Annotated in this window: 219 protein-coding genes, 7 tRNA genes, 1 rRNA gene, 1 riboswitch and 1 other annotated feature (2 of these 229 running past the window's edge); of the genes, 29 read left to right on the plus strand and 198 right to left on the minus strand. The window is 45.6% G+C overall.

Going from position 1 to position 230686, the window contains the following annotated elements:
• Window positions 1-405, plus strand: the 3' portion of a protein-coding gene (locus EJE48_RS01055; RefSeq protein ID WP_016407146.1) for an NUDIX hydrolase. 234 nt of this gene lie to the left of the window's left edge; the window shows 405 of its 639 coding nt (coding positions 235-639); the start codon falls outside the window, past its left edge; its stop codon occupies window positions 403-405.
• Window positions 406-463: 58 nt separating this feature from the next.
• Here the strand turns inward: EJE48_RS01055 and ylqF are convergent, their stop codons facing one another.
• The 9 genes from ylqF to EJE48_RS01095 form a co-directional block, all read right to left on the minus strand.
• Window positions 464-1414, minus strand: a complete 951-nt coding sequence (gene ylqF, locus EJE48_RS01060) for a ribosome biogenesis GTPase YlqF (protein ID WP_118581664.1) — start codon at window positions 1412-1414, stop codon at window positions 464-466.
• Window positions 1415-1444: 30 nt separating this feature from the next.
• Window positions 1445-2035 carry a signal peptidase I gene (lepB, locus tag EJE48_RS01065; RefSeq protein ID WP_016407148.1) on the minus strand — a complete coding sequence of 197 codons (591 nt, stop codon included), beginning with the start codon at window positions 2033-2035 and terminating at the stop codon, window positions 1445-1447.
• A gap of 131 nt (window positions 2036-2166) precedes the next feature.
• The gene (gene rplS, locus EJE48_RS01070) at window positions 2167-2511 is read right to left on the minus strand and encodes a 50S ribosomal protein L19 (protein WP_016407149.1); all 345 of its coding nucleotides are present in this window, start codon (window positions 2509-2511) and stop codon (window positions 2167-2169) included.
• A gap of 149 nt (window positions 2512-2660) precedes the next feature.
• Entirely contained in the window at window positions 2661-3608 is a 948-nt protein-coding gene (locus EJE48_RS01075; RefSeq protein WP_118581667.1) for an AEC family transporter, read from the minus strand.
• A gap of 64 nt (window positions 3609-3672) precedes the next feature.
• Window positions 3673-4188 (minus strand): adenine phosphoribosyltransferase, encoded by a 516-nt coding sequence (locus tag EJE48_RS01080; protein ID WP_118581670.1) that lies wholly within the window; start codon window positions 4186-4188, stop codon window positions 3673-3675.
• Window positions 4189-4200: 12 nt separating this feature from the next.
• Window positions 4201-5976, minus strand: a complete 1776-nt coding sequence (gene recJ, locus EJE48_RS01085) for a single-stranded-DNA-specific exonuclease RecJ (protein WP_160117288.1) — start codon at window positions 5974-5976, stop codon at window positions 4201-4203.
• Window positions 5977-6105: 129 nt separating this feature from the next.
• Window positions 6106-6987, minus strand: coding sequence for a protein translocase subunit SecF (gene secF / locus EJE48_RS12385; RefSeq protein ID WP_174707765.1), 882 nt, complete (start codon window positions 6985-6987; stop codon window positions 6106-6108).
• Window positions 6988-7000: 13 nt separating this feature from the next.
• Window positions 7001-8239 (minus strand): protein translocase subunit SecD, encoded by a 1239-nt coding sequence (gene secD, locus EJE48_RS12390; protein ID WP_016407154.1) that lies wholly within the window; start codon window positions 8237-8239, stop codon window positions 7001-7003.
• Window positions 8240-8403: 164 nt separating this feature from the next.
• A complete protein-coding gene (locus EJE48_RS01095) occupies window positions 8404-8844 on the minus strand; it encodes a TIGR04086 family membrane protein (protein ID WP_160117289.1) in 441 nt (146 codons plus the stop codon).
• Between the two features lie 109 nt (window positions 8845-8953).
• On the opposite strand from EJE48_RS01095, the gene EJE48_RS01100 reads away from it, so the two are divergent.
• Window positions 8954-9817 carry a PHP domain-containing protein gene (locus tag EJE48_RS01100; protein WP_160117290.1) on the plus strand — a complete coding sequence of 288 codons (864 nt, stop codon included), beginning with the start codon at window positions 8954-8956 and terminating at the stop codon, window positions 9815-9817.
• A 48-nt stretch (window positions 9818-9865) separates the two neighbouring features.
• Here the strand turns inward: EJE48_RS01100 and EJE48_RS01105 are convergent, their stop codons facing one another.
• From EJE48_RS01105 to EJE48_RS01115, 3 genes are all read right to left on the minus strand, one after another.
• Window positions 9866-11365 carry a copper amine oxidase N-terminal domain-containing protein gene (locus EJE48_RS01105; RefSeq protein ID WP_118581679.1) on the minus strand — a complete coding sequence of 500 codons (1500 nt, stop codon included), beginning with the start codon at window positions 11363-11365 and terminating at the stop codon, window positions 9866-9868.
• A gap of 197 nt (window positions 11366-11562) precedes the next feature.
• On the minus strand, window positions 11563-13092 hold the full coding sequence (locus EJE48_RS01110; protein WP_118581682.1) for a sensor histidine kinase: 1530 nt from the start codon (window positions 13090-13092) through the stop codon (window positions 11563-11565).
• On the minus strand, window positions 13076-13762 hold the full coding sequence (locus tag EJE48_RS01115; RefSeq protein ID WP_016407159.1) for a response regulator transcription factor: 687 nt from the start codon (window positions 13760-13762) through the stop codon (window positions 13076-13078). Before EJE48_RS01115 ends, EJE48_RS01110 begins: the two co-directional genes overlap by 17 nt.
• 245 nt (window positions 13763-14007) lie before the next feature.
• On the opposite strand from EJE48_RS01115, the gene EJE48_RS01120 reads away from it, so the two are divergent.
• A complete protein-coding gene (locus tag EJE48_RS01120; protein ID WP_118581685.1) occupies window positions 14008-15045 on the plus strand; it encodes a TlpA disulfide reductase family protein in 1038 nt (345 codons plus the stop codon).
• A 106-nt stretch (window positions 15046-15151) separates the two neighbouring features.
• Here EJE48_RS01120 and EJE48_RS01125 read toward each other — a convergent pair whose 3' ends face one another.
• Window positions 15152-16570 carry a sensor histidine kinase gene (locus EJE48_RS01125; protein ID WP_160117291.1) on the minus strand — a complete coding sequence of 473 codons (1419 nt, stop codon included), beginning with the start codon at window positions 16568-16570 and terminating at the stop codon, window positions 15152-15154.
• A 116-nt stretch (window positions 16571-16686) separates the two neighbouring features.
• On the opposite strand from EJE48_RS01125, the gene EJE48_RS01130 reads away from it, so the two are divergent.
• The gene (locus EJE48_RS01130; protein WP_148095969.1) at window positions 16687-17073 is read left to right on the plus strand and encodes a hypothetical protein; all 387 of its coding nucleotides are present in this window, start codon (window positions 16687-16689) and stop codon (window positions 17071-17073) included.
• A gap of 19 nt (window positions 17074-17092) precedes the next feature.
• On the opposite strand, the gene EJE48_RS01135 is transcribed toward EJE48_RS01130, so the two are convergent.
• Window positions 17093-17776: a response regulator transcription factor gene (locus tag EJE48_RS01135; RefSeq protein ID WP_016407163.1), complete on the minus strand. Its 684-nt coding sequence runs from the start codon at window positions 17774-17776 to the stop codon at window positions 17093-17095.
• A 30-nt stretch (window positions 17777-17806) separates the two neighbouring features.
• On the minus strand, window positions 17807-20179 hold the full coding sequence (locus EJE48_RS01140) for an endonuclease MutS2 (RefSeq protein WP_118581694.1): 2373 nt from the start codon (window positions 20177-20179) through the stop codon (window positions 17807-17809).
• A 195-nt stretch (window positions 20180-20374) separates the two neighbouring features.
• Between EJE48_RS01140 and EJE48_RS01145 the strand changes: the two genes are divergently transcribed.
• A complete protein-coding gene (locus tag EJE48_RS01145; protein WP_118581697.1) occupies window positions 20375-21619 on the plus strand; it encodes a BaiN/RdsA family NAD(P)/FAD-dependent oxidoreductase in 1245 nt (414 codons plus the stop codon).
• A 64-nt stretch (window positions 21620-21683) separates the two neighbouring features.
• On the opposite strand, the gene EJE48_RS01150 is transcribed toward EJE48_RS01145, so the two are convergent.
• Window positions 21684-23624 carry a fructose-1,6-bisphosphatase gene (locus EJE48_RS01150; protein WP_243107938.1) on the minus strand — a complete coding sequence of 647 codons (1941 nt, stop codon included), beginning with the start codon at window positions 23622-23624 and terminating at the stop codon, window positions 21684-21686.
• A gap of 250 nt (window positions 23625-23874) precedes the next feature.
• Complete coding sequence (locus tag EJE48_RS01155; protein WP_016407167.1) at window positions 23875-24738, minus strand: hypothetical protein; 864 nt, start codon at window positions 24736-24738, stop codon at window positions 23875-23877.
• A 149-nt stretch (window positions 24739-24887) separates the two neighbouring features.
• On the opposite strand from EJE48_RS01155, the gene ymfI reads away from it, so the two are divergent.
• Window positions 24888-25622, plus strand: coding sequence for an elongation factor P 5-aminopentanone reductase (ymfI, locus tag EJE48_RS01160; RefSeq protein WP_118581767.1), 735 nt, complete (start codon window positions 24888-24890; stop codon window positions 25620-25622).
• A gap of 73 nt (window positions 25623-25695) precedes the next feature.
• Here ymfI and EJE48_RS01165 read toward each other — a convergent pair whose 3' ends face one another.
• The 4 genes from EJE48_RS01165 to EJE48_RS01180 all read right to left on the minus strand — a co-directional run bounded on the left by EJE48_RS01165 (window position 25696) and on the right by EJE48_RS01180 (window position 29104).
• Window positions 25696-26025, minus strand: coding sequence for a pspA/IM30 family protein (locus tag EJE48_RS01165; protein WP_016407169.1), 330 nt, complete (start codon window positions 26023-26025; stop codon window positions 25696-25698).
• 30 nt (window positions 26026-26055) lie between these two features.
• Window positions 26056-27084, minus strand: coding sequence for a tRNA (adenosine(37)-N6)-threonylcarbamoyltransferase complex transferase subunit TsaD (gene tsaD / locus EJE48_RS01170; protein ID WP_124984217.1), 1029 nt, complete (start codon window positions 27082-27084; stop codon window positions 26056-26058).
• Window positions 27085-27117: 33 nt separating this feature from the next.
• Window positions 27118-28029: a ribonuclease Z gene (locus tag EJE48_RS01175; RefSeq protein WP_118581705.1), complete on the minus strand. Its 912-nt coding sequence runs from the start codon at window positions 28027-28029 to the stop codon at window positions 27118-27120.
• A gap of 127 nt (window positions 28030-28156) precedes the next feature.
• On the minus strand, window positions 28157-29104 hold the full coding sequence (locus EJE48_RS01180; protein WP_118581708.1) for an immunoglobulin-like domain-containing protein: 948 nt from the start codon (window positions 29102-29104) through the stop codon (window positions 28157-28159).
• 258 nt (window positions 29105-29362) lie between these two features.
• Between EJE48_RS01180 and rpmB the strand changes: the two genes are divergently transcribed.
• Entirely contained in the window at window positions 29363-29566 is a 204-nt protein-coding gene (gene rpmB / locus EJE48_RS01185; RefSeq protein WP_016407173.1) for a 50S ribosomal protein L28, read from the plus strand.
• Between the two features lie 78 nt (window positions 29567-29644).
• Here the strand turns inward: rpmB and EJE48_RS12220 are convergent, their stop codons facing one another.
• The 15 genes from EJE48_RS12220 to EJE48_RS01255 form a co-directional block, all read right to left on the minus strand.
• Window positions 29645-29815 carry a hypothetical protein gene (locus EJE48_RS12220; protein WP_016407174.1) on the minus strand — a complete coding sequence of 57 codons (171 nt, stop codon included), beginning with the start codon at window positions 29813-29815 and terminating at the stop codon, window positions 29645-29647.
• Window positions 29816-29908: 93 nt separating this feature from the next.
• The gene (locus EJE48_RS01190; protein ID WP_118581711.1) at window positions 29909-30547 is read right to left on the minus strand and encodes a thiamine diphosphokinase; all 639 of its coding nucleotides are present in this window, start codon (window positions 30545-30547) and stop codon (window positions 29909-29911) included.
• Window positions 30548-30549: 2 nt separating this feature from the next.
• Window positions 30550-31215 carry a ribulose-phosphate 3-epimerase gene (gene rpe, locus EJE48_RS01195; RefSeq protein WP_016407176.1) on the minus strand — a complete coding sequence of 222 codons (666 nt, stop codon included), beginning with the start codon at window positions 31213-31215 and terminating at the stop codon, window positions 30550-30552.
• 3 nt (window positions 31216-31218) lie between these two features.
• Window positions 31219-32100: a ribosome small subunit-dependent GTPase A gene (rsgA, locus tag EJE48_RS01200; RefSeq protein ID WP_016407177.1), complete on the minus strand. Its 882-nt coding sequence runs from the start codon at window positions 32098-32100 to the stop codon at window positions 31219-31221.
• Window positions 32101-32119: 19 nt separating this feature from the next.
• Complete coding sequence (locus EJE48_RS01205; protein WP_118581714.1) at window positions 32120-34510, minus strand: protein kinase domain-containing protein; 2391 nt, start codon at window positions 34508-34510, stop codon at window positions 32120-32122.
• Window positions 34511-34528: 18 nt separating this feature from the next.
• Window positions 34529-35296, minus strand: a complete 768-nt coding sequence (locus EJE48_RS01210; RefSeq protein WP_160117292.1) for a Stp1/IreP family PP2C-type Ser/Thr phosphatase — start codon at window positions 35294-35296, stop codon at window positions 34529-34531.
• A 1-nt stretch (window position 35297) separates the two neighbouring features.
• Window positions 35298-36347 (minus strand): 23S rRNA (adenine(2503)-C(2))-methyltransferase RlmN, encoded by a 1050-nt coding sequence (gene rlmN / locus EJE48_RS01215; protein WP_118581720.1) that lies wholly within the window; start codon window positions 36345-36347, stop codon window positions 35298-35300.
• 3 nt (window positions 36348-36350) lie between these two features.
• On the minus strand, window positions 36351-37694 hold the full coding sequence (gene rsmB / locus EJE48_RS01220; RefSeq protein ID WP_124984218.1) for a 16S rRNA (cytosine(967)-C(5))-methyltransferase RsmB: 1344 nt from the start codon (window positions 37692-37694) through the stop codon (window positions 36351-36353).
• A 156-nt stretch (window positions 37695-37850) separates the two neighbouring features.
• Entirely contained in the window at window positions 37851-38555 is a 705-nt protein-coding gene (locus EJE48_RS01225; RefSeq protein WP_124984219.1) for a zinc metallopeptidase, read from the minus strand.
• A gap of 41 nt (window positions 38556-38596) precedes the next feature.
• A complete protein-coding gene (fmt, locus tag EJE48_RS01230) occupies window positions 38597-39526 on the minus strand; it encodes a methionyl-tRNA formyltransferase (RefSeq protein ID WP_124984220.1) in 930 nt (309 codons plus the stop codon).
• 12 nt (window positions 39527-39538) lie between these two features.
• Window positions 39539-39991 carry a peptide deformylase gene (def, locus tag EJE48_RS01235; protein WP_016407184.1) on the minus strand — a complete coding sequence of 151 codons (453 nt, stop codon included), beginning with the start codon at window positions 39989-39991 and terminating at the stop codon, window positions 39539-39541.
• Window positions 39992-40124: 133 nt separating this feature from the next.
• Window positions 40125-42560, minus strand: a complete 2436-nt coding sequence (gene priA, locus EJE48_RS01240; protein WP_118581732.1) for a primosomal protein N' — start codon at window positions 42558-42560, stop codon at window positions 40125-40127.
• 56 nt (window positions 42561-42616) lie between these two features.
• Complete coding sequence (rpoZ, locus tag EJE48_RS01245) at window positions 42617-42916, minus strand: DNA-directed RNA polymerase subunit omega (protein ID WP_118581735.1); 300 nt, start codon at window positions 42914-42916, stop codon at window positions 42617-42619.
• 1 nt (window position 42917) lies between these two features.
• The gene (gene gmk / locus EJE48_RS01250; protein WP_016407187.1) at window positions 42918-43526 is read right to left on the minus strand and encodes a guanylate kinase; all 609 of its coding nucleotides are present in this window, start codon (window positions 43524-43526) and stop codon (window positions 42918-42920) included.
• A gap of 57 nt (window positions 43527-43583) precedes the next feature.
• Window positions 43584-44471 carry a YicC/YloC family endoribonuclease gene (locus EJE48_RS01255; RefSeq protein WP_118581738.1) on the minus strand — a complete coding sequence of 296 codons (888 nt, stop codon included), beginning with the start codon at window positions 44469-44471 and terminating at the stop codon, window positions 43584-43586.
• A 249-nt stretch (window positions 44472-44720) separates the two neighbouring features.
• Between EJE48_RS01255 and EJE48_RS01260 the strand changes: the two genes are divergently transcribed.
• The 3 genes from EJE48_RS01260 to EJE48_RS01270 are packed head-to-tail and all read left to right on the plus strand — an operon-like array spanning window position 44721 to window position 47564.
• Window positions 44721-46490, plus strand: coding sequence for an Rqc2 family fibronectin-binding protein (locus EJE48_RS01260; RefSeq protein WP_016407189.1), 1770 nt, complete (start codon window positions 44721-44723; stop codon window positions 46488-46490).
• A 30-nt stretch (window positions 46491-46520) separates the two neighbouring features.
• The gene (locus tag EJE48_RS01265; RefSeq protein WP_016407190.1) at window positions 46521-47231 is read left to right on the plus strand and encodes an AzlC family ABC transporter permease; all 711 of its coding nucleotides are present in this window, start codon (window positions 46521-46523) and stop codon (window positions 47229-47231) included.
• Window positions 47232-47564 (plus strand): branched-chain amino acid transporter permease, encoded by a 333-nt coding sequence (locus tag EJE48_RS01270; RefSeq protein WP_016407191.1) that lies wholly within the window; start codon window positions 47232-47234, stop codon window positions 47562-47564. It abuts the gene before it with no gap.
• Window positions 47565-47659: 95 nt separating this feature from the next.
• On the opposite strand, the gene recA is transcribed toward EJE48_RS01270, so the two are convergent.
• The 29 genes from recA to EJE48_RS01415 form a co-directional block, all read right to left on the minus strand.
• Window positions 47660-48754, minus strand: coding sequence for a recombinase RecA (gene recA, locus EJE48_RS01275; protein WP_016407192.1), 1095 nt, complete (start codon window positions 48752-48754; stop codon window positions 47660-47662).
• A 101-nt stretch (window positions 48755-48855) separates the two neighbouring features.
• Entirely contained in the window at window positions 48856-49716 is an 861-nt protein-coding gene (locus EJE48_RS01280) for a DMT family transporter (RefSeq protein ID WP_016407193.1), read from the minus strand.
• A complete protein-coding gene (locus EJE48_RS01285) occupies window positions 49703-50941 on the minus strand; it encodes a competence/damage-inducible protein A (RefSeq protein WP_118581743.1) in 1239 nt (412 codons plus the stop codon). Before EJE48_RS01285 ends, EJE48_RS01280 begins: the two co-directional genes overlap by 14 nt.
• A gap of 115 nt (window positions 50942-51056) precedes the next feature.
• Window positions 51057-51590 carry a CDP-diacylglycerol--glycerol-3-phosphate 3-phosphatidyltransferase gene (gene pgsA / locus EJE48_RS01290; protein WP_118581773.1) on the minus strand — a complete coding sequence of 178 codons (534 nt, stop codon included), beginning with the start codon at window positions 51588-51590 and terminating at the stop codon, window positions 51057-51059.
• Window positions 51574-52938, minus strand: coding sequence for a 30S ribosomal protein S12 methylthiotransferase RimO (rimO, locus tag EJE48_RS01295; protein ID WP_118581746.1), 1365 nt, complete (start codon window positions 52936-52938; stop codon window positions 51574-51576). Before rimO ends, pgsA begins: the two co-directional genes overlap by 17 nt.
• 140 nt (window positions 52939-53078) lie before the next feature.
• Window positions 53079-53552 carry a hypothetical protein gene (locus tag EJE48_RS01300; RefSeq protein ID WP_118581749.1) on the minus strand — a complete coding sequence of 158 codons (474 nt, stop codon included), beginning with the start codon at window positions 53550-53552 and terminating at the stop codon, window positions 53079-53081.
• A gap of 113 nt (window positions 53553-53665) precedes the next feature.
• On the minus strand, window positions 53666-54523 hold the full coding sequence (gene folD / locus EJE48_RS01305; protein WP_118581752.1) for a bifunctional methylenetetrahydrofolate dehydrogenase/methenyltetrahydrofolate cyclohydrolase FolD: 858 nt from the start codon (window positions 54521-54523) through the stop codon (window positions 53666-53668).
• Between the two features lie 20 nt (window positions 54524-54543).
• Window positions 54544-56217 carry a formate--tetrahydrofolate ligase gene (locus EJE48_RS01310; protein WP_118581776.1) on the minus strand — a complete coding sequence of 558 codons (1674 nt, stop codon included), beginning with the start codon at window positions 56215-56217 and terminating at the stop codon, window positions 54544-54546.
• 113 nt (window positions 56218-56330) lie between these two features.
• Window positions 56331-56410: riboswitch (ZMP/ZTP riboswitch) on the minus strand.
• Between the two features lie 97 nt (window positions 56411-56507).
• Window positions 56508-59342, minus strand: coding sequence for an FtsK/SpoIIIE family DNA translocase (locus EJE48_RS12660; protein WP_160117293.1), 2835 nt, complete (start codon window positions 59340-59342; stop codon window positions 56508-56510).
• A 128-nt stretch (window positions 59343-59470) separates the two neighbouring features.
• Entirely contained in the window at window positions 59471-60370 is a 900-nt protein-coding gene (locus tag EJE48_RS01320) for a DMT family transporter (protein ID WP_118581782.1), read from the minus strand.
• Window positions 60371-60488: 118 nt separating this feature from the next.
• Window positions 60489-61679, minus strand: a complete 1191-nt coding sequence (ilvA, locus tag EJE48_RS01325; protein WP_016407203.1) for a threonine ammonia-lyase — start codon at window positions 61677-61679, stop codon at window positions 60489-60491.
• 43 nt (window positions 61680-61722) lie between these two features.
• Window positions 61723-61995, minus strand: a complete 273-nt coding sequence (locus EJE48_RS01330; protein WP_118581755.1) for a hypothetical protein — start codon at window positions 61993-61995, stop codon at window positions 61723-61725.
• Complete coding sequence (gene clpX / locus EJE48_RS01335) at window positions 61982-63283, minus strand: ATP-dependent Clp protease ATP-binding subunit ClpX (RefSeq protein ID WP_016407204.1); 1302 nt, start codon at window positions 63281-63283, stop codon at window positions 61982-61984. Before clpX ends, EJE48_RS01330 begins: the two co-directional genes overlap by 14 nt.
• On the minus strand, window positions 63284-63883 hold the full coding sequence (gene clpP / locus EJE48_RS01340) for an ATP-dependent Clp endopeptidase proteolytic subunit ClpP (protein WP_016407205.1): 600 nt from the start codon (window positions 63881-63883) through the stop codon (window positions 63284-63286). It lies immediately after the preceding gene.
• Between the two features lie 106 nt (window positions 63884-63989).
• Window positions 63990-65282 (minus strand): trigger factor, encoded by a 1293-nt coding sequence (gene tig, locus EJE48_RS01345; protein WP_016407206.1) that lies wholly within the window; start codon window positions 65280-65282, stop codon window positions 63990-63992.
• 185 nt (window positions 65283-65467) lie between these two features.
• Window positions 65468-65749, minus strand: a complete 282-nt coding sequence (locus tag EJE48_RS01350; protein WP_016407207.1) for a DUF503 domain-containing protein — start codon at window positions 65747-65749, stop codon at window positions 65468-65470.
• 82 nt (window positions 65750-65831) lie between these two features.
• Window positions 65832-65903 (minus strand) — tRNA-Gly (locus EJE48_RS01355).
• Window positions 65904-65928: 25 nt separating this feature from the next.
• Window positions 65929-66000, minus strand: a tRNA-Gly gene (locus tag EJE48_RS01360).
• Between the two features lie 93 nt (window positions 66001-66093).
• Window positions 66094-66165 (minus strand) — tRNA-Gly (locus EJE48_RS01365).
• Between the two features lie 5 nt (window positions 66166-66170).
• A tRNA-Phe gene (locus EJE48_RS01370) sits at window positions 66171-66246 on the minus strand.
• A gap of 22 nt (window positions 66247-66268) precedes the next feature.
• Window positions 66269-66352 (minus strand) — tRNA-Leu (locus tag EJE48_RS01375).
• Window positions 66353-66492: 140 nt separating this feature from the next.
• Window positions 66493-66573 (minus strand) — tRNA-Tyr (locus tag EJE48_RS01380).
• Between the two features lie 399 nt (window positions 66574-66972).
• Window positions 66973-68507, minus strand: a 16S ribosomal RNA gene (locus EJE48_RS01385).
• Window positions 68508-68802: 295 nt separating this feature from the next.
• Window positions 68803-69540 (minus strand): NAD-dependent protein deacylase, encoded by a 738-nt coding sequence (locus EJE48_RS01390; protein ID WP_118582883.1) that lies wholly within the window; start codon window positions 69538-69540, stop codon window positions 68803-68805.
• Between the two features lie 44 nt (window positions 69541-69584).
• Window positions 69585-70892, minus strand: a complete 1308-nt coding sequence (locus EJE48_RS01395; protein ID WP_118582880.1) for a hemolysin family protein — start codon at window positions 70890-70892, stop codon at window positions 69585-69587.
• Window positions 70893-71140: 248 nt separating this feature from the next.
• Window positions 71141-71728 (minus strand): manganese efflux pump MntP, encoded by a 588-nt coding sequence (locus EJE48_RS01400; RefSeq protein WP_118582877.1) that lies wholly within the window; start codon window positions 71726-71728, stop codon window positions 71141-71143.
• Between the two features lie 81 nt (window positions 71729-71809).
• Window positions 71810-72802 carry an AIR synthase family protein gene (locus EJE48_RS01405; protein ID WP_118582874.1) on the minus strand — a complete coding sequence of 331 codons (993 nt, stop codon included), beginning with the start codon at window positions 72800-72802 and terminating at the stop codon, window positions 71810-71812.
• Between the two features lie 66 nt (window positions 72803-72868).
• Complete coding sequence (locus EJE48_RS01410) at window positions 72869-74401, minus strand: VanW family protein (protein WP_124984223.1); 1533 nt, start codon at window positions 74399-74401, stop codon at window positions 72869-72871.
• Window positions 74402-74726: 325 nt separating this feature from the next.
• The gene (locus EJE48_RS01415; RefSeq protein ID WP_118582868.1) at window positions 74727-76610 is read right to left on the minus strand and encodes an ATP-dependent helicase; all 1884 of its coding nucleotides are present in this window, start codon (window positions 76608-76610) and stop codon (window positions 74727-74729) included.
• Window positions 76611-76858: 248 nt separating this feature from the next.
• On the opposite strand from EJE48_RS01415, the gene EJE48_RS01420 reads away from it, so the two are divergent.
• Together EJE48_RS01420 and EJE48_RS01425 are read left to right on the plus strand one after the other, a co-directional pair.
• Entirely contained in the window at window positions 76859-78163 is a 1305-nt protein-coding gene (locus EJE48_RS01420; RefSeq protein WP_118582865.1) for a glycosyltransferase family 4 protein, read from the plus strand.
• A 267-nt stretch (window positions 78164-78430) separates the two neighbouring features.
• Window positions 78431-78504 (plus strand) — tRNA-Arg (locus EJE48_RS01425).
• A gap of 154 nt (window positions 78505-78658) precedes the next feature.
• Here the strand turns inward: EJE48_RS01425 and EJE48_RS01430 are convergent.
• The 7 genes from EJE48_RS01430 to EJE48_RS01460 form a co-directional block, all read right to left on the minus strand.
• Window positions 78659-80053: an alanine/glycine:cation symporter family protein gene (locus EJE48_RS01430; RefSeq protein ID WP_124984224.1), complete on the minus strand. Its 1395-nt coding sequence runs from the start codon at window positions 80051-80053 to the stop codon at window positions 78659-78661.
• A gap of 726 nt (window positions 80054-80779) precedes the next feature.
• Entirely contained in the window at window positions 80780-82174 is a 1395-nt protein-coding gene (locus EJE48_RS01435; RefSeq protein WP_124984225.1) for an alanine/glycine:cation symporter family protein, read from the minus strand.
• Between the two features lie 562 nt (window positions 82175-82736).
• A complete protein-coding gene (locus EJE48_RS01440; protein ID WP_118582859.1) occupies window positions 82737-83138 on the minus strand; it encodes a NifB/NifX family molybdenum-iron cluster-binding protein in 402 nt (133 codons plus the stop codon).
• A 21-nt stretch (window positions 83139-83159) separates the two neighbouring features.
• Window positions 83160-83987: an Mrp/NBP35 family ATP-binding protein gene (locus EJE48_RS01445; protein ID WP_124984226.1), complete on the minus strand. Its 828-nt coding sequence runs from the start codon at window positions 83985-83987 to the stop codon at window positions 83160-83162.
• Window positions 83980-84372, minus strand: coding sequence for a DUF134 domain-containing protein (locus EJE48_RS01450; protein ID WP_016407758.1), 393 nt, complete (start codon window positions 84370-84372; stop codon window positions 83980-83982). Before EJE48_RS01450 ends, EJE48_RS01445 begins: the two co-directional genes overlap by 8 nt.
• A 132-nt stretch (window positions 84373-84504) precedes the next feature.
• Window positions 84505-85866 (minus strand): APC family permease, encoded by a 1362-nt coding sequence (locus EJE48_RS01455; RefSeq protein ID WP_016407759.1) that lies wholly within the window; start codon window positions 85864-85866, stop codon window positions 84505-84507.
• A gap of 209 nt (window positions 85867-86075) precedes the next feature.
• A complete protein-coding gene (locus tag EJE48_RS01460) occupies window positions 86076-87098 on the minus strand; it encodes an alpha-hydroxy-acid oxidizing protein (protein WP_124984227.1) in 1023 nt (340 codons plus the stop codon).
• A 166-nt stretch (window positions 87099-87264) separates the two neighbouring features.
• On the opposite strand from EJE48_RS01460, the gene EJE48_RS01465 reads away from it, so the two are divergent.
• Window positions 87265-87567 (plus strand): hypothetical protein, encoded by a 303-nt coding sequence (locus EJE48_RS01465; protein ID WP_124984228.1) that lies wholly within the window; start codon window positions 87265-87267, stop codon window positions 87565-87567.
• A gap of 231 nt (window positions 87568-87798) precedes the next feature.
• Here the strand turns inward: EJE48_RS01465 and EJE48_RS01470 are convergent, their stop codons facing one another.
• The 6 genes from EJE48_RS01470 to EJE48_RS01495 all read right to left on the minus strand — a co-directional run bounded on the left by EJE48_RS01470 (window position 87799) and on the right by EJE48_RS01495 (window position 93507).
• Window positions 87799-89196, minus strand: coding sequence for an aldehyde dehydrogenase (locus EJE48_RS01470; RefSeq protein WP_330548461.1), 1398 nt, complete (start codon window positions 89194-89196; stop codon window positions 87799-87801).
• Window positions 89165-90376: an iron-containing alcohol dehydrogenase gene (locus tag EJE48_RS01475; protein ID WP_016407763.1), complete on the minus strand. Its 1212-nt coding sequence runs from the start codon at window positions 90374-90376 to the stop codon at window positions 89165-89167. The genes EJE48_RS01470 and EJE48_RS01475 overlap by 32 nt, the downstream gene beginning before the upstream one ends.
• 93 nt (window positions 90377-90469) lie before the next feature.
• Entirely contained in the window at window positions 90470-92242 is a 1773-nt protein-coding gene (locus EJE48_RS01480) for a recombinase family protein (RefSeq protein ID WP_124984229.1), read from the minus strand.
• Window positions 92243-92312: 70 nt separating this feature from the next.
• The gene (locus EJE48_RS12490; protein ID WP_004613393.1) at window positions 92313-92462 is read right to left on the minus strand and encodes an SHOCT domain-containing protein; all 150 of its coding nucleotides are present in this window, start codon (window positions 92460-92462) and stop codon (window positions 92313-92315) included.
• A 384-nt stretch (window positions 92463-92846) separates the two neighbouring features.
• Complete coding sequence (locus tag EJE48_RS01490) at window positions 92847-93083, minus strand: helix-turn-helix domain-containing protein (protein WP_038292684.1); 237 nt, start codon at window positions 93081-93083, stop codon at window positions 92847-92849.
• On the minus strand, window positions 93067-93507 hold the full coding sequence (locus tag EJE48_RS01495) for a sigma factor-like helix-turn-helix DNA-binding protein (RefSeq protein ID WP_002594762.1): 441 nt from the start codon (window positions 93505-93507) through the stop codon (window positions 93067-93069). Before EJE48_RS01495 ends, EJE48_RS01490 begins: the two co-directional genes overlap by 17 nt.
• Window positions 93508-94032: 525 nt before the next feature.
• Between EJE48_RS01495 and EJE48_RS01500 the strand changes: the two genes are divergently transcribed.
• Complete coding sequence (locus EJE48_RS01500) at window positions 94033-94383, plus strand: helix-turn-helix domain-containing protein (protein ID WP_002594763.1); 351 nt, start codon at window positions 94033-94035, stop codon at window positions 94381-94383.
• Between the two features lie 93 nt (window positions 94384-94476).
• Here EJE48_RS01500 and EJE48_RS01505 read toward each other — a convergent pair whose 3' ends face one another.
• The gene (locus EJE48_RS01505) at window positions 94477-94812 is read right to left on the minus strand and encodes a hypothetical protein (protein WP_002594764.1); all 336 of its coding nucleotides are present in this window, start codon (window positions 94810-94812) and stop codon (window positions 94477-94479) included.
• A gap of 171 nt (window positions 94813-94983) precedes the next feature.
• On the opposite strand from EJE48_RS01505, the gene EJE48_RS01510 reads away from it, so the two are divergent.
• The gene (locus EJE48_RS01510; RefSeq protein ID WP_038292687.1) at window positions 94984-95241 is read left to right on the plus strand and encodes a helix-turn-helix domain-containing protein; all 258 of its coding nucleotides are present in this window, start codon (window positions 94984-94986) and stop codon (window positions 95239-95241) included.
• 19 nt (window positions 95242-95260) lie between these two features.
• On the opposite strand, the gene EJE48_RS01515 is transcribed toward EJE48_RS01510, so the two are convergent.
• The 17 genes from EJE48_RS01515 to EJE48_RS01590 form a co-directional block, all read right to left on the minus strand.
• Window positions 95261-95683 carry a winged helix-turn-helix domain-containing protein gene (locus EJE48_RS01515; RefSeq protein WP_002594765.1) on the minus strand — a complete coding sequence of 141 codons (423 nt, stop codon included), beginning with the start codon at window positions 95681-95683 and terminating at the stop codon, window positions 95261-95263.
• 101 nt (window positions 95684-95784) lie between these two features.
• The gene (locus tag EJE48_RS01520) at window positions 95785-96246 is read right to left on the minus strand and encodes a hypothetical protein (RefSeq protein WP_118741656.1); all 462 of its coding nucleotides are present in this window, start codon (window positions 96244-96246) and stop codon (window positions 95785-95787) included.
• 7 nt (window positions 96247-96253) lie between these two features.
• On the minus strand, window positions 96254-97033 hold the full coding sequence (locus EJE48_RS01525; protein ID WP_117844629.1) for an ABC transporter permease: 780 nt from the start codon (window positions 97031-97033) through the stop codon (window positions 96254-96256).
• Window positions 97034-97035: 2 nt separating this feature from the next.
• On the minus strand, window positions 97036-97821 hold the full coding sequence (locus tag EJE48_RS01530; RefSeq protein ID WP_117844631.1) for an ABC transporter permease: 786 nt from the start codon (window positions 97819-97821) through the stop codon (window positions 97036-97038).
• Window positions 97814-98740: an ABC transporter ATP-binding protein gene (locus tag EJE48_RS01535; RefSeq protein ID WP_015524607.1), complete on the minus strand. Its 927-nt coding sequence runs from the start codon at window positions 98738-98740 to the stop codon at window positions 97814-97816. Before EJE48_RS01535 ends, EJE48_RS01530 begins: the two co-directional genes overlap by 8 nt.
• Window positions 98741-98875: 135 nt before the next feature.
• Window positions 98876-99793 carry a sensor histidine kinase gene (locus tag EJE48_RS01540; RefSeq protein ID WP_002594770.1) on the minus strand — a complete coding sequence of 306 codons (918 nt, stop codon included), beginning with the start codon at window positions 99791-99793 and terminating at the stop codon, window positions 98876-98878.
• Between the two features lie 5 nt (window positions 99794-99798).
• Entirely contained in the window at window positions 99799-100491 is a 693-nt protein-coding gene (locus EJE48_RS01545) for a response regulator transcription factor (protein ID WP_002594771.1), read from the minus strand.
• A 43-nt stretch (window positions 100492-100534) separates the two neighbouring features.
• Window positions 100535-100672, minus strand: coding sequence for a MerR family transcriptional regulator (locus EJE48_RS01550; RefSeq protein WP_080633534.1), 138 nt, complete (start codon window positions 100670-100672; stop codon window positions 100535-100537).
• A 332-nt stretch (window positions 100673-101004) separates the two neighbouring features.
• Entirely contained in the window at window positions 101005-101343 is a 339-nt protein-coding gene (locus EJE48_RS01555; protein ID WP_080633535.1) for a winged helix-turn-helix domain-containing protein, read from the minus strand.
• Between the two features lie 223 nt (window positions 101344-101566).
• Window positions 101567-102271, minus strand: a complete 705-nt coding sequence (locus tag EJE48_RS01560; protein WP_002594772.1) for a M15 family metallopeptidase — start codon at window positions 102269-102271, stop codon at window positions 101567-101569.
• A complete protein-coding gene (locus EJE48_RS01565) occupies window positions 102272-103489 on the minus strand; it encodes an ABC transporter permease (RefSeq protein WP_243107966.1) in 1218 nt (405 codons plus the stop codon).
• Window positions 103470-104357, minus strand: a complete 888-nt coding sequence (locus tag EJE48_RS01570; protein WP_002594774.1) for an ABC transporter ATP-binding protein — start codon at window positions 104355-104357, stop codon at window positions 103470-103472. Before EJE48_RS01570 ends, EJE48_RS01565 begins: the two co-directional genes overlap by 20 nt.
• Window positions 104341-105102, minus strand: coding sequence for a hypothetical protein (locus tag EJE48_RS01575; RefSeq protein ID WP_118699249.1), 762 nt, complete (start codon window positions 105100-105102; stop codon window positions 104341-104343). The genes EJE48_RS01570 and EJE48_RS01575 overlap by 17 nt, the downstream gene beginning before the upstream one ends.
• Window positions 105071-105616, minus strand: coding sequence for an RNA polymerase sigma factor (locus tag EJE48_RS01580; protein WP_124984231.1), 546 nt, complete (start codon window positions 105614-105616; stop codon window positions 105071-105073). Before EJE48_RS01580 ends, EJE48_RS01575 begins: the two co-directional genes overlap by 32 nt.
• Before the next feature lie 283 nt (window positions 105617-105899).
• On the minus strand, window positions 105900-106070 hold the full coding sequence (locus EJE48_RS12735; protein WP_330422673.1) for a winged helix-turn-helix domain-containing protein: 171 nt from the start codon (window positions 106068-106070) through the stop codon (window positions 105900-105902).
• Window positions 106071-106313: a helix-turn-helix domain-containing protein gene (locus tag EJE48_RS12740; protein ID WP_330422669.1), complete on the minus strand. Its 243-nt coding sequence runs from the start codon at window positions 106311-106313 to the stop codon at window positions 106071-106073.
• Window positions 106314-106457: 144 nt separating this feature from the next.
• Complete coding sequence (locus EJE48_RS01590) at window positions 106458-107045, minus strand: ABC transporter permease (protein ID WP_243009890.1); 588 nt, start codon at window positions 107043-107045, stop codon at window positions 106458-106460.
• Window positions 107046-107399: 354 nt separating this feature from the next.
• On the opposite strand from EJE48_RS01590, the gene EJE48_RS01595 reads away from it, so the two are divergent.
• Complete coding sequence (locus tag EJE48_RS01595; RefSeq protein WP_117844641.1) at window positions 107400-107792, plus strand: plasmid mobilization protein; 393 nt, start codon at window positions 107400-107402, stop codon at window positions 107790-107792.
• Window positions 107764-109059 (plus strand): relaxase/mobilization nuclease domain-containing protein, encoded by a 1296-nt coding sequence (locus EJE48_RS01600; protein ID WP_330548463.1) that lies wholly within the window; start codon window positions 107764-107766, stop codon window positions 109057-109059. Before EJE48_RS01595 ends, EJE48_RS01600 begins: the two co-directional genes overlap by 29 nt.
• Window positions 109060-109517: 458 nt before the next feature.
• Here EJE48_RS01600 and EJE48_RS01605 read toward each other — a convergent pair whose 3' ends face one another.
• The 36 genes from EJE48_RS01605 to EJE48_RS01765 all read right to left on the minus strand — a co-directional run bounded on the left by EJE48_RS01605 (window position 109518) and on the right by EJE48_RS01765 (window position 158337).
• Complete coding sequence (locus EJE48_RS01605) at window positions 109518-111275, minus strand: DUF2326 domain-containing protein (RefSeq protein ID WP_117844645.1); 1758 nt, start codon at window positions 111273-111275, stop codon at window positions 109518-109520.
• Window positions 111260-111487 (minus strand): ABC-three component system middle component 6, encoded by a 228-nt coding sequence (locus EJE48_RS01610; protein ID WP_243107939.1) that lies wholly within the window; start codon window positions 111485-111487, stop codon window positions 111260-111262. The genes EJE48_RS01605 and EJE48_RS01610 overlap by 16 nt, the downstream gene beginning before the upstream one ends.
• Window positions 111474-112448 (minus strand): SMEK domain-containing protein, encoded by a 975-nt coding sequence (locus EJE48_RS01615; RefSeq protein ID WP_117844649.1) that lies wholly within the window; start codon window positions 112446-112448, stop codon window positions 111474-111476. Before EJE48_RS01615 ends, EJE48_RS01610 begins: the two co-directional genes overlap by 14 nt.
• A 92-nt stretch (window positions 112449-112540) precedes the next feature.
• Window positions 112541-113392 carry a YodL domain-containing protein gene (locus tag EJE48_RS01620; RefSeq protein WP_118741655.1) on the minus strand — a complete coding sequence of 284 codons (852 nt, stop codon included), beginning with the start codon at window positions 113390-113392 and terminating at the stop codon, window positions 112541-112543.
• Window positions 113389-113622, minus strand: a complete 234-nt coding sequence (locus EJE48_RS01625) for a transposon-transfer assisting family protein (RefSeq protein ID WP_117597317.1) — start codon at window positions 113620-113622, stop codon at window positions 113389-113391. Before EJE48_RS01625 ends, EJE48_RS01620 begins: the two co-directional genes overlap by 4 nt.
• Window positions 113619-118355 (minus strand): DUF3849 domain-containing protein, encoded by a 4737-nt coding sequence (locus tag EJE48_RS01630; RefSeq protein ID WP_124984232.1) that lies wholly within the window; start codon window positions 118353-118355, stop codon window positions 113619-113621. The genes EJE48_RS01625 and EJE48_RS01630 overlap by 4 nt, the downstream gene beginning before the upstream one ends.
• Window positions 118237-126483, minus strand: coding sequence for a DEAD/DEAH box helicase family protein (locus EJE48_RS12495; RefSeq protein WP_330548464.1), 8247 nt, complete (start codon window positions 126481-126483; stop codon window positions 118237-118239). Before EJE48_RS12495 ends, EJE48_RS01630 begins: the two co-directional genes overlap by 119 nt.
• Window positions 126484-126509: 26 nt before the next feature.
• A complete protein-coding gene (locus tag EJE48_RS01640; protein ID WP_124984233.1) occupies window positions 126510-128603 on the minus strand; it encodes a type IA DNA topoisomerase in 2094 nt (697 codons plus the stop codon).
• A gap of 73 nt (window positions 128604-128676) precedes the next feature.
• Window positions 128677-129342, minus strand: coding sequence for a CD1107 family mobile element protein (locus EJE48_RS01645; RefSeq protein WP_124984234.1), 666 nt, complete (start codon window positions 129340-129342; stop codon window positions 128677-128679).
• Window positions 129332-129667, minus strand: a complete 336-nt coding sequence (locus EJE48_RS01650) for a DUF4315 family protein (RefSeq protein ID WP_002594794.1) — start codon at window positions 129665-129667, stop codon at window positions 129332-129334. The genes EJE48_RS01645 and EJE48_RS01650 overlap by 11 nt, the downstream gene beginning before the upstream one ends.
• A gap of 17 nt (window positions 129668-129684) precedes the next feature.
• Window positions 129685-132114 carry a CD1108 family mobile element protein gene (locus EJE48_RS01655; RefSeq protein WP_124984235.1) on the minus strand — a complete coding sequence of 810 codons (2430 nt, stop codon included), beginning with the start codon at window positions 132112-132114 and terminating at the stop codon, window positions 129685-129687.
• A 35-nt stretch (window positions 132115-132149) separates the two neighbouring features.
• On the minus strand, window positions 132150-132905 hold the full coding sequence (gene srtB, locus EJE48_RS01660; RefSeq protein ID WP_243107940.1) for a class B sortase: 756 nt from the start codon (window positions 132903-132905) through the stop codon (window positions 132150-132152).
• Between the two features lie 29 nt (window positions 132906-132934).
• Complete coding sequence (locus EJE48_RS01665) at window positions 132935-135592, minus strand: VirB4-like conjugal transfer ATPase, CD1110 family (RefSeq protein WP_431835052.1); 2658 nt, start codon at window positions 135590-135592, stop codon at window positions 132935-132937.
• A 145-nt stretch (window positions 135593-135737) separates the two neighbouring features.
• Window positions 135738-136109, minus strand: a complete 372-nt coding sequence (locus tag EJE48_RS01670) for a PrgI family protein (RefSeq protein WP_002594798.1) — start codon at window positions 136107-136109, stop codon at window positions 135738-135740.
• 23 nt (window positions 136110-136132) lie between these two features.
• Complete coding sequence (locus tag EJE48_RS01675; RefSeq protein ID WP_002594799.1) at window positions 136133-137002, minus strand: VirB6/TrbL-like conjugal transfer protein, CD1112 family; 870 nt, start codon at window positions 137000-137002, stop codon at window positions 136133-136135.
• A 27-nt stretch (window positions 137003-137029) separates the two neighbouring features.
• Window positions 137030-137242, minus strand: coding sequence for a Maff2 family mobile element protein (locus EJE48_RS01680; RefSeq protein ID WP_005421639.1), 213 nt, complete (start codon window positions 137240-137242; stop codon window positions 137030-137032).
• Window positions 137243-137388: 146 nt separating this feature from the next.
• On the minus strand, window positions 137389-139326 hold the full coding sequence (locus EJE48_RS01685; protein WP_124984237.1) for a VirD4-like conjugal transfer protein, CD1115 family: 1938 nt from the start codon (window positions 139324-139326) through the stop codon (window positions 137389-137391).
• Window positions 139323-139841: a PcfB family protein gene (locus tag EJE48_RS01690; protein ID WP_124984238.1), complete on the minus strand. Its 519-nt coding sequence runs from the start codon at window positions 139839-139841 to the stop codon at window positions 139323-139325. Before EJE48_RS01690 ends, EJE48_RS01685 begins: the two co-directional genes overlap by 4 nt.
• Window positions 139822-139968 carry a hypothetical protein gene (locus EJE48_RS12325; RefSeq protein ID WP_170158613.1) on the minus strand — a complete coding sequence of 49 codons (147 nt, stop codon included), beginning with the start codon at window positions 139966-139968 and terminating at the stop codon, window positions 139822-139824. The genes EJE48_RS01690 and EJE48_RS12325 overlap by 20 nt, the downstream gene beginning before the upstream one ends.
• Window positions 139969-140038: 70 nt before the next feature.
• Complete coding sequence (locus tag EJE48_RS01695; protein WP_124984239.1) at window positions 140039-145948, minus strand: SpaA isopeptide-forming pilin-related protein; 5910 nt, start codon at window positions 145946-145948, stop codon at window positions 140039-140041.
• A 96-nt stretch (window positions 145949-146044) separates the two neighbouring features.
• Entirely contained in the window at window positions 146045-146212 is a 168-nt protein-coding gene (locus EJE48_RS12225) for a hypothetical protein (RefSeq protein ID WP_160117294.1), read from the minus strand.
• Between the two features lie 239 nt (window positions 146213-146451).
• Complete coding sequence (locus EJE48_RS12505; RefSeq protein WP_243107941.1) at window positions 146452-147513, minus strand: sigma factor-like helix-turn-helix DNA-binding protein; 1062 nt, start codon at window positions 147511-147513, stop codon at window positions 146452-146454.
• Between the two features lie 170 nt (window positions 147514-147683).
• Window positions 147684-147833: a hypothetical protein gene (locus tag EJE48_RS12330; RefSeq protein WP_170158614.1), complete on the minus strand. Its 150-nt coding sequence runs from the start codon at window positions 147831-147833 to the stop codon at window positions 147684-147686.
• A gap of 113 nt (window positions 147834-147946) precedes the next feature.
• A complete protein-coding gene (locus EJE48_RS01710) occupies window positions 147947-148303 on the minus strand; it encodes a helix-turn-helix domain-containing protein (RefSeq protein ID WP_002594287.1) in 357 nt (118 codons plus the stop codon).
• A 110-nt stretch (window positions 148304-148413) separates the two neighbouring features.
• On the minus strand, window positions 148414-148752 hold the full coding sequence (locus tag EJE48_RS01715) for a DUF6050 family protein (RefSeq protein ID WP_118040676.1): 339 nt from the start codon (window positions 148750-148752) through the stop codon (window positions 148414-148416).
• Window positions 148753-148758: 6 nt separating this feature from the next.
• On the minus strand, window positions 148759-149934 hold the full coding sequence (locus EJE48_RS01720) for a DUF6017 domain-containing protein (RefSeq protein WP_124984241.1): 1176 nt from the start codon (window positions 149932-149934) through the stop codon (window positions 148759-148761).
• Window positions 149915-150820 carry a ParB/RepB/Spo0J family partition protein gene (locus tag EJE48_RS01725; RefSeq protein WP_002594290.1) on the minus strand — a complete coding sequence of 302 codons (906 nt, stop codon included), beginning with the start codon at window positions 150818-150820 and terminating at the stop codon, window positions 149915-149917. Before EJE48_RS01725 ends, EJE48_RS01720 begins: the two co-directional genes overlap by 20 nt.
• A complete protein-coding gene (locus EJE48_RS01730) occupies window positions 150813-151589 on the minus strand; it encodes a ParA family protein (RefSeq protein WP_124984242.1) in 777 nt (258 codons plus the stop codon). The genes EJE48_RS01725 and EJE48_RS01730 overlap by 8 nt, the downstream gene beginning before the upstream one ends.
• Window positions 151590-151604: 15 nt before the next feature.
• On the minus strand, window positions 151605-151769 hold the full coding sequence (locus tag EJE48_RS12335) for a hypothetical protein (protein ID WP_002594292.1): 165 nt from the start codon (window positions 151767-151769) through the stop codon (window positions 151605-151607).
• Window positions 151756-152223: a DUF6075 family protein gene (locus tag EJE48_RS01735; protein ID WP_124984243.1), complete on the minus strand. Its 468-nt coding sequence runs from the start codon at window positions 152221-152223 to the stop codon at window positions 151756-151758. Before EJE48_RS01735 ends, EJE48_RS12335 begins: the two co-directional genes overlap by 14 nt.
• Before the next feature lie 286 nt (window positions 152224-152509).
• Window positions 152510-154186 (minus strand): recombinase family protein, encoded by a 1677-nt coding sequence (locus tag EJE48_RS01740; RefSeq protein WP_408608180.1) that lies wholly within the window; start codon window positions 154184-154186, stop codon window positions 152510-152512.
• Window positions 154167-154397, minus strand: a complete 231-nt coding sequence (locus tag EJE48_RS01745; protein WP_015540908.1) for a helix-turn-helix domain-containing protein — start codon at window positions 154395-154397, stop codon at window positions 154167-154169. The genes EJE48_RS01740 and EJE48_RS01745 overlap by 20 nt, the downstream gene beginning before the upstream one ends.
• 90 nt (window positions 154398-154487) lie before the next feature.
• A complete protein-coding gene (locus tag EJE48_RS01750; RefSeq protein WP_118145877.1) occupies window positions 154488-154673 on the minus strand; it encodes a hypothetical protein in 186 nt (61 codons plus the stop codon).
• Between the two features lie 15 nt (window positions 154674-154688).
• Window positions 154689-155978, minus strand: a complete 1290-nt coding sequence (locus EJE48_RS01755; RefSeq protein WP_118145875.1) for a plasmid recombination protein — start codon at window positions 155976-155978, stop codon at window positions 154689-154691.
• 372 nt (window positions 155979-156350) lie between these two features.
• Window positions 156351-157742: a DNA primase family protein gene (locus EJE48_RS01760; protein WP_118145873.1), complete on the minus strand. Its 1392-nt coding sequence runs from the start codon at window positions 157740-157742 to the stop codon at window positions 156351-156353.
• Window positions 157717-158337 (minus strand): CHC2 zinc finger domain-containing protein, encoded by a 621-nt coding sequence (locus EJE48_RS01765; RefSeq protein ID WP_124984245.1) that lies wholly within the window; start codon window positions 158335-158337, stop codon window positions 157717-157719. Before EJE48_RS01765 ends, EJE48_RS01760 begins: the two co-directional genes overlap by 26 nt.
• Window positions 158338-158559: 222 nt before the next feature.
• On the opposite strand from EJE48_RS01765, the gene EJE48_RS13015 reads away from it, so the two are divergent.
• The 7 genes from EJE48_RS13015 to EJE48_RS01805 all read left to right on the plus strand — a co-directional run bounded on the left by EJE48_RS13015 (window position 158560) and on the right by EJE48_RS01805 (window position 166841).
• Entirely contained in the window at window positions 158560-159672 is a 1113-nt protein-coding gene (locus EJE48_RS13015) for a DUF6076 domain-containing protein (protein WP_243001756.1), read from the plus strand.
• Entirely contained in the window at window positions 159665-160579 is a 915-nt protein-coding gene (locus EJE48_RS01780; protein WP_118145867.1) for a hypothetical protein, read from the plus strand. The genes EJE48_RS13015 and EJE48_RS01780 overlap by 8 nt, the downstream gene beginning before the upstream one ends.
• A 35-nt stretch (window positions 160580-160614) precedes the next feature.
• On the plus strand, window positions 160615-161787 hold the full coding sequence (locus EJE48_RS01785; RefSeq protein ID WP_124984246.1) for a sigma-70 family RNA polymerase sigma factor: 1173 nt from the start codon (window positions 160615-160617) through the stop codon (window positions 161785-161787).
• A 16-nt stretch (window positions 161788-161803) separates the two neighbouring features.
• Entirely contained in the window at window positions 161804-162481 is a 678-nt protein-coding gene (locus EJE48_RS01790; protein WP_124984247.1) for a response regulator transcription factor, read from the plus strand.
• On the plus strand, window positions 162474-163373 hold the full coding sequence (locus tag EJE48_RS01795) for a sensor histidine kinase (protein ID WP_124984248.1): 900 nt from the start codon (window positions 162474-162476) through the stop codon (window positions 163371-163373). Before EJE48_RS01790 ends, EJE48_RS01795 begins: the two co-directional genes overlap by 8 nt.
• Before the next feature lie 135 nt (window positions 163374-163508).
• Complete coding sequence (locus EJE48_RS01800) at window positions 163509-164180, plus strand: ABC transporter ATP-binding protein (RefSeq protein ID WP_006858253.1); 672 nt, start codon at window positions 163509-163511, stop codon at window positions 164178-164180.
• Between the two features lie 15 nt (window positions 164181-164195).
• Window positions 164196-166841 carry an ABC transporter permease gene (locus EJE48_RS01805; RefSeq protein ID WP_124984249.1) on the plus strand — a complete coding sequence of 882 codons (2646 nt, stop codon included), beginning with the start codon at window positions 164196-164198 and terminating at the stop codon, window positions 166839-166841.
• Window positions 166842-166892: 51 nt separating this feature from the next.
• Here EJE48_RS01805 and EJE48_RS01810 read toward each other — a convergent pair whose 3' ends face one another.
• Both EJE48_RS01810 and rlmD read right to left on the minus strand, forming a co-directional pair.
• The gene (locus tag EJE48_RS01810; protein ID WP_021683568.1) at window positions 166893-167138 is read right to left on the minus strand and encodes a DUF6061 family protein; all 246 of its coding nucleotides are present in this window, start codon (window positions 167136-167138) and stop codon (window positions 166893-166895) included.
• A 24-nt stretch (window positions 167139-167162) separates the two neighbouring features.
• On the minus strand, window positions 167163-168803 hold the full coding sequence (gene rlmD, locus EJE48_RS01815) for a 23S rRNA (uracil(1939)-C(5))-methyltransferase RlmD (protein ID WP_124984250.1): 1641 nt from the start codon (window positions 168801-168803) through the stop codon (window positions 167163-167165).
• Window positions 168804-168936: 133 nt separating this feature from the next.
• Between rlmD and EJE48_RS01820 the strand changes: the two genes are divergently transcribed.
• On the plus strand, window positions 168937-169389 hold the full coding sequence (locus EJE48_RS01820; RefSeq protein ID WP_124984251.1) for a S1 RNA-binding domain-containing protein: 453 nt from the start codon (window positions 168937-168939) through the stop codon (window positions 169387-169389).
• Window positions 169390-169472: 83 nt separating this feature from the next.
• Complete coding sequence (locus EJE48_RS01825) at window positions 169473-169769, plus strand: hypothetical protein (protein WP_118582676.1); 297 nt, start codon at window positions 169473-169475, stop codon at window positions 169767-169769.
• A 113-nt stretch (window positions 169770-169882) separates the two neighbouring features.
• Here the strand turns inward: EJE48_RS01825 and EJE48_RS01830 are convergent, their stop codons facing one another.
• The 5 genes from EJE48_RS01830 to EJE48_RS01845 form a co-directional block, all read right to left on the minus strand.
• Window positions 169883-170563 carry a phosphoribosylaminoimidazolesuccinocarboxamide synthase gene (locus tag EJE48_RS01830; protein ID WP_016407767.1) on the minus strand — a complete coding sequence of 227 codons (681 nt, stop codon included), beginning with the start codon at window positions 170561-170563 and terminating at the stop codon, window positions 169883-169885.
• Window positions 170484-170765, minus strand: coding sequence for a hypothetical protein (locus tag EJE48_RS12230; RefSeq protein WP_147365490.1), 282 nt, complete (start codon window positions 170763-170765; stop codon window positions 170484-170486). Before EJE48_RS12230 ends, EJE48_RS01830 begins: the two co-directional genes overlap by 80 nt.
• An 88-nt stretch (window positions 170766-170853) precedes the next feature.
• Window positions 170854-171186: a ribosome silencing factor gene (rsfS, locus tag EJE48_RS01835; protein WP_016407768.1), complete on the minus strand. Its 333-nt coding sequence runs from the start codon at window positions 171184-171186 to the stop codon at window positions 170854-170856.
• Window positions 171183-172436 (minus strand): nicotinate-nucleotide adenylyltransferase, encoded by a 1254-nt coding sequence (nadD, locus tag EJE48_RS01840; protein WP_016407769.1) that lies wholly within the window; start codon window positions 172434-172436, stop codon window positions 171183-171185. Before nadD ends, rsfS begins: the two co-directional genes overlap by 4 nt.
• A gap of 37 nt (window positions 172437-172473) precedes the next feature.
• Entirely contained in the window at window positions 172474-172773 is a 300-nt protein-coding gene (locus EJE48_RS01845) for a YhbY family RNA-binding protein (RefSeq protein ID WP_016407770.1), read from the minus strand.
• A 208-nt stretch (window positions 172774-172981) separates the two neighbouring features.
• On the opposite strand from EJE48_RS01845, the gene EJE48_RS01850 reads away from it, so the two are divergent.
• Window positions 172982-173533, plus strand: coding sequence for a cupin domain-containing protein (locus EJE48_RS01850; RefSeq protein WP_016407771.1), 552 nt, complete (start codon window positions 172982-172984; stop codon window positions 173531-173533).
• A gap of 62 nt (window positions 173534-173595) precedes the next feature.
• On the opposite strand, the gene EJE48_RS01855 is transcribed toward EJE48_RS01850, so the two are convergent.
• The 7 genes from EJE48_RS01855 to EJE48_RS01885 all read right to left on the minus strand — a co-directional run bounded on the left by EJE48_RS01855 (window position 173596) and on the right by EJE48_RS01885 (window position 183882).
• Complete coding sequence (locus tag EJE48_RS01855; protein WP_118582670.1) at window positions 173596-174567, minus strand: dipeptidase; 972 nt, start codon at window positions 174565-174567, stop codon at window positions 173596-173598.
• A 99-nt stretch (window positions 174568-174666) separates the two neighbouring features.
• Entirely contained in the window at window positions 174667-175638 is a 972-nt protein-coding gene (locus tag EJE48_RS01860; RefSeq protein ID WP_016407773.1) for a dipeptidase, read from the minus strand.
• A gap of 61 nt (window positions 175639-175699) precedes the next feature.
• Entirely contained in the window at window positions 175700-176884 is a 1185-nt protein-coding gene (locus EJE48_RS01865) for a DUF819 family protein (RefSeq protein ID WP_330548466.1), read from the minus strand.
• A 400-nt stretch (window positions 176885-177284) separates the two neighbouring features.
• Window positions 177285-179045: a pyruvate kinase gene (gene pyk / locus EJE48_RS01870; protein ID WP_016407775.1), complete on the minus strand. Its 1761-nt coding sequence runs from the start codon at window positions 179043-179045 to the stop codon at window positions 177285-177287.
• A 54-nt stretch (window positions 179046-179099) separates the two neighbouring features.
• On the minus strand, window positions 179100-180092 hold the full coding sequence (locus EJE48_RS01875; protein ID WP_016407776.1) for an ATP-dependent 6-phosphofructokinase: 993 nt from the start codon (window positions 180090-180092) through the stop codon (window positions 179100-179102).
• A 55-nt stretch (window positions 180093-180147) separates the two neighbouring features.
• Window positions 180148-180396: a trp RNA-binding attenuation protein MtrB gene (gene mtrB / locus EJE48_RS01880; protein WP_016407777.1), complete on the minus strand. Its 249-nt coding sequence runs from the start codon at window positions 180394-180396 to the stop codon at window positions 180148-180150.
• Window positions 180397-180408: 12 nt separating this feature from the next.
• Window positions 180409-183882: a DNA polymerase III subunit alpha gene (locus EJE48_RS01885; RefSeq protein WP_118582703.1), complete on the minus strand. Its 3474-nt coding sequence runs from the start codon at window positions 183880-183882 to the stop codon at window positions 180409-180411.
• A gap of 173 nt (window positions 183883-184055) precedes the next feature.
• Window positions 184056-184299 (plus strand) — a binding site (T-box leader).
• A 101-nt stretch (window positions 184300-184400) separates the two neighbouring features.
• On the opposite strand from EJE48_RS01885, the gene EJE48_RS01890 reads away from it, so the two are divergent.
• Together EJE48_RS01890 and metA are read left to right on the plus strand one after the other, a co-directional pair.
• Window positions 184401-185687: an O-acetylhomoserine aminocarboxypropyltransferase/cysteine synthase family protein gene (locus EJE48_RS01890; protein WP_118582661.1), complete on the plus strand. Its 1287-nt coding sequence runs from the start codon at window positions 184401-184403 to the stop codon at window positions 185685-185687.
• Window positions 185688-185715: 28 nt separating this feature from the next.
• On the plus strand, window positions 185716-186642 hold the full coding sequence (gene metA / locus EJE48_RS01895; protein ID WP_118582658.1) for a homoserine O-acetyltransferase MetA: 927 nt from the start codon (window positions 185716-185718) through the stop codon (window positions 186640-186642).
• Window positions 186643-187075: 433 nt separating this feature from the next.
• On the opposite strand, the gene nifJ is transcribed toward metA, so the two are convergent.
• From nifJ to EJE48_RS02155, 52 genes are all read right to left on the minus strand, one after another.
• Window positions 187076-190606, minus strand: a complete 3531-nt coding sequence (gene nifJ, locus EJE48_RS01900) for a pyruvate:ferredoxin (flavodoxin) oxidoreductase (protein ID WP_118582655.1) — start codon at window positions 190604-190606, stop codon at window positions 187076-187078.
• A 621-nt stretch (window positions 190607-191227) separates the two neighbouring features.
• Window positions 191228-192244, minus strand: coding sequence for a copper amine oxidase N-terminal domain-containing protein (locus EJE48_RS01905; protein WP_118582649.1), 1017 nt, complete (start codon window positions 192242-192244; stop codon window positions 191228-191230).
• A gap of 38 nt (window positions 192245-192282) precedes the next feature.
• Window positions 192283-193296 carry a L,D-transpeptidase gene (locus EJE48_RS01910; protein WP_118582646.1) on the minus strand — a complete coding sequence of 338 codons (1014 nt, stop codon included), beginning with the start codon at window positions 193294-193296 and terminating at the stop codon, window positions 192283-192285.
• 176 nt (window positions 193297-193472) lie between these two features.
• The gene (xylB, locus tag EJE48_RS01915; RefSeq protein ID WP_124984252.1) at window positions 193473-194996 is read right to left on the minus strand and encodes a xylulokinase; all 1524 of its coding nucleotides are present in this window, start codon (window positions 194994-194996) and stop codon (window positions 193473-193475) included.
• A gap of 28 nt (window positions 194997-195024) precedes the next feature.
• The gene (locus EJE48_RS01920; RefSeq protein WP_016407785.1) at window positions 195025-196059 is read right to left on the minus strand and encodes an NAD(P)-dependent alcohol dehydrogenase; all 1035 of its coding nucleotides are present in this window, start codon (window positions 196057-196059) and stop codon (window positions 195025-195027) included.
• 233 nt (window positions 196060-196292) lie between these two features.
• A complete protein-coding gene (locus tag EJE48_RS01925; protein WP_016407786.1) occupies window positions 196293-197273 on the minus strand; it encodes a sugar ABC transporter substrate-binding protein in 981 nt (326 codons plus the stop codon).
• Between the two features lie 93 nt (window positions 197274-197366).
• Window positions 197367-198362 (minus strand): ABC transporter permease, encoded by a 996-nt coding sequence (locus tag EJE48_RS01930; RefSeq protein WP_016407787.1) that lies wholly within the window; start codon window positions 198360-198362, stop codon window positions 197367-197369.
• A 19-nt stretch (window positions 198363-198381) separates the two neighbouring features.
• Window positions 198382-199890: a sugar ABC transporter ATP-binding protein gene (locus EJE48_RS01935; protein WP_016407788.1), complete on the minus strand. Its 1509-nt coding sequence runs from the start codon at window positions 199888-199890 to the stop codon at window positions 198382-198384.
• Window positions 199891-200381: 491 nt separating this feature from the next.
• On the minus strand, window positions 200382-200714 hold the full coding sequence (locus EJE48_RS01940) for a hypothetical protein (RefSeq protein WP_016407789.1): 333 nt from the start codon (window positions 200712-200714) through the stop codon (window positions 200382-200384).
• A gap of 280 nt (window positions 200715-200994) precedes the next feature.
• The gene (locus EJE48_RS01945; RefSeq protein WP_016407790.1) at window positions 200995-202047 is read right to left on the minus strand and encodes a histidine kinase dimerization/phospho-acceptor domain-containing protein; all 1053 of its coding nucleotides are present in this window, start codon (window positions 202045-202047) and stop codon (window positions 200995-200997) included.
• Entirely contained in the window at window positions 202034-202723 is a 690-nt protein-coding gene (locus tag EJE48_RS01950) for a response regulator transcription factor (protein WP_016407791.1), read from the minus strand. The genes EJE48_RS01945 and EJE48_RS01950 overlap by 14 nt, the downstream gene beginning before the upstream one ends.
• A gap of 76 nt (window positions 202724-202799) precedes the next feature.
• On the minus strand, window positions 202800-206099 hold the full coding sequence (locus EJE48_RS01955) for a GLUG motif-containing protein (RefSeq protein ID WP_160117295.1): 3300 nt from the start codon (window positions 206097-206099) through the stop codon (window positions 202800-202802).
• The gene (locus EJE48_RS01960) at window positions 206044-208413 is read right to left on the minus strand and encodes an efflux RND transporter permease subunit (protein ID WP_118582637.1); all 2370 of its coding nucleotides are present in this window, start codon (window positions 208411-208413) and stop codon (window positions 206044-206046) included. The genes EJE48_RS01955 and EJE48_RS01960 overlap by 56 nt, the downstream gene beginning before the upstream one ends.
• Window positions 208414-208644: 231 nt before the next feature.
• A complete protein-coding gene (gene rpsI, locus EJE48_RS01965; protein ID WP_016407794.1) occupies window positions 208645-209037 on the minus strand; it encodes a 30S ribosomal protein S9 in 393 nt (130 codons plus the stop codon).
• 18 nt (window positions 209038-209055) lie between these two features.
• Window positions 209056-209493 carry a 50S ribosomal protein L13 gene (gene rplM / locus EJE48_RS01970; RefSeq protein WP_016407795.1) on the minus strand — a complete coding sequence of 146 codons (438 nt, stop codon included), beginning with the start codon at window positions 209491-209493 and terminating at the stop codon, window positions 209056-209058.
• Window positions 209494-209712: 219 nt separating this feature from the next.
• On the minus strand, window positions 209713-210489 hold the full coding sequence (gene truA / locus EJE48_RS01975; RefSeq protein WP_118582634.1) for a tRNA pseudouridine(38-40) synthase TruA: 777 nt from the start codon (window positions 210487-210489) through the stop codon (window positions 209713-209715).
• A gap of 17 nt (window positions 210490-210506) precedes the next feature.
• Window positions 210507-211229, minus strand: coding sequence for a DUF554 domain-containing protein (locus EJE48_RS01980; protein WP_118582697.1), 723 nt, complete (start codon window positions 211227-211229; stop codon window positions 210507-210509).
• Between the two features lie 72 nt (window positions 211230-211301).
• Complete coding sequence (locus tag EJE48_RS01985) at window positions 211302-212126, minus strand: energy-coupling factor transporter transmembrane component T family protein (protein WP_118582631.1); 825 nt, start codon at window positions 212124-212126, stop codon at window positions 211302-211304.
• Window positions 212123-212980, minus strand: a complete 858-nt coding sequence (locus EJE48_RS01990; RefSeq protein ID WP_016407799.1) for an energy-coupling factor transporter ATPase — start codon at window positions 212978-212980, stop codon at window positions 212123-212125. Before EJE48_RS01990 ends, EJE48_RS01985 begins: the two co-directional genes overlap by 4 nt.
• Window positions 212965-213822, minus strand: a complete 858-nt coding sequence (locus EJE48_RS01995) for an energy-coupling factor transporter ATPase (protein ID WP_118582628.1) — start codon at window positions 213820-213822, stop codon at window positions 212965-212967. The genes EJE48_RS01990 and EJE48_RS01995 overlap by 16 nt, the downstream gene beginning before the upstream one ends.
• A 211-nt stretch (window positions 213823-214033) precedes the next feature.
• On the minus strand, window positions 214034-214576 hold the full coding sequence (locus EJE48_RS02000; protein ID WP_016407801.1) for a bL17 family ribosomal protein: 543 nt from the start codon (window positions 214574-214576) through the stop codon (window positions 214034-214036).
• A 110-nt stretch (window positions 214577-214686) separates the two neighbouring features.
• Window positions 214687-215646: a DNA-directed RNA polymerase subunit alpha gene (locus EJE48_RS02005; protein ID WP_016407802.1), complete on the minus strand. Its 960-nt coding sequence runs from the start codon at window positions 215644-215646 to the stop codon at window positions 214687-214689.
• An 87-nt stretch (window positions 215647-215733) separates the two neighbouring features.
• Window positions 215734-216336: a 30S ribosomal protein S4 gene (gene rpsD / locus EJE48_RS02010; protein ID WP_118582625.1), complete on the minus strand. Its 603-nt coding sequence runs from the start codon at window positions 216334-216336 to the stop codon at window positions 215734-215736.
• Between the two features lie 24 nt (window positions 216337-216360).
• Window positions 216361-216762 (minus strand): 30S ribosomal protein S11, encoded by a 402-nt coding sequence (rpsK, locus tag EJE48_RS02015; protein WP_016407804.1) that lies wholly within the window; start codon window positions 216760-216762, stop codon window positions 216361-216363.
• 31 nt (window positions 216763-216793) lie between these two features.
• Complete coding sequence (gene rpsM, locus EJE48_RS02020) at window positions 216794-217162, minus strand: 30S ribosomal protein S13 (RefSeq protein WP_016407805.1); 369 nt, start codon at window positions 217160-217162, stop codon at window positions 216794-216796.
• 237 nt (window positions 217163-217399) lie between these two features.
• Window positions 217400-217513: a 50S ribosomal protein L36 gene (gene rpmJ, locus EJE48_RS02025; RefSeq protein WP_016407807.1), complete on the minus strand. Its 114-nt coding sequence runs from the start codon at window positions 217511-217513 to the stop codon at window positions 217400-217402.
• Window positions 217514-217529: 16 nt separating this feature from the next.
• A complete protein-coding gene (gene infA, locus EJE48_RS02030; protein ID WP_004034723.1) occupies window positions 217530-217748 on the minus strand; it encodes a translation initiation factor IF-1 in 219 nt (72 codons plus the stop codon).
• Between the two features lie 21 nt (window positions 217749-217769).
• A complete protein-coding gene (locus tag EJE48_RS02035) occupies window positions 217770-218042 on the minus strand; it encodes a KOW domain-containing RNA-binding protein (RefSeq protein ID WP_124984253.1) in 273 nt (90 codons plus the stop codon).
• Between the two features lie 289 nt (window positions 218043-218331).
• Window positions 218332-218961, minus strand: a complete 630-nt coding sequence (locus EJE48_RS02040; RefSeq protein WP_016407809.1) for an adenylate kinase — start codon at window positions 218959-218961, stop codon at window positions 218332-218334.
• 259 nt (window positions 218962-219220) lie between these two features.
• A complete protein-coding gene (gene secY, locus EJE48_RS02045; protein WP_016407810.1) occupies window positions 219221-220489 on the minus strand; it encodes a preprotein translocase subunit SecY in 1269 nt (422 codons plus the stop codon).
• Window positions 220490-220930: a 50S ribosomal protein L15 gene (gene rplO / locus EJE48_RS02050; protein ID WP_016407811.1), complete on the minus strand. Its 441-nt coding sequence runs from the start codon at window positions 220928-220930 to the stop codon at window positions 220490-220492.
• Window positions 220931-220947: 17 nt separating this feature from the next.
• Window positions 220948-221127: a 50S ribosomal protein L30 gene (gene rpmD / locus EJE48_RS02055; protein ID WP_016407812.1), complete on the minus strand. Its 180-nt coding sequence runs from the start codon at window positions 221125-221127 to the stop codon at window positions 220948-220950.
• A gap of 14 nt (window positions 221128-221141) precedes the next feature.
• On the minus strand, window positions 221142-221645 hold the full coding sequence (gene rpsE, locus EJE48_RS02060; protein WP_016407813.1) for a 30S ribosomal protein S5: 504 nt from the start codon (window positions 221643-221645) through the stop codon (window positions 221142-221144).
• Between the two features lie 18 nt (window positions 221646-221663).
• On the minus strand, window positions 221664-222032 hold the full coding sequence (gene rplR, locus EJE48_RS02065; protein ID WP_016407814.1) for a 50S ribosomal protein L18: 369 nt from the start codon (window positions 222030-222032) through the stop codon (window positions 221664-221666).
• 73 nt (window positions 222033-222105) lie between these two features.
• Window positions 222106-222648, minus strand: a complete 543-nt coding sequence (rplF, locus tag EJE48_RS02070; protein WP_016407815.1) for a 50S ribosomal protein L6 — start codon at window positions 222646-222648, stop codon at window positions 222106-222108.
• Window positions 222649-222679: 31 nt separating this feature from the next.
• Window positions 222680-223081 (minus strand): 30S ribosomal protein S8, encoded by a 402-nt coding sequence (gene rpsH / locus EJE48_RS02075; RefSeq protein ID WP_016407816.1) that lies wholly within the window; start codon window positions 223079-223081, stop codon window positions 222680-222682.
• A 19-nt stretch (window positions 223082-223100) separates the two neighbouring features.
• On the minus strand, window positions 223101-223286 hold the full coding sequence (locus EJE48_RS02080) for a type Z 30S ribosomal protein S14 (RefSeq protein ID WP_016407817.1): 186 nt from the start codon (window positions 223284-223286) through the stop codon (window positions 223101-223103).
• A 13-nt stretch (window positions 223287-223299) separates the two neighbouring features.
• Complete coding sequence (rplE, locus tag EJE48_RS02085) at window positions 223300-223839, minus strand: 50S ribosomal protein L5 (protein ID WP_016407818.1); 540 nt, start codon at window positions 223837-223839, stop codon at window positions 223300-223302.
• A gap of 27 nt (window positions 223840-223866) precedes the next feature.
• Window positions 223867-224169 (minus strand): 50S ribosomal protein L24, encoded by a 303-nt coding sequence (rplX, locus tag EJE48_RS02090; protein WP_016407819.1) that lies wholly within the window; start codon window positions 224167-224169, stop codon window positions 223867-223869.
• Between the two features lie 24 nt (window positions 224170-224193).
• The gene (gene rplN / locus EJE48_RS02095) at window positions 224194-224562 is read right to left on the minus strand and encodes a 50S ribosomal protein L14 (RefSeq protein WP_016407820.1); all 369 of its coding nucleotides are present in this window, start codon (window positions 224560-224562) and stop codon (window positions 224194-224196) included.
• Between the two features lie 25 nt (window positions 224563-224587).
• Window positions 224588-224842, minus strand: coding sequence for a 30S ribosomal protein S17 (gene rpsQ, locus EJE48_RS02100; RefSeq protein WP_016407821.1), 255 nt, complete (start codon window positions 224840-224842; stop codon window positions 224588-224590).
• A gap of 34 nt (window positions 224843-224876) precedes the next feature.
• A complete protein-coding gene (gene rpmC / locus EJE48_RS02105; protein WP_016407822.1) occupies window positions 224877-225086 on the minus strand; it encodes a 50S ribosomal protein L29 in 210 nt (69 codons plus the stop codon).
• Entirely contained in the window at window positions 225083-225520 is a 438-nt protein-coding gene (gene rplP, locus EJE48_RS02110; RefSeq protein ID WP_016407823.1) for a 50S ribosomal protein L16, read from the minus strand. Before rplP ends, rpmC begins: the two co-directional genes overlap by 4 nt.
• Window positions 225521-225537: 17 nt before the next feature.
• Entirely contained in the window at window positions 225538-226182 is a 645-nt protein-coding gene (rpsC, locus tag EJE48_RS02115; RefSeq protein ID WP_016407824.1) for a 30S ribosomal protein S3, read from the minus strand.
• A gap of 11 nt (window positions 226183-226193) precedes the next feature.
• Window positions 226194-226583, minus strand: a complete 390-nt coding sequence (gene rplV, locus EJE48_RS02120) for a 50S ribosomal protein L22 (protein ID WP_016407825.1) — start codon at window positions 226581-226583, stop codon at window positions 226194-226196.
• 30 nt (window positions 226584-226613) lie between these two features.
• Window positions 226614-226898, minus strand: a complete 285-nt coding sequence (gene rpsS / locus EJE48_RS02125; protein WP_016407826.1) for a 30S ribosomal protein S19 — start codon at window positions 226896-226898, stop codon at window positions 226614-226616.
• Window positions 226899-226959: 61 nt separating this feature from the next.
• Window positions 226960-227790, minus strand: coding sequence for a 50S ribosomal protein L2 (gene rplB, locus EJE48_RS02130; RefSeq protein WP_124984254.1), 831 nt, complete (start codon window positions 227788-227790; stop codon window positions 226960-226962).
• A 145-nt stretch (window positions 227791-227935) separates the two neighbouring features.
• Window positions 227936-228235 carry a 50S ribosomal protein L23 gene (rplW, locus tag EJE48_RS02135; RefSeq protein WP_016407828.1) on the minus strand — a complete coding sequence of 100 codons (300 nt, stop codon included), beginning with the start codon at window positions 228233-228235 and terminating at the stop codon, window positions 227936-227938.
• A complete protein-coding gene (gene rplD, locus EJE48_RS02140; protein ID WP_016407829.1) occupies window positions 228235-228855 on the minus strand; it encodes a 50S ribosomal protein L4 in 621 nt (206 codons plus the stop codon). Before rplD ends, rplW begins: the two co-directional genes overlap by 1 nt.
• 27 nt (window positions 228856-228882) lie before the next feature.
• Complete coding sequence (gene rplC, locus EJE48_RS02145) at window positions 228883-229512, minus strand: 50S ribosomal protein L3 (protein ID WP_016407830.1); 630 nt, start codon at window positions 229510-229512, stop codon at window positions 228883-228885.
• A gap of 192 nt (window positions 229513-229704) precedes the next feature.
• Entirely contained in the window at window positions 229705-230019 is a 315-nt protein-coding gene (gene rpsJ / locus EJE48_RS02150; RefSeq protein WP_016407831.1) for a 30S ribosomal protein S10, read from the minus strand.
• 528 nt (window positions 230020-230547) lie between these two features.
• Window positions 230548-230686 carry the final stretch of an electron transfer flavoprotein subunit alpha/FixB family protein gene (locus EJE48_RS02155; protein ID WP_124984255.1) on the minus strand. Its footprint extends 914 nt past the window's final position, so 139 of the gene's 1053 nt are visible here — the last part of the coding sequence; the start codon falls outside the window, past its right edge; the stop codon is at window positions 230548-230550.

The following is a 230686-nucleotide window of genomic DNA, read 5'->3' on the forward strand; positions in this document are numbered from 1 at the left end:
ACCGAGGAAGAAATCGGCATCTCTCAAAAGGATATTCGCCTTCTAGGGAAAAGTGACTTCATGCTGACGATTTATCGTGGCATGATTCAGCCCTATATCGCCTATATCCCCTATGAGATTTACAAAACCGCAGTCCCAAATCCCAAGGAGGTTGCGGAAATTTTCACCGTCCCCCTGCGTTTCTTTCTGAAAACCGAGCCGGAGCGGCATGATACCGTCTGGAAGGTCATAGAATCCCCCGATTTCCCCTACGAAAAAATCGAAGGCGGCAAAAACTACCCCTTTAGCAAGAGCAAAACCACACAGCTTTTCTATGAATATAACGGGCATATCATCTGGGGCTTCACCGCACAGGTGCTTCGCAATATCATCGAGATTCTAAACGAGTCTAAGCTGAAATTTTAAAAGCAGCTAAAAAAGAAAACCATAGAATCTGGTATCCGCCAGTCCTATGGTTTTTGTGTTATTTCTTCTTTTTATTATTGTAGGCCTTTTTCCGTTCCTTATCCAAAACCGCTTTTTCCGCCGCCCTTGCCTTCTTCTGCTCCAGCATCACATCAATATCCTCCGGCAGCTCCAATGTCAGCCTGCCAAGCTTGCCGCCACGGTATTCATCCATCAGAATTTTGCCTGCGCGTTCCAAATCAGGTTCGCCGCCCTTTTTCTTAAAACCGCGCGCCATCGCGATTTTTTCCAGAATTACATGCGGCTCCTCAATCGTATCGAATGTAATCTGATACCGATTCCGCAGACAGTCGGGATTTCTGGAAATCATGTGATTGATAAAGGCAAGCGCCATATTTTCGGGGTCAAGAATATCATCATTGATTGCCCCCGTAAACGCCAGCTTCAGCCCCACCTGCTGGTCCTCAAATTTCGGCCAGAGGATGCCCGGCGTATCGAGCAGCTCAAAATCCTTTTTTAATTTTATCCACTGCTTGCCGCGGGTCACACCGGGTTTATCCCCGGTTTTCGCCGTTACCTTCCCCACATATTTATTGATAAACGTGGATTTCCCCACATTCGGGATACCCACAATCATGCTGCGGATAGGGACATTGATACGCCCTCTTGCTTTCAGCTTCTCAATTTTTTCCTTCATTAAGCTGCGTGCCGTTTCCGTCACCTCGCCCAAGCCGTTGCCCTTCAGCGCATTGATGCGAATCACGCGGAAGCCCTGCTTTTCAAAATATTCCTGCCAGATATCGGTTGCCCTTTCGTCCGCAAGGTCGCATTTATTCAGAAGCAGGATACGGTGCTTATTCTTCGCAAGCGTATCCAAATCCGGATTTTTGCTGCTGTATGGAATTCTTGCATCTACCAGTTCGATGACAATATCCACCAGAGAAATATTTTCCTCCATCATTCTGCGGGTTTTTGTCATGTGCCCGGGATACCATTGAATATTGTTCATAGCTACCTCTTTCTATTTTCACTCATGTTTTTATTTGATAAAGCCAATGGAGCTGAAGGGATACAGGCGGAACACAACCTTCCCCATCAGGTTCTCCTTCGGAATCGCGCCGACCGATTTTCTGCGGCTGTCGGAGCTTGCGTTTCTGTTGTCCCCCATCACAAAATAGCTGTTTTCGGGAACTGTATAAGGGTACTCAATATTTCCCTTTGTATCCATCGGCGCTTTGATATAGTCCTCCTTCACCAACTCCCCATTGATATACAGAGAGTATATCGTATCTTCCTCGTCACCATTATCTCTGAGGTCAATTACATCCCCGGGCAGACCAATCACACGCTTGATGATATTTTTCTTTTCGTCATTCAGGCGGCAGATAACAATATCTCCCTTTTTCAGCGTACCGAAGGAGGTGCTCAGCTTATTGATAAACACAAAATCGCCATGGTAAAAATTCGGCTCCATGGAAGACCCCTTTACCAGAACCGTCCCCATTACATTACGCAAAACCACAATCACAACAACCAACAGCACCAGCTGCAGCAGCATGGGCATTCCCTTCTTTTCCTTTTTTCTTCTTGTAGGCTTCTGTTCTTCCTGCTTTTCAATTGCCTGCTCCATTCCAAAGACCTCCTTTATCCAAACGCATTTTTTCGTCAAAGGCAAAAGCCCTTCTGCCTCTCACGAAAAAAGTCTCGATGAAACTTGTTCATCGAGACTGCTTTTTCTCGTTCCGGTACAAAATGTACAGCTTATTTCAGAACTTCTTTAACCTTAGCTGCTTTACCAACTCTGTCTCTCAGGTAGAACAGTTTAGCACGTCTTACAACACCACGTCTTACAACCTCGATACGGTCGATTCTGGGAGAGTGTACGGGCCATGTTCTTTCAACGCCAACGCCGGAAGCGATACGTCTTACTGTGAAAGTTTCTCTGATGCCGCCGCCCTGTCTTTTGATAACAACGCCTTCGAACATCTGCAGTCTTTCTCTTGTACCCTCTACTACTTTAGCATAAACACGGATTGTGTCGCCAACGTTAAAAGGAGTTACTTCGCTTTTCAGCTGTTCATTTTCCAGTTCTCTGATGATATCCATTGTATTTCCTCCTTATGCACCTTAGACGTTCTTACCCCGTCCCTTTGACAGCGGCATTGGACCGTCCGTAATCAACACGAAAAATTATACCACGCCCGAAAGGACATTGCAAGCACTTTTTTCCGAAAAATAAAGGTTTTTCAGGCTTTTCAGACTGCTCCGTAAAGCTTTGCGGCAAGCAGCACGCTTAACGGCAGCGTTGCCATGGAAAGAACCGTTGTCCAAAGCACAATATCCGAGGACATCTTATCCCCATAGCCGTATCTGCCGACCATCATCGGCACGACCGCCGCCGATGGCATGCAAACGGAAAGCAGGAACACCGACTTTGCAAGACCATCCGCAGGAATAAAAAGCATTGCAAGAATTGCCAATGCAGGCATCCCAATCATCTTCACCACACTGATTTCCAGTGCTGTTTTTTCTTTAAAGAGCTGCACGATGCCGCTGCCGCCTGCCAATGCGCCAATATAAATCAGAGAAAGCGGTGTAGATAAATCCCCGACCTTTGTCAGAAAGCCAAGCACCACTGTCGGCACAAATCTTGCGGTATGCGTCACCGCAAGCAGAAGCCCCAGCAGGATGGAAATGCAGTTCGGATTGATTGCTCCCTGTAAAAAGCTTTTCCCGATTGCCGCCGCACCTGTCGCCTTCTTGTCTGAAATCAGATATACACCATACGACCAAAGATACAAATTCAGTGCCAAAACCCCCGCAGACATATAGATAATCCCCGCCTGCCCGAAGAAAATCATCGTAACGGGCAAGCCGATAAAGCCTGTGTTCAGGGAGCCTGCGGTCAGGTCAAGCATGGGCAGAAGGCGGCTGTCCAAGCCTCTTTTCCGCCCGTATTGCCGCATCAAAAAGCCAAACACAACCATCATGGCTGCCTGCCCTGCGGCAGAAAAGAGAAATGCCTTCAGCACCCTGTCGGTAATCTCAATCCCTGCAATCGTAGTAATCAGCATCGCAGGAATCGTCACGCGCATGACCATATTGCCTACGTTTTTATTTGTTTCCATCGGCAAGTATCCCTTTTTATTGCAGTAATACCCCACCAGAATCAACCCAAAAAGTATAAAAAATTGTCCGTACATACCTTATCCCTCATCTATTCTTTTATAAAAAGAAAGAGCGGCAGTGCCACCCTTCCTTTTTTTCTCATTCGTAATGAATCACAGCCTCAACTCTGCAATCGGGCAAGGCCTTTCTGCCGTTCAGAAAATCCAGTTCTATCAAAAATGCGGAGGCAACGACCTCTGCGCCCATTTCCTCTACCATCTCCATAATCGCCTTTGCTGTGCCGCCTGTTGCCATCAGGTCATCTACAATGACAACCTTCTGTCCGGGCTTGATGGCATCCTTATGAATTTCGATGGTTGCCGTGCCATATTCCAGCTCATATTCCTTGCTGATGGTTTCCGCAGGCAGCTTGCCCGCCTTTCTGACAGGAACAAAGCCCTTCCCCATATTATACGCCACGGGCATCCCGAAGATAAACCCTCTGGATTCGGGGCTCAGCACCAAATCAAAGGAAACATCCGCAAGGCTTGCCGTTATGGCATCCACAGCGTCCTTCAGCCCCTCTGCATCCTTCAGCAGTGTTGTAATATCGCGGAAGATCACACCCTTCTGAGGGTAATCCTCAATCGATCTGATCTTATCCTTTAAATCCATCCCATATCCTCCTCATTTTGCAAATCGAAAATCCTTTAGTATCAACTGTACATTGCTTCTGCCGCGATAGCTGTTGATTTCAATGCTATACACAATATCCAGCAGCTGCGGCAAAAGCCCACTGTTTATTATTTTATCACAATCCTCTGCCGGATACAATGCTTTCAGCATTTCTCTGAGCGGTTCATAGCCATCAAAGGAGATTGCCGAAAGGCGAATCCCGTTTTCCGGCTCGGAAAGCGTCAGCCGCAGGATATCTTTATTCTTCCCTATCAAATCCACACGGTCAGCATGAATCCCCTTGGATGCAAATAACGGCGCAGGGTTGCCCTTGCCGAAGGGCGCAAGTGTCTGCAATTCCTTTGCAAGCCCTAAGTCAATCTCCGCAAAGGAAAGTGCATCCTCCAGCCGCAGAATCGGAATCATCTGCTCCTCCGTCAGGGTACAGCCTTCATTGAGCCGTCTGCGCAGAACGGGGATGTTTTCTACAGGCAGAGAAAGCCCTGCCGCCATGGCATGTCCGCCAAAGCGCGTAAATAAATCCCGATTGGCAAACAATGCCTCAAACAGATGATAGCCCTCAATGCTTCTGCCTGAGCCCTTTGCTCCGTCCTCGCTGCCCGTAATCAGGATGGTCGGGCGGTAATATTTATCCTTGATTCTGCCTGCAACAATCCCTGCAATGCTTTCGTGAATCTCCGCATCATACAGCACAAGCACCCTATCCTGCAAAGCGTCGCCTTCCTGCAGGGCGATATCCGCACGCTCCGCCGCTTCCTCTGTCAGCTGCTTGCGTTCCGCATTGAGCATCACCAGATGCCTTGCCTTCTCTCTCGCTTCCTTCTCATTCTGCGTGCAGAAAAGCTCCACCGCAAGCCTGCCGCTTTCTAGCCGTCCTGTCGCATTGATACAGGGCCCAATGATAAAGCCGATATGATATTCCGAAATGACCTTATCCGAAAGCCCTGCCTCCTCAATCAGCACGCGCAGTCCAATATTTTCCGTTTTGCCAATTTCCGCAAGCCCCATCTGCACAAGCGCACGGTTCTCCCCCAGTAAATCCACAATATCGCAGACGGTCGCAATGCCTGCAAAGGTCAAAAGCTGTCGTTCCAGCCCCTCATCCGTAATTTCAAATATCTGCAAAAGGTGATGCGCAAAGTAATAGGAAAGTCCTCCAGCGCACATCTGCTTAAAGGGATAGGGGCAGGCTCGCTGCTTCGGGTCAATGATGGCATCCGCCGCAGGCAGAATATCCCTGCGCTCCTCTCCCTCGCCCCGAAAGCCGGGCTCATGGTGGTCAAGCACTACAACCGTCATGCCCTTTTCCTTCGCAAGCGCAATTTCCTGCAACGCCGCAATGCCGTTATCACAGGTAAAAAGCACTTCTATGCCTTCTGCCGCAAGCTGCTCCACCGCCCTCAGGTTCAGCCCATAGCCCTCCTTCTGCCGATGCGGCAGATAAAAAACAGCATTGCCGCCACATCGCAGAATCGTCTGATATAAAATAGAGGTGCTCATCACCCCGTCCACATCATAATCTCCATACACGGCAATTCTCTTTCCTGCGCGAATCGCTTCCGCAAGCAGAGAGACTGCCTGCGAAAAATCCTTCATTTCCAGCGGATTTCCTAATGCCGCCGTACCACCGTAGAGAAAGCTCCTTGCCGCCTGTCTGGAAGATAGCTCCCGATTGGCAAGCACTGCTGCTGTTGCCCGGCGGATACCCAAATCCCGCGCCATTGCCGCCGTATCTATTTTCGTTCGTTTTAAAAGCCAGCGTTTCATGCCGCCACTCCTTTCATACCCCTCCATCATACCATAGCAGGGCAAAAGAAAAAAGCGTTGTTTCGGATGAACCAAAGAACAACGCTTTCTTTTCCTCTCGCAAGTCAAAATCCTGATTTCGACTGATCGTTATACGTCTTTTTCCGCCTTGGGCAGCAATGTGTACCAGATGGAGCCGGAAATGCAAATGGAAGAATATGCACCGGCAATGATACCAACCATCATAGGCAGTGCGAATTCCTGAATGGAAGGCACACCAAGGAAATAAATGGCACCAATGGTAAACAATGTTGTCAGGGATGTATTGATGGAACGCGCCAATGTCTGGCTGATGCTCTTATTGATGCGTTCTGCGGTCTGGTTTCTCTTGAATGCCCCTTTATTTTCACGAATACGGTCGAAAATAACAATGGTCGAGTTTACGGAATACCCCAAAATCGTCAGGAGTACCGCAATAAAAGCATTATTTACGGGAATACGGAAAATCGCATACGCCGACAGAACCACCAGTACATCATGGATCAGCGCCAGAATGGCACTGCCGCCTGCGCGCACATCCTTAAACCGAATAGAAATATAAATCAGCATCGCTACTGCCGCAATCAGCGTTGCCTTGATGGCTGCACGCTGCATTTCACCGCTGACCGTACCGCTGATATCATTCGCTTCCGTCAGTGTCGCTTTGGAATATTCCTTCTGGATTGCTTCCACCAGAGCCGTACGCGTGGGACTGTCGATGGACTGCAATTTGATTTCTACGTTATTTGTACCCAGAACCTCCTGAATCTGCGGACTGGATTGATCGGTTACGTCCTTGATAATGGAAATCAGCTTATCATTATCATATTTACCGTTCATATTCAGTTCCATAGAGGTACCGCCTGTAAATTCAACGTCCCAGTTGAGTGCGCCCTTACCTGCCTGTGCATTGGCAATCATAAAGCCAAAACCAATAATAATGACCAGCAGGGAAAGGATAAAGAATTTTTTTCTGTTTTGAATAATCTGCATTTTCCCCACCTCCTTATTTCATTCTCAAGCCGTAATATTTGGGATTCTGCACACCGGCATACATCAGACCGTTCACAATCACACGGGTAATAAAAAGCGCAGTGAACATGGAAATCACAATACCGATCATCAGTGTAGTTGCAAAGCCCTTCACTGTACCACTGCCTAAGAAGAACAGAACCGCTGCCGCAATCAGCGTGGTTACGTTACCATCCAGAATGGCAGGAGTTGCTCTCTTGAAGCCTGCCTTCAGCGCATTGCGCAGGCTCTTACCCAGAACCAGTTCTTCCTTCACACGTTCAAAAATAACGATATTCGCATCTACCGCCATACCTACCGAAAGCACGATACCTGCGATACCGGGCAATGTCAGCGTCACATGGAACAGACTCAGCGCCACCAGCTCCAGGCCAATATAAATCACCAGTGCCCAGTCTGCCGCAAAGCCCAGCAGCTTATAGGCAAACAGCATATAAATCAGTACCAAAGCGATACCGATAATACCTGCCTTAATGCCTGTGGAAAGCGCATCCGCACCTAGTCGCGCACCTACGTTCTTCATCTGAATTACATTCAGGTTAAACGGCAGAGAGCCTGCACGAATGAGGGACGCAAGCTGTTCTGCCCCCTCCGCGGTAAAGCTGCCCGTAATCATTGCCTGTCCGTTTGTGATTGCTGTCTGAACAGTCGGCGCACTGATTACCTCATTATCCATAATGATATAAATCTGCTTACCAATATTGTTCGAGGTTGCCTCAGCAAATCTTTCCGTCCCCTCTTTGTTGAACTCCAGTGCAACATAGGGCTGAGAAGCACCGTTTTTGCTTGTGGAACCAACCTGCTTGGTTGCATCCTTTACCATATCACCTGTCAGCAGCACATTGCCGTCCTCATCTGCAAAGGAAAGCTGCGCGGTCTGTCCGATTTCCTGAATGGCTTCCTCCGCATCCTCCACACCGGGAATCTGCACGCGGATACGCTTGTCCCCCTCACGGGCAACCTCAGCCTCTGTCCAGCCCTTCCAGTCCAATCTGCCCTGCAAAAGGGAAATTGCTGCCTTCATTTCATCGTCTGTTACAGATTTCTGGTCTGCTTCGTAAACGATATCTACACCGCCACTCAAATCAAGACCCTGCTCAATGCGATGAACACTCAATGCCTTTTTGGAACCAATCCCCTTATAGGAGATTGCACTCAGCGCAACCGCCACAATGAGTGTCAGCAAAAGCATCATTCTGCCTTTCATCTTCATCTTTTTTCTCCATCCTTTCATGCTGTTTTCTTACGCAAAAAAGGGATGAATCTTTCCTTGTTCTCTGTCAGCGGAAGGATCCATGCCCCTTTATTCCGTTTATCACAAAATTTATTTTAGCATAAAATGATGGATTTGCAAGTTTATTTTCTAATTCTGTTGCACTACCTGCGGTTTACCCCCAGAATTCCGCCGATGACTCCTGCCGCAAGTGCCACTGCAAGCGTCATCAGCCCCGAAGCATGCAAAACGAAGGAATCCGCCGCAAGGCTTGTAATAACGTAAAGCAGAGCAGTGTAAACAAGCCCTGCCAGAGCCCCCCATAGCAGCCCCCGTTTCCTTTTGCAAGCCGCCCAGTCATAGCCTGCCGCCGCCGCAGAAAGCGCCGTACAGATTAGCGAAACCAAAGGCAGACTTTCCTCCGAAGCAGCGGTATAGGTCAGTATCATCCCAAAGCCGATAAATATAATACAGGTGATGGCAAAGGCAATGCCCATGCCGCGCAGAAGGCAAAGCGCCGTGCCGCCCGTCTGCCTTTCGCGGGTTCGGCGGCTATGGTTCTCCTTTTTTTCTCTTTTTTCCTTCTTTCCTTTTTCCTTCCCCAAAAAATCACATCCTATCCAAACAGACCTCTCTGGTTTTATTTTATGGGTCTTTTGGAAAAAGTATGCTATACTGATAGATATACCGATAAAACAGAAAGGAGGCATTGCTATGCACGATTCCTCTATTATAGATTTACACTGCCATTCCACCGCATCGGACGGCACCTATGCCCCCAAAGAGGTTGCAGCGCTAGCGCAGAAAATCGGGCTTTCCGCCATCGCCTTGACCGACCATGATACCATTGACGGTCTGGCGGAATTTCAAGCCGCAGGAAACGCCCTCGGCATCGAAGCCATCGCAGGCATTGAATTTGCCGCACTCTGGGAGCATTTCCACCGTCCCGAAATCCATATTGTCGGCTTAGGCTTTGACCCGGCGCATCCCGTTCTCAAGGGCCGCATGGAAACCATCCGAAGCAGCCGCGATATCCGCAACCGCAGGATGTGCGAAAGGCTTTCCTCCATCGGTCTGCATCTGACTTTGGACGAGGTGGCGGCAAACGCAGGCGGTGAAATCATCACACGGGCGCATTTTGCGAATATTCTGCTCGAAAAGGGCTATATCAAAAAGAAGGCGGACGCTTTTACCCGTTATATCTCCCCCGGTCTGCCGGGCTATGTGGAGCGGGAATTTCTCTCTCCTGCCCTTTGCATCGAAACCATCAAGGCGGCAGGCGGCGCGGCGGTTCTGGCGCATCCTACGCTTTATGAGCTGGATGTAGCGCAGCTGGAAATTCTTTGCAGGGAGCTGATTCCCTATGGTCTGGACGGCATCGAGTGCCAATATTCCACCTATACCCCCGAACAGACAAAGGAGATCACCGTACTTGCCAAGCGACTGGGTCTGCTCCCCTCCGGCGGCAGTGATTTTCACGGAAAAAATAAACCCGATATCTATCTTGGCAGTGGGAAAAATAACCTCGCCATTCCCTATGCCTTCTGGGAAAATCTGAAAAAAAGAACACGCCGATAACGCAAAAAGAGGACGATTTTCATCGTCCTCCATTTATTTTGTTTCGGCTTATTTCATAATTTCAACCATCTTTTCGTCCTCCAGAGGAGTGTAGGTTACGGTATAGCCAAGCTGTTCAAAGGCTCTTACGCCAACGAATGATTTGCCGTCCTGCAAAAGCACATTCATATTCACGCGTTTGCCGTTCTGCATCACATAAGAGGTCTTTGTGGTCTTTTCCCAGCCGACATCCTCACCCAGCATATCGCAGATATCACGCAAGGGCAGGTATGCTCTGCCATTTTTCACAACCAGATCGGTATAATCATAATTGCCACCGAATACCGCACTGCCTTCTTTTCTGTTTGCCTCCAGGCTCGCTTCGTTATCGCCGCCCCAGCCCCATGTCACGGTTACGCCGACAACAGGGTTATATTTATTTTCCAGACGCGCCATCTGATTCTGCAGCTCCTCCAATGTCATGCCGCCCTTCGGAATCGTTACGGTTTCGTTGGAGCTCATCATGGTAGAATCTGTGGTAATCTTCGCAACTCTTTTGCCGTTATGGGTTACATCATACACCTCTGTAGAACGGAAGCCTTCTGCCAGCTGTTTTACCTCCGCATTATATTTGAAGCTGTTCAGAACCATGGAAATGCTGGGTTCTTTCACAATTTCCTTTAACATTGCACTCAGGTCGCTCGCGCCGTCTACGAAGTCCTGCTCCGATGCCTTCAGCTCTGCAAAGCCTTCCTTTATCTGTGCCTTATCCTCTGCACTTGCATTCATGCTGTCCATTACAGTCATCATGTAGGCTTCGGTTGCATTCAGCACCTGCTCAGGGTTCTTGCCGATGAAATCAAGCATATTGATCATCAGCTGTGCCACCTGCTGTCCGTCTGCCTGAATCGCATAGCCGCCGCTGATTTTCTTTACCATGCCTGTTTCAAAGCCCTTGAATACATCCTCATAGAAGGTAAATACGGCATCCTGTAAGCCGCTCATGCTTACACCTTCCATGTCAACCCCTGTCATATCCTCGGCAGAGATAAGTGTAATATATTTCTGCTGTCCCAGTGCTGCCTTGAAATCTCTTGCAAAGGCCTCTGTGAAAAGATAGCTGTCATTCTTTTCTTCTACAGCCCCCGCAAGCTGATATGCACCCAGAAGGGTATCTGTTGTCACAACAACGCCATCCGCCAGACTGTAATACACCGTACCCAGATCGTACTTCTTGCCTTCGTAATTCACATCAAAGGACATATCGTATTTCATTGTATCCATATCCAGATTCATGTCGTAATCCATCTGCATGGTCTTTCTGCCGTCAGGGAATTCCCCAACTGTCGCAACCATATCCGCACCTGTTGCTTTTGCAACATCTGTCATAAACGTCTCCAGTGCATCAAAGTTGATATCCGCCTGCATCGTTCCCTTTACCTCACAGGTCTTCATGGTATCCATTGCATTTGCCGCCATCTTCAGATAGCCCAGCTCATCCGTCGAACAGCCCGAAAATGCTCCCACACACATAACACCGCAAAGCAGTGCCGCCAGCTTCTTTTTCATAAGTAAACGCCTCCTTTTTCAACCTTTTTTTGGTTATCTTACAGATTTAACCTATGAATATTATAGCAAAGACTTCCCTTCCAAACAATAGAACAAAGAAAAATTAAGCTTTTTTTATGAATTTCATGCAAAAAAGAAGCGTCCTTCTGTTTCGAGACACCTCTTTTTGCCTTCTTTCCTTTTGTTTTGCTTCTTTATTATTTTGATTTTGCTTTCTTTTCTGCGGAAAACAGCCGGAATTTATCGGTGAAAATCGTTCCTTCCCCTACCTTGCTTTCCACCAGAACCTCTCCATCATGGCAATCGATGATCCAGCGCGCAATAGCAAGCCCTAAGCCTGTACCGGAAACCTCCTTATTTCTGGATTTATCCGCACGATAAAAACGGTCGAAAATCTTACGCAGATCCTCCTCCGCAATGCCTGCGCCGTGGTCTTCCACGGAAACATAGCCGAAGCTTGCATCCTTCCAGACCCGCACCGCAATCTCACTGCCGTTCGGGGAATATTTCAAGGCATTCTCGCCATGAATCCACAGCAGCTGCTTGATTAAATCATATTCCGCAAAAATTTCCACCTCATCCTCCGCTGTAAAGGTGATGCTTCTACCCTCCTGCAGCAAATCCATTTCACGCACCAGCTCTGCCGCAATCTCGTTCAGAGAAACTCTTGTTTTCTGCACATGCAGCTTATTTTGGTCACCCTTCGCCAGAAAAAGCAGCTGACGGATGAGCGCACTCATGTGGTCGGTTTCTGTCAGGATAGAATCGATGGATTCCTGCAAAACCTCAGGATCGCTCTTGCCCCAGCGGTTAATCAGATTCGCATAACCCTGAATGACGGCAATGGGTGTCCGCAGCTCATGGGACGCATCGGAAATAAACTGACTCTGCCGCTGAAACGCCCCATCCAATCGGTCAATCATGGAGTTAAACGTAATCGTCAGCTCCTTCATCTCATCCTCAGGGCCTTCCGTAGAAATCCGCTGACTCAAGTCCTCGATGGAAATCCGCTCTGCCGCCGAACGAATCGCTTCAACGGGACGCAGAATACGGTCACTGATATATTTCCCAATCAGAAATGCACAGCAAATCCCAAGAATATCCACAATCAGCATTTTTACAAGAAAATTCCGCATCATATAGGCGTTATTCCCCATCATTTTGAACACCTGAATTCGATACGCATCTGTATCCGTTTCAAAATGGTTCGTTAGCAGCATAAACTGCTGGTCTGTGCTGTTTTCCAGAATATATTCCACATTGCCGCTTTTGTTTTCTCTCCGCCCGTTAATTTGGTAGCCCTCTCTGTATAGCTCATTCTCTCCAATCACAGGCGGCTTGTCCGCGCCGTTCTGCGGCTTTTGCCTGCTCGGAGGCTCCCCTTCGGGACGAAACAGAAACGGCGGCATCTCTCCCACAAAATTGTTGTAGGTTTCATTTGCTTCGCTGCTGTAAATGCTGACCTCAACATATTTATCCCCCAGCAGCTCTCTCAGGCTTTCATCACTCAGCTCCGTATTTGTCTGCAAAAATTCCTGCACCTGCGTCATGGTCTCCTGCAATTCTCTACGCATTTCGCTCTGCTGCAAGCCGGAGATATTCAGCATCATAAAGCCACTGATAAACAGCAGGGACAGCGAAAAAATCCCCCCGTAAAGCAGCGTGATTCGCTTGGCAATCGCCATGTGCTGAATTCCCTTCAGCCACTCCTTATTCTTCCTTGACATAATATCCTACCCCTCGAATGGTCAGAATGTATTTTTTCCCAAAGGCTTCATCAATCTTCGCACGCAGATAGCGGATATACACATCCACCACATTTGTTTCGCCAATGTAGCTATAGCCCCAGACCTCATTCAAAATCTGTTCTCTCGTTAAAACGATATTCTTATTCTGTACCAGATAGGTCAGAAGCTCATATTCCTTCTTTGTTAAATCAACCACCTTGCCATCGACCGTTACCATTCGCTTTTCCGTATCAATCTCCAAATTCTGTACCTGCAAAATCGTCTTTTTCGCAATATTACTTCCCTCGCTGTGCTTGAATGCCACACGCATTCTTGCAAGCAGCTCCTCAATCGCGAAGGGCTTTGTCAGGTAGTCGTCCGCACCGCTGTCCAGTCCGGCAACCTTATCCATTACCTCATCCTTTGCCGTCAGCATAATGATTGGTACCTGCGAAAACTTCCGTACCCGGCGGCAGATTTCAATACCGGTCAGCCCCGGCAGCATCAGGTCAAGCAAAATCATGTCGAATTCCTGATTCGTGATCATCTCCATCCCCACTCTGCCGTCATGGCAGGTCGTTACATCGTAGCCCTCATATTTCAATTCCAGCTCCACAAAACGAGCCAGCTTTACCTCATCTTCAATCAGAAGGATTTTTTTTCGTTCCATTTTCCCACTTCCTTCAATCATATTTTTATCAGTATAACAATTCTTTTTTTGTTTGTCTTGTTTTTATTCCTTTTAGTATGCTTTTTTTCTCTTAAAGGCAGTTTCAAAATAGATTAAAATGTCATTAAAATATAAAAATCACAGGTGAATCTTCGGAATCTTTCCTCTCTGCGGTTGCAGAGAAAAAGCTTTTTCGCTATAATATTATCCGAACCATAAAAAAGAATCTAGGAGGTATTTAAAATATGAAAAAGAAGCTAGCTCTGCTTTTGGCAGCCCTTTTGCTCTTTGGCTCCGCCGCCTGCGGCAAAACCGATACTGCCGACGATACCCAACAAGAAATTCAGACAGAATTTAACCTGCCGAAATGCGGCCTTTCCTACACTATCCCCGATGAATGGGTAGAAATGGAAAATACAAACCTCATCCCCGCGTCCTATGTCAAGGTGAACGGCGATATCTATGCAAAAATTCAGTATAACTATGCGCCTGATGAAAATATGGAGCCGCTGAATGATGCCGAATCCACCATTGCTGTGGAAGAACTGATGACCCCTATCGTGGAAATGCTCGTTGTGCGAACAGAAAATCTGGAAACAGATGAAGTAAAAGAGGAAATGGACTTTTTCAAGAGTGTGGAAAAAATCGGCGTAAAGGGTGATTTCCAATTCTTCTTCCTGACCGATTATGCCGACGGCATCGACCACTTCTCCACAGAAGCACAGGCAACCTTCCGCGAATTGGAAAGCTATCTGCCGGAATTGCGCGAAAGTATTGAAATTTCCCTGCCGGATGAGGAAGCGGTGCTGGATGAAGCAGAGGAAAACAGCAAATATCTCAACTTCATTTCCAATACCCTTGATGGCGACCCTGTCACCTCCGCTGTTTTCTATGATTACGATATGACGGTGGTAAACTTCTGGGCAAGCTACTGCGAGGAGGACAACATCAATGAACTGGATACCCTGCAAAGCTTCTACAAGGATTTGCAGAAAAAGCATCCAAACGTAAACTTCGTGCAGGTTGTCATTGACACTCCCGGGCAGAAGGCAGAAAAAATCGCAACCGATGCGTATAAAAAAGCCGGCGTTACCTTCAAAGGCATCATGCCGGACCAAAACCTTGCCACTTGGATTACGGATAATCTGGAGGGTCTGCCGACCACCGTCTTTGTAGACAGCAAGGGCAAACCCGCCGATTTAAAAATCAAGGGGATACAGGATGCTTCCTATTACATGGAAACAACGGAAACCATGCTGAAAAAAATGAAAACCAGCAAATAAACAATAAAAATCACATATTCTTCTGAGCTGCCCCCCACCTGCTAAATCGTATCGCATACTGTCTGACAGGTGAGGGGCAGTTCCTGTTTCGTTGCCTCAATTCCTTTTAATTTTCTTTTTTTGCCAATTTCAGCGAGAAAACAAAGGCTGCACCCTTTCCCTTCTCACTTTTTACCGTAATCGTTTCGCCATGTGCCTGCAAAAATTCTCTCACAATCGCCAGACCGATTCCGCTGCCCGTCTTGTCCATATTTCGGGTCGTATCCGTTTTAAAGAAACGGTCAAAGACATATTTCTGGTCTTCCTCACTGATGCCCGGTCCCTGATCCTTTACAGAAACCAGAACCTTTTTCTTATCCAGTGTCGTTTCCACCTCGATAATACCATTTTGCGGTGAAAATTTTGCTGCATTGCCCAACAGGTTCTGTAGCACACGGGAAATTTTGTCTCTGTCCCCATGTACCATGGTCTGTTCCGCTTCATAAATGCCATGAATCTGTACGTTCTTTTCTTCTAGCTGCGGTTCCAGCATTTCAATATTCCAACGAATCAGCTCATTCAATTCAAAATCCGATTCATCCAGCAAAATCGCACTGCTCTGTGCGCGGCTCAGCTCCACAATACTCTGTGTCATACGAGAAAGCCGTTCCGTTTCCTCCAGAACGATTTTCAGATAATGCTCCCGTTTTTCAGGCGGAATCGTTCCGTCAAGCATTGCCGTCAGAAAGCCCTGCATACTGGTCAATGGCGAACGCAGGTCATGCGAAATATTTGCAATAAAATCCTTTTGCACCTTCTCATGCGTTTGCAGGCTTTCCGCCATGTGGTTAAAGCTTTGCGCCAGCTCACCCAGTTCATCCGAGCTTGTCACATCCACGCGCTCCTCAAAATTCCCATTTGCAATAACCTTTGCCGCACGGTTCATCCGCATCAGCGGCAACGCAACATATTTCGCCGTCACATAGCTGACAATCAGCCCCAGAAACGAAACGAAAAATAGGCTGATTACGCTAATCTGGTACATTTCCTTCAAGGATTCCTCAATCTCCGGCAGGGAACGGCACATCAGAATTCCTGCCAGATGTCCCTCCGAAAACGGATACCCGACCACCAGCATGGGCGTATCGGAAACCTGTCCGCTTTTTGTCTGTACCGAAACGATTTCGCCATTCTGCACACGCTCAATCAATGTCTGGCTGATTCTGTTATCCTCCAGAAATTCATCATTAAACCCCGGAGAGGCAAGCGCAACCTCACCGTTCTCATTGATAACCAAAACCCCTGAGCCCATGTAGCTTTCCAGAATCTGCAGCTCATAGCTTAGCTCGCTCAGATTGCCTGTCCGGTATCCCTTCTTGTAGGCCTGTGCGATTTTTTCTCCCTGCTGAATCAATTCCTCCCGTTTCTCTGCCATATAATGTTTGGTATAAAATATTGTCAATGCGCCGCAAACCACCGCAACAAATATCGCAATGGTTGCCATATACAGCATCATCTGCTTGCGCACAATGGAATCGTTTTTCATCTTCATTCCTCCAAAAAAGAAAAAAAGCATTACAAATCATTAAAATAATGATATACTGTTCTTATGTACCTGTTTTGCTCAAAAAACAAGAAATTTTAGAAAGGAGAACGGCATTTTTGCCTGATTATTACCCTATGGAAAATAATACACAAAACAGCCCTCAGCCTACACCGCCCAGAAGAAAGCAAATGGCACCCAGAGATATGCTTCTCATTGCTCTGGCTGTTCTCGTATTTGTTCGTGTGGATTGGCGGCACATGAATAGCTTTCATTATCTCATCCTTTTCCTGCTGGTTCTTTGCTTTATGCTGCGCTGGTCAAACATGCGTAAGGATGCAAGACGACAGGAGCTGCTGAAGAAAAAAGCAGAATATGAGGCAACGCAGCAGTCCGCAGAGGATACGCCTGCGGAAGCGGTTTCCGCAGAGGATATGACCGTTGACGGCGCACCTGTTCCTGCCGAAGCGCCTGCCGAAACAGCTGAAAAAGAATCCGACATATAAAAAGGGGTATTCCCCCTTTTTATTTTTGTCCGAATTTATAGCCGACACTCCAGACTGTCCGAATCCCCCATTCATCCTCGCTGTTCAGCTTTTCACGGATACGCTTTACATGGACATCCACCGTTCTGGTGTCCCCCACATATTCATAGCCCCAGATGCGGTCAAGCAGCTGCTCTCTGGTGAATACCCGATTGGGATGCTGCGCCAGAAAGCTGAGCAGTTCAAATTCCTTCGGGGGAAAATCCAGACTTTTCCCATGATACAGCACAGAATAGTTCGAGAGATTGATTTCTAGCTCCCCGAATTTCAGAATATTTTTATCCTCCTCCTGCTTTGGCTCGTATCTGCGCAGCACCGCCTTCACTCGTGCCACAAGCTCCTTTGGCTCAAAGGGCTTTACGATATAATCATCCGCACCCAATTCCAAGCCAAGCACCTTATCAAAGGTTTCGCCCTTCGCCGTCAGCATGATAATCGGTACACGGCTTGTCTTACGCACCTCTGTGCAAACCTGATAGCCGTCCATTCCGGGGAGCATCAGATCCAGCAGGATTAAATCAGGCTGAAAGTCTTCCACTGCCGCGGCAGCTTCCTTTCCATCATAAATCTCCCGCGTTTCATAGCCCTCCTTCATCATATAAAGAGAAATCAGCTCCGCAATATGCTTATCGTCATCCACAACCAAAATCTTCTGTTTTTCCATCTTCTTCACCTCTGTTCAGAAATCCGCCTTTTATTTTAATTCCACCACCGTAACACCGGCTTCGCCTTCGCCGAAGGTACCGGGTCTGTAGCTTTTTACATGAGAATTCATTTTCAGATAATTCTGCACCCCTGCGCGCAGTGCGCCTGTGCCCTTCCCATGGATAATCACAACCTGCTTCAGTCCGGATAAATACGCATCATCAATATATTTATCAATATTGGCAATCGCCTCATCCACAAGCTGTCCACGGCAGTCAATCTCCGCCGAAATAAACTGGCTCTTGGAGAATTTTGCCTTTGTCGGCTGCTGTCTTTTCTGTTTTTCCTTCGGTCTGGGGGTATCGTCAAGCATCAGCTCCGCCATCGGCACCTTCATTTTCATAATCCCCATCTGCACCATAACCTCTTTATTCTTATCGGGCGCAGTCAGCACCTCGCCGTTCTGGTCAAAGGAAATCACATACACTCTGTCGCCCGGCTTCAGATTTTCGGGTGCCTTATGGTTCGGCTTTACCTTTTTCGATTTCAGGAAATCCTGCTGCATGGAGGAAAGCTTTTCATTCAGCTTTTGTCTCTGCTCCAGCGCCTTCGTGCGATTGTTTGCCTCCTTCGCCTGCTTATTCATCTCCTTGATGATACGGTCGGCTTCCTCCTTCGCCTGCACATAAAGCTGCTTTGCGTCCTCTCTCGCCTTGGCAAGAATTTTTTCCTTCTGCTCTCTCGTCTTTTCCTTCTGCCGCTCGACCTCTTTTTTCAGCTCCTCCGCCTCTCTGCGGTATTCCTCTGCGCGCTCCTGTTCAAATTTGACGGATTTCTTGCTGATTTCCAGATCGGTAATCACATCCTCAAATCTTGCCTCATCCCGACTGATAAATTCCTTCGCCGCAGAAAGAATATATTCCTGCAAGCCCAGTCGCTTGGAAATCGCAAACGCATTACTTTTTCCGGGAATCCCAATCAGCAGGCGATAGGTCGGACGGAGCGTTTCCACATCAAATTCGCAGCAGGCATTTTCCACACCCTCTGTCGTCAGCGCAAATACCTTCAATTCGCTATAATGCGTGGTCACTGCGGTACGGATTTTTCTGTCCAGAAGGGCTTGTATGATGGCAACCGCCAAGGCTGCGCCCTCCGTCGGGTCTGTCCCCGCGCCAAGCTCATCGAACAGCACCAGAGAGTCATCCGTCACCTCGTCCATAATTTTCACGATATTCGTCATGTGTGCCGAAAAGGTACTCAGACTCTGCTCAATGCTCTGCTCATCCCCGATGCTCGCGAACACATTATCAAACACCGCCAGCTGCGAATTATCAAATGCAGGAATATGCAGTCCTGCCTGCCCCATCAGCGTAAACAGCCCCAAGGTTTTCAGGGCAACCGTTTTGCCGCCGGTGTTCGGACCTGTAATCATCAGCGTAGTAAAATCCTTTCCCAAATAAATATCCGTCGGCACAACCTTTTTCGGGTCAAGCAGAGGATGTCTGCCCTTGTGGATATTGATATAGCCTTTTGTATTAAACAGGGGCTGTGTCCCGTCCATGGCAAGGGAAAGATTTGCCTTTGCAAAAATAAAATCAAGCTGTGTCAGCAGTTCCAGATTTCCCTCAATCGCAAACGCATTTGCCGTCACCATATCCGAAAGGGCAATCAGAATCTTTTCGATTTCTTCCTTTTCCTTCGCCTGCAGCTCCTTAATTTTATTGTTCAGCTGAATCACGCTCAACGGCTCCATAAACAGCGTAGAGCCTGTGTTGGATTGATCGTGAATCATGCCGGGGAAGGAGCTTCTGTATTCCGCCTTAACGGGGACACAGTATCTGTCATTACGAATGGTAATCACAAAATCCTGCAGCATATTGCGGTATGCCGAGGAATTGATAACCCCATTCAGATGATCCTTCACTCTTTCATTGGAGGCCTTAATCTCCCGACGGACACTCCGCAGTCCTGCGCTGGCATCATCCGCAACCTCCGTTTCCGAAAGAATACAGCGGCTGATTTCATTTTCCAGCTTATCCAGAGGGGTAATCAAATCAAAATATTCATCCAGACGGGCATAGACCTCATCCTTGTTTTCTTTTCTGGCATAATTTTTTACCTTGCGGCAGACATACGCAAATTCCCCCACCGACATCAGCTCCGCGATGGAAAGAATCCCTGCCATAGAGGCCCGCTTTAGCTGCGGACGGATTTCCCGAAAGCCGCCGAAGGAAGGTGTCCCCTTTTTCAGTACCATGGTGGTCGCTTCCGTTGTTTCCTCCTGCCAAATGATAATATCACTCATGGCAGCAGAAGGGCGCAGTGCCGCGGCACGTTCCTTTGCCATCGGGGAAACCGCATAACCCACCAGCTTTTCTATAATTTTGTCATATTCTAACGTATGCAATGCTTTTTCGTTCATCTTTTTAACTCCATTTATATTAAATTCCTATCATAGTTCTATTCTATGACCAACTTATCATATAAGTATACCACAATCTATGCCCTGCTACAACGTTTCAAATTCGTCGCTTCATTTGCATTCCGCCTAAAAACCACTTATAATAAACAGATATATCAATCGAAATCAATTCCCATAAAATAGAAAGGTGACACAATGAAGGTTCTTATTATCGGCGGTGGTGCCTCCGGCATGATGGCGGCGCTTTCCGCAAGAAAAGAGGGTGCAGAGGTTTGTATTCTGGAACGACAGGCGCGCGTTGGGCGCAAGCTTCTCGCAACAGGCAACGGGCGCTGTAATCTCTCCAACACAAAGCTGACAATGAAAAATTACCACGGGCAAAACGCGGTATTCGCACAGACTGCCCTGCAGGCCTTTGATACCCAAAAAACGCTTGCATTTTTCCAATCTCTCGGGCTGATTACCACCGTAGAGCCAAGCGGCAAGGTTTATCCCCTTTCCGATCAAGCAGGCAGTGTGGTAGATGTGCTGCGGCTTGCTCTGGAGGAAATGGGCGTAGGGATACGCACCTCCTTCGAGGTCACGGCACTGAAGCGCGGCAAAAAGGGCGGCTTTCAGGTGCTTTCCAAGGAGGAAACCCTCCACGCCGATGCCGTTATCATCTGCTGTGGCGGCATGGCAGGCGGCAAGCTTGGCGGCACACAAAGCGGCTATGACCTTCTGAAAAGTCAAGGGCATACCATTACCAAGCTGTTCCCTGCGCTGGTGCAGGTAAAAACCGATACCACCTTCGTGAAGGCACTCAAGGGCGTGCGTGCAGATGGCTCTGTCCTCGTGGAGCGAAACGGCAAAATCCTTGCGGAAAATGCAGGCGAAATCCAGTTTACGGACTTCGGCATCAGCGGCCCGACTGTTTTTGAAATCTCCCGTATCATTTCCACAGGAAAGGCACCACTGACGGTGCATTTGAATCTCCTGCGTCATCTCAGTCATGAGGAGGTGGTTTCCCTCCTGCAAAGCCGCAAAAAAGCAATGCCCCATCAGTCTATGGAAAATTTCCTGACAGGCATTTTGCATAACCGCTTGGGGCGCACCCTTCTGCGCTACGCAGGCTTTGGCTTCACCGAACCCATTTCCTCCCTCAGGCCCTCTGATATCAAGAGAATCGCGCATGCCATACAGGATTTTTCCCTTTCCGTTGTCGGCACGATGGGCTTTGATGCCGCGCAGGTAACGGCAGGCGGTATCCGCACAGAGGAATTCAACCCTCATACCATGGAAAGCCTCCTGATGCCCGGTCTTTTTGCCGCAGGCGAGGTGCTCGATATAGATGGGGACTGCGGTGGCTATAACCTGCAATGGGCATGGGCAAGCGGGTATCTGGCAGGTAAGGCTGCTGCCCGAAAAGTCCCTGCTTCCCCAAAGAAAAATAAAAAATAAGCAAAAAAGCAGCCCTTACGAGGTTTTTCTCTCGCAAGGGCTTTTTCCTGCTCAATTTCAGCTTTTATTGCTGCTCCTTAATGATACCGTTCTGATATGCGTAAAGCAGCTTTTCCAGCTCTGCAATACTTTCCTGTAGCTTTTTCCCGATATCCGTATCCTTCACACGGATTCTGTCCTGTGTATATTGGAGCGCAACCGTAGAGGAAAGAATATCCTTTTCCTCCGCAATGGCTCTGTCCGTGGATACGAAGGGCTCATGAGATACCAGAACCATGCCATGGGAATTGTAAATCAGCGTATAGCCTGCAATCCCCGTTTCCTTCTGATATGCCTTGGAAAACCCGCCGTCGATTACGAACAATCTGCCATTTGCCTTGATGGGGCTCTCTCCCTTTACCACCTTAACGGGAACGTGTCCATTCACGATATGAGAGCTTTTCGGATCTAAGCCGAAGGCCTCCAGAACATGCTCACAGACAGATTCCTCATTTCTAAGGGTATAATAAGGATTCTTTTCTTCCTTATGCGTTGTCTTATCATCAATAAAATATCGCTCGAAGGTTGTCATTTTCTTCTTGCCGAACAGGGGAGAATCCTCGCCGCACCACATATACCAGATGTAGTCCATACATTCTCTTTTTGCCTCGGTATGTGCCTTATTGAAATAACCCTCGCGCATAGTTCTCTCTACTGCGTCCAGATATTCCATGCCGATGTATTTTTTCCCACGGAAGGTCACTTCCTTGAGTGTCCCGTCTGCATTCATGGGAATGCCGCCATGGAACAGCAGGTTAGAGTTGAAAATGGTATACATGCTCCCCTTATGATACAGCACGCGCACATGCTGCTGCAGCTTTTCGCTGTTCACAAAGGAGGATTTCACCTTATCCATAACCTCCTGTTCTTCTTCCGTCAGCTTATAGGGGTCTTTGGGGTCAATCGTCGGGAAATTCATATCATTCATGGGATATTCCACGCCATCTACAAGCACGGTTCCTTTTTCAAAATCAATCTTATCCAGCAGCAATCTGTTTTCCATGCGGAATTCGGGGCGGCGTTTGATAATCTGTCCCTCCATCTTCCACTGCATGATGGAAATTGCCTTGTGCATTTTGGCAATCATGTTGAAGTCCTTATCGCTCAGCACCTCATCCCCCTTGGGCTTGAACTGCTCACAGGGGTCGCCGGCGTATTTGTCCATCGCAAAGGTTGCCAGCGGCAGAAGGTTAATGCCATAATCCTCCTCTATCGTATCCAAATTTGCATATCTGGTCTGAATACGCAGCACATTGCAGATTAAGGCCTGACAGCCTGCCGCCGCGCCCATCCATGCGATATCGTGGTTGCCCCACTGGATATCCACAGAATGATAATGCGCCAGAATATCCATAATTCTTGCCGCATGGGGGCCTCTGTCATAAATATCCCCGATAACATGCAGCTGGTCAATCGCAAGCCGCTGAATCAGATTGCACATCGCAACGATAAAGCGGTCTGCCTGCCCAAGGTCAATAATGGTATGTATAATTTCCGTATAATACATATCCTTATCCACGCTGGCGCTGTTTTCGTGCAGCAGCTCCTCGATGATATAGGCAAATTCCTTCGGCAGTGCCTTTCTCACCTTAGAACGGGTATATTTCGAGGATACCACCTTGCAGATTTTCACCAGTCTGTGCAGGGTAATTTTATACCATTCTGCCATTTCCTCCTCTGCTTCAGCCATCTTTTCCAGCTTCTGTTCCGGGTAATAAATCAGTGTTGCCAGTGATTTTTTCTCACTGCTGCGCAGGCTCTCCCCAAAGATTGCACTAATCTGGTTCTTGATAACACCGGATGCGTTTCTGAGTACATGGCTGAAGGAATCCGCCTCACCATGGATATCGGAAACAAAATGCTCCGTCCCCTTCGGCAGGTTCAGAATCGCCTTCAGGTTGATAATCTCCGTTGCTGCGCTGTTGATATTTTTATACTGATTGGACAGCAGTTTCAAATATTTCATTTCTTCTGCGGGAAAGCTCCCACTTCCACTATACATAACTTGCACCTCTATTCTTCGTTTCTCTGTGCTGCTCTTTGAGTATATCAAAAAAGCCACTATTTTCCTAGTTCTTTTTCACCGAAAGCAAGCAAAAAACGCCCGTATGTGCCGTCACACACAGGCGTTTAGGTGTGTCCCAATAAGAAAACATGAAGAAATGAAATAGCTTTCAGCATTTCAGAATACAAGGCTTCTTATCCGGGCGCACCTTTTACTCTTTATTTTCTTCGTTTTCCGTGGGCTCTCCCTCTACCGTCCCTGTAACGGATTCCGCAGGCGCATCCTCCGCCGCAGGCTCTGCCGGTATGCCGTATGTCACTGCCTCTCTGTTTAAAAACAGCAGTGCCTCCCCGACCGTTACAAACGCAGCAGAGAAATAACACAGAAACTGATACACCGCATTCCCAATTCTTTCATTCGGGAAAAAGCTGTAGCTCAGCTGGAATGCAGAATTCCAAAGCATCGCAATCACAGCCAACAGCAGCAGATAGCCAAAGGTTCTCCACCATTTGCCCTTCACCAGCGCTTTGCTGTAGCGCATAGGCTCCATGCCCTTTTTGTCACTCAGCCCAATGGCATACACATAAAACACCCAAGCCACGCTCAGGTAAATTCCGGGCACAATAATCAAACTGGTCAGGAAAATCAGCACACCGTAAATAACCCCCGAAAACACAATCGTCGGCATCAGGGAAAAGGCTTCGCCCAACGCAGTGCCGAAGGAAATTTCCTGCTTTGTCACAAACTGCTTTACCACCTTTGCAATGGCAATCGTCCCGACAGGCTGCAAAAACAGACCGACCAAAAGCGTCAGACCGGAGTGGAACAGCACCTGATAGGCCGCCTGAAAAAAGTCTGCTTCATTGGATAGGCTTACGCCCGCCTGTGCAATCTGCTGAAACACCGTATATGCGTTCAACATACGCCCGTTGATGATGCTTTCCAGAATACTGATAGGCAGGAATACAATCAAAAGCACCTTCAATATGGGTTTAATATTTGCCGCAAATACATGGAACGCCGCAGAAAGCTGCTCAATCCAGTTCCATTCGCGGTAGAAAAAATCATGGTTCATTTATCGTTTCATCCTTTCCGATTCCATTCTCTTACCCGAAAAGTATACCACATTCTCCGACAAAAGCCAACGCAGACACTCTTGCCAATTCTTAAGAATTCCTTTAGAATAAGAAAAAATACGAAAAAAGGCTGTGAATTTTTATGGAATTGAAAAAGAAAACCGTTCTGGTAACAGGCTCCTCCCGCGGCATCGGCAGGGCAATTGCGCTTGCCTTCGGGCGCGCCGGTTATAATGTCGCGCTGAATGCCTCCAAAAGTGCGGCGCAGCTGGAGGAAACGAAGTCCCTTCTGGAAAGTGAAGCTATTCCCGTCCTTGCCGTTCTGGCGGATGTTTCTGATTATGAAGGCTGCAAGCTGCTTTTCGCAAAAATCGAAGAAACCTTCGGTATGGTGGATGTTCTGGTCAATAACGCAGGCATTTCCCATATCGGGCTGTTTACGGATATGACCCCTGCCGAATGGAACCATGTGCTGGATGTCAACCTTGGTTCGGTGCTGAACTGCACCCATCTTGCCGTCCCTGCCATGGTATCCGAAAAGGATGGTGTCATTCTCAATATTTCCTCCATGTGGGGCGAGGTCGGCGCATCCTGCGAGGCTGTGTATTCCGCCTCTAAGGGCGGCATCAATGCCTTCACCAAAGCGATGGCGAAGGAGCTTGGGCCCTCCCATATTCGGGTCAATGCCATCTCCTGCGGTGTCATTGATACGGAAATGAATGCCTGCTTCAGCGAGGAGGAACGGCAGGCACTGGCAGATGAAATCCCTCTTATGCGCTTCGGGCAGCCGGAGGAAGTGGCGGAATTGGCAGTCTTTCTTGCCGACCAAAAGGCATCCTTCCTGACGGGCAAAATCATCACGCTTGACGGCGGCATGCTCTAAAAATCAAAAAACAAGCATAGAAAAAGCAGCTGTAATCCACCTTTTCTACAGCTGCTTTTTTGTTTTCCTATTTTTATTTTTTCCGAGCCGCCTCATAAATTGCCGCTCTGATTGCCGTAATCTGCTGAATCTGGTCATTCAGCTTCTCATGTATTTCATGCAGCTTCATCAGCTCTGCCTTTTTCGCAACCAAAAGTGCTTCCGCATTGGGAACCGATTTGTTGTCCTCAAGCTTTTCTATCTCTGCAATCAGCTCCGCGCCCTCCCGCTTCGTTTTGGAAAGGTCATCCTCCATGTGGTGAGATAAATGTCTTGCCATTTTCATAGGGTCTTCCGCGAATTCAATCATGCCGCAAACATTTGTGGACATAATGTTTTCGTATCTGTTTAAAATACTTGCCATACTTCGTTCCTCCCTTGCGTATACACTTTTTTATCTTTGCCCTAGCTTCAAGCTGGGGTTCGCGTTCAAATCCAAACCATCCCTTACTCCTGCAATATATTCATAGTATGCCGCACAGCCAATCATCGCCGCATTATCGGTACAGAGAATCGGCGCAGGCACGCTCAGATAAAAGCCATTCCTTTCGCATGCCTCCTGCATCCTTGTCCGCAGGGCACTGTTGGAGGCAACCCCTCCTGCCAGCGCAATCTTCTTTACGCCATGCGCCTTTGCCGCTTTGATGGTCTTGCTCACCAGAACCTCTACTACAGATTGCTGAAAGCTTGCCGCAATATCCTCCGGAACAATTTCTGCCCCCATCATTTTCTGCTTATTCACATAATTGAGTACCGCCGATTTCAAGCCGCTGAAGCTGAAATCATAGCTGTCCTCCTCCAGAAAAACACGAGGGAATTTCACTGCATCGGGGTTGCCCTTCTTCGCCGCCGCATCAATCTTCGGACCTCCGGGATACCCCATGCCAATCGCGCGCGCAACCTTATCATAGGCCTCGCCTGCCGCATCGTCTCTCGTATGTCCCATAATTTCATACTTCCCGTAATCGGAAACATAAACCAGATGGGAATGTCCGCCCGAAACCACCAGTGCCATATAGGGCGGTGCAAAATCCTTATTCTGAATATAGTTCGCACAAATATGTCCTTCGATATGGTGTACGCCAATCAAAGGCTTTCCTGCCGCATACGCAATCGCCTTTGCCTCCGCAAGCCCAACCAACAGCGCCCCCACCAGTCCGGGACCGTAGGTCACGCCGATGGCATCCATTTCTTCCAGTGTCATGTCTGCGTCCGCCAGTGCCTTTTTAATGACACCGTCAATATTTTCGACATGCTTTCTGGATGCAATTTCCGGCACAACGCCGCCGTATAGCGTATGCAGGTCAATCTGAGAGGAAATCACATTGGAAAGCACCTCTCTGCCGTTTTTCACCACTGCCGCCGCTGTTTCATCACAGGAGCTTTCAATGGCTAATATATAAATATCCTTTTTTTCTTCCATGATTTTTTCTCCACCGTTTCTTACTTTCGGAATTTATTTTGGAAATTCAATGGTAATGCACTTGCGCTCCTCGCCCAGCTCCGTCATAGGAAAAATCTCCTGCGCCACCGGCAAATATGCCTCAGGCTCGTTCAGAGAAGGGCTGAAATGCGTCAGCCACAGCCGTTCCGCGTTTGCATTTTTTGCCATGCGCGCCGCCTCTGAAAAAAGCATGTGCTTGTTTTCTCTTGCCTTCTGCTTTTTCTCCTCCTCGCCGTACATCCCTTCGCAGATGAAAAGCTGTACGCCCTCCACGAATTTCGTAATACGGTCAACCGGTCTGCTGTCTGTGCAGTATGCTACGGAAATGCCCTTGCGGTTTTCCCCCATTACCATATCCGCCGTATAAGTCTTGCCCTCATGCTCCACACTGCCTTCCTTTTGCAGCTTATTCCAAAGAGGCTTCGGCAGCTTAAGCTGCTCCGCCTTTTTTACATCGAATTTTCCCTTGCGTTTCAAATCAATGCGGTAAGCAAAGCATTTCACCATGTGGTCGGCAGGGCAGTGATGAATTTCAAACGCCCCCACCCGTATCGGGTTCGGTGCATCCTGTGTCAATTCAATATATTCGATGGGAAAGGGCAGCTCCGGCGCAATCAAGGTCAGCCCCTCGACAATCCGCTGTAAGCCGACAGGGCCAATCAACGTAAGGGGTTCTGTCCGCCCTGCGTTGCCAATCGTCAGAAGCAGCCCCGGCAGCCCCGAAATATGGTCGGCATGGAAATGCGTAAAGCAGATCACATCTATCGCCTTAAAGCCCCAGCCGAGCATCTTCATGGTCACCTGCGTTCCCTCGCCGCAATCAATCAAGGCAAGCCTGCCGTTGAGCCTTGCCAGCATGGCTGTCAGAAAGCGGCTGGGCATGGGCATCATGCCGCCTGTTCCCAGTAAACAAATATCTAACATTCGGTTTCTCCTTTGTATTTCTTCTATAGGTCTCCCTATGTTTCCTCTTTTATCATACCGCAAAAATGGGCAAAATACAATCTTTCTGCGATAGTTTCTGCAACAGAAAAAGAGGACTTTCGTCCCCTTATTCCACAGTAAATGTACCATACAGTGTATAATTTGTCGTGATTTCAGCATCGTATGTGCTGCCGAGACCATCTCCGCGGAAATAGAAATTCGGCTCGGCTACAGTGGTTGCATAATAGAAATCATACGCTTTTTTATCCGGATTCTTCCGCAGCGCCGCTTTAGCCGCCGATGCTTGATACCCCCCGTAATAATAGGTGAAAGAAAATGGAATTCCCATGCGGTATACGCCTGCCGCAAGCCCCCTTTTTGTCTTTTTCTCGATTGTGGACATGCCGTTTTCGCCTGTTTCGCTTCTGGTTGGCTGCATCGAAAGCTCTGTCCCCGTCTTTGGTTCTTCCTTTGCCACGCATTCCCAGCCGTTTTCTGTCAGCCGTTCCAGTGTAAATGCGTTTCCGTACAGAAAGCTCTGCGGCTCTTTATTGTTTATCGTTCCCTGCAAACTGTTTGTTTTTTTATCATATTCCACCGTCAACGTCACATCTGGCGTTCTTAACTCCTTCAGATAAATCCAATCAGAACCCAAGAATCTGTCCCATGTCATAGTATATCCCATTTCATTTGCAAACTCCCGTACAGGCAGAAAGCATTTCCCGTTCTCGCGATTGATTTTATACCCCAAATACAGTCTGTCTTTCTCCTTCGCTGTTACATCCAGCATACCATCCGCCTGCAAAACAACCGTCCGTTCCATCTGCCGTTCCGCATCCTCTGCCACGGTTTTCGTTGTAAACAGCAGGCTCTCTCCCAGATTCGTCATCTGACTTCCCGTCATTTCTGCCAAGTCCTCCGCAGAAAACAGCCATTTTCCGTTCTTTTGCATCGCTGTGTCCTGCAGAAAAAATTCCTGCCTGTTTACCAGAACAATCGGATTTCGCTCCGCCGCAAATGCCGTTGTTCCCATTACCATACTCATCGCTAATGCCAGACAAGCCGCCCTTTTCATACCACATCCTCCTTCTCCTGATTCATAATTTTTATGCTTTTTTCCCTTTCCTCTACCATAGCATCCTTTTTCGCTTTGCAGGTTACACGCTCCTTACAAATTTCTTACGACTTTCTTAAGATTTTTCCGAAAAGCGCATTCCTTCCTCTGCCCGAAAAAAAATCCGTTTTTTCTGCTTATTTTCCTTGCAAATCGTTTGCTTTTCTGCTAAAATATCTTTGTTATGTCACATAGGCGAGGTTGAAGGAGGTGCAGACAATGGCTAAATGTGCGATTTGTGAAAAAGGCCAGATTACAGGTCATAGAATCAGTATTGAACGTTCCCAGGTAAGTAGACGTGCGAATAGAAAATGGAAACCCAACGTAAAGAAGGTTAAAATCGTTGAAGACAACGGCAATGTAAAATCTATTTACGTTTGCACAAGATGTATGCGTTCCAACAAGATTACACGCGCAATCTAATTCCAAGCGAATGATAAAAGCCATTCTTTTTGATTTTAAAAAGAACGGCTTTTTTTCGTATATAGAAATATAGAAGAATCAGCATCTTCTGTTCTGACTGATGAGCCATACCCCCAGCCCGACAAATCCCATCCCAATCAGAAAAACGCATTTCGGGATCAGACATGCAAGAAGCATCCCCAGTCCAATGGCAATCAGCACAACACCGCCCAGCCATTTGATGGGCGCGCCGTTACATCTTCTTCGCATTCCAATCCCCCCTCTTATCATTGATATGCACGCCGCCTTACAAATGTGCAAAAAGCCCCCAACCGTTTTTGGTCGGGGGCTTCTTCTTTTGTTTTAATCTCTGGAACGAATCACATAAAGATAGCCACTCTTGATATCAATTGTTGCGGTTTCCTCCGCCAGTACATTGCTGACCGCAATATAATCGCCATCCAGCGTCAGTGTCGCATCCGTCAGGGGATAAGAAAAGCCCTGTAGCGTAATGCCTGTGACCTCCATGGAAAGGGGCAGTGTGGAAACCAAATCCCCCACCTTGCCATGCAGTGTCAGGTGCTGATCAATCACCTCTACACAGTTTTTATCATCCACCAAACGCGCACGCACGCCCTTTTTCAGAAGAGAAAGCAGATAATGCGCATTGGCAAGCGTATGGTCAAATCTGTCCCCAATACCGCCGAACAGCACAAGGTCTGTCGCGCCCAGCTCCAGTGCCAGAATAATCCCAAGCTCCATGTCGGTTTCGTTTTTTCTGGTCGGGAACTGCCGAATGGGGATATTTTTCGCCTTATAATATTCCAGAACCTCCGAGGCTGTGGAATCAAAATCCCCTACGATATAATCGGGGTCAATGCCCAGTGCCTTTGCATGACGCATCCCTGCATCGCAGCAGATGACCGCATCTGCGCCATCCATATAGCTCTCACAAAAGCTGTAATCTCTGATTTCCGCTCCCGCAAAAAGAATTACCTTCATCGTTATTCATACTCCTTAAAAATGTCCAGAAAGCCCTTTGCCGCGCCTGCAATATCCTCCTTGCCGAATACCGCAGAGCCTGCAACAATCACGTTTGCGCCTGCATCCAGAACCTCGCGCACATTATCGAGTGTCACGCCGCCGTCTACCTCAATATCGAACTCCAGACCCAGCTCCTTTTTCCATTCTGCCAGCTGTCTGATTTTAGAAACATGCTGTGCCATGAATTTCTGTCCGCCAAAGCCGGGCTCAACCGTCATGACCAGAACCATATCCACATCCTTCAGGAAGGGATATACCACCTCAACAGGCGTTCTGGGGTTAATGGTAATGCCTGCCTTTGCGCCCGTTGCCTTAATCTGCTGAATCACCTCTGCGGGATATTTCGTTGCCTCCACATGGAAGTTGATAATATCCGCACCGGCTTTTCTGAATTCCTCTACATATTTTTCAGGCTCCACAATCATCAGATGTGCATCAAAAACCATATTGCTGTGCTTTCTGATGCTCTTAATCACAGGAATCCCAAAGGAAATATTGGGAACAAAAATCCCATCCATCACATCCAGATGGATATACTGCGTGCCTGCGTCCTCGACCAGCTTTAATTGCTCCGCTACCTTGCCAAAATCAATGGAAAGCATGGAGGGGGAAAGTTTCGTTTTCATGGGTTAGAATCTCCTCTCTTCTTCTTCCTTACGTTCATGATAAATCGTAACATATCTCTCATATCTCATCGGATGGATTGCCTTGCCAATCTGCTCCTTTACGGCACAATCCGGTTCATTGATATGCACACAGCCGTTGTAATAGCATGCATGCACAAAGGGCAGAAATTCCCGAAAATGATACTGCAGCTTTTCCGAGGGAATATGCGTCAGATACAGAGAGGTAAACCCCGGAGAATCCACGATATAGCTTTTCTCTGTGATCTGAATCAGCTCTGCATGTCGCGTGGTGTGCTTCCCGCGCTGTATCTTTTCGCTGATTTCGCCCGTATTTAATTCCAGTCCGGGGAAGGCTTTATTGATTAAGCTGCTTTTGCCAACCCCCGAAGGTCCTGCGAATACAGAAATCTTGTTTTCCAGAGCAGTACGCAGTGCATCAATGCCGATTTCCTTTTCCGCACTTGTGCAGATAACGGCATAGCCTGCATCCCGATACATTTCTGCCGCCGCCAGATAATTCTCCTTTTTATCCTTGTCGATTTTATTGATAACAATTACGATATCCAACTCCTGTTCCTCTGCCAGCAGCAGAAACCTGTCCAGCAAATCCAGATTCATATTCGGGCTTTTTGCCGCAAATACAATCACCGCCTGATCCACATTGGACACCCTTGGACGGATGAGCTCATTCCTTCTGGGCAGAATTTCATCCAGACTGCCCTTTTTCTTTTCCTCATCCAGAACAGAAATCCGCACCGCATCGCCTACGGTCGGGCGAATCCCCTCCTTGCGGAAGATGCCTCTCGCCCGACATTCGTATACGCCGCGTTCCGTATCAATATAATAAAAACCGCCAATTCCCTTTAAAATTACGCCTTCCAGCATAGATTCACCTTTATCCTTATCATCCGGAGAAGTTTACACTCTGCGACCACTGCTGCACATTATCAATATAGCAGGTAACCGTACCACTGCCCTTACCCGTTACGGAAACGCTGTAAGGGAATTCGGAGGCATCTCTGTAGGTGTCTACCACAGGGTATACTCCGTCCGCATCCTCTTTTACCACACGCACATAAACAGAGCCTTCGCTGCCGCTGGGTGCGTTAATTGTGAAATATTTTGTGCCCTGTGTCTGGGTATTGGAGGAAGGCTTATTGTTTTCATTCTCCTGCGTATCCGCGCCGCTGCTGACAACCAGATTAACCACACTGCCGCTCGGTACGGATTTATTCGCCGCCACGGTCTGCGTGATAACCTTGCCCTCTGCCACCTTATCGCTTGCCGCATAAGATACATTCCCGACCGTTAAGCCAACCGCTGTCAGGGAAGCCTTTGCATCCTCCAGTGTATCATTTACAACATTGGGTACGGTAACATTGGTATCCTCGTCCCCCTTGCTGATGGTCAGAATAATGCGGCTCTTTGCCGTAATAGAAGCACCGGCTTCGGGCTCCTGCTTGATAACCTCAGAGGGCTTTGCATCTGCGTCATGCACATAGCGAATCTCTGCCACGTCCCCAACCAGACGGGTAATGGCTTCGATTGCCGCATTTTCGCTCTTGCCAACCACATTCGGCATTTCCTCCTCTGTCAATCCAAGGCTGACCTTTACGCCGATTTTGGTACCTTCACCAATCATCGTCCCTTCGTTGACAGATTGATAAATGATACAGCCTGTGTCATAGAAGCTGCTGTAGTCCTCCCCCTCCTGCACAAGGGTAATCCCCATTTTTTCCGCTTCCTTTACTGCTTCATCGTAATCCATCCCTAAGAACAGGGGGGTTTCGATATTCTTATCACTGGAAATAAAGCCGCCAAAGCCGCCGCCCATAAATTTAATGCCGACAACGGAAATCACACCAATCAGCACCAATGCCGTAATTACAGCCGCAATCACAACCTTACGTTCTGCCTTTCTGTCATGCTCGTTATCAAAATCCCCTTCGGTTCTGGGGTTTCTGCGAATTTTTCCGGGTCGTCTGCTTGCCTTCACAGGCTCCGATTTTACATATTCATTTTCATAATCATCCTCTTTGGAGATATGCTTCATTTTCAGCTTTTTACCGTATTTTTCAAGTCCTGCCAGAGGGGTATGTGCCTCCTCCTCCACAGGGTTCTCCTGTGCGAAATCATCAAGCGGCTCAGCTGCGTTTTCCGCCGCATGGCGGTGGCTTGCATGGTGTCCCTCCGCATGTGCGTGTTCTGCATAGCTGTGTTCCGCATGTGGACGCTCCGCGTGGCTGCGGATATATTCCAACTCCTTCGGGTCAGCCGGCTTTGTTTCCTGCGGTGTTTCCACTGCGGCCTGTGCCGCCTTTTCCATTTCCGTTTTCTCCTGCGCTTCACGCAGTCTGGCTGCCGCCTCTGCCCTTCTGGACATCCGCACGCCTGCCGCACCAGCCGCCGCTGCACCAACCGCTGCCGCTTTCTTTTCCGCAGGCTTTTCTTCCTTTGCGGAACCGTTCAGCTCCGCTCTGGCACGAATCAGGTCTGCCAAGAGAAGGTCAATGCTTGCATAGCGTTCATCTGCCTTTTTCATCGTTGCCTTGCGGATGATCCCCTCCAGAGAGCGCGTACAGTTCGGGTTATACTGGCGGATATCCGGCAGCTCGTCATTGATATGCATCAATGCAATGCTGACGGAATTGTTGCCCTGAAACGGCAATACGCCTGTAATCATTTCAAACATCGTGATACCCAGAGAATAGATATCGCTTTTTTCATCCACATAGCCGCCTCTTGCCTGCTCAGGGGAGAAATAATGCACAGAGCCCGCCGCATTTGCCGTTGTTGTCATGGTGGATGCGGTTGCCGCTCTGGCAATACCAAAATCCGTCACCTTTACCACGCCGTCTGTCCCTACCAGAATATTCTGGGGCTTGATATCTCTATGTACGATGTGCGCCTTATGCGCCTGACTCAGCGCAGAGGCAATCTGAATTGCCACATTGATAGTAGAACGGGAATCAAAGGGTGCTTTTTCCTTGATTGCCTTCTTCAGTGTATCCCCGTGGATGTATTCATTAACGATATAATTAATATCTCCGTCCTCGCCCACATCATACGCTCTTACGATATTCGGATGGGATAATCTTGCAACGGAGCATGCCTCGGAACGAAAGCGTTCAATAAATTCCTCGTCCCCGACAAATTCCTCCCGCAAAACCTTCACCGTAACATAACGATCCAGCTTTCTGTCTCTGCCTCTGTAAACAACTGCCATGCCGCCGGAACCGATTTTTTCTAATATTTCGTATCTGCCGCTTAGGACAGTACCCGGATTCAATAACATCAGTTTGTAACCTCCTACTTATATCTCAACCAGAATAAGGGAAATGTTGTCATGTCCCCCCTGCCGATTCGCTTCCTCCACCAGAATTGCCGCTTTTTTGTCCAGAGCGATCCGCTTACTCAGAATCTTCGCCATTTCCTCATCCTTCAGCATACCGGAAAGCCCATCTGTGCAAAGCAAAACGATGTCTCCCTTCTGCACGGGATGAATCACCGTATCCGTCTCCACGGTATCCCGAATCCCAATGGCGCGCGTAATCACGTTTCTTTTGGGGTGCATTGCCGCTTCCTCCTTCGTAATGCTCCCCATCTTCACCAGCTCCATCACATAGGAATGGTCTGTGGTGAGGGGCTGCATCTCCTTTTTGCGAAAAAGGTAAGCTCTGCTGTCCCCCACATAGGCAACATAAAGCTTCTCCTCACGCACCGCCGCTGCAACGATGGTTGTTCCCATTTCCGCAAACTCTCTGTCGGAATTGGATTTTTCATAAACCGTCCGATTTGCAGCTGCCACCGCACCTGTCATCAAATCCAGCATGTCGTCATTTTCTGCATGCTTCATTTCCTTCCAGAAATGCTCCAGAAAGCCTTCGATTGCACAGCTGCTCGCGATTTCTCCCGCGTTGCAGCCGCCCATCCCATCGGCAACCAGATATAAATTTTCCGCAGGGTCTTCCCCTGCCGAAATGTAATAGGCATCCTCATTATTTTTGCGGCATTTTCCAATGTCGCTCATTCCAACTGCTTTCAACGCTGCTCCACCTCCCTGCCGCTTATTTTTCCGCATCCTATTCCTCCATAGCCTTTTCCTTGATGTGGCTTCTTCGCAGCTGACCGCAGGCAGCATCAATATCACTGCCCAGCTTTCGTCTGACTGTGGTTTCCACACCATTTTCACTCAGAATAGATGCAAACCGTTTTACCCGCTCCGCAGAGCTTTTGATATAATTGCGCTCCTTTACGTCATTGACAGGAATCAGGTTCACATGGCAGAGCATATCTCTCAGCCTTCCGGCCAGCTCCCGCGCATGCGCATCCCCGTCATTCACGCCATGAATCAGCGCATATTCAAAGGTAATGCGGCGTTTTGTTTTCTCCGCGTAATCCCTGCACGCCTGCAAAAGTCTGTCCATATCGTACAGCTTTGCCACAGGCATGGTCTGCGTACGGATTTCGTCATTCGGCGCATGCAAGGAAACCGCCAGTGTAATCTGAAGATTTTCCTCCGCCAGCGCATAAATTTTTTCCACCAAGCCGCAGGTCGAAAGCGTAATATGTCTCTGTCCCATATTCTGCCCATTCGGGTCGTTAATCAGACGCAGAAATTTCAGAACATTGTCATAATTATCCAGAGGCTCGCCGCTGCCCATCAGTACCGTACCGTGTACTCGCTCGCCGCAGTCCTTCTGAATCGCATAAATCTGGGAAAGCATTTCTCCTGCCGTCAGTCCGCGTTCCACGCCGTCCAGTGTGGATGCGCAGAATTTGCAGCCCATCCGACAGCCGACCTGCGTCGAAATGCAGACTGTATTGCCATGCTCATATTTCATCAATACACTTTCGATAATCGCGCCATCCGAAAGCGCAAAAAGATATTTTCTCGTGCCGTCAATCTGAGAAACCAGCCGCCGCACGATTTTCACACCGTTGATTGCTGCCGTTTCGCCAAGCTTTTCCCGCAGGCTTTTGGAAAGATTCGTCATTTCGGCAAAGCTGTCCACCTGCTTTGCGTGTAGCCAATCGAAAAGCTGCTTCGCACGAAATTTCGGTTCACCCAATTCCTGCAAAAGCTCCTGCAATTCGGTTATGTCCATGGATTTGATATCAACCTTTTCCATATCTCAATCCTTTCTTCTTAATTTTGAAATGAAAAATCCGTCTGTTCCTGTTTTATGGGGCAGCAGGGTCAGATATCCCTTTTTCGCCGTTTCCGTATCCCAGCCTTCGGGCAGAAATTCCGAAATATCCTCCGCCGCAAAATCGGGGTGCTGTGCCAAAAACCATTCCAGATTCTTTTCATTTTCCTTTCGGCAAAGCGTACAGGTGCTGTAGACCAGAACGCCGCCCTTTTTCACATAGCCTGCCGCATTTTCCAGAATTTCTCTCTGAATTTTTGTCAGGCTGTCAATCTCATTGCCATCCTTTTTCAGGCGGATATCCGGCTTCTTTCGCATCAGCCCCAGACCGGAGCAGGGCACATCCGCCAGCACGCGGTCAAACTGCTTCGGGCTTTCCTCCTCAGCCGCCGCATCCTTCACCCTGCACTGCATGATGGAAATGCCAAGGCGTTCTGCGCCCTCCTGCATCAGGTCGATTTTATGCTCGTAAATATCGCAGGAAAGCAGACTGCCCTCGTTTTCCATCCGTTCCGCAATCGTAAAGCTTTTCCCGCCCGGCGCGGCGCACATGTCTAAAATCTCCTCGCCTTTTTTCGGGTCTAGCACCCGTACCGCGAGCTGAGAGCTTTCATCCTGCACATGGAACAGTCCTTCTTTGAAGGCATCCAAGCGGCTTAAATCCGCCGTTTTCGTCAGATGCAGTGCATCCGCGCAGATTCTGCCCTCTGCCACATGCACACCTGCCTGCTCCAGCTTCTTTTTCAAAGCCTGCGTATTCGTTTTCAGCGTATTCACCCGAATCGTCACATCGGGGGACTGATTATCATACGCACAAATTTGCTCCGTTTCTTCGTAGCCATAATAGGCAATCCACATCCGCACCAGCCACAGCGGATGGGAATACGCCACAGAAAGATATTCCGCCGTTCCCCTCTCAGGCAGGGGAATCGCCTGCTTTTTCTTGGCCGCCGTGCGCAATACGCCGTTCACAAAGCCCTTCAAAGAGCCATATCCTCTGACCGATGCCAGCTTCACCGCCTCATTACACGCCGCTGCATCCGGTACGTCCATGAAGTACATCTGATACACCGCCGTCCGCAGCACTGCCAGCAGCCACGGCTTCATTTTTTCCGTTTTTGTTTTGGAAAAGGTATTCAGCACATGGTCAATATAAATCAAATTGCGCAGTGTACCGTTTACCACCTCCGTCACGAAGGCTCTGTCCTGTCTGGACATCGCACCGTTCTGCCGCAGCAGGCGGCGCAATGTCATTGTATTATAGGCATCCGCCGTCATGATTTCCATGAGCGCCTCTGCCGCAATCTCTCTTGGATTGATTTGGATCATTTTTTTCCATTCCTTCCGTTCAAGCCATTCTGTCTCAACATAATATTATACGACAAAACAGAGGATTCTTCAATCATTTCGCCCCTATTTCGACAAAAAAGAGGCATCCGCAAAAACACCAAAAGGCTAATCCGCAATCAGATTAGCCTTTCTTTTTTAATCGTCTCTTCTGCCAAAGATGGCAACCAAGCGCAACAGCTGCGCGATTGCCGCAAACGCCGCCGCAACATAGGTCATTGCCGCCGCACTCAGCACCCTTTTCGCACCGCCGATTTCATCGCTGTCCAGAAATCCGTCATCTGCCAGCAGGCGAATCGCCCTTCTGGATGCGTTGAATTCCACAGGCAGTGTAATAATCGTAAACACAACGGAAAGGGAGAAGAACAGAATCCCCAGTGTCACCAATGTGCTGCCGCCGCCGCTGAAAATAAACCCAATCAAAATCAGGGGAATTGCCAGTCTGGAGCCGAAGTTTGCCAGAGGCACGAAAAAGCTTCGCAGTGCCAAGGGTGCATAGCCCACGTCATGCTGAATGGCATGCCCTGTCTCGTGTGCCGCTACGCCGACCGCCGCTACCGATGTGCTGTCATACACGCTTTCGGACAGGCGCAGTGTCTTTGTTCTGGGGTCATAATGGTCTGTCAGGTTGCCTGCCACACGCTGCACGCTTACATCATAAATGCCTGCGTTGTGCATCATCTGCTCTGCCACCTGCGCCCCCGTCAAGCCTCGTCTGTTTCTGATTTTCGCATATTTCTTAAATGTACCGGATACCTTCATCTGCGCAACCATCGAAAAAATGAATGCCAGAAGCACCAAAAAGTACATACTGTCGTATCCATATCCATAACCATAATACATATCGGTTCCTCCTATCTGTTTGGAACTTTCCTATTCAAGCCTTAGCCAAGCAAAATGCCTGTCTGCATTTCATGCCCACGCAGATACGCATCCGCCGTCATCTTCTTGCCGCCGCGCGCCTGCACCTCTTTGATACGCAAAATTCCATCGCCGCATTTTACCGCAAAGTCCTTTTTTGTCACCTCTACGATTTCGCCAAATGCCGCATCGGGGTAGCTTTTATTTTCCGCCTCTGCCCAGAACATCTTGAGCGGCTCCTCTCCCAAAACAGCGTATGCGCCATGTCCGGGATACATTCCGCGCATCAGATCAATAATCTGCTGTCCGCCTTTGCTCCAGTCAATATGTCCTGTCTCCTTATGAATCATGGGCGCATGGGTTGCCAGTGCATCATCCTGCGGTATCCGTGTAATTGTGCCCTTTTCCAGTCCGTCAATCGTTTCCAGAAGCAGTGCTGCGCCTGCCACCGCCATTTTATCATGCAGATCCTCAAAATTATCTGTCGGAAGAATCTCCACTTCCGTTTTCAAAAGCATATCCCCCGTATCCATGCCCTTTGCCATGAACATCGTGGTAATGCCTGTTACCTTCTTACCGTCAATAATGGCGCGCTGCATCGGTGCCGCCCCTCTGTATTCCGGCAGAAGCGAGCCATGCACATTGATACAGCCATATTTCGGCATATTCAGAATTTCCTCCGGCAAAATCTGCCCAAATGCAGTAACGGCAATCAAATCCGCGCCATAGCCGCGCAGCTGTTCGATAACCTCCGGTTCGCGTACCTTCACAGGCTGCAAAACAGGAATCCCTTGCTCCAGCGCCACTGCCTTTACGGGTGTGGGCTGTAGCTTTTTCCCTCTGCCCTTGGGCTTATCGGGCTGTGTCACCACTGCCACAACCTCATGCCTTGTCAGCAATGCCTGTAAGGAAGGTACCGCAAAATCGGGCGTTCCCATAAAAATCACTCTCATCGGTATTCCTCCTTACGCTTCCTCTCTCGGCAGTGCCTTATCAATATACAGAATCCCATCCAGATGGTCAATCTCGTGGCACAATGCGCGTGCCATCAGTTCTTCCCCCTCGATGATGAATTCATTGCCCTCTCTGTCCATCGCCTTTGCCTTCACATAATAGGGGCGTTCCACAGGGGCAGATTGTCCGGGCAGGCTCAGGCAGCCCTCCTCGTCAGTCTGAGAACCGCTCGTTTCCAGAATGACAGGGTTCAAAAGCTCCACCAGGCCCTCGCCGATATCAATGACAACGGCTCTTTTCAGAATCCCTACCTGTGGTGCGGCTAAACCAACGCCGTTTGCCTCATACATGGTATCCGCCATATCATCCAGCAGTGTCAGCAGGTTAGGGGTAATTTCCTTGATCGGTTTGCAGGTTTTTCTCAGCACCTCATCTGTGCTGATACGAATATTACGAATTGCCATTTTTTCTTCCTCCTAATTCTATAATATCTCCAAAATTTGAACAAACAAAAAACTTTTTGTAAATTTATCTGAAACAGAAACGGAAAGCGCATTTTTCGTTTTCCAATGAAATATTATAACATTTTTTTCTGCTTTATACAATATTGGTCGGGTTAAGCGCCAAACCTACGCGCACATTACGGTTTCGCTCCTTCTTCATCCTCTCCGCTGTCGGCAGAACCAGCTGCCGCAGGGGTTCCTCCTCCGCCGCCTTCACAATAATTTGGTAGCGGTATTCTCCGCGAAATTTCGGCAGTGCCGTCGGCCCGAGAATCGTTGCAATCTCCTCCTCATCCGCCTGTGCCAGTCGTTCTGCCAGCTCCTGCGCCGCCTGTGCCGCTTCCTCCTGCGCCGCACCTGTCAGCAGAATACTGAAAAATGCGGAAAACGGCGGATAGCCCATCATCTGCCGCATGAGCATTTCTTCCTCATAAAAGCCTTCATAATCCTGCTTCGCGGCATACTGCACCGCATAGTGCTGTGGCTGATAGGTCTGGAGAAACACGCGCCCTCTGTCATCCCTTCTGCCGGCACGTCCTGCCGCCTGCAGCATCAGCCGAAAGCCCGTTTCCGCCGCCGTAAAGCTGTCCGCATTTAAGGATAAATCCGCCGCCATAATGCCCACCAGCGTCACATTGGGGTAATCATGCCCCTTGGCAATCATCTGCGTCCCAATCAGAATATCCGCCTCTCCTGCCGCAAATGCCGCAAGAATTTTTTCATGGCTGTGCTTTGTCAGCGTGGTATCCAAATCCATCCGCAGAATCCTTGCTTCCGGAAACAGCTTTCCTGCTTCCTCCTCTATTTTCTGTGTCCCTGTGCCGAAATAACGAATATACTTCGAGCCACAGACAGGGCAGACCTTCGGCAAAGGGGCTCTCCTGCCGCAATAATGGCAAGCCAGCGCATGCTCCTTCGCATGATAGGTATAGGTTAAATCACATTCCGGGCATTTCATCACATGCCCACAGCTACGGCAGGAAACAAAGGTTGCATATCCTCTGCGGTTCAAAAAGAGCATGGTCTGCTCGCCCTTCTCCAGATTCCTGCGGATTTCCGCCTGCAATGCTCTGCCGAACGCAGAACGGTTGCCCTCTGCCAGCTCCTTTCGCATATCCGTCACAAGCATCCGCGGCAGAACGCCGCCGCCCGTCCGCTCCTTTAATTCCAGCAGCAGAAATTCTCCCTGTTTTGCTTTGTAATAGCTGATGAAATCGGGCGTTGCCGTCCCCATCAGAAAGAGCGCACCATAGCGTTTTGCCAGTGCCGCCGCAACGTCCTTTGTGTCATATTTCGGGGTAATATCGGAAACATAGCTGTTCTCGTGTGCCTCATCCATGATAATTGCGCCAACCTTCGGAAACGGCAGAAACAAAGCCGACCGTGCGCCTATCACAACCGAAATTTCGCCATCCCTTGCCTTTTTCCACTGGTCAACTCTCTCCCCCATGGAAAGGCGGCTGTGCGTCACGCTGACTGCATCCCCAAAGCGGGAAACGAACCGCTCCGCAAGCAAAGGGGTTAAGGCAATCTCCGGCACAAGTACAATCGCCTGCTCGCCCCTCGCCAGAACCTCCGCAATGATCTGCATATAAATCTCCGTTTTGCCGCTGCCCGTCACGCCATGCAGAAGTACAGGCTTTTTTTCTTCCTGCTCCAATTCCCGATGCAAAGCAGAAAGCGCCGCCGCCTGCTCTGCCGTCGGGGTAAAGGGCTGTGTCCGTTCCACCGTATCCGCATCAAAGACATTTCGCCGTTCCGTCTGCCTCCGTTCCCGCAGGATGCCCTTTTTCAGCAGGGTTTTAATGGGAGAATCCGTAATGCCGAGGGCTTCCTTCAGCTCTGCGGCAGTTGCTTCTCTGCCGTTTGCAAGGTACTCCAGCAGCAGCCTTTGCCCCTCCAGACGCTTCTCCTTCTCCGCCTTTTTCCATGCCGCTTCCAGAAGGGGATGGTCTCTGTCCAGAGAATAGAGCCGTTTTTCGTTTTTGTATTCACTGCGGTGCAGCTCCTGCTTCAGCGCAAGCAGCCCCTTTCCCTCTGCCTTCCGCAGAAATGTCAGGCAATCTCCGCCGAATTCTGCCTGTACCTCCTCCAAGGGAATTTCCCTTCGTTCCCCGAATAATGCAAGCAGCGCCGTTTCCTTCGGGGTCAGCTTCGTTTCAGCATCAAGCGATTTTCGGCTGACTGTCCAGCTGCTTTTTGTGCGGATGCCAGGCGGCATAATTGCCTGCAGGCATTGGTTCAGCGTGCAGAAATAGCGTTCCTTCATCCATTCCGCCAAATCCAGAAGGGCAGGGGTAAAGGTTGGTCTGCCCTCATCCAGAACCTCAAGAAGCTCCTTGATTTTATCCGCAGGCACCTCTGTTTTTTCGGAAAGAGAAATGACATAGCCCTCCGCCTTTTTGTTGCGGCTGCCAAATGGCACAATCACCCTTACACCGATTTCCACTGCCATCCCTTCGGGAATCCGATAATCAAACAGCTTATCCATTTCCGGCTGATTCAGCCCAACAATCACCTTCGCATACATCACTTCTCACCTCCCTACAAAAACAGCCCGTAAAAACGGGCTATTTTCCTTACATATTATTCTTTCTCGGTTTCCTCTGCCATGCTTGCAAAATCAACCTCTGCCAGTGCAACCTCTTTGTCCTCTTCCTCAGGCTTGCCCTCGCGGATTTTCAGCTTTCCTTCGTAAATTTCATTGACTGCGATGGAAACGGGCTTATCCACCTCAATATGGTCAATCATGGGCTGCTGATGATCTACCAGCTGTCTTGCTCTTTTTGCCGCCGCAATCACGATGGTATATCTGCTGGCAATGGTAATATCCTCGGAATCCTGTGTGATAACCTCCAGAATATCGGAATAAGAAGGTCTTAACATATTACATCTCTCCTTTGAAAATCTTTTTGATATTTTTATTTCTGCTGCATTTCATCTTTTCTGCCGCAACGATAGTCAGCATATCCTCAGTTGCCTGCTCTACGGTGTCATTGATGACCAGATAATCGTATTCCTCTACCAGCTCCATCTCCTCCAATGCGCGGCGCAATCGTTTGTTGATGGTTTCTTTATCCTCGGTGCCGCGTTTGGTCAGGCGGTTGCCCAGCTCCTCCAGATTGGGCGGAACCATGAAAATCAGCACGCCTTCGGGGTAAATTTTCTTTACCTGCAGCGCACCCTGTACCTCAATCTCCAGAATGACATTATTGCCTGCCATCAGCTGTTCTGTTACATATTTTCTGGGTGTGCCGTAATAATTGCCGCAGAATTCCGCCCATTCCAGAAGCTCCTTGCGGTCGCGCATTTTCTCAAATTCCTCTCTGGTATGGAAGAAATAATGCACCCCGTCCTTCTCATATTCTCTGGGCTTTCTTGTTGTTGCGGAAATGGAAAGCGAAAAATTGTTCTTCTCGCAAAGACGCTCTACAATCGTCCCTTTGCCGGAACCAGAAGGACCGGAGATAATCAATAAAATACCCTGTTTATTCATGTGTATTTCCCCTTTATCCTATAAATAGCCTTTCTTTTTTATTGCGAAAAAAGGCTGTTACTCCAAATTTTGAATCTGTTCTCTGATTTTTTCGATTTCACTTTTCAGTTCAATCGTGGCCTTTACAATCTGAATATCATTCGCCTTGGATGCGATGGTATTGGATTCTCTGTTCATTTCCTGAATCAGAAAGTCCAGCTTACGTCCTACCTGTCCGCCACCATCCAGAATATCCTTCAGTTGAATCAGATGGCTTTCCAGTCTGGTCACTTCCTCATCCACGCAGCCGCGGTCTGCAAAAACCGCAACCTCTGTCGCAATGCGCTGTGGATCAACATCAACGCCGCCCAGCAAATCCTTCAGGCGGTTATTCAGCTTTTCCTGATATTCCACAACCACCAGAGGGGAGCGTTCCTTCACCTCTGCCACAAGCGTCCTGATGCGTTCGCCCTTCAAAAGGATATCCTTTTTCAGATTTTCGCCCTCAACGGTACGCATGGCAACGAATTTTTCCACTGCCTCATCCAGTGCAGGCACCAATGCCTCCCAGATGACTTCTTCCTCCTGCTGTGCCTTCTCCACCGTAATCACATCGGGGAATTTTGCCGCCAGCTCCAGCTTATTTTCGCTGTAGATGCCGAATTTTTCTTCTATCAGCTTCAGCTTTTCGATATATGCCGCCGCCAGTGCTTCGTTCAGCTTTACCTCCACATCCGCTGCGGAAAAGGTTTCAAAGCTGATATACACATCAGTCTTGCCGCGAAATACCTCATGCATGATTCTTTTTTTGATTTTATCCTCCAGACCTGCCAGAGAACGGGGCAGCTTAATCGTCATGTCATTATAACGATGGTTTACGGATTTCATTTCCACCGTAAACTTTCTTTCCTCTGCGATATGCTCGCCGCGTCCATAGCCTGTCATGCTTCTTACACTTGCACTCATGTTTCGGTTCCTTTCTATGCTTCGTTCCAAAAATCGTTGTTTTATTATACATAAGTGTTTGCCAAATAGCAAGGAAAACCGCAAATTGTATCCACTATTTTTAATCATTTTTTAATATTTCCTTCATTTTAGAATTTTTTTGCAAATCCTACTGCTTTTCTTGGTAATCCGTTTGAAAAAATAATGCAAAAAAGAAAATCCTATGTTAAAATTATGAATTAACCAAATGTATTCAAGGAGGTGTTCCTTATGGCACTGGACGGCATTACAACCTCTGCCATCGTATCAGAACTCAAAGCAGCCCTTTTAGGCGGGCGTATCGATAAAATCCATCAGCCCCTTGCGGATGAAATTCGTATGTCAATTCGTGGGCTTGGCAGCGGCGCAAAGAAAATCATCATTTCCGCCAACTCTGCCCATCCCCGTATCCACCTGACCGAAAGCAGCCGCGAAAACCCTATGACCGCGCCCTTATTCTGCATGGTCATGCGCAAGCATATCGCGGGCGGCAAAATTATAGATATTGTGCAGCCGAATTTCGAGCGTATCATCATCCTCAGGATTGAATCCGCCAATGAAATGGGTGATATCACTACAAAAAATCTGATTCTGGAAATCATGGGCAAGCACAGCAACCTTATCCTGACCGATGAAACCGGCAAAATTCTGGATTCCATCAAGCGTGTCACCCATGAGAAAAGCTCTGTCCGAGAGGTACTCCCCGGCAAGGAATATGTTTTCCCCCCTTCGCAGGATAAGAAAAACCCCCTCCTTGCCGAACAGGCGGATTTCCTCTTTTCCCTGCATTTGCAGGAAGGCAGAAGGCTGCAGGAATTTCTTTATCAAACCTACACCGGCATCAGCCCTGTCATGGCAGGCGAAATCTGCACCCGTGCAGGGTTGGATGCTTCGGATTCCTGTCAGGAAACCACATTGGAAAACAGTGAACGGCTCTTTGCCGCCTTTGAAAAAACCATGCAGGAGGTCAAAGCGGCGGACTTCTGCCCTGCCATTTATTATCAGAAGGAAAATAATCGCATTGTCGATTTTGCCGTTCTGAAAATGCAGCAATTTCAAGGCCTTGCCGCAAAGCCCTTTCCTTCCGTTTCTGCCCTTCTGGAGGGCTTTTATCAGGAGCGGGATAATGCGGCACATATCCGCCAGAAGGCGCAGGATATGCGAAAGCTGGTAACCAATCATATCGAACGCTGTGTGAAGAAAAAGGAAATTCAGCTAAAAACACGCCGCGAAACAAAGGGCATGGATTTATGGAAGAAAAAGGGCGAGCTCCTGACTGCCAATATCTATGCCGTTCCGCAGGGCGTAACAACCTTCAAAACCATTGATTATTACGAGGAGTCCATGCCCGAAATCGAAATTGCCATTGACCCCGCAAAAACACCTGCGGAAAATGCGCAGAAATATTTTGCAAAATACAACAAGGCAAAGCGTACCCTTGCGGCACTGGAAATACAGGAAAAACAGAATAACGAGGAGCTGGCGTATCTGGAAAGCGTCCTCAACGCACTGGAAAACGCCAAGGAGGATGCCGATCTTTCCGAAATCCGCACAGAATTAGCGGAAAGCGGCTTCATCCGCAGGCAGGCACAGAAAAAAGGACAGCCGAAGCCGAAAAGGGCAAAGCCCCTGCGTTATATTTCCTCCGATGGGTATGAAATTCTGGTCGGGAAAAGCAATCTGCAAAATGACGAGCTGACGCTGCGCACCGCCGAGCCGACAGACCTCTGGATGCACACGAAGGATATCCCCGGCTCCCATGTCATCATCCGCACCAACGGGCAAAGCGAGCTGCCCGAAGCCACGATGGAGGAAGCTGCAAACCTTGCCGCCTTCTACAGTAAAGCGAAAAACAGCAGCATGGTTCCTGTGGATTATACCCAAAGAAAAAATATCAAAAAACCAAACGGGGCAAAGCCGGGCATGGTGATTTATCTGACGAATAAAACCATTTACATCACCCCCGACGAAGCCCGTATCCAACAAATGAAAAATGAATAAATAAGATACCTTCAGAAAGGAGCATGATTTATGGCAAAAGCCTTTCGTTACGCACTCAAGCACAGCCTTCCCATCCTCATCAGCTATATCCCCGTTGCCCTTGCTTACGGGGTACTGATGCAGAACTGCGGCTATAATTTCGTCTGGACAGGCGCATGCAGCATTTTCGTTCTGGCAGGCTCTCTGCAATATCTGATGGTGACCTTCTTCGCCGGCGGCGTTTCGCTTCTGACCGTTGCGATTATGTCACTCCTGCTCAACAGCCGTCATATTTTCTATGGGCTGTCCTTCATCGAAAAATTCCGTACCTTCGGTCCTTGGAAATATTTTCTCATCTATTCCCTGACGGATGAAAATTATTCCCTCCACTGTTCGCATCATTTCGAGTCGGATGTCAATGAAAAATGGGCGTATGTGCTGACGGCGTTTCTGTCCATCTCCTATTGGATTATCCTGAGCATCATCGGTGCGCTGATTGGGAGCATGCTTCCCTTCAACACCACAGGCATTGATTTTGCGCTGACCGCCCTTTTCATCGTTATCCTGATAGAGCAGATACTTGGCGCGGATAACCGCCTGCCGGCATGGCTTGCCTTTGTTTCCGCCATCGTCTGTCTGCTTATCTTCGGGCCAAGCAATTTCATTCTGCCTTCGCTGGTGATTACCGTTGCTCTTTTAAGCATCCTGCGTCACCGTATCGAGCCTGTAAAAGCTGTAAAAGAAGAAAAGGAGGAAGCGTAAATGGTTTTAACTACAATGCAATCTATTGCAATCATTGCCGTCTGCGGCATCTGCACCCTTCTGGAGCGTGCCCTGCCCTTCCTCATTTTCAGCGGCAGAGCCGTTCCAGAGCCTGTACGCTATCTGGGGCGTGTGCTTCCGATGGCAATTATGGCAACCCTTGTCATTTATTGTCTGAAGGGCATTTCTTTTTCCTCTGCGGCAGGCTTTGCGCCGCTCTTGATTGCCTCCGCGGTAACAGCCATTCTGCACCTCTGGAAAAGAAGCACTCTCATCAGCATTTTCTGCGGCACTGTCTGCTATATGGTTCTGGTGCAGCTTGTATTTGCATAATACTACATAATTTTAACAGAAAAACCCTCCGTATTTTTTCCATACGAAGGGTTCTTTTTTTGCAATTTTTTAATTATAATTTTTTGATTATAATTTTAAAATTCTGTTTCCGTGATAGGTGCTTCGGCTGCATCTGCCGCTTCTGCTGTCTGCGGGGCAGCCTGATTCTGCTCCAGTCCATAATGCACGCGCACCAGATGGTCGATTTCCGCGCACATTTCGGGATGCTCGCGCAGGAACTGCTTTGCGTTTTCACGCCCTTGCCCGATACGGGTTTCCTTATAGGCATACCATGCGCCGCTCTTGTTTACGATATCCACATCTGCCGCCAGATCCAGAATATCCCCCTCCTTGGAGATGCCCTTGCCGTAGATAATATCAAACTCTGCCGTTCTGAAGGGAGGTGCTACCTTGTTTTTCGCAACCTTTACCTTTGTGCGGTTGCCGACAATTTCCGTTCCCTGCTTCAGCACATCCGCCTTTCTGATTTCCATACGGATAGAGGAATAGAATTTCAGTGCGCGGCCGCCCGTTGTGGTTTCGGGATTGCCGAAGGTTACGCCGATTTTCTCACGCAGCTGGTTGATGAAAACAACCGTACAATTCGATTTATTGGTAATACCTGTCAGCTTTCTCAATGCCTGGCTCATCAGTCTTGCCTGCAAGCCCATGTGGGAATCACCCATTTCGCCCTCGATTTCCGCACGGGGCACCAATGCCGCTACGGAGTCCACAATCACAATATCAATCGCACCGCTGCGTACCATCGTTTCGGTGATTTCCAACGCCTGTTCGCCGTCATCCGGCTGAGAAATATAGAGGTTATCAATATCAACCCCCAGTGCCTTTGCATAAGTGGGGTCCATCGCATGCTCCGCATCCACATACCCTGCAATGCCGCCGCGCTTCTGCACCTCTGCCACCATGTGCAGGGCAACCGTTGTCTTACCGGAGGATTCAGGGCCATAAACCTCAACGATTCTGCCCTTCGGCAGACCGCCAACCCCCAACGCCAAATCCAGGCTCAGAGAGCCGGTCGGCACAACCTCAACCGCCATTTTTGCATTATTATCCCCCAGCTTCATTACCGCACCCTTGCCAAACTGCTTCTCAATCTGGCTTAGTGCCGCATCCAGTGCCTTTTGCTTATCTTCAAATTTTACATCTTCCTTTTGTGCCTTTGCCGCCATTTTATTTCCACCTTTCCAAACCCTATCGGATTCTGTTTATATTCACGAATATTTGTTCTCTTTTTTTCCATTCTATTCGATTTTGTTCGCCTTGTCAACGGCTATTTTCTCTCCTGCACAGGCTTTTCCGCCAAAGCCATTGCCGCAAAAATCACCGCACACCCCAGATATCCCCTGAAGTGCATCCGTTCGCCGTATAAAATCGCAGAAAATACCGCCGCAAAAATAGATTCCGTTGTAATGATGATTGCCGCCTTGTTCGGCGCAGTGCTTTGCTGTCCGATGCTTTGCAGCACAAAATAAAGCGCGGTGCAAAATGCCCCTGCGTAGAAAAAGTTTCCGAAGGCAGGCAATGTCAGAGGCGGCATATCCCATCCCGTAAACATCAGAATCACCGTCATCACCGCAAGGGTCGAAAGATTCTCCACAATCGCAATATGCACAGAATCGCAGTCCTTTGTCAGATTCCCCAGAAACGCCATTTGCAGCGAAAACGCCACCGCCGCCAAGAGTGACAGCCCTGCCCCGAAATCCAGACGAAAATCCGCCGTCAGAGAAAGGCAGCAAACGCCAAAGAGCGTCATCCCCGCCGCCAGAAAGCAGTTCCGATTCGGCTTCTGCCTGAACACACCCCAGCAGACAAACGGCACAATGACCGCAGGAATATTCACCAGAAACGCATTGACCGATGGCGTGGTGTATTGCAGCCCAACCGTCATCAGAAGAAACATTGCCGCAAGCAGTGCCCCCAAAATACTGCCGACCCTCCATTCCTCTTTGGTAATTCGTTTCAGCCGTTTGCAATAAACCAGACACATGCAGACGGATGCCGTCAGAAAACGCCCGAAAATCACCTGAAATGGGTCATATCCCCAATCCAGAAGATATTTCAGGCTGATAAAGCCGCCGCCGCCGATAAATGCCGCCAGAAGCAGCAGCCAATCTCCCTTATGCTTCATCATTGATTACCTTCCTCAGCCGGTTCAGCGCAGTATATGCCGCACGTTCTCTGATTTTGTTCCGCTTCCCGACAAAATGGCAGGTGTACACCTCCGTTTTTCCTTTATAAGCAATCGCAATATAAACCAGACCGACCGGCTTGCCCTCGCTGCTTTCCGGACCTGCAACGCCCGTAGTTGCCACGCCGATGTCTGCGCCGCTTGTTCTCGCAATGCCCTCCGCCATTTCCTTCGCCGTTTCCTCGCTGACTGCGCCGTATTTCTCCAGTGTTTCCGCCTTTACGCCGAGTCTGTGCATTTTCGCCTCATTGGAATAGGTCACACAGCCCTCCACAAGTGCCGCAGAAATTCCCGGATATTCCACCAGATTAGACGCAATCATACCGCCGGTGCAGGATTCCGCCACCGCTAACGTGAGTTGCTTTTGCAACAGCTGTTCTGCCACAACGGTTTCCAAATCGGTTTCGCCCTCGCCATAGACCGCATCGCCCAATCTTTCCTTCAATACCGCCGCAACAGGGTCAATCAGTCGATTTGCTTCCTCCTCGTCCCTTGCCTTTGCCGTAATGCGCAGAATTGCCTCGCCATCCTTCGCATAGGGCGCAATCGTCGGGTTGGTCTGCGCATCAATGATATCCTTTACCCTTTCCTCCATGGCACTCTCGCCCACCTCTGCCACGCGCAGAATACGGGAAACAAAGGTAAATTCCTGCTTCTTCGCCAGATAAGGCTTCACCTGATTTTGGAACATGGGAATCGTTTCTCTCGGAGGGCCGGGCAGCATCACAATCATCTTTCCGTTCTTCTCCATAATAATCCCCGGTGCCGTGCCGTTATCGTTATACAGCACAATCCCGTTTTTCTCCGGCACCATTGCCTGCTTCACGTTGTTTTCCGTCATCACTCTGCCTGTGCGGTCAAAATATTTCCGAATTCTGCCCAATGCTCTTTCATCCAGAATCAGCCTTTCCCCGAAATATTCCGCCGCCGTTTCCTTCGTCAGGTCATCCTCTGTCGGCCCTAAGCCGCCTGTTGTAATAATCAAATCCGCTCTGGAAAAGGCATGAAAAATCGTATCCTTTAAACGCTGTGGGTTATCCCCAACAACCGTCTGATAATATACCTCTATCCCCAGATTGGCCAGCTCCTGCGCCAGAAACTGTGCATTTGTATTCAAAATATCCCCCAACAGCAGCTCCGTGCCAACTGCAAGAATCTCTGCCTTCATGTTTCTTCCTCCTTTGTGTCTTTTCCTCTATTGTACCGTTTTTATCATCGGATTCCAATATTCCGAAATAAAAAAGAGAGCCTTTTCAAACAAAGCGCTCTCTTTCATTTTTCTCTTAGCCCATCAGAACCTGCTTATTCTTAATGATATAATCCGCGCCGGAGAAAATCGTAAAGAATACCGCCAGAATCACCAGAAGCTTTTCCAGAACAGGCATGCACGCAAACGGCAGATTCAGCAGCAGCACAGGAATCATAATCATCTGCGTGGTGGTTTTCACCTTCCCCCACCAGCTTGCCGCCATCACGATATTCGCCTCCATCGCAAGGGTACGGAAGCCTGTAATGGCAAATTCTCTTGCCAAAATCACGATAACGACCCATGCCGCCAAGTCCTTTAAGGCAACCATGGAAACCAATGCAGACATCACCAACAGCTTGTCCGCAAGAGGGTCCATAAATTTCCCGAAGTTGGAAACCATGTTGTATTTTCTTGCAATCTTGCCATCCAGCATATCCGTTAAGGATGCCACGATAAAAATAATCACTGCAATATATCTGTTCATTGGCTCAGGTGCCAGAAACAGCACCAGCAAGAATGCCGGAATCATAACCACACGCAGCATGGTCAGCTTATTCGCCAAATTCATATCCATAAACCACATCTCCCATCAAATCATAATCGCCTGCTTCTCGAATCCTTACCGTTACAAAATCACCGGAATACAGCTCCTCCTCCGAGGAAACAAATACCAAGCCGTCAATTTCGGGGGCATCCCTTCTTGTTCTGCCACAGAAAATATTTTCTTCAGGCAGCTTGCCCTCAATCAGCACCTCCATCACCTTGCCGACCTCTTTTTCACAAAGCGCAGCCGCAATGGATTTCTGTATATCCATGATGATATCCCTGCGTTCTTCCTTCGTTTCCTCCGGAATCTGGTTTTCCATTTCCGCCGCAACCGTGCCTTCCTCCTGCGAATAGGAGAACACACCCAGACGGTCGAATTTCATTTCCTGCACGAAGCTCTGCAAATCCGCAAATTCTTCCTCTGTCTCCCCGGGGAACCCGACAATCAGCGTGGTGCGGATGGCAATATCGGGCATAGCCGCTCTCAGCCTTGCCACCTTCTCCCGAATGAGTGCCTGACTGCTCTTTCTGCCCATGCGCTTCAGTACGGCATCATTCCCATGCTGAATCGGCATATCAATATAATGACAAACCTTTTCACAGCTTGCCATTGCCTCAATGGTTTCCTCTGTCAGCGTTTCGGGATACGCATACAGCAGGCGAATCCACTCCAGCCCCTCAATAGCATTCAGCCGCCGCAGAAGCTCATCCAGCATCGGCTTGCCGTATAAATCTCTGCCGTAGATCGAGGTATCCTGTGCAACAATTACCAATTCCTTCACGCCCTGCTGTGCCAAAAGGGTTGCTTCCTCCACAAGGCTTTCCAGCTCTCTGCTACGGTGTCTGCCACGCATTTGCGGAATCACACAATAGGTGCAACGGTTGTCGCAGCCCTCAGAAATTTTCAGATACGCAAAATATGGTGCGGTCGAAAGCACACGCAGCTTGCCGTTTCCATCCTGCATAGCAAGGTCAATGCTTTCCAGCTGCTTCACCTGCTCCTTGCCGCCCAGAATTTCATCCGCAACTTCCGCGATGGATTCGTACGCCGTTGTACCGATAATGGCATCCACCTCCGGCAATTCATCAAAAAATTCCTTTTCATATCTCTGCCCTAAGCAGCCTGCCACAATCAATCCCTTGCAGTTCCCCACATCAGGGTTCTTATATTGGGACATCTCCAGAATGGTTTCAATGCTTTCTTCCAAAGCATCCTTGATAAAGCAGCAGGTATTCACCACGATGATATCCGCCTCTGCCTCATCCGCTACCGCTGTGTAGCCGTTTTTCTGCAAAATCCCCAGCATAACCTCACTGTCAACTCTATTCTTATCGCACCCCAAAGAGGTGAATGCGATTTTTCTGCTCATTGTATTCCTCCTTAAAATCTTCTCTTTTTTCCATCATTATATTTTACTATAAAACCGGGAAAATTGCTATATTTCCGCAAAATTCTTTTTCCCTCTTTCTGCCAAAGAAAAACCCCCGAAAATATCGAGGGTTGCTTCTCTTATTCTGCTGTTTCGTATTCCTGCAAAAGTCCTTCCAGTAGGTCTGTTGCTTTTGTTTTCTCCTTTCCCGTAACCATGTAGGCGGTATCTCTGAAATCAATGCGTCCTCCCTCCCAGCAGGCGAGCGACTCATACCGTCCTTCCGTTTCGCTGTCGTACCGAATCATCATTGTATAATACGGTTCCTGTTCCTGCCTGTCGGAAAAGAACTTCTCCCATGGCATCATTTTTCTGACCTCTATTTCACCCAACGCATCCAATGCCTTCTGCATCCGTTCCTTCTCTCTGATTTCTGCCCCACTCACATAGCCTGTATCATTTTTTATCTCCATCATCTGCACACGGCAAACCACAAAATTCTCAAGGGAAATTTCCCCCTCCTCGGAAAGCGGTTTGCTCCGAAAAGAAACTGCCATCCAGATAACCACGATTACAACCAAGCATACAATACCCTTCAAAGCACCTTTTTTCATACAAACACTTCCTTTCCGACCGCTTTTCCTTATTTTCCCTATATAAAAAGAATACCCTTGGCTCTCTCTGAAAGTCAAGGGTATCCATCTTAAGATTTTCTTACAATTCTTCTTTATTCCAATCCATTCTGGATTTTTGCGGCTGTGTTGCAGTTTTTCATCAGCATGGCGATGGTCATCGGGCCAACGCCGCCGGGAACAGGCGTAATCGCCCCTGCAATTTCCTTCACGTTCTCAAAATCCACATCGCCGCACAGCTTGCCTGCCTCATTGCGATTCATCCCAACATCAATGAGAATCGCGCCTTCCTTTACCATATCCGCCGTCACTGTGTTTACCTTGCCCACTGCGCTGACAATGATATCTGCCCCCCGACAGATTTCTGCCAGATTCCTTGTTTTGGAATGGCAAATCGTCACAGTGCCGTTCTCCTGCATCAACAGCATAGCCACAGGCTTTCCTACGATATTGCTTCTGCCAATCACAACACACTGCTTCCCTTCGATGGAATGACCGCTGCGCTTAATCAGTTCGATAATGCCCGCAGGGGTGCAGGGAAGGAATCCCTCTCCGCCTGTGTGGAGATTGCCCACGTTTACGGGATGGAAACAATCCACATCCTTCTTCGGGTCGATGGCAAGAATAACCTTTCGTTCATCAATCTGCTTTGGCACAGGCATCTGCACCAGAATCCCATGAATGTCCTTATCCGCGTTCAGCTTGGCGATCAGCTCCAAAAGTGCTTCCTCCGTTGTCTCCCCAGACAACACATGGGAAACCGAGCGAATCCCGACTGCCTCACACGCCTTTTTCTTGTTATTCACATATACCTGAGAGGCGGAATCATCGCCGACCAAAACAACCGCTAAGCAGGGTGTGATACCCTTTGCCTTTAATGCTGCTGCCTCCTCCGCCGCCTCTGCCTTAATTTCCGCAGAAATCCGTTTGCCATCAATCAGTTGTGCTTTCATCCTTTTTAACTCCCTTTTTCTTAGAAGAGACCTACCACATTTCCGTTATCGTCAATGTCGATATTCAGCGCAGCCGGTTTCTTAGGCAGACCGGGCATTGTCATAACATCGCCCAGCAGAACAACGATAAAGCCTGCGCCTGCGGAAATGCGAATCTCCTTTACTGTTACCTCGAACCCTTCCGGACGACCCAGAACCTTGGGATCATCGGAAAGAGAATACTGTGTTTTTGCAATACATACGGGGAAATCATTAAAGCCCAGCTTGTCAATCTGTGCCAGTGTTTTCTTTGCTGCCGCAGAGAAGTTGACTGTGCCTGCGCCATAGATTTCCTTGCATACCTTATTTACCTTTTCTACGATATTCAGTTCATCCTCATACAGGAAATGGAATTTGCTTTCCTTTGTTTCCAGTGTTTCCAGAACCTTTTCAGCCAGAGCCTTGCCGCCCTCGCCGCCGTTAGCCCAAACCTTCGCTACGGCAAAGGTTGCGCCCATGGATTCGCAGCGTTCCTTCACATAAGCCACCTCTGCATCTGTATCAGCTACGAAATGGTTCAGTGTTACCACAACGGGAACGCCGTATTTCTGGATGTTTTCAATGTGCTTTTCCAGATTCACAAAGCCCTTTGCCAGTGCATCCAGATTTTCATTGGACAAATCTGCCTTCGGCACACCGCCGTTATATTTCAGCGCGCGCACGGTTGCAACCAAAACAACCGCATCGGGCTTCAGGCCTGCCTTACGGCACTTGATATCAAAGAATTTTTCAGCACCCAAATCTGCACCGAAGCCTGCCTCTGTTACAACATAATCCGCAATTTTCATTGCTGTTTTTGTTGCCATAACGGAGTTACAGCCATGTGCGATATTTGCGAAGGGGCCGCCGTGAATAATTGCCAGTGTGTTTTCCAGTGTCTGCACTACGTTAGGCTGCAGTGCATCCTTCAAAAGAACTGTCATTGCGCCGTCTGCGCCAATCATTTTTGCTGTTACGGGTTCATCCTCATAGGTGTAGCCAACGATGATTCTGCCCAGCATTTCCTTCAGCTGTTTCAAATCATTTGCCAGACAGAAGATTGCCATGATTTCGGAAGCAACGGTAATCTGGAACGCGTCCTCTCTGGGTACGCCGTTTACCTTGCCGCCCAAGCCGGAAATCACATTTCTCAGCTGTCTGTCATTCAGGTCTACACAGCGCTTCCATGCAATTCTTCTGGGGTCAATGTTCAGCTCATTGCCCTGCTGAATGTGGTTATCCACCATGGATGCCAAGAGGTTATTTGCTGTTGTGATGGCGTGCAAATCGCCGGTAAAGTGCAGGTTGATATCCTCCATGGGAACCACCTGTGCATAGCCGCCGCCGGCAGCGCCGCCCTTTACGCCCATGCAGGGCCCCAAGGAAGGCTCACGCAGGCAGGTAATCGCATTCTTGCCCATCTGCTGCAATGCCTCTGTCAGACCGATGGTAACGGTTGTTTTGCCTTCGCCTGCGGGGGTAGGGTTCACCGCTGTTACCAGAATCAGCTTTGCATCGGGGTTATCTTTGATTTTGTCGTAATATTTGCTGCTGATTTTGCCCTTGTATTTGCCGTAGCAATCTACATATTCTTCGGGAATCCCTGCTTTTTCAGCAACCTTCAGGATATGCTCCATGTTACATTCCTGCGCAATCTGTAAGTCTGTTTTAAACATTCGAAAAATCTCCTCTCTGCTTTGGCGGTATTCCGCTGTTCCACATCTGATACAAGGGACGGTGCGTTTTTTTACCGAAAATTTTCCATAAAAAAAGCCGCACCCAATCCAAGCATCATCGCCCAGACGGTCGGCATTCGAATAGTCATACTCCATGTGGTTGTCTCCACTTCCGTCAGTCATATGACCCTATGCCGATAATACTATACTTGTCTGTTTTTGTCAATCCATTTCAATCAAAAACAGAAAAAAGGATTGCAGAGTGCTTCTGCAATCCCTTATCGGCAGCTTTAAATCTCATCGGGAACTGCGCCCGTCATTTCCTCCCATTCGCTTTTCGTAATGAGAACCTTTCGGGGCTTACTGCCCTCCTCCGGGCCGACAATCCCCTGCTTCTCCAAATCATCCATCAGCCTTGCCGCGCGGTTATAGCCGATGCGAAATTGTCTTTGCAGCATGGAAACAGATGCCTTTTCCTTTTCCAGAATCAAATCAACCGCCTGAGAGAAAAATTCATCCGAATCCTCCGCCGCACCACCAACCTTACCGGCAGCGGTAATTTGGTCTATGGTTTCCTGTGTATAATTAGGCTTGCTGCTCTTTTTCAGAAAATCGACAATAGCTTCGACCTCCTGATCCGTCACAAATGCGCCCTGCAAACGAGAGGGCTTGCTTTGTCCCGAAGGATAGAACAGCATATCGCCCTTCCCCAGCAGCTTTTCCGCCCCGACCATATCCAGAATCGTTCTGGAGTCAATGCCGGAGGATACGGCAAACGCCAGTCTGGAAGGGATATTCGCCTTGATTACCCCCGTAATGACATCCACAGAGGGACGCTGTGTCGCAATAATCAGGTGCATCCCTGCTGCACGCGCCATCTGCGCCAAACGGCAGATAGCATCCTCCACCTCGCCCGGTGCTGCCATCATCAGGTCTGCCAATTCATCAATGATAATGACAATCTGGGGCATTTTGCCCTTTTCGTCACCCTTTTCTTCCATCAATTTATTAAAGCCCTTAATATCTCTGACACCATGGGCAGCAAAATCATTATATCTTTGCAGCATCTCACGCACCGCCCAATTCAGCGCAGAGGCCGCCTTTTTCGGATCTGTCACAACCGGAATCAAAAGGTGCGGAATCCCGTTATACACGCTCAGCTCTACCACCTTCGGGTCAACCAGAAGCAGCTTAACCTCCTTGGGGTCTGCCTTATAAAGAATACTCGTAATCAGCGTATTGATGCAGACCGATTTCCCCGAACCCGTTGCACCCGCAATCAGCAGGTGCGGCATTTTTGCAATATCCGTCACAACAGGGTTGCCTGCAATATCCTGCCCCAGTGCAAAGGCAAGCTTAGAGGGGTGCTGCTTAAAGGCATCGCTTTCCAGCAGCGTCCGCATATAAACCGACTGCGTTTCCTTATTCGGCACCTCAATGCCGACTGCCGCCTTGCCAGGAATGGGCGCTTCAATACGAATCCCGCTCGCCGCCAGATTCAGCGCGATATCATCCGCCAAATTCACAATCTTGCTGACCTTTACGCCTTGGCTCGGCGAAAGCTCATAGCGCGTCACAGTAGGGCCCCTGCTGATTTGGATTACCTTTGCATCCACGCTAAAGCTTTTCAGCGTGGTTTCCAGCTTTCTTGCATTTTCAAATAATTCCGAACGGTTGCTGCCGTTGCCCGTCTGCGGATCTTTTCCCAGTAGCGTAATCGGCGGAAAGATATACGGCCTTTCCTCCTCGACAGGTGCCGTCTCCTTCCTTGGCTCATGTATATCTGCCGCCGGCTTCGCGTCCTCCGCCTCTGCCGCTTCTTCGGATTCCTCCGCTTCCTCTGCCTGCGTTTCTTCCACAGTCTCCTCCTCCATCATTGCAATGGGGATTTCTTCCTCGGCAGCGGACGTTTCCTTTCTCGGCACAACGGTTTTGCCCATGTCCTCCTCCGGCAGAATATCAATGCTGATGCTTTCCTCGCGTGGCTTTTCCGCAAAGATTTCCGCAAACAATGCATCCGCCGCATCGGATTCTGTTGCCTGCGGTTTCACCTGCTCCTCTGCCGCCTCCTTCCGCACATCCTCTGCCGGCATTGCCGCCGCTTCTCGGATAGAAGGCGTTTCTGCGGCTTTTTCGTCGTGCGCTTCCTTCGGCACATCCTCCGTCTTTTCCTCTCTGTGCACCGCAGCCTCTGCGCCGTTTTCCTTCACAAAATCAAAAATCGGTTCCCGTTTTTTCGTTTCCAGAATTAAAGGCTTCTTGCGGAACACCGTTTCCTCCACATAGGGTGTTTCGCTGCTGTTCTCCTGTACCTCGATATTGAAATCCTCACGGTTCATCCTTCTGCGGCGCTGTGCCCTTTTCGCCTGTCGCTCCGCTTCCAGCTCCTCCTGCTGGCGAATCCGCTCGGCTTTATTCTTGATTTTTTCATTTTTCACCTTCCGTCTCGCCTTGCGGTGCGCATTAGCATCCCCAAGGGCATGGAAAAAGGATTTTCCTGTTGCCATGACGATGGAAATAATTCCTGTCGCCAATAGGACAATGACGCTCCCAAGGGTGTCCAATGCCCTGTCCAGTCCACCGCCAATCAGTCCACCTGTCAGCCCTCCATTTGTAAACGCACCTGCGCCGTAAAGCACACCACAGCGTTTGAAAAAGCCAAGGCTTTCTGCCACCTGAATCGGGTGCAACACCTGCGCAAAGGCGGCTACGGTCAGCAAAAACAGCCCCGCCCCGATGCCGCGCACAAACGGATATCGCTTTTCCTCGCTCACCAGCATCCAGATGCAGTAGGCAATCACGCAGATGGGCAGAAAAAGCCCGCCAAGCCCGAAAAGTCCCTTGAAAAAGCTGCTGATGATGCCGCCGATGATGCCCATTTTTTCCGTCAGCAGGCTGATGAATACAATAATTGATGCAACAATAATCAGAAGCAGAATGACCTCATCCAGAATACTGTCCCCAAAACGGGCAGGCTGCGCCGTCATTCTGGTGGTCTCTTTTCTCGCTCCCGTTTCCTTTTTTGCTGTTTCCCTTCCGGCACTGCTCCTTGCCGTTGCTTTTTTCACAGACGGCGATTTTGCAGTGGTTTTGGCAGTTTTTTTCTTATTTTTCTGTTCCGCCAAAGCTCTCACCTCATCTATTTCCATATCCTTCAGATAAAAATTTTCCAATACATAATTTTATCACAAAATTCCTTTGCACGCAAATATACCTTGGCTTCCGCAGAACCCAAGGTATCCTGTTTTTTTCGTTATTTCGATTGCAAGGAAAGCACCACCACAGTCCCCAGAATCAGCGCAAAGCCAACCAGGTCTATGCCTTGGAATTTTGCGTGCAAAAAGAGAAGGGAAACGATGACCGCCGTAATCGGCTCCACCATCCCAAGCAGGCTTCCCATGAAGGGTCCTACAACGCTGACCCCCTTCAAATAGAGCGAAAATGCGATTGCCGTGCCAATCACAACCACCCCTGCCGTCGCCAAAACAGTTCCTTGGTCAAAAGGAACGGCATAGCTCCAGGGGCGCACAAAGGGCAGCATTGCCACACCCGCAAGCAGCATGGCATAGCCCACAACGGCATATACGCCATAATGCCGCAATAAATCCCCGGAAAGCAGATTATACGCCGCACCGCCTGCCGCCGCACCTAAGCCGAACACCAAAGCCAAGGTTGTGATGCTCATGCTGTGAATATCGCCATGCGTACTGAGCAAAAACACCCCCAGCAATGCACAAAAGATAGCACCTGTTTCCATTTTACGAGGCCAACGCTTTTCCTTGAAGCACACAACCCCCAAAATCAGCAAAGGCGCCAAGGACTGCAACACCGTTGCCGTGCCTGCATTGGAATATTGGATGGCCGCAAAATAAGTATACTGACAGCTCAGCATACCAAAAACAGAAAAAATCAAGAGCTGCCTTCTGTCCACAGGATTTTTCCAGATATCCCCCATCCGTTTTTTCGTCAGCAAAAAGCCCATCAAAACCAAAAGTACTCCCGCCAAAAGCAGCCGCACCATCACAAGCCAATCTGCCGTAATATCCTTTTTCTGAAATAAATATTGCCCAAAGCAGCCGGAAAGCCCCCAGCAAATGCCACCCGCGAGGGTAAGGCAGATTCCTGCTGTACGCTTTTTCTTTTGTTGTTCCATATTTTTCACCTCAGGTAACAGAATAATATATTTTTTCGCTTTTTTCAACAAAAAAAGGTACTGACCCTTCGATCAGTACCCTGTGTTGTTAAAGGTTATTATGAAGCACTCGGAAAAATCAGATTGTGTAGCCCTGTGCCTTCAGTGCTGCAACCATTTCTTCATAGTGTGCTTTGTTTCTTGTTTCAACGGTTACGTTTACAACTACATTGCTTACTGCTACGCCTTTTGCTCTTCTGTCGTGATTTACATCCAGAATGTTTGCGCCTGTCTGTGCAATAATCTGCAGCAGCTGAATCAGCTGACCGGGCTTATCTGCCATCATTACAGAGAATTCAGCGATTCTGCCGTTTTCCTGCAGACCCTTGTCGATGATTCTGTCCAGTACGTTTACGTCTACGTTACCACCGGAAACTACGCATACAACGTTTTTGCCCTTGATATCTACTTTATTTGTCATAGCTGCTGCTACGGAAACTGCGCCTGCGCCTTCTGCTACCATTTTGTGTTTTTCCAGCAGCATCAGGATTGCGGATGCGATTTCAGCTTCTGTTACAGTTACGATGCCATCAACATATTTCATGCAAGCCTCGAATGTCAGTGTGCCGGGCTCCTTAACTGCGATACCGTCAGCCATTGTGGAAACGCTAGCCAGCTTTTCGATTTTCTTATGTTCGATGGACTGCTTCATGGAAGGAGCGCCTGCTGCCTGTACGCCATATACCTTGCAGTTGGGGTTGATGCTCTTGATTGCGCAAGCAACACCGGAAATCAGACCGCCGCCACCAATGGGAACGAATACAACGTCAGCTTCGGGCAGTTTTTCCATGATTTCCAGACCAACAGTACCCTGACCTGCCATTACATATTCATCATTGAAGGGATGCAGGAATGTGTAGCCCTTTTCCTGCTGCAGTTCTACTGCCTTTGCAGCAGCATCATCATATACACCGGGAACCAGAACAACTTCTGCGCCGTAGCTCTTTGTAGCTTCAACCTTAGCCAGAGGAGCGCCTGCGGGCATGCAGATAGTAGCCTTGATGCCTTTTTTCTGTGCTGCCAGAGCAACGCCCTGTGCATGGTTACCTGCGGAACAAGCGATTACACCCTTGGAAGCTTCTTCTTCTGTCAGGCTTGCTGTTTTTACATAAGCACCTCTCAGCTTGAAGGAGCCTGTTACCTGCATATTTTCGCATTTGATAAATACGTTTGCGTTAGGGTTGATAAAAGCGGATTCGTACAAAGGTGTTACTCTTGCAACGCCTTCCAGTGTTTTTTTTGCGTCCTGAATCATTTCCAGTGTAAGCATTTTTCTTCCTCCTAGTGTCTTTTATATAATATGTTTTGTCTTTTTATAAAGGACATTTTTCTGCCCTTGTCTCTCTCTCAAGTACGCATAAATTATAGTACGCAAATGCGATTCCGTCAACAGCTATTTGTGATTTTTTAGACATTTTTTGCGATTTTGTTAAAAATTCCGACAAATCCGCCAAATATGCACATTTTTCCGCACACTGCAAAATGAAATCCCCTTCTATTGTGCGTTTTTCCAATAAAAAAGTATCCCTATCATTAGGATAGAGATACTCAATTTTTCCGATTTTTCTTGATTTATGCGGAAACACCGCTGTTTCCTCTGCTGCTTTTGCGCTTTCGCATCCGCTGCAGGGGCTTTCTGTTTTCATTATAAACATATTCGGGAGCCGCCTTGCCGTTTACAACATCCTCTGTGATAATGCAGCGTTCCACGTTTGTCTGTGTCGGGATTTCATACATAATCGGGTTAATGAATTCCTCTACAATAGAACGCAGCCCACGCGCGCCGGTTTCCCGTTCCATTGCCTTTCTTGCGATAGCACGCAGCGCTTCCTCCTTAAACTCCAGAATAACATCATCCAGCGCAAAAAGATATTCATACTGCTTTGTCAGTGCATTCTTGGGTTCTGTTAAAATATGCACAAAGGCATCCTCATCCAGATTATCCAGCGTTACCACAACAGGCAGACGACCGATAAATTCCGGAATCAGACCATATTTCAGCAAATCTTGCGGCATAAGGCTCTGCAAAAGCTCGTCATTTGTTTTATCCAGCTTGCTCTGCACCTCTGCACCAAAGCCAATCACTTTATGCCCCATGCGGTTCTGAATGATTTTTTCAATGCCGCCGAAGGCACCGCCGCAGATGAAAAGGATATTGGTTGTATCAATCTGGATAAATTCCTGATGCGGGTGCTTTCTGCCGCCCTGTGGAGGCACGCTTGCCACAGTCCCCTCCAGAATTTTCAGCAGTGCCTGCTGTACGCCTTCGCCGCTGACATCTCTGGTGATGGATACATTCTCGCTTTTCTTTGTGATTTTATCAATTTCATCGATATAGATAATGCCGCGTTCTGCCTTATCCACATCATAATCTGCCGCCTGAATCAGCTTGAGCAGGATATTCTCCACATCCTCGCCGACATAGCCGGCTTCGGTCAGAGAGGTTGCATCTGCAATCGCAAAGGGTACATTCAGCACCTTTGCCAAGGTCTGTGCCAGAAGGGTTTTCCCTGTCCCTGTAGGTCCAACCAGAAGGATATTGCTCTTTTGCAGCTCTACATCCTCTGCCTTGGTATCCATATAAATGCGTTTATAGTGGTTATACACCGCAACCGCCAAAGCCTGTTTTGCTCTGCTCTGCCCGATGACATATTCATCCAGCGTTTCCTTAATCTCCTTCGGCTTCGGCACATTGAAATTTTCATCCTTATTTGCCAGCACATCATATTCTTCCTCGATAATGTCCGAGCAGAGGTCGATACATTCATCGCAGATATATACATTCGGGCCGGCAATCAGCTTTTTCACCTGATCCTGCGTTTTTCCGCAGAAGGAGCAGTGCAGCTTATTCATATCTTCCGTTTTCCCTGCCATTTATCCTCTCTCCTTTGTCTGAGGCTTTGTGATGACAGCATCAATCAAACCGTAGGCTTTTGCCTCCTCAGCGCTCATAAAGTTATCGCGTTCTGTGTCTCTTTCCACTTCTTCCACAGGCTTGCCTGTATTTTCCGCCAGAATCTGATTCAGCTTTGCTTTGGTGCGCAGGATATTTTCCGCATGGATACGGATATCCGTTGCCTGCCCTCTTGCGCCGCCGCTAGGCTGATGGATCATGACCTCTGCATTGGGCAGAGCATATCTCTTGCCCTTTGCGCCGCCTGCCAGAAGAAATGCGCCCATGCTTGCCGCCATACCGATACAGATGGTGGATACATCAGGCTTGATATACTGCATGGTATCATAAATTGCCATGCCTGCCGTTACAGAACCGCCAGGACTGTTGATGTAGAGGTTGATGTCCTTATCAGGGTCCTCCGCCGCCAGAAACAGCAGCTGTGCCACAACCAGACTTGCGGTTACATCGTTGACCTCTTCCCCCAGAAAAATGATTCTGTCCTTCAGCAATCTGGAATAAATATCATAAGAACGTTCGCCACGGTTGGACTGTTCTACGACCATAGGTACTAAACTCATTATGATTCCTCCAATCTTATATTATCTAAATAGGCACAGTTTCCTGTGCCTATCTGCATTGCAATATTTCCAAGGCTTCGCCTTTTTGTTGCTTTTTTTATGCTTCTTATGCTTCTTTGATGACTGCGTTGTCTTCGATTACCTTCATAGCAGCTCTTACCAGCATATCCTGTCTCAGGGCATTCTTATCGTCTTCCTGAATCATATCCAGCATTGTCTTGCCGTCTACGCCGTAGCTTTCGCCGTATTTGATAACCTCTGCATCCAGATCTTCATCGGAGATAACCAGATTTTCAGCCTTTGCGATTGCTTCCAGCATCAGTCTTGCATCAACGCTCTTCATGGATGTATCCTTGAAGGTTTCTCTCATGGTTTCTTCATTTGTACCCATGTACTGATAGTAAACATCCATGGACAGACCCTGACGAACGATATTTTCTTCAAATTCTCTCATCATGCTGTCAATCTTGTTATCGTACATAACCTGAGGCACTTCCATCTTGCAGTTTGCAACTGCTGCATCCAGCAGCTTATCGCCCTGCAGCTGCTTTGCCTTTTCTGTCTTCTCTGCAGCCAGTTTAGCCAGAATGTCTGCTTTGTATTCATCCAGAGTGGAGAATTCAGAAACATCTTCTGCAAATGCGTCATTCAGTTCGGGCAGTTCCTTTGCTGTGATACCGTTTACCTTAATTGCGAATACAGCTGCCTTGCCTGCCAGCTCAGGTGCATGGTAAGCTTCGGGGAAGGTTACGTTGATATCAAATTCTTCGCCGATGTTGTGGCCAACAATCTGATCCTCAAAGCCTTCGATGAAGGAATGAGAGCCCAGCTCCAGATCAAAGCCTTCTGCCTTGCCGCCATCGAAAGCAACGCCGTCAACGGAGCCCAGATAGTCAATGTTTACAACATCGCCCAGCTGTGCTGCTCTGTCTGTTACTTCAACCTTTCTTGCGTTCTGCTTCTGCACCTTTTCCAGTTCCTTCATAACGTCTTCATCTGTTACTTCTGCGGAAACCTTTTCTACTTCCAGACCCTTATACTGACCCAGTTCCACTTCAGGCTTTACAGTTACATCGCAGATGAATTTTGCGCCCTTGCCGGACTGAATATAGTCAATATCCAGAGTGGGAGCGGAAACAACGTCCAGACCCAGTTCCTTTACTGCTGCCATGTATTCATCGGGGAAGATGTGGTTGATTGCATCTTCATAGAAAAAGCCTTCGCCATACTGTGCTTCAATCAGCTTTCTGGGTACTTTACCCTTTCTGAAGCCGGGCAGAGACAGATTATTTTTGTGTTTGTTGTAAGCAAAAGCCATGCCCTGTTCCAGTACTTCTGCGCTTACTTCAAAAGAAAGTTTTACTGCTGTTTTTTCTTTGCTGATTAATGTTGCGTTCATTGTAAGAAGTTCCTCCTTAAAGATATTCGTTTTTTATGACAACTTTGTCTTTATTTTCTAAATGATGCTGCCATGTTGAGTTACAGTACGCTAAAACTGCACAATCACAGTAGATTATAACACACTGAATTTTGAAAATCTACAGGTAAATGCAAATTTTCCGTCTGTTTTCAACAAAAATACACCTAATATACCTCATATTCCGCCGAAATCAATTCCGCTTCTGTGCTTTTCTCCATGAAATCCAGAATATGCTGCAGCATACGCTCCGCATGGCTTTTTTCATTGCTGACACAAGCAAAGCCAACCACGAGCATTTTATGCTCCTCCTGTCTGTCCACCTCCGCCACGGAGGCGTTGAATTTATGCCTCGTTTTTTCCACCAGACTTTTGACCACCATCCGCTTTTCCTTCAAGCTGGAAACCCATTCTGCACGAAAGGTTGCCTCACAAATCCCTACAAACACATGAGTCCCTCCTTTCCGGTTTTGTTAAAAGAAAGGTAAAAGAAAAAATCGGTCTTGATTGTCCTCAAAACCGATTCTTCTAAGCGCGAGACGAGATTCGAACTCGCGACCCTCGCCTTGGCAAGGCGATGCTCTACCACTGAGCCACTCGCGCATAGTATGCAGTTTGTCGAAAAAGAAGCGCGAGACGAGATTCGAACTCGCGACCCTCGCCTTGGCAAGGCGATGCTCTACCACTGAGCCACTCGCGCATATCGTTTTTTTGACAAGATGTATCTTATCAAACTTTTAGAAGCTTGTCAACATCTTTCATTCATTTTTGCTTTCTCCTTTGAAAAGAGAAAAGCGCGAGACGAGATTCGAACTCGCGACCCTCGCCTTGGCAAGGCGATGCTCTACCACTGAGCCACTCGCGCATTTATGGTGCCCAGAACCGGAATCGAACCAGTGACACGTGGATTTTCAGTCCACTGCTCTACCAACTGAGCTATCTGGGCATAAGAAATATTTTTATGAAGCTGCCCGAGACCGGGATCGAACCGGTACGGGTGTTACCCCGCAGGATTTTAAGTCCTGTGCGTCTGCCAATTCCGCCACTCGGGCAAATCTTGCGTTGTTTCAGCCGCTCAATTACTATACCAAACCAGCCGAAATTTGTCAACAGCTTTTTTCGATTTTTTTCATTTTTCCATCATCAAAGCCTTGGTAAAAAGAAGAACAAGTATCTCTACTTGTTCTGAAAATGGGCGGAGAAGGATTCGAACCTTCGAAGCTATCGCAACAGATTTACAGTCTGCCCCCTTTGGCCGCTCGGGAATCCACCCACAGTAGTGAAGTTATTTTTTGTTTATGAGCTTCCGACTCATGATGCTCTTGGCATTGTGCAAGGAAGCGAATAAAAAATAACGGAACGGTTTTCTTCCGTCAGGAAGAAAAACTTACCTTAATTTAATGGAATCATTTTTCGATTATGAGCTTCTAACTTATATAGAAATAGCGAAAGCCTGTAAGCTCTCAAAATAGAATAGCGTGGTTGACACAACCTTGCGTTGAAAAATGTTTACGAAAACCATTCGTGAGGTACTCTCACGAAAAACCATTCGTACAACTTCGTTGTATTCATGTGTTTGCTCCGCAAACCCGTCTTAAAATTCCCCGTTACATCCTGCAAGCAGTCTGCACCGCTAAATTTCAATCCGGTTTTTCTCCGCTTTTCTCCATAGAAAGGAGGTGATCCAGCCGCACCTTCCGATACGGCTACCTTGTTACGACTTCACCCCAGTCACTGGCTTCACCTTCGGCGGCTCCTTCCTTACGGTTAGGTCACCGACTTCGGGTGCTTCCAACTCCCATGGTGTGACGGGCGGTGTGTACAAGGCCCGGGAACGTATTCACCGCGACATTCTGATTCGCGATTACTAGCGATTCCAGCTTCATGTAGTCGAGTTGCAGACTACAATCCGAACTGGGACTGGGTTTTTGTGATTTGCTTAACGTCGCCGTCTCGCTTCACTCTGTTACCAGCCATTGTAGCACGTGTGTAGCCCAAGACATAAGGGGCATGATGATTTGACGTCATCCCCACCTTCCTCCGTGTTATCCACGGCAGTCTCCCTAGAGTGCCCAACTCAATGATGGCTACTAAGGATAAGGGTTGCGCTCGTTGCGGGACTTAACCCAACATCTCACGACACGAGCTGACGACAACCATGCACCACCTGTCACCGATGCTCCGAAGAGAAGCTCTATCTCTAGAGCGGTCATCGGGATGTCAAGCCTTGGTAAGGTTCTTCGCGTTGCTTCGAATTAAACCACATGCTCCACCGCTTGTGCGGGCCCCCGTCAATTCCTTTGAGTTTCAACCTTGCGGTCGTACTCCCCAGGTGGAGTGCTTATTGCGTTAGCTGCGGCACCGAGGATTCCTCCCCGACACCTAGCACTCATCGTTTACGGCGTGGACTACCAGGGTATCTAATCCTGTTTGCTCCCCACGCTTTCGAGCCTCAGCGTCAGTTTCAGTCCAGAAAGCCGCCTTCGCCACTGGTGTTCTTCCTAATATCTACGCATTTCACCGCTACACTAGGAATTCCGCTTTCCTCTCCTGTACTCTAGCTCGCCAGTTCCAAATGCAATCCGCGAGGTTAAGCCTCGGGCTTTCACATCTGGCTTGGCGTGCCGCCTACGCTCCCTTTACACCCAGTAATTCCGGATAACGCTTGCCCCCTACGTATTACCGCGGCTGCTGGCACGTAGTTAGCCGGGGCTTCTTATTCAGGTACCGTCACTTTCTTCGTCCCTGTTGATAGAAGTTTACGATCCGAAAACCTTCTTCCTTCACGCGGCGTTGCTGCATCAGGGTTTCCCCCATTGTGCAATATTCCCCACTGCTGCCTCCCGTAGGAGTTTGGGCCGTGTCTCAGTCCCAATGTGGCCGATCACCCTCTCAGGTCGGCTACTGATCGTCGCCTTGGTGGGCTGTTATCTCACCAACTAGCTAATCAGATGCGGGCCCATCCTATACCGAATTACTCCTTTTCTTACAGAAGGATGCCCTTCCGTAATGACATGCGGTATTAGTCACCGTTTCCAGTGATTATTCCCCAGTATAGGGCAGGTTGCCCACACGTTACTCACCCGTCCGCCACTAAGATAAATAAAAATCCTGCCGAAGCTCTCATTTTAAGTATCTTCGTTCGACTTGCATGTGTTAAGCACGCCGCCAGCGTTCATCCTGAGCCAGGATCAAACTCTTATGTTAAAGTTTTGTTCCTAGCCAGTTCTTCTGGCTAACTCCGGTTTTTCTAAACCGGCAAAATTTAGTTCATTATCTCATCAGCTTCCGCTGACAGAATTGACTATGGGTTGTGTGTTTTCTCTTACGCTATTCTATTTTCAAAGTTCACAGCACTTCCGCAGTGCAAGGATTATTTTAGCAAAGGTACCCCATCTTGTCAAGCATAATTTTCAACTTTTTTCAAACTTTTTTCAAAAAATCCAAAAAAAGCGAAAGAACCCCGAAAAATCAAGGTTCTCCCGCTTCACGCTTTCTGCTTTTATTTATCCAAAACAATCTTTTTAAATACCTCACCGATGTTTTCCGCAATCACCAGCGCCGCCTTATTGTCATAGGGCGTTGCGGATTTATTGATGAGTACCAGCTTATTTCCTCTGTAATAATTCAACAAGCCTGCCGCAGGGTAGACATTCAGACTTGTGCCGCCGACAATCAGCACATCTGCCTTACTGATGTAATCCACAGATTTATAAATTGTTTCCTGATCCAGCCCTTCTTCATACAGCACCACATCCGGGCGCACGATACCGCCGCAGGCATCACAGCGCGTAATGCCGTCATTTGCCGTTACATAATCCAGCTCGAACTGCTTGCCGCATTTCACGCAGTAATTTCGATACAGCGTCCCATGCAGCTCCAGTACATTCTTACTGCCTGCTTTCTGGTGCAGATCATCAATATTCTGCGTGATAACCGCCTTCAGCTTCCCCATTTCTTCCAGTCTCGCTAACGCCTTATGGCAGTCGTTAGGCTTTGCATCAGGGTACAGCAGTGTTTTCTTATAATATTTGAAGAAAACCTCTGGATTCTGTTCGAAAAATGTGTGGCTCAGAATCACCTCAGGGCGCACACCATATTCATTGATGGCATGAAAAATGCCGTTTTCACTGCGGAAATCAGGAATCCCACTTTCTGTCGAAACGCCGGCACCGCCGAAGAAAACAATATTGTCACTCTCATCTATCCATTTTTTCAACTGCTTCTGTTTTTCATCCATAGAAATTCCTCCATTCTGTTAGCAAAAAAATATCCTCTCTCCTATTATACCGCGTCTGCCGCTTCCTGCAATTCTGTTTTTTCATATCGCACCACGGTATCCAAAATTCTATGTCCTTCCACGCGTTCCACCTGAATCTGCATGCCATCCGTTTCCAATGCAAACGTTGTCCCATCCTCCGGAATATGCCCCAACACACCGAAGATATATCCGCCAAGGGTGTCGTATTCCTTCACCGGCAAAGAAATCCCAAGTGTCTCAGCCACATCATCCAGAGAAGTGCTGCCTTTCATTCTATATGTGTGTATTCCAAGCTGTTCAATTTCCTTTTCATCCGTATAAATATCCCCTACCAGCAGCTTCAGCAAATCATGCAGGGTAATCACACCGCTCACCCCGCCATATTCATCCAGTACCACAGCAAACAGCTTTTCCTCCTGCTTCATATTCCGAAACAGAACATCCGCTTTCATAATCTCAGGTACAAAATAAGGCTTCTCTACCGCCTGCGCCATCACAGCTTCTCTATTCTTCTCCATCAGGCGAAAATATACCTTTGTATTCAGCACACCAATAATATTATCTGTATTCTCTCTGTAAATGGGATAATATGTATAGCCGCTTCGCAGAATTGTTTCCTGCCATTCCGCATCCGATTCCTCCAAGCCCAGCACAGTCATATCTACACGATGTGTGCAGATCTCCTCTACAGAAATATCATCAAAGGCAAATACATTCCGAATCCACCGCGTTTCCTCCGCGTCAATCGTCCCTTTTTCCTCCCCTGCCTCCAGCATCATATAGATTTCCTCTTCGGAAACCTCCTCCTTCTCATCTGTCGGGTCAATTCCAAAGAGCTTCAGCACACCGTTGGTAGAAATCGTAAGAAGGGCCACCAGCGGTGCAAACAGGCGGGAAACACCTGTCAGCATGCCACTCATGCCCAATGCCAGTCCTTCTGCCTTTTTCATCGCAACTCGTTTTGGCACCAGCTCCCCAAAAACCAGATTGAAATATGCCAATACCAGTGTAATCAGAAAAACAGAAAGTGATTTTAAAATGCGCTCCGAAGCATCGATACCCGTTTTCTGTATTACCTGCACCAGCGTACCGGCAAAATTTTCTGCCGCAAACGCAGAGCCAAGCAGCCCTGCTAATGTAATTGCCACCTGTATTGTTGATAAAAATTTTGTCGGCTGTGCAGTCAGTGCCGCTAACCGCTTTGCCCGCGCATCCCCGTCTCTCGCCATTCGTTCCAATTTGGTATCATTCATAGAAATAACCGCAATCTCCGCACTTGCAAAAACAGCGTTCAAACCAATCAGAATCACTTGTAGTAAAATAGCTTCCATAATATTCCATTCTCCTTTGCTTCTATCTGTCTACGTCCGAAAAAATCAAAAAAGGCATACTCTGCCTTCCAAAAAGCAAAGTACACCCTTTCTCTATTTCTCAACGACATATTCTGTTGCAGCAAAGCAAGTTCGATCCTCATCCGCATCCATGCCGATTCTCACACTCCTCAAATAATATATATGGCAGTATGCCATAGAAAAGCCTTCAAGTCAATCATTTATATCCTAAAAAATCCGTTAAGAAATCACAGAAATACACCTGTCACAAAAATTTCCAGACCAATGAAAATCAGAATCACACCGCCAAGGATATTCGCCTTTCCTGCCAGCTTCACGCCAACCTTCTTTCCGATATGCAGGCCGCAGAGGCAAATCACAAAAGTCACCATTGCAATAATCAGCGCTTCCAAAAGAGCGAGAAAAAAATCATATTCCGCAATCGTAAAACCAACCGAAAGCGCATCAATCGAGGTCGCAACACCCTGTATGAATAACGCCATAAAGCCCACGCCGCAGCGCTCCTCCTCTGCCCCGCCGCCCGCAAGGCCTTCCTTCAGCATACTGCCGCCGATATACAGCAAAAGCACCAGCGCAATCCACGGAATCAGCTTTTCAAAGGCTTGGAAATGGCTTACAATCGTATGAATACAGACCCAGCCCGTCATGGGCATCAGTGCCTGAAAAAAGGCAAACACGCCTGCAATGCCGCACATCCGCCGCGTTCCCATCTGCGGCTCATTCAGCCCATTGGCAAGGGATACGGAAAAGGCATCCATCGCAAGCCCTACCCCTAGCAACACACTGTTAAACAAAAACATAAAGCCAATGGACAAAACAAACTCCTCCCATCCGGTCTCTCTTAAATTGTTCCTCTTAAATTTTCTTCTCGCTAAATACTCGCAAGGCAGTGCTTCTCAAAGCTTCGCCTCATACAAAGCGTCACTCTTGGGCTGTGCCAAAGGCAGCCGCATATCATTGACCAGCATATATCTGCCGCTCTCCGTCAATTTTCCGATAACCGCCGCCGCAATGCCTTCCTCCTGTAATCTCTCTGCTAATTTCTCTCCGTTTTCTGCCGCAATAATCATAGTTCCGCTGGAAATCAAACCCAGATAATCAATGCCCATTGCCTTGCAGATTTTCTTTGTTTCCTCTTTGACAGGAATTTTCTCCACAAAAACATCCACACCTAAGCCGGAGCATTCCGCAACCTCCCAGACGGCACCCAGAACGCCCCCCTCCGTAGCATCGTGCATGGCGGTTGCGCCATAAGCAAAGGCAATTTCAGATTCCTTCCCGACAGAAAGATACGCCTTCATTGCCTGCGCATTTTGCAGCTCTTCCTCTGTCAGATACTGCCGCAAGCCTTCCTCCCATTCCTTCGCAAGAATGGCAGTGCCTTCCGTACCTGCCCATTTCGTCATGATGACATCCTGCCCTGCCTTTGCACCGCCGGTGGAAAGAATTTTTCTGTTTCTCGTTTTTCCAATAACCGCTGCGGAAATAACAGGCTTTACAACTGCATCCGTCACCTCGGTATGACCGCCCAGAATCTCGATATTGTGTTCCTCCGCCGCACGAATCGCGCCGGACATCATTTCCTCCAGCAGGGCTTCCTCACTTTCCGGCGGCAAAAGCACCGTCAGAAGAACGCCCATCGGCTCCGCACCGGAGGAATAAATATCGTTGCAGTTAATCTGCACCGCCAGATAGCCGACATCCTTCGCAGCTCCCGTAATGGGGTCTGTGGACAGAATGCAATATTCTCCGCCCAAATCAACAGCAGAGCAGTCTTCTCCCGTTTTCGGGCGCAGAATGACATCCTCACGCTTCACCCTGCTTGCCTGCATAGGCTCCATCACAATTTTCTCCAGAATCTCCGGAGGAAGTTTTCCGATTGCAAACATCGTTTTCATCCTTTCCTTCGCAAAAAGCCTCTGTCCAATGACAGAGGCTTTTATTGCCTTATTCACTTACTGATCGCTCGACCCTGTGTTTTCTGTTGTTGTGGGTGTGGTTGGTTCTGTCGTTTCCTCCTTCTTCTTCGTGCCGACAGTTACCTCATCCGCCGCCGCACGATAGGAAGAGCTGCTGAACCATTCATTGCTGACCATTTTCCCATTCTCATACACCTTTTTGCGTACGCTCACCTTGCAGCCCGTTCTGCCGCGAGAGGTTACAACTCGTTCGCCTTCAGGCAGATTGGGGTCCTTCTTCACGATTTCCGCAGGCTTGTTAATTGTACCCTCGTAAACCGTTTCAAACTCCAATCTTCTGCCTGCATCATGCACCTCATGCCCGTAAATATTCATGACAAGCTTGCCGCCGCTTGCGTAAGCCTCAATCATAATAGGATATTCGGTGTTATTCTTGAATTTCAAATCCTTATAGGTGCCTGCTACAGCCGCATCTCTGCCCAGCGGCACATAGCCAACCGTCATGGAATGAGGGGAACGCTCTACCACCTCAAGCTCAGCCAGAATGACTGCATTATATAAGGTAGATGTTACCTGACAAACGCCGCCTGCCATGCCCTTTTCCACCTTGCCGTTTACATAAACGCCGGCTTCCTTATAGCCGCCTGCCGCCGTCTGGCTGCCCAGATGCGCATTTGCGGAAAATACCTCTCCGGGTGCAATCACAGTACCATTGATGTAATTGCAGCCTACCGCAAGGTTGTTGTTTCTGTTTCTGTCGCTGTTTGTATAAGTTGTGTAATAGGACCCAATCAGATCCGTTACATGGGAGTTATCCTCTGCCGTAATCTTGGGCTTTGTTACCTTTGCCGCAATTTCCGCTGTGCCGCTTTTGCGTGTTTCCATCACCTTTGCCACATGCTTTGCGGTTTTATCCTTTTCCATTTCAAGCCCTGTCTGCTCAGGGGAAACCACAAATCTGCCATTCTGCCTTACAACGGTACTGTCAATGGCATCCTGATTAAATTCCTCCGCAACCTCGTCCAGCTTTGCGCGCAGCATTTCCGCATCATAGCCATAGGTCAGCTCAATATTCACGCCATCCTTCAGCAATTTCGCGCCGACCTGAAAGCGATCCGCTTCCGTGCCGGTACGCCCTGTTTCGTATGCCTCCTTTACGGCATCCTCCACATGGTACCCTGCGCCGATGTCCTCAAAGGGAATGTCCCATTTCTGCAGTGCGTCTTCTTCGCCATACTGCAATGTCAGAATTTGCCCGACAACCTCGGATTTATACCTTTCCTGCAGCTGTGCGACAGCCTCCTCCTGACTCAATCCGGATACATCCTCACCATTGATCGTAATGCCCTGATAAATGCCTTCCTGTGCCAGCAGATTCAAAACCTTTCTTTTATGTACCTCATGATACCCGAACGCAGTCACTGCCACAAGCAGAACCAAAACACCGATTATCACCAAAGGCTTTTTATTTTTATTGTTATTGTCTGTTTTTTTGCTCTTCTGATGGTGATGATGCTGGTGCGATTGCTGCTGATATCGCTGCTGTCGTGGTCTATTGCTTTCCTCCAACTCTCCTCGCCCCCTAAAATATATTTCATGCAAAATTGCCTGTTTGATACAAGCTTTGTCATACCCTGACTATTTTTATCAATAGTCCCCCTTATCATAACGAAGTCTACTGTAAATTACAAGAGCAATTCCTTGAAAAAATCCTTACATTTTTGTTACGATTTTATGCCGTTTCTGCAAATCGTACATTCTCTTCTCGGTTTCGCCGCTCAATAGATGCCATAGCCCAGAAACGGCGCAGCTAAACTCAGCACCATTACTACCGCCAAAAGCAGTGCAATTCCTGCGGCAATTTTCTTTTTCATCCGATATTTATCCTTCGGTTTCATCGTTTATTTCCTTCTTTCTCCTTATTTTTGCGGAACGCCATCTCTGCATCCAGTCCCATTTCCGCCAGAAAACGAGAGGGCTTCCGTTCCTTTTCATATCTTTGCAGAATTGCAGAAAGACAGAGCTTTTCGGATGCCCTTGTCATGGCAACATAAAACAGCCGCCTCTCCTCCGCAACCGTATCCATGCCCTTTTCATGCGGCACAATCCCCTCCACCAGAGAAGGCAGGAAGACCGCACGAAATTCCAAGCCCTTTGCACCATGCATCGTCATGAGTGCAACGCCGTTTCGTTTCTGCCCCTTTTTGCGGCTCTGCTCCTTCATTTGCAGACTCAGCCGTTCCAGCTGCTCCCGAAAGCTGCGCACATCCGCACAGTCCTTTGCCGTTTCCATAATCTCGTCCGCTATCTCCTGCAAAACCTGAGCACTTGTTCTTCTATATGCAGCAAATTCCTCTAAATATTCATCATATCCGATGACTTTACGAATATATTTTAACGCATCATAGGGGGTGCGCTTCCGAATCTGGTTTAAATCAATTCGCAGATTTTCCAGATTCTCCTCCTGCCACCCCTTCAAGGACGGACAGACAAAAAAGCTGCGCAATAACGTATACGGCATCGTTTCCGCCTCCGCGAGCAAATCCTTCCCGATATAGCGTTTGGGTTTATTCAGAATCCGCCGCAGTGCGCTGTCCGATTCCTCATTCTCTGCAAGCAGAAGATAGGCAAGCAAATCCTTCGCCACCCAATGCTCATACACATTGCCGCTGTTATCGCGCAAGTCGTATGGAATCCCTCTTTTATATAATTCTCTGGCGAATGCACCACCCTGTAGATTTGTACGGTAAATGACAGCAATTTCCGTCAACGGCACGCCTTCATCCAGAAGTCTGCCGATTTTCTCCGCAATATGCGCTGCTTCCTTCGCCGCATCCTCCGCCAGAAAAAACGTCACCTTATCACCGGCTTCCCCGATGCCCTTCATATTTTTCACAAAGCGCACCTCATTATTGCCGATGACACGCTCCGCCAAATTGACAATTCGCTCCGTAGAGCGATAGTTTGTATTTAATGTTACTTTTTTTGCCGCAGGATAAAGCGTCGGAAAATGCAGAAGAAAATCAGGTCTTGCGCCGCGGAAGGCATAAATACTCTGGTCATCATCCCCCACCACAAAAAGATTCTGATGCTTCTCTGCCAGAATCTGCAAGCAGGCAAACTGCGCCTGATTGACATCCTGAAACTCATCCACCAGAATAAATTTATATTTTCTCTGCCAATACTCCCGTACTGCCGCATCCTCACGCAAAAGCTGATAGCACTGCGTCAGCATATCGTCAAAATCCAATTTTTCATGCCGTTCCTTATACCCTTCATACGCACGATACAGCTTGCGAAATTCCTCCACAGGCATTCCCGTGGGCGTGAAGCGGTTCGGCTGCTCCAATTCACTGTTCATCAGAGAAAGCTGTGAAAAGAATTGCGAAATATATTCTTCTAAATCGGGAATATCCCATTTTTCTGCTTCAATACTATTTCTGAGGATGCTTCTTCTTTCCTCCTCCTGAAAAATCTGCTCCACATTCCAGCCGTATCTGCTCCGCAGAATCCGAAAAAAGATGCTGTGAAATGTTCCGAAGGAAACGCCGGAAGCTCCGTTTAAATTCTCAAATCGGCTTTTCATTTCTTCCGCCGCCACTTTGGAAAAGGTCAGCGCAAGGATTTCCTGCGGCTTCGCCAATCCTCTTTCCAATAATCTGGAAATGCGACAAAGCAATACTGTTGTTTTTCCGCTGCCCGGCCCTGCCAGAACCAGCATCGGCCCTGTTTCGTGGCAGACTGCCTTCTGCTGTGCCGTATTCAGTTTTTTGCCCACAGTATCGCCTCCTTTTTCGCTTCTTTCTAAACATTAAGTATACCACATCTTTCTGCCAAATGCCAAAAAAACACAGATTCTGTCCTATCTTAATAAAACCTTATAAAAACCCTAACGCGTTTTTCATTGCGCAAATTTCTATTCTGTATTAAAATAATACATGTTTCAGGCTAAATGCCCGAAACCGAAAATTTGAAGTAAAAATCCAGAGAAATGTTTTCCAGACATAGAAAACACGGAGGTTTCTAATGAATATTGGCATTTTTTCCGACACATATTTTCCACAGCTGAACGGTGTGGCAACATCCATCCGCACGCTCACCCATGCACTACGCGAAAAGGGACACACGGTGTATATTTTCACCCCTTCCGACCCTCGCTGTGAAGGGCAGCCCGAGGATGAGGATATCTTTCGTCTGCCCAGTATCCCCGTTTATTTCGTACGGGATTATCGTGCAGGCTATATTTTCCCACCGCATATTCTGAAAAAAATCAAAAAACTGAATCTGGACATCGTGCATACACAGACAGAATTCCCCTTGGGCTTTCTGGGAAAGCTGGTTTCCACAACGGAGGGCATCCCCATGGTACATACCTATCACACCATGTATGAGGATTATGTGCATTATATCGGCGGCGGACATATCATTTCCAAAAACATGGCACGCGAATTCAGCTGCGCCTTCTGCAATACGGCAATGGCAGTCATCGCGCCTACGCATAAAACAGAGCAGCTGCTTTCCGGCTACGGCGTAACAAAGCCGATTTCCATCATCCCCACCGGCATCAATACCGCGCATTTTCGCAAGGAAAACTTCGATGCGGCGGAAATTCTTGCCCTGCGGGAATCCCTTGGCTTAAAAGCAGATACCCCCGTTATCATTTCCATCGGGCGCATTGCGAAGGAAAAAAGCATTGATGTTGTCATTTCCGCCTTGCCAAAGCTGATTGAAAAGCTGCCGGAAGTGCAGATGGTAATTGTCGGCGAAGGCAATGAAATTGAAAATCTGCGAAATTTTGCAGAATCCCTCGGCGTTGGCGCTCATGTGATGTTTACAGGCGGCAAGCCTTGGGATGAAATCGGAAAATATTATCAGCTCGGCAATGTTTTCTGCAGTGCATCTGTTTCCGAAACACAGGGGCTTACCTTTGCTGAGGCAATGGCAGGCGGCATCCCCGTTGTGGCAAAAAAGGATGAATGTATCGAAAATATCATCACTGACGGTGAAACAGGCATGCTCTTTGAGAAAAATGAAAACCTGCCGGAGCTGCTTTATCGCGTGCTGACTGACAAATCCCTTTCCGAAAAGCTTTCCACAGCCTCTATACAGGCGATGGATGTTCTTTCCGTGCAGAACTTTGCAGACAGCGTGGAGCAGCTGTACCAAAATATTCTGGAGCAGGAGGAACGTCCCAAGCCCATCGCCGCCCCTGTTATTCCGTTTGTGATTGGCGCAAAGGCCGCCAAGGGCATTACAGGGCTGCCTGGGAAGATTTCCCGTACCTATTTAAAGAAAGCAGCGAATTTTCTTTCTTCTGCCAAGGGCGAATAAAACGCCCAGATAAGAAACCCTGAATTCTGAAATGCTGAAAGCTACGGCTACTGCGTTAGTTCCCCTTGACAGCCTAAGTCAAAGGATGCCTGTGGGGAACTTCCTTGCATCCGCAGTCTTTCAACTATTTCATTTTCTTCATGTTTTCTTATTGGGACACACCTTAAGGGCTCTGTGTTTTTTTATAAATCCTTTCCAATCTTTTTCAAAAAATGCTTGACAAACTCTTTCCCATATTGTATGATAGTTCATGTGCCAAATGAATATGTGAGTGTAGCTCAGCTGGATAGAGCGTCTGACTACGGATCAGAAGGTCGCGTGTTCGAATCATGTCACTCACGGAAAAAAACGTATATCACTTTGATATACGTTTTTTATTTGCTTCATTTCGAGCAAAAACAAAATACTACCTATTTTATATTTTTACGCAAAAAAGAGAGGAGCGGTATTTCTACCGCCCCTTTCTTTTTATCGTGGGTAAATGTAAGGAATCAATTATTTGTCAATCTGAGGAGCAACGTCATCCATCCACTTCATCAGACCACCATTTTCTGCATTCTTATCCCATACATATTTCTTTGTTTCGGAAGCGATAACACCGCTCAGACCAATCAAAGCTACGCAGTTGGGGAATGCCATACAAGCGTTCAGTACGTCAGCAATGTTCCAAACTACATCCAGTGCAGCTACACAGCCTACCAGTACAACAAATGTCCAAACAACACGGAAAGGCATGATGGACTTAACACCTACCAGATATACCCAACATCTTTCACCATAGTAGGACCAACCCAGAATTGTGGACCATGCGAATGTCAGCAGACCGAATGTCAGAACTGCGGGACCGATTATGGGAATCGCATTGAAGGCACCTGCTGTCATCTGCGCACCTACCAGACCTTCCATACCTACGGGGTCTTTAATGATGGAGGATACCAGAACCAGACCTGTCAGCAAGCAAACTACGATTGTATCCCAGAATACACCGGACATGGAAATCAGAGCCTGTCTGGAAGGGTTTCTTGTAGCTGCACATGCGTCAACGATAGGAGCAGAACCCAGACCAGATTCATTTGTGAACAGACCACGAGATACGCCGGCACGGATACATGCTACTACTGTTGCACCAACAAAGCCGCCGCCTGCTGCTGCAGGGTTGAATGCGCCTTGTACGATTGCTGCGAAAGCTGCGGGAATATGTGCACCATTTACGATACAGATTACGATACAACCTACAATGTACAGACCAGCCATTATGGGAATCAGCTTCTCACATACCTTGGAGATAGACTTAACGCCGCCCAGAATAACCAGACCTGTGATAACCATCAGAACGATACCTGTTGCGATTTTAGGAATGCCGAATGTACCGTTCATGGATTCTGCGATGGAGTTTGCCTGCGTCATGTTACCGATACCGAAGCAAGCGATACCTGTAAAGATTGCGAACAGGACACCCAGCCATTTATGACCCAGACCTCTTTCCAGAGCGTACATGGGACCACCGATGAAAGAGCCATCGGCTGCTTTTACACGGTATTTAACTGCCAGAGTTGCTTCACCGAATTTTGTTGCCATACCCAACAGACCTGTGAACCACATCCAGAATACAGCACCGGGGCCACCAATACCGATTGCAGTTGCAACACCTACGATATTACCGGTACCGATAGTAGCTGCAAGAGCTGTTGCCAGAGCTGCGAAGCCGCCGATATCACCGGATGCCTCTGCATCGGGTGTTACGGAAAGTTTGATACCTGTAAAGGTCTTTCTCTGAATGACTTTTGTTCTGATTGTTAACAGCACATGTGTACCAATCAGCAGACACAGCATAATAGGTCCCCACAAGAAATCCTTGATGGACAGCACCACATTGTTAAAAGCTTCCATATAATTCCCTCCCTAAATAATGAATTATAATATTAGAATAATCACGCGGCCTGAATTTTTATTCAGTTTCTTCATAAAAGCTTTTTCAAAGTTTTTTCCTATCCCCACGAATACAAAAAACAGAAAAATCCTTGCTCAAACGGCTCTGAAAAAACTGTATTCAAACTTCAAAACCTGATATTATTTTACCGCATCCCACGCAAAAAACAAGCACTTTTTTCCAGTGAAGCGTGGGGCACATTTTGTCTTTGTGTGCATTTTGCATATCAAAACCACAAAATAGCACGATTTTATATAACAATTTTACAACACCCAAAAACACGCAGCAGACAAATGTCCTTCCCATAAAACAATGCAGTTTGACGCAAACAGTCCCTTCGGATATTGATTCCACCTGTTAAATTGCACAAAAAAACTGCATCTTCCATCGACTTTTGACATTTTTTCTTTTTTTCTAAATTTGTAATTTTTTTCCAATTACCAATTTGTGCAAAATAAACAACAAATCCCCTTCCATATTTCCATCAGAAATGGTATTTTCTTCCAGTTTGCGCGTTATAATATTCATGTGAATAAACTATTTTTTACCGCATACATCTGTCCGCAAGCAAAAGAACACCCCCTGCGCTTTCGCACAGAGGGTGTGAATTTTATACGTGGGTCATGCTCAATATGAAATTGGATTCTTTTCTGAATTTCCTGATGGATTTTTTTCTAAAAGGAAGATTATTTGTCCAGCTGAGGAGCAACGTCATCCATCCATTTCATCAGACCGCCCATTTCTGCATTCTTATCCCATACATATTTCTTTGTTTCGGAAGCGATAACACCGCTCAGACCAATCAAAGCTACGCAGTTAGGGAATGCCATACAAGCGTTCAGTACGTCAGCAATGTTCCAAACTACATCCAGTGCAGCGACACAGCCTACCAGTACAACAAATGTCCAAACAACACGGAAAGGCATGATGGACTTAACGCCGCACAGGTATACCCAACATCTTTCACCATAGTAGGACCAGCCCAGAATTGTGGACCATGCGAATGTCAGCAGACCGAATGTCAGAACTGCGGGGCCAACAACGGGGATCGCGTTGAACGCACCTGCTGTCATGTTCGCACCTACCAGACCCTCCATACCTACGGGGTCTTTAATGATAGAGGATACCAGAACCAGACCTGTCAGCAAGCAAACTACGATTGTATCCCAGAATACACCGGACATGGAAATCAGAGCCTGTCTTGCAGGGTTTCTTGTTGCCGCACATGCGTCAACGATAGGAGCAGAGCCAAGACCGGATTCGTTTGTGAACAGACCACGGGATACGCCGGCACGGATACAAGCTACTACTGTTGCACCAACAAAGCCGCCGCCTGCTGCTGCAGGGTTGAATGCGCCTTTTACGATTGCTGCGAAAGCTGCGGGAATATGCGCACCATTTATGATACAGATTACGATACAACCTACGATGTACAGACCAGCCATCAGAGGAATCAGCTTTTCACATACCTTGGAGATGGACTTAACGCCGCCCAGAATAACCAGACCTGTGATAATCATCAGAACAATACCTGTTGCAATCTTAGGTACGCCGAATGTACCACTCATGGATTCCGCGATGGAGTTTGCCTGTGTCATGTTACCGATACCGAAGCAAGCGATACCTGTAAAGATTGCGAACAGGACACCCAGCCATTTATGACCCAGACCTCTTTCCAGAGCGTACATGGGGCCGCCGATGAAAGAGCCGTCTTTTGCTTTCACACGGTATTTAACTGCCAGTGTTGCTTCACCATATTTGGTTGCCATACCCAGCAGACCTGTGAACCACATCCAGAATACAGCACCGGGGCCACCAATGCCGATTGCAGTTGCAACACCTACGATATTACCGGTACCGATAGTAGCCGCAAGAGCTGTTGCCAGAGCTGCAAAGCCGCCGATATCACCGGATGCTTCCTTATCCGGTGTTACAGACAGTTTTACGCCTGTGAAGGTTTTTCTCTGAATCCCTTTTGTTCTGATTGTTAACAGCACATGTGTACCAATCAGCAGGCACAGCATAATAGGTCCCCACAAGAAATCCTTGATGGACAGCACTACGTTGTTAAAAGTTTCCATTTACAATTCCCTCCCAAAAAATGTAATTGATTATAAGTGCAATAAAATTGCTATCGAAATCTTAACAGTTTCTTTATTCTCTCTTAACGTATTCTTTATATCATGGCTAAAAAATTTTTCCGTCCCCATGAAAACGGATACTACGTTGCAATCGAATCTATGAAACCTGCATTTCGATTTCTGCTTTTTCAGTTTACGCGATTTTTCCTGTAAATTCAAGCATTTTTTTATATCGCAAAAATCAGAAAAAACTTCATTTTATTGATTTTACACAGAACCTTTGACAAATTATCCCCAAAAAATCATGGAAAACGCACTGCACTATTGCTCAGTGATAAATGTACTTTTTAACTACATCTTAACAACATCTTTACGCCTTTTTACGATATCCATCAGTAAATCTGCATAAAAAATCGTCATTTTTTTATATTTTTGCAGTATTTTCAACATTTTTAATTAGTTTACATAATGCAATAATCACATTTTGTCATTTTGTACAAAAAAAGAGACACTAAAATAGTGTCTCTCCGCCTGCAAAAATCCTATTTTCGGCTTAAAATATTCAGTGGCAGTGACCGCCGCAGTGATGGTCATGCTCGCTACAGTTTTCATGGTCGTGGTCATGGTGATGGGTACATTCTACTGCTGCATTGTATTCCAATGTACCGTCCACATACGCCTGCGCCTTCTCATCCGCATTGCCGCTCACACCGCCGCGCAGTTCGATGCCCTTCTGCGCCAGTGCAGCCTTTGCACCGCCGCCGATACCGCCGCAGATAAGCACAGTTACACCATTCAGCAGCAGAAAATCCGCCAGCATGCTGTGTCCGCTTCCCATTGTGGGAACAATCTCGCTGTCCACAATCTTTTTATCCTCTACGGTGTAGAATTTAAATTCCTTTGTATGCCCAAAATGCTGGAATACTTCGCCATTTTCGTAGGTCACTGCAATTTTCGTTTTCATTTTATTCTCTCCCTGTTTTTATTATCTCATTTTTTCCAGAAAATCTACCATAGGGTCCAGCCATTCGCCTTCGTATTCCTCTGCTGCACCTCTGTCGCATTTTGCTGCAATCGCAGGGTCAATGGGCAGCTTGCAGACAACGGGAATATTGTGCTTTGCCGCAATCGCTTCAATCTGGCTTTCCCCGAAAATATGATGGATACCGCCGCAATCGGGACATTTAAAGTAGGACATATTTTCCACGATACCCAGAATGGGCACATTCATCATTTCCGCCATTTTTACAGCCTTATCCACAATCATGCCAACCAGCTCCTGCGGAGAAGTTACAATAATAATGCCGTCAATCGCGATAGACTGGAAAACAGTCAGCGGAACATCCCCTGTGCCGGGTGGCATATCGATGAACATATAGTCCACATCCCCCCAGACAACATCCTTCCAGAACTGCTTTACGGTTTCCGCAATAACCGGCCCTCTCCAGACTACGGGATCTGTATCATTATCCAGCAGAAGATTAACAGACATCATCTCAATGCCCTTTTTGGATTCGCAGGGCAAAATCCCCATCTGTGTGCCATACGCCTTTTCTGTCACACCAAATGCCTTGGGGATGGAAGGGCCTGTGATATCCGCATCCAGAATAGCTGTTTTTTTGCCCCTTCTGTTTGTCAGAACCGCCATAGTAGAGGTTACCATAGATTTCCCAACGCCGCCTTTCCCGCTGACAACAGCAATCACCTTTTTGATTTTGCTGTGTTCATTGGGGGGTACCAAAAAATCCGCCGGTTTTCTGCTGCTGCAGTTGGAAGAACAGCTGCCGCAGTTGTGAGAACAATTTTCACTCATCAAATTCATCTCCTAAATTTCTCTTATTCTTTTCATCCTTCATTTCCTTCCGGCAAAGCTGTCCGCATTTTCGTCCGCAGCCAGCATTTTCCCGTTCGCAAATGTCAATATCTCCGCCTTCGATAAAAAGCATCTTCCCATTTACCAACGCATCCGCCAGCTTCCGCCGTGCATCGTTATAAATGCCCTGCACCGTGGTTCTGGCAATGCCCATCTGCGCGGCACATTCCTCCTGCGTATAGCCTGCCAAATCAATCAGACGGATCGTCTCGTATTCATCCACCGCCATGATGATGCGTTCCTCGCAAAGCTGGCTGCCCATAGGCGCAAAGCTGTTTGTTCGGGGCATCCCACAGACGCGTCTGCACTTTCTTGGTCTTGCCATAGAAACGCCTCCTTATTTTTGACATATACCGCTTTCTCCAGTATACACTTATTCTGACATATGTCAATATTATAATTAAAAAAGTCGTATGTATCTTTTTACATACGACCTTCTCTCTTTTTCTGATCCGCTTTATTCTTCCTCGTGTCCGTAATTTTTCAGCAAAAGCCCGATTCCCATAAGCACCGCAAACAAAATCAGATAGTAAAGCACTGCCTTTCTGAGAGATACAATCGCCGCCAGAACCATAAAGGCACTCGCAATTACCCCCAAAGCAGGCACCACTACGCGATAAAAGAAGCCAAGCTCCTGTTCTTTTTTCATCTGCATCACGAAAATGGGAATATACATCGCATAAATCGTTACAATGGGCAATTCAGAGCTATCGAAGCAGAAGGGACCGAACCAGGGCTTTGGTGCCAGATTTGCACCATAAAAATACGTCAGCCAGAGCATCGCCATCATCAAACCAATCAGTGCAGAGTTTGTCGGCATTTTCGTCACTGTATCCACTACCTTGAACACCTGCGGACGAGGCCCTTCATCCCTGACACCCATGGCATAAAACGCTCTGGTACACGCCATCATCAGCCCGTTCAACGTGCCCAGACAGGAAATGACAACAAAAATGAACAGCAGTGTACCGCCAAGCTGCATGAACACGGTTTCAAACGCAATCCGCGCACCCGTTTCGCCGCCTGCCATCATGACCTCATTTTTGACTGCGCCAGCCAGCCCGATATAATACAGAATATAAACCAGAACCACAAAGGCAGATCCGAAAATCAGCGCCAAGGGCAGGTTTTTCTTCGCATCCTTCAATTCCGCGTTGATGGAGGTTGCACAAATCCAGCCCTCATACGCAAAGCAGGTGCCTACCACTGCCGTAAAAAGAGGATTTTTACTCGTAAAGGTATGCACTGCCGTTGTTGTAAAATTCTCTACCAGAATCCCGTTTTTCAATCCGAAAATCGACCCGAAAATCGCCATCAGAAATAAAGGAATCAGCTTTGCCGCCGTTGTGGTCACCTGCAGTCTGCCTGCCAGCTTCGGCGCAAGCGCATTGATGACATAGCTGCCCACCAGAAACAGCCCTGATAACGTCATAACCTGCGGCCCGACGATTTCCCAGCCCATCAGAACGCCGAAATATCTTGCCGCTACCCACGCCACAACGGATGTCATGGCAGGGAAATAAATCACCGCCGCAAACCATGCAAAAAAATAGGCATATCTTCCCCCTACCAGAACCTCTGCATAATCCACAACGCCGCTGACCTTTTCATGCTTTGTTGCCATCAGCGCAAAATTATACGCGCACAGAATCATCACCAAACCGCCCAAAAGCCACGCCAAAATTCCTAAGGAAAGGTTGCCGCCAGTTGCCGTCAGCACCTTTTCCGCTTTAAAAAATACACCACTGCCGATAACAATCCCAACTACCATGGCAATCGCCGTCAGCAAGCCGTATCTTTTTTCCAAACCGTTATCCATATTGCTTTTTCCTCTCCTGTTTCTTTCACACCTACACGCATATCCGCACCAACGCAGTTATGCTTTGCATTATAAAAGTACCATTTTTTCCCAGAAAAAGCAACCGATTCTTAGGAAACTCATCCTTCTTTTTTTACAGGAACACAAAAAAACCCCTTTCTTCGTCAGGAAAAGGGTTTTTAGATGTGTCCCAATAGGAAGCCTTGAATTTATACCAGCCTGATTTTATCTCTCGTGATTTCCTGCAAGCTTTTGCAGCTTGTCATCGTCATGGCATCCTTCAGCTCCGCTTTCAGCTTTTCCGTATACAACTGCACGCCTTCCGCACCGCCGCCGTAAGCCGCAATTACATAGGGTCTGCCAATCAGCACCGCATCCGCGCCAAGGGCAAGCATTTTAAACACATCCTCCCCCGTACGCACACCACCGTCTACAAATATTTTTGTATCCGCGCCGACTGCCGCACGAATTTCAGGCAGCACCTCTGCTGTCGAAAGCCCATAATCCATCACTCTGCCGCCATGGTTGGAAACCACAATCGCATACGCACCTGCTCTGAGTGCCTTCTGCGCCGCTTCCGCCGTCATAATGCCCTTTACGATAAACGGCAAATCGGTTGCCGCGGCAATCTCTCGCAGCTCCTCCTCCGTTTTCAGCAGCATAGGCGGATTCGCCAGACCTGCATGGGGCAGACCTGCGCTATCAATATCCATGGCAAAGGCAAACGGATGCACCGCCTCGACCTCTTTCAGCCGTTCCTTCACCACATCGACCGCCCAAGGCTTCAAGGTAGGAATCCCCCAGCCGCCATTCTCCCGAATTGCCTCCAGTGGCTCATAAAAATTTTCTGCCTTAGGCCCGCCGCCGCCAAACGCCAGAATCCCTGCCGCCTTTGCGCCGAGCATCACCGCATCGCAATACAGCCTGTCAGTCATATCCTCTGTATAGGTATACGGTATCAAGCCGATGGGCGCAACGAAAATCGGCGCAGCAAAGGTTTCCCCAAAGAGTGAAATTTCCATATTTCGCTCCTGATTGCCGCCTGTGACATCCATTTCCAGCTTCACATGCTCCCCAAGCCATGCCACGTTCCGCTGAAAGGTGCGAGAAGTCCCCTTCCCGGCAGGCCCCGGCATTACGCCCTTGCAGGCAATGCCGTTACATTCGGGGCAAACCCTGCATCTGGGTGCCATTCTTTTTCTTGCGTTCTCCAGAACCTCCTGATAGGTCATATTCTTTCCCTCCTAAAAGCCTCCAAGCTTTTTCGCAATCTCTCTGTTCTCATCTGTTGCCGTCTGGGCAAATCATAACACATCTTTCCCCTCCCGCAAACAGAAATTTGCTTTTCTTTGAATAAAATGCTACACTGATAAAAACCGAACCGAAAGGAGCAACTCCATGCTGATTTATATTATTCTGATGCTTGCGCTCGCCTATTTTTTTCAAAAGGAAGGGCAGAAGCTTTTAGCAGGCAAATCCAAGCTTCTGGCGGAATTCTGTCAGGATGCCTACGCAACAAAAACCGCCCTCAGCACCCTGCGGATTCTTTGTCTGTCCTCTGCTGTCAGCGGCTTCTGGATGCTGATTGCCTTCCTGCTTTCCAAAACCATCCATAAATTTCTCACGCCCTTTGCCCTGCTTTCCATCCTTTGCTACAGCATCGGATTCATCCTTGCCATGCTGCGGCTCAGAAAGCTGTAAACAAAAACCGAAAGAATCTCTTCCTTAAAATAAAATAGAAATTCTTTAGGTGTGTCCCAGTAAGAAAACATGAAGAAAATGAAATAGCTGAAAGCCTGCGGATACAAGGAAGTTTCCCGCAGGCATCCTTTGACTTAGGCTGTCAAGGGGAACTGACGCAGTAGCCGTAGCTTTCAGCATTTCAGAATGCAAGGTTTCTTATCTGGGCGCACCCTTCGGTTCTTTTTTTATTTATCGCAGGAACAGCCGCAGTAGCAGCCTCTGTATCCTATGATACGGCGCATATCTGACAGGCAGATCCATCCATGTATGCTTATTTACAATACTCTTTTCATGGCTAAAGGTTTCAAAGCTTTTCTTTCCGTGATAGCTGCCCATGCCGCTGCCGCCAACACCACCAAAGCCCATTCTGCTTGTTGCCAGATGGATAATCGTATCGTTGATGCAGCCGCCGCCAAAGGGCACATATCTGAGGAATCGCTCCGCAAGGGCCTTATTTTGCGTAAAAAGATACAACGCCAATGGCTTTTCTCTTTTACGGATAAATTCCTCTGCCTCCGCCATGCTGTCCACAGGCAGAATCGGGAAAATCGGCCCAAAGATTTCTTCCTGCATCACGGCATCCTCAGCCGTCACATCATCCAGAATGGTTGGCTGAATCTGCATCGTTCTTTCATTCCAGCCACCGCCGAATACCACCTTTTCAGGGTCAATCAAGCCCGTCACGCGGTCAAAATGCTTTTGGTTAATCATCTTCACATACGCGTCATTTTCCGTTGCATCCGCACCGTACATCCGCACAATCCATTTTTTCAGATAAACAAGAAATTCATCCTTGACGCTTCTTTCCACCAGAATATAATCCGGTGCAACACAAGTCTGTCCGCAGTTTAACAGCTTGCCGAACGCAATCCGCTTTGCCGCCAGCTCCAGCTTTGCGGTACGGTCAACCACACAGGGGCTTTTGCCGCCCAGCTCCAACGTCACAGGGGTCAGGTGCTTCGCTGCCTTCGCCATCACCTCTTTGCCAACCGTCACACCGCCGGTAAAGAAGATATAATCAAACCTCTGGTCTAGGAGTGCCTGATTTTCTGCTCTGCCACCGTCCACCACAAATATATATTCCTCCGGGAAGCACGCCCGTAAAATCCTCCGTATCACCGCAGAGGTTGCAGGCGCATAAGCAGAAGGCTTGACCACCGCACAGTTGCCTGCCGCAATCGCCCCAATCAGCGGCTCCATCGTCAGCATGAAGGGGTAATTCCAAGGGGACATGATAAGTGCCACGCCATACGGCTCCTTCACCGTAAAGCTTGTAGCAGAAAACTGCGCCAATGGACTGCGGACATATTTCTTTTTCGCCCAGCCCTCCAGGTGCTTCAGCATATAGGATAATTCTGCCAGAGTCATCCCCACCTCACACATAAACGTCTCTGTTTTGGATTTATTCAAATCCTCGCGCAGTGCTGCGTAGATTTCCTTTTCGTGTTGGCGAATGGCTCTTCCTAAGCGTTTCAATGCCTTTTTTCGGAAGGCAAGCGGAATGGTTCTTCCGCTGCGAAAAAACGCCCGTTGCTTTTCCAGCTTTTTCTGCATCTTATCTCGCTCCCTTCTCCATGATTTTTTCATACATCCCTGCCAGCTCCTTCGCATCCATCAGCACCGGCACAGGATAAAGCGGATTGCCCTCCGCCGCGGCATGCTTCGATAACGCAGGAATATCCTCCCTGCGGATTTCCTTGATTGTTTCGGGAATCTGCATGTAGCGGTTCATTTCCTTTACCCAGAGGATAAAGGAGGCCGCCGCCCTGCGGTCACTCGTATGCTTCGGCACCATCCCGACACAGCGCGCCAGCTTCGCCAGCTGCGGCACACAGGCATCTCCGTATTCCTCTAAGAAATACGGCAAAATAACAGCGTTTGCAAGCCCATGTGCCACGCCGTATTGTCCGCCAAGGGAATGTGCGATTGCATGGACATAGCCCACATAGGATCGCGAAAACGCAATCCCTGCGCAGTATGCCGCCTCCAACATATACGCTCTCGCCTTTTTATTCTGCCCATCCTCATAAGCCTTCCGCAGATTTTCATAAATCAGGCGCACCGCATGCTCTGCCATAAAGCGCGTCTGCTTCGTCGTGCTGCCGCCGATATACGCTTCTACGGCATGCGTCAGCGCATCCATGCCCGTCGTTGCGGTAATGCCCTTCGGCAGTCCCAACGTCACATGATAATCCAAAACGGCATATTGCGGAATCAGGGAAAAATCATTGATGGGATATTTGTGCTTCGTGCCGCTGTCCGTAATGACCGCCGCCAATGTGGTTTCACTGCCTGTTCCTGCCGTTGTCGGCACCGCAATCAATAGCGGCAAAGGCTTGCATATCCGCAATAAACCCTTCATTTTATAAACAGGCTTCCTCGGCTTCACAATTCTTGCTCCCGTTACCTTCGCGCAGTCCATCACAGAGCCGCCGCCAAAGGCAATCATTGCCTGCGCACCGCTTTTCAGATATACCGCACGCGCCTGCTCAATATTCTGAATCGTCGGGTTTGCTACCACTTTGTCATAAACCGCGCAGAAGATGCTTCGCCGCCGCAGCTCCTCCTCTAAGTGCTTTGTCAAGCCAAGTCCACGAATACTTTCATCCGTCACCAGAAGCACCTTAGAAATGTTCCGTTCCTGCAATACATCGGGAATTTGGACAATGCTATGTAAAATTTTCGGTTCTCTGTAGGGCATGAACGGCAATGCCGCACGAAATACACCTTGAAATGCCCTGCAATATACCCGTTCTAACCGTTTCATCTGAATCTCCTTCTTCTTTCGTTTTCCTCATGATACGCGCAAAAAGGTAAAGCGTCAAGCAAAGAAAGTTCTTTGTTTGCTACATATTATTTATTAGGGTTCACCTTTGACAGCAAACAGATAGTCTCCACATGTGTTGTCACTAACATAGGAACACACATCCTTTACCTCGTCTACGATATGGGAACACATTTCTTTCGCTTTTTCTACTGCTTTTGATTTCTTCCCAAATCGTTCTTTTGCGTTTCCAATTTCATTTTTGAATCCTGTTTTATATACGAAAATGATTTTATAGGGATCTTTCTCTCCATTTTCATCGTAACCACCGACAATAACTTTTTCGATGATACTTTCAAATATTCCTCTGTCAAATTCTTCTAAAATCTGATTTTTTGACAATGCTTTTCTAAAATCTGCCAGTCTTCTTTGCAAGCTGCCTTCATTGTCATATTGTTGTTCCAACATACTTAACTGTGTTTTTGCTTCAGACAATTTCTTTTCATACCCCACATCTGTTTCCTCATAAATGTCTTTAGCCACAACACCCTCTAAATAGTTTTCCAGCAACTTTTTTCTCTTATATTGAATATTATAAACACTTCTATTGAGTTTTTCAATTTTATCTTCTATCGAGTCCTCTGATAAAGTTTTCTCGACTCTCTTAATAAATTCTTCCAACACATCTTTATGATCTGTACATAACATACGGTAAGATTCAATAAAAGCATCTTCTATAACCTGCTCTGGAATTCCTTTACTATCTGGACAAAACCTTTTACCATGTTTTGTTGATTCTACACATTGCCAAATAGTTTTTGTATATTTCGAACTGCTATGCCACCTTCTCCTTGATAAATTCGCACCGCAAAATCCACATTCAAGCATACAACTAAAAGCATATTGTCTACTGAATTTTTCTCGTTTTCCAGGTGCTACTCCCTTTTTGCGTCCTCCATTACGGCGTTCCCGTATCTCCTGAGCTCTTGCAAATTTTTCTTCTGATATAATCGGTTCATGATGATTTTTGATATAAAACCGATCTTCTTCTCCAAGATTTTCCAGCCTTCTTTTTGATATCGGATCTACGGTAAAGGTTTTTCCTAATAAAATATCACCTTTGTATTTTTCATTATTAATAATTCCCATTACACTGGAAGAAGTCCACGGATTCCCTTTAATAGTTGGAATCCCCTGTTCATTCAGTTCCCTTGCAATCATCGTACTTCCAGCACCTGCAACATATCTGTCAAATATGTATCTGACCGTTTCCGCACCTTCTTCGTTAATAGACAGCGACTTTGTTACTACATCGTAATCATATCCAAGGCATCCCTGAAAACCAACAAGTTCTCCACGTTTCATCTTCATTTTCAAACCTTTTTTTACATATGCAGATGTATTTTCCACTTCCTGCTGTGCAACAGAACTTAAAATAGTCAGTAAAAATTCTCCATCTTTTAAGGTATTAATTTTTTCGACTTCAAAATATACCGCTATATTTCTCTCTCTTAACATTCTTACATATTTTAATGTATCTAATGTATTTCGTGCAAATCTAGGAATACTTTTGGCAATCACTAAATCAATATTACCAGAAAGGCATTCCTGAATCAGTAATTGGAATTCTTCTCTTTTATCTGTTTTCGTGCCTGTAATTGCTTTATCAGCAAAAACTCCTGCAAAAACCCATTGCTTATTACTCTTTATCAAGTCCGTGTAATATCTGACCATTGAATTATAACTTTTAATCTGATCTTCATCATCAGTACTAACACGACAATATGCGGCAACTCTTAATCTATCAATCTTTCTTCCCGTAGAAGTATCCTCACCAGCACCCTTCGCCTTAATGATTTCAACTTCCATTTCACCGCCCCTTTCTTTTTGTGTTCCTACCGTAGTGTTGATATAATCTTACAACGCAACACTCCGATAGTCAAGCGGTAATATTAGAAATAACACCATAATCTTTTTTTAACTTTTTCTCTACCAGCTGATACTCTGCTTCACTTATAAGTTTTAACGAGCGTAATTGTTTCAACATTGACAGCTGCATACTGTATCTCAACAATTTTGCACTATTCATTTTCCCTCTCTATTCTTTCTCATCTACTTTTATTAAAAAATCCTGCAGTAGCTGTCGGGTAACAGCCTCATTGGTATTTCACCATCTTCTCAGACCGGGCAGCTTTCCCGGAAGTATCATTAACAAAAACAGTATCTTCGCTACAAAAATCCCACTTTCTGATCACAGTCAAATATTTATCGCTCATGCCTTTGCTTCCATATCATTTTGATACCATTTCCACTTTGCGTCACGATGTCGCAAAGCAATAATGCAGACAGTCCTGGCGTATCTACTGTATAGCTCCTCTGTTTCATTCGTCCTGCAGGATAAATATGAAATTTTCAAGGTACAATGATTGCTCTTTTTATATCAATTTACGAAAGGGAGTCGTTCAGATAAAAATTATGCAATCTTAAATTTCAGTATTTTAGTAATCAATTTTGTTTCAAGTCTGCGTCTCAATGTTTCATCCACACAATAATGTAAATTTCCGTATTCATCATATAATTTTCTGGTTGATAACACTGCAATATAACCTTCATAATGTTTCAAAATCCTGTTAATTGCTTCCACATCTCCGGACGCTGCCGACACAATAATATGATACGGTAGTAACTTTGTATTATTTCTTTTTTCCAGTCCTGATCTCCTCCATAATCTTTTTTAAAGCTATAAGGGAACTTGTACGATGATGATGAATGGTACTTCTTACAAGATTCATATATTTTGCAATTTCTGTATCTGTCATATCCAGAAAAAAAGATAATAAAATTACATTTCGCTTCTTTTCCGGCAAAGACTTTAATGCTTCACCAATCAACTCATCTTTTACTTCTATGTCATAATCAAAGACATGGAACATTTCTGATTCAACTATGTAATCATCCATGATTTCCAGTTGTCGTAGTTCCTTCTGCGTTAATTCCGAAAAAGAAATTTCATATTTTAAACGATAATTTCTTTCTCTCTCATAATCTATCATTTCATTCTTCAACAGGGTTTTGCAGAAACTGTCAAACTGTTTCCTTATTCTTGACTGCTGTTCGGAAGAAGATTTCTTCATAAGAGATCACCTCCTTCCGTAACCACCTGAAGCAGAGTGAAATATCTCCCTTTCACTCCATAGCACGAATGGATATATATCCAGCGTCGAACACCCGACACTGTTTTTAAAAAATATTTTTTTATATAAAAAACGCCCTTACAGGCCGATACCCATAGGACGTTGTTTATATCTGATATTAAATTTTCCCCACATGTCTCGAGTGGGTATAATGCACTCTCAACTGCATAACTATTTACATTGCTTAAAATGCAACTTATTTATCTGCCTTTCCACGCATTACGCAGGATTGGCTTTGATTAGCACCAAAAAATCCTTTCAACAGTTCAGAATACATAGCTCTCCCAAACATGTTCAAAGGATAAAAACACGAAAAAAAGCCTTTGAACATTGCGTTTTTTTATATGCAATATCCAAAGTTTCTTACCTTTTCTAAAAGTGCATGATACCCCTCTAATATAGTGATTTATTAGTGCATTTTCTTTCTCTAAAGTGAAATATACACTATACATGGAGGTGTATGATATGGCTAAATCTAAGAAAATTGATAAAGACATGGGTTTTCGCCTGAAGAAAGCCAGATTAGACCAAAAGCTGACTTATGATGAGCTATCCGAAAAATCCGGTGTTTCATCAAGATATATTAAAGAGATTGAAAATCATGGCAATGTTCCAAGTCTTGAAAAACTCGGACAGCTCATTCGTGCTTTACACATCTCTGCCGATCCATTTTTTTATCCAGCGGCTCTGAACGATAATCTGGATTACCAAAGGCTGTTGATCTATCTTTCAGAATGTACTCCCGATCAGATAACCACCATCCTTGCACTTGTGGAAGCCTATCTTCGTACATATAAAACCCATGAAACAGAATAGCAGAAAGATTTCTATTTTTTCTGGATTATTTCTGAATAATTCTGGATAAAACAGGGTGGTCAGCTTGTCTGTAAGCCTTCCACCCCGTTTGAACTATTTTTCAGTATGCATAAGCAGTTCTTTTACTTTATTTCTTTTTTTCAAAATTCCCAATCCTTCAAATATCTGTATCGTATCTATCATTCCCTGATAATACGCTCTTTGTTCTTCTTGAAAATGGGCATGATCCACAATATCCATATATTTTTCCAAAAGCTCCCTCTGTTCTCCTGAAATCTCTGCCAGCAACTTCTCATATTCCTGATTTGCCTTTTTTAATTCTTTAGCTGCATTTTTCGCTTCTTTCGTACAAACGGAATACTCACGCTCTCCTGCTTCGCTACGAAGCTCCTCCAATACCTCTGCCACCATTTCAAATACTTCGTTCATTTTTGTATCCACCTTTCCATATAAGTATTGCATTTTGCAGGCAGTATTATCAGTCCTTGCATTATTTTCAACAACTTTATTCTCTTATACTTCATCTTTAGAAGTATATTATCAATAATATTCCGTAAAATCAATCATGTAACACTTCATCTTTAGAAAGTTGGTGTTTGAATGAAGATTTACTGGAATCAGGAAAGTAATTCCAAGAACCTTATCGGACAACGTGTAAAAGCCCTACGAATCGAAAAACATATGTCGCAAAAAGCATTAGCCGAACAACTACAACTGGCCGGATATGAATTCAGTGACCTTACCGTACTTCGTATCGAACAAGGAACACGTTTTGTACCGGATTATGAAGTCGTTGCTCTTGCAGAATTTTTTCATGTATCTTGTGAATATCTCTTGGGTGTTAAAAAGGAAAAATAAGCAGTGATCTGGAATATTTTCACAGACCACTGCTTAAATTTTTGTTAAAGCGATACCCAACTCCCCATACTGTTTGTATGTAAATCGGTTTACTTGGGTTATCTTCTATTTTCTCACGTAGATTACGGATATGGCTCATGACGATGTTATAATCGCCGGAATAGGATTCCTTCCAGACAATATCATAAATCTGCTCCTTGCTAAACACTCTACCTAGATTGTTGGCTAACAGATAGAGGATTTCAAATTCTGTAAATGTCAAATCTATTTCCTGTTTCTGCTTTCTTACCAAACGATTTATATTATCTATTTCTAATCCATTAAAACTCAAATTTGTTTTTGCATTTTCAATTACTTGAAATGCTCTTGCTCCCGTATTGACACAGGATATTATATGATTCAGGATTTCTTCCTCACTATCTTCAAATGTCAGTATTAACATTTTCCCATGTAATCACCTACTTTATTTTTATGCATAAACTTTTAACTAAAACAAATCTGCCGTACTGTGACATTTTTCTTTTACCATCACACAGCTAAAGATTATTCAATATTCAATTCAATGTTTCCAGTAAATTCCTCACACTCAATGCCGACATAATTTCCACCATCAGGAAGTGTAATTGTGTCACTATAAGTTCCGGTTGTTTCAAGCAAAGTGACTACTTCATCAGCTCCAGAAATCCAAAATACTTTTGCAGTTCCCTCCGCAACCTCCAAAGTGCAATCAATAGACAAATACTTACCAGCTTCTCGCTTTATAGAAGTTCCTCCAAACAAATACTCTGAATCTGAAAAATTCTCATAATCAGCCGTATAAGTTCCCGTATAATCATCAATCCCTTTTTCTTTTGTTCCTTCCAAAGATAACTTTCCTGTAAGCTCTATGACTCCAGCCGACTGAACGATATTATTATAATGATTGAGAATTTCATCTTTTGAACAGCCAGAAATCATAAAACTTCCCAAAAGGACAAATGCCAATGCTAAAACTATTTTCTTAATAAAATCATCACCAGCCTTTCTTTGGTGCTACCTTTTTGGCCTTTTTCTTTGTTTGGGTTGCTTCTCGCTCTTTCATGCACAAAATCAAGATGGCAGAAATAACGACAGCAAGCACAAGACTGCAAGAACAGCTTCCGATATTCCAGTTGACTGCGGTATCATAGCTGCGGTAGCCTACCATTCCAAGACTTGCGGTAATCGGATAAAGGTTTGCTAATGTCATATTTCCTGCGGCAAACATCCCTCCATATCCATAGACAAAAGCAATGATTACACCGACTAAAAAGCTACCTGTCCTCCGACAAGTAAGAGCGATAATCGGCAGAACCGCAAGATATAAAAAGAAATTAACCGCAGTAATCTGCAAGGCTGCTTTTAGAGCTAAGGAAATCTCAAAGCCTGGAAATCCCACAATCATTTCCGCTATGATTGTAAACAAGCTGCATATCAGCCCGAAAGTAATAGACAATACGCCGCACACAATCAATTTTCCGGTCAGCAGCTTCTTAAAAGAAATCGGCACAGTCAGAATATTTTTCAGTGTGTCATCCGTCTGCTCACGAGAAATCATATATCCAGCAATTAGGCTGATACACATCGGAAAAATCATGGACATATTGTTTTTGATGACCTGTTCTGTAAGATAGGCGAAATCCCAAACGGAACCATCATTCGCCATAGAGGTAAACAAGGTCAGCAGGACGGATAGGAGCATGAGTGCAACGCCCGCCCAAAGGATATGATACCTTTTCAATTTATAAAATTCTGTTTTTACAATGCGAACCATGTTTATTCCCCCCTCTGCTTATATAATCTGTCAATCAGTAAGAACGAAACGAATGCCATGATTCCAAGAATGAATACAACTTGAAATGTTGAAGGAATTAGCCCTGTCATTTGCTCCAAGTCCATTTTTATTCCATGAGCCGCCATATCTCCCGCACTCCAAAATGTAGTCAGTGGCGTGGGCAGAAGCCATAACATGGTTTTAGGCAGTGTGTCAAACAATGCCGTAGCACTCATGTTCAGAACGCTGTAAAAGACACACAGCAAAATGGAAAAAACATAGGTCTTACTGAAAAAGACAACAAGGACAATCAACGGGAGTGTTCCTGCTGTAATGAAGATCCCCGTTTCAACCGCCAAAAACAGCTTATAACCAATTCCATAAACTTCTAATGTTCCAATTCCGCAAAGAATTGTTGCAATAGTAGAAGCCACGCAAAAAACAATTCCAAAGATAAAAAGGACAATGATCTTTGCAAGTACCATTTGCGTGCTGGTTACTGGAATTGTACGCAAATTTTTGAATGTATCGTTGTCGCGTTCCATAAAAAACAGGATGGCGGCAATCACTCCGATAATGCAGGGCAGTAAAAACTGGATACCATATCCCAACACCATGTTAAATAGTCCATCGAAAGCATCTGCCCGATCCGTATATCGCTCCATCATAGAGGGCGTTATCATCAGATAAGTCAGCGGGATTGGAAACAGGAACGCAGCCAGAATAATCAGCGGAATAAATTTCTTCCGTTTCAATTTCAAAAATTCGCATTTGATTAGTTTAAGCAATTCCTTCGCCCCCTGTCACACGCTTGAAGTAATCTTCAAGACTTTCTTCACAGGTATGTGCTTCTGATACCTCCAATCCGTTTTCTACAAAAGCAGTTACAATTTTCCCCACAGGCAGCTCCATATTGTGTAGACGCAGATTGTGGTCGTCTTGTATGGAAAAATGGGTTTCATGGAAATTGCGTTCCAAAATTCTTGCCGCCTGTGCAGTATCAGAGATCGTAAACCGGATATGTTTACTGCTTTTTTGCTCCAACTCAGCAAGGCTTTCTTCTTCCAGCAGTGCACCGTGGTCAATAATTCCAATATCGTCAGCCAGCAAGGAAATCTCCGAAAGAATGTGACTGGAGATTAAAATAGTTTTTCCTCTTGCGTCACAAAGCTCACGGATAAAAGAGCGTACTTCTGCAATACCGATAGGGTCAAGCCCGTTGATAGGCTCGTCCAAAATTAAAAGTTCCGGATCGTGCATGACTGCAAGGGCAATCGCCAACCGCTGCTTCATACCAAGAGAGTATTGCGAAAACAGCTTTTTATCCTTGTAAGGAAGTCCGACTAAATCCAGAGCGTCTTTGATGGCATGGTTGTTTGGTACTCCACGCAGGGTAGCAAAGATACGCAGATTCTCCGTACCGGTCAGATTGGGATAAAAACCAGGGGACTCAATCAAACTTCCAATGCGGGGCAGCAATTTCTTTTCATTTCCCTGCAAAGACTTTCCCCAGATTTTGACCTCACCGGAAGTCGGCTTCGTTAGCCCCAACAGCATTTTCATGGTTGTGGTTTTTCCGGCTCCGTTTCTACCCAACAGACCATAAATTCTCCCACGCTTGACATGGATATTTAAGTCCGCCACACTCTTTTGTGAGCCGTATTGCTTTGTCAGATTTTTTGTTTCAATAATATAATTTGAATCCATATTCAAAACCTCCTGTTCTGTAAGGTATTCTATCACGCCAACCTTGCATTAACCTTGCCACAACCTTGCATTAACCTTGCAATTTGAAATCCGACAAAATAAACAAAAGTTCCCGTCACAAGGACGGGAACCCGCTTAAATCTCCAAGGGAAAACGCAAAGAAAATTCAGTTCCTTTTCCCGGTATACTTTCAACAGCTATGCTTCCGCCCATTTTTTCTACAAGTTGATGGACAATGGAAAGACCAAGACCGCTACCTTTCTCAGACCGACCTTTATCGCACTTATAAAGCCGTTCAAAAATGTGTTTCAAATCTTCTTTCTCAATTCCAACTCCATTATCTGCCAGCAGCAACTCCATGCTGTTTTCCTTCTTCGATAGGGAGATTTTAATTTTGTCCGCATGGCTATGAGCGATGACATTTTGAATGAGATTATTGATGATTCTCATATAGCTGTCTATATCCAATCTTACCCGGACAGGCTGTTCGGAAATATCAATGTCATAATCAACCTGTTTATCCTCAAAAATCGGTATCCAGTCAATCAGGATATTCCTTGTAAACTCTGCGGCCTCAATGCTCTGGATTTCCAAAGCAAACTCGTTGGAATTTAACTTGAACCAGTCAAAAAGCACATCAATATATTCTTTCAGATCGTGGGCTTTCCGGCGAGCAGTTTCAATATAATCATCCCGGTCTTTTCCCGTGACAATACCTTTGTGTGCAGCATCAAGATACCCGATCAGAGTGGTAAGAGGCGTCCGAACATCGTGAGAAAGGCTCGTCATAAGCTGGCGGTTGGTTTCTTCCGTCTGTCGCACAGCAGAAAGCCTGCTTTCATAAGCCACAACGATCTCATTGATTTCATAGGCAAGAGGGGCTGTTAGTTCATTTGTTGCAGACAAAATACGCCGATTGCCATTTCCATTTTTCACATCAACCAATGCATCGGTCATTTCTGCTATTTGTTTTTTTATACGCCGAACGAGAACGATGGAAGTCAATACAGCCACAACAGCAATCACAATGGACAAGAATACGATGATTTCCATGCTGACTACACCTCCTTGTTAAAGCGATAACCGATCCCTTTGACAGTTTGGATGTACTTTGGATTGGAGGGGTTGACTTCTAATTTTTTACGAAGCCGACTGATAATCGCCATAATGTTACTGTCATCATAGAAATATTCTTCACCCCATACTTCTTCATAAATCTGCTGCTTTGTTAAAATCCTTCCTTGATTTTTTACACAATAGAGCAGCAAATCAAATTCCTTTGGTGGAAGTTCAAAAGTGCCGTTTCCCGTAGTAACGGAACGATTTTCAAGGTCAATTTGTAATCCATCAAAATTCAGCTTTTGCACCGTTCCGGCTTGCTGATTAAAGCGAGTGTAACGGCGAATGAGGGACACAATACGGGCAATCAGCTCATCCATATCAAACGGCTTTGTCAGATAATCGTCCGCTCCGGCCCGTAACCCCCGCACCTTAGAAATGCTGTCATTTTTGGATGTGAACATTAAAATTGGCAAACTATGCTCTTTACGGATTTCTTCCAGTGTTTCAAACCCATCCATACCGGGCATCATCACATCCAGTATTACAAGCTGATATTCCTGCTCTTTTAATTTCTGCAAGCCCTCTTTTCCGGTATTACAAAAATCGGCTGCTATATTTTCCGTTTGTACGCTGCGCTTAATTAAGGCACACAGTTCTCTGTCATCATCTATAATCAAAATTCTATTCATGGTACAATTCTCTCCCTTGTTTTGTCCGACCATCCACAGGTTTTTATGCTGATTTTGGTATCAGCCAAACCATTCCCATCTTTACAGGTCCTGGAATACGTCCACCAGAGCAAAAATAATTTATCCAACGAGGTGTTACTCCCCATTTTGCACTAGCTTCTTTTAATATCATATAATCCATATCAATTCCTCCGAATATTATTATAATTCGTTCTTTCGAATAATACAATCATATGCCTTCTACATTGGCACATCCTTCGGGAGTGCATGAAAGGATACTTAGCAAACACTTCCTATGTCATGACACAGACGAAATTTCCCACACTTTCCTAACATCTGTACGATTAAATTTCCATAGGAAAGTCTTCCTGCATTCTTCTGATTTTCTTCAATTTTCCGCTAGAATATCTTGACTTTTCACGCCGTCTGTATCATTAGTTAAATTTTTTCATGTATCTTGTGAATATCTCTTGGGTGTTAAAAAGGAAAAATAAGCAGTGATCTGGAATATTTTCACAGATCACTGCTTAAATTTTTATTAAAGCGATACCCAACTCCCCACACTGTCTGTATGTACATTGGTTTACTTGGATCATCTTCAATCTTTTTTCTAATATTTCTAATGTGGCTCATAACAATATTGTGATCGCCGGAATAAGGCTCTTTCCACACAATGTCATATATCTGTTCCTTACTAAATACTCTGCCCGGATTTCTTGCTAATAAATGCAGAATTTGAAACTCTACACTCGTAACTTTAACTTCTTTTTTTCCTCGATATAGTATTCGTCTTGAAACATCTATTTCCATTCCTTCAAAAACTAATTTTGTGCAAAAATTTTCTTTTATCATCTGCGTTTTATTTTCAAAACCATCTAAAACTGAAATAACTGCATTTAATAGTTCGTCCTCATTTTCCTCAAGAGAAAGTAATAATAACTTAGCTATAATCTGCCCTCCTTCGTCAATTACTTATAATATTCTTCTATGTATATTCCCCCGTCCATCTTTTCGTTTTTTAGTTTGGATTTTATTTTTGGAAATAGGTCAATATACCCATTCCATATAAGAAATTCTATTCCAGCGTTTCTATATATTCTTCCAAACAAATTCCTTGAGAGTATATTGCCGACGCAGCTTCTTTCCCGACGTATCTGTAATGCCAAGGTTCATTTATAACACCTGTTATATCCGTCTTATTTGAAGGATAACGCTTTATAAAACCATATGTATGAGCATTTTCCTCAAGCCAGTTATAAACATCATCTCTTGAACTTTTTGTAGTATCTGCGTTTATATCGACTGCAATACCAAGCTGATGTTCACTTGTTCCAGGAATTGCCACCCATTGCTCTGCAAGTTTTTTCGCTTCGGACTTCGATTTTCCCTCATTTTCATATGCTTCTATTTTTTCGTTCATTAGTTGCTGCTGTTCTTCCTGTGTCCTATATCCCTCTCTAACAAACAAACCATATCCCTGCGCCCTTGCAGCATTAAACATTTCCTGCAACTCCGGGTAAATTCTGGAATCAACCTTTTTTCCATTTGATAATTCTGTAAGCTGTACTTCATAATCAGCAGGAATATAATTCTCACGATTTACAAGAATCAGATTCCAGCCATGATCTTCACTGGCCATATGGTGTGTTATATTTCCAAGAAAAGGCGTTGTTAAAGATGAATGAAGAACCTTTCCTGCCATCACACATAACATTACTGTAAATAACAGGATAAAAAGTTTTTTTACTTTAAATTTTTTTCGTCTTGCATATCGTTTCAATTATTTTATCTCCACCTTTTGGTATACCCTGTACAGTATCGGCTGAAAAATCAAGCATACCACTGCATATACAGGAACAATAACAGTTGCTATTGTGGTTACTTTACTTCCCAATGTTATAAGTCCAGCTTCTTTGATATCCAAATAAATTTCTAATAACTGGTCTGGAAAGAAAGAGCATAATCCAGGCAATGTAATAATTCTGCTTAAAAATGGAAATGCACATAGCACAATGAATGGTACAATAACGGCAGTTGGCGTAGAGTGTGTAAACGCTGATGCCAACATTCCGAGTGTAGCTGCAAATATCGTTCCTATATATCCACCCAGAACAATAAACAGATATGCCTGTAAAAAAGTAATATTATAAACACTTCTCCACAAATCCAACTGGATTGGACAGTTTGCACCGTCTGCACCTAATATAAAAAGTACAATAAACGTATATAGAAATACAAACATCAGATAAAATCCCGTAGCAATACAAAAACCTGCTCCTACCTTTGCGGAAATCCCCTTGCTTCTTCCAAATCGTGCAGAGAAAAAAATGGAATCTGCTTTTGTCTGAAATTCATCTGAAAATATCCCGGATACAAGAAAACCGATCACTAATGCCAGCATCAGAATAAAGGTTGATATATTTTGTAGTAATGCAGCCCAACCGTCCATATATTCATAGTAAAATGGAGTTTTCAGTTCTTTATATTTCTGAATCATAAAATCTTTTTCTGCCTGTGTAAATCTTTCTTCTCCAGATTCAAGCCAATTTTTTAAAGTAGAAATTCTTCTTTCATAGATTGTTCCAACTTCATCATCAGAAACCTGATCCGTTACATAATAATTATAATCTCTGTAATCGCTGAAAGCATAAATAATGACATCCATAATACCTGCTATGCCTTGCTTTTTTGCATATGCCTTATTTTGTTCTGTAATGTCATCCGACAATGCCTCTTTCGAACTGTTAATTGTCCTGTTCTCTTCCAATACCTTGCTTAATGTATCTGCTGTTAAATAACCTGCCCATTGGTTTTTGGCTTCTCTTAAATCTCTTGCAGCCGAAATTCCAACAGAAGAATTTCCATTTTCATCAACATACTCCACTCTGTTAATCGTTAATATACTGGTTATCGCAAGTATTACGAATAACACTATGACAGCAATTCTATTTTTTGATTTAGAAAACACTTTTTTAATTTCATAACGCAGCATTTTCATCACCTGCTTTCTCTCCAAAATAATATAAAAATACATCTTCCAGTGACGCTTCTACACGCATTGCATTCTCAACCGGTTTTTCGTGAGAAATAATTCGCAGCATAACCTGATTTATTTCTGATTTCATATTGGAAATTTTATATTTTTCCATAAAATCAGATACCCTGTTTTTCGGCACAAGACATTCCCATACTGTTTCTGTCATAGAATTTATCAGTTCGTCAATACTTCCTTTATGCAGAATTTCCCCGTCTTTCATCAACCAAATTTCATTCGCAATATACTCGATATCTGAAACGATATGTGTCGATAATAATACCAGTCTGTCTTCTGAAAGTTCGCTAATCAGATTGCGAAATCGGATTCTTTCATTTGGATCAAGTCCTGCTGTTGGTTCATCAAGTATTAAAATCTTAGGATTATTCAACATAGCCTGTGCAATTCCGGCTCTACGCTTCATACCACCAGATAATTTTTTCATTTTTTTATGAGCTACTTTTGAAAGACCAACCTTAGCAATCAACTCTTTCACACGTTTTTTTACGACAACAGGACGGATTCCTTTCAATGCAGCAATATAAAGTAAATAATCCTCTACCGTAAATTCAGGATAAAATCCAAAATCCTGTGGTAAATACCCCAACAGCTTGCGATATTCACTGTCCATGCTGAAAATATCTTTTCCATTACAGCATATCGTTCCGCTTGTTGGCTTTAAAAGGGTACACAACATTCTCATTAGAGTTGTTTTACCTGCTCCATTTACACCTAAAAGACCATATACCCCATTTGTCATAGTAAGATTTATATGATTGACTGCTGTAAAATCTCCAAATTCTTTTGTTAAACCATCAAGCTCTAATTTCATCAAATGACACCTCCAAATATTGATTACAATTCTTTAAAATACGATATATCGCAAAAGCAATAAAAAGTATTGTTACACCCAGCAGTGCTGACCAGATGGGAACAGTAACCATGATATATACATTTTCATTTAAAACAATAAAAAGCCATACTGCACTCCATATCACACACAGAACAATCGCAACTGTTTCACTGAAAGCGTGTTTACTGCATAAAATTCCAAAACAGATACAGGCCGTTACACAAAGCGGAAAAAGAAATTGGACAACTAATTCTGATAATTCATAATGCAAACCTGCTGAAGCGACTTCTAAAAATACAGTTATGAAAAAAATATCTGTAATACCAAATAACAGCATACGTGTAGCATATACCTGTTTTAATGAATAATAGGAAGCAGCTTCTATTTCCATACATTCACATGATCTGTTTTTCCACAGTTCCGGAATAATAAGGATTACAAATAGCGTGGCTACAACACCCATACTTCTTTTTAGATATATTTCATCATGAATAGAACTTAAAGCAATCCATAATGCCACTAAAATCATAAATTGAAGAACCCACCACCTTTTTTGTATCACACGAAGCTGTGTCCACAAAAAGTCATGATAAGAAAGCATTCGTTCTTGCTCTGCCATAAAAAAGGCATTTTTAGATTTACAAATTGTTTCCTGTATTTTTTCTTCGCTAGCTTCCACTTGTATGCTTTCCCTATATTTTTTTATCTTTTCTTTTTGATTCATCGAATTCCTCCTTCCCGAGAAGTTCCCTCAACTGTTTCCTTACTTTTTGCAAACGATACTTTACCAGTGGAAGTCCAATTTGCAATGTATCAGAAATTTCTGTTAATTTTAGTTCTTGAAAATAATAAAGAGTAAGTACTTCTCTTGATTCATCTGGAAGTTGTTCTAAAACCTGTTCGATCAAAACTCTATTCAAAATTTGTTCTGTTTGATTTTCTTCCACAAGCTCAATTTCTTCCAGAAGCATTTCCTTTGTTTTCTTCAAATAATCTTTGCATAGGTTACCTGCTATCGTATATAAATAATTCAGTGTTTTCCCTTTATAATGATAGTCGGGTAATTTTGAAAAAAAACGTATAAAGGTTTCCTGCGTGAAATCCTCCGCATATGTTTGATCAAAACAATGATGATAACAGTAGCTTAAAATTTCTTGATAATACTTGTGGACAAACAAATCAAAAGCATTATCATCACCTTGCTTCATTTTTCTAATTAGTAGAAAATCATTATACACAAAATCCTCCTTTCTCATTATTAGAAGTTCAAAATATTTATTCCGTTCTATAAGGCATAACGATTGAGATATGCAAAAAGATAGTCCAAATAAAAATTTTATAAATTATGCACTCAACCTCAAGCATATTTTATTATTATAACTGTCTGAGTCACCAGCCTCAACTATACCACTACTTCTCAATACCTTTTTCCTCTGATTTTCTATGAAGTTAAATTTTTCATGTATCTTGAGAATATCTCCTGCGGAAAAAGCAAAAAATAAACAGTAATCTGGATTATTTTCACAGACCACTGCTTAAATTTTTATTAAAGCGATACCCAACTCCCCACACTGTCTGTATGTACATTGGTTTACTTGGATCATCTTCTATTTTCTCACGTAGGTTACGAATATGGCTCATGACAATGTTATGATTGCCAAAATAAGGTTCTTTCCAAACACGATTGTATATCTACTCCTTACTGAATACTATTCCGGCATTTTGTGCTAACAACAATAAGATTTCAAACTCTGTGTAAGTCAACTCAATCTCATTATCTTCCCGAACCACAATCCGCTTATATTCATCAATGCGAAGTCCATCAAATATCAGTTTTCGTTTATTGACAATCTGCTGTCGTAAGACTTCTGTTTCCTCATTCAAACATGATAAAATATTGTTGATAATATGTTCTTCGTTATCTTCAAAGGACAAAATCAGCAACTTCCCAAAAGCACCACCTTCCTTTATGCTTTCCTTTCTATGATTGTAAACACACTACACCACTTAATTCAAAGAAATCGGATAAAGTTGAAAATCAGCGAAGCAGCATTTATTAATTACTCCGCTGATTTACTGCTATTCTTCCCGTATGGCAGGCAAAATTTCCGCTTTCTTTAATTCAACTTTGGCATATGCTACAAAAATCAGATAAATACCTCCCATAACAGCAACAAGCGCTATGAGGAACAGCCACGGCAATTTCAACGAAATACAATGGTTTACTGCATCCAAGCGTTGACATGCTGCGATGCTGATAAGTCCTCCAAATGCAAGAGAAACCAACAGGGAGCCACCAAGGTAACTACCAATCTCTCGGTCTAACATTGATTTTAGCTGCTTCTGCGTTGCTCCAACGGCCTTCAGCAGGCCAAACTCTCGTTTCCTGTTCTGAAAATCAACCATAAGCATATTCATAAGACTGATACTTCCAAAGACAAACAGAATAGCAGAGGCCATATACAGAGCATTTATAGAAGCTCTATATTGATGCTGAATATTTTTTATCGTTTGCTCAATCATATTTACTTCTATTTTTCCATTTTCATCCGCAATCTCCTGAACTGCGGTCAAAACTTCGTCAAGATGTCCGTCTGAATTTTTGACTGCCAGAATACCCGTCTGCTCTGTTATTCCTGTCAGTTTCTTTGCTGTATCATAAGTCATAATGAAGTAGGGGCTTCCAGGAACGACTGGGCTATTCTCCATAATCAAATTTTATTCAAAAAACATTCTATATTTGAACTACTCTTTTCCTTTTTTTGTGTAAATTGGCTTATATATAAAGCAATCATTTTTAGAGCAAGTTTCGCCCTGGCTGCCAGAAACCCGGTTCCCGGATTTTGTCAGCAGGCAACTTGATGGGGATTTTGCTCCCCATACCCTCAATACAATCAAAGATTGTTCTATTGGTTCCCATTCGCATGGTCACAGCGTAATAAACTTTTATTACTTGGCTTTCACTGTGAACTGTGAAATTTATAAGGAATCCAACGATATTATCGGAAAGGATAAAAATAGATGGCAAGACCAAAGAAAGAAACTGAAAAGTATCGTAATCATCGTATTACTATTCGATTCACAGATCTTGAATATTCAATTATTGAAACTGCAGCCAGACAAACCAATATGTCTCTGGCCGCTTATGTACGAACACAAGTTTTAAAAGGACAGGTACATACCAAAATCGAAATCGTTACTGACGTTCCAGAAATAAAGAAGCTACTCGCAGAGTTTGGAAAGATAGGCAGCAACCTCAATCAGATCGCAAAATATTTTAATCAGGGTGGGATTCTTTCACAGGAAATGCGTGGTGAAATAAATAAGCGACTTCGAGATTTATACGAAATGAAATATAAGGTAATGGAAATGGCTGGTGACTTTCATGGCAATACTGAAACACATCGCAAGTAAAAATGCAGATTATGGAGAATCTGAACGTTATCTGATTTTTCAGCATGACGAATATACGCAGAAACCTGTCCTTGACGAAAATGGGCATATGATCATTCGTGAAGAATACTACCTTGATGGCGTAAACTGCGATCCGTTTACCTTTGCAGTGGAATGTCAGGAAACAAATGCTTATTTCCACAAGAACCAATCCTTCAACGAAATCAAATCTCACCATTATATTATCAGCTTCGATCCAAAGGACAGGGACGAACATGGTTTAAGTGGAGAACAGGCACAGAAACTTGGCGTGGAATATGCCCGAGAGAATTTTCCCGGACACCAGGCTCTTGTCTGCACCCACACTGATGGTCATAATGGCAGTGGAAATATTCATGTGCATATTGTAATCAACAGTGTGCGAAAATATGATACAGAGCCACAGCCCTATATGGAATTTGACCGGGATTCAAAAGCCGGATATAAACATCATCTTTCTGACAGATACAGAATCTACTTAAAGCAAAAAGTTATGGATATGTGCCGTTCCAATGGACTAAACCAGGTAGATCTTCTGAACCCCGCAGAAAAGAAAATATCTGAAAAAGAATACTGGGCAAAACGCAGAGGTCAAAAAAATCTCGATGAACACAATGCAGAACTGAAAAAGAAAGGACTTACTCCAAGACAGACAACATTTCAAACGGAGAAGCAATACCTTCGTGATGCGATTGATGCAGTTGCTTCACAGGCAACATCACAGGAAGAATTTTCCAGATTGCTGTCTGATAGATATAATATCACATTTAAAGTCAGTCGTGGCAGATACAGCTACCTGCATCCTAATCGTCAAAAATACATCACTGGAAGAAATCTCGGAACGCTTTATGAAGAAAATCATCTTCTGCAGGTATTCCAGGAGAACTCCAACAGACAACACGCTAAAAAGTCACATTCTACTGACAGACCAGTTACAGATTTTTCAGAACAGTCAAAATCGTCAGCTTCTGTCCAAACTGACGAAACTACATACTCTTTCCTTTTCATAAAATCTGATTTACGACTTGTAACAGATTTGCTGCACTGTATCAAGGCACAGCAAAGTCAGGCATACGCACAAAAGGTAAAGCTGTCTAATCTTAAGATGATGGCTCAGACAGTTGCCTATGTACAGGAACATGGTTTCCAGAGCAAGGAAGATTTAGATACTGCCCTTTCCAATGCCTCTGCCCAAAGCACTGATACCAGAAATACTCTGAAATCCACAGAAGACGCTTTAAAAATATAAATGAACAGATTCATTACACCGGACAGTACCTTGCCAATAAATCCATCTATTCCGATTACCGAAAAAGTCGAAATAAAGAAAAATTTTATGACAATCACAGGGCAGAACTCACTCTTTATGAGTCTGCTCTCCGAATACTCAAAGAAAAATCACAGGGCAAAAAACTTCCTACCCTGAAAATGTTGCGTGAAGAAAAGAATCGTTTAACAGAATTACAGACAGTACAGCGGGATGAGTTTAACACCCAGCGTGAATATGAACGAGAACTTCGTACAGTATGCTCCAATGTGGATATCATTCTTAGTCACCCACATATCCAAGAGCCTCTGCCGGAAGCATCACAAGAACATTCCTGTTTCCGCTAAAAAGTGCTATGAAATTTTCCCGTTATTTTTCACTATTTACAAAAAATCCGCTATATGACCGATTTTATAGTCTGTCATATAGCGGATCTTCTATTATTTTTCCTGATAATCTCGTCTCAAAAATTTCTTTTCCTTCGTAAAAACAGCCACTTGATGCTCATCAATATTCATTTGGATCAATTTTCTCTGCTCTTCACTTTCAATTTTATCTCGGTTCAGTGTAAGAATATATTGAAAATCCTGATATTGTTCTTCTTGTTTATAAAGATAATTCAAACATTGGACAAGTGTATCCTGATCCACATCAAAAATATTATCATGCACTAAAAACAGTGGATGCCTGTCTCTCGTATATTGATTAAATAATAATGCCATATCATAAATAAATACCTTTGTTCTATCTACGCTATGACTTCCATCATCATAAATACGAAGAGTCAATTCAACTGGTGTTTTTCTGCGAGCTTTGTCAATTGTCTGGATACTAAACGAACATTCCTTATTTCCCATAATAAATTCATGAATTTGCAAAATAGTATCAGTAAAATCATCGATAATTTTTTTATTCTGTTCAATCTCATTATCGATTTCCATGAGTTGCTGCGTTTTCTGTAAGTTTAGCATTCTTTTCTTTTTCTCGTTCTTTTCGTATTGTTCAAACAAAAACTTTGTATGTGAAGTGGCTTCTTTCTTTGCTTCGTAAATTTTTAAACTTACCTTTAAATTTTTAAGAATTCCCTTTTTATCAATTATCTTCAGCTTTTCTGAATATTCATCATCCAATATCCGAATTTGTTCCGCAATATTTTTTAACTGAGCCTCCAATTCTTTTGCTTTTTGATTCACTAGCATTCTTTGAAATTCTTCTATTTTATTCTTAAACCCTACCACTTCATTCAGAGATTTTACTATAGCATTTCCTAGTTCACTCTTAAACTGATTGTAGACCAATTCAATTTCTCTGTCATCAATTTGTTCCGGTTTTGGCATTTTTCTAATTTTTTCATAATCATAGCGCAAAGCCTTTTGCCGTTTTCTTAATTGATCCAGTAAATCCTCCAATTCAATTAAATCCGCTTCCATAGCATCAAAGCTCTCGTTCGTTTTAAAGCTCTCAATCGCATCCTCCAATTTTTGCAATTCATCTTCCAACGCATTAAGCTCTGCTCTGACATCTGAAATTTTCTTTTTTCCGTCTTGCGTCAGTTCTTTTTTTTCTTTCGTAAGGACAGTGCTAACCGCCTCAATTTCCTTGATGGTTTCAATTGTATTCTTATATGCTTCTAAAGAAAAACCTAACAAATATAAATGAGCACTTAAATCATCTGGAATCTTTTTTGTCAAGTCATGACATTTTATAATATCTGTAAACTCAGAGCGTTCATCCCTCATCAAAATTGAAAAAAGATTTCTAAAACTAGGCACTTTTTTACCATTTAACTTTGAAAAAATAATTCCAGTTAGATAATCTCTTGCATCCTGAATTTTATCAAAGGAAACTGTTTTTCCCTCCCTGATAATTATAGGTTTATCTGCTTGTTTACGATTTCTTTTTATGGTAACTGCTTCTAGTCCTATGTCTAAATCCAAGATTACATTTTCTTCTACTGGGAAAACTTCTTTTGGTATTTTTACAATTCTGGATTTATCATAATCATTCAGAAAACAAAAATCCAAAAATTCAATACTCATGGATTTTCCAACACCATTTGTTTTTCGTCCTTTTACAGATCTGTCATCATACTTCTCACCTAATATAATATTAACTCCATCATGAAAAATAATTTCTTCAAAAATATTATTTTCCGAATAAAGTCGATTGAGACGAATACGATTTATTTCTTTACCCATATATTCGCCTCCTCAAACTCAATAATATTAACAGAATATAAAAAAGAAAGTCCTAAAATCAATTGCCTGCTACTTGTGATTCCTGCTTTTTTTAATGCTTTTGATACATCATATATTGAAACCTTTTCTGTATCTCGCTTTTGTATCTCTTTGAGTATGAGATAACCAATATACATTGCAGAAGATTTTAGTGCATTGCTACTTGCCAGCATCATACTCACTCCTTTCGTTTGGAAATACCCTACATTTAATCATTTCATTAACAAGATAAAATTTTATCGCAGAACGGTCATATTTTTTCCCATTAATACTTAATTTTTCTTCAAAATATGTAACTAATTTGTTTAAAGCAGCAATCGGGTTATCATGTTCCTCTTCCAAAAATTGTACGCTAATATCTTGCAGATAGAACATAATAATAATGTCCTGAGCTTCATCTATTCCAAGCGTTTCATTCACAATATTCAACGCCTCTCCATAAATTGTATAAAGCGTCGTATACTCCGTAATTAATTTATCTGCAAAATTCTTAAATCTTTTATATATCTTATACTCTGGATCTACCGTTGTTTCACGATCCTTGTTTACTTTTCTATGTTGTGAAATATACTCTATCAAATCTATGATTGTATCCACTTCTCCCGCCTGAGTTTCTCTCACAGAATAATATTTGTTATACAATTCTTCTGACAGATAATCACTAACATTTTTTATTTGCGCTGTCTCTAATTCACGAATATCTTTTATTAACTTTTCAACATCCCAAATATCTCTTGCCTTTTCAAAAGAAAACAGCCCCTGTGTATCAAAATTAGAAGAATATTTTTTCTTCTGCGTCAAAATTAGCACAACCAATCTGTCGTATAAATGATACGCTTGACTTTTATTAAATTCCTCTATCGTATGTTTGATTTTTGTGCTACTATTGTCTGATGTAACTTGAACTGCTATCCTATTCTTCTGATCAATTAAGTCAATTGCCGGAGCGTTTTTTTCCAAATGATTTGCATTTTTTAATTCATAACCATAGATAAGATTCAACAGCCCAGGAAAGAAGTCTTCTGCAATGATGTTAATGTCATAGAGATTTACTGCGTTTAATATAGATACTTCCCGACTTAATAATGCTAAATTTTCAGCTATATTTTTTAAATAAACCTCTTTATTCATCATGCTTCTCCACTCTCCTCATTTGTTGCTCGCTTCATTTTAACATATTTTTTTCTATATGACTATTGATTTTTTCTGAAAATTGTGATATATACTTACCTTTTCTTGCGTTCCATATCTTGTCCCATTACCTGCTGCATAGCTTTCTGTCCGCCGCGCCTTGCGACTTCTTCCTTTTTCTCATTCAGTTTTGCAAGGACAGATTCTTTTGGACGGGGCTTTTTATCTTTCGGTGCTGCATTATTTTTAAGTCCGTCAATCATATTGTAATTTGCTTCCTCTGTGATCTCCGCACTTCGCAGGTATTCCCCATTCTCCATATATTTCTGCCAGTTATCCAGTTTCGGTTTACTATTTCCGGACTGCTCCTGTACTGGCGGGTGCAGAGAATCAAGAATCTTCTGTTTTACTACATCATCAAATCCATTGTAGGTACTGTCTACAAGCACATTGCCTTTCTGATCTAATACTACATACGCAACATCTTTTCCATACTGCTCATGTTCCATAAGAAAATAATTTTTTCCTTCTACCAGCAGGTAATCTACTACTTCCCATGTCCCGTCTTTTCCCTCTATTTCATATCCAACTGTATCTTTTGTAAGTCCACCGTTTTCTGAAGATGTAACTTTCATAAAATCTGGAATTTCTATAAAAGTATCTTTATTTACATAATAAGTGGTCGTGACACCATTATCATTAAGGATCAGCACATCACTGGTACTGACTGCATGACCTTTATAATTATGTGGCTGTTTCTTCTCCAGCTCCTTTTTTATCTGTTCTGGTGTTTCTCCCGATTTCATTGTTCCAAGATACACCTGTTCATAATTTGCCACCTGCACAGGGATCTGCTCCTGTGCAAGTTCTTCATACATCCGGAAAAGAAGATTTCTCAATTCCGGCTTTCTTTTTAACTGGTAAACTGCAAACTGACTTGTACTCATTCTCCATCCACCTCCAAATCTGCTTTATAAATTTCTACCGTTTTCTGCAGTTCTTCATATCCCTCATCACTAAGATAGTAGAGTTTCTGAATCGTTGTAAAAATCAGCAGCTTCATATCTTCGTCCAGATAGGAAAAAATCTCATCCATCGCTTCCATTGTCTGTACCCTGTTTCCTGCATCAAAAATTGCCAAAGCGGTATATTCATCTTCCTCAAATCTTACCATCATAATGACACCTCTCCCTTCTTATGTGTTCTGGATTTTTCTTTTGCTGCATTCTGTTCCTGCTCTTTTATTTTCGCCTGACGCTCTCTGAGTGCCTGAAGAACTGATTCTTTTCTACTCTTTGGCTGTGAACCATTTTCTTTCTGTACAGGCTTATCTCCAACTGCCTGCTCTGTTCTTTTTGTAAGCTCCTGCTTCTGAGCAAAATATTTTTCCACATCGTCCATTGCTTTTTGAACTAATGGACTTTCCTTATAATGTCGGATCATCTCCACACCTTCCCGGTCAACTTTTCCCAGTCGCATAAGATCATACGGTCCATCATAATCACTCCCATCATGCAATTCAAATCCAACACCTTTTATTCCATTCATGCGATCTGCAGGAATTGTTTCATAAATGCGTAGTGCTTCTTCCAAGGTAAGGTTCTCATGATACTCACCCATAACAGGAAATTCCATACACTCCGCAACATAAAAAGTGATCGTGGCTTCTGGCTGTTCCTGCTCTGGCTGTCTGGTAAAAACAGAGCGTGTTTCTGCATTTTCCAGACGTGAAAGTAATGACCGGGCTGTGACTACATCACTGTCTATATCCGATTCTTCCGACACCTCAGTCAGCCAGTCTTTTAAGCCTGCTGTATCCTTGTTCAAAATATCCTCTGTGATTTTCTCGACCTGTTCTTCCCTATTTTCAACGGTATCCTTATATTCATAAGTATCATACTCATAACTAAAATTATCCAAGTCCACTGCAAGTTTCTTGATTTCCTGCTGATCAAGATAGGCTTCCGATTCCTTTATATACTCTGACAGAGTAATTCTTTCTTCTAAGATCGGGTTAATGTCTACTTTAATGCCTGCTATTGCCATACCATACGAATTCAATTCATTAAAAAAACTATCCTCCCGAATATTTCCTCGATAAGAAAGCACCACATCAAGATCAGAATCTGCACGATACAGGTCATCTCTGCTTCTGGAACCATGTACTCTCGCCCCAATCAATGTAACTTCATTTTCCAGTCCCATTTCTTCCAGCACAGCTCTTGCATGAAATAAAACTTCATATTCAATTTCTGCCCTGCCCATCCCATTCAATGCTGTTTCACATCTGCCAAGTTCTGAAGTGAATCGAACATCTCCACTGGCCAACACCTCTTTAGAATGACTGATTACCTTATCCCGAAACTCCCTGTCATCAACTTTTACACATTCAACATCTTCCAATCCTTCATTTTTTAGACTGGCATACATTGCTTTCTGAATAGAATCTTCTGGATTTCCACAGGCATCTCCTGAAATTTCATGAAGTTCCTGATCATAAACCAGATATTTATAGCCTTCCTCAGTCGGCTGCACTGTTAAATACATACCAGACATTTTAAATTGTACGGTTATTCCCTCATAATTTTTTAATGCCGCTTCCCTGTCATAACCATCAAAAAAAGCCTTTGGACAATTACGTTCAAACTGTATCTTCTCCAGTCTCTCTTCTTCTGCATATTCAATTTCTGCATACATTTCTTCATAATCCATCACATTTGCATCTTCTATGGACAATCCTTCTTCCTCTAAAATGTTCTCGATTGCTTCTGAAATAGAAATATTCGGATTATCGTAGACACCGCCATCCATTTCCAAGTAATCCTTATCATAGAACGTATAATCATACCCATCTTCTACTGTCTGGATTGTAAAATACTGTTCTCCAATCTGGTATGCAATCTCTGTATCATGTCCTGCCAGACTATTTCGTATGTCCTTAAAGGTAGTGTATATCTGCGGATTCAGCCATCCTTCCACTTCCTGGCAATCATAAATCAATGTATCTATTCCATTTTTGCACTGGATAAAATCAAGACTGCCTCTCAGCGGTGCCGTATTTTCAATTCCAAGAGCTTTCATTTTATGGTTTGGCAGAGAGTAATATGCTCCAAGGGCAGCTCCAAGATCCTTATATCGTTCAATCTTCATTCCACCTTTTGCTGCCAGATCTTCGATCACATAATATTGGTCAATATAATGATTTTCTGGCATTTTCAGGTCAATGCCATTATTTTCTCTGACTTTATGTATCTCGAAGAAACTAAATTTCTGTTCTTCCCCCTGCTGATTCTGTCCGGTCAGTGTCGGTTCCCATGTATCTGTACTGATCGTCTGCTGTTCCGTTATTTTCATAACCGTCCCATCTGCTAAGATAACTGTTGCCTGGTCTGGAATATTCATCAAGTCATATACTGTTGCACCATTTTCTTCCAGATATTCTGAAATAGCTTCCCTGGCTCCTTCATCAAATCCATGCCAGATGTCCTCTGCCACCAGTGTTCCATTCTCTGAAACAATAATATCTGCCACTTCCTGACCGTATTCCTCACTTCGCATCTGGAAGAATCGCTCCCCATGATACGTTTTCATATCCACTGCATACCAGGTGCCTGTATGTCCGTCTGCTTCATACCCTCTTGTATTTTCAGTGATATGCTGATTTTTCACACCAAGCACCTCTTCCAGTTTCCGGGTACGGATTTCGTTTCTCGCCATATCAATGAAGCCATTCAATACTGCAGGATGACTGCTCACAATATAGTCCCTGTTCAGATCCATTCCCCGGCTAATATTTTCTGGAATATCAATGCCATCTGCCCACCGTTTATTGCCATCAGAAAATCTTCCATCATAGGAAAGCTGCTTTAACGTATTTGCCAGAACAAAGGCAACACGTTCCTCTCCATATTTTTCAATCACACCTGTTGCAGTATCCGGGTTCAGACTCATGCCATCAAATTTTTCTGCGATTGCCTGTTCGATTGCATTTTTGCAGTCAATATTCAGTTTTCTGGAATCCAGGTAAGCATCTACATTTCTCTCCTGCATAGCCTTTTCCAAAGTTCCCATATAAACTTCCGGATATGCTTTTACCGGATTGGTATTTAATATTTCAACTCTCTGTGCCACAAAGTCCGGCAATTCTGCAAAGCCAAAGGAATCCACATAGTATGCGGTTAATCTGCCGCCCCGGTTCATAATGATCACATCACTGACTGACATGGAATGCCCGGTAAAATCGTTTGGACGTTCTACATTAAAACGCTCAAAGAGGTTGTCCAGTGTCGTAGCATCTCTCAGTCTTTCACTGTAAACCATCTGATAGTCTTTACCATCTACGGTGAATCCCATTTCCTTTGCTGCTTCCAGACTTAAAAACTGATACCCTCTTTCTTCCTGGTCACTGTTGATCTGATAAATACCATAGCGGTTTCCATCACTTTCCAGAAGAAGTGTTTCTTTGATCTTTGCTTTTTCTTCCGGTGTCATAACCGTTTCCTGACTTCTCCGGTAATTTTCCCATTCAAATTTCGTCACTCCGAATAACCCGTCATGCTGTAAAATATCCAGTTCCAGATCCATAACCCTCTGTGACTGCTCCTGGACTCCCACTGCTCCGATCAATCCGTAAACCGTTACCCCATCATGGTACAGTTCCACTGCCCGTTCTCTGGTAAGCGGAAGCATACTTTCCGAATAAAATCCAGCTTCATGTAATTCAGATAACCCGATCATCGAATCTGGCAGACTGTCAATCTGTTCCTCTGCTTCTCCGAGCAGTTTTATTACCTCTTCTCTGTTCCCATTCAGAATAGCCTCTGCAAGATTCTCTGCCAGTTTTTCCGTTGCATCCCTGTCATCCAGTTTATAAGCAAAATTTACGATAAGATTTCTCTGGTCATTGCTGAAAATCGTCCGTTCCTGTTCCAGACGGTTAATCGTCTGCTCCGCATACTGCATGGCACTCAGTTCTTCTGTCTGCTCCCCAACAGTTGCCTCCTGTTCCGATCTTTCTGCCTGAAGTTCTTTTACCTTTTCTTCAATCTGCCCGATCAGTTCAGCAGATGTCTTACGGACGGTGTCCATGGAAGCACGAAGTTCTTTCATATTTTTACCAGAAGACCAACTCGCAATATAGGAAAAGGAATACTCCGATGTGTCCAGTCCAAAATGATTACATACCACATAAGCAACACTTTCTGCTTCCACTTCTTTTGTAAGCTGGTCTTTTACGACGCCCTCTGCTTCCATCTGGTCACGATCATGCAATACTGCATGTGCGGTTTCATGCACCGCAGTTTTCATGGTCTGTGCCTCACTCATACCAGGCTGAACAGCAATATATTTATCTACAATCTGATAAAAGCCTTTCGCTTCCCCGTCAATTTCAATAAAACGGATGGGAACTGGGGCAACCGTTTTCAGTGCTTCCATAAAATCATGGTAAATCAGAACATCCCCCTCCAGTTCTGATACCTCAAACTCTGGAATTGGTTCTCCTGTGGTCTGGCGGACATCAAATACTGTCGTAACCCGGAATTTTGTAATGACACGCTCTACCACTTCTGTTTCCGGCTGTCCATCTTCCCCGATCACAATCTCACCTGTTTCCGGATCTGTTTTTTCAATCTCCTGTTTCTCTTTAAACGGAGCCGGGGCAATAATCTGGATGCCTTTTTCTCCTCTTTTTACCTGTCGGTTAAATTTCTTCTGCCATGCCTGATACCCGGCTACCAGTGTCGCTTCCGGTTTCTGCATGGCGATCAGCAGGGTATTATTAAAACTGTAATTATGGAACTTTGCCATTGTGTTCAGATATTCCGTATATTTTTCTGATGTGAATATTTCCGCAACGCCCTGTTCCAACTGCTCTGTAATCTGCTTTAACTGTTCTTCTCTGTTTGCCATAATCAAATCCTCCATAGAAAAATCCCGCCAAAGCTCTGGTTACTCTGACGGGATACCCTTTATAACTCCTGTTCGTGTTTCTTTTTGGTTTCTGATGTGTTTCGCCTGTCTGCTCCTGCTGTTTCTGTTCTTTAATCCTTTCCAGAATAGATGTTTTATGAACACTATCTGCGATTCTGTCCTGCCGTTCCTCTGACACGTTTACTTCCGGGTTTTCCCCGATTCCCTCATCTGCCAGAAGATTCTCTCCACCTTTCTCATCCATGTTGAGCATGGCATTTAATTCTGCCAGACGTTCCATTTTTTCACTCAGTTCCGCTTCTTTGGTGAATGGCTTCTGCACCTCTTCCTGTGCTGTCTTTAACTGTTGTTGTACCGTTTCCAGATTCTGCTCGGTATCTGCCAGCTTTTTCTCGATTGCAGAAAGTGCATTATGAATCCTCTGGATATTGCCCAGAGTATCCTTTCCGAACTCAATCTTATAAGAGCATTTTCCCTTGATCGTCATGGTATAGGTATTCGACAGGAAATTGTGTTCTGAAGAAAGAGCAAAACCATGATATTCCCCGATCTGTCCGGCTGATTTTACAGACCTCAGACTGGATGCTGCTGAAATCAGTGCAACTCCCGCTTCTTTTTTATCGGTATACAGCTTTCCACTGACTGTCATTGCAAAGTGGTCATTATCCTGTAAATCTATTCCTTTTACTACATCTGCATCCACACGCATACCGGCAATCTTCTCTTTTAATGCTGTGATCTGTACCGGATACCGCTTTGCAATATCCGATTCCAGACGATAAATCTGACTGGTGTGGTTTGCTTTCAGAAGCTTCAGCTTACTTACCTGCACATCCAAATCCATTTTTTCCTTGATGTATTCGTTTCCTGTTGCCAGGGCTTTAATCTCTGCATAGGACAGGGCTGTATCATCTACATCTTCACAGGCACGAACCGGGGATTTACTGGTCATGATCTGCGAAATAAACTTCTGCTTGTTTTCCAGAATCTGCCACATGTACGAATCGAACGTATTTTCCGTTACATACCGGAAGATTTTTACCTTATCATTCTGGTTTCCCTGCCTGAGAATACGTCCCTCCTGCTGTTCCAGGTCAGACGGTTTCCAAGGGCAGTCCAGATGATGCAGTGCAAGTAGCCTGTCCTGGACGTTGGTACCAGCACCGAGTTTCGGAGTGGAACCCATCAGGATTCTTACCTGCCCGGCCCGCACCTTTGCAAACAGTTCTGCCTTTTTTACCTCCGTATTATACTCATGGATAAATGCGATCTGGTCTTTCGGGATTCCCCGTTCCACCAGCTTGTTTCTCACATCATCATACACGTTGAATGTTCCGTCAGTTTTCGGTGTGCTGAGGTCACAGAAGATCAACTGGGTAGCCTGTGTATCTTTTCCGTCCTCCCATACCTGGAAAGCATTCTCTACGCAGGCATTTACCTTACTTTCCCCTGCATCTGGCAGCATATCATTTAAAAGCCTCTGGTCTAATGCACATTTTCTTCCATCGTTAGTAATCTTGAGCATGTTATCTACCCTTGGATCTACCGCACCGCCACGAACCTGTTCTGCACGTTCCGAAAAGGCTTCCACCATTTCTTTCTGTTCCTCACTCGGCTTTAACACTTCGTTGATATATTCTGCTTCCGGTACAGGAAGATTCAACATGTCCGCAGTCTGAATATCTGCTGTTTCCTTAAATATAGAGATCAGTTCCGGAAGATTAAAGAAACGGGCAAATCGTGTTTTTGCACGATAGCCCGTCCCTTCCGGTGACAATTCAATTGCCGTAACTGTTTCTCCAAAAGTTGCTGCCCACGAATCAAAATGTCCCATTCCCATATTCATTAAAGTATCATACTGGAGGTATCTCATAATGGTGTATAATTCGGTCATACTGTTTGATACGGGTGTTCCCGTTGCAAACGTGATTCCTTTTCCCCCGGTAATCTCATCCATGTACCTGCATTTCATAAACATATCTGAGCTTTTCTGTGCATCAGTCTGTGAAATGCCTGCCACATTCCGCATTTTTGTGTATAAAAAAAGATTTTTGTAATAATGTGACTCGTCTACAAACAGCCTGTCCACACCTAATTGCTCAAAAGTCACTACATCATCCTTTCGTGTCTGGTCATTCAGTTTTTCCAGTTTTGCTTTCAGGGTTTTCTTCGTTTTTTCCATCTGCTTAACCGTATACTGCTGTCCCGCTTCCTCTTTTGCCGCTTCAATGGAATAGGTAATGTCTGCGATCTGGTCTTCCAATAATGCAATCTGTCTTTCTCTGGAAAGAGGGATTTTCTCAAACTGGCTGTGCCCAATAATGACCGCATCATAATCCCCAGTTGCGATTCTGGAACAGAACCGTTTTCTGTTTGCCGGTTCAAAGTCTTTCTTCGTTGCCACCAGAATATTTGCTCCCGGATATAAGCGTAAGAAATCGCTTCCCCACTGTTCCAGCAAATGGTTAGGAACCACATAAAGGCTCTTTTGTGCCAGTCCCAGACGTTTGCTCTCCATACCGGCTGCGATCATCTGGAATGTCTTGCCCGCACCTACGCAATGTGCAAGCAGGGTATTATTTCCATAAAGGATATGTGCCACCGCATTTTTCTGATGCTCCATCAGCTTAATTTCCGGATTCATTCCGACGAACTGGATATGGCTTCCATCATACTCCCTTGGTCTGACACTGTTAAACCGTTCATTATAAATTTTACAGAGCGTTTCCCGTCGGCTCATATCCTTAAAGATCCACTCTTTAAATTCCTCCCGGATCAGTTCCTGCTTCTGTTGTGCCAGGGTGGTTTCTTTCCTGTTCAGTACCCGGTGTTCTCCATCGGCATCATGTATTGTGTCATAAATTTTTGTGTCACGCAGATTCAGTGCGTCCTCCAACAGTCTGTAAGCATTTGCCCTCTGTGTTCCGTAAGTTGCGGTAGAAAGCGGGTTATTGCTGCTGTCCACATTCTTTCCTTTTACGTTCCACTGTCCTGTTACTTCCGCATACTGTACTTTGATACGCTCATAATTGATATGCTGTCGTGGCGTATGGAATGTTTCTGCCATAAACTCTGTAATATATTCTGGAGAAATCCATGTTGCACCAAGCCTTGCTTCAATCTCGGAAGCATCCAGATCTTTTGGCTGTACCCGTTCCAGTGCCTGCACATTGACCATATATTCCGGATGGTTTTCTGCAAAATTCCTTGCAATGTTCAGCTTCTCCCTGACATTCCCGGAAAGATACTCGTCGGATGGCTCCCATTTATCCGTAAGCGGATTCTTGAAGATAACGCCTGTAAGCTCCTCTGTGACCTCTTCTTCTGTTTTCCCGGTAAGCTGCATCATATAAGGAATATCCACTTTTGCCTTTTCCCCGATAGACACCGCCAGTGCCTCACTTGCAGTGTCCACCGACGTTACCGGCTCTGCCCTGCGGATTGTCCTCTTTGTGAATATGTCTGCTTTCCGCTTCAACTCGCCCTTTTCGTCCAGAAATTCAAGGGAAGTCAAAAGGCAATAGCTGCTGTCCATGCTGAACGCTCTTTTATTTGCATTGCTGCTGAGTAGTCCATACTTTGCAGTAAAACTGTCATAAACCCGGTTCAATTCAGCCTGTAAGCTGGCAACCTCTTCATCACTGCATTCTTCCAACTGACGTTCCAGAAGTCTGTTTGTTGCATCCCGGATAGCAACCATGCCTCTGACACGCTCGCCTGTCACAACGGGAAGTTCCATCTTATTCATAACAGAATTTTCCCTGTAATAAATGTCCTCTCCGACAAGTGCAAAGCTGAAGTTCTTAATGCCCGGATCTGCCGGTATGGATACTACCTGTTCTTCCAGTTCTGTATCTGAAATCTCCTGCTCTGTGATGGTTCCCTGAATATGCTGTACCGCTTCTTTTAACTGTTCTGCCAGATCTGCTCCCTCTTTTGCCTTTACCGTCACTTCCTGTTTTCCATACTGGGTACTTTCTGTTGTGAAATCCCCAAGCACCATTTCCGGATGGTCTGCAAAATAGGAATTGACTGTATAGCCTTCTGGTGTAGTTTTTAACTGTACCCAGTCTGGCTCTGTGATCGCAGCCCTGTCCCTTTTCTGGAAAAACAGAATATCCGCAACCACACTGGTATTGGCATTTCTCTGGAAAGCATTGTTCGGTAAGCGGATTGCCCCAAGCAGATCTGCCCGGTTTGCAAAATACTGTCGGACTTCTGGATTCTGCTTATCCATCGTACCGCTTGATGTGACAACTGCCACCACTCCGCCCGGACGCACCATATCTAAGGATTTTGCAATAAAATAATCATGGATCATAAAATGGTATCTGTCATATTTGCGGTCACTGACCTGATATGCCCCAAACGGTACATTTCCGATTACACAGTCAAAAAAGCTGTCCGGATAACTGGTTTCCTCAAATCCCTGTACCGCAATCCTGTTCTTCTGGTAAAGCTGCTTTGCAATCTGCCCGGAAACCGGATCAAGCTCCACACCATACATATTTGCAGCACTCATGCTTTCCGGTAAAAGTCCCATAAAGTTTCCTACTCCGCAGGACGGTTCCAGGATATTTCCCTGTTTCAGTCCCATGTTTCCAAGTGCTTCATACATTGCTTTGATGACTGTCGGAGAAGTATAAAAAGCATTCAGCGTTGATGCCCTTGCAGCACTGTATTCTTCTGGCGTGAGGATTCCTTTTAACTGCGTGTATTCCTCTGCCCAGGCACTGTTTCTTTCCTCAAAAGCCTGTGGAATACCGCCCCATCCAACATATCTTGATAGCACTTCCTGTTCTTCCGGTGTTGCCAATCTCTGATCCTGTTCCAGTTCTTTCAGCAGCCGGATAGCTTCCATATTTGCTTTAAACTTTGCTTTCGGACCGCCAGCACCAAGGTCATCATCTGTAATATGGAAATTATGAGGTTCCTGTTCCTGCACCTGTTCATTTTGCAGATATGGTAAAAATTCCCCCTCATAGCCAAACAGTTCGTTCTCTCCTGGAATATAATTTCGTCCAGTTTCCATACATCGGAAAATATCAGCTTTTGATGAACCACTTGCCTCGTAGAATCCTGCGTAGGAATATAAAATATCATCTTCTCGCTCGTAGGTAGTCAAGTGCAATTCTGTATTTCCCCTCGTCTGGTTTACCAGTTCTTTCCCTTCCAGACCTTGCGGAAGAATCCCCACTGGTTCAAAATGATACCCCTGATATTCAAATACATTCTCGTCCCACTGTTCCTGTACAATTACAGATTCTGATTCTGGTTCTCCTTTTTGTACCTCCTCCATTTCTGCAGACGACTCTTCCACTTCTGGTTCTTCTGTATTTTCTTCTGGTTCGGAAGCACTCACAATATCAAATAAAGACATCTGGTATCCATTTAAGCCATCTGCCTGATCTGGTACTTCCTGTGCCGGGAAAATCGTATAGCTGCCTTCCACATACTGATGTACTTCGGTCAAAAGCTGTAATTTCTTCTCATAAGTTTCATTCACTGATTCAAAATCCAGTGGCAGCATTGCCAGTGCATCGTCCATCGCCTGTAACAATTTCTGCGACTTCTCCGAATCATTCAGCATAACAGGAAGTTCTTTTCTTGCTTCTTCATTAAAAAAATCCTGCTTAAACGGACGCTCAATTTCTTCTGGCAGTCTTGCATAAAAACTGATCACTTTTCCTGCAATCCGTTCCCTCTCATATTCCGGCATACGGGAATAATCTGCAGAACGTAAGAACTGCTGGTTATCAATCAGATAGCCGATTCTTTTTGCAACTTTTGCCCAGGGCAGTAACACCGAAATATCTGGATTCCCATAGTCTCCTCTCTCCAGCTTCAAACCTTTCCCGTCATAATCTGCATGTGAATTGTCTGCTCCACATAAAGCATGGCTCTGACCGCCTATCCCATATTTTTCCTTGATAAAATCTGTCCTTGCCTTATCATCTTCATTCAGGAGATAAAAAGAATAGGTAGAAAGCCTTCCATCCGAATACGGACCTCCACCGGCAAGAAAAGCATCTATTTCATCCTGAGTAATAAATACCTTATGTTCCTGCCATGCGAATTCATCTCTGGCATTGTATGGAATTACTTCTGCGGCAAATTTCTGGAACTGTCCGGATATTCTGATTGGATTATAGGTGCGGAACCGCATAATACTTTTATCTTCCTCATAAGCCATTGCCAGTCCTTCCAGACGCTCGTTCAGATCTGCCAGCCACTGCGGATCTGTTAGTTTCTCTTCCAGATAATCAGTAATTTCCGGATAAATACTGTGAAGATGTGGTAAATCCTCTTCATCAAAGACAAGTTCTGCTACACCCTCTGCCATATCCGCTTTCATATAGGCAAGTGCCTGGGCATGTTCCTTTATCGCATTCTTCCTTGCAACATCAAGTACGGACTGCGGTGCATACTCGCCTTGTTTCAAAAGCTGATGGATACGGCCACTCACATCTTCCCAGGACAAAAACGCTTTATCCAGAATCTGATCGGTAACGGTATGCCCTACTGCAATCTGCAATCCAGTTTCATCAAACCAGACCGAATACTCCATACCATTGATTTCAAATCCCTTTCCACCAGTCCCATACTCCCGCTTCACAAACTCCGTATATTCTTCCGGTGTCTGCTCACTCATAAAATTATAGATAATACGAAGCTGGCTCTTGCTTCGGTTTCCTCCGGTTCTTAAAACCTCATCGACCACCTCACTTGGAATGGCAATCTCCCCAGCATAGAGGGAAGCTATTCTGTTTTCGATTTCCCTTTTCTGTTCATTTACAGATGGAAGTTCGGGCAAAGATAAAGCAGAGGCAATTTCTTCCTCTGCTTTACTTAACTGATCTTCACTTGTGTCTTCAATTAGCTGTACACCAATTCCGTCAAGATGCTCTCTTCCGCTGTTGCCGTCAGACTGTTCATATGTGCTGTCCACGCCATCGGGTTCTCCTCTTTCGATGGTGCCGGATTCTTCTCCAACAGTTTCGCTATCTGTACTTCCAATCTCTTCTGTGCTGTTTTCTCGATCTCTTCCAGATGGCTGTTCAGTTTCCCAGTCAGTAATAGGCTCTGATACAGGCTGTTCTTGTGTTCCTTCAGAAATGTCCTCCGCAGCATTCCGTATTTCCCGATCTGTACCTCTGTCTCCTGGATTGTCAGATTCGGAAACAGATAATCCCCTTTGCGATGATATGTCAGTTCCATGCTCATTTCCTCCTTCATCTTCCTGTGAATATTCGTTTTCTATGATTCTGTTGTTGTTTTCTTCGCTTTCATGAATTAACGTGTTAAATTTATTATAATTCCTTTCCTCCGAATTTTCAATACCCTTTTTCATTTCTTCTAATGAAATACGGTGTACAAATCTTCCAATATCCACTAGCACAGACTCACTGGCCATGCTCGTCGCATTTCCAATAAATGTCAGCACCGATAAACTGTTATAGTCTGTGATATGTACGAAGTCCATTTCTTCCTGCCGTTCCAGCGGATCAAGTCCGCATCTGGAAGCCAGCGTATAATAAATGCTGTCTGTCAACAGACTGCGAAATTCGCTGCGTATGGTATCTTCTTCCAGCTCCTCCAGGTATGTTCCTTCCGTCACATATGTCAAGCCATCCAGGTATTCATCCAGATTTTCTTCTACCATATACTTCGCTGTTGCCATCAGTGCATCAGAAAGACTTCCTGTATCTTTAGCTTCCAGTCCATAAACTTCTTCTAAATGGTTTAATAACTCCTCCTGTTGCTTCTCCTGCAACCGCCACAGGTAAGGGGTTCTTCCACCTTTTACCTTATGAGTATCCTGAATATCAAATACATATCGGAGTCTTGTTTTCTGCATGGTTTCATCCAAAAGAGCAATTCCCTTTGCTCCTCGGTTTACCCACCGCAGCATTTTTTCATTCCATAATTCCAGCGAAGCACAGGCAGTTGCTTTTGGACGCTGTGCGTGGATCAAAAGCTGATCCATAAATGGATACCTGTATAACCTGGCTGCGGTATCCAGATAATTCATCCAGTCCCTTGGTGAACTGCTGATATGGGCTGCATGATATTCTGCAAGTCCACGTATCTCATCTAAACGAGCCATAACCTATTCCTCCTTCTGACTGTGCTTTATTTTTTCTTTTTAGGAAATTCCAGACTGAATCTGGCTTTTCCATCTTCTACCCCAAGTACAAGATCAGCATCAAATTTGCTGTCCTTTTTCTTGGAATACAGTCCTTTTACATGGGTACGTCCCTTTTTCAGAAGCTCCACTGCCATCTTTTTATCCATTGATTTTTTCATGCTTTCCAGAAACCTATTTGACTTCCATAAAGCAAACGGACAACTTCTGTCAGAACAATAATAATTGGTCTTACCCTCATATACATCGGAACCGCATACCGGGCATTTCCCAATTACTTCCCTTGCAGTCTGAAAACGATTCCGTTCTTCTTCTGGAATCGCCCTGCATACTGAAAGAACATCGGTAATCATAGATACAATCCCATCCATAAATTCATCATCGTGGATTTTTCCCTTTTCCATCATCAGAAGCTGATTCTCCCATTCTGCTGTCAGGCTTGCGGATTTCAGATTCTCCGGCATTACATGAATCAGCTCACAGCCTGCCACCGTAGGAAAAATCTGCTTTCCTTTACGTTCTGCATACCCGGAAGATACCAGCTTCTCAATAATATTGGCTCTGGTTGCCGGTGTCCCCAATCCCTTTTTCTCTGTTTCAGAATCAAATTCCTTATTTCCCGCTGTTTCCATTGCAGCAAGCAGAGTATCTTCGGTAAACATCTTCGGCGGAGAAGTGTAATGTGTACTCTTCTCTGCTTTCACAGAGGCAAGAGTCATTCCTTCCTCATATCCTTCTGGAAGTTCTGTCTTATGATCCGGTTCATCAGATTTCTTATCCTTTACACAGTATTTCCGAAAGGCTTCTTCCACTTCTTTGAAGCCCATCTGCACAGGCAGCTTTCCTTTTGCAGTAAATTCATGTTCTTTGCACTGTACGGAAATTTCTGTCTGCTCATAAAGGTACTCTTCCCCTGTTGCCTGAACAAGCTGCTGTCCGATCAGCATCAGCAGATTTTTCTTTCCACCGGAAAGTCCTCCCATGCCTTTTTCCATTGCTTCTTTTGTCGGTAGGATTGCATGATGATCAGATACCTTTGCATTATTAACCACACGATCTATGTTTCCCCTAATCTGTCCAGATTCCAGAAACGGAAGAAAATCTGTCATGCCTTCGGCAAGCATTTTTACCGTTTCTTTCATATCCTCGATTACATACTGACTGTCTGTTCTCGGATAAGTAACCATCTTTTCTTCATACAGTTCCTGCAGCATATCCAATGTTTTCTGTGCAGTGTATCCGAAAAATCGGTTTGCTTCCCTCTGCAGACTGGTCAGGTCATAAAGTTTGGGCGGAGAAGTCTTTTTCTGTTCTCTTTTCACTCTGGTCACAACAGCTTCTGTCCCATCACAGAGTTTTCTTAATTCTTCCGCTTCTGTTTCAGACTGAATATTTTCTGAAATTACCGCAAGTCTTCCATCTGACAGGGAAACCTTATAATAGGCTTCTTTCTTGAAATGCTCAATTTTCTCTTTTCTTTCCGTCAGCATAGCAAGCGTTGGTGTCTGCACTCTGCCAACTACCAGACGTTTAAAATATCTGGTTGTGTAAGCTCTCGTTGCGTTCATTCCGATCAGCCAGTCCGCCTGTGCCCTGCATACCGCAGCATTACAAAGCCCTGCATATTCTCTCCCGTCAGTTAGGGACTGAAATCCTTTCTGAATGGCTTCATCTTCCATTGAGCTGATCCACAGACGCTTCACTGGTTTCTGACAGCCTGCCAGATCATAAACTCTTTTAAAAATCAGTTCTCCTTCTCTTCCGGCATCACAGCCATTCACCAGATATGCTACATCTGCCCGGTTCATCAGGCTGCATATCACATCAAATTGCTTCTTTTTATCCTCTGATACCTGAACTTTCCATACTTCCGGAATAATCGGTAAATCCTCAAACTGCCATTTTGCATATTTTTCATCATAGATTTCCGGTGGGACATACTCTGCCAGATGCCCCAGGCACCAACTGACGATGCAACTGTTCCCCTCCAGATACCCGTCCTTTCTCTGATAAGCAGATAAATTTTTTGCAAGGCTCTGTGCCACGCTCGGTTTCTCTGCGATCACTAAAAATTTCGCCATGTTTTCCTCCTGTTCCTGTCAAAAAGGCAGTCCATAAAGAACCGCCCTTTCTCCATACCTTATGCTTTTTTTGTTATTTCTGCTGATCTTCCGCATTTTCTTCATCTTCATTGATGTAACTGTCATCAGCAAATTCCAGACCTTCCTCTACAATACCGTCCTCTTTTTTCTTTCGGAATTTACTTAAAGCAAAAGCAGCTAAACCACCGAATACCAGTACAATACCGCCGCCCAGGATCGCAGAGCCAAACATTTTATTACCACCGGATTCCGGTTTTACTTCTGTTTCTGGCTGTACGGTAGTTTCTGGTTCTGGTGCTGCAGTCGTTTCCGGAAGAACAACTGCTGGTTCCTCTTTTTTCTCGATTTCCTCGTTTTCGCCTAAGAACTCTGCCAGATCATTTTCATCTACCAGTGACATCATGTACACGTTTTCGGAAGTACCGGAACGGTCAATGACCATATAAAAGGTGTTTCCATTCTTTGTCTGTACCGTCAGAAACTGCTTGGAACTGTCATTCTCCTTATCATCCACAAGCTGTCCGTTTCCCGATGTGGAAAACGGTGTTCCCTCTGCGGCAGGCTGCTCCGCCGGCTGTTCTTCTATCACCTGTTCCGCAGTTTCAGTCTGCTCTGCGTTTTCATTTGCCTGTGCAAAAGCGGTCACACTGGCAGAACCCATCAGTATTGTTGATGACAACATAATCATCAAAATTTTTTTCATTACTTTATTCTTCATCTTCCAAATCCTCTCTTTCTTCTATCAGTCCGGTTGACATTTCTCTGTCCATATTTTCTTCTTTCTTTATACCTGTTTCAGAACTATCCATAGAAAGATTGCCCTCTTCATCAAACTGCATGGTAACTGTTCCATTCTGAATCCCGTCCAGAAAAGTCAGCATCTTTCGGCTGTCCATCTTCATGGAACGGATTGCCTTAATGATTTCTGCATCTTCCATCTGCTTTTTCTGGATTCTCAGTTGCCTTACATGCTCCTGCAGTTCCAGAATCTTGTTTTCAGTTTTCTGAATGTCATCCAGAACCTTTTTTAATCGCATATTCATCTCTTGTTTACTCCCTTCTAGTGAAGTCTGCCAAATGCCATAAAATGTTGCTGCCAGTAAGAACTTGCAATGCTTGTATATTGAATCGGATTTCCACAATGAATCATCATGTTATTTCCTACATAAATTCCAACATGGCTCGCTCCCGGCGTATCATAAGTTCCCTGGAAAAAGATCAGATCTCCCGGCTTTGCATCCGATGGAGATACATAGGAACAATAAGAACGAAGCCCGTCCGCTGTTGTTCTTCCCACGTTCCATCCATTTCCGCAATTATTGATTACCCAGCATACAAAACCAGAACAGTCAAAACTGGTAGATGGCGATGCACCGCCCCAGACATACGGATAACCAAGATATTTTTCCGCTTCCCGAATCATCTTGGCAAACTGCGGATCAGAAAGTGCTTCTGCCGGAATATCATATCCAAAGCCTGCCCCACCTGTCGGAATTGTGTTAAGGTCAAACAGATAATCACGATTTCCATAGTATTTGTTGTAAGCGTCATACTGCTCCTGTTCCTTATCTGTCATACGGTTTCTTAAAACTGCATCCAGGTTATGGTTCGTAAGTGTTACATCCAGCCGGTTCACTTCTCTTGTTGTCGTTACTTCCACTTCCTGACTTCCATTGCTGTCTGCTATGTATGCTTCCCAGGTCTGATGCCCATGTGCTGACGCAGAAGCGTGATCGCCGTAGAATACATCAAACTGCACACCATACTGTGCAAAATTTCCGGTATCCTCAACTACATACTCCACACCATTCATAATGACATGGGTTCCCATTGGCACAAATGGATTAGAAGCGTCTACCGCAATCGTATGATTTGCCTGTGGATAGGCTCCACTCGCTGTCGGGCCTCCACTCCACTGTCCACAACAGATCGGGCAGTTACAATATCCACTGGTCACAACCTGTCCCAGTGATTCTCCAACCTTGACCTTTTTCTTTTCTGTTACCGTTTCTCGTGTCGAATCCGTATACAAGCCATACTGTTCCTTAAAAATCTCCTGAATCTCATCTGCAACCTCTGCATAGGTAAAACCACCATACTTAACTGTCAGATAGGAAATAAGCTGATACGGGTTGTGTCCGATCTCATCAATCTGGAACTGGAACTCGTCATAATCGGAATGGTTTGCTTTCATCTGATTGATCTGCTCATTCAGTGCATTTTCTAATGCCACATAAGCATTTTCCGCAGCATAAATATCCTCATCCTCACTGGAATAACTGGTAGAAATAATAGCATTGGAACTGCCCTGGAATAACGCAGCACAGCTTGACAGGCTCGTTGCCATTAACGCAAACAGCAGCACCAGAACTCCTATGGACAGGAGGATATTTCTGTTCTGTGCCACAAGCTCCTTGACCGCAGCTTTGGCTTTTTCCGTAAATCGCTGTGCGTTTACAAGCACTGCGTCTTTCACAGCTTTTCCATGTTTCGCAGCCTGATACTGCTTCTGGTAACGCTTTTTCTGCAATAATTTCTTTAATGCAGACTGTTTCTTCTGCTCTGCTTCTTTCTGAACCGCCTTTTTTGCTTCATTGGAAGCACTGGTGCTAAACTGCAAACGGGATTTTTCTGTTTCTTCCAGAACAGATTCCCTTAACCGATTATTTCTCTGTCGTTTTTCTTTCAACCGTTCCCGAACGTAAATTGACTTTCTTGCAAGACTTTCTCCCGCAAGTTCCATCTGATCTGCTGCATCAAGAGCAGCATTATCATCGGTATCCTCTCTGATTTTTTTCTGACCATAGGCAGATACCGTTTCTGAAACAACGGTTGCTCCCTTTCTTGCCATTCTGCTACCGGGAATCATACCTTTACTTTCATCTTCAAAGGAAAGATGGGATTTTGATTTTTTCTGTTCTTTTAGCGTCTGTTCCCTTTTCGTCTTATCTTTAATCTCTTCCCGAAAGTCTTCCATTGATTTTTCATCAACTTCTGCCTTTTCATGGTAGCGTTTCTGCTCTTTTGCTGCATAGGCTGTGACCATCTTTTTCTTTCGGTTCTGCCTGTCCGGTTCTGTTATTTCAGAATCACGTTCAAATTTCCATTCTGGATGCCCCCGGATACTATCTTTCCGAAGTCTGGAACGTGAAACAGGCGGAGATTTCTCCCCGCCTGCTTTATCATCACTCATTTCTGAATTTTCCATTTCTTCCGTTTCCGCAATTTCTTCCTCTTCCAGAGAAGCGTGTCTCGATTGCAACCTGTGCTTTCCTTCTGTCACTTCCTCAACCGTTTCTTCTGCAGTATGAGTTTTTCTGACCTTTCCAAAGTCCAGCTCCTGTTCCCTGTGTCCGGCTGTTTTCTTCTCATCTGCCTCACGTCCGGTAATCCGCTTTTCCTTTTTACTGCGGAGATTTTTTTCCCTGAGTCCATCCCGACTCATCTTCTGGACAGTCTTGTCCCTTGCTTTATATTCATGCTCCTGCATGGTCATCATCTCCTGATCTATGGTAATTTTCCGTTTTATTCCTTTCCGCTATTTTTCTTTGCAACCAGTACCATACGCCCATTTTTCTGGGAATACTCACAAGTAGACAGTGTAAGTAACTTATCTCTATATTCTGCTGTTGTTCCTGTCTGATAAAGTGATTTTTCCTTAACGGAAGCAACAAATTTTTTATAATCAGCCACTGTTCCAGCTTTGATAAAACTGTAATAATCAAAATCATTTCCTGTATAAACGGGCGTTGTAAATGCTGCAAATATCTGATATTGTTCATTTCCCCATATCGTGCGGAACAGGATTGTCGGATGTTCTTCGTAAAATCCTTCGTCCTTATATTTCTCAAGGTCAGCAAACATCTTCCCACTGTTCATGTGATGTCCATATATGATCAGATTGTCCGAATCCCCTGGTACACATTCCTCTGCCAGAAATAAACATCCATTTGCAGAATATTCCCCATTGAAATCCCGATGCAGATAATAATTTTTATCTCCGGGCCGATACATGACCGGATAGTCTATTCTCGTTCCATCAATGGTCAGCCAGCCAATACAATCCGGATTTTCTTCATGCAATGCCAAAATTCCAGCATCTACCTCTATCAAAGAATCGCCGGAAGCATCTTCTTCCGATTCATCCTCTCTTTTCTGCATTAGCTCCTGCAGTTCCTGCTGTAACTGATTATCCTGTCTTTCCTGTAAAAAAAATCCCATCAGAAAATAAATACTGATTGTAAACAATACAATGGATATAGAAAGTAACAATCCTGCCACCCATTTCCTCATGTTCTGCTGTCACCTCTTCAACTATCATCTCTGCCTTTAATTCCGAGTTTTTCACGCTTCTCTACATCTTCCGGTTTCGATGACATTAACGCATAAAGCATAAGGGTATTATCGAATCTGTCCTTAAATGGAATAATTGTATTTCCATAAAAAATCAGCCCTTCTCCCTCTCCACTGTTTGTTACATAGGAAAGCTGGTGTGTTGAAATATTAAGCTGTTTTGCCAGAATCTGTCGATCCCCGGATGCCTGGTTGAGCATCAGGATAAAGTCTGAGTTTTCAAAGATATTCTCGATTTCCCTTGAAGCAAGCAGATCTTTTACGTTCTGTGTGATACCAGTCGGAATACCGCCCCACTTACGAAATCTCTTCCAGATTTCTACACTGTATGCTGCTGTCTGTTCTTCTTTCAGCAACAGATGGAACTCATCAATATAATATCTGGTGGACTTATGAGCAGAACGGTTGACTGTTACCCTGTTCCAAACCTGATCCTGAACAATCAACATGCCAAGTTTTTTAAGCTGTTTACCAAGGTCTTTAATATCGAAACATACCAGACGATTGTTCAACTCTACATTTGTACGGTGATTAAACACCTTCAGGGAACCATTTACATAGATTTCCAGTGCAGTTGCCAGCCTCTGCGACTCTGCCTCTTCCTGTTTGCGAAGCAGATTATATAAATCTTCCAGGATTGGCATTTTCTCTGGAACCGGATCAGAAAGATAGTCCTGATATACCAGACGTACACATCGGTCAATAATTGTTTTTTCCACTGGTTCCAGACCATTTTTCCCTCCTACTACCAGTTCACAAAGCGAAAGGATAAAATCTGATTTCAGAGATAGCGGATCGTCATCATCCGCATAATTGATGTTAATGTCCATTGGATTGATGTAATCATGACTGGTCGGAGAAATACGGATAACCTGCCCGTTAAATGCCCTGACTAACGGAAAATATTCACCCTCCGGATCACAGATGATAATGTCGTCTTTTGTGACAATAAACACATTGGTAATCTCTCTCTTTGCCGCAAAAGATTTACCAGATCCAGGAGTACCAAGTATCAGACCATTTGGATTCTTCAGCTTTTTCCGATCTGCCATGATCAGGTTATTAGACAGGGCATTTAACCCATAATAGATAGATTCCCCACCCATAAACAGTTCCTGCGTTGTAAATGGAACAAAAATAGCTGTCGATGTGGTAGTCAATGCCCGCTTGATCGGAATCCAGTTTTTTCCAAGCGGTAAACTGCTCATAAGGCCCTGTTCCTGCTGATAGTCCAGTCTTTTTAATGCACAGTTATATTTTTGTGCAATACCTGCCGTCTGGAATACCACATTTTCCAACTCCTGTTTATTTTTCGCTGTATTTAAAAACACCACAGTCACAAGAAACATTCTTTCATTTCTTGACTGTAAATCTTCCAGAAGTCTTTTCGCTTCCCCTCCGTATGTATTCAGGTCAGATGGAATAATATCCATATCATATCCGGAACGTACCGCTTTTTTCTGTTCCTCGATTTTCATGCGGTTAATGTCCGTAACCTTACTCTTGACCAGTTTGATTGCTTTCATCTGGTCGATGGACTGGATATGCAGATTAACAAGCAGGTTACAGTCCATTTCCAGAAATTCAGCAAGCATTTTATCCGTCAGCTCTGGTGCCAGAATCTGCAGATAGCATACTGCTCCGATGGTATCTCCCATCTGAAAATCCTTTCCATTTTTGAACAGGAAACTGGATGGTGCAATATAATCCTTTGTATTCAGCCCGGTACGCAGCATATCATCATAGCTGAACTTGAATGGCACTTTGACATTCTGGTTGAATGTTTCATACATGATCTGCAAACGCTCCGCACCATTTAACGGATACGCAGATACCCCAAAAACCTTAAAATTATTGAGTATATCTGTTTCGATACGTTCCAGTTTTGGTTTTGCTTCCCGGATATTGTCAGCTTCAATTCCAAATGTAATGTACTTGGTTCTGACAAGACCATTATTTCCTTTTGCCAACTGATTTCTGAGCATCTGGGCAAACTCCATACGCAGATCATCAAAACTGTCATTCTGCTTTTTGATACGGATCACATCTTCATATTCTGTCATGTTGCTGTGATGATTGATAAAGGACAACTGAAAATGGATGGTGCTGTCAAAATAATTCAGGAAATCACACCAGTTCTCAAAAATCGCATTTTTATCCTCATTCTGTGCCAACTGATAGTTGATATCATAAAAACGAATCGTCTTTGAATAATACCCATCCTCCACACGACAGATTCCGTCTTTTCCCATTTCCCTGTATGGAATGGACTGCTGTGCGGTAATATCTTTCCCTTTATTTCTACTGTCTTTATTCGTACTGGATATTTTCTTTACAGTACCTTTTTTTCCACTGGATTTTACAGAACCCGACGGCTTTGTCTTTTTTTTATGCTTTTCTTCTTTCTTTGCCTGTTTCTGTGCCGCCTTTTCTTCACGAGCAGCCTGTTTTGCCGCCTGCTTCGCAAGTTTTCTTTCTTCTTTTTCGTGTGCCTTATGTAATTTCATTTCATATTTCTGGGCTTTTTTCCAGGCACGTTTTTCCCGTCTGCTTAATTTACGTCTTGGTCTGCGGACACCTCGGTGTCGCTCCAGTGCTTCATACCCCGTAACCATCGGTACTCCCATCAAACGCTGTCTGTCCTTTGCATAATCTTCTGCCTCGTCCGGATCAAACACTGGTAAACCATCAGCAGAATCCTCTTCATCCAGCCACCAGTCATCCGGATGGGAAAATTCTTCTGTCTGCTCTGGAAGATTCTTATCGTTTCTTACTTTTTCCACGAACGGTACCTCCTTTCGCTTTTGTCAAAATTCTCTTTTTTTCATAGAGGTTTTCCACCTCATATTTCCGTACCGGAGGACGGATAAATTTTACTGTAATCACGTTTTTGAGGACTTTCTCTAAAGGAAGTCCATCTTTTTCATACATGGCAAATAAAAAAGCCGGAAGCATCAGCAGACACATTCCGGTTGCCGCATTACTCGAACCAATCAATCCCCTTGACAGGAAATAAAACGGAAGCCCTACTGCCGCTGCAATACCAAGGCAGATAAGCTGTCGTTTTGTAAGATTGAAAATAATTTTATTTTTTACTTTTGTCAGATCTTTTGGTACTGATACAAAAGCCATTTTCATCGTCTCCTTTTCCACATTTAGTGTGCATTAAAGATGCTCTTTGAGAAATTAGCTGTTTTCATAAGACTGAAACACAGTATCACTGTATATGCCATTACACTGAGCAGTGCCGTATGCACATTGTCTGATACCTGTATGTTTGCAACCAGCACAGAATAAATGCCCACACACACCATGATAAAAAATCCCTGAAATGCCAGTGCAAACAATCCTCTTAAATAATTGCTTCCAATCTGTCCCCATTCCCGGTTGCTCATAGTGGCAAATGGAATCGCACCGATTGACGAATACAGATAAATTTCTATCATACGACCATATAAAATGACCGTTATAAAAACGGATATAACCTTTAAACACAGGCTCGCCAGAAGCGTTTCCAGTGCCAGTATAATCAGTTCCCCTACTTCCATTGATTCCATTGCTGTCTCCATCGAGGTGATTACCGAATCAATATTGATTGCCGTCTGCTGGTTGATAACACCTGCCGCCCGGTTCACTACATTCTGCCCAACATCAAAAATTGCCATTGTGATCGTAAAAGCATTGCTTACGAACCAGACTGCTACCCACATCTTGAAAAAATATTTGAAAAACATCCATGTATCTATGTCATGCATATTATTCTTTTCGGTGAGCATGGAAATCAACTCATAGCACAACACAAAGGTTATGATCATTCCGGCAATCGGTACAATCACAGAATCCGACAGATTTTGGATCAAGCTGAAAATACTGCCACTCCAGCCCTGGGGCGTTTGCCCAACCTGACTTGCAATATCACCGGTTTTTTCATTCACATCGGTAAACATGTTCGTCAGGTTTGAGCTGACCATGCCTGTAAGGAGGTTACGCATCCATTCTTCTATGGACTCAAAAATCTTATCCATGCGTGTTCTCCTTTCTTACTGCCCCGGCTAAAACAAATTCGCCAGTAATGGTACAAGCTGTGTACCGATCAGAACGACACCTCCACCTGCCATAAGCTGCTTGATTCCCTGGGACTTGGCTCCGGGATTGTCATTTCCATATCCTTCCAGGAGATTGATAACTCCCCAAACTGCCAGACCAGCTCCGATTGCAACAACCAGAGTCTGTAAAATATTAATTGCGGATGTAAAAAACGCCATAATCTATGTTCTCCTTTCGTAACTGCTGTTTTCATTGTGATTTTTTAACGGTTACTACTCGGAGGGTTCCGCCCTGATGGGCGGTCTTTCATGCTTACGCATATCGCTACCTCCCAAAAGGGCATAAAAAAAGAGCTATGTATGTTTTACGTTACATGCTCTGTGCCTTCATTTTCACTATTTGATTGTTCTTCCAGTTCACTGCCTTCATACATATAAAGGTCGAACTGTTCTTCCGGATCTAACCGGACTTCCATCTGATGTTTCATGTATTCTTCCACATGGAACTCATTCTTTTTATCATAATCGGATAACTGCTTATACCGTTTATGTTTTGTAATATCAAATTTATCACTGTAAAACGGACGGACACCACGAAGCTGTAAAATACACTTGTTGCCGTCCATGACTGCCAGTTCATCCCGGCTCATCAGTTCTTTTCCTGTTTTCTGATAGTTCAGACCATAAGACCTGCTCTGTCCTCTTGTATCAGAAGTGTTATATAAGTCAATGGTTTCCTTACCCAGTGTTTCTGAAATTTCTTTCAGAGTGGTACTTTCCTTACCTCCAAGGAATAACATTGTGTCGCAATTCCCGGTAATGGTTTCGGCTGCATCCTTGTAAATGGTCTTGAGCTGCGACTGGGACTGGAGTATAATAGAAGCAGAAATTTCCCTGCTTCGGATCGTTGCAATCAGCTTATCGAACTTCGGAATCTGACCGATATTTGCGAACTCGTCACAGAGGATTCTTACATGATAAGGCAGTCTTCCATGATGAACGTCATCGGCTCTATCACATAACAGATTGAAAAGCTGACTGTACATCATGGCAACCACAAAGTTAAATGTATCATCCGTATCAGAGATTACAATAAACAATGCAGTTCTTTGATCTCCGATCATATCCAGCTCCATCTCATCATAAGACATAAGCTCCCGCAGTTCCGCAATATCAAAGGGTGCGAGTCTGGCACCACAACTGATTAAAATACTTTTTGCTGTCTTTCCTGCAGCCAGCTTGTATTTTTTATACTGCCTTACTGCAAAATGATTCGGCTCGTCTCTTTCCAGCTCCTCAAATAACAGATCCACTGCATTTTTAAACTCTTCATCTTCTTCCCTGGTTTCACTGGCATTGATAAATTCCAGCAGGGTTGAAAAATTCTGTTCTTCCTCTGGTGCTTCATAATAGATATAACCAATCAAAGCACAATACAGCAGACGTTCCGCTTTTGTCCAGAAATCCTCGGAAGATTTTTCTCCCTCTCCTTTGGTATTTACCATGATCGTATTTACCAGTTTCAGAATATCTTTTTCCGAACAAATGTAATGAAACGGATTATAGTGCATACTTTTGGCAAAGTTGATAGTATTCAGCACCTTGATTTTGTAAGGAGCCATTACCACTCTGCCATTTTTATCACGCAGGATTTTCCCATTTTTATCTTTCTTCGGTGTCCCTCGTGCTAACATCTTACCACATTCTACGATAATTGTCCCCTTGGGATCAGTAACCACAAAGCTCACATTATCCGGCATCTGCATAAGCTGTGGTTTCACATAAAATCTGGTCTTGCCGCTGCCAGATCCCCCGATTACTATGACATTCTTGTTTCTGGCATACTTTGGTTTCTTTGGTCTGCTGTTCATGGTCAGACGTTCCGTTTGTGTCAACAGAATATTATTCTCAAAGACCGGATCAATAAAAGGTGCTATATCCTTTTCATTTCCCCATCTGGCAGAACCATATTCCTCCCCTTGGCGAAACTTCTTTCCATTCTTTCCTTTGAAATATACCACTGCCCACACACTGACTGCTGCGATAGTTCCCGCAGCCAGACTTTTCGGTTGTATACTCGGCAACAACTTTTTAAACGCTAACGGATAGTTCATAAGAAGAACCATCAGCCTGTCCACCACTGTACTGCCTCTGCAATATTGATACAGCCAGGTGCATTTATTTACCACATAAAATACAACCACATACGGAATATGCAACAGAACCTTTTTTATCACTTCTGCATTCGGGGGACGCACCTGAAATCCTTTCAGTTTTTTCTTTATATTTTTTATCCCACTCATAAGGTCGGCTCCTTCTGTTTTTCTTTCGATTTTTCCCGTTCTCTCTGTTTATCCTGGCTGCGGGCTGCGATTGCCTGCTGTAATTTCTTACGGACAGACGGTTTCTTTGTTTTATTCAATGTCTTTCCGGTAAATTCCCGAAATGCCGCTGTCATCACATCCACATCCCTTGCCTTGAAGAAAACAAAATATCTCGGTGGATCTACGGCCTTATCACGTTTCAGGCTAAAATCAATGCTATATTTTTTTGCCACTTTTTCAAAAGCCTTAATATTGTTATCCGTAATCTCAATGTTGGAAAGCTGAACATTCTGCTGTGCCAGCTTCTTTAAACTCTGCTTCCCATGATAATCTTTATCTGGCGGTCCTTTTACCTGCTGTTTTCTTGCTTTCTCTGCTTTTTCTTTCTCTATTGCTGCCAGAAAACGCATCATTGCCTGTTTCAATAAGCGAACTGTCACTTTTCCGCCAGTGATACACAGGGACACTGTTTTTTCATTCACTTCTTCCTGCATCAATCTGTTCCTTTCTATGGTTTTCCAACAGACGGTCTTCCTTTGCTCCTACCCGGATACAGCAGTACAGAACAAAGTTGACTACTAATACCAGAAGAATCCCTGCAATAATCAATAACGTTCTCATTTTATACCCCTTTCATCATTCAAAAGGGCATCTACGACTTTGCTGCCCATAAATGCCCCTCCATTAACTTTTATTTTCTTTTTTTTGCAATCCAGACTGCTGATACACTGCCTGCCATGCCTGCAATCGCAAGCAAAATCCAAATCAGCATGTGTGTATTATCTCCGGTTTTCGGTGTATCTGTTACCTGTGTAGACGGTGTTTCCGGTGTTGGTGTTTCTTCCGGTTTTACCTCATCTTTCATCACTACTTTCTGGATCTCTCCGGTATCCTCCACTGTAAATTTCACATCTTCCGCTACCAGATATCCATCAGGGGCAGACTCTTCACGAAGTGTATACTCCCCCATCGGAAGCATTTCTATGTAGTGTGGTTTTTCCTCAGAAGTCCAGCTCTCTACTGTCTTACCGTCTTTGTCAAGAATGGTCAGTTTTGCTCCTGGCAGTTCCTTACCGGAAATATCTGTTTTGGAAATTTCTACCTTGGTCACATCATCTTTCATTTCTATTTTCTGTGGCTTTGCAGTGTCTTCAACGGTAAACGTGATGCTTTCTGCTGTCACATAACCATCTGCCGGTTTTGTTTCTGTCAGAGTATATTTCTGTCCGACTACCAGTTCTTTGATGATATGAGCTTCTTTACCGGAAGTCCAGGAATCTACAACTTTACCGCTTTCATCAGTTACCTGTAACTTAGCTCCTTCCAGTTCTTTTCCGTCTGTCAGGGAAGTCTTAGTGATCTCGATTACAGTCGGCTCGTCCTCAAAGGTAAAAGCATAAAATACTTTTTCCTTTTCTGCACCTCCATACTCAAACGTGAACTCCTGTGTTTCATCTGTCGTTGCAAATCCAGGTGCCGGAGATGTTTCTTTGATATAATACGCAAAATCAATCGGTAAATCTGCCGTAAAAGTCAGCTTTCCTTCTTTGTCTGTTGCCAGTTCCTCGATCACAGTATCTGCTTTCAGAATTACTTTTCCGTCTGCTCCTGTAATATCATCCTTGACACAGAGGGCAAATACCGCACCTTCCAGTACACGATCAGAATCTTTCTCTTTTTTCACAACTTTCACTTCTACTTTCTGGCGGTTATTCTGCCAGTCAGCAGAGTAAGTAACCTCTGCAGTATCCTGATCCCGGTATGTCAGATCAATCTCTCTTGCTTCATCATCCAGAACAAAGCCTTCTACTGTAGCTTTTTCTTTTACATAGTATTTGCCAAGCGGAAGTCCGGATATTTTTGCAATACCGGTATCATCTGTTGTAATGGTTGCCACCAGCTCATCTTTTTTATAATGATCTTCACTTTCTCCGTCAGCAGACTTCACATCTTCTAAAGCATAAACTTCAAAAGTAACATCTTTCAGACTGCCTGTTACATACTGGAATAAATGGCTGATCCAGCCTCCAACGGAATCCAGTGCAGTTACTTTATCCAGAAATTCTCCATTTTTATTGATGATAATCGTTCCTGTTGGCACATCATCTTTCATTTCAACTTTCTGGATTTCCCCGGTATCCTCAATCGTAAAAGTGATCTCTTCTGCCTTGAGGTATCCATAAGGAGCCATTTCTTCTCTGAGAGTATAGGTTTCCCCTACGGTAAGTCGTTCAATCAGATGCTGCTCGCCTTTTACAGATTTCCATGTATCAACTGCATTTCCAGCTTTGTCCAGAACAGTAAGTGTCGCACCTGACAATTCCACGCCAGTAGTTAAATCAGACTTGGAAACTACAACCTTTGTAGGCTGGTTCTTAAATACAGAAGATAACTGTACTACCTTAACATCCTGTCCCTGATATTCTGCTTTTACTTCCATAACTTCATCAGAAGATACATAACCATCTGGTGCTGCAAGTTCTTTGATATAATACTCACCAAATGGAAGATCCTGTGTAAATACAGCCTTTCCATCTTCTCCGGAAACAGCTTTTCCAAGCAGTGTGCCTGCTTTCACAATTACAGCTCCATGACCTTTCATATCATTCTTTGCATAAAGTCCAAACTCTGCTCCTGCAACGGCTGCTTCTGTATCAGCATCCTGTTTTACCACAGAAATTTCTACTTTCTGACGGTCATTTTCAAAGATAGCTGTCTGTTCAATGACTGGTGTTTCCTGATCTTTGTAAGAAAAAGTCATGATCTGTGCTTCACTGTTTAAAGCAAAGCCATCCGGTGCTGTCTTTTCAACAATCTTATAGCTTCCAAGCGGCAGATTTTTCAGGACCGCTTTTCCATCTTTATCCGTTGTAACCGTTTTTACCAGTGTTCCAGCAGCATATTCCAGAATACGGTTTCCATTATCATCTTTCTGGAAATCTGCAGTATAGATGTCCTCGGCAGCGTAAATCTCAAACTCTGCCCCTTCCCGATTTTCTGTCTGATATGTAAAATCATCCTTGAATCCGTCCAGAACTTCGCCCTTTTTCACGATAGTCAGTTCACCCTTAACAGGATGGTTCTCATAAACTGCTTCAATGATCACATCCCCGGAAATTCCGTCCATCTGGTATGCAGTATTGGAATCTACTGTTACCTCATAGTAATTTTCATTCAAAGTATATCCATAAGGTGCATTTACTTCCTCAATGTGATAATGTCCGATTTTAAGATTCTGCGGAAGAATCAAATATCCCTGCTCATCTGTAAAATAGGATTTATGTTTTACTGTAGTCGGATAAGTTGTTACCTGCTCCACATATTTCTCAGTGTCCATGTTGAAAATCTTGAACTCTGTATTCTTCTGAAGCACTGCCTTTTTCGTCTCATCATCCTGTTTGATGATTTTCAGTTTCGCTTCAAACTCGTCATCCAGAAGCACTCTCCATGTCTGTGGCTGGTTCGGGTTGTTCTCAGTGATACGCACTGTAAAATCATCTACCGGAGTGTAATTATGAGGTGTCGTGGTTTCACGCACAATATAAGTTCCATAAGGAATCGCAATACTGCAGGCATAACCTTTTTCATCTGTAAAGATTTCTGTTGCTCCGTTTTCCCCGATCACTACCGGTTTTGCAGAATCAAAATCATAGCTTCCATCCTCTTTTACTTTCAGGGAAGATACCAGATAAGCGGTAAATCCTGCCCCTTTCAGTAAGTCGGCATCGGTCTTTCCGTTATTTGCCGCCTTGATAATCTGGAATGGCTGTTTCATTACCTGCTCCAGAGACAGACAGTCACGTTTTACTTCTGCTACAAGATCTCCTTCGTAATTGCAGACTAGATCATGTTCTTCTTCATCTGCCAGATAACCAGTTGGAGGAGTAATCTCTTTCACATAGTAATTACCAAGATATAATCCATCCACAAAAGCCTGTCCATTCTCATCTGTCGTAAGAGTGGCAACCTGTTCTCCTGCTTTATAGATCACGCCAGTAGCACCATACGGATGCACAATATCCTCACGAGCATACAGTCCATATACTGCTTTTTCCAGAGTGGCATCACCCTGTGGAACTGCCTTTTTGGTTTCTTTATCCTGCTTCTGCAGAGAAATCTTAGCTGTCACACGTTCATTTTTGAATGTATGCTTGAATGTCTGTTTTGCTTCTTTATCATTCGTATAAGAGAAAGCAAACGTATAAACATCATCTGTGTTTCTCACATACCCTTCCGGTGCCTGCACTTCTTTCACATCATAAGAAAATCCAAGCGGCAGGTCTGCTGTAAACTTCGCTGTTCCGTCTGCTCCTGTTGTCACTTTCTGGATCAGTGTCCCTTTCTTTACAATGACGGTTCCATCCACGTTGGTAATGTCACTTGCAGCATAAAGTCCAAAGATTCCTCCAGCCAGAGGATTTTCTGTATCTTCATCCTGTTTTGTTACCATTACTTCTACTTTCTGTCTGTCATTAGTAAAGGTTGTCTCAGTGAAAACAACATCCACATTCTGTCCTGCATAGGATAATGTTACTGTCTTTTCCTCTCCGGCATTATAGAATCCTGTCGGAGCCTGTTTCTCTTTTACGATATATGTACCAAGATACAGATTTTTAAGAACGGTAGCTCCGTTTGTATCTGTTGTCAGATTCTCTTTTACCAGATCACCCTTGCTGTAAACTTTTGTACCATAAGCAGTTTTAATATCTGCTCCAGCATACACATCATAAACAGCACCACTCTGTCTGCGTTTCTCATACTTAAATGTTGTTCCGTTTTCTGTTACATCTGCACCAACCAGAACCTCACCTTCTTTATAAACGGTAAGCTGTCCCATCTGTTCTTCATCTGGAACGGTAACGGTTGTGGTCTTGCTGACTTCCAGTTTCACATTGTAAGCTGTTGCATTGATACGATATCCGCTTGGAGCTGTAATCTCTTTCAGATATACAGTATCCTGTGTCTTAGTGATCTGTACGGACGCTTCACCGTTTTCATCCGTCGCAGGTAACTGTGTGATCAGTTTTGTGCATTCTGCATCACTGTATAATCCAAACACAGCACCAGACAGCTTTGCGTCTGACTTGGCATCTTTCTTGATCACCTTAACACTTGCCTGCTGTACCCAAGATACTTTAAAATCTACATATTTCTCATCATCAACGCCTTCACCAAATACCAGAGCCAGATCCTGGTTTCCGGAACCTGTTGAAATCTTATAAGCTGAATAATCTTTGGTAATGCTTCCTTTCATGGTTGCAGACCAGCTTCCTGCCACATCACTCACCTGTGTTAATGGTGCAGACAGATAAAACTTTGTACCACCACAAATTTCCACACTTTCTCCGGCTTTATTTATTTTACCTGTTGTCAGGTTATGAAGCTGTACACCTGCCGGAAGTTTCATGGTAATGGTCTGTAACGCATCCGCATTAAATGTAATATCCTTTGTTCTCTGACTGTTGCCATCCACATAGGCTTTTACATCTGCATCCGAAAAGGACATTGCCACATCTGGAATTTCCGGCTGTGAAATACAGTAATTATAGAGTTTCATTGCCAGATTCTGTGCTGTACTGTTTGCACCTGAAAAAGCATCCCCACTTCCATTTGCATAAGATGCTGCCAGATGTACCAAGATAAATCTGGCTCCTGTACTTAAATTGCCGTATCCGTTTTCTTCTGTAAAAAAACCATCATCACCGGAAGCCTTTGTACCGTAATAGCACACTTTTGCAAGTGTTTTCCCATCACCAACTTTATTGATCGTATAGGTTCCACTTCCTGGCCCTGGTTTGGATGGCTGCACACAGTATGCTGTGGCAGATATATTACCGAATTTTACAGTGTACTGATAAGTAAGATATGTTCCATATCCATAATCTGCATATCGGTATTCTGCTCCTCTGGTCACAGAAACCTGCTGTGAACTTCTGGCATTGCCCGCCGCAGCCATAAAGGTCACTGTTTCTCCGGCTTCCATTGCATACAGATCAATGCCATTACTCTCTGCCTGTTCCAGTACTTCTGAAACGGTTAATTCAGATTCCAAATCTGCTGTGCTTTCAGAATTTTGTGTTTCCCGGTGCGACTCCGAATCCTCCTCGCTCTGCTCCGTATCCCCAGTATCATCCTCAACATTCACTGTACTGTCCGAAGAACGCTCTGACTGCACTTCTGTTTCCGGTTCTTTCACTGTAATATTTCTGCTGATTCTATAAGCAGGATGACCGCTGACTGGTTTTACTGCATAGACAGCCTTGTAAGTATCCGGTGTATGTGTGTCGAAATCTGTACCAGTTTCATTCTTTGCTTCATGGAATAAAATCTTGATCTTACTTTCATCTACACCTTCGATTCCAGACAGATCAACTTCTACATCAAATTCCTGCCCATAAGAAAGTTCAATGTCATTTGCCTTTACGATTTCATCCGGATCAAGGGAATCTTGAACGTCTTTTAATTCTGCATACTGCTGTTCAAATGGTATTTCTTCCGGTTCTAATTCAGAAGCCGAAACTGCTACTGGCTGAATAATGACAGAAGCCAGTGTTGCGACTGCCATAAATCCGGACAAGAATCTTTTGAATCTCATTTTCATTTTGACTGAATCCTCTCTTTCTTCTATTATCTGCTCTGTTTTCATGCAGGCTCACACCTGCATTATTCAATCATTGGAACCACCTCCCACATCTTATTACTGATACAGAAATAACTCTGATAACAGCACATTCATATGGCAGTGCCTTTTTTGAAACACCGCCACATGGTATCTGCTGTCATCCTGTAAAACAGGAATGACACTCAGGTAAAGTTCAGGATCAAGCATTAAGCCGCAAGAGGTAATTCGTAATCGTTCCTGCAAGGGGTGCCTCCCATCTGTATCCCTTCACGTTTTCACCGGATTCCCGCCGCAAGAATGCGTAGCTGAAAAGTTCCGGGTATCCTCTCGCTGCTGGTATGAAATTGTCAAGGTTCAATTTTTAAGGGTATTATTATCTCGAATTGAAAATAGACATTTGCCCCTTCACTAACCGCATGTGTGAAAGGGCAAAAATTAACCTGTTTGAAAAATTTTTTAGAAATTTTTATTCCAACATTGTTTTATGTGTTTTCCAGTTGTTCTTTTAACTTCTCCAATACTTTCTTCCTCCGGTTTCTAATCGTCTTTGGGCAGCACCCCAAATACTGTGCCGTTTCTTTTACTGTAAATTCTTCAAAAAACAATAGTGTTATCAGTTCTGCATCCTCTTTAGTCAAATATCCCAGAGCTTCTTCCAGTTCCTGTATTTCTGACAGTCTGATAACGATTTCTTCCGGTGATACTACCGAAAAAGAGCAGTCATAGCCTTTTTCCTGTAATTCCTCCATGCTGCATACCCCATTCCTCTGCATTTTTTCAACCTGGTATCGCTCTTTTCTTCCAGCCTGATACCAGGCCAAATATACTTCCCTGGTAACTTCCACAAGCGTGTCATTTATACGCAGCATATAGCGTTGTCTTTCTTTTGGCTTTTTACCAGGCATACTTCCAGTCTCCTTTTCCAATGCTCTGGCAGAGTTATCCGAATTATTCCGCATTTTCTGCATTGCCTGTGAAATACACTTTGATACTGCCGGAACTGTAATACCCAGTTCATGCGAAACTTCTTTTTGTGTTTTCTGCTGAAAATAAATACGCTGGATCATCTGTCTCTGTCGCTCTGTCAGCAAATCCATCAGCTCTCTGACTGTTTCCTCTGCAATGATTTTTTCAAGCAGACATTGTCCTTTATCTGCCAACTCGCACCATTCTTCAGAAATACAGCTATATGAAACACAATTATTATGTTCTCGTGTTTCCCTGTTTCTCCACAGCCGGTCTTCGCCTTCTAATATCAGCCTTACATACCAGGGTTGATCATCGAAAAAATTCTCCTCAACAACTGCTATTTTTCTTTCTGCTTCATATACATAATCTCGACAGGTAAATAATGGAAAAACCGTTGCATAGTCCCCCACACAATAGAGAACATATCCGGTCTGATATGCGATAATTTCCGCACAATCCATCAACCTCTGCTTCGCAACTGCTACCTCATTTTCTCTTAAATATTTAGCGGACGGAACCTTTCTTCTTTCTTCCCTGTTACTTACAACCTGTTTCAATTCCTGCAATGTAAGCATAATTACCACCTTTCTGCCTGCTGGCAACAGGTGCCCATCAGCAGAAAGGATAGGATTCTTACTGTTCAACTGACAAAAAGGACAGTAAAAAACAGCTTCCGGTACACCCGTTTTTTTTAAACGAGAGCCTGAAACTTCTTTACTGCCCTTTCTAATAGTTACAATATTCTCTACTTTATTTTCTGTCTGATGCCAGCATCAGACTTCTTGGCATTTCTTTTTGCTTTTATGTTCTTTTCATTTTCCATCAAAACAGAATAGTCTCCCATTGCATCATAGGGACACTGTTTCCGATAAAGCAAATTTTCTTCTCTTGTCATCAATCCTATCTCCCTTCTTTATCTCTCTGTTTTCCATTTTAACAACACAAGATTCTATTATCCTTAGCATATATGGGGAGTTTTTTTATTTTGCACCCCATATATGGTGAAATTCACCTGTATTCATTTAAACTGTCTATCAGAGAATCTATGGTCTGCATGATAATTTTCTGCTCTTTCCATTCCATCTTCTGAATACGGTAAAGCACTTCCTGAATTGATTCCAGCTTCTCTGTACCGCCTCCCTCTTTCCCCAGCAGGAGATTGGCATCCGTTTCCAATATCTCAATCATCTTCCTAAAAATCTCAACAGACATTGCCGTTTGTCCGCCTTCTATCCTGCTGACCGTATTGACACTGATACCTGCTTTTTCCGCAAAAGATTCCTGTGACAACTTCATTTCCTGCCTGCGTTTTCTGATCCGTTCTCCCAATTCAATAAGTTCTGTGGAAATTGCACGATTGCTCAATACGGTGTCTCCTTTCCTGCAATTTGTCCCAACTTTACGCCATTGTGTCGCAAAGTTCCCCGAAAAAAAGCAGCTAATTTTTGTCTTAGCTGCTTTTCAAAAAATCTATTTCATTTTATTCTCGGTATTTTATGTATCCCTGTAAGAACTGTAATCAGAAAAACGCAGAGATAAATGATCGCCTGTCCAATCATTGCCAGAAGAACGATGCTTCCGATCAATCCTCCGATCAGAAGATTCATTGTCCAGACTGCCAGCGTTCCTCCGAGGTCAAAACCTTTTGGAACCATCCAGACACACATTTTTCCGATTCCAAACGGTATCCCCATCAGAAGTAACAGCAAGAAATAATTGCACTTCCCATCCTGGATACAAAACGGTCTTAATACTGCAAACAATACTGTAATCACCAGCACTGGTGCTATCACTTTTTTAATCATCTTCTTCATGTTCCTTTATCCTCCATACATATCGTGATTAACTTCTGCCTGATAATAACTGTTTATCGTTGCCGGGGCATTATACAGGGCGGTCAGAAGATACGCTTTAATATTCCCAATCTTGGTCGTATTCCGATTCAGACAGAACAGCACATATTCGATATGCGAATAGTTCAATTTCATAAACCTGTTTTTTACCAAAGCAACTGGTTTTTCTACTCCCGCAATTCGAATCATACTGTCCTCCGGCATCATCATAACTTCGATCATCAACTCCACCAGTTCATCTACATCTTCCTTGGCATGATATTGATAATCTATGTTTTCATGAATCACCTCACGATATGCTCTCATCTTCTCCATCACATCTTTTTTCTTTTGGGGATTACCTGATATGATTGGATAAGATTGATTTATCTCAGTTTCACTAATATCAGTCTTGTTAATATCAGTATTATTAGATTGTGATTTCGGGTATTCTGGATTTGTGATTTCCACTATTCTGGAATGATGATTTTCACTATTTTGGAATTGTGATTCTGGAAATTCTGGATTTGTGGTTTCCACCATTCTTGAATTGTGATTTTCACTATTCTGGAATTGTGATTCCCCATAATCCTGAATTGTGGTTTTCACTACTCCTGAATGATGATTTTCACAATTCAGAGAAATGCCTGTTTTCCCCTTGTTTTCTGCTTCTTGTTGCAAATCTGCACATTCCTCATGTCTTTTCTGTTTCGATTGCAAATCTGCAATTTTTTTATGATCTTCCTGCTCAGATTGCAGATCTGCACAATTACCTGTCGGCTTTTGATCTGGAACCTCTCTGATCATAAAATTTTTCACATAAATAACATTCGGTTTTCCCAGTCCCAGACGTTTCTTCTCTATCAATCCAATCCCATTACTGCTGTCCAGCTCTTTTACCAGTTTCACTGCCTTTTGAGTTCCGCAGTTCATCAACTCTGCAATTTCTTCCACAGTGAAAATAATGTATACTCTGTCCTCTGAATCCAGCCATCTGTTCTTAATGCTCAGGCTCATACGGTCCAGCATCAGACCGTATAATACCTTTGCTTCACAAGAAAGAGTTTTAAAGCATGGTTCGGTAAACAGCACTTTAGGGACACGATAAAAGCTGTATTGTTCCGCTTCCATCCCCGTAAAATAATCAAACTGTATCTTCTGCATCTGCTACTCCTTCTTTGTTTTCTTTCCATTTATCCAAAAGCATAAAAATGACTTCTTCTATCTGTTCTTTAGAATATGTCTCCGGAAAATAATTTCCAATTTTCTTTGCCGGAATCGTCACATTGATCTTACTGCTTTCCTTTTTTAATAAAACAGCATAGATATAACTCTGGTTTAATTTTCCATTTGCACTGCATTCTTTTAACTGTTCTGCCTGTTGTTTTGTCGGAAAAATGCTGCTGTTGGTAATCACTTCCAGAAGCCACCCCTGTTCCTCTGGCTTCAGATAAGACAGCTTTTCTCCCACAATCATAGGAATTTTATTATTGTCCACATATTCCAGCAAAGCATCTGATAATGCCGCCAGACGTATATACCTCTGTACGGTTCTCCCACTGTCCCCGGCAGCTTCCCCAACCATATCTGCTGTATATTTCTCACCTTTACTTCCCTGATGCTTCATTGCATCATATTTCATCTTATAGGCATGAGCTTTCTCACTTGGCAGAAGATTTTCACGCTGAATGTTGGAATCGACCATAATAATGACCGCTTCATCATCCGTATAATTTCGGACAAGAGCTGGCAATGTAGTCTTTCCACACAGTTCACAGCCTCTTTTTCTTCTATGCCCGGAAATCATCTCATATCCGCCATCTGGTCGAGGTCTTACCAGCGCAGGAGTCAAAACACCGTATGTTTTAATGCTCTCTACGGTTTCTGCCATTTTTTCATCATCATTTACATGGAACGGATGATTTTTAAAGGGATAGAGCTTTGCCAGATCTATTTCCACAACCTGGTTCATACTCTTTTCCGGTGTTTCCTCTAATCCCAGTAATTCATCATAAGAGGTAAGCTGAATATCTTTTTTCGGTCTACGCATGTTTCAACACCTCCTGAACCAGTTCCAGATAGCTGTCTGCCCCCTTGCTTTTTCCATCATAGGCAAAGATACTTACACCCTCCGATGCTGTTTCTGCAAGGCTTTCTGTTCTCGGAATCGTCTGCTCAAAAATCCTAATGTCACTTCCGTATGTAGTTTTGATTGCCTGTTTGTTTCTCTTTGCATTATTGTAACGACAATTATCCATTGTGAATAAAATACCTTCTATCTGTAAATCCGGATTGAACCTCTGATGGATTCCCTTAACTACTTTCAGTAATTCCATGAGTCCATCTGCCGCATAATATTGTGGCTGCACTGGAATCAGAACACTGTCCGCTGCACTCAAAGCATTGAGCGTCAGCATTCCCAGGGATGGCATACAGTCAATCAGAATATAATCATACTCATCCTTCAGCAGTTCCAGATACTCTTTCAGCACCTTTTCTCTGTCCTCTACTGTAAATAAAGACATATCCATTCCGGCAAGCAATTTATTGGACGGAACTAGGTCAACACCTTCTTCATGGTGCAGAATTGCTTCTTTCGGATCAAATTCCAGTCCCATGATAATGTTCTCCATCATGCTTTTTAATGTTACCTTGAGATTTTTAGGGAATCCCAATCCCATTGTCAAGTGCCCCTGTGGATCAGCATCTACCAGGACTACTTTTTTCCCTGACTTCACCAGTCCGGCTCCCAGATTGATTGTTGTCGTTGTTTTGGCTACTCCGCCTTTCTGATTTGCAATAGCAATTACTTTACACATATACTTTCCTCCGATTTACTCTTTTTCTTCTACTTCAACATAAACACGAAAATATTTGCTTGTTCCTTTGTTCGCATAAGCATCCGATACTTCCAGAACATCCAATTCTTTATGCTTTTCCAAAATACGACGGAACCATTGAATATCCTTTAAAGTACCCTGTAATCTAATTTTCAGCATACATATCCTCCCAGTCTTTGTAAAAACAATACTCTGGATAACGGATTTTAATGGCTTCCCAAAAATACCGGGCATATCCGCAGCAAAACAGATCTTCTACGGTATAATACTGACACTCTTTTAACTGATCTTCCTCTGCTTCATAATCTCCGACACTTGGTGTCCCATTGCAGTAAAGATTAAATGCCATGCGGACGATCCGTAAACTTCCACTGGTCTGCCAACCTTCCTGCAGGGATTCCGTTTTTACACATCCAGTTTTAAAATTATAGATTTTATTCACATTTTCTCTTGTGTCTCTGTCGATACCCAGGCAATAAACCAGAGCCTGATGGTAGACATCCTGATATCTGCATTTTTCCAGATATTCCATATAAAATTTTTCGTGTTCCTTGCTCTTGAAAGTAATTGTGCGAGAATTGCTATTCTCTGCTCTTAACGCTGTGTTTGTCATTTTCATTCTCCTCCTGAATTTTTAATATTTTGGTATAAAAAAGACACTCCATTTCTGGAATGCCCTATAAAAAATAGGGACACCCGCTTTTAACAAGTATCCCTATAATCTATCAATGATCTGATAGCTCTCTATTCATTTTCATATTCAAGATTCTTTGTGTTCCCCGTCCCGAGGTCTAACGCAACAACAACGGTTACTTTCTTCACAAGGCTCTTTTCTTTGTGATTTTCACCTATTTTTCTGAAACTGAAAAACTCCACAAAGTGCGTAAATTCAAGGATTTCTACATATTTTTCCTTTGTAGCAACACCACAGTCTCAACAGTTGTTTCAGTTTCCAAGGGAAGTTCTTTCACTTCCTCACCATCAACAGGCACAGGAAAATTGAATACGATCTTCTTTATCCAGCTTCCATCTTTCCTTTTCTCCGGGAACATCTCAATTCGCTCGATAAAGGCCTTCATAAACTCCTTCTGCTCCGCTTCCGTTGCGGAATGGTAGACTTCATCAAATGCCAGTAACAAGCGATAGATATTGTCACCGGAAATCTTCTCCTGCTGTATGTTGCGGATCTGACTTTGCAATTCGCCAATCTGAACTTCGATTTCCTCTATGGTATCATACTGCTCATCATAGCGGCGCTGCAAGTCTAAAATCTTTCTGTCATAGTGGACATCGTTGATGTCCAAGGTATCCATCTGACGCTCCAAGCGACTTTTCGTTCCAAAGGCTTGCTTTAGCTGCCCTTGCAGAACGGCGATCTGCTTTTCCATATCCTCTGTATCAACCGCCGTTCCGATTTTCGCTTGAATCGCTTCCACAAACCGGGGATTGTTAACCATAGCAGAAATAATCTTCGCCACAAATTTATTGATTTCCGTCTGCTCGATATTCAGACGGAAGCTGCACTCATGCCCGGTAGGTGTAACCGTATTTTTGCAGTAGTAATAATACCGTGTTTTTTTGTCCTTGCTGTGCGCCTTGGCGATATTGCCGTACATACTCTTACCGCAGCATGGGCATTTCAAGATACCGGACAGGATGTGTGCATGGTCTGGATTGTTGACCTTTTCCCGCTTGAAAGAATTGATCTTGCGCTTTTCCTGTGCCAGATGCCAATCTTCTTCGGAAATGATAGCTTCGTGCTGTCCTTCATAAACCGGGAACTCCGACTGCTCAACCACGTGCATCTCGTTTCTTGTACCCTGTTTCTTTTCTGTTCTTCGTCTGCCGTAAGCAATCTTTCCCATATAAACAGGATTGTACAATACATTTTTCACAAAATCTCTTGAAAATCCCGGAATGGTATTATTCTGTCTTAGTTTCTTTACATAACCATTGCGGTTCAGATATTTTGCAACTCCAGCAACGCCCTCGTTGGTATGGATGTAGCGGTCATAAATGACACGGATTACTTCCACTTCATCCTCTGCAATAACAAGGTTTCCGTCTTCCAGTTTGTATCCATAGGGAGCGAAACCGCCGTTCCATTTGCCCTCACGAGCCTTTTGCTCCCGTCCTGCCATTGTCTGTGTGCGGATATTTTCTCGCTCAATCTCTGCCACCGCAGACAGCACAGAGATCATCAGCTTTCCGGCATCCTTGGAGCTGTCAATGCCGTCCTCCACGCAGATCAGGTTGACACCAAAATCCTGCATAAGCTGCAAAGAGTTCAGAACATCCGCCGCATTTCTGCCAAATCGGGACAGCTTAAAGACCAGCACATAAGAAACATCATCTTTGCCGTCCTGGATATCGTTCAGCATCCGTTGGAAGTCCTGCCGCCCTTGGATGTTCTTGCCGGAAAATCCCTCGTCAGAATACTCCCCGGCAACGATCATATCCTCGTATGCCGCATACTTCCGTAGCTTGTCACGTTGGGCATCCAAACTGTATCCGTCAACCTGCATCGAGGTGGACACTCTTGTATAAAGATAGCATTTAAGTTGTTTCTTTTTCAGAATCTCCACCTCCCTCATTCCTTCCTTTTACCATAAGTCCCTCGTTGCGGATATAATACTCCAAAAGCCACAGCACATAATCCGGTGCATGGCGGTTGTCCAATTCCCATTCAGTCATAGTCCGGTAAGGAATATGGACGAGCTTGCAAAAATCTTTCCGGTTCAGTCCTGTGCTTTCACGCAACTTTATAATTCTGTTTTTACAATCCATCCGTCTTTTCTCCACAAAAGCAAAAAGTACACGTTGCGTAATCATTATAGCATAGCTGTAACGAATACGCAACGTGTAAATTGCGAGATTTTACGCAGCCTTATCCGTCAAAGGCTGTGCTTGATTACTTTCCTCGGAATGCTCCACTTCCTGCGGAGCGTCCTGTTCCAATTTATCCAAAACCTGATGTCCATATTTCTGGAGCATCTGGCTCATAACATCCACACAGCGGTCAAATGCCGCATTATATTTCGCTTCTTCATAATATTTCTTCAATAGGCGATTCCTCCATCAAAGTTCCATATCCTGTCCACGCTTCCGGGCAGGGTGTTCGTGTTCCTGTGTTTCCTTTCCTCTGATGAGGATAGAATTGATAAAAGCCCGAACCTTTTCGGATGCGATTTCCAGTGCATCCAGAAAGGGTTGGGCTTTCTGTTTGAGTTCCATATATTTTTCGCTTACCGCTTCATACCGCTGCTTCCAGATGGAAACCGTCTTTTCTGCGGAAGCCAATTTTTCTTTCAGTCGCTTGTTGTCAGCATTGGCAATAATACCATTGACCGCATAGTGTTTGAGCGTGTCGCATTCATCCGGAGTCAGCACAACATTGTTTCCGAATGTGGCTTTTTTGCCCATTGTTTCAATCTCCTGCACCGTCAGAGCAACGGTCTTTGCTGTTTTGGTTTCCTTTTGCAGAGCTTCCAGTTTCTGTTTCTGCTTCTCCGTGGCAGCTTTGGCATTCTCCAAACCCCGCTCCACCTGTGCCACCTGTCCGGCCACAGTTTCCAGCCGCTGCTGTTCTGCCTGCACCTTGAACTGGGTCACAGTCAGATGTTCCTCGGTGCTTCCACGTTCTCCACGCTCCAGATCGGTATATCCGGCAACTCGCATGAAATGAAAAAAGTCATCCTGCAACACACTGTAGGATGACCTCAAAATCTTTTTTCCTCTTGCGTTCAACATTGGATTACCGTCCTCGTCAAGCACCGGCTTGGACTCCCATTTCTTACTGCGGCTGACCTGTGTGATGACCTCCTTAACGGCTCCCCGGAGGGCTTCATCCTTGCATCGCTTCGACCAAAGGATCTGCTTTTCCACCACCGGGATATAAACCACATGAAGATGATAGTGGTACACATCCTCGCCCAGAGCTTCGGACATTGCCCGGTTGCGCTCATCGGCGTGCATCACAGCGGAGAGGATATACTGCTCACCGCCTACAATCTCCACGGCGGCTTTGTAAGCATCAGCATAAAACTGTTTTGCAAATTCATAGCCGCCATGATTGTAGAAATAAGCAGAGTTCACATCAAATACTAACTCGCCGTATTTGACGGCATCCGGTTTCAGACCTCTGGTGGAGATTACGCCGTCCTGTTCCATCTGCTCAAACATTTTTACATAATCGTCCGTGGGTGCTTTGAAATGAACGTTCAGAGAAGTGCGTTCCGGCACGATGTCCTGATTGCTGTAGCTGTCCTTTTCACGCTCATTGTGTTCCTGTACCTTAGCCACATCTGCCGGGGTTTCCAAGTCCTGATTTCTGGCTACGGTACGGTCTATTCCATCATTTCTTGCCATAGAATTTTTGTCCTTTCTTTGAGATTTGCAGACAGCGGAGAACTACGGAGAGGCACTTTTTCAAAGTGTAATAACCCACTATGACACTTTCATCCATACTGGCTGCAAAGTGCCGTGGGCTCTCCGAGGGCTCTCCCGAGGGGGAATGCGGTCACTGCGGTGACCTCTGCTGAACTGCCCGAAAACTGTCTGCATCGTTTTCTGTTGTTCAGCCGGGATAGCTGCTGTTTTGCGAAACACCACCCATCCCGGCGGCAGTGAAAATCAAATCTTTCACTGCAATAGAAACAGCCCAAATAAAGGAAATGAGCTGTTTCTATCACAAGCGTTTCACGCTCTTTTGCTGCGTACATACGTACCAGCCAATGGGATTTACTCGACCTGCCGCCATTCCTCCGGAATGTCCTCCGGTACGTACGTACACGGCGAATTTCCGTAAAACCCATTTATATGAGGTCTTGCCACAGCCTCCACACCCATAAATCCCCATACCCGCCGTCCGGCAGAGTTGGTGATGTTATTGCAATGCTCCAGATTAAATTTCTTGGCATTGGCAATCATGGCGTCGCTGAAGCTACGGGCTTTCAGCGGAGCAAGGGAATTTTCCTCGCACCACATCCGGTAGATTTCATAGAAATCCTTGGAGCTGATGGAAGCATCCGCTTTCAATCGGATGTATCCCTCCGACTCCATGAAATCAAAGATATTGTTGTTGTCACGCTTGACCGCTTCCCGGTTTTCCTGGATACGGTCACTCTCCGTAAACTTAAAGTTGTTGGCAACAAGCCGCTGTAAGCCTTCAAATGCCCACAGGAAGATACCCTCGGCTTCAGCTTTCATCTTCTCTGCAAGGTCAGGATCATCGGCTCTGTCCATGGGCTTTTCTTTGGTGGTCAGCACAAGTTGTCTGCGGTAAAAACCGTCGCTGCGGTCATACAGAGCTTGCAGATCGCCGTTGCTGAATGCCAGCAACCGGGCAAACATCCAGCCCTGATAACTCTGCTTTCCCTTGCGTTCCAGATCCATCTTGCCCTGTGCAGTCACAATGGATTTTACATAGTTGGTCTGACGCAGAGCTTCCATCCGCATATCATCATCCACGCACAGCAGGATGTGTTCCAGATCAGCACGGGCGAAGCGGTTTTCGGAAATTTTTCCGATGCTGCCGTCTTTCATATTCGTGCCGAATATAGCGGACAGCACCGCACCAATTTGGGATTTGCCCTCGCCGCCGTTGCCTTTAATCACCATCATGCGCTGCCCCTTGTTGGAAGGAATCAGACAGTAGCCGAAAAACTCCTGCAAAGTGGGGATGTCCTCCGCATGGAGCAGCCCATCCAGAAATTTTAGCCAGGTCACAGGTGTAGGTGCATGAGGATTGTAAACAACAGGCAGACGGTTTCGCACGATAGCCGGTCTGCCCTTGGTAAATGTGCCGTTCAATAGCAGCGTACCGTTGGACAAATGAATCCGATCCTGCTCCGGTGGAAAGTCCGGCACTTGTGCTTCCAGTTTCAGCACTTCCAGAATGTTGGTGATCTTCCGGGGGATATTGTTTACGGCACAAAATTTCAGCTTGTCGTAAATCTCCCCACGCAGTGGGAGATCGTCCGTCACTCGACCATCGGGCGTAAAAAAAGCTCCGTTTGCGAAGATAATTCTGCGCTCATGCAGAAATTCTTCACAAAACAGAGCTTCGTTGATGTTCTGCCCATCAAACCAGACAGGCAAATTCATATCAGGCGTTTTCCGGTTCTTCGCCATGGTGCGCCACCTCCTTTTTCTTTCGTGTGATGTACTCTTGCAGAAAAGTAATTTTTCCCTCCTTCATCAGCTCGTCCACCAATGCCACCCGCTCTTCCAGATCACCCACGGTCAGCACATCTGCCATATATTCGATAGGACAGTGCATCTGGCAGGCTTCCACAAAACGATCATCCAGAGCCTCCTCCGGTGTTTTGGGTGCATACCGCACTTTCCAATCTTCCAGCAGATGCAGATAATCCGTCAGCACCCGGAAACACAGCATTTCATCCTCCCGGAACTGACGGATATAAGGACGCTTTGGCTTGGCCATAGCTGCGGCAGTGGGCGGTTTCGGGTCAAGTTCGAAGTCCGAAGCCAGCTTTTGCGCTGCTTCATAGCTGCTCATATTGAACAGCCTTGCCACAAGGTCGATCACATCTCCCTTTGCTCCACAGCCAAAGCAGAAAAAATAGTCCTCATTCAGCTTCAAGCTCGGATGCCTGTCGTTGTGGAACGGGCAGCAAGCCATGCCGTTGTGGCTCACTTTCAGCCCGTAGTGTTCGGCGGCTTGCTTGACGCTGATTGCCGCCTTGATGGTTTCATAGATTGTCATAGAAAACCCTCCGTTCATAATATTCTGGAAAGCACGAAGCACCCGCCGTGATTGGCAGGTGCTTCGCTCCTTCTATTATGGTTATGACGGATTTTTCAAAAAACAGGCTAATGGCAGGACAATCCTGTTTCAAAAAACAGGACAACTTATTGATAGATGTAGATTTCTTTACATTAGCATGATACAATTAAGAAAGTGAAAAAACAGGACAGGAGGGTAAGCATGAACCAAGAATTGATGACATTGGACTTCTGGCAGGATACGGTCATATATGAGGGCAAAACATTCCCTGTCGGCACGCTTGCCTGTGATGCGCTGAATGTTCCTGCGGATACTATTACAAGAATGAACGAGCAATGCGAGAAAATCAATCTGCTGCTCGGGATGCTGAATGCCGGACAGGATACTTCTGCACTCTTTCCTATGGCAAAGGAAGCTGCATTGACAATGTTAGAGATTCTCAGCAAAACGCCGCCGTTCTCCTATATGGATATACCAAAGCACAGGGAACGGATAGAAAAGGTTTTTACTGCGGACAATGCTCTGAAATATGTGGAGTTCGCCATAAAAGCCGTAACCAATTCTTTACCGTTCGAAGAAGTTCCAAAATATGCTGATGCGGTGATGCTCCAGCGCTATACCGCTGTATGCGGGCATCTGGCATACTCTCTTGAGGAATATCAAAAGGCAATGCTTGATTTTGCAGAAAAATCAGACGGCAACGAGGCAGACCGCACAGCGGAGGGCTTTGCAAAAATGTTCGGCAGCTATTTCCCGCCTAAGTTCTCTATCACAGAGGGCAATGCCTGGATGTCTGTTGCAAATAACTCTGTTCAGTATGTGGCTACCATCCGTCCCGGCGAGGACATAGCGAAGCTGGTCAAGCGGATGCACTATGTATCCTTTGTGGGAATGTTCCGGTCTGATTTCTTTGAGGGTTTGTGTGTGGGTCATGCACCGAAAAAATGCCGGATCTGCGGCAAATGGTTTCTGACCACCAACGCAAGGCACACCAAATACTGCGGCGGTTATGCGCCGGGGGACAAGCTGCACCGCACCTGTCGGCAGATCGGCAATCTAAAAGGCAGAGAACAGCGGGAACTTGCGGACGATCATCCGCTGAAACAGATTTATGAAAAGCGGCTAAATACCATAAACCGCTATGTGAAGCGTGGTACTCTGGACGCTGATCTTGCAGAGGTTATGAAGAAGCTGGCAAAGGATAAAATGCTCCGGGCATTGAGCAATGTAGCCTATGCCAAGGGCGATTATGAAAAAGAAATGGGACAAGGCGTATTAAGAAAAGAAGCGTTGGAAGGAAAAAACTATGATTAATGTGGATGCTATAAAAGAATTGATTGATCAAGCACCGGAAATCAAAACACTATTTACCACAGAGAGCTACCCAGTGGCTTCAATGTATGACTACAATACTGGAACGCATAAAACATCCAGCATAGATCTGCAAACCATATATAAGAATCCAGTCTTTTTGCAGTGGAAAGACCGAGTGTGTTTTGAACTTGCCAAAATAGAAGGTGACGCATACATTGACGAAATAATTGCATTGTCATCCCATTTTACCGGATGGGATGACAAAACACGATTTGACAAATTAGAGTCAAAATTATATGTATTGAAGGATCATTTGGACGAATACAAAGAAGATTGTAGTACTGCACAAATAGAAGATGATAGCCGAATACCCGAAAAAGAAATATGCGACAAAATGTTACGAGCACTTTCAAAGCTACAGCGTAATCACCACTACAACGCAGATAGTAGCGAAGATACAATGAATGATTATATTCGGGATATTTTGGGCGAGAGCTATTTCATGAAAGATCAAACAAGGCAAGGAGACTCAGAAAACGGTGACGAGGCTGGGGAGGTTGATATTCAGCTTTGTTATGATGGATTACCTGTTGTAATGATAGAGGGAATAAAGGTATCTTCATTGGAAAGAGAGCGATTAGACTCCCACATGAATAAAGTTCTTACAAAATACGACCCCAACGGTTGCCCGTACACTTTTTTGATAGTTTATACCACTGCCAAAAACTTCGATTTGGGTTATAAAAACATTTTCAACCATTTTGATAAATATTCCTACCCGTTTCCACGAGAATGTAGTCTTTTAGATGTGGAAACGGGATATGGAGAGTTGAAGCATGCTCAAATCATTTTGAATAGAAATGGTCAAAAAATCAGGGTACATATTTGGGCAGCACATATTGTTTGACTGAATAGATTTTGAAAGTTGAAAGAAGGTGCGCTATGCTGAATGATTTTACATGGAATATGACCGGATACATACCAAAACACCAAGTCAATCCGCACGATGACGGCATCATTTCCTATGTGGCAGAGCACATTTTCCAACTGGAACCGGAGCCTCCAGCGGTGGGCAATCTGAACGAATATATCCTGTCTGCCTTGCAGGAAAAGAATTTGATATATTTCTCATTCTTCCTACACCACTACGAGCCGCAGCTTAACAAGCGCATCAAAGACTTTCTCGGTGTGGATGGCGGCGATCTGTACGACACAGACCGATTTATAGATATAAAGCTCTCCTGCCGGGAGCAAATGCTCCAAAAGCTGATGGACTATGACCTTGCCAAGGGCGCAGAGTATGCTACATACATCTATCCGTTCATCCGGGATGCTATGCTCCGTTTTCGCATGGGCGAAGAAAAATGGTCGGTATCTTCTCTGACCAATTATAAAATGGTGCGGTCAATGGCATGGCTGTACCATAACACCAAGGATGCGGTCAGCGAGTTTTCCAAGAAATACAACTGTGATCTTGCCCTTGCGGAAGAATATCTGAAAGTTGTCCGTGGCATCCGCAATCAGCAGCCTTTCTATGTGACAGACGAAGACGGCGAGGAAACCGGCGAAGATGTTGCCTTGGATGATACTTGGAACTATACCGACATCCTCTGGAACGGCATACAGGCAGAAAAGGTGCAACGGGCATTTGAGAAACTGAATTACCGGGAACAGACCTTGCTCGAAAAACGGTTAGCAATTTGCATGACCTGTGGGCGTGTCAGCTCATGGAAAGACCGCCCCACCTTTGAAGAACTGGCGGTTATGTTTGAGGGCAGTACAGCCAGCGGTGCAGAACGAGCCTACCGAAAAGCAGTGGACAAGTTGACGGAATTGTTGGTTGCCGAGGGCGCAATCCATGCAGTCCGGCTAAAACAGAAATCCAAGACCAAGCGAAAAAAGAAAATCGCCGCCGCAATCTACGAATATCAGGCAGACTGCGACGGCGAATGGGGCGAGATTTCATTTGATTTTGAGAACGGCACAGCAGAGATCATTCGCCTTGCCGATTGGGATACGATAAAAACCAACCGCTTTGCGAACAAGGCCGTAGCCTATCTTCTGAACTGTGAGAACGAAAAATTGCCCAAGGAAACGATGGTGGCATTTGAATAACGAGGGAGTGAGATATATGGAGCAATTACTGATTGTTGAAGATGATATCGGTTTGAATCAAGGCTTATGCAAAGCGCTGAAAGCAGATGACCGTCAGATTATATCCTGCCATGATCTAAAAGCGGCAAGAGAACAATTGCTTTGCGGGAGTGTATCCCTGATCCTGCTGGATATCAATCTGCCGGATGGCAGTGGGCTTGAGCTGCTTCGGGAGGTCAAGGAAAACCTGCCCGGAGTTCCTGTTATTCTGCTGACTGCCAATGACACCGATCTGGATATCGTAGACGGACTGGAGAGGGGCGCTGATGATTATATTACCAAGCCCTTTTCTCTTTCGGTTTTGCGGGCAAGGGTGAATACCCAACTGCGAAAGCAAGCGTCAAACCATAAAAATGCGCCGATCCATATTGATCTATTTCACTTTGACTTTGAGGCTATGACCTTTTATGTGGGAGATTCAAAAGTGGAATTGAGTAAAACAGAACAAAAATTACTGCGTCTGCTTGTTGAAAATCGTGGTCGAACCATGACCCGTGGAGACCTTGTCGACCGGATCTGGACAGATGGCGCAGAATATGTGGATGAAAATGCTTTGTCTGTTACGATCAAGCGTCTGAGGGATAAGCTTGGTGCACAGAAATACATTAAAACCATCTACGGAATCGGTTATAGCTGGGTGACAAAAGATGAATAGAACCGGCATTGTGATTATACTGCTGTGTTTTCTGGCGGCGGCAGCTGTTGTGTTATGGGAGCGGAGAAAGACCAGAAAAACGATGGAAGAAATCGAAAGGATGCTGGACGCTGCTATGATCGGCTCCTTTTCTGAAACAACTTTTGATGAAAGCCAGCTGTCTGCTTTGGAAACAAAGTTTGCACACTATCTTTCCGCCGCAGAAGCATCTTCTCAAAACATAGCGCAGGAAAAAGACAAAATCAAAACCTTGATTGCGGACATCTCGCACCAGACAAAAACGCCGATTGCAAACCTGCTGTTATACAGCGAGCTTCTGATGGAGGAAACTATGCCTGCATCGGCGAAGGCAAATGTGGAGGCACTGTACAAACAATCGGAAAAGCTGCGTTTTCTGATCGATTCTCTCGTAAAGCTTTCCAGACTGGAAAACGGGATCATTTCACTCTCCCCCCAGCCGGCAGCGCTGCAGCCGCTGCTTGAAAGTGTGGTAGAACAATATACTGCCAAGGCTTCTGAAAAAGGATTGTCTTTGCAAATGCAGGATACAGATGCTTTTGCTGTATTCGACTTCAAATGGACAGCGGAAGCGCTGGCTAATATCGTAGACAACGCCATCAAATATACAGAGCATGGCACAATCAGGATTTCTGCCGTAAGTTACGAAATGTTTGCAAGGATCGATATATCGGATACCGGTTCAGACATACCGGAAAATGAGCAAGCGAAGATATTTGCTCGCTTTTACCGCTCAAATAGTGTGCAGAAACAAGAAGGGGTCGGCATCGGCTTATATCTTGCCCGACAGATCATATCCGGCGAGGGCGGTTATATCAAGGTTGCTTCCGTTCCGGGAAAAGGAAGTACGTTTTCCATATTTCTGCCGAAATAACAACAATTCTATCAAAACTGTTAGATTTCATTTTCCGCCGGAAAGAATGTGGAAAGATTCCTATGCGATAATCTGTATGTATCAAAGGATCATTTCCTTTCATATATACAGATTTTTTCATGGAGGTACTCATTTATGGAAGTTTTACAGGCAAAAAACCTGAAAAAGATTTATGGCTCCGGCAATAACGCAGTTCATGCGTTGGATGGAGTTGATTTAAGTGTAAAGAAGGGCGAATTTGTTGCAATTGTCGGCACATCCGGCTCCGGCAAATCCACGCTGCTGCACATGCTGGGCGGGCTGGATCGCCCTACAAGCGGCACGGTTATGGTGGACGGACAGGATATTTTCTCCCTGAAGGAGGAAGCGCTGACCATCTTCCGCCGCAGGAAAATCGGCTTTGTGTTCCAAGCATATAATCTTGTTCCGGTGCTGAATGTGTATGAAAATATTGTTCTACCCATTGAGCTGGACGGTGGCAAGGTCAATAAGGATTTCGTACAGCAGATCGTGCAGACCCTTGGGCTGGATGATCGTCTGGATGCGCTGCCCAATCAGCTCTCAGGCGGTCAACAGCAGCGAGTAGCCATTGCCCGTGCGCTGGCGGCAGCACCCGCTATCATTCTGGCAGATGAACCCACCGGCAATCTGGATTCCAAAACCAGCCAGGATGTATTGAGCCTTTTGAAAGTCACCAGTCAAAAGTTCGCCCAGACAATCGTAATGATCACTCACAACGAAGAAATTGCGCAGATGGCAGACCGCATTATCCGTATCGAAGATGGTCGGATCGTCTCCCAGAACTAACGGGAGGTGGCTACGATGAATGTCAAAAACAGAAAATGTATTCGAAAGCTCAGCTTAAAATCTCTTTATGCGAACCGTCGCCGCAATCTGATCGCCATTTTTGCCATTGCGCTGACAACGCTGCTATTTACTTCCATGTTCACCATTGTCTTGTCACTGAACGCCAGCTATGAAACCTACCAGTTTCGGCAGGTAGGCGGCTATGCGCATGGCACCTTTAAGGATGTTTCCCCCGAGCAGGCGGAACGCATCGCTGCCCACCCAAAGGTGAAGGCTACGGGGGCACGGAAGGTAATCGGTATCACTGCGGAGGGGGTCTTTGCCAAAATACCGGCAGAGATCAGCTACATGGATGCCAACTGCACTAAATGGAGCTATGCAACCCCTACTACCGGACGGATGCCCGAAAGCGGCAAAGAGGTAGCCATGGATACGGCAGCGTTGCAGTTGCTTGGCGTAACGCCGGAGCTGGGCGCCGAGGTCACGGTTTCCTATTCCATTACGGACAAGGATCAAACCGCCTTTACTGTAACAGATACCTTTACGCTGGTGGGCTATTGGGACTATGATGAACTAATGCCTGTTCATTACATCAACATCAGCCGTGATTACGCAGATGACATCGAAGCGCAGGCAGTGAAAACAGGTTTACAGCCTTTCCGCACCGATTTGAATGTCATGCTGGCCTCCGGCACAAACATTCAAGGGCAGATGGAGCAGGTGGATACCGATCTTGGTTACACATGGGACAGCTATACCGATCCCAACAGCGTCCGAATCGGCGTCAATTGGGGATATACCTCATCCCAGCTGGAGTCACAGCTCGATCCAGAGCTGATGGTCGCCATAGCAGCTTTTTTGCTGCTGGTGATTTTCACGGGGTATCTTATCATCTATAACATTTTTCAGATCTCTGTTGCAGGGGATATCCGGTTTTACGGACTTCTGAAAACCATTGGCACAACGCCCCGGCAGCTCAAACGCATCATTCGCCAGCAGGCACTTCTGCTTTGTCTGATCGGCATTCCGGCGGGGCTGCTGCTGGGCTATGGCATCGGCGCTGTTTTGGTTCCTGTTGTCTTGCGCTCCACCCAGTTGGATGCAGGCATCACCACCATCAGCACATCGCCTGTGATCTTCCTTGGTTCTATGCTGTTCGCCTTGTTGACGGTGCTCTTGTCCTGTTCCAAGCCCGGAAAAATGGCAGCTAAGGTCTCTCCGGTGGAGGCTACCAAATATACGGATGCAATGCAGACCAAGAAAAAACAGCGCAGCACCCGGGGAGCCAAGCTCCATCAGATGGTCTTTGCCAATTTGGGACGAAACAAGAAAAAGACGGTGCTGGTGGTGGTGTCTCTGGCACTGTCGGTGACGCTGTTCAATGCACTGTGTGCCTTTGTGGGCGGCTTCAGCATGGAGAAGTATGTATCCACCATGACCTGCGCCGATTTTATCGTCAGCACGCCCGACTATTTCCGTTACAACTCAGCAGATGAATTCATCACGCCAGAACAGATCGGAGAGATCGCAGCAAACACAAAGGCCAGTCTTTCCGGCACGGGATATGCTGTGCGAAAACCCGCATATCTGTGGATGACGGAGGATGCTCTGCGGCAGGACTATGCAAGGTACGAAAGCGCCGAGCAGTTGGACAGCCATATGAGCCGTCTGGAGCACCGGGGCAATATGGTGATGGGAAAGACCAGAATTGAGGCTCTGGATAACAGTCTGTTTGACAAGCTGCAAGTGTTCGACGGAGATATTTCTCCCATGTTGGAGCCGGACAATAACGCCATTGCCATTGCGGTTTCCTTAGATGACTACGGTAATCTGCCCAATCTTGAATACTACCCCAAGGTGGGAGACACGATCACCGCTACCTATGCGGACGATGTGAAATATATCGACAGCCGCACCGGGGAACTCTGCACCGAAGATACACCGGAGGAGTACCTTCAGGAAAAACTGTATGGAGCCAGAGATGTAGCGTACACGGTCTGCGCCTTGGTAGAGCTTCCGTATTCCATGAGTTATCGTTATGGTGGTATTGGATATGAGACAGTTTTGTCTGTGGATACCGCACAGCGGGACAGCGGTGGTGCGGCCATTCCGATGCTCTACCTGTTCGACACAGCGGACGACGCTAACGAGGCCGAAGCAGAGCAATATCTATCGAAGCTCACTGCCGGTGAGTTTTCGCCCTTGATGTATGAAAGCAAAGCCACGGCTCGCTCTGAGTTTGCTCAGTTCCGGCAGATGTTCCTTCTGGTAGGTGGTATCCTCTGTGCTATCATCGGACTGGTGGGACTCTTAAATTTCTTCAACGCCATGATGACAGGTATTCTTTCCCGCCGCCGTGAATTTGCTGTGCTTCAGGCTGTAGGAATGACGAACCGGCAGCTCAAAACCATGCTGATCTACGAGGGGTTGTTTTACGCAATGTCTTCTGTAGCGGCGGCCTTTATTCTGTCGCTGGCGGTGGGACCTCTTGCGGGAAAAATGCTGGGCAGTATGTTCTGGTTCTTTGAGTATCGATTCACCATTCTGCCTGTCCTGCTGACAATTCCGATATTTCTTCTGCTGGGGTGGCTGATCCCCTGCATGATGTATGACAACGCAGCGAAATGCAGCGTTGTAGAGCAATTAAGGGATGCTCAATAACTGTTAAGCAAAAAACGGCCCTCTGCCAATGAAAAGGCAGAGGGCTGAGTTTTAATCTAAGGGTTTACATTCAGTTACAGTTTTTAGATAAATTTCGGGATCACCGTTCAAGATCAAGTCTGCATATCCAACCGGATCATTGTAGATTAGATAATCCAGTTCTGACCGTTGATACATATTGTCAGCAACCTCATTCTCCACGGCGATGGTATCAATGGCAATCATGCTGCCATCTAAGAATTTCAGTTCCACACAAGCGGTATCCATGTTAAACTCACAAGAAATCAATCTATCCATAAGAAACCTCCATTTTGCGAGATGTTAGATCATCCCAAAATATTTGAATGCTTCTCGGATTGCTTTCTCTTTTTCCGGCGGACACATGGGCTGTCTGGAATCCTCGGACTTCGGCAAATTGTAATTCTTGCCAACTTCAATCCCACATTTCCTCTTAATCTGTGAGATATAAAGATTGGATACCTTTAACCCGCTATGCTCCAGCACATAGTCTTTGATCTGGGTGTAGGTTGCCCCATCCTGAAATTCGGACATATCCATATCTTCCAAAGAGAACTCAACCCGAATCTTTTTCGAGTCGACCTCTCCCTTGGAAAGCAAGACAACCGTCTCCACATGAACCGTTCTGGGAAACATATCCATCAGCTTCACTCGTTCCACCTGATACCCTTCCTGCTGAAAAATCTCCAGATCCCTTGCGAGGGAAGTCGGTTTGCAGGAAACATAAACAATCTCCGGTGCGCCAAATGCAATAATCTTCCCAATCGCCTTCGGGTGAATCCCATCCCTGGGTGGGTCTACAATAATCAGGTCGGGTCTTTCCTTAAGCTCATCCACCATTTTCAGCACATCTCCTGCGAGGAAGGTACAGTTTTCGAGATGATTACGCTTTGCATTTTCATTTGCAGCTACAACCGCTTCTTCAATCAATTCAATCCCTATCACCTTTTTAGAACCTGCTTCAGCCATAATCTGCCCAATCGTACCTGTGCCACAGTACAGGTCGAAAACCGTCTTATCCGCCACATCTCCGGCAAATTCCTTTACAATGGAATAAAGCTTTTCCGCGCCGGCGGAATTCGTCTGGAAGAAGGAATACACAGAAACCTTAAATTCCAGATCAAACAGCTTTTCCATAAAGAAATCTCTGCCATAGAGCAAGCGCATTTCGTCGCTTTTGACCACATCCGCCAGTCCATCATTCACAGAATGCAGAATACCACAGACAGAGCCGTCCAATTCCAGTCCGAGCAGCATATCCTTAAATTCCTCCACGGAAAAGGGAACCTCAGAGGAAGTCACCAGATTGATTAAAATTTCGCCTGTTGCCGCGCCCTTTCGTACGACCAAATGACGCAGAGAGCCATCATGACGCGCCTTATGATAAAACGGCACCTTTCTCTCCTGAAAGAATTGCAGCGTCCCTTCGATGATTCGCAGATAATCCGCATCGACAATATTACAGTCCTTCAGCGTCACAACCTCATAATAGCTCATGCGTTTGCGCATCCCAAGTGCTAAGTCGCCGTCCTTTTCCTCGTCTCCGAAGGAAAATTCACACTTATTGCGATAGCCCGTTTCGGAAGGGGCAGGCACAATGCCTTCCCAGCTTTGCACACAAATCCCTGCGTTTTCCAACAGCCGTTTTACCTGTCGCTCCTTGAGTCTGAGCTCCTCCTCATGCCGCATGGTCTGATAGGTGCAGCCGCCGCAAAGTGCATAATGGGAACACATTCCTGTTTCTCTTTCCATCGGAGAGCGTTCGATGACCTCCTGCAGGCGCGCCTCCACGCCGCTACCCCGTTTTTTGAACACCTGTGCCTGCACCTTCTGCCCGGGCACAGCATTTTTCACGATGACCTTCTCTCCTTCGTAATACCCATACGCCTTATTGGGAAAATTCACATCCGCAATCTCCAGAATAATCTCATCTTTTTTCTTCATAAAAGCCTCCAAATTTGTAACCGAATTTTATTTGTATTCCCTTTTTATCTATGATATAATACCCACTATACGCAGTATTTTCTGCGCAAAACAAGTCAAACAATTCATCATTTGAACAGGAGTGTATACAGGAATGTCTGAAAAATTAGAAGTCGGCAGCATCGTAGAAGGTAAGGTTGTTCGTGTCAAGCCCTTTGGCGCTATTGTTTCTCTCGGCAACACGCAGGGCTTGGTGCATATCTCTCAGGTAGCCAACAGCTTCGTTCAGGATATCAATGACCATGTAAAGGTTGGCGATATGGTAAAGGTAAAGGTGCTTTCCATTGATGAAGAAAGCCACAAAATCGTGCTTTCCATCCGTGAGGCTCTGCCCAAGGAGGAACGCCGTCCAAAGTCCAACAAGCCCTTCAACAAGCAGCCCCGCAGACAGAGCGAAGCATCTGCGAACCCTGCACAGGAATATTTCCGTCCCCAGTCCTCCGTCAATGCGTCTTCCGATTTTGAAGACAAGATGAAGGAGTGGATGAAGCAGGCGAATGACCGTCAGACCAGCCTGAACAAGAGAGCAAACAAACGCTCTTACTGATTTCTGCCACATATCTTATAAGTTTACCATGAAACAGGCTGTGTTGCAAGAATTTGCACCGCCGGAAAGGAGGAGAAAACGCTGTGACGCTGCTATTTCTCGCAGGTATTTATTTCTTTGCCCGAGGCGTTTTTGCCCTCTATGGTCAAACGATTTTTTATACCAAGCGCGTTCTGGAAAATATTGAAGAAAAAAATATCCCTGCTTATCTAAAGGAGATTGGCAAAATGAATCTTCTGCTCGGCGTTCTGTTCGTCGGCAAGGCGTGTCTGGATATTCCCTTTCCCGGCAGTCGCCCCATTCTGTATGGATGGCTGCTGATTTTGCTGCTTTGCGTATTTTCCATTTCCAAAATCGATACAAAATATAAAAAGCAATAAGCATAAATCCTCTCTGTTCACATGTACAGAGAGGATTTTTTTGTACAAAAAAAGACGGTACTTAAAAAGCACCGCCTGTTTTCGACTTAGAAGTCGGCTTTGCCGACACCCTATTAGCCGTTGATGATCTTTGTCAGTGTAACGGGATCAACATACTTGCCGTCTTTGTATACACGCATGTTACCGGATGCGATTTCGTCAATCAGGATAACTTCATCCTTATTGTAGCCGAATTCAAATTTGATATCATACAGATCCAGACCCAGCTTAGCCAGTTCAGCTGCAACGATTTTTGTAATCTGCAGTGTCTGTGCCTTCATGCTGTCATACATTTCAGCTGTCATGATACCCAGAACAACCAGACCGTCCTTTGTTACCAGAGGATCGCCCAGAGCGTCATTCTTGAAGGTTGTTTCTACATAGCCACCTTCGATGGGTGTACCGTCTTCGATATATTCGCCGTAACGACGGATGAAGCTACCTGTTGCTTTCAGTCTGCAAATAACTTCCAGACCATGACCGAATACAGTTGCAGGCAGAACTTCCATTGTTACGTTATCCAGATCAGCGGAAACATAATGTGTCTTAACACCTGCTTCCTTCAAAATTTCAAAGAATTTGATGGATGTTTCCAGGTTTGCTTTACCAATGCCTTCAATCTGCAGACCAACAGAGTTTTCGCCGGGGTCAAATACGCCGTCTTTGCCTGTGCAGTCATCCTTGAACTTCAGCAGCACATTGCCGTTTTCCAGTTTGTAAACGTCCTTTGTCTTGCCCTGATAAATCTTTTCCATTATTGTTTCCGTCCTTTCTAACTTTTAACAACACAATTCTAAAGAGATTTATTTCTCCTGACAAATTTACTGTACTGCAAATTTTCGCCATATTCAAGCATTTTTTTTCGCTTCTAAAAATCTTGTCAAATCCATCACCTGAACGCTTTTCTGAGAAAAATTTTTGATACATCCGTTTCGCAAAAACAGCAGTTTTAACCAAAAAAGCCCCCAAGCGGAGGCTTTTCTCTGTAAAAATCAGACTATTTAAAAATTCTATTTTCGTTATAAGTGATACTTATTACAAGGAATCAGAGTGCCTTTGCGTCTCCCCATACATGGTCAAGCCCGTAAAACTCTCTTTCCTCTCTGTTAAACAGATGCACCAGAAGATTGCCAAAATCCAGCAGAATCCATGTGCCGCCGCTGTAGCCCTCACTATGGTGCAGCTTTACGCCCTGCTGAAACAGCTTCTGCTCCACTTCATTCGCCATCGCATGCAGCTGGTTCGCGTTTTTGCCGCTTGCGATTACAAAGCAGTCCGCAATATTGGAAAGCCCTCTCAGGTCAAGCACCTTGATGTCCTCTCCAAGCTTATCCTCCAGTGCTGCTTCGGCAACCTTTGCCGCTTCTAATGCGTTCATTCTGTTTCCTCCTTTTCCACACAATGCTTATAGTATTCCAATGCCTCCAGAGACAAGGGGTGCAGCAGTCTGCCACGCTCCTTCACGAAAGCAATGGTGCTTTCCAGAATATATTTCATCGCCATGTCTAAATCCAGATATGCCAAACGTCTGGCTTCCTCCAGACCGTCAAATTTTTCTCTGTTCGGCTCGATATAATCCGCAATGAAAATGATTTTTTCCAGCAGGGACATGCCTGCGCGCCCTGTTGTATGGTAACGGATGGCATTGAGAATATCCTCATCCGTCACCTGATATTCTCTCCTTGCGACCTCTGCGCCTAAAAACGGATGAATCAAATCAGTCTGCTTTTCCATAATTTCATCCATTTTCACCTTATATTCCTTGCAGAACCGCAGCCGCATAGCTTCTGGGTAATCCTTTGCACAATCATGCAGAAGCCCTGCCACGCGCGCCTTCTGCTGGTCCTGCGGCGTACCGTAGATTTCCGCCAGCTTGACTGCTTCCTCCGCCACGCCCATCGTATGAATATAACGCTTGACCGAAAGCGCAGACTGCAATTTTTCCTGCATTGTTTCCACAGGCAGCATAAATTTCACCTCATCCTCCGCATCATCCTGATACAACCCAAATTTATGAATATAGTCCTCTACCTCCTGCGGCAGAAGATATTTAATCGGCGCACCGCGCTTGGCTCTCTCCCGAATATCAGAAGAGGAAATTGCCAGTGCCGGCACCTCCATATAATGCACCCGACTGGAAAATTTCTCCCTGATTTCGCCAATATCCTGAAATAGCTTCGATTTATCGTAGCCGGGTCTTGTCACCGCCACAAAATCGCACATGCCAAGCAGTCGTTCCGATTCCTTCCATGTCATAATCTGATGGATGGCATCCGCACCCGTAATAAAATACAGTCGCACATCCGGTCTGCACATCCTTTTCAGCTCTTCAATCGTATCAATCGTATACGTCACGCCGGCGCGATCAATCTCAATACGGGAAACCTCAAAATTTTCATTTCGCATCGTTGCCAGCACCGTCATCAGATAGCGATGCTCATTATGTGTCACCTTTTTGTTTGTCTTATGTGCAGGCTGCCCCGCCGGCATAAAAACCACCTTGTCCACCTTGAAGCGATAGCGCACCGCCTCTGCCGTCACCAGATGTCCATGGTGAATCGGATCAAAGGTGCCGCCCATAATGGCAATACTTTTGCAATCCCTGAAGTTTGCAATTTCATTTCTCATCTCTGTTCCTTCTTTCCCCGCTGTCGGTTTCGGGTTCTTATTTCTTTGCCTGCGGCAGCTCGATTACAGGCTTTTTCGCCGCACGGTACAGCACAAATTTGTTGCCAATCACCTGTACCACCTCTGCGCCTGTTCTGCTTGCCAGCATTTCTGCCGCCTCTCTTGCACCCAGCATATTATTATCCAGAACACTGATTTTTACCAGCTCTCTTGCCTCCAGTGCATTGTAAACCGTATCTCTCAGTTCAGGGGTTACGCCGTTCTTGCCTACCTGAAAAATTGCGTCCATTCCGTTTGCCATTCCGCGCAAAAAGGCTCTCTGCTTGCTTGTTAACATAATATTCTCCTTCTGTGTATTCTTCCTCAATATAATCCTTCCTATCATACCATACCGACACCTAATTTGCAACGAAAACAACCGAAAATTCAACTTTCTGCCCCTTGCTTTTTCTTCCTCTTTTTTTGAAAAAGAGTTGTACCTCTTGCCCAAAAATGATACAATAAGCGTATAAATTCTTTGAAAAAATCATGGGAGGGCAATAAAAATGGAGCTTATGATCGGTGGAAAACTAAAACAGCTGCGCTTAGATAAAAAGCTAAGTATTGCCGAGCTTTCCAGGCTTTCCGATGTCAGCACAGGTCTCATCAGCCAGATTGAGCGCGACCTTGTTGTTCCCTCTGTTACCAGCCTTTGGCGGCTTGCCAAAGCATTAGATACCAATATCAATTATTTCTTTTACGAAGAACCACACGAGGAGCAGCTGATTATTCGCAAGGGTTCGCACCGCACCATCGTCACCCACCATGACAGCAGCTTTTATAAGCTTCTGCATACCAATCGAGATGACCGCGCACTGGATATGATGGTAATTACCTTAAAGGCAGGCTACACCTACGATAAAAAGCCCCTCTGCCACGAGGGCGAGGAATGTGGCTATGTGCTGAAGGGCTCCTTGACGGTCTATCTCAATGGCAAGGATTATGTCCTGCATGAGGGGGACAGCATTTATTTCAACAGCACCCTGCCCCATAAATATATCAATAACGGGGATGAGGACTGCATTTCCATCTGGGCAATGACCCCCAAATTCTTCTGATATCTGCACACAAAAAGAGACTGCTTTCACAGTCTCTCTTTTTTATGTCATTTTTGCCTTTTTTAGCCCAAAACTCTCTGAATCAGGTTTGTCCAGTTGCCGCCGCTAATCATTTCCAGATCCTTTTCTGTGAAGCCCGCTTTTCTCAGCTTTTCAATCAGAACAGGAACCTCGGAGCAGTCCTTCATGCCCTTCAGACGGGAGTCATCCTGATCGCTGTAGCTCTTCATGGAATCGGAATCCAAGAATTCAAAGAAGTCAAAGCCGAAGCCCAGATGTTCTACACCAATCTTATCTGCGATATAGGTAGCATGGTTTACCAGATGGTCAACATCCTGCTCTGCCTTGTTGTCGCTGATAAAATCACCGAAGGCATTCAGCCCAACCAGACCATTGGTATCTCTGATTGCTCTCAGCTGATCATCTGTCAGGTTTCTTGCTGCGCTTGCCAGCGCCTTCGCATTGGAATGAGATGCCAGAATAGGGCCTGTTGCCAGATCGATAACATCCCAGAAGGATTTTTCATTGATATGAGAAACGTCCAGAATCATCTTCTTTTCCTGCAGCTTCTTAATTGCCTGCTTGCCCAGCTCGGTTACACCCCTGTTGGGGTCACCCTTTACACCGGTTGCCAATGCATTTTCTTCATTCCATGTCAGCATTGCATGACGCGCACCCAAGTCATACAGCTCATCGATCTTGCTCAAATCCTCGCCGATGCCTGCCAGACCCTCGATCCCCAGCAGGATTGCAAATTTGCCTGCTGCCTCTGCCGCCTTCAGCTCCTCCACATTATGAATCAAAACAAATTCCTTTGTTTCAGCCATTTCTCCCTTGATGCCCTTAACGATAGCTTCCATTTCATCCTTAGGTGCGTGACCATTGTAGGTATCTGCCCAGATAACGAAGCATGCACCGCCGATGCCGCCCTTACGCAGTCTGTCCAGATGATGATTCTTCAATACCTGTGTTTCGCCTGCTTCTCTTTTATATCTTACATCGCTGAAAATGTCACTATGTCCATCAAAAATCATACTGTATCCCTCTTTTCTCATCTTTTGCCTTGTTTTTGCTTATAAAAATGCCGGGAAACCCCCTTGGCCCCCGGCAAATATTCATTTTTTATACGCAACTCAGCCAATGACTCTCTGAATCAAATTCATCCAGTTACCACGACAAATCATTTCCAATTCCTTGTCGCTGAAGCCTGCTTTCTTCATTTTTTCTACCATAGCAGGAACGTGTGTGCAGTCCTCCAGACCTACTGTAAAGGTATTTTCCTGATCACAGAAGGAGCCGGCAGCTTCGTCATCCAGAAATTCACAGAAGTCAAAGCCAAATGCCAGATGCTCTACACCGATTTTATTTGCAATGTAGTCTGCATGGCGAATCAAACCATCTACGGTCTGTTCCTTCACATCCTTGTCAACCAGCATATTGAAGGAGTTCAGCCCAACAATCCCGTTTGTATCTCTGATTTCCAGAAGCTGGCAGTCTGTCAGATTTCTGACTACATCTGCCAACGCTCTTGCATTGGAATGGGATGCCATCAAGGGGCCGCCGCCCACCTTTGCCATGTCCCAGAAGGTACGTTCATTTGTATGGGAAACATCTACCAGCATGTGCTTATCATGCAGCTTTCTGACAGCCTTTTTGCCCAGCTCGGTCAGCCCTCTGTTGGGGTCGCCCTTCGTCCCTGTAGACAAATCGTTCTGTTCGTTCCAGGAAAGCATTGCATGACGGCAGCCGAAATCATACAGCTCGTCAATCTTATCCAGATCCGTACCGATGCCGGAAAGCCCTTCCAGTCCGGGCAGAATATAAAACTTGCCTGCTTTTCTTGCTTCTTCGATTTCCTTCAGGTTCTTTACAACAACCGCTTCTTCACACTCAGCCATTTCGTCCTTAATGCAGTGCATCAGCTCTCCCAGTCTCTTTGCAGGATCTGCATCATAGGGAGGATCAATCCACAGAACAAAGCAGCCGCCTTCGATGTTGCCCTTTCTTAAACGAGGCAGATGGTGATTTTTCAGAACCTGCGTTTCGCCCTTCAATCTGCGAACCGTTACGTCTGTAAAAATATCACTGTGTCCGTCAAAAATCATAATTCTTGCCTTCCTTCTTTTCTTTCTTCCAATTCTATTTCTATTCTCTGTTCGCTTATGCTTATGCGCCCAAGAAGTTACCTACGATAGTACCGAAGTATGTACCTACAACGTAGCCCAGAGTACCTACCAACATGATAGGACCTACCAGCTTGATCCAGCCCTGAGAGATTGCCATAGCCGCCGCTGTTGTGGGGCCGCCGATGCAGGCGTTGGATGCCAGAATGCAGTCCTCCAGGTCAAATTTCAGCAGCTTGCCGAATACGAAGCAGAACAGCATGTTTACGATTACCATGATTGCACAGAATACCAGCAGCAGAGGTGCATTCAGGAAGATAGCCTTGATGGATGCAGGTGCGCCGATTGCAAAGAAGAACAGGTAAATCAGGTATGTACCCAATTCCTGAGAACCGGACAGACCCTCCAGTGGTTTGGAGAAAATTGTCGCGATAATCATTGTAATGGTTGTCAGAATCAGATACTTGTTGCCGAACAGACCGCCAATCAGGTCTGTGATTATGCCGTTGCCGGAAGGGAACGCTGCGGAAATGAAACCTGCGATTTCTGTGGAAACCCAAACAACGATTACGCTGATTGCAAAGTTGATTGCAATGTCACACAGAGAGATGGGTTTCTTTGCCCAGAATGCAGCCGCCTGTGTTTTTGCAGCCTCATCCACACCTCTTGCATTGATTTCATCAATATGAGGATGTGTGAATTTTGTCTTAAAGAACTTCAGTGTAGGAATCATGATCAGTACAAAGAAGTACAGAGTCATCAGCAGGTTATCCGCTACAACCGCTGCGGATGTTGTGTCGCCGGGTACCTGAAATGCACTTGCCATTGCAGCGAAGTTTACAGTACCGCCGATGTAGGAGCCTGTCATCATAGCAGCTACGCCTGCCAGATCCTTTACATGGTTGCCCAGCACCTTGAAGCCCAAGATTGCACCAACGGATGTACCGATTGCACCAATCATAAAGATAATCAGAATCTTACCTGCTTCTCTACCAATCTTACGAATGTCGCAGCTCAACAGCAGCATGGGGATTGCCATAGGAACAACATAGCCCCATACGATATCGTCGAACCAAACGCAGTTTGTAGGGATGATACCCAGGTTTGTCAAAACCAGTGCGCCAATCAAAGCAACGATCGCACCGGATACTTTAGATGCCCATTTCCATGTCTGTTCTGCATAGATAGAGAATGCAGCCCACCGCAGGTAATAGCCATCAGCGCCCATGTATTGTCAGCGCTAATCAGTGGTGTACTCATAATAATAGCCTCCTTTGAATACATAAATTTTTTTGTGATTCAAGAGCATTTTGATGTATGATAGCGGGTGTATGTATATTAAAACACTTCAATATCTTGAATCTACATGGTATATGTTAACACCCTGTTAAGAATTCGTCAATTCACTATTTCGACAAAAAAACCATTGAAATATCGTTCTTTTGTACAAATATTCATCCAAAAGTTATAAAATGATTCCTTCACACAGGGATGTTTGTTTGTCATTTGTGTACATTTCATTAGTCATATTTTCATTCAGTATTTTGATGCAATAAAGCGCACAAAAAAAGCAGATTAAATCTGATTTTTCAGATTTAACCCGCTTTCCAATTTATTCCTGCTGTTCCTTATTCTTCCTTCGGAATCCCTTTGTAAACAAATCCCTTTTCCGCATCTACCGTAATCAGCGAATGGGCAGGAATAAAGTCAACCACCTTCGCATTGCAGACAATCACAGGAATATCCAGTGCCATCCCTGCAACCTCCGCATGGCTGTTTACATTCTGATCCAGAGGCCCGACCACGATTGCCGCCGCCTTACGGATATAGGGCATAAAGCTGCTGTCCGTTGCCGTTGTCACCAGAATGTCCCCCTGATGGAAGGTGCGCTCCACGCCGTCCCTTGCGGTAATGACTCTGGCTGTGCCTGTCGCCCTTTTCGTGCCAACGCCCTTGCCCTTGCAAAGCACATCCCCCACGATATCCACACGCAGAGTGTTTGTTGCGCCGCTAAAGCCAAGGGGCATCCCCAATGCGGAAACAACCGTATCGCCGTTTTTCAGCAAGCCGCTTTTCACTGCGATTTCCAAAGCTGTATCAAATACACCGCCGCGGGGCAGCTCTCCTGTATAAAGCATCGGCTTACAGCCCCAGATGAGGTTCATCTGCCGCCATACCGTTTCGTCCGATGTGCTTGCAATGAGCGGGCAGGCAGGGCGATAACGGGAAATCATTCTTGCCGTAAAGCCGGATTTTGTTACCGTTGTGATTGCCGCCGTTTTCAGTTCTGCCGCTGTTGCGCAAGCCGCCATGCTGATCGCATTTGTAATATTCACTCTCGCCGGCTCTGTCGTATTCGCAAGCTTTGCCGCATAATCCACAGCACTTTCCGCCTTCAGTGCGATTCTCGCCATCGTTGCAACCGCCTCCAGAGGATATGCCCCTGCTGCCGTTTCGCCCGAAAGCATAATGGCATCACTGCCGTCAAAAATCGCATTTGCAACGTCATTTGCCTCTGCTCTGGTCGGGCGAGGGCTGTGTACCATGCTCTCCAGCATCTGCGTGGCAGTGATCACAGGCTTGCCGATACGGTTCGCCTTCGCAATCAGGATTTTCTGCACCAAAGGTACCTCCTCCGGCGGAATTTCTACGCCCAGATCCCCTCTGGCAACCATAATCCCGTCCGAAGCCTCCAGAATTTTATCAATATTTTCCACGCCCTGCTGATTTTCAATCTTGGAGATAATATGCATCTGTCCGCCGCCGTTTTCCTCAAGCACTCTGCGGATTTTCAGCACATCCTCCGCTGAGCGGATAAACGATGCCGCCACAATATCAAAGCCGTTCTCCACGCCGAATTTCAAATCCTCAATATCCTTTTCCATCAGGGAAGGCAGGTTCACCTCCACCCCCGGCAGGTTTACGCCCTTGCGGGATTTCACAACACCGCCGTTGATAACCTTGCAGACAACATCCGTTTCCGTAATATCCTCTACCTTCAATTCAATCAGCCCGTCATCAATCAGAATTCTGGAGCCTCTGTGTACATCCTTCGGCAGGTCTGCATAGGTCACCGAAACAATATTCACATCCCCCTCCACCTCTCTGGTGGTCAGGGTAAAGGTTGCATCCTCCTCCAGTCTCACCTTATCCTCCTTGAAGGTTTTCACGCGGATTTCGGGCCCCTTTGTATCCAGAATCAGGGGGATGGGGGCGTTCAGCTCCTCTCTCGCCTGTTTCAGCTTCGCAATCGTTTCCGCATGGGTTTCGTATGTCCCGTGGGAAAAATTGATTCTCGCGGCATCCATACCGTTCTGAATCAGCTGCTTCATAATTTCCACATCATTTGTTGCAGGCCCCAATGTGCAGACAATTTTCGTTTTTCGCATATTGCGGCACCTCCTTTTTTCTGTCGTATTTTTTCATTTCAATTAGAATTTCAATCAAATCGAAAGAATTTTGATTACATCGTAAATTTCGGGGTCTAATTCCTTGTCCATCTGTAGGGACTCCAGCAAATCCAGAATCTCGTAGCGCCCTCTGTTATAGGCAACCGCAATGTTTTCCCTGCCCTCCAGAATTGCCTTCACCGCATGATAGCCCATCATAGATGCGTGCATGCGGTCGGTCGCCGTCGGGCTGCCGCCTCTTTGCAGATGTCCCAGAATGGTCGCTCTGGTCTGAATCCCAGTAATCTCCTGAATATCCTGCGCCAGCTTCTGCGTACCGCCAACGCCCTCTGCCACTACTACTAGATTATGGCGTTTGCCGATACTTCTATTCTCCAAAATCTGCTGAATCACTCTGTCGCTGTTGATGTTTTCCTTCTCCTCAGGAAACATAACCTCCTCAGCGCCGCCGCACATACCGCACCATACAGCAATGTAGCCGGCATCTCTGCCCATCACCTCTACAACGGAGCATCTTTCATGGGAGTTGGAGGTATCTCTCAGCTTATTCAGCGCATCCATACCGGTATTGACCGCCGTATCAAAGCCAATCGTATATTCCGTCCCCTTCATATCCAGGTCAATCGTCGCAGGAATCCCCACGCCATTAACCCCTCTTTTCACCAATTCCGCCAGACCGCGATAGGAGCCGTCCCCACCGATGACAACCAGTGCATCCAGTCCCAAAATCTTATAGATTGCCGCCGCCTTATCCAGACCCTCGTCCGTCATCATTTCGGGGCAGCGTGCCGTATGCAGAATCGTACCACCAAGGTTCAGCACATTGGAAACATCTCTGCTGTGCATTTCCTTAATTTCGCCGCCAATCAGCCCTGCATAGCCCTTGCGGATACCTACAACATCCACGTCGTAATATTTTGCCGTTCTGACAACTGCACGAATTGCCGCGTTCATGCCAGGCGCATCGCCGCCGCTAGTCAGTACGCCGATTTTTCTGATTTTCTTTTCATTCTTCCGTTCTACCATCTAAATTCCTCCTCATCCTCCGCAAAAAAACTCCCACACAAAATCCTTTGCGGCATTATTTTTTCTCAATATCGACTTCGCCTGCCCGAATCATGCCGAACTGCGTATAAACCTCTGCTTTCCCTCTGATTTTCATGGCAGAGGTATTCTCCGTAAACTGCGCAATCAGAACCTCGCCCTGATCCAGCTTTTCCGTATGATGAATCTTTGTCACCTCGCCACGGGTCACGCCAATGATATTCACACCCTTTTCCAGTGCCTTCACACAAATATAGGATGTATCTGCTCCGATTTTTTCAGCCATACGCTTTCCTCCTCAATATTTCAACGCAACATTTTTTTCGCCCAGCAGCTGCCGCAGCTCCTCGCAGAGGGCATCCTCACCCGTCACCCAGTTTATGCGGTCTGCCTTCATTTTCTGTCTCGTTTTCTCATCATAAATATATACCGGCACATCCCCGTGATATTTTCGGAGAATTGCCGTAATCTGTCCGAAGGGAACACTCTGCCCTGCCGCAAGCTTCAGCCATACGGAGGACGGAATCTCTGCCGCTTCGTTCTGCTCCAGATTTTTGATATCCGCTGCAATCACCTTGCCCTCGCCATCTGCGGAAACACTCGCCCTGCCACGAATAAGCAGTACCGCATCCTCCTGCAAAAGCGGCGCACATTTTTCATACACCTTCGGGAACACCACAATCTCCATGCTCCCTTGGAAATCCTCCAGTGTGATAAACGCCATCTTATCATTATTTCTGGTATATTTCACAGAAACCCCTGCAACCATCCCACCAACGATTACCTTCGTGCTGTCCTCTATCTGTGTATGGTGCGAGCCCTCCTCATCCGGCAGAAAATCCATGCTTGTATTGCTGATTTTCTGCCGCAGCTGTTCCTCATATTCCGCCAGAGGGTGTCCGCTGACATAAATCCCCAAGGCTTCCTTTTCCATCGCGAGCCTCTCCTTCGGCGGAAATTCCCGAATGGAAGGCAGTTCATCCGTCTGCTGAAAGCTTTCGTCACCGCCCATGTCAAACAGGTTCAGCTGTCCTTCTATATTATTCTTTCTTGCATGTCCGATTCCTGCCAGAATCTCTTTATAAATCGCCATGTACTGACTGCGGAAACCGCCGAAGCTGTCCAGTGCGCCGCCCTTAATCAGTCCTTCAATGCCGCGCACGCTCCATTCTCCGCCCTCCATGCGGTTGCAGAAATCCGTCAGAGAGGTGAATTTACCGTTTTTTTCGCGCTCCACAACCAGTGCATCCACCGCACCCTTGCCGATATTCTTGATTGCCGCCAACGCAAAGCGAATCTTCCCATCGGATACGGAAAACTGCCGATATCCTTCGTTGATATCGGGGGGCAGAAGCTGAATCCCCATTTTCTTACATTCCTCGATATAGCCGCTGACCTTCGCCGCATTGTCCATCACGCTTGTCATCAGTGCCGCCATGAATTCCACGGGATAATGCGCCTTCAGCCAAGCAGTCTGATAGCCAACCACCGCATAGCAGGCAGCATGGCTTTTATTAAAGGCATATTTTGCAAAGTCCGTCATTTCATCAAAAATCTTTTCTGCCGCTTCTATGGGAATCCCGTTTTTCACACAGCCGGGCACCTCGTCCCCATCCCCATGGATAAATTTTTCCCGTTCCTCTGCCATCACGGATGCCTTTTTCTTACTCATCGCACGGCGCACAAGGTCACTTCTGCCAAGGCTGTAGCCTGCCAGATCCCGCACAATCTGCATTACCTGCTCCTGATACACGATACAGCCGTAGGTGTTTTCCAGAATCGGCTCCAGCTTCGGATGGGTATACTGCACCTTGCCGCCTGCGTTTTTCCCCTTGATATATTTCGGGATAAAATCCATCGGCCCGGGGCGATAAAGCGCAATCCCCGCAATCATATCCTCCAAACAGCGTGGCTGCAGCTCTCGCATAAACTGCTTCATGCCGCCGCTTTCCAGCTGAAACACGCCCTCTGTTTTGCCTTGGCAAATCATGTCATACACCATAGAATCATTTTCGGGCAGCTCCTCCATGTTTAACCGAATCCCATGGATACGCTCAATTTCCTGCACCGCGGACTGGATCACCGTCAGTGTCCGCAGTCCCAGAAAGTCCATTTTCAGCAGTCCCAGCTCCTCCAGAATCGTCATGGTGTACTGGGTATTGATCTGCCCGTCATTCGCACTCAGCGGTACATATTCCATAACAGGCTCACGGCAGATAACCACGCCGGCGGCATGGGTAGAGGAATGGCGCGGCAAGCCCTCTAAGCGCAGAGAGGTATCAATCAACCGCTTCGTATCCGCTTCCTCCTCATAAGCATGCTTGAGGTCGGGGTTCATTTTCAGTGCCTTTTCAATCGTAATGCCCAGTTCTGCCGGAATCATCTTGGAAATGCGGTCAACATCCGCATAGGGCATTGCCAGCGCGCGCCCAACGTCCTTGATTGCCGCTCGCGCCGCCATCGTCCCGAAGGTAATAATCTGCGCCACATTTGCCTCGCCATATTTGCGGATGACATAATCAATCACCTCCTGCCGCCGTTCATAGCAGAAGTCAATGTCAATATCCGGCATGCTGACACGCTCAGGGTTCAGAAACCGCTCAAAAATCAGATCATATTTCAACGGATCAATTGTTGTAATGGAAAGGCAGTAGGAAACCATGCTCCCTGCCGCAGAGCCGCGCCCCGGCCCAACAATAATGCCGTTATCCTTCGCATATTTGATAAAATCCCAAACGATCAGGAAATAATCCACATACCCCATATTTTCAATCGTGGTAAGCTCATATTCCAGCCGTTCCTTCCATTCTTCCTTCGCCGCAGGGTATTTCTTTGCAAACCCTGCATAACAAATCTCGCGCAGATAGCCTTCTGCCGTTTTCCCATCGGGTACATCAAAGCGTGGCAGCTTCAATTCATGGAACGTAAAGCTCACATTGCACCGCTCGGCAATCCTTGCCGTATTGGCGCAGGCCTCAGGTGCAAAGGAAAACAAATCATACATTTCCTTCGGGCTTTTCACATAAAACTGGCCGCCCTCATAACGCATCCTGTCCTCATCCAGAACCGTTTTCCCCGTCTGGATGCAAAGCAGAATATCATGCGGCTCTGCGTCCTCTTTATAAATATAATGGCTGTCATTTGTACAGATGAGCGGAATCCCTGTCTCTCTGCTCATCCGCACCAACGCCTCATTCACAATTTTCTGCTCCCGAATCCCATGATCCTGCAATTCCAAAAAGTAATTGCCCTCCCCGAAAATATCAAGATATTCCAGCGCGACCTCCTTCGCCTTCTCATAGGATACATTCAGAATATTTCTGGGTACCTCCCCTGCCAGACATGCGCTTGATGCAATAATGCCCTTGCTGTATTTCCGCAGAAGCTCCTTATCCACACGCGGCTTATAATAAAACCCTTCGGTAAAGCCATAGGAAACCAACTTAATCAGATTATGGTAGCCCTCATTATTTTCAGCCAGAAGAACCAGATGATAATAACCGCCGCCCTTGCCCTCCTTTGTGAAGCGAGAGCCCTCCGCCACATAAACCTCACAGCCGAGAATCGGCTTGATGCCGGCCTCCAGTGCCGCCTTGTAAAATTCCACCGCACCATACATCGCACCGTGGTCGGTGATGGCAATGCTGTCCATCCCCAGCTCCTTCACCCGCTGCACCAGCTCCTTTATCTTGGCAGAGCCGTCCAGAAGGCTGTATTCCGTATGAACATGAAGATGCGTAAACGGTTTCTTCTCCCGTTCTCTTTCCTGCATTTCCAATTTCCGCACCTCCTTTGTTTTCTAAAAATCTCTTTTCCTATCGTTTCAGTATATCATATTTTTCCACGCAGAAAAACGCCCTAGCCCGGAAAAAATTCTTTTTTCTCTCAAAAAAACAGTTGACAAATGTCTTTTGGATGTTATAATAGTCCTCAACAACTTGATAGCAAAAAGCGATGACGAAGAGGACTGAGTGTCTGCGTTTTCAGAGAGTCGGCGGTTGCTGTGAGCCGATAACAATTTCATTCAATAGTCTATGGCTTCTGAGCTGGAGGTTCGAAAATACAAACGTATCGGTAGGCTCCTCCCGTGACTGCTGCGTAAAAGCATAGGGCTTGTTTGAGCCCGAAGAGGTGGCATATTTTATATGCAATTTGAGTGGTACCGCGGTTTATACTGGCCGTCTCAAGGTTTTTCCTTGGGACGGCTTTTTTATTACCTGTTGCCTGTCCTCGCATTTGCTGCAACCAACATCAACTTTATTTTATATTTTTACTAAGGAGGAACGAAGCATGAGTGAATATCGTATCGAAACAAAATGTGTACAGGGTGGCTATACCCCCGGCAATGGGGAGCCCAGACAGATTCCCATTTACCAGAGCACCACATTCAAATATGACACAAGTGAGCACATGGGGCAGCTTTTTGATTTGGAGGCATCCGGCTATTTCTATTCCAGACTGCAAAACCCCACCTGCGATCTGGTTGCGGCAAAAATTGCTGCGCTGGAAGGCGGCACAGCAGCAATGCTGACCTCCTCCGGACAGGCGGCAAATTTCTACGCCGTATTCAATGTTGCAAATTGCGGGGATCATGTCGTTGCATCCTCCACCATCTACGGCGGCACATTTAACCTTTTCTCTGTAACCATGAAGAAAATGGGCATCGATTTCACCTTCGTTGCGCCCGACTGCACAGAGGAAGAACTTGCAGCGGCATTCAAACCCAATACAAAGGCAGTCTTTGGCGAAACCATCGCAAACCCCGCCTTGAGTGTTCTGGATATCGAGCGTTTCGCAAAGGTGGCACACGCACATGGCGTTCCTCTGATTATTGACAACACCTTTGCAACCCCCATCAACTGCCGTCCCATCGAATGGGGTGCGGATATCGTTACCCATTCCACCACAAAATACATGGACGGTCACGGCGCGGCTGTCGGCGGCTGTATCGTAGACAGCGGCAATTTCGATTGGTTGGCACATGCCGATAAATTCCCCGGTCTCTGCACTCCCGATGACAGCTACCACGGCATTACCTATGCGGAAAAATTCGGTCAGGGCGGCGCATTTATCACAAAGGCAACCGCACAGCTGATGCGTGACTTCGGCTCTACCCAGTCTCCCCAGTCTGCCTTCCTGCTGAATCTGGGTCTGGAAAGCCTGCATGTGCGGATTCCCCGTCACTGCGAAAACGGCTTAGCTGTCGCAAAATATCTGAAAAACCACGATTTGATTTCCTATGTCATCTATCCCGGTCTGGAAGGAGATAAATATTACGAAACAGCGAAAAAATATCTGCCGAACGGCTCCTGCGGCGTTGTCAGCTTTGGCGTAAAGGGCGGCAGAAAGGCGGCGGAAGCCTTCATGGGGCATCTGAAAACAGCCGCTATCGAAACCCATGTTGCAGATGCACGCACCTGCTGCCTGCACCCCGCAAGCTCCACCCACAGACAGATGACAGATGCAGAGCTGGCGGCTGCTGGCGTACCTGCGGATATGGTTCGCCTGTCCTGTGGTCTGGAAAATGCACAGGATTTGATTGACGATATTGCACAGGCACTCGAAGCTATCAGATAAGCATACGAAAGAAACGGAGATTATAGCAATGCCCATTAAAATACCCAATGAATTACCCGCAGCCAAGGTGCTGACCGATGAAAACATTTTTATCATGACAGAAACGCGTGCGATCACACAGGATATTCGTGCTCTGAAGATCCTGCTGTTAAACCTCATGCCGACAAAAATCGATACCGAAACACAGCTTTCCCGTCTCTTGGGCAATACCGCCCTGCAAATTGAGCTGGAGCTGATTCATACCAGAAGCCACGAATCCAAAAACACACCGGTGGATCATCTGCTTGCCTTCTATAAAACCTTCGACGAGGTAAAGGAGCAAAATTGGGATGGTCTGATTATCACAGGCGCGCCCATCGAACAGATGGAATTTGAAGAGGTGGAATATTGGGACGAGCTGGTGGAAATCATGGAATGGAGCAAAACCCATGTCCACAGCACCTTCCATATCTGCTGGGGCGCACAGGCAGGTCTGTATTATCATTACGGCATCAAAAAACACATGATGCAGGATAAAATGTTCGGCGTATTTCCGCATAAGCTGGATAAAAAGACCTCTATCCTCTTCCGTGGCTCGGATGATATCTTCTATGTCCCCCATTCCAGACATACCACTGTCTACCGCGAGGACATCGAAAAGGAACCGCGCCTGAAAATCATTGCATCCTCTGATGAAGCAGGGGTATACGCCATCCATAATGACGGCGGCAGTCAGATTTTCATTATGGGACATTCGGAATACGATCCCCGTACTCTGGAAAAGGAATACCTGCGGGATAAAAACGCAGGACTTCCCATCGAAGTACCCAAAAATTATTATCCCAACGATGATGATACACAGGAGCCTCTGGTAACATGGAGAGCGCATGCAAATCTGCTCTACTCCAACTGGCTGAATTATTTCGTCTACCAGACCTCCCCCTATGATATCACGCAGATTAACCAAAACCAGTAATACGCCAAAAGGAGCCTTTCGGCTCCTTTTAGGGTGTCGACTTTGTCGACACCCTAAGTCGAAATCAGGATTTCGACTTGCTAAGACAGAAGAATAAACAGACGAGTTCCATCAGCTTAAAAGCCTCGAAACTCGCTGTTTTCCTCGCCGGAAGTGAATTCCGACTGCGGATTCCATTTGGGAAACTACTTACCGCCCAAGAAGGGGCGGCAGGCGAAGCCTGCTTTGCGTAGCAAAGTAATGAACAGTTTGTTTCCCAAGCCCTTCCGCTATCTCAAAATTACTTTGTCTACAGTCTGAAAGGAGCCTTTCGGCTCCTTTTTTTATGTGCTACGTTCTTAGGTACGAAGCTGTTTTCCTTTCCCTCATACATAAAAAAGACGAGATATATTTCTATATCTCGCCTTTTGATTATGCGTAATCGCTCAAAAGATTAGCCCTGAGCCAGCTTTTTGTAGCCTTCCAGTCTTTCTTTTGCTGTTGCTTCTGTCTGTTCAAACAGTTCTTCAGCGATTTCAGGGAATGTTCTCTGCAGAGAGCTGTAACGAACTTCGCTCAGCAGGAATTCTCTGAAGTTGCCTGTAGGTTCTTTGGAGTCCAGAGTGAAGGGATTCTTGCCTTCCTTCTTCAGTTCAGGGTTGAATCTGTACATCTGCCAGTAGCCTGCTTCAACTGCACGTTTGATTTCGTTCTGCGCACCGGACATGCCGCCCTTCAGACCGTGGTTGATACAAGGAGCGTAAGCGATGATCAGGGAAGGACCATGGTATTTTTCAGCTTCTACCAGAGCCTTAACCAGCTGGTTCTTGTCTGCGCCCATAGCAACCTGTGCAACGTATACATAGCCATAGGACATAGCCATCATACCCAGGTCTTTTTTCTTAACTCTCTTACCGGATGCAGCGAACTGAGCAACTGCACCAACGGGTGTAGATTTGGATGCCTGACCGCCTGTGTTGGAGTAAACTTCTGTATCCAATACCAGAACGTTTACATCTTCGCCGGATGCCAGTACGTGGTCCAGACCGCCGTAACCGATATCGTAAGCCCAGCCGTCACCACCGAAGATCCACTGAGACTTCTTAGCCAGCTGATCCTTGTTTTCCAGAACATAAGCAACGATGTTCTTAGCTTCTGCATCTGCGCCGTTGTAAGCTTCCAGAGCAGCAACCAGAGCCTTCGTAGCTTCCTTGGAAGCCTCGCCGTCGTTCATTGTTTCTACCCAAGCATCAACAACACCTGCAACGGATGCATCGATTGCTTTCAGGTTTTCCAGTTTATCCTTCAGGCCATTTCTCATGTGCTTAACTGCGGAAGCCATACCCAGACCATATTCTGCGTTGTCTTCGAACAGGGAGTTTGCCCATGCAGGACCATGACCGTCTTTGTTTGTTGTGTAAGGCATAGAAGGTGCGGAACCACCCCAGATGGAGGAGCAGCCTGTTGCGTTTGCAACATACATTCTGTCGCCGAACAGCTGAGTTACCAGTTTTGCATAAGGTGTTTCACCACAACCTGCGCAAGCGCCGGAGAACTCAAGCAGAGGCTGTTCGAACTGAGAGCCCTTAACGGATTCCTTGCTCATAGGGTTAGCCTTATGTGCAACTTCGTCCATAGCGAAATCCCAGTTAGCAGCTTCAGCTTCCTGTGTTTCCAGAGGCTTCATTTCCAGAGCCTTGTTAGGAGCAGGACATACTACTGCACAGCTGCCGCAGCCCAGACAGTCCAGAGAGGAAACCTGCATTCTGTATTTCAGACCTGCAAATGCAGCGCCGCCCTTTGCTTCTACAGCCTTGAATGCTGCGGGAGCCTTAGCCAGTTCTTCGTCTGTTACCAGAATAGGTCTGATTGCAGCGTGAGGACATACATAAGAGCACTGGTTACACTGGATACAGTTTTCAGCGTTCCATTCGGGTACGTTAACTGCAACACCACGTTTTTCGTAAGCAGCTGTACCTGTAGGGAAGTGACCGTCTTCTCTGCCGGAGAATGCGGATACGGGCAGCTTGTCGCCTTCCTGTGCGTTCATGGGTTCAACGATATTCTTAACGAATTCTGTTTTCTTTCTTGCTGCTGCAGCTTCTGTATCTTCTGCAGTTGCCCAAGAAGCAGGGATTTCAACCTTAACAGCACCGTCTACACCACGGTCAACAGCAGCGTAGTTCATGTTCAGGATTGTGTCACCCTTCTTACCATAGGATTTTGTGATAGCCGCTTTCATGTATTCTACAGCCTGATCAATGGGGATGATGTTAGCCAGCTTGAAGAATGCAGCCTGCAGAACTGTGTTGATTCTGTTGCCCAGACCGATTTCGCCTGCGATAGCTGTACCATTGATGATGTAGAAGTTTGCGTTCTTAGCAGCCAGCTGTCTTTTCAGCTTTGCGGGCAGCTTTTCATCCAGTTCGTCTACAGTCCATGTTGTGTTCAGCAGGAATGTACCATTGGGGTTCAGCTCTGTAACCATGTCGTACAGATGAACATATTCCTGTTTATGACAAGCAACGAAGTCTGCTGTTTTTACCAGATATGTAGATCTGATGGGTGTATCACCGAAACGCAGGTGAGACTGTGTAATACCACCGGATTTCTTGGAGTCATAGCTGAAGTATGCCTGTGCATATTTGTCTGTATGGTCACCAATGATCTTGATGGAGTTCTTGTTTGCACCTACAGTACCGTCAGCACCCAGACCCCAGAATTTGCAGGAGATTGTGCCGTCGTTGCCTGTAACGTTAACTTCTTCGCCAACTTCCAGGGATGTGTTAGTAACGTCATCCACGATACCCAGTGTGAAGTGGTTTTTGGGTTTATCCAGTGTCAGGTTTGCATATACTGCCAGGAACTGTGCAGGTGTAACGTCCTTGGAACCCAGACCGTAACGACCGCCAACTACAACGGGAGCGGATTCTGCTTCAAACAGTGCTGTACAAACGTCCATGTACAGAGGTTCGCCCTGTGCGCCGGGTTCTTTTGTTCTGTCCAGAACAGCAATCTTCTTCGCTGTTGCAGGGATAACCTCCAGCAGCTTTTCTGCTACGAAGGGACGGAACAGATGTACCTTAACCAGACCAACCTTTTCGCCCTTTGCTGTCAGGTAGTCGATTGTTTCTTCGATTGCTTCACAAGCGGAGCCCATAGCGATGATGATTCTGTCAGCATCAGCTGCGCCATAGTAGTTGAACAGTCTGTAATCTCTGCCTGTGATTCTGTTGATTTCGCCCATGTATTCTTCTACTACTGCGGGCAGAGCATTGTAGAATTTGTTTGCTGCTTCACGGCCCTGGAAGTAGATGTCGGGGTTCTGAGCTGTACCTCTGATAACGGGATGTTCGGGGTTCAGCGCATTTCTCTTGAATGTGTTTACTGCATCCATATCGATGATCTTTGCCAGTTCATCATAGTCGATGCATTCAATCTTCTGGATTTCGTGAGATGTACGGAAACCATCGAAGAAGTGCAGGAAAGGTACACGACCTTTGATTGCGGACAGGTGTGCAACGCAAGCCAGGTCCATAACCTCCTGTACGGAGTTGGAAACCAGCATAGCGAAACCTGTCTGACGACAAGCCATAACGTCGGAGTGATCACCGAAGATGGACAGTGCATGTGCAGCCAGAGCACGTGCTGTTACGTGGAATACGCAGGGCAGCAGTTCGCCGGCAATTTTGTACATATTGGGGATCATCAGCAGCAGACCCTGAGATGCTGTGTAGGTTGTTGTCAGCGCACCGGCTGCCAGAGAGCCGTGTACTGTACCGGAAGCACCTGCTTCGGACTGCATTTCTACTACTTTAACTGTCTGACCAAAAAGGTTCTTTTTACCATTCGCTGCCCAGTCGTCTGTTTTTTCAGCCATGGGAGAGGAAGGTGTGATGGGGAAGATACCGGCAACTTCTGTAAACGCATAGGAAGCGTATGCAGCAGCTTCGTTACCGTCCATCGTTTTCATTACTTTAGACATTTCTTTTTCTCCTCCTTTTAAAATTTAGAGAGTTCTGTTTGTTCCGAGGGATATCCCCCGTCTTTCATCTTTTGCAGCCATCAAAAATGGCGGCTCACCCTTTTTTCGGTATATAAAGAAAGTTTATCAATCATGTTGTCTTACAACAGCAGTCTTCCCCTATACATCCGAAACGGGATTTTTTACGTAATTATTATACAATTAAATCTTTTTCATTTCAACAGCAAAATGAAAAAACCCCCGTTATGTTTCTAACAAGATACTTTTTGTGATGTTGCTTACATGTCTTTTGTTTTTTAAAATATTTTTATGCAAAATTATTTTTTGCCGACGATTATTATTTATTTTAATGTCTGACAACATTAAAAATTGTACAAAAATTTATACCATAAAAATATTTATCAAAAGAAGTTTGTGAATCAAAAAACAAACACCCTGTATACAGTGTATAAAATAGAATACATAGTTTTCCTCTATCTTTTTTTGCATTTACCAATTCGACAGGATAAACTGTCAAATCAGAAAATAAGATGTCTGATTTCATGATTTCAAACTTTTTTCTTTCTTCTTTCAAAAAAATAAAAAAGAGAGTGGATTTTTGCAAATTCCGCTCTCTCTGCTTTATTTTGTAAATATGCCCTTATACTTTTTCCGCCAGATACTCTGCTCCGCCGTCAGCGGCTCTATCGTCTGTCCGCCCTCCGCATTGCGTCCAATCAAAATCAACTCGCCATCCGCCGTCAGATAGAACTGCTCCGCCGTCCAATCCTCGCCTGCCTGCGCCTGTGCCGCCTCCAAAGAGGTCTGCGTCAGCATATCCGCAAGCGTTACGGCTCTCTGCCCCAAAAGATCAAAGTTTTTTGCAAAGCGTACAGGCATGCCGTCTCTCGTCCCTTCCCAGAGAATCGAAAGAAAATCCTTCGTGCAGAAGCCTGTTGTCACCTGCACCTGCAAAAGGCTGTCCGCCGTATTTTCCTCCGCTATAAATGCTGCGATGTACTCCTGCATCTGCTGCATCAGGGAATCATTCAGGCTTTTTTCGTAATTCGCATCATTCAGCCCCACAATGACAGGCACATCCACAGAATATCCGCCGTTTTCCTCGTCCGCCGTCAGCTCCTTCACTGCCACTACAGGCTCCGTCCCGTCCTTCATTTCCAACGTCACCTGCTTGGTTTCGTGGTTAAAGCGAACCTCCCCTGTATAGTACGCCGAAATAACCTCCTCGTCCACATACAGGCAGCCGTTAATCATATTCGGTTCATCCGGCAGAGTGACCGCATACCCATTCAGAACGGCATCCCGTTCCCCGGAACGCACGCGCAGCGTTCTGCCGCGGTAGGAAATCGCCGTTTGCTTCGTTTCCGTATCCCATTTTACCGTTCCACCCAGCGCTTCCATGGTATTGCGCAGGGGCAGCAAAAGCTTTTCTGTATCCTCAAAATAAAGCGGCATATTCTCCATATTTTCCAACGTTTTTACGCCGCCTTCTTCCTGCTCCGTTTCATTTTGTGCCGAGGTTTCCGTTGCCGTCACCTCTATTTTATTCCGCGTAATCAGCGTCATGGAAAGCGTCAGCGCACCTGCCAGAAGCACCGCACCTGCCGCCGCAATGATTGCAACCTTTTTTACTGTCATAATTCTCCCTCTCTCTGCTTTCGCTCAGAAAGTATTTTTTATTTCTGCATCATAAAAAATGCCGCCAGCTTTTCAGGAAATGTTGCCTCATCCTTGATCTCCGGCACTCTTTCAGGCAAATCCTTCCCCAGAAGAATTTCCTTTTCGTCCAGACGGATAGTGATATGCTTCGTATCCTTATCCCAGTGCATTTCCGCACCAATCAGATTTGTTAAGTCGCGCAGCTTATAATACGCCGCATCCCCCTTCGCTCGCCCCTCTATCTCCTTTGTCTCTCCGTCATAGGAAACCCTCACGGCATCGTATTTCACCTTATTGCCATCCGCAGAAAGGTCTATTTCCTTATCCAGAAAAGCGAACAGCTGCTTTGCATTTGGCGCAGAAATGTAATACGCACCCTTTTCATAATAGAACTCAATTCTGTCATCCGCCTCTGCCGTCTGCAGCTGCATCTCCTGCATTGTTCCCTTTCTCCATGGGTTTGCGGCAGCAGGGTCTGTCGGGTCCCAGCCGCGGCGCACCGTATCGTTTCTGTTGACCTTCGGCACAGCGGCGGGCTGCAAGGGCTCCTTCACATCCCCACGATACATTCTCACGGTTGTGCCAATCGGACAGTTATCATAAATCCATTTTACATCCCGCACTGTCAGGCGGATGCACCCTGCGGATGCAGTTGTCCCCAATTTGTTGAATTCATCATATTCCAATGTGGTTTTGTCCTTTTCAAAATAAGGTACAGAATGAAAGAGATACGGCCCCGTAATGCGTGTGGCATACTGCCCCCACACATTCCCGTATAATGCGCGCCATTCGTATTTCGCACTCGTCCGGAATGTCCCTTCGGGGGTATCCGTGCCGCCGCTGCATCGAAACGCCTTAATGGGAACGGTATAATTTCCCGCCGCATCCTTTTCATACACCGTCACCACATTCGCCGTCAGGTTCACCGTTATGTAATAGGGACTTTTCGTTTTTTCTGCCGCAAATGCTGTGCCGCATAAGCCAAACAGCAGCAAACAGAATACCAATATGCCCAAGCTTCGTTTCTTCATGGTTCTTCTCCTTTGTTACACAGTTGCTTCAATTACCGAATTTTTCTCCTTATACATTATAAAAAAGGATTGCACAAGAATCAAGAAACACTTTCTTAAAAATCGTTGAATTTTTGAGAAATCTGCAAAAAAAAGAACAGGGAACGTCCTTTTCAGGCAATTCCCCGTCTGTTTGTTTAAATATTTTTCAAATCCTTAAAGCTTTGGAACAGGGTTCTGTAAAGCTCCTTATACAGCGTGAAGTATTTCGCATACGCACCATTCGCCGCCATATTCGGCTCGGAACTATCTTTTTTCCGCACCAGCGCATCACAGGCCGTCTCCAAATCGGAATAAATGCCTGCGCCAACGCCTGCCAAAATCGCCGCACCCAATGCGCCGCCCTGGTCAGACTGCACCGTGCTTACCGAACAGCCATACATATCTGCCAGCATTTGTCTCCAGAAGGGGCTTCTGCCGCCGCCGCCGCAGATCATCATATCCTCAATGGGTACGCCCATCTCACGGAACACCTCAACACATTCCCACTGGGAGAAGGAAATCCCCTCCATCACAGAGCGAATCAAATGCGGTCTTTCGTGCATGGCAGAAAGTCCAAAGAACACCCCTCTGCAATCCGGATCGGGATGCGGAGAGCGTTCCCCCATCAGGTAAGGCAGGTAAATCAGCTTTTCAGAACCGATAGGCACCCTTGCAGCCTCTGCCGTCATGATTTCATAAGGGTCTACGCCCTTTTCCGCAGCCTCTGCCATTTCCGGCGTGCAAACGTGATTGCGCAGCCATTGCAGAGAAAGCCCTGCCGCTTGTGTGCAACTCATTACCGTCCATTTGCCGGGTACAGAGGCACAAAGCGTATGCACTCTGCCCTTGGGATCAAGTGCCATTCGGTCGGAAACCGCATAAACCACCGCAGAGGTACCAATCGTGGTGAATGCCTTCCCTTGAGAAACAATGCCTGTCCCAATCGCTGCCGCAGGGTTGTCCCCCGCACCGCCAACCACAATCGTGCCTGCCGCAAGTCCTGTCAGCGCCGCCGCCTCCTGATGCACCTCGCCGGTTACATCCTGCGATTCATACATCTTGCCAAGCAGTCTTTTTTCAATGCCAAGTCCCTCCAGAATTTCATCCGACCATGTCCGCTTTGCAACGTCCATCAGCTGCATGCCGGAGGCATCGGAAACCTCCGTGGCATATTCGCCCGTCAGCTTATACCGAATATAGTCCTTCGGCAGAAGGATATGCGCGCATTTTGCGTACAACTCCGGCTCATGCTTTTTCACCCAGAGGATTTTTGCCGCCGTAAAGCCGGTTACCGCAGGGTTCGCCGTAATCTGAATGATTTTTTCCGCACCCAGCATACGGTTCATATCCTCGACCTCTTCGCCCGTTCTCTGGTCGCACCAGATAATCGAGCGGCGCAGCACCTCGCCGTTTTCATCCAGCATAACCAGTCCGTGCATCTGTCCGGAAAGCCCAATGCCCTTGATATCTGCCACATCCACGCCGGAGGCTTGCAGCACCGCCTGCACACCCTGCACTACTGCGTTCCACCAGTCCTCAGGCTCCTGCTCTGCCCAGCCGTTCTGCTCCTGATATAAGGGATATTCAAATGTTTTTGCTGTGATTGGGTTGGCATCCCTGTCAAACAGAACCGTTTTCGTGCCGGAGGTACCAATATCAATCCCCAGTAAATATTCCATAGTCACACCGCCATTTCTTTCGCATGCATCACAGCTTGATAACAGCCTTTACCACGTTTTCCTTATCGTTGATAGCAGCCTCGTATGCCTCCTGAATGTGTTCAAAATCGAATTCATGGGTTGCTACCATGCCGATGTCAATGCCGTTTGCAACTGCGGAAATTGCCTTTGCATACAGATTTCTGTAACGAAATACGGATTCGATTCTTGCTTCCTTTGCCATAATCTGACCAAAGTTGAATTTTACTTCTGGGTCAGCCGCCATACCTACCAATGTGATAGTACCGCCCTTCTTTACCAGATAAGGTGTCTGTGCGATGGTAACGGGAGAGCCTGCTGTTTCAAATACCTTTTCAATCCCTACGCCGTTTGTAAATGCTTCTACTTCCTTCAGCACATCCTTTTCCTTCGCATTGATTACTCTGGTTGCGCCCAGCTTCATTGCGTAGTCCAGACGCTTCTGCGCCATATCTACCACTGTGATATCCGTTGCACCGCAAGCCTTGCAAGCCAACAGTGTCATCAGACCGATACAGCCGGAGCCAAGGATAATGCACTGGTCGCCCATGCCAACCTTGCCCTGGTGTGCCGCATGCAGACCAACAGCAAAAGGCTCAATCAGTGCGCCTTCCTTTGTGGACATCCCTTCGGGCAGCTTGAAGCACATATCCGCAGGGAATGTGATATAGTCCTCATTGCAGCCCTGCACAGGAGGAGTTGCAAGGAAAACAACATCGGGGCACAGGTTATATCTGCCGGATTTACAGAATTCGCAGTGACCGCAGGTGATACCGGGTTCTAATGCAACCTTGTCGCCCACCTTCAGGTCTGTTACGCCTTCGCCCAGTTTTTCTACAACGCCGCCTGCTTCATGACCCAGCATCAGTTCGCCGTCAACCACGAAGTCGCCGCATCTGCCGTCCTTGAAATAATGCACATCGGAACCACAAATCCCAACATATTCAATCTTCACCAGAACCTCGCCCGCCTTGGGTTCGGGAACTGGGGTTTCTCTGATTTCCATTTTGTTCAATCCAACCATATAAGCTGCTCTGTTTTTCATCTTTTATCTCCTCGCTTTCGCTTTATTGAAATACACAGTTTTATCAGTTTTCGGGAACCTCTCCTGCAAGACGCTCTCCCTTTTATGATAACAGTATAGACGGAATTATGCAAGAATTACACACCTTCCAAAGTACAGTTTTTCATGAAAAAAATAGAGGTATCACTCCCGGAAAACCCGAAAATGATACCTCATATTTACAAATCAATCACGAAAAACAGATTTACCTTCTATTATTCTGTAATCTGACCGTTCTTTTTGTACATTTCAACGTATTCGTCTACGTTGTCAGCAGTAATCAGAACTTCTTCGATATCTGTGTCGATCTGTGTTTCTTCGCCTGTCAGCAGCTTGTGTACTGTGTCAAGGTTCAGAGCAGCCAGGTCGATTGCGGACTGCAGGCATGTAGATGTCATGGAACCATCCTGAATCAGCAGGCAAGCCTCTGCTGTACCGTCAACGCCATATACCAGCATATCTTTGTAAGTGGGGTTGCCCTTTACAACCTCCAGCGCACCTGCTGCCATGTTATCGTTCATAGAGATAACTGCATCAATCTTGCCGTGTGCTGTTGTCCAGTCTTCCATCAGAGCCATAGCTTCGTCCTTGTTCCAGTTTGCGAAGTCTTCGCCTACAATCTGAACGTCAGGTCTCTGGTCAAAGAATACTTCCTGCCATGCGATACGTCTCTGGTCAGCGTGGAAGTTGCCGGAGGGCCCCTTCAGAACAACAACCTTCGCATTTTCGGGAACCTGTGTCAGTGCCAGCTCAGCGTTAACCTGTGCCTGATTGTAAGGATCGGCATCGACAGAGGATGCACCTTCAATGCCTTCAATTCTGGAGTTGGTTGTGATTGCAACCAGACCTGCCTGTACGATTTTTTCAACGTAGGGTCTCTGTGCTTCGCCGTTGTTGGGCTGCACGATGATTGCATCGTAGCCGTTTGCGATTGCGTTTTCGATTGCAGCGTTTTCCTTTGCATCGTCAGCCTGACCATCGAATACCTTCAGCTCGATGTCATCATACTTATCTGCTGCTGCTACCATTTCGTTTGCCAGCCATGCTGCGAAGGAGTCAGACTGCGCTCTTGCAATATACGCTACCTTGTAGGTTTTATTGCTGTCATCGCCGCCTGCGGAATCACCGCCGCCGCAGCCTGTCAGAGCGGTTGCCGCCATAGCCAGTGCCATAAATGCTGCTAAATACTTTTTCATTTTACTCTCTCCCTTTCTTTTTGAAATTACCTTTTTGAGAACATTTTTGCTTTATTTACATTTGATTGATCAAATGAAAGCCATATCATTGGGTTATGCCTTTGCCGCAGGCTCCTTCTTTTCGTCCTTCTTCTGCAGGATAACCTTGGGCGATTTTTTATTCTTGAAGTTGATATCATACAGAACAGCTGCCACGATGATGATACCCTTTACTACCTGCTGAATGTAAGAGTCTACGCCCTGCAGGTTCATGATGTTGTTCAGGCAGCCGATGATGAAGGAACCGATTAAGGAGCCGGAGGTTGTACCAACACCGCCGGAGAAGCTTGTACCGCCGACAATGGCAGCCGTCAGACCTTCCATTTCGTAGCCTACCGCACCATTCGGCAGACCTGCGTTTACACGCGCCATGAACAGCACGCCGGCAATCCCGACCAGAACACCGTTAATCAGGAATGCCATGTATTTGGATTTTACAACATTGATACCGGATGCGATAGAGGCCTCCTCATTGCCGCCGATGGCATAGAAGGAACGTCCCAATCGTGTCTGGTTCATAATATACGAAATAATAATCGTCGCCAAAACAGTAAAGATAACGGGAATGGGAACAGGACCGATTTTCCCCTGCCCGACTACAGCGTATTTCCCAATCTGCAAAATATTCTGCCCGGAGGTATACAGCAGTGCCAGACCTCTCGCCGCCATCTGGGTTGCCAGTGTTACGATGAACGCAGGCAATGCGAAGTTTGCAACAAACAATGCGTTAATCATGTTGAAGATAACCGCAACACCGATGGAAACGGCAAACGCCACTGCCATAGAGCCGGTCGCCTTATACGCACTGACGGAAAGCACACCCGACAGTGCAAGCACCGCACCCGAGGACAAGTCCAGCAGACCGGATACAATCAGTACCATTTCACCATACGCCAGAATGGTCGCTACCGCCAGCTGCACTGCAATATTGGTAATATTTCTGTGGCTCAAGAAATTGGGGTTCATCACAGAAGATACGATAATCAATACCAGCAGAACAAAGAAAATAGAAAATTTCTGCATTAACTCTTTTGATTTATTATTTTTCACTTTTGATCTCCTCCTTTATTTATTCCTGAATAATGCTATGTGTCCCTGTCGCATAAACCATGATAGCCTCCTGAGAGAATTCCTCCCGCTTCAGCTCGCCTGCAATATGGCCCTGGTTCATCACATAAATTCTGTCACACATACCAATCAATTCGGGCAGCTCAGAGGAAACCATTACAACTGCTTTACCCGCCTGTGCCACTTCTGTCATCAGTTTATAAATTTCAAATTTCGCGCCAACGTCAATCCCTCTTGTGGGCTCGTCCAGAATCAGCACCTCAGGGTCACGCATCATCCATTTTGCCAGCAGCACCTTCTGCTGGTTCCCGCCGGAAAGAGACTGAATCGGTGTTTCCTGTGTCGGTGTTTTTACGCTCATTTTATCAAAATATTTTGCAACCATCGCTTCTTCTTCTTTTCTATGGGCATGCCCGCCATAGAAGAATTTTTCCAAGGCTGCAAGGCTCGCATTTTCGCGCACACTTCTCATGGGGATAATGCCGTAACGGCGGCGATCCTCCGAAAGCATGACCATGCCTGCCTTTGTTGCATCGGCTACCCGTTTGATTTTGATTTCCTTGCCGTGTACCTTTACCGTACCGCCGTCAATGGGGTCAAGCCCAAACAGACAGCGCATCACTTCCGTACGCCCTGCGCCGACCAGCCCTGCAAAGCCAACGATTTCGCCCTTGCCTACATGGAAGGTTACATCCTCAAACAGCTGACCGCTCTTGAGGTCTTTTACCTCAAGCAAAGGCTCCCCAATCTCAATATTCTCCTTGGGATATACGTTTTCCATACGACGGCCTACCATCAGCGCGATAACCTCGTCAATGTTTGTATCCTCCGCACGCATACTCTTTACAACCGTACCGTCACGGAATACCGTAATATCATCCGCAATGCGGAATACCTCATCCATCTTATGAGAGATATAAACAATCGCACAGCCCTTTGCCTTCAGAAGTGCAATCTTCTTAAACAGCAGCTCAACCTCCTTCTGCGTAATGGAGGACGTAGGCTCGTCCATAACAACGATAGACGCATCGTTGGAGATTGCCTTCAGGATTTCCAGCATCTGAATATCGGAGGTAGTCAGCGTTTTCAGCTTATCCGTTGCCTTATAGGGCAAATGCTCCTCCTTCAGCAGCCTTTCGGTTTTTTCGCGCACCTCGCGCCATTTTACTCTGCCCATCCCATCCACAGGCAAGCGTCCCAGAAAAATATTTTCCTCTACGGACATTTCGGGAACATAGTTCAGCTCCTGCGCAATCATGGCAATTCCGAGAGATCTTGCCATAATGGGATCTTTGATTTTCACCGATTTCTCATCCACAAAAATTTCGCCGGCATCCGGCTTATAAATCCCGTTGATAATCTTCATCAATGTAGACTTGCCCGCGCCGTTTTCACCGCACAGCGCATGTACAGTCCCTTTTCTGACTGTAAAGTCGATTTTATCCAAAGCCTTTACACCCGGAAAAGATTTTTCGATTTTTGAAACCCGAAGTTTGATGTCATCCCCCATAGGTTCCTCCCTTCCGTAATCACAGACCCAAACGTCTGCTTACTGTTTCATTTGTTCTTCCGTTCCGACCCACTTCCAAAGGCCATTCTCCGGTGCTGTTTTTTTACACCCTTTATGTAACATTCTTTTTCTGTACATATCTGAGTTTAGTATATACTCAAATGTGCCAAAGTGTCAAGATACTGTATGAAATCCTCTATTCAATTTGAATAAAAGAACTCCATTCAAATCAGAATAATTAAATGCACTTTCTATAGAAAGTGTCTTTTCGGCTTGTCTAATGTGTGACATTGTTTTAACAAAAATACACTCGTCCGCATCCGAAAAACACAGCACTGTTTCCTGCGGATTTTACGCAGATTTTACAGTTTATCCTATTATATTTCATCCACAAAAATATTTCAACCGATAGCACCTGACAAATTTTCCCACAAAAGAAAAGCACAGGAAGCCTCCTGCGCCTTTCTTTTTCTAATGAAATTTTAATCTTTTTAGCCGATAAATAATGCCACCATACCGAGTACCACAGATGCCGCCGCCAGCAGCTTTGCCGCCAATGCTGCATTTTTGCTCTTGCCGCAAAGCCGCACCAGAACCGCCACAACCGCCAATGCACCGAAGCCCCACGAAATCATCTGCTCCTTAATCTGATTGGTGGCATATCCTGTCGCTGTCATCCATGCGATAAACATCCCCAGAAGTGCCATAAAGTAAAACACAATCTTCTGCGCCCTTTCTCCCTTTAAAAGAAACAGGAGCAGCAGCCCAACTACGCTGATGATGCTCATTACCATAAATAAAATCAATAATAATCCTAATGCCATAAGCCATTCCTCACTTTCTTGTTGCCTTATTTTCTTTGATGAATTCATCATAGCATAGGATTCTAAAGAAATCGTGCAGGAAATTCTAAAGAATTCTAAAGGCGGTGCCGGCGCACCTTAAGTCGAAATCAGGATTTCGACTTGTTAAAACAGAAGAATAAACAGACATGTTCCATCGGCTAAAGTCTCGAAACATGCTGTTTTCCTCGAGTGAGCAAAGCCCCCTCTGCGGATTCCATTCGGGAAGACGCTTCGTTTCCCGAACCCTTCCGCTATTCGGCTAACCTTGGCACTTTTTCGCAACTGGCAGGGTAATCTCAATCTGAAATTGCTTTTCGTCCAAGGAAACCGTCACCGCTCCGCCATAGCCGGCGGTAATTCTGCGGATGCTCTCCAGTCCGATTTGGTTGCTTTCTATCTTCTGCGCCGTCTGCCGCACTGCGTTTTTCTGTAAAATCCGTAAGGTGTCCACTCCCCTGTCCATTTGCAGCAAAACAGGGTGTCCACTGTCCGCATATTTTTCCACATTAGAGGACAGATTATCGAAAATCCGCAGGATCTCCTGCATATCCCATTCTGCCCGAAAATCGGTGCAATTCTCCATAGAAATCTCGCAGGAAAAGCTGTCCTCCAGAATTTCCTCCCATTCTCCTGCAAGCTGCTCCATCAGCAGCCTGCCGTTTTCCACCGGCTCCACATTGCGCTTACTGCCCTCCAGCAGGCGGTCTGTCATGTCCTTCATCTGCGCTGCCTTCTTCCGCACCAGCGAAAAATATTCCCGTAATTCCGCATCTGTATACCCATCCTTTCGGCTCATATAATCCGAATAGGATAAAATTGCCGTCAGCGGCGTGCGGATATCATGCGAAAGGTCGCGAATCATGCGCTCCCGCTCTGCCTGCAGTGCCATTTCCTGCTGTCTGAGCCGCCGCTCCGTTTCCGAAAGAAAATTGATATGCTCCGCCAGCTCCGTCAGCTCATTCGCCTCTCGCAGCGGAATGGTATCCTCCAAGCGGTGTGTGCGCAGGGCATCCACCCCTTGTATAATTTCCCTCAGATACGCCAGCTTTTGCCCCAGCAGGAACAGAAACAGCACCAGAAACAGAATCACCGTCGAAAGCAGGCTCACACTGCGAATCCATGCTCGCAATGTCAGCCATTGTCCCTCTGAGGGCTGCAGGTTGCGCTCTGTGAAATAGGTTTCGGAAATGGAATTTGCCGTCAGATATAAAAAGCCCCAGAAAAACAGCGCAATCACTGCCGTAATCAGCAGCAGTCCCAGAATCTCGCGCGAAAGCCGCTTTGTTTTCCTTCCATTCTCATTGGTCAACATAATACCCCCGTCCCCACGCCGTCTTGATATATTTCGGGTTTCTGGAATCATCCCCCAGCTTCTTGCGGATATTTTTGATATGCACCATAATCGCACTGTCGCCAACGGCATCCTCTCCCCAGATGCTTTGATAGATATTTTCCAGGGAATAAATCTTCTTTTTATGCGTCACAAGAAGCTCCAGAATCTGAAACTCCGTATAGGTCAGCGGAATCATTTCCCCCTGTCTGGAAACAGAGCGGCTCTCCGTATCCAGAATCAAATCCGCAAAGGGAATTTCCTCTGTCACCACAGGTACTTTTGCACCGCTGCTTCGCCGCAGAATCGCCTTCACGCGCATCAGCAGCTCCATATTGGAAAACGGCTTTACGATATAATCATCTGCCCCGACAGAAAAGCCCATCACCTTATCCGATTCTGTAGAATACGCCGTCAGAAAAACAATCGGCGCATCAAAGTGCTTGCGAATTTCCGCCGCCGCAGGGAATCCAGATACCTCTGGCATATTCACATCCAGAATATATAAATCAACCTCCGCCGCCGCTTCTGCGATCGCTTCTCTGCCATCTTCCGCAGTCAGCACCGCATAGCCCTCGCCCTCCAGCAGCAGCCGCAAAATATCCCGAATTTCCTTTTCATCATCTGCAATCAAAATACAATATTTCCCGTTCTTCATGCGCTCACCTCTTTTTCTCCAGTATAGCATAAGGACGGCAAGCCTAAAAGGAAAAGCCGCCGTCCTCAAAATATTTTTATTCTTCTGTTTCTGTCTGCTTTTTCTGCTTTCTGCCCTTTTTCAGCTTCACAGCACCGAAAATCACAGCAACCGCCGCAATGCCTGCCATGCAGACAAACAGCAGCGTCTTTTTCGCTGCACCCTCGTAGCTGATGCAAAGCGTACCTTCCGTACCGTCAATCTTGCAGACCACATATTTCCCACGATTCTTCGTATCTAATTCCTTCCAGTCTTCGCCGTTCTTCTGCCAAACGGAAACCTTCTCCTTATTCTCATTCAAAAGACGCAAGGTGGTTTTTTCCGTATCGGAAAGGTCTCTGTCCTCCAGAATCACATCATACACAACCGTCTTGCCCTTTGCCTGCGCAGGTGCCGCTTCCTCCGCATTTGCAAAGATATGCAGCTCTGCCTCATCGGTATAGTCACCATCCGCCAGCGCAAGGGACATCTTACCGCTTTCGTTCTTTTCCATGCTGGAAACAACCGTAACATAAGGCGTATATGCACATTCGATTTTGATATCGCCCTGTACGGTATCGGTTTCAAACGCCGCCCATGTGCCGAAGCTCCCCTTCTTTTCGGGAATATCCGGCAGCTTGATGCGGCTCGTTTCCATGCCGTAAGGCACCTCCTCGGTTTCCACTGTTTTGCCGTCCGCAATAAAGCTTACGGTAAAGCTGATAAAGCGCTTGGGAATTCCGCTGATTTCCTTCATAGCCTCATAGGAAATCGGCTCCGCCTTTCCTGCATAGCTGATGCCGTCCACTGCACCTAAATCCTGCTCTGCGTAATAATTACCGCGCAGGCTGTCGGTATCCTCCGCACCGCCCAGCACAACGCCTAGCTTTTCGTCCCCGTCTACAGTCGCAATGACACAGGAATCATATACATTTTCGCCCTTGCCGGCAATACCACCGACATATTGTCCGCCGCTCATGCTGCCCTTGGCATAGCTGCTGCGAATCGTGCCCTCGCTGAAGCCTGCAATGCCGCCGACATAATTGCCTGTTGTGCTTTCCGCCTCTGCGTAGTTTTCACAACGATATACCGTACCGCTTTCCGCATAGCCGACCACGCCGCCGACGCAGTCCTTCTTACCTGTAATCTTGCCGTCATTGATGCAGTCCTGCAAAATCACCTTCATGCGATAGGTAAAGCTCAATGTTTTTGGATGTGCAATATCATCCTCCGGGTCAATCGCAAGGTCAATCGACATCGCACCCGCAATACCACCTGCGTTGCGGTCGCCCTCAACCTCGCCGTAGTTATGGCTGCTCGCAATCTTTCCCTGCTTCGTGCGGTTGATTTCCTCATCGGAAACATCAATAAAGATATCATCCAAATCCTTATCCGCGCCATCCCGCAAATCATCTATTTCGTCAAACAGCAGATTCATAATCTTCTGGAACTGATCGCTTATGCTGCGGATATCCGCCGTCAGGGTCTGTCTGCCGCTTTTCAGAGACTCACGCAGCCCCTTCAAATCATCCGAGATATCTCCCATGGAATCAAACAGCGCATCGCTCGATTCCTGAAAATCATCCCCCAGCTTCACAAAGGTTGCCGGATCTTCATTCGCCAGATCCGAAATAATATCACTCATATCACGCATGGAATCCGCAATGTTTTCCGTTGTATCAGCAATATCATCCAAGGCATCCTGCGCGTTGGTAATGGTTCTTTTCAGTCTTCTCTGCACAATATCCGCCGCATCCTTCACATCATCCGGCAAATCCGCCAGAAGCCCTGCAAGCTTCTTCTGCTCCTCCAGAAGCTGCTGCTGCAATCCCATCATCTGCTGCAGGGTTGCCGTAATCTGCTGCATGATTTCCCGTACCTTTTCCTGATCGCCTGCGGCAATGGCATCCCTGAGCGCCTTCTGCTCCTGCAAAAGCGTCTGTACCGCCTGCGCAAGCTGCCGTTGTGTCCGCTGCATCTTCTCTACCTGCGCTTCCACATCCTCCAGACCGTCAATCTCAGGCAAATCCTTTTTCAGCGGAGAAAAAGCATCGCCTAAATCCTGCATATTCTTGCCTAAGTCCTCGATTCCATCCGACAGACCATTCATCGGGTCCTCCAGCTTTCGCATGGTATCGGAAAGCAGTGCCGTCCATGTATTGATTTCGTCAATATTATCATCCGCAAAATCCTGCAGCTGATTCTTGACCTCTCTTGCGCGGTCGCTCGCCGTTTCGGAATGGTCGGACATCCCGTTCAGGTAAACCTCAACATCGTCCCCCAGACCATTGGTATCATCCAGAAGCTGATTTGCCATATCATGCAGAATATCCAGATTATCGCGTACCTCGTCCAATCTGTCCGCCGAGGTATTCAGCCAGAGATACGGCTCTGCCTGCCCGACAATCCCGCCGATATCCTTTCTTCCGTGTACCGCTGCGTTGTTGTCGCAGCCCAGAAGATAGCCGGACTGTCTGCCTGCCACACCGCCGATATTATAACCGACATGCGGATAGCCAACCTCGCCATAGTTGTCGCAGCCCTGCACCACGCCATCGCTGAAACCGACCACGCCGCCAATATCCGTATAGGTCAGATTGCTGCGCTCGGTGTTCTCCTTTGAAATTCTGTATTTTTCCAGAATTGCCGCCGCATCTGTATCAATGTCGGAAAGCTCCTGCTTTTTTTCCTCGTATTCGGTATTGACATCCGCCTCATTTCTGCATTCCGCCAGAAAACCGTTGTTTTCGCCTGCAATGCCGCCGACAGACAGCTCACCGTGAATTTCGCCCGATGCACTGCATTCGCGCACCTCGCCTTTATTTTTGCCGACAACACCGCCGACCGTATCCTTGCCTTCCACTGTACCGTCAAAGCTGCATCCCGTAATCGTGCCGTTGTTTTCACCGACAATACCGCCGATGCTGCTTCTGCTGCCGCCGGGGGTTACGTTCCCCTCGACCTTTAGGTTTTTCACAACGCCACCCTCCGCAACATAGCGGAATAAGCCAAGCTGAGAGCCATCCTGCTCCAGATTCAGCCCCGAAATCGTATGCCCGTTGCCTTCAAAGGTGCCCCCGAAAATCGGGATGGGTGAAAAATTCACGCGTCCCAAATCAATATCCGCCGTCAGCACAACGGTTTTCCCTGCCGACCAGCTGTCCAAGGTACAATTTTTCGCAAAGCGGAGAAAGTCCTTTCTCGTAGAAATCGTCACCGTATTCGCCGCATAGATATCCACGGGAGCGCTGCCGCAAAAGAGCACCGCAGCCGCCAGAACGGCAATTCCTTTTTTCAGTCCCTTATGCACCTTCCACCGCCTCCTTTCCGATTGGCACGTTTTCTTTCTTCTCCTCATTTTCCTCCTCATTCGCCTTCTTTTCCTTCCTCTCCGGCTTCTTGAAGGAGGTCTTATCAATGATGAAATCACCCAACAGCAAAAGCTGCGGCAAAATTCCCATAACCAGCAGAATAGAAAGCAGTGTCCCTCTGCCTAAGCAGATACCGATACCGGAAATCGCACCATCCGAAGAAAGGAACCCGATTGCCGTGCCTGCCGCCGCAAGGATACTCCCTGAGGTGAAAATCGTCGGGAACGCCAGATTCAGCGACTGCTTCATTGCTTCAATCTTCGGCATCTTCTGACGCAGCTCCATATAACGGTTTGTGATAACAATCGCATAGTCAATATTCGCACCCATCTGAATTGAGCTAACAACCAGATAGCTCATGAAGAAAATAGGCGTGCCGCGCAGAGTCGGGTAGGTAAAGTTCATCCATACACTGCCCTGGATAACCAGAATCAGAATAAACGGAACCCCCGCCGACTGGAACGTCAGGAGCAGAACAATCATAACAAACACAATAGAAAGGATGCTGATTAGGGTATTATCCTCCCCAAAGGTTGCGGAAAGATCAAAGTTGCTTGTCGCATTGCCGACCAGAAGCACATCATCCCCATAATAATTCTGCGCCGTTTGTCTTGCCTTGTCCAGAAAAGCAAAGGTTTCCTCGCTCTCCTGCGATACATTCAGATCCATAACCAGACGGCTGTATTTTCCGCTGTTCAGCTGATCCTTCCCGTCTGTCAGCTCATCATACAGGTCATCTAAATCCTTCTGCTGCTCCGCATCCAGAGAAACTGCGCCGTCCTGTATCTCATCATAAATAAATTCAAACATATCAATCAGAGGTACCCCGTAATGGTCGATACCACCCACGATATGCCCGTATTCCTCCTGATCCACCGCATACGCCGTATACAGCAAATCCACCAGCTCAATATCAATATCGGCAAATTCCGCCAGCTCTCTGGGTGTCATCTTATCCCCCAGACGCAGGGTTTCGCCGTCCTTTTCCTCCGCCTCTGTGGTCGCCAGGCTCGTAACCGTATCCACCTCCGGCATTGCCTCCAGTTCCTCCGCCAGCTGCTGCTCCTTCTCATAATCCCCACTGGGAATCAGCAGTGCAAGGATATTCGATGCCGTAAAAGTATCCTTGATTTTTTCCTCCGCAATCTGCGAATCATTCTTCGTATAGGTCGTCAGATGCTCATAGCTGTATACATAAGGGCAGTTCTGCGAAATCAGAAAGGACGCAATCAGGCAAACTACAAAAATAATCGGTGTTACATGGCGCAGGCGAATGACAACATTCGTAAAGCCTGTAATATTCGGCACAAAATTTCTGTGATGTGTGCTGTCGATTTTGCTGCTGAAGGAATACAAAAGACCCGGCATCAGCGTGAATACAGACAGAATACTCAGAATAATCGCCTTAATCAGCACCATACTCATATCCAGACCAATCTGGAAGTGCATAAATGCCATCGCAGCCAAGCCGGAAAGCGTTGTCAAGCAGCTGCCGGAAATTTCGGGAATTGCCTTGCAAAGCGCCGCAACAACGGCATCCATCGGCTCGCTACTCTCTCTTTCTTCCATATATCTGTGGCATAGGATAATCGCATAGTCTATCGCCAGCGCAAGCTGCAATACAATCGCAATGGAGTCCGAAACGAAGGAGATTTCCCCGAACATAAAGTTGCTCCCCTTATTCAGAATCGCCGCTGCGCCAAAGGTCATAATCATAACGGGTACTTCCATATAGGTACGGGAGGTAAACAGCAGTACCGCCAGAATAATGCCGCAGGTCAGCACCATAACAACATTGATTTCCTTCGCGATGGTTTCCGCCTTGGTGTTGCCCAGCTCCGCAGAAATATACGCATCATAGTCCTGCATTTCCGTTTCGATTTTATGTAAGGACTCCTCACAAAGCGGATCGTCGTTCTCTCCGTCAAAGGTAACGGAAAAGAGCGCCGCCCCATCCACATAATGCTTGGTTGTATCATCAAAGGTGATGGATTTCACCCCTTCGATATCCTCCAGAGTATCACAAAGCACCTCCGCATCGGCATACGAAATGTTATCCACCATAACCTCCGCCGTTGCATAGGTAATAAATTCCTCATCCATCCGCTTGAGGCCGCGGCTCGTTTCCGTATCATCCGCCAGATAGTCCGTCAGCGTGTTGTCTACCGAAACCCATCCTGCGGAGAAGCAACAAAAAATCGCCAGTAAAATATAAATCAAATAAATCGCCTTGCGTTTTTCTACAATAAAACGGGCGATACCTTCCAGTCTGTTTTTCTTCTTTCCATGCTCTTTCGTCACATATATCCCTCCGAAGTCATTGAAATCTTTGAGAAAGTGTCTCTGCACCTGTATACTTTACATAAGTAATTTAACTTATTTTTGTTTTCCCGTCAATATTTTTGATAGGATTTGTCGGCTTTGAACGCTTTTATAACAGAATTTTAATCCCTTTCGGAAAAAATGCCAAGTAAAAAATCCCCAAAACACAAGGTTTTGAGGATTTCTGTAAATGCTTTTTGAAACGCGTAATTATCTCTTGGAGAACTGAGGTGCGCGTCTTGCTGCTTTCAGACCCGGTTTCTTTCTTTCTTTCATACGAGGGTCTCTTGTCAGGAAGCCTGCTTTTTTCAGAGAAGGTCTGTAGTCACCATCTGCCTGAAGCAGTGCTCTGGAGATACCGTGTCTGATTGCGCCTGCCTGACCTGTAAAGCCACCGCCGCAAACGTTAACGATAACGTCAAATTTTGCTGCTGTTTCTGTCAGTTCCAGAGGCTGACGAACGATCAGTTTCAGTGTTTCCAGACCGAAATATTCGTCGATGTCTCTTTTATTGATTGTAATTTTACCGTTGCCGGGTACCAGGTATACTCTAGCTACGGAAGATTTTCTTCTGCCTGTGCCGTAATATCTAGCTGCTGCCATTATGCTTTCCTCCTTCGATTAGAATTTGAATTCCAGTGTTTCGGGTTTCTGTGCTGCGTGAGGGTGTTCTGCGCCTGCGTAAACATGCAGCTTGCCGAACATCTTTCTGCCCAGAGCATTCTTAGGAAGCATACCTTTTACAGCGTGCTCGATAACTCTTTCGGGGTGTGTTTCCAGCATTTTGTCCAGTCTTGTTTCTTTCAGACCGCCTGTCCAACCGGAGTGGTGACGATACATTTTCTGTTCCAGCTTTTTGCCTGTAACAGCAACTTTTTCTGCATTCACAATAATAACATAGTCGCCCATGTCAGCATTGGGTGCATACTGAGGTTTGTTTTTCCCTCTCAGAATAGATGCAACTTCGGAAGCCAGACGGCCCAGTGTTACGCCTTCAGCGTCAATCACGTACCACTTTTTTACGATGTCCGCTTCTTTAGCGATGTAAGTAGTTCTCATGGTTTTTACCTCCTGTCATATTATTTTGTTTGACCCGTTGACTTCGCCGCAACGCAGGAACGAATACGGTCGATCTCCATTATGCGCAAAACACATAACTTATTGGGTCCCACCTTGAGAAACATATATTTAAAGCTGATTTCAGCCTTAAAATCATATTAACAGCCCTTATATTATAATCTTGTATACAGACCGTGTCAAGATATTTTTGTTAAATTATCAATTTTTCGCTGCTTCGTACAGGTCTTTTTCGTCATAGAAAATCTCCAGAAGGGTTAAGCCCTGCGGCTCCGCGGTCTGCCCTGCGGCGCGGCGGTCCTTCCCTGCGATGATTGCGGCAACCGCCTTTGGCTCCAGCCTTCCCATGCCGACCGCAAGCAGCGTCCCTGCCAGAATCCGCACCATATTGTAAAGGAAGCCGTCCCCCGTCACCAGAATCCGCACACTCTCTCCCTGCTTTTCCACATGACAGTCAAAAATCGTCCGCACTGTGGTCGAAACCTGCGCGCCTGCCGCACAGAATGCCGCAAAATCATGCGTTCCGAGAAATGCCTTTGCCCCCTCGTTCATCCGTTCCACATCCAACGGCTTCTGCACATAGGCGGAATAGAGCCGTTCCTTCGGATTCTTCGCAGGCGCATTCCAGAAACGATATTCGTACGTTTTTTTCACACAGTCAAACCGTGGGTGAAATGTCTCTGCAACTTCCTCCGCCTTTGTCACCACAATATCCGCAGGCAAAAAGGAGCGAATCGCCAGAGGGATTTTCTCCGCCGGGATACTTGTTTCCACGTCAATCACCGCACGCTGCCCCAAGGCATGCACGCCTGCGTCCGTTCTGCTTGCGCCGACGCACTCCAACGCAGGATTGCGGAACAGCAGCCGCAAAGCCTTCGTCAGTTCGCCTTCCACAGTGATCACCGCTTCATCCTTCTGCTTCTGCCAGCCGGAATAATTCGTTCCATCGTATGCGATTGTCAGTAAAATCCGTTTCATCAATCCTATTCTCCTTTTTATGCCCAAGGCGCAAAGCTCCACAGCACCGCAAGCAGAATCGCCGGCAGCAGATTCGCTACCTTCACCTTTTTGCCCCAGACCAGATTTACTCCGACACAGAACAGCAGCACTGAGCCGACAAAAGAAAGATTTGACAATGCCGCCTCTGTCATAAAGGGCTCAATCAGCCTTGCCAGAAGCGTTACCAGTCCCTGAAAAATTCCAACAGGAATCGCAGAAAGGATGCACCCCTTTCCCATCGAAGCCGTCATGATAAATACAATAATCAAATCCAGGATTGCCTTTGCCGCCAGAATACTGTAATCGCCGTAAATCCCGTCCTGAATCGCCCCGACCACTGCCATTGCGCCGATGCAGACCGTCAACGATGTCGTTACAAAGGCATCCACAAAGGCATTATCCCCGTTGCTGCCGGTTTTCTTTTTCAGCCAGACACCGAACTGCTCCATCTTTTTCTCAATATTCATCCATTCGCCTGCCAAAGCGCCAACAGCCATGGTAATAATCAGCATCATAGAACCGCCGCTGGCAAGCCCTCCATCCGTAATCGAAAGCATCTGCTCCATTGTGCCGCCAATGCCAAGCATCAGCACACAAATCCCAACAGCAATCATAAGGATATCCTGATAGCGCACCTTCACGTTTCGTCCCAGAAACAGCCCCAGCAGGCCTCCAATGATAATCGCGCCAACATTGATAAGTGTTCCCAAACCAATCATGCTTTCACCCTTCTCTTTTGTATTTTTTGAAAAAACACTCTTCGAGAACATTTCTCAAAGAGTGTTTCTTCCTTAAATAATAAACGGCACTGCCTTTGCCACAAACCGCAGCCCGATAATCACAACTGTATAGACCGCAGCCATCACTGCCGCGCGGTAATCGCTGCTTTTCATTGTCATCACATTCATTCTCGTGCGGTGTTCATCCCCATGGTAGCATCTTGCTTCCATCGCCATTGCCAGCTCCTCCGCTCTGCGGAATGCAGAAATAAACAAAGGCACCAGAATGGGAATCAAGGATTTCGCCTTCTGAATCAGATTGCCCGTATCAAAATCGGCACCTCTCGCCTGCTGTGCCTTCATAATCTTATCCGTTTCATCCAGCAGTGTCGGGATAAAGCGTAGCGCAATCGTCATCATCATTGCGATTTCATGCGCAGGCACACCGATTCTTTTGAAGGGCTTCAAAATATATTCGATGGCATCTGTCAGCTGAATGGGCGTTGTCGTCAATGTCAGCACAGAGGAACCGATAATCAGAAGCACCAGACGGACGCACATTTTCGCCGCCAGAAGTACCCCCTCCATTGTCACCCGCAAAAAGCCCACGCGCAGCAGAACATGCTCCCCCTGCGTCATGAACAGATTGATGACCACCGTAAAAAGAATAATAACGATAATACTCTTCAAACCGCGTGTCATAAATTTAAACGGCACCTTCGATGCCCGAATTGTCAGCCCCATGCAGGCAATAACAAACACATACCCCACAAAGGTATTCACCAAAAACAAAGTTACAATAAAAACAAAGGTAATCATCAGCTTCAGCCTTGCGTCCATCTTATGAATGGCAGATTCCGCAGGATAATACTGACCGATTGTAATATCTCTAATCATGCTTTCACCTGCTTTACCAATTTTAACAAGGCATCCCTTGCTTCCTCAACCGTATAAATATCCGTCGGCACATCATAGCCTTTTTCCTTCAGCTTTGCAAAAACATAGCTAACCTGCGGTGCCGCCAGTCCCATCTGCTCCAGCTCCATGGGATGAGAAAAAATCTCTCTGGGCGTACCTGTCATAGCAACCTTGCCCTTGTGCATCACGATAATACGGTCTACCAGTCTTGCCACATCTTCCATACTGTGACTCACCAGAATAACCGTAATTCCTCTTTCCTCATGCAGCTTGTGGATTGCCGCCAGAATTTCATCTCTGCCCTTGGGGTCAAGCCCCGCGGTAGGCTCATCCAGAATCAGCACCTCCGGATTCATTGCCAGCACGCCTGCGATTGCCACACGGCGCTTCTGCCCGCCGGAAAGCTCAAACGGAGATTTTTCGTAAAACGTCTCGTCAATTCCTACAATATTTAATGCCGCAACCACATTTTCATGAATCTGCTCCGCAGACAGCCCCAGATTCGTCGGGCCGAATGCAACATCCTTATATACTGTCATTTCAAACAGCTGATATTCAGGATACTGGAACGCCAGACCAATCCGTCTGCGCACCTCCTTCAGCTTTGCCTTATCCTTATGGATATTTTCGCCGTCCAGCAGAATTTCACCCGAAGAAGGAGAAATAATGCCGTTCAGATGCTGAATCAGCGTGGATTTTCCTGAGCCGGTATGCCCGATTAAGCCGATAAATTCGCCCGTCTGAATCTCCAGTGTCACATCGTTCAATGCCACTTTTTCAAAGGTGGTGCCTTCGTTGTAAACGTGTGTCAAATGATTTAATTGAATTGACATAATGCACCTACCATTTCTTCGACCGTCAGAATATCCGCGGGCAAATCAATACCCTCTTCCCTCAGCAGGTATGTCACCTCTGTCACCTGCGGCACATCCAGTCCATATTCCTTCAGCTTCTCCACCTGTACAAAAATTTCTCTCGGTGTACCCTTCATCACAAGGTCACCGTCATCAATCACATATACCTTATCTCCACGCACAGCCTCATCCATATAATGCGTAATGAGAATCACCGTAATGCCTTCTTCTTTATTCAAACGCTCAATCGTCTCCATAACATCTCGCCGGCCGACAGGATCAAGCATTGCCGTAGGCTCATCCAGAACAATACAGTCCGGCTTCATCGCCAACACGCCTGCAATGGCAATTCTCTGTTTCTGCCCACCGGAAAGCTTGGAAGGCGTATAAGCCGCAAATTCCTTCATTCGCACTGCATCCAGTGCTTCATCCACGCGCATCCGAATTTCCTTCGGGGGTACGCCCATATTTTCGGGGCCAAATGCAATATCCTCCTCAACCACCGTTGCAACCAGCTGGTTATCGGGGTTCTGGAATACCATCCCTGCCGTCTGGCGAATCTCCCAAATCAAGCCTTCCTCCTGCGTGTTCATTCCTTTTACCCACAATGTACCGCCTGTGGGCTGTAGTAATGCGTTAATATGCTTCGCAAATGTAGACTTTCCGGAGCCGTTATGCCCCAGAACTACAACAAATTCACCCTTTTCAATTTCGATGTTCACGTTTTTCAACGCAACCACCCGATGCTCCTCCGTGCCGTGGTCTGTTTCCATAATTTTTGTATATTCGTAGGTCAGACCTTCAGCCTTCACCATTTTCATAATTTCACCTGTTTCTCCGGCGTTTCTTCGCCTCGTATAGTCTATTGCGCAAATGCTCACAGCTATCAATATGATACGGAGTTTTCGCTAAAAAGTCAATAGAATCCCAGTAATTCTCTCTGATTCTCCCAAATTGTACCCTTACATTTTTCGAGTATAAAAAAAGAGACTCGCTTATTTGCAAGTCTCTGATTTTCTATTCGGAATCAAATTAAACCAGTTCCAGAATAACTTCCATAGCGCCGTCGCCTTTTCTTGCGCCCAGTTTCACAATTCTTGTGTAACCGCCGTTTCTGCCGGCATATTTGGGAGCGATTTCGTCGAACATTTTAGCTGCCATGTCAACCTTCTTTGTGTTCTTTCTTACTGCCTTGCCGTCAGCAGGAACTTCTGTAACGGGGTACAGGTAAGCCAGAATTGCTCTTCTTGCAACCAGTCTGGAAGCCTTATCCTTTTTGATTGTTTTCTGCACTTCGTCATAAACAGTTACTTTCTTGCCGTTTACAACTTCTTTCACACGTTTGCCGTTTGCATCTTTCTTTGCAACCTTAGCTGCTACTGTAACTTCTTCAAAGTTATCTTTTTCTTTGATAGCCAGTGTGATCAGCTTTTCAGCGATTCTCTTTACTTCTTTTGCTCTTGTTTCTGTTGTTTTGATTTTGCCGTGATACAGCAGATTTGTTACCTGGTTTCTCAGCAGAGCTTTTCTCTGGGGTGTTGTTTTACCAAGTTTTCTATAACCGGATGCGTGCATGGTTAAATCCTCCTCATGGATACCCGTCTGACTGAGCCCGTCTCCACCACTCTTCGGTCTTATGTGGAGCCGTAATCAAACGGTAAATAATAGGTTACTCTATGACGAAATTATTCGTCACTAGGCTTCAGGGAAAGACCCAGTTCCGCCATTTTGTTCAATACTTCTTCCAAAGACTTGCGTCCAAGGTTTCTAACCTTCATCATCTCGTCCTCTGTCTTATTTGCCAGATCTTCAACCGTATTGATGCCGGCACGTTTCAGGCAGTTATAAGAGCGCACAGACAGATCCAGTTCTTCAATGCTCATTTCCAGAACTTTTTCCTTCTTGCCTTCTTCTTTTTCTACCATGATAGAAGTATCTTTCGCATTATCAGACAGGTCGATGAACAGGTTCAGGTGTTCATTCAGGATCTTCGCGCCGAAACTTACAGCGTCATCGGGTGCGATTGTTCCGTTTGTCCAAACCTCCAGAGACAGCTTATCGTAGTCAGTAATCTGACCGACACGCGTATTCTCCACCAAAAAGTTTACTCTTGTAACAGGTGTGAAAATACTGTCTACCGGAAGCATACCGATTGGCTGATCGTCTTTTTTGTTTTTGTCTGCACCAACATAGCCGCGGCCCTTGTTGATTGTGATCTCCATATACAGCTTACTGCCTGCGCCACCGGAAAGTGTTGCGATATGATGTTCGGGATTCAGAATCTCAATATCACTGTCACATTTGATATCGGAACCCTTTACTTCGCCTTCGCCTTCCACGTCAATGTAAGCAATCTTAGGCTCATTGCCTTCGCTTGTATTTTTGATCGCAAGACCTTTCAAATTCAGAATGATTTCTGTAACGTCTTCTTTTACGCCGGGAATCACGCTAAATTCATGAAGTACACCATCAATTTTCACATTGCTTACTGCAGCACCGGGCAGAGAGGACAGCAGGATTCTTCTCAGGGAGTTGCCCAGAGTTGTACCATAGCCTCTTTCCAGGGGTTCTACAACAAACTTACCGTATGTGCCATCGGGTGCCATTTCAGCAATTTCAATGCGAGGTTTTTCAAATTCAAACACTCGTTCAAACCTCCCTTTTTTATGATAGAGTGCCGCAGGGCATATAGCCCCACGGCGTTACCTTTGACTTCTCTACACAATCGATGATTATTTGGAGTACAGTTCGACAATCAGTGTTTCTTCTACAGGAACATCAATCTGTACTCTTGTGGGCTTCGCCACAACTGTACCGCTCAGTGCATCGTGGTTAGCGGACAGCCATTCAGGAACGATTCTGCCGTCTGTTGCAGCCAGAACGTCTTTGTATCTCTGAATTGTTTTGTATTTTTCTTTCACTTCGATTACATCGCCAACCTTAACCTGGTAGGAAGGGATATCCACTGCCTTGCCGTTTACGGTTACGTGTTTGTGACGAACAATCTGTCTAGCTTCTTTTCTTGTTCTGCCGTAGCCCAGTCTGAACATTACGTTGTCCAGTCTCATTTCCAGCAGCATCAGCAGGTTTTCGCCGGGGATGCCTTCTTTTTTGGCAATCTTTTCAGCCTGTGCGTAGTAACCTCTGAACTGTTTTTCCAGTACGCCGTAGATGAATTTTGCTTTCTGTTTTTCTCTCATCTGCAGACCGTATTCGGACATTTTCTTGTTTGCTCTCTGATTCTGTCTTTTAGATTTTTTATCAATACCCAGATAGATGGGATCCAGGTTCAGGGATCTGCATCTTTTCAGTACGGGAACTCTATCTCTTGCCATTGATCTACACCTCCTAATATTAGGTTATACTCTTCTGCGTTTGGGGGGTCTGCAACCGTTGTGAGGAACGGGTGTAACGTCTTTGATAAGTGTTACATCCAGACCTGCTGCCTGCAGGGCACGGATTGCAGCTTCACGACCGCTGCCGGGGCCTTTTACGAAAACTTCAATTGTCTTCAGACCGTAATCGGAAGCAGCTTTTGCAGCTGTATCTGCAGCCATCTGTGCTGCATAGGGTGTGGATTTTCTGGAACCTCTAAAGCCCAGCTGACCAGCACTTGCCCAGGAAAGCGCATTCCCTGCTGCGTCAGTAATTGTAACGATTGTATTATTGAAAGTGGACTGGATATGAGCCTGGCCACGTTCTACTTTTCTTTTATCACGGCGTCTGCGAGTCGTTGCCTTTTTCACAGTTTTCTTTGCCATTTGCCTCAAACCTCCTTATCGAAATATCGAATTATTTCTTCTTGTTCGCAACGGTCTTTCTGGGACCTTTTCTTGTTCTTGCGTTTGTCTTTGTCTTCTGACCTCTAACAGGCAGACCTCTTCTGTGGCGGATGCCTCTGTAGCAGCCGATTTCGATCAGACGTTTGATGTTCAGAGCAATTTCTCTTCTCAGGTCACCTTCTACAGTCTGAGTTCTGTCGATGACATCACGGATTCTGGACACTTCTTCATCTGTCAGATCTCTCACTCTTGTATCCAGGCTAACACCTGCTTCATTCAGAATACGAACAGCGCTGGAGTGGCCAATGCCATAAACATAAGTCAGGCCGATTTCTACGCGTTTTTCTCTAGGTAAGTCTACACCAGCAATACGTGCCATTATTCTTGCACCTCCTGTAATTTTTCACGATAAGTTTCAAATAAATGTTTTTTACATAAACACAGTGCGATACTCGTTGGGCATTACGAACAAAGGAGATAGACCGTCAGTCATGTGCCTTACGCGCCTACAAGTCGGCGCCGCCTTTGCCATTAACTGTATGCTCCTCCCAGTATAGTTGACGGATTTATCAATTCGGCTCTTTGGGGTTCTCCCCCGCAAGCCCATAATAAATTATCAGCCCTGTTTCTGTTTATGTTTGGGATTTTCACAAATAACCATTACACGACCTTTTCTCTTGATGATTCTGCATTTTTCACACATGGGTTTTACAGAGGGTCTGATTTTCATTGTGATCGCTCCTTCCTTATTTTGCTCTCCAAATGATACGACCTTTTGTCAGATCATAGGGAGACATTTCAACTAACACTTTGTCACCGGGCAGGATGCGGATGAAGTTCATACGCAGTTTGCCGGAAATGTGCGCCAGAATCTGGTGACCGTTTTCCAGTTCAACCTGAAACATGGCGTTGGGTAATTTTTCCAGTACGGTTCCTTCTACTTCGATTACGTCATCTTTAGACAAGACCGTAAACCTCCTTAAACATTAAACATCTCGTACCTGCTGGTACTTTTTCAATGCCTTCTTGATATCTGCATCCAGAAGATATTCCCCTGTCTGCAATTTCGCAGCCACATCCTTTTCTACATAGAAAGTAGGCTGAACATGCTTCTTCTTTTTGCGTTTGGGCTTTTCCAGCTTCCTGCGTCTGCCGTCTGCAAGAAGAAGGTATTCCCCCTCAATCGCACAAATCATCTGCACGTCACCCTGATCGTGACCGCTTTTGGAATAAACCACTTGGCCGATCTGATATTCCAACGACATCACCTCATTTTCCTTCGCATAACGTAAGAATTTCCGGCTCTCCGCTCGTGATCAGAACGGTTTTGCTCAAAAAATCGCTTTCCCAAGGTGCCTGTATTCACCTTCCCGCATAGGTACACGCTATTTTCATAAGCCTATCAAGTATACACTATTTTCATTTTTATGAATACTCTATTTTTAATGTTACTATTTATACAGTAATATTTTTTCTTCTATATTATATAGGAAGAAAAAATCGACAGAAATCACATCCCATCATTTTCTGTCGATTTTTTTACATTTCTTATTTATCCAGGCCTGCGATGATTGCCTTTGTAATCTCGTCAATCGCCTGTGTACCATCTACTTCAAACAAGATGCCTTTCTTCTTGTAGAAGTCCACCAGAGGTTCACTCTGTTCGTGGAAGGTAGCAATTCTTGCCTTACCTGCTTCAACAGTGTCATCCTTGCGCTGTGTCAGTGCTTCGCCGCATTTATCACAAACACCTGCAACCTTTGCGGGCAGGAACAGCTTGTTATATGTTGCGCCGCATTTGGGACAGCTTTCTCTTGCTGTCAGTCTTTCCAGCATCACTTCATCGGGTGCGCTGATATATACAACATGGTCAAGCTTTACCATATCCTCCAGCTTTTCAGCCTGTACAACCGTACGAGGGAAACCATCCAGGATAAAACCCTTCGCGCAATCGTCTTTTTTGATTCTTTCCTGTACAATAGCGATAATCAGTTCATCGGAAACCAAGCCTCCTGCTGCCATAATGCTCTTTGCCTGATTGCCCAGCTCTGTGCCTTTTGCAACTTCCTCTCTCAGCATGTCGCCTGTGGAAATGTGAGCAATGCCGTAATGCTCTACCAGTCTTGCAGCCTGTGTCCCTTTACCTGCTGCGGGTGCGCCGATCAGTACTAATTTCATACGATTACCTCTTTTCTTAATAGATGGCCTTCTCTTTTTTATCGTGTTATATAATCTCCCCAGATTATTGCCTATGAATGTCAGTCTGCCGACTGCAAAGTACATTCGTAAGCCTGTGGCTTACTCACGCCTTTGGCTTTTCAAATGCCCTTCCCTCTGTTTATGCAAGCAAAACCATCGGTCAGTCACAGGAAAAGTCCTTCATAGCACAAAACAACCCCTCGGGAAATGCCCGAAAGCATTTCCCAAGCGATTGTTATCAGTCATTCAAAAAACCTTTATAGTGGCGCATCAGCAGCTGGCTTTCCAGTGCTTTTACGATATCCAGGCAAACACCAACAACGATGATCAGTGTTGTACCACCGAAGCCTACATTTACCTTAAAGATCCACTGCAGAACAACAGGCACCATCGCCAGAACCGCATAGCAGACTGCACCAACCAGTGTTACTCTGTTTACGACTCTTGTAATGTAAGCGCTTGTGGGCTGACCGGGTCTGATACCGGGGATGAAACCACCGTTCTTCTTCATGTTCATCGCAATTTCGTTTGGATTGATTACGATGGATGTGTAGAAATATGTGAAGAAGAAAATCAGGATAATATAAATAATCGCACCAATAGGGTGTGTCATATTCAAAACATCTGTCACCTTTGTGAATGTTGCGCCCTTATTGGGGATAAACATTCCAATCTGCTGCGGGAACTGCAGCAAAGAGATTGCAAAGATGATGGAAATAACGCCGGAAGTATTTACCTTGATAGGCATGTTTGTACTTCTGCCGCTTGCCTGTTTTCTGCCTACCATCTTGGAGGAATACTGCACAGGCAGTCTTCTTTCACCGGTGTTTACACAAACAATGAAAGCAAGAACAACAATCAAAATCAACAGAATTGCTGCTACCTTCGCCGCACCTGCTGCACCGCTGCCGGAAATCAGGTAGTACATCGTTGCTGCGCCTGTAGGCAGGTTGGAAACGATGTTGATGAAGATGATCATAGAGGAACCGTTGCCGATTCCGCTTGCAGTAATCTGCTCCGCCAACCACATAACAAATGTGGAGCCGCATACCAGACAAAATACAGATGCAACATAAACCAGAGGACTATGCACCAGATACATGTTATGGTATGTGTAAGTCAGACCGATACCCTGAATCAACGCCAGAATAACCGTCAGATATCTGCTATAGGACTGCAGCTTCTTTCGTCCGTCCGGACCTTCCTTGGAAAGCTGTTCGAACTTGGGAATCGCAATCGTCAACAGCTGCATAATGATGGATGCGTTGATGTAGGGGCCGATACCCATTGCAAAAATAGACCAGCTGGAGTTCGCACCACCGGCGATTACACTGTAAAGTGTGCCCGCCATGGATGCGTTTTCTCTCGCTGCTATTACACCTGCGGTATCGATACCGGGCAGGGCGATCTGTGTACCCAGTCTGACAATTGCAAAAATCATCAGTGTGTACAGAATCTTGTTTCTAATTTCTTTCGTTTTCCAAGAGTTAACGAAAATCTTAAACAATTAAATCACCTCTGCTTTGCCGCCGGCCGCTTCAATTTTTTCCTGAGCTGTTTTGCTGAAGTAGTTAACCTTAACTGTCAGCTTTCTTTCCAGATCGCCTTCGCCAAGGATCTTCACGCCATCTCTGGGATTGCTGATCAGACCAACGTTTCTCAAAGCATCAATGTCTACTACTGTATCATTATCAAATACGTTCAGCATGGAAACGTTGATTGCAACAATTTCTTTGCTGTTTCTGCATGTGAAGCCTCTCTTAGGAAGTCTTCTGTACAGAGGCATCTGGCCGCCTTCAAAGCCGCATTTGCCGCTTGTACCGGAACGCTGACCGGCACCTTTATGGCCTCTGCCGGCTGTTTTGCCATTGCCTGTTGCATGACCTCTGCCGCGTCTCCAGTTTTTACCTCTGGAGCCTTCAGCGGGTCTCAGTTCGCATAAGTTCATTTGGGCACCTCCTAAAATCAAACTTCTTCAACTTTAACAAGGTGGCTAATCTGATGGAGCATACCTCTGATTGCCGCATTGTCCTGCTGAATTACACTACTGTTTGTTTTGTTCAGACCCAGCGCCTGAACTGTTCTTTTATGTTTGGGAATTGCACCGATTGTGGATTTCACCAATGTGATTTTAATTTCAGCCATCTGTCTAATCCTCCTTAACCTAAGAGTTCTTCAACAGAAATGCCACGCAGTTTCGCAACAGCTTCGGGTGTTGTCGCTCTGGACAGACCTTCGATGGTTGCGCTTACAACGTTACGTTTGTTGTTGGAGCCCAGGGATTTTGTTCTGATGTTACGGATACCAGCCAGTTCCAGAACCGCACGCGCGGGACCGCCAGCGATGATACCAGTACCTTCGGGAGCGGGCATCAGCAGTACGCTTGCACTGCCGTATTCACCTGTAACGCCGTGGTAGATGCTGTCTACATCGTTCATTTCTACTTTGATGATATTTTTCATCGCTGCTTCTTTCCCTTTGCGGATTGCATCGGGAATTTCAGCTGCCTTACCCATACCGCAGCCTACATGGCCATTGCCGTCGCCAACAACAACCAGAGCAGAGAATCTCATTGTACGACCACCTTTTACCGTCTTGGATACACGGTTGATGGTAACTACTTTATCTTTCAGATCTAAAGTGCTTGGATCGATTCTTTTCAACTTACTTTCCTCCTTGCCTTAGAATTTCAGGCCAGCTTCTCTAGCTGCTTCTGCCAGTGCCTGAACCTTACCCTGGTATACAAAACCGCCTCTGTCGAATACTACTTCAGTGATGCCTTTTTCGATTGCTTTCTTTGCAACAGCTTCACCTACTGCAGCAGCTGCTGCTACTGTGTTTGTGTATTCAACCTTGCTTGCGATTTCAGCTTCCATTGTGGATGCTGCAACCAGTGTATGCTGCGCAACGTCATCAATGATCTGCGCATACATGTGTTTATTGGATCTGAATACTGCCAGTCTAGGTCTGGCAGCTGTGCCTTTTACATGGTTGCGGATTCTGTAGTGTCTTTTCACACGAGCCGCAGCACGATTGGGCTTATTGATCATAGCAAATTCACTCCGTTTCTTCAAAAATTAGTCACTTTCCGATATAAATATACCTTACGCCGCCGTGCGCAGATTATTTCTTACCGGTCTTACCAACTTTACGTCTGATGTGTTCGTCAGCGTATTTGATACCTTTGCCTTTGTAAGGTTCGGGAGGTCTTTTTGTTCTGATTTCGGCTGCAAACTGACCTACTTTTTCTTTATCAATACCCTTAACGATGATTTTGTTTGTACCCTCAACAATGGATTCGATGCCTGCGGGATCTTCCATTTCTACAGGGTGAGAATAACCCAGTGTCAGTGTCAGCTTCTTACCGGATTTTGCTGCTCTGTAACCTACACCGTTGATTTCCAGTGTTTTTTCATAGCCTTCTGTAACACCAACAATCATGTTGTGGATCAGTGTTCTTGTCAGGCCGTGTAATGCTCTATGCTTCTTCAGATCGCTGGGTCTTGTAACTACGATCTGACCGTCTTCCATTGCGATGTTCATGTCTGCGGATAATTTTCTTTCCAGTGTACCTTTAGGGCCTTTCACTGTCAGCAGATTGCCTTCGCCAATCTTAACTTCTACGCCAGCGGGTACCACTACGGGCAATTTACCGATTCTGGACATGGTCTGCACCTCCTATAATTCTGTCTCTATCTTACCAGATGAAAGCGATAACTTCGCCGCCCAGACCAGCTTTTCTTGCAGCTTTGTCTGTCATCAGGCCTTTGTCTGTGGAAATAATTGCTGTGCCCAGACCACCCAGAACTTTAGGCAGCTCGTCTTTGCCAGCGAATACTCTCAGGCCGGGTTTGGAAATTCTCTTCAGACCTGTGATTACTTTTACGTTTTTGTCTTCACCATATTTCAGGCTGATGCGCAGTGTGGATTTGATACCGTCTTCGATTACTTCGTAACCTTTTACGTAACCTTCTGCTACCAGGATGTCAGCGATTGCTTTCTTCATTTTGGAAGAAGGAACATCTACTGTATCGTGTTTTGCAGTATTAGCATTTCTGATTCTTGTCAGCATATCTGCGATAGGGTCGCTCATAGACATTGTGAATTCCTCCTTTCAATTACCAGCTTGCTTTCTTTACGCCGGGAATCTGACCTTTGTATGCCAGTTCACGGAAGCAAATACGGCAAATTCCATATTTTTTCAGTACAGAGTGGGGTCTGCCGCAAACTCTGCAACGTGTATAAGCTCTTGTAGAGAACTTAGGCGCTCTCTGCTGCTTAACTTTCATAGATTTTTTAGCCATCTTTGTCCCTCCCTTATTTAGCGAATGGCATACCGAACAGTCTCAGCAGTTCTCTTGCTTCTTCATCTGTTTTTGCTGTTGTAACAAAAACGATGTCCATGCCTCTGATCTTGTCTACTTTATCATATTCGATTTCAGGGAAGATCAGCTGTTCTTTGATACCCATTGTGTAGTTACCTCTGCCGTCAAAGCTGTTTGCTTTTACGCCACGGAAGTCACGTACACGAGGCAGTGCGATGTTTACCAGTCTGTCTGTGAATTCATACATTCTGTCGCCTCTCAGAGTAACCTTGCAGCCAATGTTCATACCTTCACGCAGCTTGAAGTTCGCGATGGATTTTTTTGCCTTTGTTACTACAGGTTTCTGACCGGAGATAATGCTCATATCTCTTACAGCGCCATCCAGAACCTTAGCGTTTTCTCTTGCTTCGCCAACGCCCATGTTGATAATGATCTTTTCCAGTTTGGGAACAGCCAGTTTATTTGTATAAGAAAATTTCTTAGTCATTTCAGGAACGATCTGTGCTTCATAGAAGTCTTTTAATCTGCTCATTGTTTGCCTCCTTTCACCAGGTATTTATTAGTCGATTACTTCGCCTGTTTTCTTTGCTACTCTTACCTTTTTACCATCTTTGATCATAGCGCCCAGTCTTGTAGCCTTGCCGTTATGCAGGTACATTACGTTGGAAGCATGAATGAAGTTTTCCTTCTTGATGATGCCGCCCTGCTGGTTCTGTGCGTTGGGTTTTGTGTGTTTGGAAACCATGTTCACGCCTTCAACCATTACGCGGTTGTTCTTTTTATCTACAGCAACAATCTTGCCTTCTTTGCCTTTATCCTTACCGGCAATAACAACTACCTTGTCACCGGTTTTCAGTTTCATATTAGCCACCTGTCGCACCTCCTATTACAGTACTTCGGGAGCCAGAGAAAGAATCTTCATGAACTGTTTTTCTCTCAGCTCTCTTGCAACGGGCCCAAAGATACGAGTACCTCTGGGGTTTTTGTCGTCTTTGATAATTACAGCTGCGTTTTCGTCGAATTTGATGTAGCTGCCGTCTGCTCTGCCTACGGGATGAACTGTTCTTACTACAACAGCCTTTACTACATCACCTTTTTTTACAACGCCGCCGGGTGTTGCGTCTTTAACCGCAGCAACAATGATGTCGCCCACGCCTGCATATCTTCTTGTGGAGCCGCCCAGAACTCTGATGCACAGAAGTTCTTTCGCCCCGGAGTTATCTGCTACTTTTAATCTGGTTTCCTGCTGAACCATATTTCGTCCTCCTCTCCAAAAAGGATTATTTTGCTTTTTCGATGATGCTTACAAGTCTCCATCTCTTGTCCTTGGACAGAGGTCTTGTTTCCATAACTTTAACACGATCGCCGATACCGCATTCGTTGTTTTCGTCATGAGCTTTCAGTTTGTATGTTCTGTTAACGATTTTGCCATACAGAGGGTGTTTTACTTTATCTTCAACAGCAACAACGATTGTTTTGTCCATCTTGTCGCTAACTACTCTACCAATTCTGGTTTTACGAAGATTTCTTTCCACGATGATTTCCTCCTTTCAACGAACGGAATATCTATTATTTTACTTCTCTTGCTTTCTTTGTGATGATTGTCTGGATTCTTGCGATGTTCTTACGAACTTCCTTGATTCTCGCTGTATTGTCCAGCTGGTTTGTTGCGTTCTGGAATCTCAGGTTGAACAGCTCTTTCTTCGCGGAAACAAGGTCCTTCTGTAATTCATCTGCAGTTTTACCCATCAATTCATTTACATAACCTTTTGTTTTCACTGATGTTCACCTGCCATTTCTTCTGCTTCTGCTTTAGATACGATTTTGCACTTGATAGGCAGTTTGTGAATTGCCAGTCTCAGCGCTTCTCTTGCCTTATCTTCTTCTACGCCACCGATTTCGAACATTACTCTGCCGGGTTTTACTACTGCAACCCAGTATTCAGGTGCGCCTTTACCGGAACCCATACGAGTACCGATAGGTTTTGCGGATACGGGTTTGTCAGGGAATACTTTGATCCAAACGTCACCGCCACGTTTGATATGTCTTGTCATAGCAACTCGTGCTGCTTCGATCTGGTTGGATGTGATCCATGTGGGTTCCATCGCCATAATACCGAAATCGCCGTATGTTACTTTGTTGCCTCTATATGCACGGCCTCTCATTTTGCCTCTCTGCTGTTTACGATGTTTTACTCTTTTAGGCATTAACATGATTCTTTAGCGCCTCCTTACTTTTTATTATTCTTTACAGGAAGTACTTCGCCTTTGTAGATCCAAACCTTTACGCCCAGTTTGCCGTATGTTGTATCTGCTTCAGCAAAGCCATAGTCGATGTCAGCTCTCAGTGTCTGAAGGGGAATTGTACCTTCGTGGTAGGATTCGCCACGAGCGATATCTGCGCCGCCCAGACGACCGCTTACCATTGTCTTGATACCCTTTGCGCCGAACTTCATTGTTCTGCCCATTGCCTGCTTCATCGCACGACGGAATGTCACACGGTTTTCCAGCTGCAGTGCAATGTTTTCAGCTACCAGCTGTGCATCCAGTTCGGGTCTCTTTACTTCTTCGATGTTTACAGCAACCTTCTGCGCTGTCATTTTCTGCAGCTCAGCCTTCAGTGCTTCGATGGATGCACCGTTCTTACCGATAACAATACCGGGTTTTGCTGTGTATACGCTGATCTTTACTCTGCCGGCTGTTCTTTCGATTGTAATCTTGGAAATGCCTGCATCGTACAGTCTCTTCTTGATGAATTTTCTGATTTTAACGTCTTCTACCAGGTTATCAGCAAAGTCTTTTTCTGCATACCATTTTGCATCCCAATCTTTGATGATACCTACTCTTAAACCATGAGGGTTAACCTTCTGTCCCATTTCGTACCTCCTTATCTCTCATTGAGAATGATGGAAATATGGCAAGATCTCTTCAGAATGCGATATGCTCTGCCCTGTGCTCTGGGGCGAATTCTCTTCATTGTAGGGCCCTGATCTGCACTTACTTCTTCCACATACAGTTTGCTTACGTCCATACCCAGGTTGTTTTCTGCGTTAGCTACAGCGGATTTCAGTACTTTACCAATGATTTCTGCTGCCAGTCTGGGGCTATAGTTCAACATTGCTGCTGCTGTAGCAACATCCTTGCCTTTAATCTGATCCAGAACGATTTTCGCCTTGGGAGCGGGGATGCCTACGTATTTAGCAGTAGCATGAGGTCTTTTTTCCTGTGTTGCAATGTTTCTTTCTTTTTTGATTTGGCTTCTATGACCTTTTGCCATGAACGAAACCTCCTTTCGTTATCGGATAAATTAGCGAACTCTAGATTTCTTTTCTGCGTCTTTGCCGTGACCTCTGTAAGTTCTTGTCAGTGCAAATTCGCCCAGTTTGTGGCCTACCATGTCTTCTGTGATATATACAGGCACGTGCTTTCTGCCGTCATAAACTGCGATTGTGTGACCGATCATATCGGGGTAGATTGTAGAACGACGAGACCATGTTTTGATTACGTTCTTTTCGCCTGCTGCGTTCATAGCATCGATCTTCTTCAGCAGATGATCGTCAGCGAAAGGTCCTTTTTTCAAAGATCTGCTCATTGATGAATCCTCCTTATTTTTTCTGTTCGTGCCTAAGCTGCCTTAGGCACATTCGGATCTATTAGCCGTTTCTGCGGCGAACAATATACTTGTTGGAAGCTTTGTGTTTGTTTCTTGTCTTGTAACCCATTGCAGGCTTGCCCCAAGGTGTCATAGGAGCAGGACGACCGATAGGTGCTCTACCTTCACCACCGCCGTGAGGGTGATCGTTAGGGTTCATTACGGAACCTCTTACTGTAGGTCTAACGCCCATGTGACGTTTTCTGCCGGCTTTACCGATGTGAACCAGCTCGTGGTCTGCATTACCAATCTGACCGATTGTTGCTCTGCATTCGATAGGCAGCAGTCTCATTTCGCCGGAAGGCAGCTTAACTGTTGCATATTTGCCTTCTTTTGCCATCAGCTGACCAACATTCCCTGCGGAACGTACCAGCTGACCGCCTTTGCCGGGCTTCATTTCGATGTTGTGAATGGAAGCACCAACAGGGATTTTGCTCATGGGCAGTGTGTTGCCCAGCTTAACTTCTGCTTCGGGGCCGTTCATCAGATGATCTCCAACCTTCAGACCTGCGGGAGCCAGAATATAAGATTTTACGCCGTCTGCATAAACAATCAGAGCAATGTTTGCTGTTCTGTTGGGATCGTATTCAATCGCCTTAACAATTGCAGGTACGCCGTCTTTGTTACGTTTAAAGTCAACCAGTCTGTATTTGATCTTTGCGCCGCCGCCGTGGTGACGTACTGTCAGCTTACCCTGGTTGTTTCTGCCGGAAGTTTTTCTCAGGTGTACTACCAGAGATTTTTCGGGCGTGGATTTTGTAATTTCATCGAATGCGGACACAGTCATGTGTCTTCTGGATGGTGTATAGGGTTTATATCTCTTAATTGCCATCTCTTGTTTCCACTCCTTTCGGATTTTTATATCGTCTACACGTTTCCGTGTGTTTTGCAAGTTTCCACTTAAAGATTTTATATGGTTGTTTGCCGCTCGAAAGTTGGCTTGCTATGCGACCAATCGCTTTTCAGCACTTTCTCGCTTACATGCCCATAAAAATTTCAATATCTTTGCTGTCAGCTGTCAGTTTCACAACTGCTTTTTTATATTTCTTTGTTTTGCCGAAGAACATACCTCTTCTTTTAGGCTTGCCATCGTAGTTCATTGTGTTTACGGAAGCTACCTTAGCGCCTTCAAACATTTTTTCAACAGCATCTTTAATCTGAGCCTTTGTTGCTTCAGGGTGTACGATGAAAGTATATTTCTTTTCATCCAGTACAGACATACTGTTTTCTGTGATTACGGGTCTTTCGATTACGTCGTAAAATTTCAGATCAGCCATTATGCGTACACCTCCTGGATTTTTTCTACTGCTTCTTTTGTTACAACCAGATTGTTGTATTTCAGCAGGTCGTAAACATTGATTGTGTTTACGGAAGCTGTCTTAACTGTGGGAATATTTCTAGCGGACAGCATTACGTTTTCGTTGGAGCCGTCCATAACGATCAGTGCGTTGTCGCATTTGATGTTGCCCAGAACCTTCACCATTTCTTTTGTCTTTACTTCAGACAGTGTCAGCTCATCCAGAACGATGATTTTGCCTTCCGCAACCTTTGTGGAAAGTGCGGACTGCAGTGCCAGTCTTTTCACCTTCTTGTTCAGCTTGAAGGAATAATCTCTGGGCTTGGGAGCGAATACAACGCCACCGCCAACCCACTGAGGGGAACGGATGGAGCCCTGTCTTGCTCTACCAGTACCTTTCTGTCTGTAAGGTTTTCTACCACCGCCACGAACTTCAGCGCGTGTTTTTGTGCTCTGTGTGCCCTGTCTCTGGTTTGCCAGATACTGTACTACAGCCAGGTGCATCACATGTTCATTTGCTTCAATACCGAAAATAGCGTCATTCAGCTCGATTGTGCCTACCTGAGCGCCTGCCATATTTAATACTGCAACATTTGCCATGTTAGTTTCCTCCTTTCGTAAAGTTTATCAAGCCTTTACGCTGTCTTTGATTACCAGAACGGAACCCTTAGGACCGGGAACTGCGCCCTTGATCAGCAGCAGGTTCTTTTCTGCATCAGCACGTACAATTTCAAGATTCTGGATAGTTACATTTGCGCTACCCATGTGACCGGGCATTCTTTTGCCTTTTTTAACACGGCTGGGGTAAGCGGAAGAACCCATGGAACCTACTACTCTGTGAGATTTGGAACCGTGACCCATAGGCCCTCTGGATGCGTTATATCTCTTGATTGTACTCTGGAAACCTTTACCTTTGGAAACGCCGCTTGCGTCAACCTTGTCGCCTGCTGCGAACACATCAGCTTTGATTTCTGCGCCAACCTCATAGTTTGCTGCATCTTCCAATTTGAATTCTTTCACATATTTCTTAGCAGCTACGCCTGCTTTTGTGAAATGACCCTTCATGGGCTTTGTTACTTTCTTTTCCTTTGCATCGGCAAAGCCAACCTGAATTGCTTCATAGCCGTCGTTTTCCATTGTTTTCTTCTGGATAACAACGCAGGGGCCTGCTTCAAGAACTGTAACTGGTACCAGCGCACCGTTTTCTGTGAAAACCTGTGTCATACCAATTTTCTTAGCGATGATCGCCTTTTTCATTTCGTTGCACCTCCTAATTTTCTACAGCGGATTGCCTTCGGAAGTCTTCGTCTTCGCCAGGTAATCATTCTAGTCATATAAGAGTTGTAACTTCCTGTTACTTATCTATCTTATATAAACCAGCTTTTTTGGATGTTTTCTTTATAAAGTTTAAAAATAACCTTCGCTCGTTGCTGTGTGGGATAGCGTTGATTATTTCATCACTTTCAGAGTAATGTCTACGCCTGCGGGCAGATCCAGACGGCTCAGCGCGTCTGCTGTCTTGGGTGTAGGGCTAAGAATGTCAATCAGTCTCTTGTGAGTTCTCATTTCGAACTGTTCACGAGAGTCTTTGTATTTATGCACCGCTCTGATGATTGTTACAACTTCCTTCTTTGTGGGAAGAGGGATAGGGCCGCTGATCTGCGCACCTGTTTTCTTTGCTGTTTCAATGATCTGCGCTGCAGACTGGTCGATCAATTTGTGATCGTAAGCTTTGAGACTGATTCTGATTTTGGGATTAGCCATAAAAAAAGTCCCCTCCTTTTCGTACTTTTTGATTTCAGCACGACAAGTGGTGACTGCACACTCATCCGGGTGTATCCAGCAACGTCAGATACGCAAACTTACCCCATCGGTAAGTCAAACCCAAAATATTCAGTACAGTGACCTTGTCGCCCGGTTTCTTTGAACTGGACATCGCTCCTCGGAAAAACCCGTAAGCCCTTGATTCATCGGCTTCGGCAACCTTCCGTATCAACACTCTATGTCACAACAGCTATTATTATAAGGCATAAAGACAGGGATTGCAAGTGTTTTTTTGCATTTTTTCAGAATTTTTCTTTGATTTCCGATAAAAAAACAAGCCCTCTTTCCATCATTTTTTAAACAAATTGCACAATACTTTTTCTCGAAAATCAACCGAACTATCCTTCTGCAAAACAAATCCGCCTCCAAATATCTATCTGTCCTTCTGTCAAAAACATTTCCTTTCTCCGTTTCCGGATAAAAAAGGACTCTCCTTTCGGAGAGTCCTTAATAACCAATCGGTTTTTATTAGCTGTTTGCTTTTGCTGCTTTGTATTTTCTTACAGCGTCAGCCAGTTTAGGCAGGATCTGCTTCAGATCGCCAACGATACCCAGGTCAGCTACTTCGAAAATAGGAGCGGATTCGTTCTTGTTGATAGCGATGATC

Source organism: Anaerotignum faecicola, assembly GCF_003865035.1.
Taxonomy (GTDB): Bacteria; Bacillota; Clostridia; order Lachnospirales; family Anaerotignaceae; genus Anaerotignum_A; species Anaerotignum_A faecicola.

Bases quoted from the DNA above. Each gene is read 5' to 3' on its own strand.
- ylqF (WP_118581664.1), bottom strand. From the start codon at position 1,414: ATGAACAATATTCAATGGTATCCCGGGCACATGACAAAAACCCGCAGA.
- lepB (WP_016407148.1), bottom strand. From the start codon at position 2,035: ATGGAGCAGGCAATTGAAAAGCAGGAAGAACAGAAGCCTACAAGAAGA.
- rplS (WP_016407149.1), bottom strand. From the start codon at position 2,511: ATGGATATCATCAGAGAACTGGAAAATGAACAGCTGAAAAGCGAAGTA.
- EJE48_RS01075 (WP_118581667.1), bottom strand. From the start codon at position 3,608: ATGTACGGACAATTTTTTATACTTTTTGGGTTGATTCTGGTGGGGTAT.
- EJE48_RS01080 (WP_118581670.1), bottom strand. From the start codon at position 4,188: ATGGATTTAAAGGATAAGATCAGATCGATTGAGGATTACCCTCAGAAG.
- recJ (WP_160117288.1), bottom strand. From the start codon at position 5,976: ATGAAACGCTGGCTTTTAAAACGAACGAAAATAGATACGGCGGCAATG.
- secF (WP_174707765.1), bottom strand. From the start codon at position 6,987: ATGCAGATTATTCAAAACAGAAAAAAATTCTTTATCCTTTCCCTGCTG.
- secD (WP_016407154.1), bottom strand. From the start codon at position 8,239: ATGAAGATGAAAGGCAGAATGATGCTTTTGCTGACACTCATTGTGGCG.
- EJE48_RS01100 (WP_160117290.1), top strand. From the start codon at position 8,954: ATGCACGATTCCTCTATTATAGATTTACACTGCCATTCCACCGCATCG.
- EJE48_RS01105 (WP_118581679.1), bottom strand. From the start codon at position 11,365: ATGAAAAAGAAGCTGGCGGCACTGCTTTGCGGTGTTATGTGTGTGGGA.
- EJE48_RS01110 (WP_118581682.1), bottom strand. From the start codon at position 13,092: ATGTCAAGGAAGAATAAGGAGTGGCTGAAGGGAATTCAGCACATGGCG.
- EJE48_RS01115 (WP_016407159.1), bottom strand. From the start codon at position 13,762: ATGGAACGAAAAAAAATCCTTCTGATTGAAGATGAGGTAAAGCTGGCT.
- EJE48_RS01120 (WP_118581685.1), top strand. From the start codon at position 14,008: ATGAAAAAGAAGCTAGCTCTGCTTTTGGCAGCCCTTTTGCTCTTTGGC.
- EJE48_RS01125 (WP_160117291.1), bottom strand. From the start codon at position 16,570: ATGAAAAACGATTCCATTGTGCGCAAGCAGATGATGCTGTATATGGCA.
- EJE48_RS01135 (WP_016407163.1), bottom strand. From the start codon at position 17,776: ATGGAAAAACAGAAGATTTTGGTTGTGGATGACGATAAGCATATTGCG.
- EJE48_RS01140 (WP_118581694.1), bottom strand. From the start codon at position 20,179: ATGAACGAAAAAGCATTGCATACGTTAGAATATGACAAAATTATAGAA.
- EJE48_RS01145 (WP_118581697.1), top strand. From the start codon at position 20,375: ATGAAGGTTCTTATTATCGGCGGTGGTGCCTCCGGCATGATGGCGGCG.
- EJE48_RS01150 (WP_243107938.1), bottom strand. From the start codon at position 23,624: ATGAAATATTTGAAACTGCTGTCCAATCAGTATAAAAATATCAACAGC.
- EJE48_RS01155 (WP_016407167.1), bottom strand. From the start codon at position 24,738: ATGAACCATGATTTTTTCTACCGCGAATGGAACTGGATTGAGCAGCTT.
- EJE48_RS01165 (WP_016407169.1), bottom strand. From the start codon at position 26,025: ATGGCAAGTATTTTAAACAGATACGAAAACATTATGTCCACAAATGTT.
- tsaD (WP_124984217.1), bottom strand. From the start codon at position 27,084: ATGGAAGAAAAAAAGGATATTTATATATTAGCCATTGAAAGCTCCTGT.
- EJE48_RS01175 (WP_118581705.1), bottom strand. From the start codon at position 28,029: ATGTTAGATATTTGTTTACTGGGAACAGGCGGCATGATGCCCATGCCC.
- EJE48_RS01180 (WP_118581708.1), bottom strand. From the start codon at position 29,104: ATGAAAAGGGCGGCTTGTCTGGCATTAGCGATGAGTATGGTAATGGGA.
- rpmB (WP_016407173.1), top strand. From the start codon at position 29,363: ATGGCTAAATGTGCGATTTGTGAAAAAGGCCAGATTACAGGTCATAGA.
- EJE48_RS12220 (WP_016407174.1), bottom strand. From the start codon at position 29,815: ATGCGAAGAAGATGTAACGGCGCGCCCATCAAATGGCTGGGCGGTGTT.
- EJE48_RS01190 (WP_118581711.1), bottom strand. From the start codon at position 30,547: ATGAAGGTAATTCTTTTTGCGGGAGCGGAAATCAGAGATTACAGCTTT.
- rpe (WP_016407176.1), bottom strand. From the start codon at position 31,215: ATGAAAACGAAACTTTCCCCCTCCATGCTTTCCATTGATTTTGGCAAG.
- rsgA (WP_016407177.1), bottom strand. From the start codon at position 32,100: ATGCTGGAAGGCGTAATTTTAAAGGGAATTGGCGGTTTTTATTATATT.
- EJE48_RS01205 (WP_118581714.1), bottom strand. From the start codon at position 34,510: ATGTTATTGAATCCGGGTACTGTCCTAAGCGGCAGATACGAAATATTA.
- EJE48_RS01210 (WP_160117292.1), bottom strand. From the start codon at position 35,296: ATGCGGAAAAATAAGCGGCAGGGAGGTGGAGCAGCGTTGAAAGCAGTT.
- rlmN (WP_118581720.1), bottom strand. From the start codon at position 36,347: ATGGAAAAGGTTGATATCAAATCCATGGACATAACCGAATTGCAGGAG.
- rsmB (WP_124984218.1), bottom strand. From the start codon at position 37,694: ATGATCCAAATCAATCCAAGAGAGATTGCGGCAGAGGCGCTCATGGAA.
- EJE48_RS01225 (WP_124984219.1), bottom strand. From the start codon at position 38,555: ATGTATTATGGTTATGGATATGGATACGACAGTATGTACTTTTTGGTG.
- fmt (WP_124984220.1), bottom strand. From the start codon at position 39,526: ATGAGAGTGATTTTTATGGGAACGCCCGATTTTGCGGTACCTTCCTTA.
- def (WP_016407184.1), bottom strand. From the start codon at position 39,991: ATGGCAATTCGTAATATTCGTATCAGCACAGATGAGGTGCTGAGAAAA.
- priA (WP_118581732.1), bottom strand. From the start codon at position 42,560: ATGTATGCGAAGGTGATTGTTGGGCTGAATCAGCCGGAAATGGATAAG.
- rpoZ (WP_118581735.1), bottom strand. From the start codon at position 42,916: ATGTTAAGACCTTCTTATTCCGATATTCTGGAGGTTATCACACAGGAT.
- gmk (WP_016407187.1), bottom strand. From the start codon at position 43,526: ATGAATAAACAGGGTATTTTATTGATTATCTCCGGTCCTTCTGGTTCC.
- EJE48_RS01255 (WP_118581738.1), bottom strand. From the start codon at position 44,471: ATGAGTGCAAGTGTAAGAAGCATGACAGGCTATGGACGCGGCGAGCAT.
- EJE48_RS01260 (WP_016407189.1), top strand. From the start codon at position 44,721: ATGGCACTGGACGGCATTACAACCTCTGCCATCGTATCAGAACTCAAA.
- EJE48_RS01265 (WP_016407190.1), top strand. From the start codon at position 46,521: ATGGCAAAAGCCTTTCGTTACGCACTCAAGCACAGCCTTCCCATCCTC.
- EJE48_RS01270 (WP_016407191.1), top strand. From the start codon at position 47,232: ATGGTTTTAACTACAATGCAATCTATTGCAATCATTGCCGTCTGCGGC.
- recA (WP_016407192.1), bottom strand. From the start codon at position 48,754: ATGGCGGCAAAGGCACAAAAGGAAGATGTAAAATTTGAAGATAAGCAA.
- EJE48_RS01280 (WP_016407193.1), bottom strand. From the start codon at position 49,716: ATGATGAAGCATAAGGGAGATTGGCTGCTGCTTCTGGCGGCATTTATC.
- EJE48_RS01285 (WP_118581743.1), bottom strand. From the start codon at position 50,941: ATGAAGGCAGAGATTCTTGCAGTTGGCACGGAGCTGCTGTTGGGGGAT.
- pgsA (WP_118581773.1), bottom strand. From the start codon at position 51,590: ATGAATTTGGCGAATAAGCTGACCATGCTGCGTGTGGTTATGATTCCG.
- rimO (WP_118581746.1), bottom strand. From the start codon at position 52,938: ATGAGCAGAAAAATCGCATTCACCTCTTTGGGGTGCGATAAGAATAGA.
- EJE48_RS01300 (WP_118581749.1), bottom strand. From the start codon at position 53,552: ATGAAAAAAGGTGCTTTGAAGGGTATTGTATGCTTGGTTGTAATCGTG.
- folD (WP_118581752.1), bottom strand. From the start codon at position 54,523: ATGAAAGCACAACTGATTGATGGCAAACGGATTTCTGCGGAAATTAAG.
- EJE48_RS01310 (WP_118581776.1), bottom strand. From the start codon at position 56,217: ATGTTTAAAACAGACTTACAGATTGCGCAGGAATGTAACATGGAGCAT.
- EJE48_RS01320 (WP_118581782.1), bottom strand. From the start codon at position 60,370: ATGGAACAACAAAAGAAAAAGCGTACAGCAGGAATCTGCCTTACCCTC.
- ilvA (WP_016407203.1), bottom strand. From the start codon at position 61,679: ATGCTTACACTGGAAATGATTCAGGACGCAAAAAAAACACTGGAAGGC.
- clpX (WP_016407204.1), bottom strand. From the start codon at position 63,283: ATGGCAGGGAAAACGGAAGATATGAATAAGCTGCACTGCTCCTTCTGC.
- clpP (WP_016407205.1), bottom strand. From the start codon at position 63,883: ATGAGTTTAGTACCTATGGTCGTAGAACAGTCCAACCGTGGCGAACGT.
- tig (WP_016407206.1), bottom strand. From the start codon at position 65,282: ATGAACGCAACATTAATCAGCAAAGAAAAAACAGCAGTAAAACTTTCT.
- EJE48_RS01390 (WP_118582883.1), bottom strand. From the start codon at position 69,540: ATGGATGAAAAACAGAAGCAGTTGAAAAAATGGATAGATGAGAGTGAC.
- EJE48_RS01395 (WP_118582880.1), bottom strand. From the start codon at position 70,892: ATGGAAGCTATTTTACTACAAGTGATTCTGATTGGTTTGAACGCTGTT.
- EJE48_RS01405 (WP_118582874.1), bottom strand. From the start codon at position 72,802: ATGTTTGCAATCGGAAAACTTCCTCCGGAGATTCTGGAGAAAATTGTG.
- EJE48_RS01420 (WP_118582865.1), top strand. From the start codon at position 76,859: ATGAATATTGGCATTTTTTCCGACACATATTTTCCACAGCTGAACGGT.
- EJE48_RS01430 (WP_124984224.1), bottom strand. From the start codon at position 80,053: ATGGAAGCTTTTAACAATGTGGTGCTGTCCATCAAGGATTTCTTGTGG.
- EJE48_RS01435 (WP_124984225.1), bottom strand. From the start codon at position 82,174: ATGGAAACTTTTAACAACGTAGTGCTGTCCATCAAGGATTTCTTGTGG.
- EJE48_RS01440 (WP_118582859.1), bottom strand. From the start codon at position 83,138: ATGAAAACGAAAATTGCAGTGACCTACGAAAATGGCGAAGTATTCCAG.
- EJE48_RS01445 (WP_124984226.1), bottom strand. From the start codon at position 83,987: ATGAGTGAAAATTGTTCTCACAACTGCGGCAGCTGTTCTTCCAACTGC.
- EJE48_RS01450 (WP_016407758.1), bottom strand. From the start codon at position 84,372: ATGGCAAGACCAAGAAAGTGCAGACGCGTCTGTGGGATGCCCCGAACA.
- EJE48_RS01455 (WP_016407759.1), bottom strand. From the start codon at position 85,866: ATGGATAACGGTTTGGAAAAAAGATACGGCTTGCTGACGGCGATTGCC.
- EJE48_RS01460 (WP_124984227.1), bottom strand. From the start codon at position 87,098: ATGACCTATCAGGAGGTTCTGGAGAACGCAAGAAAAAGAATGGCACCC.
- EJE48_RS01465 (WP_124984228.1), top strand. From the start codon at position 87,265: ATGCTGATTTATATTATTCTGATGCTTGCGCTCGCCTATTTTTTTCAA.
- EJE48_RS01470 (WP_330548461.1), bottom strand. From the start codon at position 89,196: ATGAAAAAATCATGGAGAAGGGAGCGAGATAAGATGCAGAAAAAGCTG.
- EJE48_RS01475 (WP_016407763.1), bottom strand. From the start codon at position 90,376: ATGAAACGGTTAGAACGGGTATATTGCAGGGCATTTCAAGGTGTATTT.
- EJE48_RS01480 (WP_124984229.1), bottom strand. From the start codon at position 92,242: ATGGAAGTTGAAATCATTAAGGCGAAGGGTGCTGGTGAGGATACTTCT.
- EJE48_RS12490 (WP_004613393.1), bottom strand. From the start codon at position 92,462: ATGAATAGTGCAAAATTGTTGAGATACAGTATGCAGCTGTCAATGTTG.
- EJE48_RS01495 (WP_002594762.1), bottom strand. From the start codon at position 93,507: ATGAAGAAATCTTCTTCCGAACAGCAGTCAAGAATAAGGAAACAGTTT.
- EJE48_RS01500 (WP_002594763.1), top strand. From the start codon at position 94,033: ATGGCTAAATCTAAGAAAATTGATAAAGACATGGGTTTTCGCCTGAAG.
- EJE48_RS01505 (WP_002594764.1), bottom strand. From the start codon at position 94,812: ATGAACGAAGTATTTGAAATGGTGGCAGAGGTATTGGAGGAGCTTCGT.
- EJE48_RS01510 (WP_038292687.1), top strand. From the start codon at position 94,984: ATGAAGATTTACTGGAATCAGGAAAGTAATTCCAAGAACCTTATCGGA.
- EJE48_RS01515 (WP_002594765.1), bottom strand. From the start codon at position 95,683: ATGTTAATACTGACATTTGAAGATAGTGAGGAAGAAATCCTGAATCAT.
- EJE48_RS01525 (WP_117844629.1), bottom strand. From the start codon at position 97,033: ATGGTTCGCATTGTAAAAACAGAATTTTATAAATTGAAAAGGTATCAT.
- EJE48_RS01535 (WP_015524607.1), bottom strand. From the start codon at position 98,740: ATGGATTCAAATTATATTATTGAAACAAAAAATCTGACAAAGCAATAC.
- EJE48_RS01540 (WP_002594770.1), bottom strand. From the start codon at position 99,793: ATGGAAATCATCGTATTCTTGTCCATTGTGATTGCTGTTGTGGCTGTA.
- EJE48_RS01545 (WP_002594771.1), bottom strand. From the start codon at position 100,491: ATGAATAGAATTTTGATTATAGATGATGACAGAGAACTGTGTGCCTTA.
- EJE48_RS01550 (WP_080633534.1), bottom strand. From the start codon at position 100,672: ATGGATTATATGATATTAAAAGAAGCTAGTGCAAAATGGGGAGTAACA.
- EJE48_RS01555 (WP_080633535.1), bottom strand. From the start codon at position 101,343: ATGATAAAAGAAAATTTTTGCACAAAATTAGTTTTTGAAGGAATGGAA.
- EJE48_RS01565 (WP_243107966.1), bottom strand. From the start codon at position 103,489: ATGAAAATGCTGCGTTATGAAATTAAAAAAGTGTTTTCTAAATCAAAA.
- EJE48_RS01570 (WP_002594774.1), bottom strand. From the start codon at position 104,357: ATGAAATTAGAGCTTGATGGTTTAACAAAAGAATTTGGAGATTTTACA.
- EJE48_RS01575 (WP_118699249.1), bottom strand. From the start codon at position 105,102: ATGAATCAAAAAGAAAAGATAAAAAAATATAGGGAAAGCATACAAGTG.
- EJE48_RS01590 (WP_243009890.1), bottom strand. From the start codon at position 107,045: ATGACTTATGATACAGCAAAGAAACTGACAGGAATAACAGAGCAGACG.
- EJE48_RS01595 (WP_117844641.1), top strand. From the start codon at position 107,400: ATGGCAAGACCAAAGAAAGAAACTGAAAAGTATCGTAATCATCGTATT.
- EJE48_RS01600 (WP_330548463.1), top strand. From the start codon at position 107,764: ATGGCAATACTGAAACACATCGCAAGTAAAAATGCAGATTATGGAGAA.
- EJE48_RS01605 (WP_117844645.1), bottom strand. From the start codon at position 111,275: ATGGGTAAAGAAATAAATCGTATTCGTCTCAATCGACTTTATTCGGAA.
- EJE48_RS01610 (WP_243107939.1), bottom strand. From the start codon at position 111,487: ATGCTGGCAAGTAGCAATGCACTAAAATCTTCTGCAATGTATATTGGT.
- EJE48_RS01615 (WP_117844649.1), bottom strand. From the start codon at position 112,448: ATGATGAATAAAGAGGTTTATTTAAAAAATATAGCTGAAAATTTAGCA.
- EJE48_RS01620 (WP_118741655.1), bottom strand. From the start codon at position 113,392: ATGAGTACAAGTCAGTTTGCAGTTTACCAGTTAAAAAGAAAGCCGGAA.
- EJE48_RS01625 (WP_117597317.1), bottom strand. From the start codon at position 113,622: ATGATGGTAAGATTTGAGGAAGATGAATATACCGCTTTGGCAATTTTT.
- EJE48_RS01630 (WP_124984232.1), bottom strand. From the start codon at position 118,355: ATGGCAAACAGAGAAGAACAGTTAAAGCAGATTACAGAGCAGTTGGAA.
- EJE48_RS12495 (WP_330548464.1), bottom strand. From the start codon at position 126,483: ATGGCTCGTTTAGATGAGATACGTGGACTTGCAGAATATCATGCAGCC.
- EJE48_RS01640 (WP_124984233.1), bottom strand. From the start codon at position 128,603: ATGGCGAAATTTTTAGTGATCGCAGAGAAACCGAGCGTGGCACAGAGC.
- EJE48_RS01645 (WP_124984234.1), bottom strand. From the start codon at position 129,342: ATGAAGAATAAAGTAATGAAAAAAATTTTGATGATTATGTTGTCATCA.
- EJE48_RS01650 (WP_002594794.1), bottom strand. From the start codon at position 129,667: ATGAATATGCGATTAAAAAAGGTTCTGGATGACATTCAGAAAACTGAA.
- EJE48_RS01655 (WP_124984235.1), bottom strand. From the start codon at position 132,114: ATGCAGGAGCATGAATATAAAGCAAGGGACAAGACTGTCCAGAAGATG.
- EJE48_RS01665 (WP_431835052.1), bottom strand. From the start codon at position 135,592: ATGGTTACGGGGTATGAAGCACTGGAGCGACACCGAGGTGTCCGCAGA.
- EJE48_RS01670 (WP_002594798.1), bottom strand. From the start codon at position 136,109: ATGGCTTTTGTATCAGTACCAAAAGATCTGACAAAAGTAAAAAATAAA.
- EJE48_RS01675 (WP_002594799.1), bottom strand. From the start codon at position 137,002: ATGGATAAGATTTTTGAGTCCATAGAAGAATGGATGCGTAACCTCCTT.
- EJE48_RS01680 (WP_005421639.1), bottom strand. From the start codon at position 137,242: ATGGCGTTTTTTACATCCGCAATTAATATTTTACAGACTCTGGTTGTT.
- EJE48_RS01685 (WP_124984237.1), bottom strand. From the start codon at position 139,326: ATGAGTGGGATAAAAAATATAAAGAAAAAACTGAAAGGATTTCAGGTG.
- EJE48_RS01690 (WP_124984238.1), bottom strand. From the start codon at position 139,841: ATGCAGGAAGAAGTGAATGAAAAAACAGTGTCCCTGTGTATCACTGGC.
- EJE48_RS12325 (WP_170158613.1), bottom strand. From the start codon at position 139,968: ATGAGAACGTTATTGATTATTGCAGGGATTCTTCTGGTATTAGTAGTC.
- EJE48_RS01695 (WP_124984239.1), bottom strand. From the start codon at position 145,948: ATGAAAATGAGATTCAAAAGATTCTTGTCCGGATTTATGGCAGTCGCA.
- EJE48_RS12505 (WP_243107941.1), bottom strand. From the start codon at position 147,513: ATGCTTACATTGCAGGAATTGAAACAGGTTGTAAGTAACAGGGAAGAA.
- EJE48_RS12330 (WP_170158614.1), bottom strand. From the start codon at position 147,833: ATGACAAGAGAAGAAAATTTGCTTTATCGGAAACAGTGTCCCTATGAT.
- EJE48_RS01715 (WP_118040676.1), bottom strand. From the start codon at position 148,752: ATGAAGAAGATGATTAAAAAAGTGATAGCACCAGTGCTGGTGATTACA.
- EJE48_RS01720 (WP_124984241.1), bottom strand. From the start codon at position 149,934: ATGCAGAAGATACAGTTTGATTATTTTACGGGGATGGAAGCGGAACAA.
- EJE48_RS01725 (WP_002594290.1), bottom strand. From the start codon at position 150,820: ATGCGTAGACCGAAAAAAGATATTCAGCTTACCTCTTATGATGAATTA.
- EJE48_RS01730 (WP_124984242.1), bottom strand. From the start codon at position 151,589: ATGTGTAAAGTAATTGCTATTGCAAATCAGAAAGGCGGAGTAGCCAAA.
- EJE48_RS12335 (WP_002594292.1), bottom strand. From the start codon at position 151,769: ATGCTGAAAATTAGATTACAGGGTACTTTAAAGGATATTCAATGGTTC.
- EJE48_RS01735 (WP_124984243.1), bottom strand. From the start codon at position 152,223: ATGACAAACACAGCGTTAAGAGCAGAGAATAGCAATTCTCGCACAATT.
- EJE48_RS01745 (WP_015540908.1), bottom strand. From the start codon at position 154,397: ATGGATTGTAAAAACAGAATTATAAAGTTGCGTGAAAGCACAGGACTG.
- EJE48_RS01755 (WP_118145875.1), bottom strand. From the start codon at position 155,978: ATGGCAAGAAATGATGGAATAGACCGTACCGTAGCCAGAAATCAGGAC.
- EJE48_RS01760 (WP_118145873.1), bottom strand. From the start codon at position 157,742: ATGGCGAAGAACCGGAAAACGCCTGATATGAATTTGCCTGTCTGGTTT.
- EJE48_RS01765 (WP_124984245.1), bottom strand. From the start codon at position 158,337: ATGACAATCTATGAAACCATCAAGGCGGCAATCAGCGTCAAGCAAGCC.
- EJE48_RS13015 (WP_243001756.1), top strand. From the start codon at position 158,560: ATGAACCAAGAATTGATGACATTGGACTTCTGGCAGGATACGGTCATA.
- EJE48_RS01780 (WP_118145867.1), top strand. From the start codon at position 159,665: ATGATTAATGTGGATGCTATAAAAGAATTGATTGATCAAGCACCGGAA.
- EJE48_RS01785 (WP_124984246.1), top strand. From the start codon at position 160,615: ATGCTGAATGATTTTACATGGAATATGACCGGATACATACCAAAACAC.
- EJE48_RS01790 (WP_124984247.1), top strand. From the start codon at position 161,804: ATGGAGCAATTACTGATTGTTGAAGATGATATCGGTTTGAATCAAGGC.
- EJE48_RS01795 (WP_124984248.1), top strand. From the start codon at position 162,474: ATGAATAGAACCGGCATTGTGATTATACTGCTGTGTTTTCTGGCGGCG.
- EJE48_RS01800 (WP_006858253.1), top strand. From the start codon at position 163,509: ATGGAAGTTTTACAGGCAAAAAACCTGAAAAAGATTTATGGCTCCGGC.
- EJE48_RS01805 (WP_124984249.1), top strand. From the start codon at position 164,196: ATGAATGTCAAAAACAGAAAATGTATTCGAAAGCTCAGCTTAAAATCT.
- EJE48_RS01810 (WP_021683568.1), bottom strand. From the start codon at position 167,138: ATGGATAGATTGATTTCTTGTGAGTTTAACATGGATACCGCTTGTGTG.
- rlmD (WP_124984250.1), bottom strand. From the start codon at position 168,803: ATGAAGAAAAAAGATGAGATTATTCTGGAGATTGCGGATGTGAATTTT.
- EJE48_RS01820 (WP_124984251.1), top strand. From the start codon at position 168,937: ATGTCTGAAAAATTAGAAGTCGGCAGCATCGTAGAAGGTAAGGTTGTT.
- EJE48_RS01830 (WP_016407767.1), bottom strand. From the start codon at position 170,563: ATGGAAAAGATTTATCAGGGCAAGACAAAGGACGTTTACAAACTGGAA.
- rsfS (WP_016407768.1), bottom strand. From the start codon at position 171,186: ATGAACGCATTAGAAGCGGCAAAGGTTGCCGAAGCAGCACTGGAGGAT.
- nadD (WP_016407769.1), bottom strand. From the start codon at position 172,436: ATGAGAAATGAAATTGCAAACTTCAGGGATTGCAAAAGTATTGCCATT.
- EJE48_RS01845 (WP_016407770.1), bottom strand. From the start codon at position 172,773: ATGTTAACAAGCAAGCAGAGAGCCTTTTTGCGCGGAATGGCAAACGGA.
- EJE48_RS01850 (WP_016407771.1), top strand. From the start codon at position 172,982: ATGGAGCTTATGATCGGTGGAAAACTAAAACAGCTGCGCTTAGATAAA.
- EJE48_RS01855 (WP_118582670.1), bottom strand. From the start codon at position 174,567: ATGATTTTTGATGGACATAGTGACATTTTCAGCGATGTAAGATATAAA.
- EJE48_RS01860 (WP_016407773.1), bottom strand. From the start codon at position 175,638: ATGATTTTTGACGGACACAGTGATATTTTTACAGACGTAACGGTTCGC.
- EJE48_RS01865 (WP_330548466.1), bottom strand. From the start codon at position 176,884: ATGGGCGCTGATGGCTATTACCTGCGGTGGGCTGCATTCTCTATCTAT.
- pyk (WP_016407775.1), bottom strand. From the start codon at position 179,045: ATGCGAAAAACGAAAATTGTCTGCACATTGGGGCCTGCAACAAATGAT.
- EJE48_RS01875 (WP_016407776.1), bottom strand. From the start codon at position 180,092: ATGGTAGAACGGAAGAATGAAAAGAAAATCAGAAAAATCGGCGTACTG.
- mtrB (WP_016407777.1), bottom strand. From the start codon at position 180,396: ATGGCTGAAAAAATCGGAGCAGATACATCCTATATTTGTGTGAAGGCA.
- EJE48_RS01885 (WP_118582703.1), bottom strand. From the start codon at position 183,882: ATGCAGGAAAGAGAACGGGAGAAGAAACCGTTTACGCATCTTCATGTT.
- EJE48_RS01890 (WP_118582661.1), top strand. From the start codon at position 184,401: ATGAGTGAATATCGTATCGAAACAAAATGTGTACAGGGTGGCTATACC.
- metA (WP_118582658.1), top strand. From the start codon at position 185,716: ATGCCCATTAAAATACCCAATGAATTACCCGCAGCCAAGGTGCTGACC.
- nifJ (WP_118582655.1), bottom strand. From the start codon at position 190,606: ATGTCTAAAGTAATGAAAACGATGGACGGTAACGAAGCTGCTGCATAC.
- EJE48_RS01905 (WP_118582649.1), bottom strand. From the start codon at position 192,244: ATGACAGTAAAAAAGGTTGCAATCATTGCGGCGGCAGGTGCGGTGCTT.
- EJE48_RS01910 (WP_118582646.1), bottom strand. From the start codon at position 193,296: ATGAAGAAACGAAGCTTGGGCATATTGGTATTCTGTTTGCTGCTGTTT.
- xylB (WP_124984252.1), bottom strand. From the start codon at position 194,996: ATGGAATATTTACTGGGGATTGATATTGGTACCTCCGGCACGAAAACG.
- EJE48_RS01920 (WP_016407785.1), bottom strand. From the start codon at position 196,059: ATGAAAAACAGAGCAGCTTATATGGTTGGATTGAACAAAATGGAAATC.
- EJE48_RS01925 (WP_016407786.1), bottom strand. From the start codon at position 197,273: ATGAAAAAGTATTTAGCAGCATTTATGGCACTGGCTATGGCGGCAACC.
- EJE48_RS01935 (WP_016407788.1), bottom strand. From the start codon at position 199,890: ATGGGGGATGACATCAAACTTCGGGTTTCAAAAATCGAAAAATCTTTT.
- EJE48_RS01940 (WP_016407789.1), bottom strand. From the start codon at position 200,714: ATGGCATTAGGATTATTATTGATTTTATTTATGGTAATGAGCATCATC.
- EJE48_RS01945 (WP_016407790.1), bottom strand. From the start codon at position 202,047: ATGTTGACCAATGAGAATGGAAGGAAAACAAAGCGGCTTTCGCGCGAG.
- EJE48_RS01950 (WP_016407791.1), bottom strand. From the start codon at position 202,723: ATGAAGAACGGGAAATATTGTATTTTGATTGCAGATGATGAAAAGGAA.
- EJE48_RS01955 (WP_160117295.1), bottom strand. From the start codon at position 206,099: ATGAGGAGAAGAAAGAAAACGTGCCAATCGGAAAGGAGGCGGTGGAAG.
- rpsI (WP_016407794.1), bottom strand. From the start codon at position 209,037: ATGGCAGCAGCTAGATATTACGGCACAGGCAGAAGAAAATCTTCCGTA.
- rplM (WP_016407795.1), bottom strand. From the start codon at position 209,493: ATGAGAACTACTTACATCGCTAAAGAAGCGGACATCGTAAAAAAGTGG.
- truA (WP_118582634.1), bottom strand. From the start codon at position 210,489: ATGAAACGGATTTTACTGACAATCGCATACGATGGAACGAATTATTCC.
- EJE48_RS01980 (WP_118582697.1), bottom strand. From the start codon at position 211,229: ATGATTGGTTTGGGAACACTTATCAATGTTGGCGCGATTATCATTGGA.
- EJE48_RS01985 (WP_118582631.1), bottom strand. From the start codon at position 212,126: ATGATTAGAGATATTACAATCGGTCAGTATTATCCTGCGGAATCTGCC.
- EJE48_RS01990 (WP_016407799.1), bottom strand. From the start codon at position 212,980: ATGTCAATTCAATTAAATCATTTGACACACGTTTACAACGAAGGCACC.
- EJE48_RS01995 (WP_118582628.1), bottom strand. From the start codon at position 213,822: ATGAAAATGGTGAAGGCTGAAGGTCTGACCTACGAATATACAAAAATT.
- EJE48_RS02000 (WP_016407801.1), bottom strand. From the start codon at position 214,576: ATGCACGCATCCGGTTATAGAAAACTTGGTAAAACAACACCCCAGAGA.
- rpsD (WP_118582625.1), bottom strand. From the start codon at position 216,336: ATGGCAAGAGATAGAGTTCCCGTACTGAAAAGATGCAGATCCCTGAAC.
- rpsK (WP_016407804.1), bottom strand. From the start codon at position 216,762: ATGGCAAAGAAAACTGTGAAAAAGGCAACGACTCGCAGACGCCGTGAT.
- rpsM (WP_016407805.1), bottom strand. From the start codon at position 217,162: ATGGCACGTATTGCTGGTGTAGACTTACCTAGAGAAAAACGCGTAGAA.
- rpmJ (WP_016407807.1), bottom strand. From the start codon at position 217,513: ATGAAAATCAGACCCTCTGTAAAACCCATGTGTGAAAAATGCAGAATC.
- EJE48_RS02040 (WP_016407809.1), bottom strand. From the start codon at position 218,961: ATGAAATTAGTACTGATCGGCGCACCCGCAGCAGGTAAAGGGACACAG.
- rplO (WP_016407811.1), bottom strand. From the start codon at position 220,930: ATGAACTTATGCGAACTGAGACCCGCTGAAGGCTCCAGAGGTAAAAAC.
- rpmD (WP_016407812.1), bottom strand. From the start codon at position 221,127: ATGGCTGAAATTAAAATCACATTGGTGAAATCCACAATCGGTGCAATT.
- rplR (WP_016407814.1), bottom strand. From the start codon at position 222,032: ATGATCAATAAGCCCAATCGTGCTGCGGCTCGTGTGAAAAGACACTAC.
- rplF (WP_016407815.1), bottom strand. From the start codon at position 222,648: ATGTCCAGAATCGGTAAATTGCCCGTAGTGGTACCCGCTGGCGTAGAA.
- rpsH (WP_016407816.1), bottom strand. From the start codon at position 223,081: ATGTCTATGAGCGACCCTATCGCAGATATGCTGACAAGAATCAGAAAT.
- EJE48_RS02080 (WP_016407817.1), bottom strand. From the start codon at position 223,286: ATGGCTAAAAAATCTATGAAAGTTAAGCAGCAGAGAGCGCCTAAGTTC.
- rplE (WP_016407818.1), bottom strand. From the start codon at position 223,839: ATGAGCAGATTAAAAGACTTCTATGAAGCACAGATCGTTCCTGAAATG.
- rplX (WP_016407819.1), bottom strand. From the start codon at position 224,169: ATGAAACTGAAAACCGGTGACAAGGTAGTTGTTATTGCCGGTAAGGAT.
- rplN (WP_016407820.1), bottom strand. From the start codon at position 224,562: ATGGTTCAGCAGGAAACCAGATTAAAAGTAGCAGATAACTCCGGGGCG.
- rplP (WP_016407823.1), bottom strand. From the start codon at position 225,520: ATGTTAATGCCTAAAAGAGTAAAACATCGTAAACAGCAGAGAGGCAAA.
- rpsC (WP_016407824.1), bottom strand. From the start codon at position 226,182: ATGGGACAGAAGGTTAACCCTCATGGTTTAAGAGTAGGTATCATCAAA.
- rplV (WP_016407825.1), bottom strand. From the start codon at position 226,583: ATGGCAAAAGGTCATAGAAGCCAAATCAAAAAAGAAAGAAACATTGCA.
- rpsS (WP_016407826.1), bottom strand. From the start codon at position 226,898: ATGAGCAGATCTTTGAAAAAAGGACCTTTCGCTGACGATCATCTGCTG.
- rplB (WP_124984254.1), bottom strand. From the start codon at position 227,790: ATGGCAATTAAGAGATATAAACCCTATACACCATCCAGAAGACACATG.
- rplW (WP_016407828.1), bottom strand. From the start codon at position 228,235: ATGGCTGATCTGAAATTTTACGACGTAATCGAAAGACCCGTAATCACA.
- rplD (WP_016407829.1), bottom strand. From the start codon at position 228,855: ATGGCAAATGTTGCAGTATTAAATATGGCAGGCGCTCAGGTAGGCACA.
- rplC (WP_016407830.1), bottom strand. From the start codon at position 229,512: ATGAAAAAGGCGATCATCGCTAAGAAAATTGGTATGACACAGGTTTTC.
- rpsJ (WP_016407831.1), bottom strand. From the start codon at position 230,019: ATGGCTAATCCCAAAATCAGAATCAGTCTCAAAGCTTACGATCACAAA.